Here is a 165,528-nt window from a genome sequence, read left to right as displayed (position 1 = left end):
AAAAATTCCTCCAAATACTGTATTATCCACAGAATAAGTCAAAATAAGTTTAGCATGAATTAAAAAAGTTTTCCACAAGTAATAAAAGAAACTAACATATTCACAGTGCTGTGGAAAATAAAAAGATAAAAATCCACCAGGGCATGAAATAAAATTTCATAAAATAATTATCCACAGTATCTTGTGGGACTTTATTATGCTATAAATCAATGTTTGAATATCTTTTTATTAGATTATACACAGGGTGTTTATTATATTCTAAACAGGGTGTGAATTGTGCATAACTTTGAGAATTATGCTGTTAATAAAAATAGATAGAAAAAACAAAATAAAGATATCCACAAATTGAAACTAGAAAAATCTTTTAAAAACACTTTTCTTTTCAGGAAAATTTTGATAAGGACTTGGTTTTTTTGTTTAAATATGCTATTCTATCTTAGAAATTGTGCTTATTAAGCATTGAAAAACGGAGGTGCAACATTAATGTCAACTAAGAGAACTTACCAACCTAAGAAGCGTCACCGTTCACGCGTTCACGGTTTTATGAAGCGTATGGCTACAGCAAACGGCCGTAAGGTTTTAGCAAGACGCCGTAAAAAGGGTAGAAAAGTCTTATCTGCTTAAGCCACTGAAGCTCAGTGGTTTTTTTAATTTAAGTAAGGATGAACCAGAGTGAGAAAAAGCTACCGTGTAAAAACTGAACGAGACTTTCAAAAAGTTTTTAAGGAAGGTCAGTCAATGGCTAATAGAGGCTTTGTTGTCTATACCTTACCTAAAGAAAACCAAAAGCATTTTCGTGTTGGAATTTCTGTAGGGAAAAAAGTAGGTCATACCGCGGTAGCAAGAAATCGCCTAAAAAGGTTTATTCGTGCTACACTGACGGACCTTAAGCCTGAGATAAGATCTGATTTAGACTTTCTAGTAATTGCTCGACCTTATGCACGTGATTTTGATATGGTACGAACCCAAAAAAATCTTATTCATGTGCTAAGGCTAGCTAAAGTCTTATCAAACGAAGAGACGGAAATTGAGGAAAAGTAGAGTGAGAAATCATTTGTCGAAGAAAAATTGGAAACTTATTCTATTAGGTTTAGGGATGCTTACCTTAGCTTTAGTAGTTACAGGTTGTGCATCAACTAATGGATCAAGTGTTGCTCCTATTTCTCATACTAGTGGCAATTGGTGGGATCGGTATATTGTTTACTATATTTCCCAATTTATTCTTTGGATTGCAAGTTTAGTTCATGATTCGTATGGTTGGGCAATCATTATCTTTACTATTATAGTAAGAGTAATTTTGCTACCATTGAATGCCATTTCTATTAGAAGCATGGCTAAGCAACAAAAAGTGCAACCACAGATGGATGCATTGCGTAAAAAATATCCTGGTAAGGATGTTGAGTCACGTCAAAAGCTACAAGAAGAAACTAGTAAGCTGTATAAAGAAGCAGGTATTAATCCATATACTGGATGTTTACCAATGCTAATCCAGCTTCCAGTTATGTATGCTTTGTACCAAGCAATTTGGCGGACGCCACAGTTGCAGAATGGTCGGTTTTTGTGGATGGATTTGGGACGTCCCGATCCATATTACATCATGCCTATCTTGGCAGCTGTATTTACTTTTATGAGTACATACATCAGTCAGATGTCAACGCCTCAATCCTCGCAAAATGGAATGACTAAAGGAATGACATATTTGATGCCTCTTATTATTGGGGTTTCAGCAATTGGTATCCAATCTGCAATTTCCCTTTACTGGGTGATTTCAAACTTATTCCAAGTAGTTCAGACTTTTATTTTGCAAAATCCATTCAAGTATCAACGTGAATTAGAAGAGCAAAAGAAGGCTGAACGTGAACGTCAGCGCCAAGTTCGTCGCGCATATAAACGTTTGGGACGTAAAAAACAAAAATAAATTATCTTTAATTTTAAGATAAAGTAGTCAAAGTGCTTTATCCATCATTATTTGTTGTAGTGGTGGAGTGGGCACTTTTTTTATTTAGATATTTATGTAGGTGAAAAAATGGCACAAGTATTAACGCAATTTGATACAATCGCTGCAATTTCTACTCCTATTGGCGAAGGAGGAATTTCAATTGTTCGTTTGTCTGGTGAAGATGCTGTAGCGATTGCTAATAAGCTTTTTAAGGGAGCAGATTTGAGTAAAGTTCCTACTCATACAATTCATTATGGACACATTATTGATCCTAAAACAAAAGAAGTTATTGATGAAACGATGGTCAGTGTACTTCGTGCGCCAAAAACATTTACTAGGGAAGACATAGTAGAAATAAATTGCCATGGAGGAATGATTGTAACTAACGATATTTTGCAGCTACTTTTAGCAAATGGGGCTAGGATGGCTGATCCAGGCGAATTTACTAAGCGCGCGTTTATGAATGGGCGGATTGATTTAACTCAGGCTGAGTCAGTAATGGATATTGTTAGAGCTAAAACTGATAAATCTCGTCAAGTAGCTATGACTCAATTGGCTGGTGGATTATTGGATAAAATTAAAGTAATGCGTCAAGAATTGTTGGATACGATGGCCCACGAAGAAGTGAATATTGATTATCCAGAATATGACATGGATGATTTAACTTCTCAAGAAATGAAAAAGAAAGCCCAAAAAGTTTCAAAACAAATCAACAAATTACTTGAGACTGCTCAAGAAGGAAAAATTATTCGTAATGGTTTAGCTACGGCTATTGTTGGTAGACCAAATGTTGGAAAATCTTCACTATTAAATTATTTAACTCAAGATGATAAAGCGATTGTAACTGATATCGCCGGAACAACTCGGGATACTTTAGAAGAATATGTTTCTGTGAAAGGCGTACCACTTAAATTGATTGATACTGCTGGTATTCACCATACAGAAGATAAGGTTGAGAAAATTGGAGTAGAACGTTCAAAAAAAGCTATTACAGAAGCTGATTTAGTGCTTTTGCTTCTCGATGCAAGTCAATATTTGACAGAAGAAGATAAAAAACTTCTGGATTTAACTGCTAATAAAAAGCGAATTATTATTTTGAATAAGCAAGATCTAGGAACAAAGATTTCCCGGGAAATGATTGAAAAAATTACGGATAATCCAATTATCGTTACTTCAATTTTGAAGCAAAAGAATATGGACGCACTTGAAAGTGCAATTGAAAAACTTTTCTTTAGTGGCATTGAAAATTCTCAAAACCAAATTTTAGTAACTAATCAAAGACAGGCTGGTCTTTTAGCTAAAGCTAGGCAGTCATTAGAAGATGTAGTAAATGGGATTGATGATGCGATGCCGTTAGATTTAGTTCAAATTGATTTAAAAAATGCATGGGATACTTTAGGTGAAGTTACTGGTGAAAGTGCGCCTGATGAATTAATTACACAATTATTTAGTCAATTCTGTCTTGGAAAGTAGGATAAATAATGAAGACTTACGAATCAAACGAGTATGACGTAATAGTCGTAGGAGCTGGTCATGCTGGTGTAGAAGCAGCATTAGCAGCAGCGCGAATGGGAAAAAAAACACTTCTTTTAACTATTAATCTGGATATGGTGGCTTTTATGCCATGTAATCCATCAGTTGGAGGACCAGCAAAAGGTACTGTTGTTCGCGAAATTGATGCTCTTGGCGGAGAAATGGGTAAAAATATCGATGCAACTTATATTCAAATGAGAATGCTTAATACTGGTAAAGGCCCTGCTGTTAGAGCTCTTCGTGCTCAAGCTGATAAGTGGCAATATCATGAACATATGAAAGATACTATTGAAAATGAACCTAATTTAACTTTACGTCAGGCTGTTGCTGATGAATTAATTGTTGAAGATGGTGTATGTAAAGGCTTAATAACTAATACTGGTGCAAAGTATTACGCTAAGAGTGTTGTGTTAACTACCGGAACAGCTGCCAGAGGAAAAATTATTATTGGTGAATTAACCTATTCATCTGGTCCTAATAATTCCTTGCCATCGATTAAGTTGCCAGAAAATCTTGAAAAGTTAGGCTTTAAATTACGTCGCTTTAAGACTGGAACTCCTCCACGTGTTGATGGTAATACAGTTGATTACTCGAAAACTCAGGAAGAACCAGGTGATAAGGAACCAAGACATTTTTCTTACACAAGTAAAGATAGCGATTATTTAAAAGATCAGATGTCTTGCTACATGACTTATACTAATACCGTAACTCATGACATTATTCGTGCAAATCTTGATCGTGCACCAATGTTTTCGGGCGTTATTAAAGGTGTAGGCCCTCGTTACTGTCCTTCAATCGAAGATAAAGTAGTTCGTTTTGCAGATAAGGATCGTCATCAAATTTTCTTAGAACCAGAAGGACGTAATACTAAAGAAATTTATGTTGGTGATTTTTCTACTTCAATGCCAGAAGAAGTACAATTAAAGATGCTTCACAGTGTTGCTGGATTAGAGAAAGCTGAATTAATGCGTCCAGGATATGCCATTGAATACGATGTAATTGAGCCATGGCAATTAAAGCATACTTTAGAAACTAAGAATATTAAGCATCTCTTTACTGCGGGTCAAATGAACGGAACATCGGGCTATGAAGAAGCAGCTGGACAAGGCTTAATTGCTGGAATTAATGCTGCTTTAAGTGCTCAAAATAAGCCTGGTTTTACCTTACAGCGTGATGAAGCATATATTGGTGTTTTAATTGATGACTTAGTAACTAAAGGAACAAATGAGCCATATCGTCTACTTACTAGTAGAGCAGAATATCGGCTTCTTCTTAGACATGATAACGCAGATCTACGCTTAACTGAAAAAGGTCATAATTTAGGATTAATTTCAGAAGAACGTTATGCGAAATTTGAAGTTAAAAAGAAGGCTATTTCCCAGGCAATGGAAGCTATTAAAAAAGTAACTATTCATCCTACAGATGAAGTTCAAGATTATCTCGCTAGTGTTAAGCAGGATAGACTAAATGCTGGCGTTAGTGGCGCAGACTTCTTAAAACGTCCCCGTGTGACTTTTGATGCAGTTGAGAAATTAAGTGGAGAAACTTTAGCTACTGATCGTTACGTAAAAGAACAAGTAGAAATTGCTCTGAAATATGAAGGCTATATTAAGAAAGAAAAGACTTTAGTTGATCGTTTGCATCGTCTTGAATCAAAGAAGATTCCAGTAGATATTGATTACAATGCGATTCCAAGTTTGGCTACTGAAGCACGTCAAAAATTTGAAAAAATTCGTCCTGAATCGATTGCCCAAGCGGAAAGAATCTCAGGTGTTAATCCAGCCGACTTAGCGATTTTAACTGCATATATTCAACAAGGAAGAATTGCAAAAATCAAAAAATAAATACTTACTTAAAGCAAAAAAATTAAAAAAGTTTTTTGCTTTTTTGTTGAGTATGATCACTTAATCACACTTTGAAAGTGCATTCGAATAATAAGTTAGAAGAAAAGATAAAAAAGTTTGTGAAGTAATTATTTTTAAAAATGATCAAAATAGTGATATAGAGCTGTTGGCAAACGCTTTCAATTAGTTAACAAATGTGCTTTAATCAAAGTGTAAGAAAAATCATTAAGGAGATGCTTATATACTATGACAAAGATTAGCGGCTCAGATGCAATGTTCCAAGTCTTATATGATTGGGGTATTGATCATATATACGGTTTTCCAGGCGGTTCATTTGACTCAACAATGAATGCAATTCATAACTGGAAAGAAAAGATAAAATTTATTGAAGTAAGACATGAAGAAGCTGGTGCTTTAGCAGCTTCTGCTGAATATAAGATTAGTGGCAAAGTTGGAGTTTGTTTTGGTTCTGCTGGCCCAGGTGCTGTTCACCTGATGAATGGTCTTTATGATGCCAAATATGATAAGACACCAATGGTTGCAATTGTGGCTAACGTTCCAACTAGTCGTCAAGATATCGACTTCTTCCAAGCCTTTGATGAAAAACCATGGTTTGATCCAGTTGCGGTTTGGAATCACCAAGCAAAGACTGCAGAATCTATTCCAGTTTTGATGGATGAAGCAATTCGTCAAGCTTACCAAAGAAAAGGTCCAGCAGTTTTAATCTTACCTAAGGACTTTGGTTGGGATAAAATTGAAGACAACTTCCGTAATAATGCGGCAGCTCACAAAGTTGTGCCTAACTTCCCTGCACCACGCAAAGAACAACTTGATAAGGCACTTGAATTAATTAAGAATGCTGAAAATCCAATTGTTTACTTCGGTCATGGTGCGCAAGATGCGAGTGCAGAATTAAAGGAATTTTCTAATAAATTCAAGATGCCTTTAGTTTCCTCAGTCTTGGGTAAGGGAATTGTTGAAGACGAGTTCCCAGCATATATGGGCTCAATTGGTCGTGTTGGTGCTAAACCAAGTAATGATATTCAAACTCATGCTGATTTAGTTGTTTGGGTAGGTAATAACTCTCCATTCTCTATCTTCTTCTTCAATCCTAAGGCAAAAGTAATTCAAATTGATATTAATTCTGAAAGATTAGGCAAACGTCATGCTGTAACTGTTCCAATGTTAGCAGATTCTAAGAAGACTTTGCATGCTTTAATTGAAGCGGGCGAAAATCGTTCAGAGTCTCCATTGTATAAGGCAGCGCTTGCTGATCGTGAAAACTGGGAGGCTTGGATTGAAAGCTTTAACAATTCAGATGAAATGCCGATGAGAGTTGAGCCAATCTTTGATGTAATTAATAAAAAGGCAGCTTCAGATGCAGTATTTGCAGTTGATGTTGGTAACGTAAATATTAACTTTGACCGCTTAATGCATTTGCATGATGATCAAAAGTGGACTACTTCTGGTTTATACGCAACTATGGGATATGGGGCTCCTGCTTCTTTAGCAGCAGCAACTATTTATCCAAACCGTGAAGTATGGAACTTAGCTGGTGATGGCGGTTTTGCAATGATGAACCAAGAGCTTTTAACTCAAGCACGCTACAACATGCATGTTATCAATGTAGTCTTTACAAATGAAACTTTAGGTTACATTGAAGCTGAACAAGTTGATGAATCGCATCAACCATTGTCAGGGGTTATTTTGCCAGATAATGATTGGGCTATGTCTGCTGAAGGTATGAATGTAAAAGGCTTTACTGTTCGTACCAAGAGAGAATTTGAAGATGCAGTAAACGCTGCTCAACAAATGGAAGGTCCAGTTTTAATTGACTGTAAGATTACTCATGAAATGCCATATTCAACTGAATTAAATACTTTAGATGATCCAGCATTTGTTGAAAAATATGATGCTCAAGCTTTAAAGCCATTTAGTTACTTTGCTGGTAAATATGGTGTTGAAGCTGATGCTGCATCAGGTGCTTCTGAACATACTGAGCCAGAAGCAGTAGAAGCTAAGGAAGACGCTTCATCAGGTGCATCCCGTCATTAATTTCCTAGGAAATAATTAAGTAAAGAGTTCACATAGTTGAACTCTTTATTTTTTTGATAAAAAGTAAGCAAAGTTGTGCGAAATTTGTAATAAAAAAGTATACTAGTAGATGAATGAATTTTATTAAATTATGTGGAGGCAAAAATATGCAACAATTTGGGGTTATTGGCTTGTCCGTTATGGGTAAAAACCTTGCCTTAAACGTTAAAAACCATGGATACTCTGTCTCTGGGTTTTCGATTGATAAACCAGAGGTCGATGCTTTAGCAAAATATGAAGATAAAGATTTAAAGCCAACTTATACTTGGGAAGAATTTGTTAATTCACTAGAAAAGCCACGTAAAATCTTAGTTCAAATTATGGCTGGAAAACCAGTTGATGAAACTTTACAAAAATTATTGCCTCTTTTAGATAAGGGCGATATTGTGATTGATGGTGGTAATTCTAATTTTCATGATACTAATCGTCGCTATAAAGAAATGGAAAAGCATGGTATTCACTTTATCGGAATGGGTGTATCTGGCGGTGAAGAAGGTGCTTTGAATGGACCAGCCTTAATGCCAGGTGGGGACGAAAAAGCCTATGAAGAAGTATCCCCAATTCTTGAAGCTATGGCCGCAAAAACACCTACTGGTCAACCTTGTGTTGGTTATATTGGACCAGCTGGAAGTGGTCACTATGTGAAGATGGTTCACAACGGTATTGAATATGGTATTATGCAAGTTATTTCTGAAGTATACGATGTTTTGCGTACTGTTGGTCACTATTCAAATGATGAAATGAGCGAAATTTTTAAGAATTGGGATAAAGGCGCACTTCAAGCTTATTTAATTGAAATCACTGCTAAGGTTTTGAAGCAAAAAGATGATTTAACTGATGATCATATTATTGATCATATTTTAAATGAAGCTTCTTATAAGGGAACTGGTAACTGGATGCTTGAAGACGCAATTCGTCTTGGTGCCCCAATTACTGTTATTGCAGAAGCTGTTCTTGCACGTTTCATGTCAAAAGCAACTTTAAGAGATGATCCTGAACCAAAGATTGATCCAGAAAAGGCTCCAAAAGACTTGGTTGATCAACTTGCAAAAGCTTTATACTTAGCAATGGCTGTTTCATATGGCCAAGGATTTGAACAATTAACTATGGCTGCAAAAGCTTATAACTGGCGTTTGCATTACTCAACTATTGCTCAAAACTGGGAAGCTGGTTGCATTATTCGTTCTCAAATGCTTCATGATATTAAGTTTGCCTACAATTCTGATAAAGATTTACCAAACTTATTTAAGGCTCCATTCTTTGATAAGGTAAAGAAAGAAAATATTGGTGCTCTTAGAGAAATTGTGAAAATTGCTGCTGATGCTGGCGTACCAACACCAACTCTTAGTGCAGCTTTGAACTACTTAGAATCAATCTTTAACCCACGTTTACCTCAAAATATTATTCAAGGACAACGTGATTACTTTGGTGCTCACACTTACCAAAGAAACGATCGTCCGGGTACTTTCCATACTGAATGGTATGAAGAAAAATAATAATGTTTCACATGAAACTGAAAAGTCACTACATTAGTAGTGGCTTTTTGCGTTAAAATAGAACAGTATTTAAAAGTAGGGATGTGGGTAAGGATGAGAAAAGAAGAAAAAAGCAATCTTAAGTTAATGCTTCAAGCTTTGATTGTTGGATTGATTGCAGGAACAGTAGTTGGATTGTTTAGGTTTGGAATTGAAAAGACTTCTACTTTTTGGTTATATCTCTTTAAGCAAGCTCATAAAAATTCGGCTTGGTTTATTGCAATCGTAATTGGTTTAGCAGCAGTTGGAATTATTGCAGGTTACTTTGTAAAACAGTATCCTCATGTTGGTGGATCAGGTATTCCAGAAGTTAAACTGCAACTTCAAGGTAAATTACAACTTAAGTGGTGGCAAATTCTTTGGAGAAAACTTATTGGTGGTATTTTGGTAATCGGGACTGGTTTATTCCTAGGTCCGGAGGGACCATCACTTCAACTAGGCTCTTCTATCGGTCAAGGACTTGGAGAAAAACTAAAGCAGAATAAATACAATCAACGTGTTCTACTTGCTACTGGGGCCGCTAGTGGTTTATCAGCTGCTTTTGGTGCACCACTTAGTGGAGCTTTGTTTGTTTTAGAAGAAATCTTTCATAATTTCTCTCCTCGTGTTTGGATGAATGCTTTAGTTGGTGCTATTGCTGCTAATTTTATGGTGTCAAACTTTTTTGGAATTCATCCAGCTCTTGCCTTACCGTATAAACATGCCTTTCCTTTAGGTTTATATTGGCATTTAATTATTTTAGGTGTTATTTTAGGATTACTGGGGCATTTTTATAAAAAAGGATTATTTGGATTAAAAAAAGTTTATTTGAAAATCACATGGTTACCAAGATGGCTTCATGGATTAATTCCGTTAGCTATTTTAGTTCCGATTATGTATTATTGGCCATTAATTACGGGACCAGGTAATCGATTAATTTTATCTATGCCTACTATGCTTACAAAAACAGGCTGGGCATTGGTAGGAATGCTTGCTTTTTACTATGTAATGCGAATTGCTTTTTCAATTGTTTCTTATGATTCAGGCTTACCTAGTGGCATTTTTCTGCCTATTTTGACAATGGGAGCTTTGGTTGGAGCGGCCTATGGTATGTTAATGGTTCAATTAGGACTAATGCCAGCTCATTTAGTAATTAATTTGGTTATTTTCTCAATGGCTGGCTACTTTGCTGCAATTATTCGAGCACCGTTTACGGCAATTATTTTAATTACTGAAATGGTTGGATCGCTACTTCATTTAATGCCATTAGCAGTTGTGGCATTTATTGCTCTGCTGGTTGATCAAGTATTAGGTGGCAAGCCAATTTATGATAGTTTGGCAAATGCAATGATGCCAGCTACTAAAGCTGAGACAGTTGCTGGAGAAGAGGATGAACTTGATATTCCAGTTTATGAAAATAGCAAATTGGTAGATCAAGAGATTAAAAGTATTGCTTGGCCCGATAATGTTTTAGTGAGAACGATTAGAAGAGGAAGCCAAGAAATTATCCCACATGGTGATACAGTGATTGCGGCGGGAGATTTATTGGTTTTAGGTGTGGACCATAATCAACGTGCAGCAGCGTATGATGCTATCCGTAAACTACAGGATGTTGAATTAGATGGATAAGAAAAAGACTACAATTTAGATTTATTACAATCTTTGTTGTAGTCTTTTATTTATTTGTTTTTCAATTTTTTCCAGGCTTTTTTAGAGCCACGATTTAAATCTCTGTTTAATTTATATTCTTGCCAATCTTGAACAAATAATAAATCGAGATTATAACCTGTAGGATAAAGTTCCTCAGCTTTCCGAACTAATTTTGCTCCTTTTAAGGGTACAGTTTCAAAAGCCTTATTAACGAAAATCACAATCTGATTAGCTATATCAGAGTTCTCGTAGAAGAGGACTTCTTGGTGATATTTTGGCACTTTGATTCGATCACCTTTTTTAAAAGAAGGTAGAGACTTAATTTTTTTCTGTTTATTTTTAAATTTAATACTAGCTTGTCTTAGAGGAAAGATACCAGTATTTAAGAAATCTTTAGCTTCCGACAATACGTCTTCTGGCATCCCACTTTTCTCTGCAATCCAGAGAGCCCGACTAGCACCCACTTGATTTAAAAGTAGTTTATATGTGGGATGTAGTGTTTGTAAGTCAAAATCCATTGCTGCTGTAACAAAAGCAGGATTTTTAGTCGAATAATCTTTTATAGCGCTATAGTGGGTGGTCGCTAAGATTAGGCAACCTTTCAGTTGTAGTGTTTGTAAAAGAGCAATAGCGAGTGCTGCACCTTCATTGGGATCCGTTCCACTACCTAGTTCATCTAACAAAATCAGACTACTTGGAGTAGCTTTTTGAACAATCTTTGCCATTTTTTTCATTTCAGCAGAAAATGTTGAAAGGGAGTTATCTAAATCTTGATGATCACCAATTGAAGTATAGATTTCAGTCATAATTGGAATAGAACACGGTGCTGTACTAGGTAAGAAGAGACCAAATTCAGTCATTGCAGTGGCTAAACCAACAGTTTTGAGTGTGACAGTTTTCCCACCTGCATTCGGTCCAGTAATAATTAAGCCATGTTTAGTTGGATCTAACTTAAGAGATAGAGGAACGGGGTTACTTAACAAGGGATGCTTCATTCCATTCAATTGAAGCTCATTTTGTTCATTTAAAATTGGTCGTTTGCCACCAATAGCATGCGAATATTTTGCGCGTGCTAAGATACAATCTAGATCAACAATAACGTTAAGATTGGCTTCAAAATTAGGTAGTTTATTATAGACTTTAGCTGTTAAATTCCCCAAAATTTGAGATTCAATTAAGTAAATCTGATTTTCAACTCTAGTTTTTTCTTGGGTAAGGTGAAGGATCTTAGTTGGCTCAATGAAAACAGTTGTCCCATTATTAGATTGATCAATAATATTTCCACCAAAAGTATGCTTAAAGCTTGCCCTAACAGGAAGAGTATAGTGATTATCTTTTTGAATAATCTGAAAATCTTGCAACATTGATTGGTACTTTTTTGTCTGTAAGTATTTCTGTAGGGTTTCTTTGATAGTTGTATTTAATTTGCCACTTCTTTGGCGTAGTTTAGTCAGCTCTTTATCTGCTCGGTCTGAAACCTGTCCGCGCTCAATATCTTGATAAATTAATTCTTCTAATCTATCTAGAATAGTTAACGTATCACAATAGCTGACCATAATTGGAGCATTGATTCTTTGTTTATCAAAAAAGCGTACTAATAAGCGGGTAACCCTAATAAAGTCAGCAACTTGTTCTAGTTCGCGGGGATTTAAGATATATCCCTTTTTCACTTTATTGATAATTGGGGTAAAGGCATCTGAACTAATAAAAGGAATGTGTAGGCCGTGATCTAAAATCCAGAGCATTTCTTCCGTTTCGTCTAATAATGCATTTGCCTTAACTAAGCTAGTTGTAAGGGGCTGAGCTAAAATTTTATCCTTAGCTTCTGGTGAAACGGCACAGTGGGCTACAAGTTTACGTACACGTGAAAATTCGATTTCGTCAGTATTATTCAATTTTTTATTTTTCTCCTTAAGAAAATAGATTTTAAATATGGTTTTCTCAAGGGAAGGTATATTAGTCCCTTGAGACTAAAATACAATTAGCATCATATAGCAATATGTCCTTTTCTAAATTATTGATTTCAATGATATAACATTTTTAGAAAAAAATCATTATAAATTAGGGTAAATAAAAACTCTCAAATTTATATTTGAGAGTAAAACTATTAATTAACAATTTTTTTGACTTATAATACCTTTTTTAGCTTGCTCGGCAAGAAAGCTTGCCTTAGCAATCTTAACAGCACCAGTTAAGATGCCAGAATCGTTACGAAGGCGTAAGGTAGTATCGTGGATATCTAGAACCAAGTTATCACCTAAAAAAGCTAAATCATAGTCAGAAGTATAAATTTCAAAATTAGCATTATTTTCAATTTTTACTGAGTAGCGTGGATCGTGTTTCATTGTATCGAGCGAGATTAATGAATAATCCATTCCGATATTACATGATCCGCCTTCAATTGAGTAGTCGCCACCACCGCCATCAACAATTAAAAGTATTTCATGTTTGTTATAACCACGTTTTTTAAGAAAATCGATTGCATCTTGGCTAATTGTCATTTTTACCATAGTACCCTCTCCTAACTCTTTCTATTTTTATTTTAGAAAAAAGTAGAACAGAATCAATTATTTTGCTTAAATTTTGGTGAAGTTTCAGGTGCCCAAATTAAGCAGATAATAAAGGCAGTCAAAAGAACAATTGCGCAGATTAGCATTGATAAGCTTGCACCACCTTGATTAGTCAAAATAGGCAGTAAAAAGGTTCCTGCCGCAGCACCAAATCTGCTGATAGTAATACAAGTTCCAACTCCGGTTCCGCGAACCTTAATATCGAATAGTTCAGTTGGGTATGAGTAATCAAGTACTAAACCAGAAGATAAGATAATCGCAAAAATACAAAAGATAGCAAGTTGAATATTGGAATTAAGGCTTTTATTAATAGCTAAAAAGCCGATTAGGATACCTGAAAGTAAAAAGTTGCTGATAAGGAATGCGCGTCGACTAATTCTGTTAAAAAGTAAGATTCCTAAAATGACGCCGATAAACATACCACCATTGTAGATAATCCCAGAAATCTTTTGATCGGTAACATGCATACTTTGTAAAAGAATTGGAAGGAAAATACTGATACCAAAGAATGCAAAGGCTTGGCAAGCATAAAAGAGACCACCGACTAGAGTACGACGTAAATATTTCCCGGAAAATAATGTTGTCCATGAAACTTCTTTGATAGGCTTAGCCTTTTTTAGTTTTTTAGAAATTCCCCATTTGCGACCCATGTGCTTTTTAATAACTTTATTAGCTGTTTTGATCTTACCACGACTCGCAAGCCAGCTAGGGGATGCAGGTAAAGGAAAAATAGATCTAAAAATAGCTGCAATAAATGCTGGAATAGCACCAGTTGCTAAAATAATTTGCCAAGTATGTGAACCAAGGTCCGTAATGAAAGTACCTGCTATATATGAAGCAATAAATCCAATTGTCCAGTAAATAAGCAAATGACTTTGTTTTTTGCTGTCCTCTCCTTTAGGAAGCCATTCAGTTAAAAGGGCATTTCCAACAGTATAGTCAACAGCAATCATTAATCCAATCAGTACTCTGATGATGAAAAGAAAGAGAAAATCATTAATTAATAACTGTGTTAAAGATAAGGCGCCTAAAACATACATATTAATCATTAATAGTTTTCGTCTACCAATCTTATCGGATAAACGACCAATTAAGATACTACCTGCTAATCCAATTAAAGATCCTGCTCCAATTAATCCAGTCCAGAGATCACTAATTTGAATATATTTACTTGCATTAGAAAGAGCAGTACCAGATATACCTAAAGCAAAACCACAAGCGATTTGACCTAATACTACTGCAATAAATACTCGTAAGTGAATAGACATGAGGGGAGCTTTTTTATAATTCTTCTTTTCTTTGACGTCCTTGGTATTGTTTTGATTTTCTTTTAGCATAACATGAGTTAAATCATCTAGATTAACTCGAAAAAATCCTCCTTAAAAATTTATAGTATACATTCCACCCTAACAAAGATTTTAAATTGATGCAAAATTAAGTTAATTTTTTATTAGATATTTACAATTATTTAATGGCATGCTAATATTACTTAAAATTAAGAAGGGTAGTAATAAGATGAGATTGCGTAGAAAAGCTAGCCAATTTGGTCATTAATCAGGAGCTATTTCTCCTGATATTTTATATAGAATTTAGGTTAGTTATGTCAGAAGAAGTAATTATTAGAAAATATAAAAATACGGACTATGTCCAATTATGTAAAGTACATGATGAAGCGAGAATGCAGGAATTAATTGTAGGTAATGTAGTTGATCTGTATGCTCCACTTGAGGTTGCGATATATAAAGGAGAACTATTTTCAGAAACAATTTATGTAGCTGAGGTTAATAATCGGATAGTAGGTTTTGTTGCTTTTAAGGAGAACGAACTGGGCTATATTTATGTACTAAAAGACTTTCAAGGAAAAGGGATTGGTGGTAAATTATTGGATACTGTAATTCCTTATTTAGAACGTCCAGCTTTTTTAGAAGTCTTTCCTTCAAATATCAAAGCAAAAAGGTTATATAAGAGTCGCGGATTTGTAGAAGAGACTAAAGAAAAAATGATTTTAGATTAAATTTAATAAGAAAAATAGAAACGGCCAGTGAACATAATTCACTGGCCGTTTTGAAGTTATTAATAATATTAATTCTTTTTATAGAAAGTTTCTTCTACTGCATGAGTGATTGCAATCTTATCATGAGCGTAAGATAAGCCACCTTGAATGTATAGACGATAAGGCGCACGAAGGGGGCCATCGGAAGATAATTCAATGGTAGAACCTTCAGTAAAGCTACCTGAAGCCATAACAACATCATCTTCATAACCATCTTGGTGGTATGGAATAGGATCAACGAATGAGTTCATTGGTGAATAGTGTTGAATTGCAGCACAGAATTTAACCATTGGATCCGGTTCACCGAAGGTTACAGTTTGAACGATATCGGTTCTTGGATCATTCCACTTAGGAGTAACTTTCATTCCCATCTCTTCGCAAAGCGCAGCCGTATATATCATACCTTTTAGGGCTTCGCCAGTAGTGTGAGCTGCCATAAAGAATCCTTGGTACATGTCTCTTAAATAGCCCCATGTAGCGCCTTCGCCTTTACCAGCGCCAGGTACATTAAGACGAGAACCAGCACCTTCGATAAGATCCTTTTTACCAACTAAGAAAGCACCAGCTTTAACAATACCAGCACCGGCATTCTTAAATAAAGATCCTGCCATCATATCAGCACCGTAGAAAGTTGGCTCTTCTGTCTCAGAAAATTCACCATAGCAGTTATCAACGAAAATCTTTACATCAGGACGAACTTCTTTGATGAATTTAAGCATCTTCTTGATTTTTTCCATTGTGAAGCTTGCACGTACGGCGTAACCAAGAGAGCGTTGAATCGTTACGACTTTGATCTTGGGATCTTGCAAGTCTTTTCTAGCCTGGTCATAGTCTACTTCGCCATTATCAAGTAAATCGGTATGCTTAAAGTCAATACCCCATTCTTTCATGTTACCTGGTTTGTTACCAGCTAAACCAATAACTTCTTGAATTGTGTCGTATGGCATACCCGTTAAGTAGTAGAGGGTATCACCAGGACGAAGCATACTGAAAAGTCCAACAGCAATTGCATGAGTTGCTGAAGAAAATTGTGGACGTACTAATGCGTCGTCAGTCTTAAAATAATCTGCATACATTGCTTCAAGCTTATCGCGGCCTACATCATCATAGCCGTAACCAGTTGAAGGGACTAAGTCTTCTTCTCCTACGCGGTGCTTTCTAAACAAGTCTAAAACGCGTTGTTGATTATAAAATACTTGCTCGTCAATTTCTTCTAGACGAGGTTCAATCATTTTGTCGACTTTATCGACTTTTTCTTTTAATTTGATTGGTAAGTTTTCTTTCCAAGATAAAACCATTAATTTTTCTCCTTTAATACTTCTGCTTGTACTCTTATTTTACCATCTGATTTTTGATTCCAATATACTCCTTGAATTTCGGGAACAAAGCCAGGGAAACGTTCAATAGCTTCTACTAAAACTTTAAAGTACTTTTGATCAATGTCGCTCCATTTTTCTCCTGGTGCAACAATAAAGACCCCGGGTGGATAAGGAAGCGCACCTTCTGCGGCTATTCTATCCTTAACCTCATCTAGGTTAACTAACTCGCTTTTATTTTTCATAAAGAGATAGTCAGCATGTTCTGGAGTCATTGGATAATTTTGCATGTCCGGTTTAGCAAATAGTTCTTGTTGTAATGTGAAAGTTTTATTTCCCCGGTAATAATTATGCATTTCCTGGCAAAGTTGCTTTAAAGTATAACCTTTGTAGCGATCACCATATACCTTAGCCAATTTAGGTAATACTTTTTCTAATGGTGCATCTTCATCGTAGTAATGTTCAAATTCTAGAAATGCATTAAGTAATGTATCTAATTCCGCTTTTGTATCGCCAGGGGTAAGTAAGAAGAGCAGTGAGTATAGATCATCTTTTGCGCGAATAATTCGCTTCTCCATTAAGAATTCAGCTACTACTGGGCCTGGAATACCTGTATCTTCATATTTTGCTTTTTTAACATCAATACCGGGTGTGACTACTGTAATCTTTAGTGGATCAAGCATTGCTTGTCCCGTTGCAATTTTACTAAAGCCATGCCAAAGATTATTTGGATCAAAATTCCAATATTTTTCATTGGTGGCTAACTCCTCAGTACTAATATTTTCGAAGTTATCAATTACTAATGGTCTAAATAATTTGGACTTTCTAATTAATTCTTTACGCCATTCGATTCCTAATCGTAAAATCTTATCCCACCATTTTTTGTTACCTTCACCACTAGTTAAGTAGGAATTGACTGTTAGAGAAGCATAAAGAGGGTAAGAATAACTAGAAGTTACAAATTTAAGATAAGCATGGTTAAAGTGTTTATGGTCAACATAACGCTCTTGTCCTTTAATATGAGCATCTTTTTTTAGTATTTGAGAAGCTTGTCCCATACCAGCCTGTTGCTTATGAAGCGATTGAGTTACTAAGATTCCTGGATCTTCTGGTCCAAATTCTAAATTAAGAGGAGACAAGTGATTCATAACTGGGACAAATTGTTCAAAGCCGCCCCAAGCACAATCGAATAAAATATAGTCGCAAAGCTTGCCAATCTTGTTAATCATCCATTTAGCATCATAAAAAAGACCATCATAAGTTTCTGATTGAATAATAGCTAGTCTAAAGGGACGCTTGGCTTTTGCTTTTTCAGGAGCGATTTTAGCAACTTCAGCACGAATTTTTTCTTCGCTTAAAAAATCAGGATTCATCTCGCCGATTAATCCCAGTGCATTTCGGTCAGTTGGAATATAAACTGGTTTTGCGCCACTCATTACTAGCGCACTGTTATACAGTGATTTATGGTTGTTGCGGTCAAAAAGGACTAAATCGTCTCTTGTGAGGAGTGCACTAGCACAAATTGAATTAGCACTAGTTGTACCATTAGTACAAAAATAAACTTTATCGGCGTGGTAAGTTTCAGCAGCCTTTTGTTCAGCAGTTAGCGGTGTCCCTTCATGTGTCATCGTATCACCCAGTTCAGGAACAGTGTCGCTCGTATCTGCAAACATTAGATTTTTACCAAAAAAACGGTTAAAGACAACACCGGCAGGATGTTTTTCATAATATAAACCATTATGATGCCCTGGCGTTGTAAAGCTGACTGGATGTTCTTCAGCGAAGTTTACTAAATCAGTTAAAAAGCCGGGAACCATTTCTTTAGTATAATTATTAGCTGCACTAATTATTTTTTCTTTTTCATTATTAGAAATTGTTTCATGTGAAACTTTAAGAATAGGAATTCCAAGGCCAGATGTCTTTTGTAAATCTTGAGCAGTTTTAAGACTATCTTGATCAGTATCTGCTACAACGATTGCGGCAAGTTCACTAGCTTGAGGATTATCGTTCAAATTAGTAGTTTGCCATGAATTAAAACTATTATTTTTAAGTCCATTGCTTAGCGCAATTTTTAGAAAATTCATTTAATCACCTTGTTTTCCTATATATTTTCTAAAATAGACTTGCAAATTTTTTATAAATCCTTATAATTTTGTGCGAACGTTTTTGTACGCAGTTTGATTTGCAAGTAGACTACGGCATAAATTATAGCGATTTATAGAGGATTTCTACAAGTGGATTTAAATACTTTGATGATAGTTTTAAAACCTCCAAATTTGAGACATTGGATTTAGATAAATATTTTAATTTTGGAGGAAATTGAAAATTGGATAAACCAGATGTCTTAAATGATTTAGAACCGAATAAAAAGCACTATATGAGTTGGCCAGTTATTGCATTGATTGACTTTGTAACGATTATTAGTTTTGAAAATATCTTCTATCCATTTCAAAACCAAGGTCTATCAGTTGTAATTTCTTGGATTTTTCTTCTATTTACTTATGTTATTCCTTACGCATTGATTAGTAGTCAGATGAGTTTGACTTTTGATAATCAGGATGGTGGTCTTGCTTCTTGGGTAAGAAGAAGTACTAATGATACTTTAGGCTATTGGACCTCATGGATGTATTGGGTCCAAAGTGTGCCGTATATTGTCGACGTGTCAAACTCAGTTATTGTTTCATTCAGCTGGATGATTTTTGGAAACAATAGTTTAGATAAAAAAATGTCAACATTCTGGTTTGGAATTTTGACATTCGTAATTATTTTGATTTTTATTTTATTAGAAAATAAACTACGCAATTCACTAGAAATTCTTTCTTTAATTGGTGGGGGAGCAATGTTTATTATGTCTATGCTCTTTGTTTTGCTTGCTGCCTGGTCAGTAATGCATGGACATCATATTGCAACACAACCATTTAACTGGGGCGCATTTAAGCCTTCGTTTAGCTTGAATTACTTCTCAACTACTGGTCTTTTGATCTTTGCAATGTCAGGTGCTGAACTTGCTGCGCCTTATGTGCAACAAATGAAGAATCCCAAGCGCGACTTTCCTAAAGCAATGTGGATGCTAGCAATTATGACTGGATTCTTAACCATCTTTGGAACTTTGGCTTTAGCAATGTTCTTTAATGCTCACCACATTCCACATGACTTTAAGATGAACGGTCCTTACTACGCTTTCCAATTACTTGGTGAAAGTTTGGGTGTAGGTAAAGTGCTAATGTACATTTTTGCAGTTGTCCAAGCAATCTTTATGATGGCACAACTTGCAGTATTACTTGATGCATCAAGTCGTGTATTTGCAGGGGATGTTGGTTCTAAGTTCATGCCTAAATGGCTTACTAAGAAAAACAAGAACGGACGTCCAATTCATTCATACACATTCACTGTCGGACTTAGTTTGTTCTTGCTTCTATTGACTGGAACTTTGCCGAACATCAATACTATTTATAACTGGCTTTTGAATGTTAACGGAATTATTTCGCCATATAAGACTTGTTGGGTATTCTTTGCCTTTGTAGCAATGAGAATGCACCAAGATAAGTATCACTCAGACTATGTCTTTATAAAAAATAAGGCCGGTGCTTTAACTGTTGGTGGGTGGTGCTTACTCTTTACCTTTGTTTGTGCTACTTTAGGATTTATTCCTCAAAACGTGGCAGTGGGTACTAAGGCATTTACTCATCAATTATGGATGAACATTATTACTGTTGTTGTATTGTTTGGCTTAGGATTTGTTTTACCATGGCTCCGTAAGATTGAACAAAAATCTGAAGAAGAAGATATGGTCGAGATTAAAGAATAAATTAGATATTTAGAATAAACTATTACTTCCGAGATTCAGAAATGAGTCTCGGTTTTTTTGTGCTTCAAAATAGCAAAGGAGTAATTAAAATAATAAAAATAACTATAATCTAAGGATTGTTATATAACGAAAATAACTTAAATAAAAAACAAGTTAAGTAAGATAAAGCACTTTAAAATAAACGTACTGATGAAAAAGTGAATTTTGAAAATATATTCTATTAATTCTTTCCACGTATATGATTAGCTGAAGACAACACTAGATTATTTCAGATATTATGAATTACAAATAGTGATTATAATAATCTGTTAATAACATCAAAATATTATTATAAATAACATTGAATTAGAAAAAGTGAAGTGATAACATAACACTTGTAATAGCGTAGGAGGGAATAAAGATGAAGATTAAGAACTGGAAAAAGATAGTTTTTGCTTTAGGTACAGTAATTATCTTAGGTCAACTTGATGTTTATCAGGTAATAGCGAATAGTTTAACCTCAGGTGAAACAGCAAAAACAGCTTCCAAAGCATTAGTGGCAAAAACAGCTGCTCTAGGTAAAGTGGCAGAAACTGCTAAAGGTGGAGTAACTGATGGTAAATGGATTATTATTCCAGGTATCCCAGGAAAACCAGCTATCCCAGGCAAGCCTGGAATTCCAGGAAAACCAGGTATCCCGGGCAAACTCGGCATTCCCGCAAAAGGGTCTCTTGCTGCAACCGCGCCCACAGCAGCTACAGCTGCGACTGCAGCCACAGCCCCAACGGCAGCTACAGCTGCAACTGCGGCGACGGCTCCTATAGCAATTCGAGTTAAGTAAATGACTTGTCTGTTAGGAAGTGATCAAAAATAGAGTCTATTATTTTTGATATTTCAGCAATGGGGATTTTTATTTATGTACTTTGGGTTGTTTTATTAATAATATGGGGTAAAAATACTAAATCTTTCTTATCAAAAAATATAAGCAAAATTGATCCTAAGTATCATTTAGTAGTATTAGTTCCCGCAATGAATGAAGAGGCGGTAATTAGTCGAACCATAAAACAATTTTTAAAAAGTACGGCAGGACTTTCTCAGGTTGAAATGGTAATTATTGATGACGATTCTTCCGATAAAACGTCGTCTATTACTAAGATGGTAATAGCTCAAGAAAAAACTGATCGAGTTAAGTTGCTTGAGCGAAAAAAGCCAAATGCACAAATTGGTAAAGGTGAAGCCCTTAATTGGGCCTATAGTCGACTCATTTCACAGAATAATTATGATCCTCGATACTTGATTATCGAAGTTATGGATGCAGATGCCTATATGACAGCAAAAGGCTATCGAAAGATTTTACAGTACTTCTCTGTAGATGAAAATTTAGATCTTTTGCAAACTAGAGTAGGTATGATAAAGATAACTAATTGGCTACATATTTTGCAGGATATAGAGTTTGCCTTAATTAATGATTGGATCCAAAATACACGAAATATCATCTCTAATGCAGCAGCTTCTGGAAATGGTCAATGTATTCGTGCAAGTGCAGTTGATACTAATCAACCTTGGGGAAATGCTTTGCTTGAAGATTTTGAATTTAGTACACGTTTTCTTTTGAATGGAAAAAAGACTCTGTATGCTCACGATATCGTGGTGTTTCAGGAAGCCGTAAGTCATCCTCTAGCTTTTATTAGACAACGAAGTAGATGGGTACAGGGCGGATTAGATTGCTTAGTAAATTATTGGGGAAAAATAATATCTAACGACAATCTTAATTTAAGAGCAAAATGTGAAATGACTTTCTACATGATTTTACCAATAATTACGTTAATTACTGGGGCAAGTCACTTGATAGTCCTTGGATTTGTGAGCATTAATGCAGAGGGATATTGGCGCTTACTAGTTCTACTGATAAGTATTAACATAATTTGGTGTGGCTACTTGGGATGGAAATATTGGAAATTAACATTGTCTAAGCAGTACGTATTAATGGCAAGTATGCTGATATCTTTTCCAATATATAATTTGTTGTTATATATTTCTATAATTATCGCTTTTTATAAGAAAATACGTGGCAACTCATATTGGGTAAAAACAACTCATGGTGAAGATGAATTAAAGAGGAAAAAATAAAATGAAAAAGTATAGATTAGCTCTGACTACAGCAGCATTATTAATGGCTTTTACCTTAAATACCGGTAAGGCGAAGGCAGCTGAAAATGATAATAACTTACAAGATGAACACAATATAGGCTTAGTTGCAGAAACAGCTGATGTAAGAGAAACTGCTCCACTTACAGCAAATACAGCAGGCACAGCCGCCACAGCCCCAACAGCAGGCACAGCTGCCACAGCTCCGACAGCAGGCACAGCCGCCACAGCTCCGACAGCAGGCACAGCCGCCACAGCCCCAACAGCAGGTACGGCCGCCACAGCTCCGACAGCAGGCACAGCCGCCACAGCCCCAACAGCAGGTACGGCAGCCACAGCTCCGACAGCAGGCACAGCCGCTACAGCCCCAACAGCAGGTACGGCCGCCACAGCTCCGACAGCAGGCACAGCTGCTACAGCAGGTACGGCAGCCACCGCCCCAACATCATCTACTAGATATTACTATGTTTCAATTAGTGTGAGAGTATACTACTCATATTCATACTCTTACTTTGATTCCTACTCATATTATAGAGACTGTAATTTTTTAAATTATTACTACTCTTCTATGATGCGTCCACAAAGGGTCTGCTGGTATTTTTTATAAACTAGTATGATTTAAATCTTTTTTAATCAAAAATATCTTTTAAAATTGCATTTAAGCAATTTTGCGTTTAATCCTTTAAAAATCTTAATTCAAATTAAAAACTCTATTAAATCGAGGCTTATTAACACCAAAATCTAATAGAGTTTTTTCTATATATTATTAATTCTTAGTATTTAAAAATTTGCTTTATTGGAACCTTTATACATATCAAGAGCTGATTCTAAATCTTTGTCTTTAATTGATACGTGCTGTTCCTTTAATACTTGACTGATAACATTATTCATCATTCTAGAGTTGCTAGCCCATTTATTATAAATTGCTTCAGTTAATTCTTTTTGCTTATCAGCAAAGTTACCCTTTTTAGGATGATTAATCATTTTAATGACTTCATAACCATTTGTAACTTTGATAGGTTCTTTGGTATATTCATCATTTTTTAATTTATAGGCGGCCTTTTTGAAAGTAGAATCGTACCGTCTATTTTGCATATCAAAAGCGGACAATTTTCCACCATTGGAACTGGTTAGACTATCGACAGAATATTTACTAGCTAAACTAGCAAAGCTTTCACCATTATTAAGTTTCTCAATAACTGTATTTGCTGTATCACGGCTAGTAGTTGAAATATGCTGAACTGTGATCTTCGGTTGATAATCTTTCCACTCTTCTTTTAATTGGGAAGTGGTTGGCTTCATCTGCTTTTTTAAAGCAATTTTACTTAGATAATTTAATTCAATCATTTGTTTAAACGATTTTTTTGTATAGGAGTTTTCTTTTAAAAAGGAATCGAATTGAGATCCATATCTTTTTTTGTAACTATTATAGTCGGCTTCTACCTGATCTTTATTAAGCTTACTTCCGTACGCTTCTTTAAGAGCCCCGTAGATCAACATATTAGCTAGAATTGTTTTGCTAGTTGGGGAGCTCTTTAGTTCCTGATAAAATTGCTCCTGCGATATTTTTTTATCGCCATATTGTGCAACTTCCTGATTATTTGAAGAACAACCAGTTAAAAATAATAAAGAAAAGCTACTTGCTGCTAAAGCACCAACTTTAATTATTCTTTTCATATAAACCTCCAATGAAAAAGTTTTTATTATGCTAATATTTATTTAATAATTTAAACAGTTATTTATTTATAAATCAATGTTAATTTTTTCGGCATTAGTAGCATGATTTGGAAGAAATTAGTAAATAATGCACATTTGATAGTTATTTTTTATATAAAAAAGCATTGAACTTTAATATAAAATGGATATAATATTAAAATAAAAATATATTAAAATGCATTTTTATTATAAATTAGTTACAAGGGTCAGTTAATCAATTCTTTAAGGAGGATTTAAATGAAAAAGAAGAGAGAAAAATATGCTTGGTTATTGCTCAGTACAGCTCTTATAACTACTGGTCAAGTACTTGGTGGAGGAGAACAAGTCGTAAAGGCAAGTGTAGAAGGCCAAAGTAACAGCGTTAAAAAATCTAAAGCAGCTGTAGAACATTCTACGACCGCTCTCTCGAGACAAGCTATTGAGGCGCAACTTGCTGCTCAAGGTGTTAATTTTGAACGACTAACACCCGAAGAACAGCAAGAGGTCTATGTAGATGTGATTGTCCAACTCGACGCTCTACCAGCTTCTGAAAATGGATCAATTGATTCACAAACAGCAAGTAGAGCCGAAATTGAGCAAGCATCGAATAAAGTAATTGCTGCTCAATCTGGAATTAAGAATGAAGTTCAAAAAATTACAAATCAAGCCATTGATAAAAGTTATGGGTATGTAGTTAATGGTTTTGCAACAAAAGCAAAAGTTGGAGATATTAAAAAATTAAGAGAAATTAAGGGTGTAAAATCAGTTACTTTAGCTAAGGTATATTTTGCAGCCGATACCTCAGCAAATAATATGGCCAATGTTTCGACGGTTTGGTCAAACTATCAATATAAAGGTGAAGGAACAGTTGTTTCAATTATTGATACTGGTATTGATCCTAATCATAAGGATTTGAGATTAAGCAACGAATCTAAAGCTAAATTGACTGCTAAGGATGTTGATGGCTTTACTGAAAATAGTGGCTACGGTCGTTACTTCACCAGTAAAGTACCATTTGGTCATAACTATTCTGATAATAACGATATTATTACGGATGATGATCCAAAAGAACAACACGGTATGCATGTTGCGGGTATCGTTGGTGCAAATGGTACCGGAACTAATCCAGCAACTTCAGTAGTTGGAGTGGCTCCCGAAGCACAATTACTTGCCATGAAAGCTTTCTCTAACTCAGATAGTTCTGCATCTACTGATTCAACTAGTATAATTGGTGCAGTGGATGATTCAGCTAAGCTAGGAGCAGATGTTCTGAATATGTCTTTGGGATCAGTTTCAGGTGAACAGACTGAAGATGATCCAGAAATTGCAGCTGTAGAAAAAGCTGTTAAGCATGGAACAGCAGCTGTAATTTCAGCAGGAAACTCTGGTACTTCAACGTCAGATCAAGAGGGAAATAATAAAGATTTTTACGGTAATCCAGATATGGAAACTATTGGTAGTCCAGGTACAAGTAGAGGGGCAACAACAGTTGCATCAGCCGAGAATACGAAAGTGACTACTGATGGAATGACTATCTCTACTGCAAGTGGAGAAAAGCTGTTTGGACCAGCTGTTACCCAGCTTTCTCCTAACACTGATCTTTCTGCATTTGATAATAAAAAATTCTATCTTGTAAAAGACGTAGCTGGAAAATTAGGTGTGGGAACACCGGATCAGTATACCGATGATGTAAAAGGAAAAATTGCCGTAGTAGCTCGTGGAGCAATTCCTTTTACTGATAAACAAAAATATGCTCAGGAAGCTGGTGCAGCTGGACTTCTTATTATAAATAATGCTGGTGGAAATACCCCACTAACATCAGTTTTGTATAACGAAGGATTTCCAACAGCCAGTTTGTCAACTGATGATGGTAAAAAGCTTGTTGATTATCTTGAATCTCATCCTGATGAAGTATTGCAAGTAAACATTGCAGTTCAACCACTGAATAATGTGGTACGTGAAGAAGATTTGATGTCTGATTTTACGTCTTATGGTCCTGTTTCTAATTTGGCATTTAAGCCTGATATTACCGCTCCAGGTGGAAATATTTGGTCTTTGCAAAATAATAATGGCTATACTAATATGTCCGGGACTTCAATGGCATCACCATTCATTGCCGGTTCTCAAGCTTTACTTGTGCAAGCAATGAATGACAAGAATGGAAAATTTTATGAATTGTATCAAAAGATGCCTAAGAGTGAACGAGCAGCTTTAATAAAGAATATTCAGATGAATACAACAAATATTGAAGTTGACCTTGATCATGATTCAGTTATTGAATCACCTCGTAGACAGGGGAGTGGATTAGTTAATGTAGAAGCTGCAATTAATGCAATTTTGCATAATCCTTCAACAGTTAGTGGTGGGAATGGATACCCAGGAGTTGAATTGAAAGACTTCAAGGATCGTAAACATCAATTTACTCTTAAATTTACAAATCGTACTAATAAAGAGATCGAATATAGTTTAAATAGTAACGGAAAGTTTTCTGATGTATATACTTCAGCAACAGATTCCAAAACAGGAAAATTATTTGAAAAGAAAATTGAAGGTGCTACGCTTACTCCAGATGAAAAAATAATAGTTCCAGTAAATTCAACTAAAGAAGTAGGAGTAACTTTATCATTACCGGACAATTTCAAAGAAAACCAATATGTTGAAGGATTTATGGCCTTTACTGGATCAGATAATTCCCACTTAAAAATTCCATACATGGGCTTCTTTGGTGATTGGGCTGAGCCAGCTATTTTTGACGGATTGAATGGATTAGCATTTAATCCGGAAAACAATAATTTAGGTACAATTGTAACGGCTGGAAATAAAAATGGAGCAAGCGGATATGCTGGATTAAGCCATGTTGGAAATTATCGTATTGATCCAGATGCAATTGCATTATCTACGGCAGATGGGGCATCCGTAACGTGGTTGAAGCCACAGTATTTCTTATTTAGAAATGCCAACGATGTTAAAGCTGAAATTTTAAATCAAGATGGTGAAGTAATTAATACTTTGGCCTCTTTAGCGCATGTGACCAAGTCATATTGGGCTGCTAGCAGTCAAAGATATGCTAAGTTCAATTATGCTCCAGCTTGGGATGGTACATATTTCAACCAACAAACTAATAAAACTGAAAAAGTACCTGATGGAACTTACACTTATCGTGTAACGGGTACAGTCGATGGAACGAACAAGCAACAACACTATGACATTAAAATTAAGGTTGATAGTGTTAAACCAGAAGTTAAGAATTTGAAGCTAGGATCGCATAAAGATCAGAACGGGAAAATATCGTATGTTCTTAAAGCTGAAGCAAAAGACAATTTTAGTGGTCTAAATGGTCAAGCAAATACTTACGTAAATGGTGAGCTCAATAGAAATGTATCATATGACATTGTGGGTTCAACAAATTCTGGATATCAAAAGATTGAAATTCCACTTAGTGATGAGCAAGTTAGAACACTTAAAGCAGGAAAAAACGATTTGTCTATAGCTGTCTTTGATAATGCTACTAATGCCGGAACTACTTCAGGTGTAGCTAATAAGCCAGGTGAAATAAACTTTGGACTAATTATCGATAAGAACTTACCAAGCAAAATAACAACACTTAGTGATGCATATAATGCAAGTGATAATTCTTACACGATTTCAGGTACATATCCAGAAAAAGTATATGGTACATATACTGATAAAGATGGGAAAGAGCATGAGCTTAAGATAAGCTATGATGAATCTAGCGAACGCTTTGTTACAACATTACCATTGTCAGTTAGTGATTATGATACCCAGGTTAAATTCTATGCTGATGAGGAACATGAGACTTTAATTACTAAAAAAGATATTAAAGTTAGTCTAGTGCCAGCTAAAATTGAGAGTCTTAAAATTGATAATCAAGAAACCTATGCTGGAGATGGAGAAGTTAAGTTAAGTCAAACTTCTGAAGATACAGTGGAAGTATCAGGAAAAGTTAGTGCCGATGCTGATAAAGTTGCTGTAAAAATTAATGATAAAACATATAGCGCTAAGCCAAATAGTGAGCATGAATTTACAGTCAAAGTCCCAGTAAGTTATGGCGAAAATGTAATGAATATTGTAGTTAGCGATGAGGATGGTAATAGCTCATCAGTTAAGCAAATTGTTAAATCGAGTGATCGTGGTAAAACTGTTGTTTCAGCAGCTGATGTTACTTTTGATAATGGAGTTAAATTTGGAACAAGTAGTGTTAACGCGAAAACAAAGAACTATGATCCTAAAACTGGTAAGTTAACATTAACTGGAAAGGTTAGCCGTCCAACTACTACGCTTAGAATTGGTAATCAAGATGTTAGAGTGAAATCAGATGGAACATTTAAACTAGTTTTGGATCTTGGTAATCACGGTTCTAAGGTGTTTCCAGTTTTAATTGGAGATACGACTATTGGAGACACTGTTCAAGAAAGACTAACCTTCTATGTAGATGCAAATACTCCAGAAGTAACCCTTAACCACGAAAAGGATGAACAGGGACACTACACACCAATTTATACAAATAAGGAAGAGTTTGAAGTTCAAGGTACAATTAGCGACGATTACCCATATTATAGTTTGTTTATAAATGATAATAATGTTGATGCAAATTGGGATGATATCGATTATAATGGCACCAAGAATTTGAGAAAGAAATTTATTCATACTGTTAAACTTAAAGAAGGGAAAAATACTTTTAATGTTGCAGTAGCTGATAATAATGATAATCAGAGTGAAGTTCAGACTTTGGTCGTACATTATAAGAAAGCTCAAAAATTGGCAGCACCACAAATTACTGCTACAACTGCATCAGATAAAAAATCAGTGACAATAACTGGAAAAGGTGAAGACGGCAACGTCTTATATAGTACTGATGGCGGAAATAAATATGCAGTTTTGCCAGAAGAAGGGCTGACTGTTACAGAGAACGGAAAGATTTTATTTAAGACTACTGATAAATATGGTAATGAATCAGATGTTGTTGAATATGCCGTTAAGACAATTGAAAAAGATCAGCCTAATACAGATGAGAGTACAGCTCAGGCACGAAAAGAGCTAAGAAAGAAACTCGATCAAGCAAGATCTTTAGGAAGTGCTGGTAAATACACACATGAATCAGCTAAAAACTTAGCTCAAGCGCGTCAAGAAGCAAGCAAAGTATTAAGAAATAAGACGGCAACTCTTCAAGAATTGACGCACGCAATTGAAAGTTTAGATACGGCAATTAAGAATTTAATTGAAAAACCAGCAGAACATGAAGTTAATAAGGACTTACAGGCACTTAAAGAAAAACTGGAAAAAACAATTAAAGAAAATGAAGAATTTGATCAAAGTAAATACACTGATGATTCAGTAGCAGAAATGACTAAAGTTCTTGATCAGGCAAGGAAGACTTTATCTGATAAAGACGCAAATGTAGCTGTCCTTCAAGAAGCATTTGACTCTATTGTTAATGCAAAGAAGGCTCTTAAGGAGAAACAGGTATCTCCAGAAAAGCCAACACAGCCAGCTGATACAAAAGAAACCAATGTTGAAGAGATTATGGCCGCCAAAAATGCCTTAAAAGAAAAGGCAGAAAAACTTAGTCAACTTGATACCACCAAATATACTTCTGAAAGCGTAGAAGGCGTAAGCAATGCGCTGAAAAAAGTAAATCAAGTTTTAACTAATAAGCAAGCAAACACAAGTGAAATTCAAGAAGCACTTGATAGTTTGACACAGGCTGAAAAGGCTTTGGTTGAAAAAACAGTTTCCGATCCTGATGTTGAAAAAGCTAAAGATCAATTAAAAGAAGAGCTTAATAAGCACAAAGATGAAGATAAATCGCAATATACTGATGATTCAGCTAAAGTAAAAGAAAATGCTGAGAAAACTGCAGAAGGAATATTGGATTCAAAAGATGCACAAGTAGAAGAAGTTAATAAGGCCACAGAAACTCTAGTTGAAGTAGAAAAAGATTTAGTTAAAAAAGATGAAACAAAATCCACTAATGATCAAGAAGCAGAGCATGTTCGAGCAAGTTTGCAGGAAGCAGTCAATAAGAATAACAGTTTGAATTTAGATGGTTATACTGCTGAATCACAAAATAAATTCAAAGAGATACTGAATAATATACAGGAAATTTTGAATGATAAAGCCACATCTTCAACTAGCTTAGAAAATGCAAAGGCTGTTCTGGAAACTGCTAAGGGTATTTTGACGAAAACAGAGCATCAAGTAGTCCTACCTAAGGTTGAACAACCAGTAAACGTATCAACTACAGAAAAGAAAAATGAGGATAACACTAAAAAAGTAAGTGAAGTTTCTAAAGATGAGTCTTCAAGTAAACAAGTGGAACCAGTTGAAAAGCAAAATGAAACAGCCTCTACTCAAAATAAAGACAACGTAATAGGAACAAATCAACAAACTTCAATTAAAAATAGTAAAGAATCTTCAAATCAGAATGATGCTGCTAATGTACAAACACCAATAAAGAACAATGCAATCCATGAAAAGACAAGCGGTTCTATTTCAGTAAAGCCTCATACTCATGGCCAGAATAATAAACAAGTAGCTACTAAGATGAATTCTTCGAAATCTAACAATGGAAATAATAAAGAATTACCAAAGACAGGAGAAAAAGAAACATTAGTTAGCTTGATTGTCACTGGTGTGACTACATTACTTGCTAGTGTAGGAATCGTTATAAAGAGAAGAAATAAGAATTAAGATGATAAATTCCCCGGGAAATACATTTTGATGAATTAAAATTCTTTTCCTTAATATAAGAAAAATGCGTTAAGATATTGAATCTTAGCGCATTTTTTGTGGATTTGAATAATTAGCTATTCTTCTTTTTTCTATCGCCAACTAATCCTAGAAGTATCCCTAATCCTGCCAGTGCTAATCCAATTAGTTGATCTTGATTTTCTTTTCGTCCGGTTTGTGGAAGAGTTGCAGCCTTTTGTGAAGAATTAGCTTTAATTGTTGTAGCTTTTTTAGTATTCACACTGCTTTGCTCTTTAACTGGCTTGAATGAAACTGTAGAAGGTACACGTTTATTTGGAGTAGTAGGTATTTCAGCTTTAGAATTGGAAGCTGGTTGTTCTGGAACAGGTTTAGGAGTAACTGGACCAGTAGGTTTATTTGGAACTACATCTGGAACATATTTCACAGGAACATCTTCACCAAGTTTGCCTGGAACAGGATTTACTGGTTCGCCTGGCTTTCCAGTTTCAGGGTGATAACCAGGAACGTCAGGGACTTGACCAGAAGTAGTTTCATTAGGGTTATCAGGATTGGTTGGGAATTGTGGCTGTGGAGCATCAGGAATTGGCTTGCCATCAGGACCAACCGGAATAATGTGACCGTTTGGTGTGTAGGTCACAGTAATTACAGCGTTCGGCTTGTTCTTCGTTACTGTTGCCCCACCAGCAGTAGTTTCAGTTGTAGTGTAGCCCTTAATGACAGGAGTATTGATCTTACCAAATGTGTGGTCACCAGTTAAGTTATCAGCAATTTAAGAAATAAGCTAAAAGAAAAGATATTTTTAATGCCAGAATATGATACCCATAAATTATCAGTCTATGCGAATTTCGTGGATTTGTATGATTTTGATAGTAATCGGCAAATAATTAAACAGATTGTTAAAGCTTTAGAAAAGAAAAAAGTTGAAAGACAAGATGAAATATTATTTGCGATTTTGTTAAATGTGTTACAACAAGGAATTGAAGAAAAGAAGGATAGGGAAGCAAAAGGACTTATTGATTTAGGTAAGCAACTTAATGTACTTCCTGAATTTTTTCTTTATCGGGAAATGCTCACTTTTTACGAAGAACTGATTGCTTATCACAGTGATAAAAAAGAGATGCATTTAAAAAAGTGTGAATTGATTTTAGAAAGTTTTGAATGGGGCGGGATGCCTACTTTTGGTAAAGAAATGACAAAATTTTTTAATAAATATAAAGAGAAATAGACAAAAAAGGTGTTCGGGAAAAAAGTCTACTTTTAATTAATTTTGGACTTTTATTCAAAAGAAAAATCCTATTAAATCAAGGTTTATCAATACCAAGATTTAGTAGGATTTCTTAATTTCTGATTTTTTTCTCAGACACTTTTGTAAATAAAATTATAATCCTAAAATGCTCGATAAGTAATACATTCCTGCTAGCAGCAAGGTCATCAAGCCGATAAGACCAATCATAGTTGCCTGCAATTTCTTAGTTATCACAAGATAGGCGATAAATTCGCGAATGAATGCATTCAAGGTGAAGTACCATTTGGTTTTTGCGCCATAACCGATGCATTGCAGTCCTTGGCGTTTTGCTAAAACAAGCGCACGATAAACATGATAAGAGTTGGTGACTAGGCAAAAGCGTGAGTCGGGTTTCATTAACTTGTGGGAAAACTTGAGATTTTCGTTAGTTGTTTTGGATTTATCTTCAATGATGATGCCAGATTTAGGAACGCCATGCTCCTCAGCATAAGCTGCCATTGCATGAGATTCAGGAATTTCTTCGTCGGGACCTTGTCCGCCAGACATGATAATTTTTGAGCCAGGATTCCGCTTATAAATTTCAATTCCGCGGTTAATGCGACTGGCTAAAAGTGGTGTAACTTTTTTACCAATTAATCCCGCACCGAGCACTACAACGTAGTTTAATGGTTTTTGTCGAATATTAATTAAGTTAAGCCAAGACGTTAAAGTGTACATCACCATAATAAAGATTAGATAGAAGATGCTGAGTGACAAAAATAGATAAATGAAACGAAACCATGGCTGTGTATTAAAGCGACCAAGCAAGGGAAAACCAAAAATTAAAAATAGTATTGCTACTCCCATCCCTAAAGAGAGAAAGTTAGTCCATTTAGTTCCTTCTTTGAATAATATTTTAATGCCATTATAGACAAACATTAAAATGAGTAAAATCACGAATAAAAAGATTAATAATGCAATGCCGACAGCGAGTAAGAGTAAGATTTGCGAGATTATTTGATGATGACCGGGAAATTTGGTATCGATAATAATAATCGTATCAATAGCTAAAAATCCTAAAAACATCAAAGTGGTAGTCAAAGTGAATCCAGCCCACATTGACCGTCTTTCGTGAGTTAAAACAAAAATAAATATTTCTAAACTTGCTAGGAATAGTCCTAGAGACCAATAAAAAATCTCAAACATAGAATTCCCCCTTTTAGTCGAGTATATTTTCTCTATAAAGTAAATTTTAACAATATTTCAATGCAATTTGCTTTATAAGGTAAATTCATATGACTTTGTGCAAATAATTTCTTTATGAGGAAAATATATTCTGAATAAAAAATCTATTTTGTACCCCATGAGTGCATAGTGTGGGGTATAAAATGGATAAATTATGTACTAGGTAATAAATAGAATAATCTAAAAATATAAATGGAAACAAGTTTTGGAGAAGAAATACAATATTTCGGTGATTAAGAATTATAAAATGATAGTTAATTCTAAAAAGGCATAGTCAAGTGACTATGCCTTTGCTGTATCACCAGCAATTTTTGTTTTATTAAGCATTAATGAACTACCAACAACTGAAACAGATGAAAATGCCATAGCTAAACCTGCTAGCTCAGGGCTTAGAGTAAAGCCCAAACTAGCGAATAATCCAGCTGCAATTGGAATACCAATTGTATTGTAAATTAAAGCCCAGAAGAGATTCAACTTAATTCTGTTAAATGTCTTCTTAGAAATATCAAGTGCGCGAACTACGCCACGTAAGTCGTTTTGAACTAAGACAATACCGCCAGAGTCAATAGCAATATCAGTACCAGAGCCCATGGCAATTCCAACATCAGCTGTTGAAAGAGCAGGGGCATCATTGATACCATCCCCAACAAAGGCTACCTTGTCGCCATGTTGTTGAAGTTCTTGAATATGCTCAGCTTTTTCGTTTGGTAAAACACCAGCAATAACTTGGTCAATTCCAACTTCATTAGCAATTGCTTGAGCAACTTTTTCATTATCGCCTGTAAGCATTACTGTCTTTAATCCACGTTTCTTAAGTTCGCTGATAGCTTCTTTAGAGCTTGGCTTAGGAACATCTTGAATAGCAATTAAGCCAATGATTTCACGGTTTAGGCCGACATAAACAACAGTTTTAGCTTCTTCTTGTAATTTTGTAGCTTTTGTATTCATTTCCGGGGAAATATTGACATCAGCTAATAAGCGATTACTTCCTACAAAAGCTGTTTGATCATGATAATTAGCCTTAACGCCTTTACCTTCGATTGCTTCAAAGTCGCTAACTTTTTCGATTTGCAATTTTTCAGAATCTGCTTTTTTAACTATCGCTGTAGCAAGAGGGTGTTCAGAGGATTCCTCAAGACTTGCAGCAATAGTTAAAACTTGTTTTTCGTCACCGACAATATCAGTAACTTCAGGTTTACCAACCGTGATAGTACCTGTTTTATCAAAGACAACAGTATTTAAATCACTAACTTCTTGAAGAACCTCGCCATTCTTGATCAAAACTCCCATTTTAGCGCTACGAGCAGTACCAACCATTAAAGCGGTTGGAGTAGCAAGTCCTAAAGCACATGGGCAGGCAATAACGATCACACTAACTGCAAAAAGCATTGCTTTAACAGCGGTTGCTCCAAGGAATGAATACCAAATGATAAAAGTTAAAATGGCAATAATCATAACAGCAGGGACAAAAATATTAGAAATTTTATCTGTTAAGTTTTGAATTGGGGCATGACTAGTTTGAGCTTTTTTAACTAAGTCAACTATTTGAGCAAGCATGGTGTCAGAACCAACTTTAGTAGCTTTGAAAGTAATTGTGCCATTACTATTAATAGTTGATCCTACAACGGTGTCACCAACTTTTTTGACAACTGGCATACTTTCACCAGTAACCATTGATTCATCAAGTGTAGTAACCCCTTCTAGAATTTCACCATCAACTGGAATTTTTTCACCTGGCTTAACGCGAATAATGTCACCAACTTGAACTTGATCCAATGGAATTTTTACAAATTTACCATCTCTTTGAACTTCTGCATCTTTTGCTTGTAAACCCATTAATTTACCTAAGGCATTTGATGCGTTATCGTGCATCTTTTCTTCCATAGCGTCGCCTAATAAGACGAAGACCGTAACAAATGCTGCACTTTCAAAGTAAACTGGGCGGTTAGTGATCATGGCAAAGATACTGTAGAAGTAAGCAACTGCTGTACCGGTAGCGACTAAGGTATTCATATTAGCGCTATGCTTTTTAAAAGCAGCAATTGCACTTTTCCAATAAGGAAGGGCAGAAATCGCCATAATGATTGTAGTCGTAATAAGAGCAATCCAGTTATATCCCGGCATCATCCAATGGAAAGGCATTGCGAACATTTGAATAAGCATGGGGATAGAGAGGATAAACGATATCCAAAATCGCTTAATATTTGATAATTTCATTATTTAACAACAACCTTCCCATGAAACATGTCCATTCCGCAACTCCAATTATAAGTAGCCGGCTTGTCGGTCGGGATATTGACAATAACGTCTTTTTTGCCATCAAGTTTATCATCTATATCCAAGTCTTTAAAAACTACTTCGTTCATACAGCCCATATTGTCAGAAGGAATAAATTTTAATTGAGCTGGTTTACCTTGTTTAAAAGTAATAGTATTCGGTTTATAGCCATGATTTTCTGCATTGACGACGACTTTTTTAGTTTGTTTTTTTGAAAAAATACTCATTTTAGTAGTTCCTTTCTTTATTTAACAATTACTTTTCCATGAAACATGTCCATTCCGCAGGCAAAGTTATAAGTACCAGTCTTGTCGGTTGGAATATTAACTGTAGTGATTTTTTGTTTAGTTAGATCTTTATTAACGCCCAATTGTTCAAAGACAACGTGTGATAAGCAGGCAGTAGAATCGCGCATATCAAAGTTGACTTGAGCAGGTATCCCTTTCTTCAAAACTACAGTTGAGGGAGAGTATCCACCGTTAACTACAATTGTTGCAGTTTGTTCATCATTAACAATAGTTCCGCTTCCCGTAGCTTCTTTATGTTTGCCAAAGAACCACCAAACAATAAAGCCAATTAAAATTATTCCAATAATTAAGACAAGAATTTGACTAATATTCATTTTTAAGACCTCCTAACAAATGGTAGAGCCGTTTTTTAAACAGTTACATGGGACCATGTTGGGGGCTGTTTTTTCTTTTTGACTAATTTCTTCTTGCATCTTCATTAAATCGCCTTTAGAAATGGGTGAGTCCTTTAAAAGTTTTAGGATCACTTCGCCCTTATGCATGTCACACATTCGGTTTAATAAGGTTTTAGCTTCGTTGTACATCATGTCTGTCTGACTAACAGTAGCAGTGTAGGTATAACGTCGTCCTTCGTGCTTAGCAGTTAACCAGCCTTTTTGAACGAGACGTCTAATTAAAGTTTTGATAGTAGAATCTGACCAATCTTTTTTCGCCCGAAGTTCTTTTAGGATTTGCTTTGTATGAGTTTCACCTAATGTCCAGACAATACGCATTACTTCCCATTCACTGTCTGAAATGGAAGATAAATTTTTTTCGTTCATTATTACTTTCCCTTCGTTTACAAATGTAATCATATAACTTTTAGTTTACGTTTGTCAACATAAAATGATTAAAAAATAAGAGCTATTTTTGTAAAAATAGTTCTTATTCAAATAGAAATATTTTATTTATTTAAGTAAATTATTCGATCAGCCTGCTGAGCCTGCTCTAAATTATGGGTAACCATGATTACCGTTTTTTGATATTTGTCACGTAGCTGAATAATGTAATTTAAGGCTTCTCTAGCATGCTGATCGTCTAAAGCTCCAGTTGGTTCATCTGCTAAAACGAGATCCCCAGGCTTTAAAATAGTTCGAGCAAGGGCGACACGCTGCTGTTCTCCACCAGAAAGAATAGAAACTTGTTCATCTTTAGTATGGAATATGTCTAGCTCAGTAAGGATTTGATCAATTAATTTATCACGCCTATTATTATCTATTTTTTTAAAGTAAGTAGCCAAATAAAGATTTTCTTTGACTGTTTTATTAGAAATTAGGGCAAAACTTTGAAAGAGATAGTTAATCGTATTACGTCTTAACATGATTGCTCGTTTACTGTTGAGTGAAGGAAGAGGCTGTCCGAATAATTCGACTGTTCCATCGCTCCAATCTTCTAGTAAACCTAAAATGTTGAGCAGGGTGGATTTGCCACATCCTGATGGACCTACAATTGCGACGAATTCTTGTTGCTTGATTCTCATATTTAAATTATCAATGATAATTCTTTTTCCAAAATTTTTGGTAAGATTTTGAACTTTGATTACATCGATCATATTAGTCTAATTCCTTTCTATCATTTTTTGAGCAAAGTGAGTTTTTAATGCTAAATAAAAAATTAAAAGCTGTAAAATTAAATTTAAAATTTCTATTAGAACTCCAATCTTACTGTGGCTAATTAAGATAATGAGTAAAGCTCCTCCATTAATTGTGCTAATGATAATGAGTGGTAGAGTGTAAAGCTGTCTGAATGAGAAACCTAAAAACTGTTTAATCAGTAGAGTCTCATAGTTAAGCTTTTTGTAAGTAAAGGCTAAGACACCTACAAGTAAGATTAAGAGAATAATCAATAATATAATCACCAAACCGAACATAGCTAGAGTTTGCCAGAGTGATTTTTGAACCCCATCTATGTACTGCTGGACAGTCGCAAAGTTTAATTTATTGTCTGCTAAGTGATATTTAGATAAATTATCTGGAGAAAGAACTTGTTTACGCACTGCAGAATTTTTAAATTTAAACGAACCTCCTAATCCCGATGCAAATAAGTTACCTATTTCTACAAAAGAAAAGTTTTCTGGGCTGGCAACATAGATAATTGGAGAGCTGCTTACCGTTGGTTCTTGCGGAGTATTGTTCCAAAGAAAGATAGATTTTTGAGGATAATAGGTTATAAATTTGAATTTACGAGATCGAGTAAATTTAGTTGAAATATCTGAAGATCGAATGCCTTCTTGCATACTTTCTTTTATATAAGAGATAATTTTTCTTTTCTCAGCTCCGGAAATGTTATTAGGTAAGTAAATTACACGAATTCCATTTTGAGTAGCTTTTAATGCTTGATTGGAGAGAGTAAAGTTAATCGTTTTTAGGTAGTTGGGAGAGGCAGTTAAGATAGTGAAGGGATGAGAGGGCATTTCCTTATAGCCATCTGTTATTTGTTCAATATAAGTTTTAGAAGCATAAAAAGAGTTCACGAAATAAACTCCATCTTTATTAGCATAATGCCGGTAAAGGTCATAGAAATCGCGATTGATCTTAGAGGAGGTGTCGGCGTAAGAACGTACACTATCATTACCACTATCCATTGAAGCGAGAACTTCCATTTTAGAAACTGTATGCCATTGATGAGCTTGAGTTGCAGTTTCTGAAATTGATTTTACAGGCTGGTCAATGTAAAGACAGGTACCAATAACAACGCTCGTTAGTAACAAATAAAATCCAAAAAAGAAAGAATAAATTAATTTTTTAGGATAATATCCCTTAATCAGAGCAATATTTTTTGAAATAATAACTAAGCTTGCAGCACAGAAAAAAGTAAGACTAAAAATAAATGACGTAACAATTCCTGTCTTAATTCCTAAAGTAATGAAGCTAAGAGGAAAACGTAGATTAAAAATTGTTGAAAATACACAAAGAAAAAGTGCAGTCAAACTCAGGATAACTAAATATGGTTTAAAGATTTTAAACAAGATATCTTTTTTCGACCAACCTAATAAGATAAGATTTCCATATTCTTTGAGATTGTTTAAAAAAACTATTAGGAAAAAAGCTAAAAGTCCACAAGAAGTTAAGATAATTCCTAAAATAATGCTATCTTTAAGCAAGTCACCATTGCTAGCACTCCCGCTTTGAATAAATGTGAAGTCGCTTTTTTCGATGTCAGTTATTTTATGAAGCTGATTAATAATATTATCATAGGTCTGTTTATCGTTTACGCCAACAAGTTGATAGTTTCCACGAAGGGTATCTTCATTTTTTACTAGGCTTTCTAATTTTGAAACAGTAATTAGTGGAGAAAACCAAAAGCTTGAAATTGGAGCAAGTTGATTAATGGTTCCATTAGCTTGACCAATACTAGCGTTAGGATTAGAAGACTGGAGAACTTTGTTAATCTTAGACTTGTCTAATAGGGATTGGCCTCCAAAACTAAGTTGGACATCGATGGTTTTAGGAGTTCCCATAACACCAATATTAAATAGGTCGTCATTATTTTCTTTACGAACTAAGAGAAAGTTCTTCTGGTGAGAAACTTGATTCAAATAAGCTAGAATCTCATCTTTCTTTGTCGGTGGAATGTTATTAAGATAAAGAGTATAGGGGGACTGGTCGTTTAAATAATTGGTCCAGGTAGAAATGTATTGATCGCGTAAGCCTAAAAGGAGCCATAGAAAAATAAGAAAAGTTTGTAATATAAGTAAAGCGTACCCGACAAGAGAGGTACGCTTTGTTAACGTGCGCTTATTCATTAGCGACAGTTCCAATAAGCAGTTGCGTGAGTACGAGGGACGATCCAAGTATTAGCTACTGCTAAAGTACCCCTGCCTTTCCATCCAGACCAAACTCCGTTTGCAGTTGTACAATGTTGATAAATATGGCTTTGAACTTTTGAATAAGACCAAACTCCTGCTGTTCTACCATGTTCCCAGTATACAGGCGTTCCCCTATAGTAGACTGTTTGAGATGCCGCAAAAGCTGTTCCGGATGTGGTTAGTCCAAGAGTAACAAGACCTAAAACCGCCCATTTTTTTAAAGATTGTTTTTTCATTTTTCTTTCCTCCAAAAATATACAATTTAATTACTTGTTAAAAATTTGGGATAGTAGGATACATAGAATATCTCCTTTCCTTTTCTGATTCTGATGAGATAACTAAAATTATACGGACTATATTATAAAAAAATAAGAATGCTCGTATTTGAGCATTCTTATTTGGGCAATAAAGAACTAATTCGAGTATCTCCGCATTCTTCCAAGAGAGATTTAATAGCCTGTAGTTTAATAAAATCTTTCTTTAGAAAAGCTTTGAAGTATAAATTGATTATTCTGTAATGGCTTAAAGAGGGGTCAATAGAGAGATTATCAAGTAGGGTAAAGCATTGATACCAAATTTTTTTGTTAGGGGAAGAATGTGTGTAATAAAGATAATTAAGAGTGACAGATGAAATAAGTTTTTGAACTTTTAGAGAGAAAGTACTAATATTTGAATATTTTTTGATGACACTTGTCATATGAATATCTAAATTTTCTGGAGAAAGAAACATTGTTGCGCTTCCAAAGAAGGAAAGCATCATTAAATCGTTTGACCAATTTTCATTTTTGAAAAGTTGAAATTGAATATAATTTTTTACTTCACTAGGAACATCTTTTACATTTTGAGTTAGCATAGCTTTTAAAAGAATTATTTGGTAAATCGTGAATTTTGATAAAGACATTTTTTCAGATTTACCAAATAAATAGTTTAATTCATTTGTATTTTGTTCAAAAAATGCAGTCTTTAATTCATGTAGTAGCTGTGTTTCAGAATCTTTTCCTGTTTGTGGTGATAATACTTGCTTAAAAAAGAAGTCAGGAGAGATATGGTGAAATTCAAGGAGCTTGAGTAAAACCGAGGCAGAAATATCATGTAAATCTTTCTCAACTTTACCATATTGAGATCGAGACATGATATTTGCTGCCATTTCTTTTTGAGTTAAATTTAGTTTTAAACGTTCATCTTTTAAAGCTTCGCCAATTGTCATCGTTCATTCTCCAAAATAAAATTTATTTTTAGATTAAAACATTATTAATAAAATATTGCAAATATTTTCTAAGATGATATTATTTTAGATAAAATAATCTAAAAAATTGTGGTAATCTGTGTATTTGTTTCTAAATTAATCAGATAAAAAGGAAGGTGAGTAGATGGACGATAAAAGATGGATTGAACTAGCAAAAAGAAAAAAGCAAGATAAGTATTTTGGCATTATCAGCTTGTTGATTGCTTTGATGATGGTTTTCTTCACATTGAAAAATATTGGTTGGCTACTTACTTTCATTGTTGTAGCAGTTATTCTCTACTACTGGATTGATGTGGAGCAGATGCTTGAAGAGAGTAAGGTAATTAATAGGACGCAGAAGATTATTTTTATTATCCTTGGAATAATTTATGAGCTGACTAGTATTGTTTTTGCTTTCATTAATTTAAATTATTTATTACTAGCTTTTGGCATTATAAGTGCAGGATATTTAGGCTTTAAGACAAATACGGTATTTCGTAAAGATTTGAAGAATAAAAAAATGAAATTTGGGGAAAGTATAGTCGCAATTTGTCTCGGGCTTGGAGCTGCAATCTTGCTTATATTACTTACTCCTAAAGACATTCTTTGGCTCTTCCTTTTGATTTTTGCTTTAGCCTATAATCTGATTCACCTAATTGTCAGAATTAAGGTTGAACATGACGGAACTAACCGAAAACTATAGGAAAAGAAAGGAATGATTAGATGCGCCCAGACTTAATTATTAAAAATAGAAAATTAAACCATATGATCGGTGTGATTGGGATCATTCTGAGTATAATCATAATCTTTTTAGCCTTAAAAAATTTAAGTTGGTTGTATCGATTAGTGGGCGTATGTGGAATTATTTATTATCTTATTGATATGGAACAAAAATTAGAAGAAGACCATGTGATTACGAAAATAGTGCGAATTTTTATGGTTGTAATTGATATTTTTTACATTGTATTTAGTATGATTTTTGCTTTTGTAAACGTTGATCTTTTACTAAGACTATTTGGAATTGCGGGCTCAGGCTATTTAGGATTTAAGTTCTATCAATTAGTTAGAGAGGAAATTCTTAATAAGAATCTGAAGTTAGCTGATAGTTTAGTAGCAACTTTTTTAGGCGTTTTTCCAGCTATTTTACTAATTATTTATGCGTTTATTGCGTTTTGGATAATTTTATTAGCATTAACTTTGCTATATAATTTAGTCCATTTGATAGTTAGAATTAAAATCGAACGTGGTCCAACGAATCGACAATTCTAAAATAAAAAAAGGTAGAGTATTCGATTTTCAGGTCGAGTACCCTACCTTTTTGTGAAAAATACTATACGTAAAAATTTTTTAATTAAATCAAAATTCCATTACAATGATCAACCTCATGTTGAATTACTTCAGCAGTAAAATCAGAGAAATTTTGTTGCCGAGTTTCTAAATTTTCATTTTGATATTTAACTGTAATGTTCTTGTATCTTTCAGTTGGGCGTTCGCCAGTTAAAGAAAGACATCCCTCGTACGCTAAATATTTATCATCTTGGGTCACAATGATTGGGTTAAGCATCACAATTGGGAGTGGTCCAACAAATAAAGCAATAATTCGCTTTTGAACACCAATCATATTTGCGGCTAGACCGGCTGCTCTATCCTTATTAGCGAGTAAAGTGTCCTTTAAATCAGTAGCTGCTCCTAAATCTTGTTTAGTTGCTGGTAGAGACTTAAATTTTAAAGAAAGTTCATCATGAACAATAGGTTTGACTGCCATAAAAATAATTCTCCATTGTTATTTTTATCCTAATTATCGCATATTACTTACAGAAAATTTAAGTTTAATTATTTTTTCTTTCTTTAATTGCAAGACGAATCGAATTTATTACCCAGGCAATAATGATCAATATCCCTACAAATAATGAAAGATAGCCTAATGGAAATAAGAAAAAGTTTTCGTGTAAAACACCGCTACGATCAATGTAAGAAACAGAAATAGCACTAAGTAAGAAGAAAATAATTCCTAAAATAATGAATACATTCTCGATGATAGTAGTGACCATATTAAATTTTTCCGCACGTGTTCTTTTACCATCATTAATCAAAATTTGCTCAATTTTATTCATCTTTTTATCTTCTAAAATTAATTCATCGAGGGAAACATCAAATGTTTCTGCAATCAAATAATCATTTCAAAATCTGGAAGGTTACGATTATTTTCTCAGTTAGAGATCGCCTGTCTAGTTACATTCAGTTTCTTGGCCATCTCTTCCTGAGTTAAGTTCTTTTCTAAGACATTTTATTCGTTCGTTGAATTCCATTTTGCCTCACCTCATAATTTAATTTAATGAAAATTGAGTCGAAAAAACAAGCTAGCAATGCCTGCATCTTAAGAGATAGCGTTACTAGCTTGAAAAAAGATTATTAATTAGCCCATATTAGTAATTAAGAAGAAGATAACGAATATTACAAACAAAATATACATCATTGGTGATACTTCTTTATAGCGCTTAGAAGCAATCATTGTAATTGGATAAGCAATCATCCCTAAGGCTAAGCCATCAGAAATTGAGTACGTTAAAGGCATACCAACTACTACTAAGAAGGAGGGGAAGGCAATTTCAAAGTTGTCCCAATGAATGTATTTAAGATTTCCTGCCATCAACACTCCAACAATGATTAAGGCTGGAGCTGTTACAGTGGTTGGAATTACTGCTAAAAGTGGACTGAAGATCATTGAGATTAAGAATAGAATACCAACGAAAATAGCAGTTAAACCAGTTCTACCGCCCATTGCGATACCGGCACTTGATTCAACAGAGGTACCAAGTGGAGCGGTACCTAGAACAGACCCTTCAACCATAGCTAGGGAATCTGACAAGAAAGCTTTTCCGATCCGTGGAATTTTGCCGTTTTTATCAACCATTCCAGCTTGTTGTGTCATACCAATTAAGGTACCAGCAGTATCAAAGAATGTAACAAGTAAGAATGTTAAAACAACCATAAATAGTTGTGGTGTATTGATATCTTTTAAGTGGAATACTGCTTGACCTAAAGTAGGTGCAATACTTGGAGCTCCAGAAACGATACCATGTGGCATTGGAATTTGACCAATAACCATTCCGAAAATAGCAGTTACAATCATTCCGATGAAAATTGAGCCCGGTACTTTAGCTGCCATTAAGATGACTGTTAAGATTAAACCAAATAAGGTGATCCAAACTGCTGGATTGTTAAATGAACCAAGACCAACAAGAGATGATTTATTGTCGACGATCAATTTACCATTTTGCAATCCAATAAAAGCAATGAACAAGCCAATACCAGCAGAAATTGCATATTTTAAATCTTGAGGAATTGCATCAACAACTTTTTCACGAAGTTTTAAAACAGTAATCAAAATGAATAAAATTGAAGCTACTAATACACTAGCTAGAGCAGTTTGCCAATTGATATGCATCCCGATAACAACGTTATATGAGAAAAAGGCCGCACTACCAAGTGTTGGTGCTAAGGCAATAGGATAATTTGCAATAAATCCCATTAAGAAACAACCAATTGCTGTTGCAATTGCAGTAACAGTAAAGGCAGCTCCTTTATTAATACCAGCTGCACTTAAAATATTAGGGTTAACAAAAAGGATGTATGACAATGAAACAAACGTAGTTAAGGCTGCAATTAATTCGCGTTTGACATTAGTATGAGCATCCTCTAAATGAAAGATTTTGTCTAAAAATTGCATCATTTCACCAACATAAAATAAAAATGAAAAAGGGACACAGTTTACCCGAGAGCCACGGGTAAAAGATGTCCTTTAAAGCAATTTATGACGTCTGATACCTATAGTCCTGAATTTATGGCTCAGGGTAGATACTGTCGACCTTATTTCGACGATATATAGATAACTTGATTGTTAAGTATTCTAGCAGAAATTTATCGTATACGCAAATCGAATTAAGAATTAGAGAAAAATAAAAAGGGTACTAAACCCTTTTTGCTAATTTATTTAAATCGTTTATTTCACATTCAGAACTACGAAGTAAATGGCGAAGACAAAGAATAAAATCCACATCATTGGTGTGATTTCTTTGAATCTCTTAGCAGCAAGCATTGATACTGGGTAAATAATTAAGCCCCAGCCGAGACCATCTGAAATTGAGTAGGTAAGAGGCATACCGAGTGCAATTAAGAAACATGGAATTGCAATTTCAAGATCAGTCCAGTGTACGTGTGCTAAGTTTTCAGCCATTAAAACTCCAACGATGATTAAAGCAGGAGCAGTTACTTGGGTGGTAAAGACACTTAAGATTGGGCTGAAGATGGTTGAGATTAAGAAGAAGATACCAACCCAGACCGCGGTCAAACCAGTTCTACCACCAACTGCGATACCAGCACTTGATTCAACAAAGGCACCAACTGGTGAGGTACCAAGAACAGAACCAACTAACATACCGGATGAGTCGGCAGCTAAAGCTTCACCGGCTCGTGGCATTTTGTTATTTTTCATTAAGCCGGCTTGTTGAACAAGTCCAATCAAAGTACCAGTCGTATCAAAGAAGGTAACAAGCAAGAAAGTGAAGACAACAATCCACATTTGAACGGTGTTGATATCGCTAATATGGAAAACAGCTTGACCAAAAATTGGTGAAAGACTTGGAACGCCTGAGATGAATGCTTTTGGCATTGGAATTTGACCAATTGTAATCCCAAAGACAGCAGCTACGATCATCCCAATAAAGATTGCCCCAGGAACTTTAGCAATCATTAAGAAAATAGTCACAACTAAACCAAAGATTGTGATCCAAACAAGTGGATTGTTCAAAGCACCAATAGTAACTAAGGTAGAATCACTTTTACTAATTAACTTACCGCCTTGAAGACCGATAAAGGCAATAAATAAACCAATACCAGCTGAGATCGCATATTTAATGTCGCTAGGGATGGCATCGATAATCATCTCACGTACTTTAAATACAGTTAATAAGATGAAAAGAATCGAAGCAACAAAAACAGCAGCTAAGGCAGTTTGCCATTTAACATGCATTCCTAAACAGACCGTATAGGTAAAAAATGCGTTAAGTCCCAGCGTTGGAGCCGACGCAATAGGGTAATTGGCAACTAGTCCCATTACAATACACGTGAAAGCAGCGGATAAGGCAGTTGCGGTAAAAAGAGCACCTTTATTCATGCCGCTTGCTCCTAAGACAGCTGGGTTAACAAATAGAATGTAAGACATACTTACAAATGTAGTTAATCCAGCTAAAAACTCTGTTTTAAATGAAGTGCGGTTTTCATTTAAATGGAAAAATTTACCAATTGAATTCATGTAATCCTCCAGATATGGTAATGTTCGTATTTTAAAGAAAAAGAAGTCTTAAAATGATTTACTTATGTCCTTAATCATCTAAAAGCGAATCTTCAACTAAAATTATATCTAAAATATTAACTATTTCAAGAACAATAGTCAAAATCATTCGATTAAACTAATCTAAAGGAAGACAGTAGTAACTAAAATGGCATATTTTTGACAGGATACGAACATTATCACCTGGGAAATATAATATTTTATAATTTAAATATTGACTTTAACTTTGCGTCAATTGCTATCTTGAAGCTAGGAGGTGAAAGTAATGCAAGAAAAATATTCGATTGGTGAAGTGGCAAAAATGTTAGACATAAGTACTAGGACTTTGAGATTCTATGATGAAAAAGATCTTGTTAAGCCTGCTTATATTGAAGAAAATGGTTATCGTTTTTATGAAAAAGAGCAAATAAAACAAATAGAATTAATTTTATTTCTAAAAGATATTGGCTTTTCATTAAAACAAATAAAAATACTCGTTCAAGATCAGCATGGAAAGCAATCGCTTGAGTTACTTCTAAAGCAGCAATATCAAGAAAATAAACAAAAAATTAATGAATTGACTGCAAAGCAAAAACAAATCGAATATTTACAAAAAATAGGTGTTTTATCTGCTGCATTAACTAATTTTTCTGACATTACAAGCATTATGAGAAAAGAAAACAAAATGACTACAGTAAGACGAAAAATATTAATTTTTCTAATTATGTTAATAATAATTGAATTGATAGGTATTAGCTTAATGTATGCATTACGATTAAGTCCGATTATAGCTATAGTGATAGCTTTATTAGGAGCTGTATTTTTTTCAAAATACTATTACGACCGCGTTGAATATGTATGTCCTAATTGCGGGAATATCTTTATTCCGTCATTTTTAGCCTTTAATTTAGCTCCACATACACCTAAGTTTAGAAAATTAACTTGTCCAAAATGTGGAAAGAAATCGTATTGCTTAGAAATTAGCAGAGAATAAAGAATTATAAACGATATTTCTCATTGCGATATGATATAATTGGACATGAAAAAAGGAGATCCGAAGATCTCCTTGTACAGCCCGCTTTAAGAGCGGTGGCTAGATGATTATAGAAACATTGAAAACGGCGCTCTATAACTCGCCAAAGTTATAAGTAGAGCGGCGTTTTTATTTTTTGTGGTGGTCGATGTAAGTTAGCAGGCCTAACAAAAACGTACCAAACAAAAGTATCAAAGAGATACTTTCGTAAACCGACATGGTTGAACCCTTTCTGCAGTATATTGACCATAGGCCTCACCTCCGGGAGAAAAAATAACCGCCGCTCATAAAACTTTCTGCATGAATGATTATAGAGAAAGTCGGTTTGTAAAAGAAGGCGAACAAGTCAAAAAAGATTAACCAAATTGGTAAAGATTGTATTCAAAGTTTGAATATTGAAACTTTTGCTGGGATGGAATTATTCCTCTTTTTTAATTTTAATAAAAACTAAAGTCATCGCTGCAATACTAATGTAAAAATTAAGATAATACCGTTATATAAGTTTTTACTCGAACATAGTAGAAAGCAATAAAAAATACCGATTATCAAGATGGATGATAAATCGGTATTTTTATTAGTAAATTTTATCCTACTTAAAATTTAAAACCCATAAGAAGATAATAAATACTACAAATAGTACCCACATCATTGGGCTAACTTCTTTACCACGTTTTGCAGAAACCATACAAATTGGGTAAGTAATCATTCCTAATGCCAAACCGTCAGAAATTGAGTAGGTAAGTGGCATACCAAGTAAGATCAAGAATGCAGGCACTGCAATTTCTAACTTGTTCCAGTGAATGTGCGCAGTATTTTGTGCCATTAAAACCCCAACAATGATTAAGGCAGGAGCAGTTACTTGAGTAGTAAAGACTCCAAGTAGTGGACTAAAGATCATTGAGATTAAGAAGAAGAGAGCAACAAAGACAGCAGTTAAACCAGAACGTCCACCAACTGCAATACCAGCACTTGATTCAACAAAGGCACCAACAGGTGAAGTACCGAAGATTGAACCAAACATCATAGCAGTTGAATCAGCTGCGAGTGCTTTACCAACACGTGGCATTTTATTGTTTTTCATAAAGCCAGCTTGTTGAGCAAGACCAATTAAAGTACCAGCAGTATCAAAGAAAGTAACAAGTAAGAAGGTTAAAACGACAACCCACATTTGAAGTGAATTAATGTCCTTAACGTGGAAAATTGCTTGTCCAAAGGTTGGTGCAAGGCTTGGCGCTAAAGAAATAAACTTATGTGGTACAGCAATTTGACCAGTACAAATACCGAAAATTGATGCTGCAATCATTCCGATGAAAATTGCACCTGGAACGCCTAAGATCATTAAAATTACAGTAACGATTAAGCCAAAAATCGTGATCCAAACAAGTGGATTATGAAGTGATCCTAAACCAACTAAAGTCGACTTGTTAGCAACAATTAAACCACCATTTTGTAAACCGAGGAAGGCAATAAAAAGACCGATACCTGATGAAATGGCAAATTTTAAGTCTGAAGGAATTGAATCAATAATCTTTTCTCTTAACTTAAATAAAGTAATTAAAATGAAAATAATTGATGCAACGAAAACACTAGCTAACGCGGTTTCCCAGGATACTTTCATACCAATACATACTGTATAAGCAAAGAAGGCGTTAATACCTAAAGCAGGTGCTTCACCAATTGGATAATTAGCTACAATACCCATGATTGCTGTACCAAGAGCGGCAGCTAGGGCAGTAGCAGTGAAAACAGCTCCCGTATTCATGCCACTAGCACCAAGAACACTTGGATTAACAAAAAGGATGTAAGACATACTAATAAAGGTAGTTAGACCTGCAATGAATTCAGTTCTAATATTAGTTCCCAACTTTTCTAAATGAAAGTAGTTTTTTATAAAATTCATTTTGTCCTCCAGACATAATGTTCGTTTTTTAGCTTTAAATAAGCAACTTTTACAGTGTAGCATTCAAATAAATAAATGTAAACACGAATTTTAATTCGAGAAAGCGCTAAAAAAGCTATGTAGAGTGTTTAATTGGTACTTAGTGAATTATTTCATAATAGCTTTTATTTAATAAATAGATTAAACAGTCCTAAAATTAAGATAGATAGAAACCTACTGAATGATTGGAGGAAAATTTGATGACAACTTACTATAAGGGCTTTCCACAAAGTACTAGAGAAGAAAAATTACATATGGTTAATTTGAATGAACTAGAAAATGAAGCAAAATATGTAATACCAGAAGCAGCCTACTACTACATAGCTAGTGGAGCTGAAAACGAATGGACTTGGCGTAATAATACGCAGGCATTTAATCATTTTCAAATTGTTCCTCGTGCTCTAACTGGAATGCAGGATCCGGAATTAAATACTGAATTTTTAGGGATGAAGTTAAAGACTCCTGTTATGATCTGTCCAATTGCCTGTCATGGTATTGCTAATGCAGAAGCAGAAATTGATACTGCTAAGGGTGCAAAGGCTGCAGGTTCCTTGTTTGGAATGAGTACATATGCTAATAAGAGTGTTCAAGAGGTTCAAGCAGCAGTTGGAGATTCTCCTCGTTATATGCAGTTGTACCTAAGTAAAAATTGGGACTTTAATAAGATGGTAATTGAAGAATCTGTTAAAGCTGGTTTCACTGGTTTCTTCTTAACAGTAGATGCACTAGTTAGTGGTTATCGTGAAGCAAACTTGCGGACTAATTTCACTTATCCTGTACCACTTGCTTTCTTTAATGAGTGGAATGGCGGAAAAGGTGAAGGTCAAAGTGTTGCTCAAATGTATGCCTCCTCTGCACAAAATATTGGACCAGACGATATTCGGAAGATTAAGGAAATTGCCGATGTGCCTGTAATTGTTAAGGGTATTGAATGCGCAGAAGATGCAATGCTTGCAATTGGTGCTGGAGCAGACGGAATTGTAGTTTCTAACCACGGAGGACGTGAAGTTGACGGAGCTCCTGCTACAATTGATGTTTTGCCAGAAATTGCTAAAGCTGTTAAGAGTTATGACCACCGTGTTCCAATTATTCTTGATGGCGGTGTTCGTCGTGGTTCTCATATCTTTAAGGCATTAGCATTGGGTGCCGACTTAGTTGGTATTGGACGTCCATTCTTATATGGTTTAGCACTTGGTGGTGCCCAAGGTGTTCAATCAGTTATTGAACAATTGAATAAAGAATTGTTAATTGATATGCAATTAACTGGTTGTAAAACAATTGAAGATATTAAACATGCTAAGATTGATCATATTGACTATACAGCTGATTGGGGAATTTCTTCAACGAGTAAGAGTGTTATGAAGCCATATCCTGTTACTAAAGAAAATCAATTAACTGGTGAAGCAGCCGATGCCGTCAGCGGTGCTTCAAGACATTAGTTTAATGGGATGAATATATGAAAAAACTGCGATCCAACACGATCGCAGTTTTTGCTTTATTTAACTAAATTAGGTTTCCAATTTTCGTCAAGCTTACCCATTTCTTTGAGTTTAGCAACGATTTGGTTCAAGACTTCTTGACGATCTTCTTCACTAGCCATGAAGTCTAATTTATCACCATCAATAGTCATTTTTGGTGAATAATCATACTTCTCATACCATGGCTTGTAGTAGCGGAGCAGGCGCTTGTAATAGTCTTCTAAACTTGGATCATAACTCAATTGTTCATAATTACGACCACGTTTTTGAATACGTTTAAGCATGGTATCGTATGAAACATCGATATGGACAAGCAGATCAGGATTCTTTTTAGGCATCCGATCTAATTCACTCATCATATTATGTAGAAGTTCGTAATATGTATCTACTTCTTCTTTAGTTGCACGACCAATATCGGCATTCATTTGGAAGAAAAGTGCTTCTTCGTAGATAGAACGATCAAGTACGTTATTATCGTCAGTTAACGCTGCTTTAATACTTTGGAAGCGAGTATTTAAGAAATAAACTTGCAATAAAAAAGCGTACTTTTTGGGATTTTCGTAGAATAATGGCAAAACAGGATTATCGTCTACACTTTCATAAAAAGGATTAGTACCTAAATATTTAGATAGAATACCTGTTAGACTGGATTTTCCGGCTCCAATGGGACCACTTAATACAATAACTGTCATCACGTTCCTTCTATTCGTTAACTAGTTCAAATTACCTATCTCAGCAAGTTTTTGATCGATTGTGCTGATAACTTTCTTTCGTGCATCTTCATTGGCAACAAAGTCGTATTTATCACCATCAATCATCATCTTTGGGGATGCATTATATTTTTCATACCAAGGCTCATAATAGGATAAAAGACGTGCATAGTAGTCTTTTAGATCTGGATCAGTTGATAATTGCTCAAACTTCCGGCCCCGCTTTTGAATGCGATAAAGCATGGTATCAAGAGATACATGAATATAGATTAGAAGATCAGGTTTCTTACTTGGATTACCTGGTGCTTGTTCCATCATGTTCTCAAGTAAGCTGTCATAGATCTTAAACTCAGTAGGATCTGCAATACCACTATCAACATTCATTTTGAAAAATAAAGCATCTTCGTAAATGGAACGATCAGACACACTGTTGTGATCGCGAATAGCTTGGTTGATTTGAGCCAAACGGTGATTTAGAAGATAGGTATTTAAAAGAAAAGTATAGTGTGCCATGTCTTTATAATAAAGTGGCAAAATTGGGTTGTTATCTACGCCTTCATAAAAGGCTTGGGTGCCTAGATGTTCTGCAAGAAGACTGGTTAAACTGGATTTTCCGGCTCCAATAGGCCCGCTCAATACAATAACTGTCATCACGTTCTTTCTACAATATATAGTTTGCTTTAATAGTGTAATTCAATATCTGGTATGAAAACAAGTGGTTTTTTAATTTGCTATAAAAGAAAAAAGTCAAGCGAACACGCAAAAAAATCGCAAAAAAGAAAAAACGAACTAATCTAAAAAAGATTAATTCGCTAAAATAAACGGTTTTAAATGAGGATTAATTTCTGTATTTTGGATCAAGCTTTGCAGCAGCTACTTCGTCGCAAATAATTGTTACATCTGGGTGATCTTGTAAGATAGATGCAGGAACTTCTTCAGTAACGGGACCTTCGACTAATGCCTTAACAGCGTCTTGTTTTGATTCACCGAAAGCAAGTAGAACGATCTTTTTACTGTTCATGATTGATCTAATTCCCATACAAATAGCTTGACGAGGAACTTCGTCTTCATTATCGAAGAAGCGTGAGTTTGCTTTAATAGTACTTTCAGTTAATTGAACTTTATGAGTTAAGCTGCCAAAAGGAGTTCCCGGTTCGTTGAACGCAATGTGTCCGTTTCTACCAACACCTAAAATTTGGATATCAATAGGATTTGCAGCGATAATGTCGTTATAACGATCAACTTCTTCATCGATATCCTTTGCCATTCCATTTGGAATATAAGAATGTTTAAATGGCTTCTTATCAAATAAGTGCTTTTGCATGAAGTAGTGATAACTTTGATCATTATCTGGATGTAAGCCATAATATTCATCTAAGTTGATACTTGTCATGTCAGAGAAGTCTAGGTCGCTGTCGCACATATCGTCATACAGTGGAATTGGAGAAGAACCAGTAGCTAAACCTAAAACTTTGTCACCGTCTTCCATTCCCTTTTTAATAATTTCAAATGCCTTAGTGCCGCCTTCAATATTATCTTTAGTTACGATGATTTTCATAATATATACCTCCTCGTTCATTGGTCTAGTCCATTATAAAATATAAAATTGGTCTAGTCAAATTAAACCGCTAACATTTTTAATTTTATTTTTTTCTGCGGTAAAATCTAGGTGAGGTGAGAAGAGATGGAGAAGAGTTTTGAGGAAAGTAATCTATCAGGTTTAGGTATGGGAACTTGGGGAATTGGCGAAGACACTTCAAAGAAAAAAGATGAACTTGCTGCCCTTCGCTATGGCTTAGATCATGGAATTAAAGTAATCGATACTGCGGAAATGTATGGTGAAGGAAAAAGTGAAAAGCTAGTTGGCGAGGCGATTAGAGGCTATGACCGGAGTAAAATCTTTTTAATTTCGAAATTTTATCCATATCATGCTTCTCCAGAATTAGAGCGCCAAAGTTTAGAAAAAAGCTTAAAAAGACTAGGAACCGATTATTTAGATTTATATTTACTCCACTGGCGCGGAGATAAGCGTTTATCTGAAACGGTTCGGGGACTTAAAGAATTAGAAAAAGAAGGACTAATTCGTCATTGGGGTGTGTCAAATTTTGATGTGGCTGATTTAGAAGAACTATTTAGCGTTCCTGGCGGAAAAGACTGTTTTGCTAATGAAGATCTATATAATCTCTCTGAGCGAGGGGTAGAGTACGACGTCTTACCTTGGCAAGAAAAGCACGGCGTTGGCTTTATTGGATATTCTCCCTTTAATTCAGGTAAGGGTGATTCAATCAGAATTACTAATAATCTTAAGATTGTTGCTCGCGCTCACCATGTAACGCCGCATCAAGTGATGCTCGCTTGGACTTTGAGACATGGCAATGTTTTATCGATTCCTAAAGCAGGCACAGTTAAACACATGAAGGAAAATATTGCTGCTCAAGATATTAAACTAACTTCAGATGAAATAAAATTAATCGATAATGACTTTACGCAACCGACTGAAAAGATTCCGCTTGCGATGATATAGTTTGGAAATATTTATAAAATAAAAAAGATTGATTAACCACGTTACTAAAACGTTGGTTAATCAATCTTTTTGCTTTAAGAATTATTTTTTTACGATTTTATTTATATATCTTTATCAACTTTTCGAGATCTTCATTGATTTCTTTAATTTTTTTTGTGCACAATCAAAATGTTTATTTAAATTTACGAGTTCGTTATTCATCAGTTTAGCCAAAGCTTGTAAATCTTCGCTTTGGTTAGCAGCTGATTTTTGTGAATTAATAATAATCTTTGTAGCTCTATCTGGCAATTGTTTTGAACGATCTTGATCACAATGATTATGATAAGATTCATAAAATTTATCATCCTTTTTAGGTTTGAGATTGCGGAGAAAAATAATAAAAGCGGCTTTTGATTTATAAATAAGTTGATATTATGACTCTTTTAGCGATCATATAAATTTGGATAAATTAATTGCTGTTGAAACTTCTTTCTACTTTGATTTTCCCGTAGATGATTTTTTGCTTTGCTTTTTGAACTTGAATCCAAGTATGATATGACAGATTTCCTTGAACTAAGGAAATCCCATTGTTTTTAAGTCCATAACTCAGATTTTTACCAGCAGGAAACTTACCTTTGGCAGTTTCGTCAGCAAGTTTTTCTACTGCAAGGTCAGCACTCTTGATAACTGAAGTAAGGGTAAAATTGGAAGGCTGACCTCCCTTTGCTTGGTAATTTCCAAGTTTAGTTTGATCTTCATCTGAACCAATTACCCACACCTTTTGTTTTACAGGTTGTGCTTGATTAACCTCTTTGGCAGCTTTGAAGACTCCTTGACCACTTTTACCAGCAACTTGAAAAATCACGTCGGCTTTTTTATCATACATTTCCTGGGCAATATCGTGTGCTTTATTAACATCTGAAAAATTACCTACGGTTTGATTTATCACTTTAATATGTTTATGAAGTTTGTGACCAGTAGTGACTACTCCTTGGATAAATCCAGCTTTAAAAGTATTTAGTTCTTTACTATTTTGTCCTAAAACAATGCCAACCGTATTGCTTTTGGTAGTGTAAGCAGCTGCAACCCCTGCAAGATAGGCGCCTTCTTGATTTTTAAAAGAAATACTAGATACGTTTTTAAGCTTAGGTGCATGTGTATCAATGACGACAAAGTTTTTATGAGGATTATTTTTAGCGGTTTTAACAATAGTTGGTTTTATCATATAGCCCACGCTAATAATAGTTGAAAATTTTTTGTCTAATGCGTCATTGATACTTGCTTGATAATCTTTGGAGTCTTTAGGGATAAAGTAGTTATAGCCGTTATTGCCTTCAGAAAGATTATTTTTAGTACCGTAATTTTTTAAACCTTGCCATGCAGATTGATTAAGTGAGTTATCTTTAACACCATTAACATCTGAGATTAAAGCAATATGACTATCTGACTTTTTAATTGTTTGTGTTTCATGAGTGGGTTTAGTACAAGCACTTAATCCTAAGATAAAAGCACCTGTTGCTATTAGTAGAGATAATTTATTATTTACTTTCATTTAAATACCTCGTTTAGAAATCTATTCTAATTTTAAACGAGAAAAAGACCATCCTACAAGTCAAAGTAGAGTGGTCTTTGAAAATTATTAAACTTATTTTTGAGCTTTTTTAGCTTCAGCTTCATAATCACGAACAATGTCGAAATTAGAGTCTTTAGAATCTACATAACCATAGTGTTGGTAGATGTTTTCAAGAATTTTTTTGCCTTTCTTAGTTTTAGCAATATCCTTGAATGCCTTAGCTAGTTTCTTTTTGAATGCCTTAGACATACCGCTTCTAACAGATACAGTATCGTTTGGAATATAGTTAGTGTAGTAGATTGGAACAACATCTTTCATTACACTTGGTGCGTCTTTAGCAGCAAGTGGACGAGCGTCTGAGAAGACAAAGGCAGCATCTGCATCACCGTTATAAACTGATAAAACAGCTTGATCGTGACCCTTAACTTGAACTAATTTACAGTCTTTTGGTACGTTTAAACCTTTCTTGTGAAGTTCAGCAATTGGTAGGACATAGCCAGAAGTAGAAGTTGGGTCTTGAACTGCGATAGTTTTACCTTTAAGGTCTTTCCAAGACTTAATCTTAGATCCTTTTTTAACAACGATCATTGACCGGTAGCTATCCATCAATTTATGATTTTGCTTACCACTTGGTTCATCGTAGCCATAGCGTTGTGCTTGAAGTAAAACGTCAGCTACACCACGCTTGTGAGCTAAAACATAAGCATCAGGTGGTAAGAAACCGACATCAACTTTCTTAGATGCCATTGCTTCGACCAAAGCGGAATTATCAGTTGAAACAGTTACGTGAACGGGCATATGTAATTGCTTTTCAAGTAAACCCTGTAATGGTTTAGCTTTAGCTTCAAGCTTAGAAGCTTGGACACTAGGAACGAATTGAACGTTTAACTCCTTAGGGGTATAACCATCGCTTGGTTTAGAAGCAGATTTACTGTTCGAGCAAGCTGCAGTTGTTGCAGCAAGTAAAACCATAGTGGCAGCAATCAAAAATTTCTTTATCTTCATTTTTTCCTCCAGAACTATTTAATGAAGTTGACGATTCAAAGATAGCAGACTATAGCTTTAAATTCAATAGAAAAACTGTATAATTTTATGATATATCAAAATAATTGTTCGTGTTTTATTTAAAAAAGGACTGATAAAATCAACTAATTAACTATAATAGTAGTGAAATTAGAAACAATAAAAAGTCCAGATGAATAACATCTGGATAAAAAGTTATCTAATTCTGAGGTTTAGAATTAAACCAATAAAGAACCCAACGGCTTCAGTAATAAACAATACTTGCGTATTTTGAACAACTTTAGGAAATGATTTCGGCTTTGTTTGAATCTTCCAAAGAAAGCGCATGTTCTTATAGATGGTTGGAATACAAATTAAAATTAAAGCTACACTCCAAGGAAGCACACCAATCCAAATTGCCCAACCAGTTAGGAAAAATCCTAGTAAATAGTTAAACACAAATAAATATAAGCCACCTTTGATTCCAATGTATGAAACTAAAGTATGACGTCCATTTGCAATATCTGCGTCATGATCACATAAATTGTTACCAAGCATTAAAGTAAAGTTACAAATCTCCGGTATTCCAGCGGCTAGAATAATTGGATAAATAAAGTTCCAATTAAAAGAGACTTTAGAACAAACATTGATGTAAACCATTACCAAGAAAATGCCAAAGCCCATTGCAAAACAAGCTGCAATCTCTCCAAACGGCCCAGCAGAAATTGTGTGTGAACCCGTTGAATAAGAAATAGCAATAGCATAACAAATAATGCCAACAATCCAAATATAGATATTAGTTTGAAATCCAATTAGAATAGCGCAAACAGCTGAAATGATGAATAATACCCAAACAAAAGCTAAAACGTGTTTAGGATTAAGGTGATACTTACCAATGGGATTCTTCTTGTGATCACCAGTTTTAGCTGCTTTTTCACGTTTATAATCCCAATAGCCATCATTTACGTTCATGAAAACTTGTAGAACGATCGTGGCAATACACATTTCAATTGTAGGAAAAATCCTGAAAAACTGAAAATTATATTCTGTATACATCATCCCTAATAATACAGGAATAATTGAATTAAATAGTGTACGTGGTTCAACTAATTCATAGTAGCCTTGCTTAGCTTCAGCAGACATAGTAAACTTCTTTCTATTTTTAGATTAGTCCTTGATCCATTAAATAAAGTTGGTGAAAGTGTTCATTGTGTTTAAAGAGCTCATGCGGATCTCCTTGCATTGTGACTTTTCCATCTTTAAAGAAGAGAACTTCGTTCATATATTTTACACCTTGTAAGTGGTGGGTTACCCAAACGACTGTCTTATTTTTTAAGACATCAAATACTAAATTCAAGAGCTTTTGTTCTGTCAGTGGATCTAAACCAACTGTCGGCTCATCTAAGAGGACAATTGGCGTATCTTGTAAGAGTACACGTGCTAGTGCTAGACGCTCTTTCTGACCGCCAGAAAAGCGTGCTCCAGCTTCGGCTACTTCGGTATCTAATTTCTTAGGTAATGAGTTAACAAAATCGGCTAGTTGTACTTTTTCTAAAATTTGCATCATTTGATCAGCATTAGCGTTTGGATTAGCCATTTTTAAATTTTCATAGATCGTCGTGTTGAATAAAAACGGCTCTTGATTTAGGACAGAGAATAATTTTGAGCGTTCTTTTTGAAGTTCAAGAACATTAAAATTATCCAGTGTTACGGTTCCCTGGTTAGGTTTTAAATCACCCAAGATTAATTGCAAGATAGTGCTTTTACCAGCACCTGATGGGCCGATTAGAGCAGCTTTTTGTCCTCTTTTTAAGGTAAGAGAAAAGTTTTGAATAATTGGATAATCTTCTTTGGGATAAGTAAATGAAATATCCGAAACTCTTAATGTACCCGCAAGAGCAGGATCAAGATGTTTTTGGGCAGGGAGAGTATTTTCTGGAACTTTTAATTCATTTAAGTGCTTTACGGAATCGCTATATGTATGCCATTCTTCGATACCTTGTCCAACTGGAATAAAAGCGTCTGATAAAGGAAAGAGCGCTAAGACAACTGCTCCAACATAGTTTGCGGCCTCTTGATTGCAAGTAAGAGTTTGGTTGGTGAAATAAAGAAGAGCAACCGCCATCAAACCAAAAATAAATTCAAGCCCAAAATCTCTTGCCCAATCAAACTTTCCAGACTTCTTTTCGTTTTTACTTAAAGACTTTAATGTGTTTTTTGTTTGATTGAAAAAGTCAGCTTTTCGACCAGAAATTTTCCAATCCCCAGCTCCTAGAACTTGATCAGTAAATTCTGTATAAAGCTTTGCTTTTTCTTCTTTTTCTTTAGTACGTACGGCCGCTTGCTTTAAGAGAGAAAAGAAAGGTACTAATACTAGTTCTGCAACTAGTAAAATTGCAATTACTCCAGCTAAGGGCCAAGAAAAGAGCCCAAGCAAAATTACTACGATAAAGCCAACTAAGTAGCTCAAGATCGCAGGAAAGATAGTTCTTAGGTAAAGGTTTTGTAAATGACCAATATCATCAGTAAGAAGAGACAAAATACTGCCTGTTTGAAAATTTGAGCCAACAGCTGAAGTATTTCTTTCAGCAATGTAAAAGAGGCGTCTTCTCAAAGAACTAGTGACGCGTAAAATCCAGTTATGAGATACTAAACGCTCTAAATATCTAAATAAAGGCCGGCCGATACCAACAGCTCGCATTAAAACGATTGGTACATAAATCATCAAAATGTTTTCAGGACGAGTAGCGGCCTTATCGATGGTATAGCCTGCATAAAACATCAAAGCTCCACCGCAAAAGAACATTACAACGCCGATAAAAATTGCTAAGAGAAAGTTCCATTTATATTGTGCTAGGTATGGTTTGATCCAGTGATCATTTTTCCAAGAAAATTTTTTATTCATCATAATAGGTCTTCTTTCAGTGGCTGAGTTAGTTTCTTAAAAGCAGTTCCATTTTTAGCTAAATCAGCAGGTGTGCCTTGTTCAACAATTTCCCCATTTTCAATCACTAGACACCAGTCCATATCATTCAACCAGTGCAAGCGGTGAGTTGTGAAAAATACTAAATGGTTTTCCATTAATTTTTTCATTGGTTCTTTTAATTCGTATTCAGTCTCGATATCAAGGTGAGCAGTAGGCTCATCGAAGAATAGAATCCTGCGATCTTTAGCTAAAAAAGCACGTGCTAGTGCGATTCGCTGCTTTTGACCGCCGGAAATACCACGCCCATTTTCACCAATTTTAGTATTCAAACCATCTTTTAAGCTGGCAATAAAATTATTTAAGTCAGTTGCTTTTAATGCTGTATTGATCTCTTCTTGATTGGCATCGGGATTATAGAAGGTCAAATTGTCTTTGATACTAGCAGCAAACATGTATGGATCCTGAGGGATATAAGTAATTTGATTTTGCCAATTCTTTTGATTGAGTTGAGTAAGATTTTGCCCATTAACGATGAAGTTATCTTCTTTAAGGTGTGGGGTGAGAAATCCAGCTAAAATTCGCATTAAAGTCGTTTTACCTGCGCCTGTTGGACCAATAATACCAACTTTTTGAAATCCAGTAAGGTTTAAGTTGATATTTTGTAGTTCATCAACTGTATGACTGGTTTGCGCAGATGATTTTTTATTTTTAACTACACCAGTCATTTTGGCGTTTTTATTAACAGTAAATTTATTTTGATCAACATGACTATAGTTAAAAGAAAGATCTTTAGCTATAAGCGTACTGCCTTTGTTCCACGTGAAACGTGATAATTGGTCTTCTTGCGGAGTAGTAGGAAAAGACAGGATATCAAAAATCTGTCCCAGTGCGTTTTTTCCATTTAAAGTAGCATGGAAGTCATTACCAAAATCACGGATTGGTAAAAAATATTCAGGTGATAGGATCAATATAACAAGTGAAGGATAAAGAATCAGATTGCCATTGATCAAACCAATTCCTAAAAACATAGCAATCATTGCAATTGATAAGGTAGTAAAGAAATCGAGTGTAAAAGTTGATAAGATAGCAACTCTTAAAACACCCATAGTTTTTTTGCGGTAGTTTTCACTATTTTTATAAACAATATTTCCATATCGTCTAGAAAGTCCCAGAACTTTTAAAGTACTTAGTCCACGCAAAGCATCTACAAAGTGATTTTGTAGTTTAACGTAACCAGCATATTGTTTAATAGCTTTACTTTGGGCTGCTGTTCCTAAAATAATCATGAACAAGATCAATAAAGGAAAAACTAACAGTAAAATCCAGCCAGAAAGTGCATTTAATGTAAAGACGTAGATTAAAATCACCCAAGGAATAATTGCTAGAGCTATTAATTTAGGAAAGATTAAGGATAAATAGTTAGATATTTCATCCATGCCATCAAGAAGGGTCGAAACTAAATTTCCCGTTCCAATTCTTGATACAAGAGCAATTCCTCCATCGTAAGTTTTATTAAGGAGCTGCTTACGCAAGAGAGTAGTTGTTTGATTAGCGTAACGGTTCATGTACCATTTTTGAAACCAATTAATTCCTTGTCTCAATAAATAAAAAATTAAAAATAGTAAAACATCTTGTGTAATATCGGTAAAGGGATGTCGTTTCCAAGAGCCGACAATTGCTTGAGCAAGAAATATTCCTTGCCCTAAAATAGCAAATGCTTGCAAGAACATTAGTCCTGCAAGCATTGCGAGCATGATTTTGGCTTTTGGCAATTTGAAAAGTCGTTTATCAATCATTTTTATTCCTGTTCTAGATTAAGCATTTTGGGTTACCTTAATTCTGCGTCTAAATACTACATATGACCAGATAATATAAGCTAATGCAATTGGCAAGAGGATAAGAGCTACAATCGTCATTACCTCAAGTGTCAATTTGGAGTTAGCAGCAGTCTTAATTAATAGTGAGTGAGCTGGATCAGTAGCGATTAATACACGTGGGAATAGTCCGTTGAATAAAAGTCCAACAACAGCAACTAAAGTCAATCCACTTGTTACAAAAGCAGTGGCTTGCTTATTTTTGATCAAAGCAATATCTGACCAAGCAGTTAAAGCAACAATGATTAAAGTAATAATTGTTGAAGAAATTGGTCTTAGCTTAAAGAAATCAGTTTGGAAGAAGATCAATAAGGCAAAAACAACTTCACCGATATATGCTACAAGATAAAGCTTTTCGTTTAAACTAGCAGCACGTTCACTTAATTCAGGGTCATCAATTCTTAATCTTAAGAAATTAATGCCGTGAATTAAACAAAGAAGTACTCCAGCAACTCCCGCTACAACGGAGAGTGGGTTAACTATATTCCAGAAACTTAAGCTCATATTTCCTTGAGCATCAATTGGAACACCCTGGACTAAACTACCAAACATCATTGTTAAGAAGAATGGTGCTAGTAAACTTCCCCAGAACAAAGTTCCAGTCCAAATTCTAAAGCCATGTTCAGTTTCTGCATGGGCAGAGAATTCGAATGATACCCCTCTAATAATTAAGGCAAATAAGGTAAAGAAGAGCAGAATATAATATCCACTAAATAAACTTGCATACCAATCAGAAAATGAAGCAAACATGGCACCACCAGCTGTAATTAGCCATACTTCGTTTCCATCCCAGTGTGGGCCAATAGTTTCCATCATGAGATGCTTTTCTTGATCATTTCTAGCTAAAAATTTAGTTGCCATACCTACCCCATAGTCAAAACCTTCAGTGAAGTAGAAGATCATGAAGAGTAAGCCAATCAATAAAAACCAAAGCAACTGTAAAAAGTCAATTCCATCGATCATTAGTATGCACCCCTTTCAAGTGTATCAGCTACACCCATGTCAAGTTGGCGCTTGCAGTAGTAAATCATCACTGCGCCAAGCGTTGAAAAGATAAGGAAGTACATAATGTTTGTGAACCAAAGTTCACCTGTCGTTGTACTTGCAGAAATCGAGTCGGCAATTGTGAAGAGACCATAAACAGTCCATGGAAAACGACCCAATTCTGTAATGAACCAACCACAAGTATTAGCAACAAATGGAAGGAAGGTAGAAATACCTAAAATCCATAAGAACCAACGCTTATTTTCAATTGTGTTCTTCTTTGGACGAGTCCAAATTAAACCTAGGATTGAAAGTAATGCGAATAAGGCACCAAAACCTGCCATAATTCTGAAGCTATAGAACAAGGTCTTGACAGGCACATAATAGCTCATGTCCTTGCCAAATTTCTTGTCATATTTAGCATGTAATTCCTTATTAATTTGGTTCATTCCTTTAATAGAACCGCTAGTCTTATGGTAAGTAAGAATAGTTAAAACATCAGGAATAGAAATTGCACCTTCATTTTTATGTTCTTTCGTATTTAAGTTAGCTACGATATCCCAAGGTGCGTGATCACCAGTAGTTTCGTAAACACCTTCAGTTGCAGCAAACTTCATTGGTTGTTCATGAATTTCAACTTGAGTTTGATAGTCACCAGCCCCAATTTCAGCGATTGAAGCAAATAAAGCAATCCATAAAGCAACTCTCATCGACTTCTTGTGGAAGTTAACATCGCGTTTTCTAAGCAATCCAAAAGCAGCCATACCAATTACTACAAATGAGGCAGTAACGATCGCACCGATTACTACGTGTGGGAAACTAGCCCAAAGTTGTTTGTTTGCAATTAAAGCCCAGAAACTAGCCATCTGTGCCTTACCATTTTTAATGGCATAGCCAACAGGGTGTTGCATAAAGGCATTAGCAGTCAAAATCCAGATTGCACTTAACATTGAGCCGATAAAAGAAATCCAAACCAAAGCACAGTGAAGACCTGGTTTGAATTTATTCCAAGTAAACATCCATAAGCCAATAAAGGTAGATTCCATAAAGAAGGCAAGTAAAGCTTCAATGGCTAATGGAGCACCAAAAATATCTCCCATAAAACGAGAGTAGTCAGACCAGTTCATTCCGAATTGGAATTCTTGAATAAGACCTGTAACTACCCCAACAGCAAAGCTCAAAAGATAAATTTTCCCCCAGAACTGAGCCATCTTTTTATATACTTCGTCCTTTTTAACGACGTAGAGTGTTTCCATGATTGATACAATGAATCCCATCCCAATGGAGAAGGGAACAAAGAAGAAGTGGAAGACTGTAGTCATTGCGAATTGGAAGCGGGCAAGATCTAACATTGTTACACCCGATAACATTTTCATTCACCTATTTCTATTTCCACATATATAACATCCGTTTCCTTAAGCATATACTTTATTGATGACGTTTTCAATAATATATAAGAATAAGTTTATAAATTTTTTCTTAGGTAAATTAGGGACAAAAATAAGGATCTCGAGATTGAAATCCTTATCAAGTTATTCACTTCTTAATGCAATTGCTGCATCTTTCTTAGCAGCCATTCGGGCAGGAATATGACCACCAAGCATGGTTAGAATTGTACTGATGACTACTAAGATTAAGGCTTGCACTGGATCAAGCTGAGCTACATTACTCATTTTTGTAATGGCATATAATACTGCATTTATTGGGAAAGTACATAAGTAGGCAAGAAAGATACCTAAGATGCCTGAAAATAGTCCCAAAATAAATGTTTCGGCGTCAAATACTCTGGTAATGTCACGCTTTCTAGCTCCAAGGGCCTTGAGAACGCCAATTTCTTTAGTACGTTCTAGTACTGAAGTATACGTCAAAATGCCGATCATAATCATTGAAGTAACTAATGAAATTCCAGCAAAGGCAACTAAAACATCAGTAATTCCATCAAGCAAACCACCGGTTAATTTAGTTACCGTACCCGACATATCTGTATAAATAATCTGATCTTCTTTTGATTTACCTTTATTGTATTTATCGAGGTAATCCAGTACTTTATCTTTTGATTTAAAAGAATTTGGATAAATTAGAATACCACTAGGAATGCTAGAGCCACCAAGTGAGGCAATGAATTGTTCTTTTTGAGTTTTATTCATTGGCTGATTAGTCATAACATTGGTTGAGCTATTTTTTTGAGTCTTTATAATATTTGAATTTTCATTTTGCTTAATAACTTCTTGAGTTAAACCATCGCTATAGGCAATTCCATTGTCGAGTAGCGCCATCTGACTATTATTTTTACCACGAATTACAGCAGTTAACTTTAAAGTTAACTTGCTTGAATCGTACATTGACTTAGAAGCTTTTTGTGGGAGAAAGTTTCCCGTAGGAAGTTCTTGATAGTAATCGTTATTACTAATTACTTTAAAAGTTTGACCGACAACCTTATTGAGATTTAATTTTTGCCCATCTTTTATTGAAATACCTAAATTCTTAAGTGCATTAATATTGGCTTGATTCTTATTATTTAGAACAAGAACCACATCATTGTTTGACTTTGGCCAGGAACCAGCGAGAAGTTGATAGTTATCTTTTAAAAATGTTCCATGCTTTGAATCAAGTGTTTTAGGAAAGACACTTGTATTAATTCCAACACTATTCATTCCTTGAAGTTGAGCACTGGCAATGGCTGATCCTGAATTATTGACATTAGAAAATTCTACATGTTTGATCTTGCCATTATCATTAGTTAAAAGATTAAGCTGGGTACCGCGAATAAATGAAATGTTATTAGCATAGTCAGGATTAATTTTTTTGACATAATTTATATAAGATTGAGTAATCTTATTTTCATGCGTATTTTTCTCGTTGGCAGGTTTTGAAGCGACTAGATAACCTTTATTTTTAATATTTTTGTCAGAGTCGTTTCGATTAGCGGCATCATTCATATCAGTAGCTGTTTGCGAGATGGAAATTGGAAACTTGGCTAATGTTTTGCTTTGCGTATCGTTAATTTGCTTTTGAAAACCATGCGATAAAGCTAAGACAATTGCAATCCCAATAATTCCAATACTAGAAGCAAAAGCAGTTAAAAATGTCCTACCTTTCTTAGTCATAATATTGGTAAAGCTTAGTTTTAAAGCATTCCAGTAAGACATTTTGGTTTTCTTAAGCTTAAAGGTATCTTTTATTTCCTTTTTTGGTTCGAAAGTATTTGAATCACTGAGAATTTTTCCGTCTTGAAAGTGAACAATTCGACTAGCATATTCTTCAGCCAGCTCTGGATTATGCGTTACCATGATAACCAACTTGTCACGACTTAATTCTTTAATTAGCTCCATGATACTTTCGCTAGTCTTTGTATCTAACGCACCAGTTGGTTCATCACAAAGAAGAATATCGGGATCATTAGCTATTGCCCGGGCAATGGCAACACGTTGCATTTGACCACCAGATAATTGGTTTGGGCGCTTCTTTAAGTGATTGCCAAGACCAACACGCTTAAGAGCTGCGATTGCTTTTTCATGACGCTCATTGCTATTTACACCGGATAGCGTCATCCCGAGTTCCACATTTTCAATGATTGAAAGATGAGAAATTAAATTGTAACTTTGGAAAATAAAACCAACAGAGTTGTTACGGTAGGCATCCCAGTCAGTTTGAGAAAAGTTCTTTGTAGACTTACCGTTAATGATGATGTCACCAGAATCATAATGGTCTAAGCCGCCGATTACGTTTAAAAGTGTTGTTTTTCCAGAACCACTTGGTCCTAGAATGGCTACAAATTCGCTATTACGAAAGTTGATTGTAACGTCATTAAGAGCGTGTGTTACAGTGTCTCCAACATGATATGTCTTTTTTAAGTGTAAAAGTTGTAGCATATTCCTTCCCTTCTAAGCAATTATATATTTACTCAGTCCTAAGACTGCTAAAATTGCTTGAATTATAAATAAAATTGCAATTAGTCCAATAATAACAAAGTGACGCTTCTTGTGGATAATAAAGACACCAGCGAATTCACGGATAGTAGCATTAGGCAAGAAGTAAAACCTAGTTGTTGCGCCAATACCATTAGCATTTAAATGAGCCATTTTTGCATACAATCCGGCTCTAAAAAGATGATAGTTATTAGTGAAAAATTTTGCTTTAAATTTAGTATTTCCCCAGTCTTTGGTAGCTACTTCTTTAGAGTAGATCATGTTTTGGTAAGTATTAGTTGACCTATCTTCAAGTAAGATTAGATTAGGATCATAGCCATGTTTAACAGCATAGGCTTTCATAGCAGCTGCTTCAGATAAATTTTCATCTTTTCCTTGACCACCGGACATAATTAATTTAGGTCGTTTATGACCCTTGTCATACTGTTTATTAGAAAAAGCAATTGCGCGATCAATTCTAGCACCTAAAAGTCGAGAGACTTTTTTACCTTCAATTAAGCCAGCGCCCAAAACGATTAGATAATCTTGTTTGTAGCGACGTGGTACAATTTGATATAAAACTAAATTTAGTAAGAAGTTGTACATTACAAATAGAAGATAGAAGGCAATTAATGTAGCTCCAGCGACTAATGAATGTAGCCAGCCCGGTAGTTTTTGAAAGACACCAACTTTATTTAAAGTCCATAAGCCGACTAAAAATAAACCAATAATTAAAGTTAAAAGATTGGGCAAAGAGTGACTTTCATATTTCCAAACAAAATATGCGTTCCAAAGAAAGAAAATCCATGAGAATGTAACTAAGAAAAATACTCCAAATAAAATTGCTAGGGCAATAAAAGAAAATGAAGAGGTTAAAAAAGCATTGTGCTGTGAAATAATTAAAATGGCCGTCCATATTAAAAAGCTAAGCCCAAATGCTGTAAAAATAAGGCCGTTGATCAAACGGCGTGGTTCAATTAACCAAGAAAGTAAAAATAATCCTAAAAATACTAGCATCATGAATGTAGTAATCGTTACCTTATTAGATGTAGCAAAATTTAGAAGTCGATGTAAAGATTGCATGAGTTGTGATTGCATGATTAAATGTCCTTATGTCTTTTTAATAAATAATTATAATGAAAAGAAATAGATAATTTCAATTAGAGGAAGTGTTCAGATGAAGACTTTTTTACGCTTTTTAGGAAATTTAGCAACAGTGATTATTGCTTTTGTATTATATACACTTTTGCAATTAGGTTATGCGCAAAAGAAGGTAAACTTGTTATTTGCAATTATTTTAGCAGTTTTAACAGTAGCAGTAATTTACTGGATGTATTGGATTTATAAGAGAGAGCTTAAGCAAGAAAATGACTGGGTCTTTAACGCAAAACCGCACTGGGATGTCAGAAGAGTCATTATTTCAGTAGCAGCTTTCTTTGTGCTTGTGATTTTTCAAGTTGCTTATATTAAATTGGTTGGTGGAAATGCTGTTTCTCAGAATCAAGCAGAAATTGATGAGGTTAGAAAAGTCGCATCGCCAATGTTTAATGTCTTACTAATTGTTGTAGCACCAATCTGTGAAGAGCTCATCTTCAGAGCACTGTTCTTCAACACTTTTCTTCCAGCAGATAATACTTTAAATAAGTGGGTTGGAATTGTAGCAAGTGGCTTTGTTTTTGCTTACGGGCATGACCCAATGTTTAGTAAGTTCATTTATTTATACTGGGTTATGGGAATGATTCTGGCATGGACATATGTGGAAACAAAAGATATTAGATATTCGATTTTAACTCACATGCTAAACAATATTCTGTCAATTTTATAGTAAAAGAAAAAGAGCTTTAACGCTCTTTTTTTCTTTGCCCTAATTGTTTCAAAACTATCTCGGCAATTTCATTATTAGTCCACATCCAGGCAATATGACCTAGTGCTTCTGAAATATGTTCCTCTAGTGGTTGGTCCTTAGGAGAGGGAACAGTCTTCATTAATGGCATGATAACTAGGTGAAAGGCAATCCAAACTGCCAAACCAAAAGGAACACCTTGATCTACAGTTAGCCATTTAACTTTCTTTTCTAGTAAAGCTGCATAAGCAGTTGCAAAAGAAATAGAAAAGCCAAAGTGAACTAAATAGCTGACCCATGGTAATTTTTCACCAGAATAAGTATAAGTTGCATGAGTTAATTTTGCAGGCACGCCCATTTGCTCCAACAATTTTTGCGGAGGATTAGTTTTATTTCTCTCTGGCGTTCTTGGAGGAAGAATATTTTCCCAGCCTAATTTAACTAATCCAGAAATAACGCCAGCAGCAGTACCAGCAATTAATACATTTTTCCAACTAAATTTTGTCATCAATATTCACGTCCTTTTGTCAGATCCCTTGTACTTATTGTAACAAATTCAGTCTTTAGGGGATGGTTTAAGGTCTTGGTTAGCGTGAACATTTTTATTGGCTATTTTGTTTAAATAAGTCCAAATTTGTGGACGGTATTTTCTTAAAATGAATAACAAAGCCAAATAAACAATAATACATAGACTAATCCAAAGAGGATTCTGTGAAATAAAAGCTGCAAAAACTAACGCGTTGAGGGGACGAGCCATTAAGTTAAAGCTAGTAACTAATACAATACCAGCTGGAATTGTCGCACCATACTGAGAAATAGCTCCAGTATAAATTGAACCTAGCCAGCTAGCCGCATATAAGCCTAAGCTAAACCATACAATACCGTTTGCAATAACCTTTAAGATATTGCCATCAGTAATAGCAACAATTGATTCAACCATAAATGGAAGTGAAATTAAATCAACGACAGGGAGAGTTTTGTTTCCTGGTAAAAGAAAGGCAATAACAACCATAATTGGGATTAAGATAATTCCTGAAATAATCGTGGCGGACTCGCCATAACCTACACCGTCATCAACTGCTAGGAACCAGCGTTTTTTATCGTGAACAAGATCTGCTTCAGCTTTTTGATTCTTACTTTGTTTCCTCTCTTTATCAATTTGCTTAGCTAGAGGAGTAAAAGCCTTACTGAATACATTAGTAACTAAAGGAAAGATTGTCATAACAGCTGACAGTTGAACGGCAAACTGTAGAATTTGTCCCCATGCTTTAATGGTTGTTAGATCTTTAATATTGCCTAAAACACCGATTACTATTCCTAAAATAGCCCCTAATGTAGTTGGTTCGCCAAAGACGCCAAATTTATTTTTGAAAGCTGCTGGTGTCAAATTTGCCTTATTAAAGCCAAGCAGATTCCACAGAGGATCTAGAAGAATAGCGGGGACCGTTTGAACAATGTTTTGTGCGGCACAGACAGTAGTATTTTCAATTTTGTAATAACTTGACCAGCGATCAGCCTGAACTTCAGCTAATAATAAAGTGTAAAGAAGCATAAAAAAGGATAAGCCTAGTGAAATCCACCAATTATGAGTTACATAGAAAGCAAGGGTTCCCCAAATCATGAAACCAAAATTATTCCAAAGATTAGATGGCATGAATACCTTGGTTACTCCAACAGCAAATAAAATAAATTCAGCTATCAAGCCAAATACAAAAAAAGTAAGACCAACTGGAGAACCAAAACTCGCAAGAGAACCAGCCTGCCAGCCGATATCGACAACGGGTAATTTGATGCCAGTATTGTTAACCATTTGACGAACGATCTTAGTAACTATTGGAGTAAATTCATTAATAATCCAAGAAAATCCTGTTAATCCTACTCCCGCATAAAATCCACACATCATTGCTTTTTTTGGTTTTACTTTTAGAAATAAAGCAATAATAAAGATCATAATAGGAACAATAACTGTTGCTCCAAAGGCGTTAAAGAAAGTATGAATATTATTTAGCATTTTGATCCCCTTTCTTTTGATACATTTTTAGTATAAAAAAGAAGAAAAATAAACGCTAATAATTAGGGCTATATTGCTTGGGTAATAAATAACAGAGTGCTTTAATAAACTTGAGAGGAAATTTTTTGGAGGGATTAATGATGAAAAAGATTATATCAATTGGCTTAATTGGTTTGTTAAGCTGTACAATGCTAACGGCATGTAGCAATACGCAAAATAACAATTCTAGTTCTTCAAATGAAAAAACGACAACAGTTAAGAAAAGCAGTAAAATTACAGCAAATAATTTGACTACTAAGAAGCAAACTGCAATTACAATTGCTTATGCTGGTGAAAAGTATCCTGATATTTGGAAGAAGACTTTTAAACAAGCACAAAATAATACCGTTAAAGTAAAACTCCACAATCGCAAGGATTATTCATATATGCAAAATGGTAGTGATGTTGCATACGAAATTGCCACAGCTGATGGAGATAAATATTTCTATTATACAAAGAATGATCCAACGATTTTCTTCTATCATAAGAATAAGGAAATTGGTTCATCTGATATTAAAATGATGATTAAATATCTTAACAATCATAATGATGGCAGTAAGGTTAACAAGATCATTAAGAATATCAAGGTAGTAGACGAAAGAAAGACAGCGAGTAAAGACTAAAAATATTGCTGGTGATAAAGGGTTATATACTGTTCCTACAAAATTACAAGGTAAGTGGTACAGTATGGATAAAAACCGGCATACACATAGTAAGGATGATAATCAATTAAGAGAAATTGAATTTGGTCCACATGCGCTTACGACGGAAGATCATCAATATGAGATCCATATCCCAGATAAAGAGTATTTTGAAAAGCATCAACAGTTTTCTAATGACTATCTGAACGATACTCATACATGGGTTAAAGTCTTTAATAATACTGAAGCCCCGAAAGGAGTCAATTATATTACCTTAATTGGTTGGACAGCTAAAGATAAACACCAAACGTCTTATGGTTATACAATCTTGGACGGTCATCCGGTAGTTATTTTAGCTAGTGGCCAAGGAAAAATAACGGATCAAGTTTACTGGAAGACACCTGACCAAGCTAAAAAACATCAGGATCAAAATTTTGATAAACTAATTACGAAAGCAGAAAATAATTAGAAATTAGTATGAGGTAAATTTTATGTCTGATAAACCTTATTATGAACAAGAATATCATGCACCAGAAAGTGATATTCCCGATCCATCAGTTGGAGAAATTTTTAAGGGATTATTTCTCTATCCGTTCACTTGGGCAGCGCGTAGTACACGAAAAGCCTTTTGGGTTGCATTTGTTATTCAGTTCTTATTAACAATTGTAATTGGAGTAGCTTCAATACTAGCATTATGTACTAGTGGAATCTTCTCTGTTACTCCAAATAATGTGACTTGGGCTGTATCACATATTACATTTTTTACTTGGCTAATTGAATTAATTTTATTAATCTTACTAGTTTGGATAAAATTAGGCCTTTTGGGCTATGCAGTAAGAAGGCTACATGATGCGAACTATAGTGGTTGGTGGCTATGGTTAATTATTATTCCATTTGGCTGGATTATTGTAGTTATTTTCTTATTGCTACCTACTGTTGAAGAACCAGTAAGATGGGGCAGCTACTTATTTGTTGATTAACTAATTTGAATAGAAATTGAAATACGAATGGTTTTTCCTTTCGTATTTTTTTATTGCATTTTATATAATATTTTTATAGTATTTTTTTATTTTTTATTTAAGGAATAGGTAGTATGGAATATTTAAAGCTGTTAGGAATATTGATAATTGTGGTCGGCTTTGTCTTAAAGTGGGATACGACTGCAGTTGTAGTCATTGCAGCAATTGTCACAGGTCTGTTTTCAGGGATGGATTTTGTTAAATTGCTGGAAGTAATTGGAAAGAGTTTTGTGGAAAATCGAATGGTAAGTTTGTTTTTCCTAACCTTGCCAATGATTGGGCTAGTAGAATCACATGGATTAAGAGATTATGCGGTTAATGCAATTAAAAAACTTAAAAAGTTAACTGCGGGTAAGATTTTGAATATCTATTTATTAATTCGTGAATTAGCTGGAGTTTTTGGAATTTCTTTACAAGGACAAGTACAATTCGTTCGACCATTAATTGCACCAATGGTAATTGCGGCTGCTGAAGATCAAGATAATAAAAAATTAACTGAATCAGAAATTGATCTAATTAAGGGACGCAGTGCGGCAGTTGACAACTTTGGTAACTTTTTTGCTCAGAACTTGTTTGTAGCTTCTGGTGGAGTACTTTTGATTTCTTCAACTATGAAATCACTGGGCTATAAAGTTGATCCTGTTGGAATTGTGCTTAACACTATTCCAATTGCTATCATTACTTTTATTTTAGTCTTTGCTTACAATCTTTATTTTGACCGTCAAATGAAGAAATGGGAGGGTAAATAATTATGCAAAATACAATTAACTTTTTACTTGCCATTCTTTATGCATTGATTGGGTTATGTATGGCAGTTGCTGGAATTGAAACCTTGCGCGATAAGACAAATAAGGCGAGAATTGGAACAACTGTTTTTTGGTTCTTCTTGGCAATTATTTTTGCCTTTGGAGATTGGATTCCAGCAGTTGTATCCGGTGCAATGGTTTTAATAATTGGAATTTTAGCTTTGTTTAAACAGATTCAAGTTGGTAGCTTACCTAAGTTAGACCCCAAAACCGCGCAAGAGGGTGCAAAGCGCTTAGGAGCAAAAGTATTTTTACCAAGTATAGTTTTAGCATTAACTTCTATTTTGATTGCTCAGTTTACGCCACTTGGTGGTCAAGTTGGAATCGGTATTGGTGCCGTTGTTTCATTAATCTTGGCAATTATTTTAACTAAAGCTCCGACTAAGCAAGTCTTTAAAGATTCGCAAAGAATGGTACGTAGCGTTGGTGCACCTGGCGTTTTGCCGCAACTATTAGCTATGCTTGGAGTAGTCTTTACTACTTGCGGTGTTGGCAAACTAACTGCTAATATGATTAGCCATGTTTTTCCAGCTGGAAATCATTTCTTAGGAGTAGCGTTATACTGTATTGCAATGGCACTCTTTACTTATATCATGGGTAATGCCTTTGCGGCCTTTGCTGTAATTACAGCTGCAATTGGAATTCCGTTTGTAATTGCTCAAGGTGCTAATCCAGTAGTTGTTGCTGCAATTGGAATGACGTCTGGATATTGCGGTACCTTAGTAACACCAATGGCAGCTAACTTTAATACACTACCGGTTGCACTTTTAGAAATGAAGGACCAGATGGGCGTTATTAAGCAACAAGCTCCAATCGCAGTTATCTTATTGGTTGTTCAAATTGGTTTAATGTACTTTTTAGCATTTTAGTCTTGAAAGGATAAGATTATGAAGATTTTAGTAACAGGTTTTGATCCCTTTGGCGTAGATAAAATTAATCCAGCAATTGAAGCAGTTAAAAGATTACCTGATGAAATAAATGGCGCTGAAATTATTAAATTGGAAATCCCAACAGTTTTTAATAAATCAGCCGAAGTTGTAAAAAAGGCAATTAAAGAAGAAAATCCTGATTATGTCTTAAATGTTGGTCAGGCTGGTGGTCGTTTTGGCTTAACTCCAGAGCGAGTAGCAATTAACATCAATGATGGTCGTATTCCGGACAATGAGGGCTACCAACCACTTGGTGAACCAATTCATGAAGATGGTGAAACTGCCTACTTTACACAATTGCCCATTAAGGCAGAAGCAAAGGCAATCAGGGATGCAGGTCTACCAGCTAGCGTTTCAAATACTGCTGGTACTTATGTATGTAATCATATTATGTATCAAGTCCAATATATGAGAGATAAGGAATTTCCTAACATTAAGGCAGGATTTATTCATATTCCATTCTTACCTGAGCAAGTAGTAAATCGTCCCAATACTCCATCAATGGCGCTTGATGATATTGTTAAGGGGTTAACTGCAGCTCTTAGCGCTATTGTTGACCGTGATGGTAAGGGCGATATTGAAGCAGTTGAAGGCGCAAATCACTAAAATGTAGGTGGTTTATTGTATGTTTTGGGTGTTAGCTTAGCAATTATTGGATTCATTTTATGTTTACTAGTTAGGCAGCACATTATTAAATATGGTTTTCCATTTGTTTATTGCTTAATCGGAATTTTGTTTCTAGTTTTGTTTGTTTAACTCAATTTGGCAATCATGATGTGAATTTCGATTGGTATGGTTATCTAGTAATTGTGTTTATAGTTGAAATTTAGTATTTGTACCATTACTTTTTATTAAAATCATAAAAAGAGGCTAAGGTAGCCTCTTTTACGTAAAGTCAAGCATATAAGTGTTTGGCTTTTTTCTTTGTCGTTTTCATAATTTTTATAATCTTGCCATTTTACTTTTTGTTAGCTGCAGTTGTAAGTACTGCTTCACTTAAAATGCAACAATAGTTAGTTACAACAATTAATCAGAAGATTTTAGCTTCAAGTGTAAGTTTACTTGATACGATCTTTATGGTTCACTGCGCCAGTGATGAACGTTATTAACGGCATTTCTCTAATAACATAGTATGTTTTAACCAAAATCCCAAATTTTGCACTTGTTTGGTTTTGTCTATCTCATTAAAATAGTGATAAAAATTTTTGATTAGGGGTGAAGGTAAAAATGACAATAGGAGATCTACTCAAGCAATACCGTATTAACCAAAATAAAACTTTACAAGAATTTGCAGGTAATATAATTGATCGATCTTACTACGGAAAAGTAGAAAGAAATGTACATCAAATTTCGGCGGAAAACTTAATTAATCTGCTTAGATATAATCAAATTGATGCTACAGAATTTATTGAAACTTTAGACCAAAACTATCAAAGTCAGATTCAAATTCAAAGAAAGATAATGGAAGAAGCATATTATCACGTAGACAAAGATAAACTAAAAAAAGTTAAATTAATGATTACGGATAGTGAATTATCTGAAAAAGATAAAGAAATTCAAAATTTGATTGCTGATGGACTTTTAGAATTACTAAATCCGGATAAATCTGATCAAAAAATTAGAGAAGAGATTAAGAAGAAAATTTTTGAAATTCCAAAATTCAATAGTACTAAGTTTATGCTGTATTGCAATTCTATGCGTTTCTATAGTTTGGCTGATAACGAAGCAATTGTTAGAAAGATAATTGAAAAGTATCAAGTGCGTGAATCTATGCTTGTTAAAAAATCTCTATTTTCTTTAGCTATTAATGTTTTAGTCCTTTCTATCGAAGAAAATAAATTTGAGAATATTGATTTTTATATTGATTTTGCTAATAAGGTTCCAACTAATCCTGATCTTTTTTTATAAAAGTGCTATGACCTTTTTCACTTATTTCATTCAATATAAAAAGAATCAAGATAAGTCTGCGTTACAATATTGCGATACTATAATAAAAAGTTTTTGTCTTGTAGGTATGCCTGAGTATGGGGAAGAGTTACAAAAGTTTAAGGATAAATATAAATAATGTAATATTGGGTAAATACACCCATTTTTCTTTATTCCACACTTTTATCATTTATACTTAATCTCAACAAAATAATTAACTGAAAGGAGTGCAGTGTAGTTGGAATGAATTTTATTAAATGGATACTAGGTTTAATGGCTATTAATATAGTTGGATTAATATTGATAACGATCTATTCGGCCTATTATAGTTTTGGAACCATGCTATTTGGTATTCACACTGTAGCCGCGGTTAAAGACTTTTGGAACACTGAATTTTTAATGGGCACTATATTTCTTATATGTGTTAACTTGCTAGCGATAATTACGGCAGTAGTTAGACAGTTCAAGAAATAATTTGTTTTGAAAGGGATAATATTATGAAAAGATTAGTATTAGTTTTTAAGATATTACTAGGAATAGTTCCTTTTTTACCTTTATTTGTAGATGCTATCTTCAAAACAAATATTCGTATGTCAATTATGGATATGACAATGCAGTGGTCATTGTTGATTAAAGTTCCTATTTTAGTCATGTGTATTTCAGCATATCTATATTTCTGGTACGTTATTTTTAAAGAGGTCAAGAAAAGCCTATGAAAAATGTAAAATTAATCAGTTATTCTTACAGTATAACGACAACTTTTACACTACTAGCAGTACTAAATTTAACATCATGGTGGGGAAGCTTTCCTTATCGTATGGTAATGGTACTAATGAACATAGTTGTTGGTGCGAGTATGGAATATTTAGTTAATAGATATTCTGTTACAAAGAGAAAAAACTTATTTAAAGGGCTAGTAGCTTTGGTATTATTAGTTACGAATATAGTCTGGATTGTTGCTACGATAATTTGATCGTATTTTATAGTTACAAAAAACGCAGCTTTAAACTGCGTTTTTTATTATGCCTATTAAATGATGGTGACTATATATTAGGAGCGAATAAAAATGAGTGTAGACGTTATGTTAAAAATTGTATTTTTTTCGTTGCGTTTTTAAATATTTAAACATATCTAGGTAGGTAGTTGCTTGGACACTGCATCCCAAATCTAAAACTTCTGAAATTAATGTAAGTATTGGTTTGTCATCCCCATTTTTCATGTAATCAATTGCCTTTTGCAAATAAGTCAAGGTTAGGGTAAAAAACATTAGATATTGTGGTAATTCAATTTTTTTAAGTTCTTTAACTAATCGCTGAGCATAAGACAATTCATTAAGTGAAATCAGCCGTAAAATGCCATCTGATAAACTTCCCATAATGATTTCTAAGTTAAAACTAGTTTCAGCCTCTTTAAGGCGGTCAATATTACGAATTATTTGCATTGAACTACCATAAATTTGCTTAGGATTGAATAGAAAAATTGATGCGCCAAACGCTGAAATATAGTATTGACTCCATAAATTGACTTTTGAAAAAATCGCAAAAAGCTTTTTTCGATCAATAGGAGGTAAGTAATTTTTATGTTCGATAATAAAAAGTTGATTACATAGATTAGCAGCCATAAATAGATCAAACTTATTATGATTTTTATGATACTTGGTTAGTTGTTTTTGTGTAACTTGCTTGAGAAGTGGGATATTTTCTTTTTCAATAGCTTCAGAAAGTTCAGGATCTATTTCGGGTCGTGGTGAGAATTTAGACCAACCCATAAATTCATGGCTAGTAATGTGAATTCTATTTAATAATTTCATTGCCGTACTAAATTCAACCTCGACTTGATCATTTTCCCAGCGTGATAGTTTTGATTCAGAGCAGATTCCAGGGCAGACTTCTTTTTGTGTAATACCTTGTTCTAAGCGTAATTCTTTGAATTCATGACCATACATTTTTTCATTCTCCAAAAATTAACTTGCAGATCTGCAAGAAATTTATTTTTAAGTATAATCTCGTCATATACTCTTATCAACAAGTTTAAATCGATGAGGGGATGAAGAAGATGCTGTTTAAGTATTCAAATAAATTTAGATTCATATTGATGATCATCTTTGGCTTAATTGCTAGTTTTCAAAATATTATTATGGCTAATGTTGTTCAAACACTAACTAATATTGCTACTAATAAGAATTGGGGTAAAATTGCACAATTTTTGATTATTGTTATTGCAGCATTAGTTGTTACTTTAATTGCAAGTTTAGTATTTAACAGATTGAAAACTAATACGATTAAGGAAACTAACACTTATTTAAGGACACATATTTTGGGTGGGATGCTAGAAGAGTCAAAAGATGAAAATAGTGATAGTTTAGGATTTTTAACTAATGATTTTAAACTACTTGAAACTAATCGTTTTAATGCTCAAATTGAAATTATTATGCAGATTTTTTCACTAGTATTAGCACTAGGCTATGCTTTAGCAGTTAATTGGTTACTTACATTACTATTCCTAGTTGGATCTTTTATTCCAATGATTGTTTCTAATGTTTTTCAAAAGCCGATTCAAGAATCATCTGAAAAGTGGACTAGTGCTAATAGTAAGTATGTTAATCAAACTAAAAACTTCTTAGCTGGTGTTGAAACCCTGCATCTGTATGATGGTCAAAATCAGGCAGTTGCTAAAAATAAACAAGCAATTTCTAAGCTAGAACAGACATTGAGTAAGATGAATCTTTTAAATCTTGATACTAACTCATGGATTAATTTTATTGCTAATATTATTACGTTTTTGATGCCATTTCTATTTGGAATTTATTTAGTTGTAAAAGGGCAAACAAGCTTAGGAGCTTTATTTGCAATTGTGCAATTAGCTAATTCATTTGTAAATCCAATTTTATTTATCTTAGATGACAGAAGTAAGTTATCTACTACTAAGAAGATAGTTGAGAAGGTTAATGGATTTTTAGATAAAGAAACAGATCAAGAAAATAGTAAAACTGTAAGTTTACAAGACTTACAAGTAGAGAATTTGATCCTAAAGAGAGATGGCAAGCAATTAGCTACTGGAATTGACTTAAACGTCAAACCAGGTAAAAAAATTGCAGTCATTGGACCATCTGGAGCAGGAAAGTCGACTTTATTGCAATTTTTGTTATATGGAAAATATGGACAAGCCGAAGCGATTAGATTAAATGATAAAAAGGTAAAAGCTGGTACATTTCCGGACTTATTCTCATATGCAAGCCAAGCACCGGTAATTTTTGCGGATAGTTTATTATTTAATCTGACTTTAGGAAAAAATATTTCCCGGGAAAAGGTAGAGGAAGTTTGCGATAAATTAGACTTAAATGGATTAGTTAAAGAAAAAGGCTTTGATTATCAATTGGGCGTGGCAGCGGATAAATTATCCGGTGGACAGTTGGCTCGAATTGAGCTAGCAAGAGCAATTTTAATGAAGCGTTCTGTATTATTACTTGATGAAATTAACGCTTCTCTTGATAAGAAAACTTCTGATATAATTCATAAATATCTGTTAGCTTCAAATTTAACTTTCATTGAAGTAATTCACCACTATGAGGAAGCTGAATTGAAGCAATATGACGAAATACTTGACTTGAAGGAATATATTTAGATGAATTGGAAGAAGATATTATTCAGTATTAGCATTATTGTAATTATATTAGTTGGAGGATGGACTGTGTTTAATATAGCTAATCAGAAAGTTGTTAATCAAGATTATTCACTTTCTAAATTTAATAAAGTAGATATAGACATTCCAACGGGAGATGTAGTTTTAAAAGTAGGAAATAAATATCATGTCAGTTATTCTGGAGCAGAAAAAATTGCTCCTGAAATTAAGGTTAAAGATAGCAAATTAAAAATTGGTTTTAAGAATCAAGTTACCCACATTCGTCTATTTAACTTTAAGCAGTTAAATTCTAAAATCGTAATTGAAATGCCGAAAGAGCAATTAGAAAGCTTAAATGTTGATAATGCAAATGGTAATTTTAGTGCTGATTATTTAGGAGTAAAAACAGGCAATATTGATTTATCAAACGGCAATATCGATATTAAAGATTTGAAGACTAAAGATGGAATTAGTTTTGATACTTCAAAAGGTAATATTAGAGTTAAGAGCAGTAATGCGAGTGGCTATGATTTAGATACTTCTCTTGGAAAAGTTACAATTAGTGGTAAAAAGCAAGGTAATTCCTTTGAAAAGAATAGTGACTCTAGGAATGTCTTAGAAGCAGATACTTCTCTGGGTAATGTTTCAGTAAATTAGAATATGAAAAACATTCTAAGCTAAATAGTGAATTGATATCCGACGGGATAATCAATTCACTATTTTTTGTTCTAGTCGTAGGATGAAAATAGTAGTAAAACCATATGCCGTCTTGTTCTTAGACACTTGATGTCGTATAAAAAACTGGCAGTTTTGCTCAAGAATTCAATAGTCTCTTCGAAGAATGTGGACACTTAGATGTCGAGTTTAGAAAATTAGATATGATTCCTTAAGTAAATACGTTTTACTACTAATTTTTAGGAGGTATTTATTATGCAAGTTGTATTCGGAATTGATGTAAGCAAAGCTACTTCTACTGTCTGTGAATTAATTGGTGAAAGTAAAAATGAACTCACCATTACTAACGATCTTCCTGGTTTCACATTGCTGTTAAAGGACTTAGCTGCTTTCTCTAAACAGCCACAGATAATCTTTGAAGCTACTGGTGTTTATTCTCGCAGACTACAAGCTTTTCTTGAAGACTATGACTACGACTATGTCATTATTAATCCTCTTAAGGCTAAGAAAGAGATGGATTTGGGCTTGCGTCATAATAAAACCGACCGAACCGATGCTTATCACCTAGCCCTAATTCAACGACTTTATCATCATCCGGTTAATAAAATACAAGCTAATGCATATCATCAGCTTAATGCTTTAAGCAGATTTTATGACCAGCTAACAGCTGATTTAGTGATGGCTAAAAATAGACTTCATCAAGTTTTACAATCTACTTTTCCTGAAGTAGAGCAATTATTCTGTACAGCGAAGGGCTTTAACTATTGGAAAATAATCAGTCACTACCCACACTGTGAATTAATTAGACAAGCCCAAGAAAGAGAAATTATCAACTGGCTGATCCAGCTTAAAGGTATTGGAATAAAGCATGCGCAAAAGACTGCAGCTAAGTTAAAGAAACTCGCCAATATGACTTATCCAGTTGTTTCTGAAACCAGCGTAGAAGCTGAACAAGTGCAATACTATGCCCAAAGATTAATTAACTTGAACGAGCAAAGAGAAAACTTAATTTCTAGAATGGTAAAACTAGCTAAATCTTTGCCAAATCATGATCTTGAGAATCTAGAGAGCATTCCTGGTTTTGCACAGACTACTGCTGTTAGAGTTTTAGCAGAATTAGGCGATATTCGCAGATTCTCTAATCCTAACAAGATCAACGCTTTTATTGGTATTGATCCAGGGCGTTACCAATCAGGTGAAATGGATTCTAGTTTAAGCATTACCAAACATGGGAATGCCATCGCACGTAAATTGCTTTATCGAGCTATTGGTCAAATAGACAATGCAGCTAAAACCAATCCTTGTCATATAGCAGATTATTATGAAAGCAAAAAGCGATCTCTTCAAACCAAGGGGTTTAAAAAGATCGCTATTGCTTCAATTCATAAGCTAATCAGGACTATTTATGCTCTGATTATCAATGATCAACTATATAATTACAACGTAGCCACACATAACCAAAAAGACTTTAGTCGTAATTAATTGATCAATTTCATTATAGACCTAAGCCTATAAAAACGATATGCTTATAGGCTTATTTGTCATACTTTCTTTTAGAAATAATTCGCCTGTATGTATTAAACGCTTAAAAATATGATTAAAAAATAAAGCTAAACACCTTATTATGCTTGACTTTACGTAGAAAAACGAATTAGCCTTAATTTTAGCTAATTCGTTTTTTGTTAGTCATTTTTAAGTTCGCGTTTAATATAGTAATTCAAGATAAACGGTGAAAGGACAGTGGTAATGATAATTACCAAGATTAAACTTGAATAGATATCTTCAGGAAAGAGATGGTGCGTAATTCCAATTTGAGCGACAATTAAAGCTACTTCACCACGTGACACCATGCCGGCACCAACAATATTTCCTTCATTTTTAGTAAAACCAAATAATTCGCTTGAATATTTACCAGCCCAGAATTTAGATACGACAGCTAAAATGGTCATCACGATAATGAACCAGATATCTTTGACAAAGCTTGCAAATGTCATTGATAGACCAATGTTTACAAAAAATACTGGAATAAAAATTGAATATCCAATTGCACTTACTGAGGATTGAACTTCCTTATATTGAGGCGTTTGTCTAATTGCAAGTCCACCAAAGAAGGCACCAACAACTGCACTTAAACCGACAAAGTCTGCTGCCCAAGCCATTGATAAAGCTAATACAAGTGAGCCAATAACAACAGCATAGTCAACTTCAACTTTTTCAGCTAGTTTCATGAAATATGGGGCAACAAATTTAAAGACAGCCCAAACAGCGACAAAGTAAACTATTTCAATTAATAAATTAATAAAGAAATTATTAGTCAGTCCACTCTTGCCGCCCTCGTGACTAAAGGTAGTGAATAGACTTAAAACAATGACAGCTAAAATATCATCGACTACAGCTGCTCCTAAAATAGCTGTACCAGCTCGGGTATGAATTTGGTTAGCTTCTTGTAATACTACAACTGAAATCGAAACACTTGTAGCCGCAAACACAATTCCAATAAATAATGCTTCTAGGAAATTCATTCCAAATAAATAGCTAGCAATTCCCATGAAAAATACAGGCAATACTACACCGATACCAGCAACTGTGAAACTTAATTTGAAGTATTTTTTTAATAAATCCAAATCACTTTCAAGCCCCGCTAGGAACATTAACAAAATTACTCCGAACTCTGAAAAAAGTGAAATAATTTCATTTGGTTTAACTAGCCCTAAAATGGCTGGACCTAATAAAATTCCTGATAATAATTGACCAATAACCGCTGGCATATTAAGACGTGAAAACAGTTGCCCTAATAATGTAGTAGCCAGCAGAATTAAAATTAATTCTCCTAAAAAGTGCATCTTCTCCAGCTTTCTATAACTTTGTGGTAAATAAAAAAACTTCCAAGCGCTTATTGACCCAAATAAGCAAATCTTGAAAGTTTTAAAAACCCAACCACTAATGAAAATTATTTAACTAAAAATTAGTTTAGCTAAAAATATTCATAGTTGCAAATAACTATTTATTTTTAATCCCAGTTTGTTTAGGATTAGTTGGTTTTGTCTTAGCAAGAAGAGCAAGCAAAATAGTAATTAAATCGACTACTTCTTGTAAAATTGCGCCCCAGAAAGCTGGAATAATACCAGTAAAGGCAATTAATTCAATTAAGATAACGATACAAATTGCAGTGATGATGTCGACATGGGCTACCTTCATAGTATGTTTCGAAATTGCAACTGCATCATTAACTTTAGAAATGTCATTAACCATAATTACAGCATCGGCACTTTCGCTAGCAGCGGTTGCTCCTTTAGCACCCATGGCAATACCAACATCAGCAGCCATTAAACTAGGTGCATCGTTAACACCATCTCCGACCATGGCAACAGGTCTTAGATCGGGCTTAACATCTCTAATTACTTGAATTTTTTGTGCAGGAAGTAAGTCTGCATGAACTTCACTTTCTTTAATACCAGCTTCTTTAGCAACCTTATCAGCTACCGCTCTACGGTCACCAGTTAACATCATGATTTGTTTGATACCTTGACGACGTAAACGGCTAATAGTTTCTGGCGTATTCTTTCTCATTTGATCTTGGAAAGTAATATATCCAGCAAATTTGTTGTCGATTGAAACAAAGACAGCTGTTGAATTAATAGTAATTTTTTCTTGATCGGGATCAACATAAGAAAGTTTACCAACTTTAACTAACTTACCATCAACTTCGCCGCTAACACCCTTAGCAGTAGCTTCTTTCAAGTTGGTAACTGGTTTAATTAAGTTTTTATCGGTGCTTTTTACTAATGAAGTGGCAATAACGTGACTGGATTGTTGTTCAACGCTAGCAGCTAAACTTTGTAGTTCTTCTTTTGAAATTGAGCTGTCTTTAGCTAAAATAACTTGGTCAATAACCAATTGGTTTTCAGTTAACGTACCCGTTTTATCAAAAGCAAAAGTTAAAGTGCGAGATAGCTTCTCAAGTGTAGTACCAGACTTAACGATAATGTGGCTACGTGACATTGAACTCATACCAGATACCATTGCAACTGGAGCAGCGATTAACAGTGGACAAGGAGATGCAACAACCATAACTTGTGCAAAACGCAAAAAGTGTCCTTGCCAACCTAGTGCTGGATTAGTTACAGCAGAAGTAATCATAGCTGCGATACCAATAATTAAAGAAATAATGGTAAATGGTACTGCATAACGATCAGCCATTTTAACGAACTTAGCAGGTTTTGCTTCAGAAGACTTAACTAAAGCGACAATTGATTGGTATTCAGAATCTTTAGCAGCTTTAGTAACTTTCATTTCTACAGCTGCATCCCCATTAATTGATCCTGACATTAAATTATCGCCGATTTTTTTATCTACTGGAACTGACTCACCAGTTAAAGAAGATTGATCAAAGCTAGAATTACCTTTAATGATTTCTCCATCTACTGGAACTTGGCTACCTGGCTTAATTAACACAATATCGCCAATTTTTAAGTCGTCAACCTTAACTTCTTCAATCTTGCCGTTAACTAACTTATCAGCAATTCTTGGTGAATTTTGTAATAAAGAACGTAATTCCTTATCAGCTTGACTAGTAGCATAGTCTTCGAGGGAATCACCACCAGTAAGCATGATTAAGATCATCCAAGCTGCCCAGTAGTCTCCAACAATCATGGTTGAAACAACAGCAATAATTGCTAGAATATCAACGCCCCAACGACCGGATTCAAGAGTATGAATCATTTCGCGGAGCATGGTGATTGCCATAAAAATTCCGAAGATATCAATTAGGATGCCTGAGATGGGCCATGTACCAATTTTAGGAGCTCCACACAGAAAGTCTAAAATTGCTGCAATGACACCAATTCCGAGAATCGTGAAAAATTTCCATTGATGTCTCATTAACTTTACCTCCAACTAATTTAACAATAATACTAAAACAATATTACTATACCACTTAACAGATTAAATTTAAGCGATTTAGTTTTCTTCATGTGAAACGCATTTCTCAGTAATGTCATACTTTTCGTCAATTGTATGAGTAACATAGTTGAATGCTTTGATCCATTCTCGCCGAGTTAGCAGACCTTGAAAAATATTATTGTCATTGACTATTGGAATAAATGGATTATCTACTAAAAGATGTAGTTGAGTTTCAAAATTAGTGTGAGCAAAATTGATTGTTTCGAATTCTGTTTGCATTACATCTTTGACTTTTAAGTCTGACAAAGGTCCGATAACAATATTATCAGGTGTTAGCATCTTGTTTGTAATCATGGCTAAACTAATTAAACCAACTACTTTTTGTTTTCTATCTAAAACTGGAATTTTAGAATATTTCATTTTAGTAAGAATTAAAAACGCATGGTAGAGTGGATTTTCGTCTTCTACAAACGCAATCCTAGAGGCGGGAATAATAAATGAGTCCGCTTTTTCCTCAATCAATGATTGAATAGATGGTGAGAACATGATAATCCTTTCTAAACTTAAATATTTAAATTAAAAAATATATTTCTTTTCACTTCTATTGTATGAAAGTATTGAAAATAAGCCCACAAAAAAATCCGCGCTGGGAAAGACGCGGATTTCAAAATATATAAGTATAGGATCAGTCAAAAACTGATAAATGTATTCAATCTACTTGGAGGAGTAAGAATGAAAATAAAAAGTTGGATGTTAATGCTAATAGCGATGGGGTTTTGTTTTCCCCGTTGCTATGGTTTATATATTAGAGGGAAAATGTGAACAAATTGTGACGTTTTTTATTAAAAAAGTTAAATTTACTAAAGAAATAGAATAAATTATAAACTTGCACCCCAAAGATTGTTTCCTAGCTCATTTAGGAAGAGCAGTTTGTCCCATAATTTCTCTTCTTCAGGGATAAAAGTAATATTGTCAGAAAATTTTACGATAGGTGCGCGATTAAAGAAGTATTGAAGTTGACCGGTGAAAGCAACGCCATTGCTTGATTTAATAGTTGTTAGACTATCTGTAAGGAAGCTAGTGAATTCTGAACTTGGGTTTGTTTTATTAAGTGAGTCGACTAACTCAGTCATTGTAGAAATAATTACGTCTTTAGAAACCATCTTTTTCACCTTCTGTAGATTTCAATAAATTTAGGAACTATTCTTTGTAAGATAATCGTATTACGAAAGTACAATTTGCACAATTTTTTAGGTGAAAATACCGTATTGGTATGACTTAAATAAAAATGAAATACTAGCTACTGATAACGGATTAATAGTGAAGTGTTTATCGAAAAAAATCAATATTAGTGAGATTGGTATGATATTATTTGTATATAAATGAAATCGCTTTTACAAAATTCTTATATGGTAGAAAGTTGGTATTAAATTATGTATCAAGAATATATCAGCTTACTTGAAGCATTTAGATTAAGCTTGATGGCAGAAAATGATCATGAAGTTAATAAGATAGTTGAACAAGTAAATGAGGCAGTAGCTAATCTAAAAACAGGAAAATATCGCGCGGTCGCTTTAACTTCACAATTATTTGATGTTGTTAGTTTAGTTGGAAATTTAATGGCGTTTAATGATTTAAAATTGAATGCCTTTCAAAGTAAAGTTTGGAATAAGTTAAGGGATGCCACCTATCAAAGATATACTAAAGATGGTAATTTACTTAATTTCCTTCCATTTCCTTAATCATTATCAGCACGAGAAAAGAGAATCCGAATTATGGATTCTCTTTTTTAATGCACTAAAAAGAAAACGACCTATGCTGGGAAGTGCATAAGTCGTTTCAAAGATAGATAATCAGCCCGAGGCTGATCTTGTTATTATTCAATCTACTTGGAGGAGTAAGAATGAAAATAAAAAGTTGGATGTTAATGCTAATAGCAATGGATTATTGTTAATCCACTACTACAATTAATATATTATAGTATAAAACATAAAGAAATATAAGATACTTGCTCAAAATTTTTAATTTTCAGATAGTAAAGGACTATTCAGGTATAATATCGAATTAAGGAAATTATCTATTAGGTAGGGAAAGCTAATGAAGAAATTTTTAAAAATTCTGTTTAAATTAGTCTTAGTTTTGATAGTTATTGCTGGGGCTGCTTACGGTGGATATTATGGATACCAGCAATATCAAAAACGAGAACAGGCAAAAGCTACTTTTACTTCTAGACCCGATGTAGAAAAAGCAAAAGATGGCACAAGCATTAGTCCAGGACACCATAATCTAGCTTATTTTAAAAAGTTATTGAATGAAAAATATCCTGATGTCTATAGTGCAGCCTATGAAACGCCTCGTGCTAGTAAAATCGGCAGCAGTGTTGTAATTCCGGGTCAAGTTGTAACGCCAAGCTATGATTTTAATAAAAAGAAAATTACAGATGCGGACTCAATGACTCCTCAGGGATTAACTGTAGCGGGGAAGTACTTATTAATTACAGCTTACGATTCAACGCATAATCACCGCTCAGTTATTTACTGCTTAGATAAGAAAAGTGGCAAATACTTAAAGACAGTTCAAGTTTCAGGATCTCCGCATTTAGGCGGTATTGCCTATGATCCAATTGCTAAAAATATTTGGGTAACAGGAAGTCAAGATGATTCTTCGGCCCTAATGTCGTTTTCATTAAAGAAACTAGAAAAATATAGCTATAATAAGAAAAAGCAACCTATCCAATATGATAATGTAATTGCTTTGCCTACCATTGAAAGAGCATCTTGTGTAACTTATTATGACAATCAACTGTTTGTTGGCTTTTTTAATACAGATGGACAAGGACAATTTGCTAGCTATCCAATCGCTCGTTCAGGCACCTTTAAAGGTACAATTACAAGTGATCAAATTAAAGCAGTAACTGGCCAAGTATCTTGGGCTTTGGGATCGGGAAGCGCCTCAATGGATCGGCAGATTCAAGGAATTGCATTTTATCAGAATTGGATTATTTTGAGTCAATCATATGGAAGTAAAGATTCTAAATTATACTTTTTCCCAATTTCAGCTTTGAATTATCTAGATGAAGGAAATGCAGAAAAAGTTGTTATTATGCCACCATATTTAGAACAAATTTATGTTCAAAATGGTCAATTGTTGATGTTATTTGAATCTGGAGCGAAGGCTTATGAAAGTGATCAAATAATGATTGTTGACCGAATTTTATCGGCAAATATCAATGCCTTATTAGGAGGTTAAAATGGTAAAAAAAATATCTTTTTGGGTACGATTAGCAGGCTGGAGCGGTTTGATATCAGGAAGTAGTGTTTTGGTATTATACCAGTATTCCCATAGTATTTTATTTTTAATAAACTTAATTACAATTGTATTGTTTTCTGCTTACGCTTTAACGACTGCTAATGATAGAAAGTGGAAAAATCCTGACTGGCTATTGAAAGTGATTTTGTTAGTATTAGTCTTTGTTTCAATTTTGCCATCTATTTTCTTAGGTATTGGTTATTTTATTGAAAGAAAACGTAATCAAAAGTAGCGAACTGTCCATAACTAAGGCTATTTTTGGTATAATTACTACTGTTCATGCTATTTTCCTAAAAAATAGTAAAGATATTAACCTATTTTATAACAATGTTGTAAAATTTAGAAAAAAGATACGAGGTGTAAGCATGGCAGAAAACAAAGATAAACAGAGCGATACAAAGAAAAAAGAAATAGGCTTGTTTATTGCTAAAACTCTCTTTTACTTTGCAGTGCTTGTAGTGCTAGTTTACTTGTATTCATATAGTGGCATTGGAGCTGCAAAATTTATTTATAAAGATTTCTAAAACTGAAAGGGTCGCATTAAATGATTAAAGATGTAATCAAGACAATCGATCAAATTGCTACTGAAGATCCAAACCGAATCGCCTATGATTATCTTGGCGAAACTAATACTTATGAAGACCTAAAAGCTAGGTCAGATGCTTATGCAGCTAAGATTAGCGAACTAGATCTTCCTGAAAAAGCTCCGGTAATGATTTGGGGTGGTCAAACCTTTGAAATGATTGCTAGTTTTATTGGTGCTGTTAAAGCAGGACATGCTTATATTCCAATTGCTAGCTATTCTAATAGTGAACGTTTATTAATGATTCAAGAGGTTTCTGAGGCTCCTTTAGTGATTGCTATTGATAAACTTCCTATTGAAATGGAGAATATAAAAGTTTTAACTCCTGGAGACGTTTCCGATAGTCATGTAGAAATTGATCAAGATAAGTTTGTAAATGGAGATGATAACTTTTATATCATCTTTACTTCAGGAACAACAGGAAAACCTAAGGGTGTCCAAATTAGCCATGATAATTTGCTTAGCTTTGTAAATTGGGAATTAAGTGATTTTTCACTTCCTGAGAAACCTAGTTTTTTAGCTCAAGCCCCATATTCTTTTGACTTATCTGTAATGAGCCTTTATCCAGCTTTGACAGCAGGCGGTAAATTAGTAGTTTTACCTCACGATGTAACTGAGAACTTAGGTCAATTATTTAAGACGTTGCCACAGTTAAAATTCAATGTTTGGGTTTCAACTCCATCATTTGTAGAAATGAGTTTCTTAGATCCTACGTTTGATGCTAAACACCATCCAGAACTAACTCATTTCCTATTTTGTGGTGAAGAATTAAGTCATAAAACAGCTAAAATGTTGAAGATGAAATTCCCAGACAGTCATATTTTTAATACTTATGGGCCAACTGAAACAACAGTTGCCGTAACACAAGTAGAAATTACGGATAAAGTTTTAGATAAATATGATCGTTTACCAATTGGTGTAGCAAAAGATGACACTAAGATTTCAATTGATACTTCTAAAGGTGAAGAAGATAACCAGGGTGAGGTTATTATTGAAGGACCAAGCGTTTCTAAAGGTTATCTAAATAACCCAGATAAAACTAAGGCTGCTTTCTTTAAGGAAAGTGAGCATGCAAGCTATCGTACTGGAGACTTAGGATTTTTAGATGGCGACATGCTGTTTTATCGTGGAAGAATTGACTTCCAAGTTAAATTCAATGGATATCGAATTGAATTAGAGGAAATCAATTTCTACCTTGCTAAGAATCCATTGGTTCGTTACGGCGTTGTAGCGCCAAAATATAATAAAGACCACAAAGTACAACAATTAGTTGCTGTTGTTGAACTAGCTGATGGAGTGCGCGAAAAGTATAGCGATGCTGAGTTGACTAAGAAATTACGTGAAGAGTTAAGTCAAGATATTATGCCATACATGCTTCCTCAACGTTTTATCTACCGTGATGAAATGCCAATTTCTCAAAATGGTAAGGTAGATATTAAACAAGTAATTAAGGAGGTAAATAACGCGTGATCAATATTCAGCCTTATAGTAATCCGCGTTACTTTGTTATTCTTTTTATTGCGTTATTACCACTAATCATTGGGTTATATCATGGTAGACGCTTTAAAGCATATGAAGCTTTCGTTTCGTTACTATTTTTGTTCTTAATGTTCAATGGTAAAGATTGGATACAGGGAGTGCAATTAATTGGATACATTATTTTCCAGTTTTTAGTTACTTTTGCTTATCAAAAATATGTTAATTCTGGAAAGAATAAAACCTCTGTTTTTTGTTTAGCAGTCATCCTAGCGATTTTACCTTTGGCAGCAGTAAAAATTGCACCATTAGTGCCAAATAAAGCTGCAGATTTAATTGGTTTCTTTGGAATTTCATATTTAACTTTTAAAACTGTACAAGTTATTATGGAACTTCGCGATAAGACTATTAAAAAAGTTGATCCAATTACTTATGCGAGATTTTTGCTTTTCTTCCCAACTATTTCTTCAGGTCCTATTGATCGTTATCGGAGATTTAAAGAAGATTATGATAAGGCTCCGGAAAGAGATAAATATATTGAAAACTTAAAATTTGGTACTAGATACATTTTTCAAGGATTCTTATATAAATTTATTATTGGTTACGTATTTGGTACCTTATGGCTGCCTCAACTAGCTAAAGATGCGCTCTTTTACGGTCAAGCAAATGGTGGACTTCGCTTATCATGGGCACTTTTAGGCTACATGTATTGCTATAGCATGTATCTTTTCTTTGACTTTGCAGGATATTCTTTATTTGCTGTAGGTACATCATATTTCATGGGAATTAGAACTCCTATGAACTTCAATAAGCCATTTATTTCTCAAAATATTAAAGATTTCTGGAATAGATGGCATATGACTTTGTCATTCTGGTTCCGTGATTTTATCTTTATGCGTTTTACATTCTTTGCAATGAAGCATAAATTGGTAAAGAATAGAATCAGATTATCGCAATTAGCCTATTTTGTAGATTTCTTAATTATGGGTTTCTGGCACGGATTAACGTGGTACTATATCGTATATGGTATTTTCCATGCTACAGCCATCATCATTAATGATATTTGGCTACGATTCAAGCGTAAACACCAGAAGCAAATCCCTCATAATCAATTTACGAAGTGGTTTGCGATTTTCTTAACTTTTAATGTTGTTTGTTTCAGTTTCCTAATTTTCTCAGGTTTCTTGAGTACATTATGGTTTGGCTGGAAATAATTTACTAAGTTTGAAAGGATTTTATTAATTATGGATACAAAGCAAGCTGTTTTAGATATTTTAAATGAATTAACTGGTGAAGATTTAAGTGACCAAATGGATGAAAACATTTTTGAAAATGGATTGTTAGATTCTATGGCAACTGTACAAATGTTACTTGAATTACAAGATAAATGTGGTGTTACTGCACCAGTATCAGAATTTCACCGTGAAGATTGGGATACTCCAAACAAAATCATTGCAAAGGTAGAAAGCTTAAGAAATGAGTAATAAACGCAAACTGTGGCAGATTTTCGGCCCAGTTCTCTGTGCGTTCATTTTGTTAATAATCTTATTTTTGATTCCATGGCAAAATGGTGAAAAGTCAGATAATGCTTTGTTTAAAGCGTCTGTCTCACAGTCACAAACTGTTTTTAAGGGACAATCAATTAAGCAAGCTGCTTTTGAAAAAAACTACGTTCCATTTTATGGTTCTAGTGAGTTATCAAGAATGGATGCCTTACATCCAAGCGTTTTAGCTTATAAATATAAAAGAAATTATCGACCTTTCTTATTAGGAGGACCGGGAAGTCAATCACTAACCCACTTTTTCACTATGCAGGAAACAGTAGATCAACTTTCTAACAAAAAAGCTGTATTTATTATTTCACCACAGTGGTTTACTAAGCAGGGACAAAATCCGGCTGCTTTTGGAATGTACTTTTCTCAACTTCAAGCTGTTGACTGGATTTTAGGTGCTAAGGATAGTGTAGCTACACGCTATGCGGCACGTCGCTTGCTTGATATGCCAGCTGGAACTGCTAGTGAAACAACAAAGTATGCTTTGATGACATTAGCTTCAGGGCAAAAATTGTCTAAGTATCAAACCTGGTATTTAAAAGCTAGACGTCGAATGTTAGCTAATGAGGATAACTTCTTTTCTTCTTTGGGAATGACTAATAATATTCCAAAGATTCAAAAAGAAGCCGGTAAATTACCAGGTACTTATGCCTATGATAATTTGCGTCAATTTGCTAATGAACAAGGTCAGCAAGGAACGAGTAATAATAAATTTGGTATTTCTAATGGATTTTTTGATAAAAAGTTAAATAATAAACACTTAAAGAAATTAAAGAATTCACAAAAAAACTTTGACTATACTAAGTCACCAGAATACGCAGATTTTGAATTAGTATTAAATGAACTTGCTCATGAACATGTAAATGTCTTGTTTATTATTCCACCTGTTAATGCCAAGTGGGCTAAGTATACTGGCTTATCTCAAAGCATGTATCAAGAATGTGTTGCAAAAATTACGAAGCAACTTACTTCCCAAGGCTTTAATAATATAGCTGATTTATCAAAAGATGGTGGAAAGAAATTCTTCATGGAAGATACTATTCACCTTGGCTGGAATGGTTGGTTAAAAGTAGACCAATATGTAAAGCCTTTTATGGAAGAAAAGAATCATCCAGTTAACTATAAGTTAAATAGCTACTACTTTACTAAAGCTTGGGGAAACAAAACTGACGTAAAAATGCCAGACACTAAAAGTAAGGCAGCAACAAATATAAAAAAAAACTAGCACAAGCTGGGATTAAAGGTAATGTTTTAGTAATTAAGAACAATAAGGTAGTTCTTAATGAATCTACAGGATATTCAAATATCAGTAAAAAAATTCATAATAATTCTAAGACTGCTTTTTTCATCAATTCTGTTAATAAAGTTTTTACTGGTACTTTGGTTTTAAAACAGATTGAGAATAATAAGCTTAGCCTTAACGATAAGTTATCAAAATTTTATCCTCAAGTTCCGCATGCTAATCAAATCACGATCAGCCAACTTTTGACTATGGAGGGTGGACTGAGAGGAAAAAATGAATCAGCTTATGGAACTCCTGTATTTAACAATAATCAGGCAGGAATTAAATATGATATTAAACATAATGTGATTTTTGATAAGCAGCATTATAATCAACGCATGTATTCATCAATTAATTATATTTTGTTATCTGGTATTTTAGAAAAAGTAACTCATCGTTCTTATGAAAATCTTGTCAAAAATACGTATATTAAAAAGCTAGGACTTTCTAATACGGTTTTTTATTGGGATATACCTAAAAATAGACATATACAGGTTGCAATTCCATATACAAAAAATACCGAAGGATATTTAAGTCCGCATTTTATTCCGGTAGACAGAGTACATGGAGATTTAGGAGCTGGAAGCTTGGTGATGTCTAATGATGATCTTTATCGAGCTACTAGTGCAATCCTGAATGGAGAAATAATTAAATCTGCTTCTGTGCAAAAGGCATATGCGCCTTCTGATCCTGCAAATTATAATGCTGGTTTTTATAATTTCCCTGACTTTCACTCGACAAATGGATCGGGCGATGGTTATACAACTTATTGTAGAATTTCAAATGACACTAGAGATGCATTAGTAGTTCAGTCCAATTATCCCGTTAAGGATTATTATAAAATTAGGCAACTTTGTAATGATCTCATGGAAAGTTTAATAAAGTCGGATACATAGAGATGAAAATTTAGTTTTTCATCTCTTTTTTTGCTCTTTAAGCATTCTTAAAACTAGTTGTTTAAGAATGCTTGCTGTGCTAAGATTTACCTGTACCGTTGTATTGAAGTGCATTTTCTACGGTAGCGAAAATGTGCCTTCTTATTTGGTCAGAATAGCGGTACGTAACACTGTGTGAGCCTGATTCCGATGTTGGTGGAATTAGGCTTTTTTATTGCAAAAATAAAAGATCGCTAGTCAGCGATCTTTTTCTTGTTATAGGCATTAACGAAAGCAAAAATTAGGACAGATATCAAAACTAAAATAGTACAGAAAATAAATAAAACTAGGTATGAGAAGTTATCTATTACCAAAGCACCAATTAGTGGCCCTAAGGCACGTCCAGCTGATGTAACGGATTGAACAATACCTTGATATTTTCCTTTATCTTTATTGCTAGCTCGGTCGTTTACAAAGGTTGAAACGGCAGGAAAGGCCAAAATTTCTCCACAAGTAAGGACTGCCATGGCTAAAACAAAGTTGAAGTAGTGAGTAGCACCAATTAATAGCAAGAATGCTAGTCCAAATAAGCTAAAACCAATATAGAGTCTGCCATGAAGATGAAGAGTTAGCCAATCATCAAAATGGGTAAGTAATGGTTGAAGTATGACAATTAAAACAGCATTTAGAGTCCATAATAGACTGTATAAGCGAACACTCATGTGCAATCCGAGCATATAGGAAGAAATGTTTGAGTTCCATTGTTCATAAGCAATCCAAGCTGCTAGGACGCAGATCAGAATAGAAAAAATAGCTTTTTTTGCGCCATAGGGAATTTGTTCTTTATATTCAGATTCGACGACTTTTTTATTTTTAGAAGCATGTGCTTGATTTAAACCACGATACTCCAGAAAGATTACAATACTCAAAAACACAAACATAATAAATGCAAGTAAGAAAATATAAGTAATGCCAAAAGGTAAAATAAAGCCGACCATTAAGGAGCCAAAAACTAGTCCTAGATTTTGAGTGAAATATAAAACGTTAAAAACATAGGAGGCATTTCGACTGCGGATTAGTGTGGCAATTGAATTTAAACCAGTGACGACAATTCCGTTACCTAATCCAAGAGTAATCAATAAAATCGGATAAGCAGGCCAGCCATGAAATAAAACTAATAAAAATGTAGATATTGTAGAAATAGTAACGCCCGTTAGGAGTGTTTGGTAGGGATGCCATTTATCAAATAAAAAACCACCTAGTGCGTTTCCTATCATTGTAAATGCAGAATTAATGAAGAGAACGATTCCGGCAACAGTTAGAGTTTCATGTAAATAATTGTGGATGTAAATAGTAGTTAAAGGCCAAATAAAACTAACGCCAGTATTGATAATTAATGAACCAGCAAATAACCAGATTAACTTGATTGGGTCTATTGCGTGCTTTCTTAACATGTTAATCCTCCCTGAAATTAGATTTGCAGTATAAAAAGAAGCTGACAATTGTCAGCTTCTTTTTATTAATTACTCTCATTTTGACTGAAAATAAGATTTTACGCAATGCTTATTAAGCGTCTCCATTCATCCAGCTACTGTTAAAATTTCTAAGAACTTCGTCAGCTGGAAATGCGTCTTTACCAGTATGTTTAATCGCTTCTTGAATTTGCTTTTGAGATAAATGATCGCATACGTAATTCTTAATAGCTTCATTAATTACTAAGTTCCAATCTTTATCAGAGCGATTTAAATAGTAATTTAATAGACGATTATTTTTATCGGTAATAGAAAAACTTCGTTTAGACATAATTTTTCTCCCTCAATATCTTCTCTCTAATTATAGCATGTTCTTAATTTGACTAGTTGTTATAAAGGCTTATAACTTTTAATCTATTTTTTAACAAAAATCATGGGTTTATAATGATTTTTAATTTAAACTAAGGAGTAGACTATAAAATTTAAGGACATAAAAAATGGAAAAAATAATTTTTAAAACGGTTGTTCGACTTAGAAGATTAGCATTTTTTAGGGTAGCTGACCGAACCTTGATGATGTTAATGCCGTTAGCAGTAGTGGGGAGTATTTTTCAATTTTTGTGGCAGAGTGTGTTTTCACCTACAAGTTTAATATCAAATATTTTCTATTTTGATAAATGGCTGCCAGATCAAATTTTTAATGGTGCATGGTATGCCTGTCAAGGGGTTACTAGTGTAGTATTTGGTACTTTTGGGCTTTTTACAGCATATTTTTCAGCGCAATATACAGCTAGACTTTATCAAAAAGATGCCCAAATGGCTGGAGTATCAGGGATGCTAGCTCTTCTTTTGTGTGCGTATCGTTTTAGAGATATAAAAAACTTTCAATTATCATTTAATTGGCGTTTTTTAAACATTAATAGTTTTTTATTTGCGCTATTAATAGGATTTGGTACTGGTTTAATTTTTAGGTTTTTAGGTGTTGAATATCATCACCAGCACGCGGAAAGTGCACAACGAATTAAAAAAAGGGCGTTTAATTCATTTCGACCAATGCTTGTTACTTGGGTAATTGGACTAGTGGTTGGAATTTTAGCTAGTTTAGTTCATGTGCGTGTTGTTGCTACTAACTTTTATCAATTTTTCCAAAATCAGGGACAAAATAATTTGAATTTAGGAGTTTTCATTCCATTATTGCTATTAGGGTTGCTGTTAAATTGGCTTGGGATTGGTCAACCATTGGCCTCTTTAACTACGGGTAGCGATAGTGCGACTAATGTTGCCAACCTAAACTATGCTTTAACTCACGGTTCAAGTTTGAATGTACCGAATCCTTATGTGGGAAATTCTCTGTATCAATCTTATGGAAGATTTGGTGGCAGTGGTTTAACTTTAGTTTTATTAATCGGTATTTTAATTTACATCAGAAAAAATAGCATTGCTAGAATAGCCCGCTGGAGCTTTATTCCGACTTTATTTGGTTCTAATCAAGGAGCTTTGATTGGTATTCCAATAATGCTGAACCCATTATTTTTAATTCCATATGTGTGTTTACCTGTTGTAAATATGCTTTTAGGTGCAAGTATGATTGCAATTCATTTGATTCCCGTCTCTGCATATAATGTTTTATCTGGCACTCCTGGTCCTTTAGTTGCCTTTATTGCTACAAATGGTACTTGGCAAGCTTTAATTTTTTCAATGCTCTTATTTGCCCTTGATATTTTATTATATCTTCCAATTGTTAAGATGGCTAAGGATGTTCAAGATGAAATAGATTTACTAAATGATGAGGAAGCAGGGTATGAGTATGTTAAATAAAAAAATAATATCGAAAAATCGGCTGCTTTTATTAGGTACATTTATTTTCTTAATAGTTTTAGCTATTCCAACTTTTTTTTGGATTAAGAATGCTAACAATGATTTAGCTGAACGGCGAAAGTCACAAATGTCACCGGTAATCATGATTCCCGGATCAAGTGCGACTACTGAACGTTTTAACGAATTAGTTAATTTATTGAATAAAGATACTTTTAAGAAACATAGCTTGTTAAAAATTCAAGTAAAAAAAGATGGGACATTAAAGTATAGCGGAAAGATTAATCGTAATGACAATGAACCATTTATTGTGGTTGGCTTTGAAAATAATCATGATGGTTATGCCAATATTAAAAAACAAGCAGGATGGTTCGATGAAGCATTTGCGCAGCTCAGTCAACAGTATAAATTTAATAATTTTAAGGCGTTTGGTCATTCAAATGGTGGATTGATTTGGACTTATTGGTTGGAAAATTACTATGCGGACTATAGTGATGAAATCAAAATAAAGAAATTAATGACTTTAGGTACGCCGTATAACTTTAATGAAAGCAATGTTGATCATAAGACAGAGATGCTGAATGATTTTATTAAAAATAGAAAGAAAATACCTAAAAACTTGGATGTATATTCTGTTTCTGGCGGAGAAAATTATGAATCTGATGGCTTAGTTCCTGAAAGTAGCGTAGCTGCAGGAAAATATATTTTTCAAAATCAAGTAAAGCATTATACAACTATGACTATTACAGGCGCTGATGCACAGCATTCATCGCTACCACAAAATAAACAAGTAGTTCAACTGATTGAACAGTATCTACTAGAAAATAATAATGGAGATAATACTCCTGCTAATGAACAAAAGCCAAAAGAGAATCGAAAAAATAGAAAGAAGATAAATGATTAAATTCTTTGAAAATTAATAGAGATAAATAATTATTCAACTTTACTATCATATTAATTCACAAAGATTTTAAGCGCAATGTGTTTCATAAAGCGCGTTGCACTTATTTTATTCACAAATTAAAATAATCTGTGGAAAAAATATGATATAATATTTGGCTTTTCTGTGGATAACCTGTTATAATTAAAGCTGTGAGTAGTTAGCACTTAAAACTAATGAGTGCTAAAGTTTTTGAGAATATGAGGAGTGTGTAAAGCATGGCATACTTTGACAATGGAAATTACAATTTTGATGATTTGTTTAATGAATTAAACAGAGATTTTTTCAATGATGGAAGAATGACAAATGGTCAACAACCAATGAGATATAGTACCGGTCAAGCACCACAACAAGGTGCACAAAATGGTCAACAACAAAAGGAGAAGCCAATTGGTGTTGATTTGACTGAACAAGCTAAGAAGGGCAAATACGATCCTGTTATTGGACGTACTGCTATTATTGACCAAGTTATTGAAATTTTGAGTAGACGTAAAAAGAATAATCCTGTTTTAACTGGACCTGCTGGTGTTGGTAAGACTTCAGTAGTTGAAGGATTAGCTCAAAGAATTGTTGATGGAGATGTTCCTGAAAAGCTAAAAAATGCTCATATTATTGAATTGAACATTAATGAATTAGTTGCAGGTACTTCTCTTCGCGGTAGTTTTGAAGAAAAATTAAAGAAGATTATTGATAAAGCTAAGGGTGACAAGAATGTTATTCTCTTTATCGATGAATTACATAATATTGTTGGTGCAGGTTCAACTGATTCAGAAAATAATTCTGGGGATGCTGCTAACATCTTAAAGCCAGCTTTAGCAAGTGGTGAAATTCGTGTAATTGGTGCAACTACTACTAGTGAATACCAACAAATCGAAAAGGATCCAGCTTTAGCTAGAAGATTCCAACCAGTACAAGTTCCTGAACCAAGCATTAAGGATGCTATTGAAATTTTGAAGGGCTTAGCTCCAAAATATGAAAAGTATCACAATGTAAAATATGATCCAGAAGCTTTGAAGTTAGCTGCTGAACTTTCTAACCGGTACATCAACGATCGTCACTTACCAGATAAGGCAATTGACTTAATGGACGAGGCTGGTGCTAAGAAGTCTTTAGGTATGGATCAAAAGGATGAAACTTCAATTAAGAATAAGATTCATGCACTAGAAGGTAAAAAAGCAGAAGCAGCTAAGAGTGAGAAATATGACGAAGCTGCTAAAATTAAGAAAGAAATTGAAGATCTTAAGAAAGATCTCAAGAATGCAGGTAAAGCTAGTGAACTTAAAGTTACACCAGAAGATATGTATGCTTTAATTCAAACTAAAACTGGTATTCCAATGAGTGAAATTAATGCGAATGAAGCTCAAAAGAATGCTAACTTAGCTTCTGACTTGAAGAAGGTTGTTATTGACCAAGATAAGGCAATTGATATCATCACTGACGCAATTGCTCGTAAACAAGTATTTAAGGATTCAAACCGTCCAACTGGTTCATTCTTGCTTACTGGTCCTACTGGTGTTGGTAAGACTGAATTGGCTAAGCAATTAGCAATTAAGTTATTTGGTAAGGCTGACGCTTTAGTACGTTTGGATATGTCAGAATACCAAGACCAAATGGCTGTTAACAAGTTAATTGGTTCAGCACCTGGTTATGTTGGCTATGGTGAAGGTGGTCAATTAACTGAAAAGATTCGTCATCAACCATATTCTTTGATTTTGCTTGACGAAATTGAAAAGGCAAATCCACAAGTCTTTAATGCATTACTTCAAATTATGGATGATGGTCGTTTGACTGATGCACAAGGTAGAACAATCTCCTTCAAAGATACAATCATTATCATGACTTCAAATGCTGGATACTCTGATAAGTTGCTTAAGGGAGACGATCAAGATGCTTTACGTAAAGCACTTGAAGTTTACTTCAGACCAGAATTCTTGAATCGTCTTGATGCAATTGTTCCATTTAATTCATTAACTAGTGAAGATATGCTCAAGATCTTAGACCTTTACTTAGTAAAGATGGAGAAGTCTCTTGCTAAGAGAAACATTAAGCTTCATGTTACCGATGATGCTAAGAAGTACTTGGCTAAGAAGGGCTATGATAAGGAATTTGGTGCTCGTCCATTGAGAAGGGTTGTTGAACAAGATCTTGAAACCCCAGCAGCTAAGTTGATTGTTTCTAAGCCAGATACTAAGGAAGTTAAATTCACCATTGATGATAAGCATTTATACTTAAATGGTGAAATTCTTGAAGATGTATTGTTTGACAAGGAAACTCGTGAACAAGAAAAGAAAGACATCAAGGAAGCTGAAAAAGCTGACAAAAAAGAAGAAAAATAGTTAACAATGTTGTGAAAAAAGACTACGAATTTAATTCGTAGTCTTTTTTAATTAATTTTAATTATAGGGTAGAAATAGCTATAAAATCAGGTATAATAATTAAAATTAATTAAGGAGAGTTGGAATGAAAAACTTTTTTAAGAAAGTTCCAGTAAATACTTTTTTAAAAGCAGATTCTCGCTTAACTAGACATTTAAATGCTCGTGATTTAGTTGCATTGGGAATTGGAGCAGTTATTGGAACAGGAATTTTTATTTTACCTGGTCATGAAGCAGCACAGCATGCTGGTCCAGCGGTTGCTATTTCTTTTTTATTAGCAGCAGTTGTTTCTGGTATGGTAGGGATGGCCTATGCTGAATTTTCTTCTGCGATGCCAGTAGCGGGATCCGCCTATTCTTTTGGTTCAGTAATCTATGGAGAAGTAGTAGGGTGGATAATTGGATGGGGATTATTATTAGAATATTTTTTAGCTGTTTCTGCTGAAGCGACTGGTTTTGCTTCATATTTTAATAATAATATTTTAGCTCCAATTGGAATTCATTTGCCTAAAGCACTTGAAGCTGGCCCTATGGAAGGTGGAGTAATAAATATCTCTGCCGTTTTAATTGTATTAATTGTTGCACTGATTTTATATCAAGGTGCTAACCTGTCTAAACGCGTGGAAAACATTGCTGTAATGATTAAGGTTGCAATTATTATTTTGTTTATTGTAATTGGGATGTTCTATATTAAGGCAGATAACTACGTTCCCTTTTACCCTAAGAAATTCCAAACACCACCGTTAGGAATTGGAGGAATATCTACGGCGGCGGCCACGGTATTCTTTGCATTTATTGGGTTTGATGCGTTAGCGGCAAATAGTGCTGAAACGAAGGATCCTGAAAAAAATGTTGTTAAAGGAATTATGGGAACAGTAATTATTGCGGTATTACTATATGTAAGTTTTTCTCTGGTTTTAACTGGAATGGTAAATTACAAGCAATTAAATGTTGACGATCCAGCAGCTTATGCACTAAAAGTAGTTGGCTTAACTGCGTGGAATAAATTGATTACCATTGGAGCATTAGTCGGAATCTTTACGGCAATGATTACTATGTTGCTAGGTGGATCAAGATTGCTGTATGCTTTAGGAAGAGATGGATTACTACCTGATTCCATGGGAAGTGTGCATGCCAAAAAGATGATCCCAGATCATGCAGTAATTGTTTCTACGATAGTAGCAGCTGTTTTTGCTGGATTGGTTCCTTTAATGGAATTAGCTTCATTAATTAATGCAGGTACGTTAATTGCATTTGCTTTGATTTCATTTGGGATTATTCCTCTACGGCATCGAAAAGATATTGTGAATGATGGATTTAAAATGCCACTTTATCCTGTCCTGCCTGTAATCGCTGGACTATTAAGCGTATATTTCATTTGGATGCTACCAAAGACAACCAAAATTATGGTAGGAATCTGGCTAATTGTGGGAATAATTGTGTATGCAACATATGGTATAAAACACTCTAAATTACAGAATTAATCAAAAAGGCCTCAACTTGAGGCCTTTTTAGCACTCTAAAAAAATATTGCTAATTTTTTGCAAAAAAGGGTTGACGAAAAGTAAAAAAGCCTGTAAAGTAATACATGCTGTTTGAGTCAAGCGAAAAGAGCGAATAAAAAAGTTCAAAAAAAGCTTGCCAAAGCGAGCGAAAGATGATAATATTATAAAGCTGTCATTTGAGAGAGATGAGAAAATTAAAAAGGCTCTTGTCAAAACTCAAAAGACATGATATAATATAAAAGTTGTCACGAGACAACGGTAGTACCTTGAAAACTGAACAAAGTTTCGCTGAAAGTGTGCGGGATATAAAAATCCCAAACAAAAGCGAAGTCAATTCGCAAGCAATAAATTTGAGATAACTCAAAGAAAGTTTTAGAGCTAAACGATAAAAAGCTCATTTTCAAAAAGGAAAATGAGAGTTTGATCCTGGCTCAGGACGAACGCTGGCGGCGTGCCTAATACATGCAAGTCGAGCGAGCTTGCCTAGATGATTTTAGTGCTTGCACTAAATGAAACTAGATACAAGCGAGCGGCGGACGGGTGAGTAACACGTGGGTAACCTGCCCAAGAGACTGGGATAACACCTGGAAACAGATGCTAATACCGGATAACAACACTAGACGCATGTCTAGAGTTTAAAAGATGGTTCTGCTATCACTCTTGGATGGACCTGCGGTGCATTAGCTAGTTGGTAAGGTAACGGCTTACCAAGGCAATGATGCATAGCCGAGTTGAGAGACTGATCGGCCACATTGGGACTGAGACACGGCCCAAACTCCTACGGGAGGCAGCAGTAGGGAATCTTCCACAATGGACGCAAGTCTGATGGAGCAACGCCGCGTGAGTGAAGAAGGGTTTCGGCTCGTAAAGCTCTGTTGGTAGTGAAGAAAGATAGAGGTAGTAACTGGCCTTTATTTGACGGTAATTACCTAGAAAGTCACGGCTAACTACGTGCCAGCAGCCGCGGTAATACGTAGGTGGCAAGCGTTGTCCGGATTTATTGGGCGTAAAGCGAGTGCAGGCGGTTCAATAAGTCTGATGTGAAAGCCTTCGGCTCAACCGGAGAATTGCATCAGAAACTGTTGAACTTGAGTGCAGAAGAGGAGAGTGGAACTCCATGTGTAGCGGTGGAATGCGTAGATATATGGAAGAACACCAGTGGCGAAGGCGGCTCTCTGGTCTGCAACTGACGCTGAGGCTCGAAAGCATGGGTAGCGAACAGGATTAGATACCCTGGTAGTCCATGCCGTAAACGATGAGTGCTAAGTGTTGGGAGGTTTCCGCCTCTCAGTGCTGCAGCTAACGCATTAAGCACTCCGCCTGGGGAGTACGACCGCAAGGTTGAAACTCAAAGGAATTGACGGGGGCCCGCACAAGCGGTGGAGCATGTGGTTTAATTCGAAGCAACGCGAAGAACCTTACCAGGTCTTGACATCCAGTGCAAACCTAAGAGATTAGGTGTTCCCTTCGGGGACGCTGAGACAGGTGGTGCATGGCTGTCGTCAGCTCGTGTCGTGAGATGTTGGGTTAAGTCCCGCAACGAGCGCAACCCTTGTCATTAGTTGCCATCATTAAGTTGGGCACTCTAATGAGACTGCCGGTGACAAACCGGAGGAAGGTGGGGATGACGTCAAGTCATCATGCCCCTTATGACCTGGGCTACACACGTGCTACAATGGACGGTACAACGAGAAGCGAACCTGCGAAGGCAAGCGGATCTCTTAAAGCCGTTCTCAGTTCGGACTGTAGGCTGCAACTCGCCTACACGAAGCTGGAATCGCTAGTAATCGCGGATCAGCACGCCGCGGTGAATACGTTCCCGGGCCTTGTACACACCGCCCGTCACACCATGAGAGTCTGTAACACCCAAAGCCGGTGGGATAACCTTTATAGGAGTCAGCCGTCTAAGGTAGGACAGATGATTAGGGTGAAGTCGTAACAAGGTAGCCGTAGGAGAACCTGCGGCTGGATCACCTCCTTTCTAAGGAAGGCGAAAGATGATGGAGAGTGCGAGAGCACTAAGAGAAGTCATCGAGAAAGCCAAGCGGAAGCACACTGAGAAACTTTGTTTAGTTTTGAGGGTATTACCTCAAACAACTTGAATAACAAGCCAAGCACAATCGGGCCTATAGCTCAGCTGGTTAGAGCGCACGCCTGATAAGCGTGAGGTCGATGGTTCAAGTCCATTTAGGCCCATTCAAAGCAAAAAGCTTTGATAAAAGGCAATGATGGGGGCTTAGCTCAGATGGGAGAGCGCCTGCTTTGCACGCAGGAGGTCATCGGTTCGATCCCGTTAGCCTCCATTGAGACATAAAGTCTCAAGGGTTAGTACATTGAAAACTGAATATAATCTAAAGCAAAAAACCGAGACAATCGAAGAAAACAGATTGAAGAGCGACCGAGAAGAGAGAGAAACTCAACTTGAAATAGGTCAAGTAGAAAAGGGCGCATGGTGAATGCCTAGGCACTAGAAGCCGATGAAGGACGTGACGAACCACGAAAGGCTTCGGGGAGCAGTAAGTAAGCAGTGATCCGGAGATATCCGAATGGGGGAACCCAATACCGAGAGGTATTATCATTAGCTGTTAAGGCTAATGAAGGAAGACGCAGTGAACTGAAACATCTAAGTAGCTGCAGGAAGAGAAAGAAAAATCGATTTCCCAAGTAGCGGCGAGCGAACAGGAAAGAGCCCAAACCAGCTGGCTTGCCAGTTGGGGTAGTAGGACTGCGATATAGTACTTGAAGTGATAGCAGAATTATCTGGAAAGATAAGCCAGAGAGGGTGAAAGCCCCGTAAGCGAAATTGCAGAGAGACTTAGCAGGATCCTGAGTAGGTCGGGACACGAGGAATCCCGATTGAAACCGCGAGGACCATCTCGCAAGGCTAAATACTAACTAGTGACCGATAGTGAACCAGTACCGTGAGGGAAAGGTGAAAAGAACCCCGGAAGGGGAGTGAAAAAGAACCTGAAACCGTGTGCCTACAAGTAGTCAGAGCACATTAAAGTGTAATGGCGTGCCTTTTGTAGAATGAACCGGCGAGTTACGTTATGGTGCAAGGTTAAGTCAGAAAAGACGGAGCCGGAGCGAAAGCGAGTCTGAAGAGGGCGAAAGAGTATCATGACGTAGACCCGAAACCAAGTGACCTACCCATGACCAGGTTGAAGGCGTGGTAAAACACGCTGGAGGACCGAACCCACGTGAGTTAAAAATCGCGGGGATGAGTTGTGGGTAGCGGTGAAATTCCAAACGAACTTGGAGATAGCTGGTTCTCTCCGAAATAGCTTTAGGGCTAGCCTCGTGTGAATGATAATGGAGGTAGAGCGCTGTTTGGACTAGGGGCCCGTCAGGGGTTACTGAATCCAGATAAACTCCGAATGCCAGATATCAATGCACGGGAGTCAGACTGCGAGTGATAAGATCCGTAGTCGAAAGGGAAACAGCCCAGATCACCAGTTAAGGTCCCCAAATCTATGCTAAGTGGAAAAGGATGTGGAGTTGCGTAGACAACTAGGATGTTGGCTTAGAAGCAGCCACCATTTAAAGAGTGCGTAATAGCTCACTAGTCGAGTGACGCTGCGCCGAAAATGTACCGGGGCTAAGCATAGTACCGAAACTGTGGATGCATATATTATATGCGTGGTAGGAGAGCGTTCTAAGTGCGGCGAAGTTAGATCGAGAGGACTAATGGAGCGCTTAGAAGTGAGAATGCCGGTATGAGTAGCGAAAGATAGGTGAGAATCCTATCCGCCGAAAGACTAAGGTTTCCTGGGGCAGGCTCGTCCGCCCAGGGTAAGTCGGGACCTAAGGTAAGGCCGAGAGGCGTAGCCGATGGACAACAGGTAGAGATTCCTGTACTGAAATTGTTCGATAAGAGCAAAGGAGGGACGCAGGAGGCTAATGACGCATGTTGCTGGAAATACATGTGCAAGCAGTAAGAAAAAGATGAGTCAAATGCTTGTCTTTAGATTTCAAGCTGTGACGCGGAGCGAAATAAAAGTAGCGAAGGTCATGATGTCACACTGCCAAGAAAAGCTTCTAGCCAGAACAATTTTACCCGTACCGCAAACCGACACAGGTAGTCGAGTGGAGAACACTCAGGTGAGCGAGAGAACTCTCGTTAAGGAACTCGGCAAAATGACCCCGTAACTTCGGGAGAAGGGGTGCTGATAGTAAAATATCAGCCGCAGTGAATAGGCCCAAACAACTGTTTATCAAAAACACAGGTATCTGCAAAATCGTAAGATGACGTATAGGTGCTGACACCTGCCCGGTGCTGGAAGGTTAAGAGGAGAGCTTAGCGAAAGCGAAGGTTTGAATTGAAGCCCCAGTAAACGGCGGCCGTAACTATAACGGTCCTAAGGTAGCGAAATTCCTTGTCGGGTAAGTTCCGACCTGCACGAAAGGTGTAATGATTTGGGCACTGTCTCAACGAGAGACTCGGTGAAATTATAATACCCGTGAAGATGCGGGTTACCCGCGACAGGACGGAAAGACCCCATGGAGCTTTACTGTAGCTTGATATTGAGTATTTGTTAAACATGTACAGGATAGGTAGGAGCCAGAGAAAGTAGGACGCTAGTCTTACCGGAGGCAATGTTGGGATACTACCCTTGTTTGATGGATCCTCTAACTCACAGAGCTGAGCGTTCTGGAGGACAGTGTCAGGTGGGCAGTTTGACTGGGGCGGTCGCCTCCTAAAATGTAACGGAGGCGCCCAAAGGTTCCCTCAGAATGGTTGGAAATCATTCGCAGAGTGTAAAGGTATAAGGGAGCTTGACTGCGAGAGGTACACCTCGAGCAGGGACGAAAGTCGGGCTTAGTGATCTGGTGGTACTGCATGGAAAGGCCATCACTCAACGGATAAAAGCTACCCTGGGGATAACAGGCTTATCTCCCCCAAGAGTTCACATCGACGGGGAGGTTTGGCACCTCGATGTCGGCTCGTCGCATCCTGGGGCTGAAGTCGGTCCCAAGGGTTGGGCTGTTCGCCCATTAAAGCGGCACGCGAGCTGGGTTCAGAACGTCGTGAGACAGTTCGGTCCCTATCCGTCGTGGGCGTAGGAAATTTGAGAGGAGCTGTCCTTAGTACGAGAGGACCGGGATGGACATACCGCTGGTGTACCAGTTGTCTTGCCAAAGGCATCGCTGGGTAGCTATGTATGGAAGGGATAAGCGCTGAAAGCATCTAAGTGCGAAGCCCCCCTCAAGATGAGATTTCCGATGCGTAAGCAGTAAGACACCTTAAAGACGATGAGGTAGATAGGCTAGGAGTGGAAGCATAGTGATATGTGGAGCGGACTAGTACTAATCAGTCGAGCACTTGACCAAAGCTCAAAGGTTTAGAGCAGAAGATTATATTCAGTTTTGAGTGTAAAAGCTCAAGAAAGAGTACGGTGGCGATGGCAAGAAGGATACACCTGTTCCCATGCCGAACACAGAAGTTAAGCTTCTTAACGCCGAGAGTAGTTGGTGGGAAACTGCCTGCGAGGGTAGGTAGTCGCCGTGCTCTTTTTAATATTCCGGCTTAGCTCAGTTGGTAGAGCACCTGACTGTTAATCAGGTTGTCGTCAGTTCGAGTCTGACAGCCGGAGCCAATGGAGTCAACTAGACTCCTATTTTTATCAAAAAAATGATAAAAAAGCTTGCCAAAGCGAGCGAAAGATGATAATATTATAAAGCTGTCATTTGAGAGAGATGAGAAAATTAAAAAGGCTCTTGTCAAAACTCAAAAGACATGATATAATATAAAAGTTGTCACGAGACAACGGTAGTACCTTGAAAACTGAACAAAGTTTCGCTGAAAGTGTGCGGGATATAAAAATCCCAAACAAAAGCGAAGTCAATTCGCAAGCAATAAATTTGAGATAACTCAAAGAAAGTTTTAGAGCTAAACGATAAAAAGCTCATTTTCAAAAAGGAAAATGAGAGTTTGATCCTGGCTCAGGACGAACGCTGGCGGCGTGCCTAATACATGCAAGTCGAGCGAGCTTGCCTAGATGATTTTAGTGCTTGCACTAAATGAAACTAGATACAAGCGAGCGGCGGACGGGTGAGTAACACGTGGGTAACCTGCCCAAGAGACTGGGATAACACCTGGAAACAGATGCTAATACCGGATAACAACACTAGACGCATGTCTAGAGTTTAAAAGATGGTTCTGCTATCACTCTTGGATGGACCTGCGGTGCATTAGCTAGTTGGTAAGGTAACGGCTTACCAAGGCAATGATGCATAGCCGAGTTGAGAGACTGATCGGCCACATTGGGACTGAGACACGGCCCAAACTCCTACGGGAGGCAGCAGTAGGGAATCTTCCACAATGGACGCAAGTCTGATGGAGCAACGCCGCGTGAGTGAAGAAGGGTTTCGGCTCGTAAAGCTCTGTTGGTAGTGAAGAAAGATAGAGGTAGTAACTGGCCTTTATTTGACGGTAATTACCTAGAAAGTCACGGCTAACTACGTGCCAGCAGCCGCGGTAATACGTAGGTGGCAAGCGTTGTCCGGATTTATTGGGCGTAAAGCGAGTGCAGGCGGTTCAATAAGTCTGATGTGAAAGCCTTCGGCTCAACCGGAGAATTGCATCAGAAACTGTTGAACTTGAGTGCAGAAGAGGAGAGTGGAACTCCATGTGTAGCGGTGGAATGCGTAGATATATGGAAGAACACCAGTGGCGAAGGCGGCTCTCTGGTCTGCAACTGACGCTGAGGCTCGAAAGCATGGGTAGCGAACAGGATTAGATACCCCTGGTAGTCCATGCCGTAAACGATGAGTGCTAAGTGTTGGGAGGTTTCCGCCTCTCAGTGCTGCAGCTAACGCATTAAGCACTCCGCCTGGGGAGTACGACCGCAAGGTTGAAACTCAAAGGAATTGACGGGGCCCGCACAAGCGGTGGAGCATGTGGTTTAATTCGAAGCAACGCGAAGAACCTTACCAGGTCTTGACATCCAGTGCAAACCTAAGAGATTAGGTGTTCCCTTCGGGGACGCTGAGACAGGTGGTGCATGGCTGTCGTCAGCTCGTGTCGTGAGATGTTGGGTTAAGTCCCGCAACGAGCGCAACCCTTGTCATTAGTTGCCATCATTAAGTTGGGCACTCTAATGAGACTGCCGGTGACAAACCGGAGGAAGGTGGGGATGACGTCAAGTCATCATGCCCCTTATGACCTGGGCTACACACGTGCTACAATGGACGGTACAACGAGAAGCGAACCTGCGAAGGCAAGCGGATCTCTTAAAGCCGTTCTCAGTTCGGACTGTAGGCTGCAACTCGCCTACACGAAGCTGGAATCGCTAGTAATCGCGGATCAGCACGCCGCGGTGAATACGTTCCCGGGCCTTGTACACACCGCCCGTCACACCATGAGAGTCTGTAACACCCAAAGCCGGTGGGATAACCTTTATAGGAGTCAGCCGTCTAAGGTAGGACAGATGATTAGGGTGAAGTCGTAACAAGGTAGCCGTAGGAGAACCTGCGGCTGGATCACCTCCTTTCTAAGGAAGGCGAAAGATGATGGAGAGTGCGAGAGCACTAAGAGAAGTCATCGAGAAAGCCAAGCGGAAGCACACTGAGAAACTTTGTTTAGTTTTGAGGGTATTACCTCAAACAACTTGAATAACAAGCCAAGCACAATCGGGCCTATAGCTCAGCTGGTTAGAGCGCACGCCTGATAAGCGTGAGGTCGATGGTTCAAGTCCATTTAGGCCCATTCAAAGCAAAAAGCTTTGATAAAAGGCAATGATGGGGGCTTAGCTCAGATGGGAGAGCGCCTGCTTTGCACGCAGGAGGTCATCGGTTCGATCCCGTTAGCCTCCATTGAGACATAAAGTCTCAAGGGTTAGTACATTGAAAACTGAATATAATCTAAAGCAAAAAACCGAGACAATCGAAGAAAACAGATTGAAGAGCGACCGAGAAGAGAGAGAAACTCAACTTGAAATAGGTCAAGTAGAAAAGGGCGCATGGTGAATGCCTAGGCACTAGAAGCCGATGAAGGACGTGACGAACCACGAAAGGCTTCGGGGAGCAGTAAGTAAGCAGTGATCCGGAGATATCCGAATGGGGGAACCCAATACCGAGAGGTATTATCATTAGCTGTTAAGGCTAATGAAGGAAGACGCAGTGAACTGAAACATCTAAGTAGCTGCAGGAAGAGAAAGAAAAATCGATTTCCCAAGTAGCGGCGAGCGAACAGGAAAGAGCCCAAACCAGCTGGCTTGCCAGTTGGGGTAGTAGGACTGCGATATAGTACTTGAAGTGATAGCAGAATTATCTGGAAAGATAAGCCAGAGAGGGTGAAAGCCCCGTAAGCGAAATTGCAGAGAGACTTAGCAGGATCCTGAGTAGGTCGGGACACGAGGAATCCCGATTGAAACCGCGAGGACCATCTCGCAAGGCTAAATACTAACTAGTGACCGATAGTGAACCAGTACCGTGAGGGAAAGGTGAAAAGAACCCCGGAAGGGGAGTGAAAAGAACCTGAAACCGTGTGCCTACAAGTAGTCAGAGCACATTAAAGTGTAATGGCGTGCCTTTTGTAGAATGAACCGGCGAGTTACGTTATGGTGCAAGGTTAAGTCAGAAAAGACGGAGCCGGAGCGAAAGCGAGTCTGAAGAGGGCGAAAGAGTATCATGACGTAGACCCGAAACCAAGTGACCTACCCATGACCAGGTTGAAGGCGTGGTAAAACACGCTGGAGGACCGAACCCACGTGAGTTAAAAATCGCGGGGATGAGTTGTGGGTAGCGGTGAAATTCCAAACGAACTTGGAGATAGCTGGTTCTCTCCGAAATAGCTTTAGGGCTAGCCTCGTGTGAATGATAATGGAGGTAGAGCGCTGTTTGGACTAGGGGCCCGTCAGGGGTTACTGAATCCAGATAAACTCCGAATGCCAGATATCAATGCACGGGAGTCAGACTGCGAGTGATAAGATCCGTAGTCGAAAGGGAAACAGCCCAGATCACCAGTTAAGGTCCCCAAATCTATGCTAAGTGGAAAAGGATGTGGAGTTGCGTAGACAACTAGGATGTTGGCTTAGAAGCAGCCACCATTTAAAGAGTGCGTAATAGCTCACTAGTCGAGTGACGCTGCGCCGAAAATGTACCGGGGCTAAGCATAGTACCGAAACTGTGGATGCATATATTATATGCGTGGTAGGAGAGCGTTCTAAGTGCGGCGAAGTTAGATCGAGAGGACTAATGGAGCGCTTAGAAGTGAGAATGCCGGTATGAGTAGCGAAAGATAGGTGAGAATCCTATCCGCCGAAAGACTAAGGTTTCCTGGGGCAGGCTCGTCCGCCCAGGGTAAGTCGGGACCTAAGGTAAGGCCGAGAGGCGTAGCCGATGGACAACAGGTAGAGATTCCTGTACTGAAATTGTTCGATAAGAGCAAAGGAGGGACGCAGGAGGCTAATGACGCATGTTGCTGGAAATACATGTGCAAGCAGTAAGAAAAAAGATGAGTCAAATGCTTGTCTTTAGATTTCAAGCTGTGACGCGGAGCGAAATAAAAGTAGCGAAGGTCATGATGTCACACTGCCAAGAAAAGCTTCTAGCCAGAACAATTTTACCCGTACCGCAAACCGACACAGGTAGTCGAGTGGAGAACACTCAGGTGAGCGAGAGAACTCTCGTTAAGGAACTCGGCAAAATGACCCCGTAACTTCGGGAGAAGGGGTGCTGATAGTAAAATATCAGCCGCAGTGAATAGGCCCAAACAACTGTTTATCAAAAACACAGGTATCTGCAAAATCGTAAGATGACGTATAGGTGCTGACACCTGCCCGGTGCTGGAAGGTTAAGAGGAGAGCTTAGCGAAAGCGAAGGTTTGAATTGAAGCCCCAGTAAACGGCGGCCGTAACTATAACGGTCCTAAGGTAGCGAAATTCCTTGTCGGGTAAGTTCCGACCTGCACGAAAGGTGTAATGATTTGGGCACTGTCTCAACGAGAGACTCGGTGAAATTATAATACCCGTGAAGATGCGGGTTACCCGCGACAGGACGGAAAGACCCCATGGAGCTTTACTGTAGCTTGATATTGAGTATTTGTTAAACATGTACAGGATAGGTAGGAGCCAGAGAAAGTAGGACGCTAGTCTTACCGGAGGCAATGTTGGGATACTACCCTTGTTTGATGGATCCTCTAACTCACAGAGCTGAGCGTTCTGGAGGACAGTGTCAGGTGGGCAGTTTGACTGGGGCGGTCGCCTCCTAAAATGTAACGGAGGCGCCCAAAGGTTCCCTCAGAATGGTTGGAAATCATTCGCAGAGTGTAAAGGTATAAGGGAGCTTGACTGCGAGAGGTACACCTCGAGCAGGGACGAAAGTCGGGCTTAGTGATCTGGTGGTACTGCATGGAAAGGCCATCACTCAACGGATAAAAGCTACCCTGGGGATAACAGGCTTATCTCCCCCAAGAGTTCACATCGACGGGGAGGTTTGGCACCTCGATGTCGGCTCGTCGCATCCTGGGGCTGAAGTCGGTCCCAAGGGTTGGGCTGTTCGCCCATTAAAGCGGCACGCGAGCTGGGTTCAGAACGTCGTGAGACAGTTCGGTCCCTATCCGTCGTGGGCGTAGGAAATTTGAGAGGAGCTGTCCTTAGTACGAGAGGACCGGGATGGACATACCGCTGGTGTACCAGTTGTCTTGCCAAAGGCATCGCTGGGTAGCTATGTATGGAAGGGATAAGCGCTGAAAGCATCTAAGTGCGAAGCCCCCCTCAAGATGAGATTTCCGATGCGTAAGCAGTAAGACACCTTAAAGACGATGAGGTAGATAGGCTAGGAGTGGAAGCATAGTGATATGTGGAGCGGACTAGTACTAATCAGTCGAGCACTTGACCAAAGCTCAAAGGTTTAGAGCAGAAGATTATATTCAGTTTTGAGTGTAAAAGCTCAAGAAAGAGTACGGTGGCGATGGCAAGAAGGATACACCTGTTCCCATGCCGAACACAGAAGTTAAGCTTCTTAACGCCGAGAGTAGTTGGTGGGAAACTGCCTGCGAGGGTAGGTAGTCGCCGTGCTCTTTTTTAATATTCCGGCTTAGCTCAGTTGGTAGAGCACCTGACTGTTAATCAGGTTGTCGTCAGTTCGAGTCTGACAGCCGGAGCCAATGGAGTCAACTAGACTCCTATTTTTATCAAAAAAATGATAAAAAAGCTTGCCAAAGCGAGCGAAAGATGATAATATTATAAAGCTGTCATTTGAGAGAGATGAGAAAATTAAAAAGGCTCTTGTCAAAACTCAAAAGACATGATATAATATAAAAGTTGTCACGAGACAACGGTAGTACCTTGAAAACTGAACAAAGTTTCGCTGAAAGTGTGCGGGATATAAAAATCCCAAACAAAAGCGAAGTCAATTCGCAAGCAATAAATTTGAGATAACTCAAAGAAAGTTTTAGAGCTAAACGATAAAAAGCTCATTTTCAAAAAGGAAAATGAGAGTTTGATCCTGGCTCAGGACGAACGCTGGCGGCGTGCCTAATACATGCAAGTCGAGCGAGCTTGCCTAGATGATTTTAGTGCTTGCACTAAATGAAACTAGATACAAGCGAGCGGCGGACGGGTGAGTAACACGTGGGTAACCTGCCCAAGAGACTGGGATAACACCTGGAAACAGATGCTAATACCGGATAACAACACTAGACGCATGTCTAGAGTTTAAAAGATGGTTCTGCTATCACTCTTGGATGGACCTGCGGTGCATTAGCTAGTTGGTAAGGTAACGGCTTACCAAGGCAATGATGCATAGCCGAGTTGAGAGACTGATCGGCCACATTGGGACTGAGACACGGCCCAAACTCCTACGGGAGGCAGCAGTAGGGAATCTTCCACAATGGACGCAAGTCTGATGGAGCAACGCCGCGTGAGTGAAGAAGGGTTTCGGCTCGTAAAGCTCTGTTGGTAGTGAAGAAAGATAGAGGTAGTAACTGGCCTTTATTTGACGGTAATTACCTAGAAAGTCACGGCTAACTACGTGCCAGCAGCCGCGGTAATACGTAGGTGGCAAGCGTTGTCCGGATTTATTGGGCGTAAAGCGAGTGCAGGCGGTTCAATAAGTCTGATGTGAAAGCCTTCGGCTCAACCGGAGAATTGCATCAGAAACTGTTGAACTTGAGTGCAGAAGAGGAGAGTGGAACTCCATGTGTAGCGGTGGAATGCGTAGATATATGGAAGAACACCAGTGGCGAAGGCGGCTCTCTGGTCTGCAACTGACGCTGAGGCTCGAAAGCATGGGTAGCGAACAGGATTAGATACCCTGGTAGTCCATGCCGTAAACGATGAGTGCTAAGTGTTGGGAGGTTTCCGCCTCTCAGTGCTGCAGCTAACGCATTAAGCACTCCGCCTGGGGAGTACGACCGCAAGGTTGAAACTCAAAGGAATTGACGGGGCCCGCACAAGCGGTGGAGCATGTGGTTTAATTCGAAGCAACGCGAAGAACCTTACCTGGTCTTGACATCCAGTGCAAACCTAAGAGATTAGGTGTTCCCTTCGGGGACGCTGAGACAGGTGGTGCATGGCTGTCGTCAGCTCGTGTCGTGAGATGTTGGGTTAAGTCCCGCAACGAGCGCAACCCTTGTCATTAGTTGCCATCATTAAGTTGGGCACTCTAATGAGACTGCCGGTGACAAACCGGAGGAAGGTGGGGATGACGTCAAGTCATCATGCCCCTTATGACCTGGGCTACACACGTGCTACAATGGACGGTACAACGAGAAGCGAACCTGCGAAGGCAAGCGGATCTCTTAAAGCCGTTCTCAGTTCGGACTGTAGGCTGCAACTCGCCTACACGAAGCTGGAATCGCTAGTAATCGCGGATCAGCACGCCGCGGTGAATACGTTCCCGGGCCTTGTACACACCGCCCGTCACACCATGAGAGTCTGTAACACCCAAAGCCGGTGGGATAACCTTTATAGGAGTCAGCCGTCTAAGGTAGGACAGATGATTAGGGTGAAGTCGTAACAAGGTAGCCGTAGGAGAACCTGCGGCTGGATCACCTCCTTTCTAAGGAAGGCGAAAGATGATGGAGAGTGCGAGAGCACTAAGAGAAGTCATCGAGAAAGCCAAGCGGAAGCACACTGAGAAACTTTGTTTAGTTTTGAGGGTATTACCTCAAACAACTTGAATAACAAGCCAAGCACAATCGGGCCTATAGCTCAGCTGGTTAGAGCGCACGCCTGATAAGCGTGAGGTCGATGGTTCAAGTCCATTTAGGCCCATTCAAAGCAAAAAGCTTTGATAAAAGGCAATGATGGGGGCTTAGCTCAGATGGGAGAGCGCCTGCTTTGCACGCAGGAGGTCATCGGTTCGATCCCGTTAGCCTCCATTGAGACATAAAGTCTCAAGGGTTAGTACATTGAAAACTGAATATAATCTAAAGCAAAAAACCGAGACAATCGAAGAAAACAGATTGAAGAGCGACCGAGAAGAGAGAGAAACTCAACTTGAAATAGGTCAAGTAGAAAAGGGCGCATGGTGAATGCCTAGGCACTAGAAGCCGATGAAGGACGTGACGAACCACGAAAGGCTTCGGGGAGCAGTAAGTAAGCAGTGATCCGGAGATATCCGAATGGGGAACCCAATACCGAGAGGTATTATCATTAGCTGTTAAGGCTAATGAAGGAAGACGCAGTGAACTGAAACATCTAAGTAGCTGCAGGAAGAGAAAGAAAAATCGATTTCCCAAGTAGCGGCGAGCGAACAGGAAAGAGCCCAAACCAGCTGGCTTGCCAGTTGGGGTAGTAGGACTGCGATATAGTACTTGAAGTGATAGCAGAATTATCTGGAAAGATAAGCCAGAGAGGGTGAAAGCCCCGTAAGCGAAATTGCAGAGAGACTTAGCAGGATCCTGAGTAGGTCGGGACACGAGGAATCCCGATTGAAACCGCGAGGACCATCTCGCAAGGCTAAATACTAACTAGTGACCGATAGTGAACCAGTACCGTGAGGGAAAGGTGAAAAGAACCCCGGAAGGGGAGTGAAAAAGAACCTGAAACCGTGTGCCTACAAGTAGTCAGAGCACATTAAAGTGTAATGGCGTGCCTTTTGTAGAATGAACCGGCGAGTTACGTTATGGTGCAAGGTTAAGTCAGAAAAGACGGAGCCGGAGCGAAAGCGAGTCTGAAGAGGGCGAAAGAGTATCATGACGTAGACCCGAAACCAAGTGACCTACCCATGACCAGGTTGAAGGCGTGGTAAAACACGCTGGAGGACCGAACCCACGTGAGTTAAAAATCGCGGGGATGAGTTGTGGGTAGCGGTGAAATTCCAAACGAACTTGGAGATAGCTGGTTCTCTCCGAAATAGCTTTAGGGCTAGCCTCGTGTGAATGATAATGGAGGTAGAGCGCTGTTTGGACTAGGGGCCCGTCAGGGGTTACTGAATCCAGATAAACTCCGAATGCCAGATATCAATGCACGGGAGTCAGACTGCGAGTGATAAGATCCGTAGTCGAAAGGGAAACAGCCCAGATCACCAGTTAAGGTCCCCAAATCTATGCTAAGTGGAAAAGGATGTGGAGTTGCGTAGACAACTAGGATGTTGGCTTAGAAGCAGCCACCATTTAAAGAGTGCGTAATAGCTCACTAGTCGAGTGACGCTGCGCCGAAAATGTACCGGGGCTAAGCATAGTACCGAAACTGTGGATGCATATATTATATGCGTGGTAGGAGAGCGTTCTAAGTGCGGCGAAGTTAGATCGAGAGGACTAATGGAGCGCTTAGAAGTGAGAATGCCGGTATGAGTAGCGAAAGATAGGTGAGAATCCTATCCGCCGAAAGACTAAGGTTTCCTGGGGCAGGCTCGTCCGCCCAGGGTAAGTCGGGACCTAAGGTAAGGCCGAGAGGCGTAGCCGATGGACAACAGGTAGAGATTCCTGTACTGAAATTGTTCGATAAGAGCAAAGGAGGGACGCAGGAGGCTAATGACGCATGTTGCTGGAAATACATGTGCAAGCAGTAAGAAAAAAGATGAGTCAAATGCTTGTCTTTAGATTTCAAGCTGTGACGCGGAGCGAAATAAAAGTAGCGAAGGTCATGATGTCACACTGCCAAGAAAAGCTTCTAGCCAGAACAATTTTACCCGTACCGCAAACCGACACAGGTAGTCGAGTGGAGAACACTCAGGTGAGCGAGAGAACTCTCGTTAAGGAACTCGGCAAAATGACCCCGTAACTTCGGGAGAAGGGGTGCTGATAGTAAAATATCAGCCGCAGTGAATAGGCCCAAACAACTGTTTATCAAAAACACAGGTATCTGCAAAATCGTAAGATGACGTATAGGTGCTGACACCTGCCCGGTGCTGGAAGGTTAAGAGGAGAGCTTAGCGAAAGCGAAGGTTTGAATTGAAGCCCCAGTAAACGGCGGCCGTAACTATAACGGTCCTAAGGTAGCGAAATTCCTTGTCGGGTAAGTTCCGACCTGCACGAAAGGTGTAATGATTTGGGCACTGTCTCAACGAGAGACTCGGTGAAATTATAATACCCGTGAAGATGCGGGTTACCCGCGACAGGACGGAAAGACCCCATGGAGCTTTACTGTAGCTTGATATTGAGTATTTGTTAAACATGTACAGGATAGGTAGGAGCCAGAGAAAGTAGGACGCTAGTCTTACCGGAGGCAATGTTGGGATACTACCCTTGTTTGATGGATCCTCTAACTCACAGAGCTGAGCGTTCTGGAGGACAGTGTCAGGTGGGCAGTTTGACTGGGGCGGTCGCCTCCTAAAATGTAACGGAGGCGCCCAAAGGTTCCCTCAGAATGGTTGGAAATCATTCGCAGAGTGTAAAGGTATAAGGGAGCTTGACTGCGAGAGGTACACCTCGAGCAGGGACGAAAGTCGGGCTTAGTGATCTGGTGGTACTGCATGGAAAGGCCATCACTCAACGGATAAAAGCTACCCTGGGGATAACAGGCTTATCTCCCCCAAGAGTTCACATCGACGGGGAGGTTTGGCACCTCGATGTCGGCTCGTCGCATCCTGGGGCTGAAGTCGGTCCCAAGGGTTGGGCTGTTCGCCCATTAAAGCGGCACGCGAGCTGGGTTCAGAACGTCGTGAGACAGTTCGGTCCCTATCCGTCGTGGGCGTAGGAAATTTGAGAGGAGCTGTCCTTAGTACGAGAGGACCGGGATGGACATACCGCTGGTGTACCAGTTGTCTTGCCAAAGGCATCGCTGGGTAGCTATGTATGGAAGGGATAAGCGCTGAAAGCATCTAAGTGCGAAGCCCCCCTCAAGATGAGATTTCCGATGCGTAAGCAGTAAGACACCTTAAAGACGATGAGGTAGATAGGCTAGGAGTGGAAGCATAGTGATATGTGGAGCGGACTAGTACTAATCAGTCGAGCACTTGACCAAAGCTCAAAGGTTTAGAGCAGAAGATTATATTCAGTTTTGAGTGTAAAAGCTCAAGAAAGAGTACGGTGGCGATGGCAAGAAGGATACACCTGTTCCCATGCCGAACACAGAAGTTAAGCTTCTTAACGCCGAGAGTAGTTGGTGGGAAACTGCCTGCGAGGGTAGGTAGTCGCCGTGCTCTTTTTTAATATTCCGGCTTAGCTCAGTTGGTAGAGCACCTGACTGTTAATCAGGTTGTCGTCAGTTCGAGTCTGACAGCCGGAGTTTAAAGGATAGAGAAAAAAGAACATGAAGATACTTGGGCAATTGTTTCTGGTATGAATTTACCAATGGTTATTGAAGCTTTAGGCCAGAGAATGGGAAGTGACAATGCTCATGATATTGCAAAAGCTATTGTTAAACCAGGTCGTGATGGTATAAAGACTCAACCTGAATCTCTTATGCCGAAAGAAGAAGCGAAAGCAGTTCCAAGTACTAGTTCACAACCACAAGGTGCTATTCCTGAAGGGACTGTTATTGGTGACGGTCATATTAAGTATGTTTTAGCTAGAATTGATTCACGTCTTCTTCATGGACAAGTAGCAACAGGTTGGACTAAGGCAATGAATCCAAATCGTATTATCGTTGTTTCTGATAATGTTGCTAAAGATAAAATTCGTAAGACAATGATTAAAGAAGCAGCACCAGCTGGTGTACCAGCTAACGTTGTTCCAATCGATAAAATGCTACAAGTAGCCAAAGATCCACGTTTTGGAAATACTAAGGCATTGATCTTATTTGAAAATCCAGAAGATGCACTTAAAGCTATTGAAGGTGGAATGGACATTAAAGAATTGAATGTTGGATCCATGGCATATAGTGATGGTAAAGTGAATGTCAATACTGTTTTGGCAATGGATCAAAAAGATATTGATACATATAAGAAATTAAAAGATTTGGGCGTTAAATTTGATGTTCGTAAAGTTCCTTCTGATGGTAAACAAAACATGGATGAACTTTTGGATAAAGCTCAAAAATTAGTTGATGAAAAGAAATAAATTACAGGAGGATTTATATAAATGAATGCTATTCAGATGATTCTGGTAGTGATCGTTGCCTTCTTTGCAGGTATGGGAGGAATTCTTGATGAATTTCAATTCCAACAACCTCTAGTGGCATGTACTTTAATTGGTTTGGTTACTGGGAACTTAACTATTGGTATTATTCTTGGCGGTTCACTACAAATGATTGCTTTAGGTTGGGCTAATATTGGTGCTGCCGTTGCTCCAGATGCAGCTTTAGCATCTGTTGCTTCAACTATTATTTTGGTTCAAGGTGGACAAGGACAAAAGGGTATTGGTACTGCGATTGGTATTGCTATTCCTTTAGCCGTTGCTGGTTTGTTCTTAACTATGTTAGTTCGTACTATTTCTGTTGCCATTGTTCATATTATGGATAGAAAAGCAGCAGAAGCTAACTGGAGAGCTATTGACCGTTGGCAAATGATTGCTGTTGCTTTACAAGGTTTACGAATTGCTATTCCAGCTGCCTTATTACTTGCTATTCCAGCTTCTGTTGTTCGTGCTGCCTTAAATGCAATGCCCGCATGGTTAAACGAAGGTATGACCATCGGTGGTGGTATGGTTGTTGCCGTTGGTTACGCTATGGTTATTAATATGATGGCTAGCCGTGAAGTATGGCCATTCTTCATCATTGGTTTCTGTTTGGCAGCCGTTAAAGAATTAACTTTGATCGCTCTTGGTGGTATTGGTATTTCCCTTGCTATTATGTACCTTGCTCTTGAAGGTTCTAAGGGTGGAAACAACAATAACTCTAATTCTGGTTCAGGCGACCCATTGGGCGACATCCTGGATGATTATTAAAATTTGAGTGAGAGGAGGCTAATTATATAATGACTGAAACTGCACAAAAGAAATTAACTTTAAGTAAATCAGATCGTATTAAGGTTTGGTGGCGTTCTACTTTCCTTCAAGGTTCATGGAACTATGAAAGAATGCAAAACGGTGGTTGGGCTTACAGTTTAATCCCAGCATTAAGAAAATTATATCCTGAAAAGAAAGATCTATCCCTTGCCTTAAAGAGACACTTGGAATTCTTTAATACACACCCATACTTAGCATCACCTATTATTGGTGTTACTCTTGCTTTGGAAGAGGATAAGGCTAACGGTGCAGATGTTGATAACACTGCTATTCAAGGTGTTAAAGTTGGTATGATGGGACCTTTAGCCGGTGTTGGTGACCCAGTATTCTGGTATACAGTTCGTCCTATTATTGGATCATTAGGTGCATCACTTGCTTTGAGTGGTAACATTTTAGGTCCTATCTTGTTCTTTGTATTATGGAATGTAATTCGTATGGCATTCTTATGGTACACTCAAGAAATGGGTTACAAAGCTGGTACTAAAATTACAGAAGATGCCTCAGGCGGTTTATTACAAAAGATTACCCGTGGAGCTTCTATGATGGGTATGTTTGTTATCGGTGCTTTAATTGAGCGTTGGGTAACCATTAACTTTAAACCAGTTGTTTCAAGCGTTCCGCTTCAAAAGGGAGCTTATATTGATTGGAACACCCTTCCAAAAGGAGCAGAAGGTATTCACAAAGCTTTGAGTGAATACAACTTAGGTAATGGTATGGCCTTAGATAGAATTAAGCAAACAACTTTACAACAAAACTTGGATAGTTTAATTCCTGGTCTTGCTGCAGTTCTATTAACTTTCTTATGTATGTGGTTATTGAAGAAGAAAGTTTCACCAATCGTTATCATTATTGGTATCTTTGTTGTTGGTATTGTAGGTCACGTAATTGGCTTACTATAACAATTAATCAGATAAGAAACGGTCTTGTTTAGACCGTTTTTCTTATATATGAAAAGGTCTTTTATATGGTTCAATCATTAAATACAAAATCAGAGTATGTAGATGCTGCGACTTGGTTTAGAGGAATTCCTACATATGGAAAAGTTTTAGTCGGAGATAAAGGGTTTGAGTTTTATAGTGATAATAATCCAAATGACTATGTACAGATTCCTTGGGATGAAGTAACCATTGTAGTTGCGGATGTATATTTTGGTGGAAAATATATTCCTCGTTTTAAGATTTGTACTAAAAAAAATGGTAGTTTTATTTTTGCTGCGAGACATGTAAAGCCAACTTTACGCGCTATTAGAAAGCATGTACCAGCAGATAACATGAGAAAAGCTCTTACCATTTGGCAAAAAATCAAACGGAATTTCACGCGAAATTAAATAAAAATATCAAAAATAATTTCTTAAAATAGAAGGATTGAGTATCATTTTATCTAAAAGGAGACATGGTATCTCAGTCTTTTTTTTATACTCTTGTTTAAAAAATAAAAATTGCAAATTGCAATAATAAATTGAATACTTTTAGTTAAGCTACTTGATAGATTAGATCTAATTCTCTTTCAAAGATTTCATCTAGTGTATGATAGGCCAGTATCTTTCTTGGCAAAGAATTGCACCAGGTTTCAATATCAATGATGTCTTGTAACGAATAGTTAGCTATTGCTTCTCCTTTAGGAATGAATCTGCGAATAAGACCATTGTGTCTTTCAACTGTTCCCTTATCCCAAGAAGTGTAAGGATGGGCATAGTAAACCAGTAATTTCTTTTGGACGTTCTTCAATGCTTCTGCCAAGTTTTTTCTTGTTTTTGCGAACACGGTGAAGCTTAGTATTGCGTTTAAGCTTCTCTGGTAAGTCGTAATTATAGCGAATTCGCCAGCAGCAGTGGCACGATTACTGCAAACATCAAGTGACCAGCCATCTTCGAAGAAATATTTGTGGACGTAGTGAATGAATTGGGTTTTCTTGAGAAAGTCTGATTTGCGCCCACAATTTTTACGATGAGCTTGATATGCATCATGTCCTTGAGCAGCCTTATATCTTTTGACTTTGCCATGATACAGTTTTACAGTGCCACGCTTAACCTCATAGCTGATAGTAGAAGGAGAACAGTTAAGTTCACGGGCAATTGCACGCAAAGACCACCCATCTTTCAAACGCAATTGAATAATAACTCTTTCCTCGAATGATAAATGCTTGCCTTTAATGTGCTGATTCATGGTAGAATGTAAAGAGTCCATTTTGACCTCGTTTCTAAATGTTGTGTGGTAACTACATTCTATCAAACAGGTCCGAATGGACTTTTTATTTTTCTAAAGTGTTCAATTTGATTTTACAATCAACGAAAAAATAAAAATAAATTTTTTAGATACTTATTTTTTGTTAAAAAGTTCTTGGCATTACTGGCTACCTGTATTAAAATGGCATTAATCAATTTGTTGATATTTAAAAACTAGCTCTCACTTGACTGCTAGTTTTTTTTATAGGAGTGGCATTTAAGTAATGAAAAATAAAAAGTCAATGCCTAAGTTAAAACGTTCTATGACTGCTGGTCAGATGGAAATGATATCTTTAGGCGGAGCAATCGGGGTTGGGTTATTCATGGGCTCTACCTCTACTATTAAATGGACAGGTCCTTCTGTATTATTAGCCTATATGTTTGTGGGATTAATCTTATATATCGTAATGCGTGCATTAGGAGAAATGTTATATGTAAATCCAGGGACTGGATCTTTTGCAGATTATGCAACTGAATATGTGCATCCATTAGCTGGATACTTAGCTGAATGGGCAAATGTCTTTGAATATATAGTTGTAGGAATGTCTGAAGTGGTCGCGGCAACAGAGTACTTAAAATTTTGGTGGCCGCAAGTTAATGCATTTTGGTCAGGGATAATTATTATTTTGTTTTTAGTTTTGGCAAACTTGGCTAGTGCTAAGGCATATGCCTCTCTTGAATTCTGGTTTGCAATGATTAAAGTTGTAACTATTATTTTGATGATTATTTTAGGCTTTATTGTTATTTTCTTTGGCGTGGGTAATGGTGGAAAGCCAACAGGTTTTAGTAATCTGTGGTCTCACGGAGGCTTCTTTACTGGTGGAGTAAAAGGATTTTTCTTTTCAATGTCAATTATTGTAGGTTCTTATGAGGGAATCGAATTGTTGGGTATTTCTGCTGGTGAAGTTGCTAATCCAAAGGATGCTATTGTAAAAAGCGTAAAATCAGTTTTATGGCGAATCTTGATTTTCTACGTTGGTGCAATTTTTGTTATTGTGACTATTTATCCATGGAATGAATTAAGCAATATTGGATCACCATTTGTAACTACTTTTGCCAAAGTTGGAATTACGGCGGCTGCAAGTATTATCAACTTCGTTGTTTTAACGGCCGCTTTATCTGGTGCCAATTCTGGAATATATTCGTCTAGTCGAATGTTGTTTAAATTAGCTCATGATGGGGATGCTCCAAAGACATTTGGTCATATTTCGAAGCGTATTGTACCTAATCATGCTATTTTAGGTATTTCTGGGGGAATATTGATTGGATTTATTTTAAACATGATTGCTGCTATGATAAGTAAATCTACGCAAGATCTATTTGTCATTGTTTTCTCGTCCTCTGTCTTGCCAGGAATGATACCATGGTTTGTAATTTTACTTGCAGAATTAAAATTTAGACGTAACAATAAAGATTTATTAGTAGATCATCCGTTTAAGTTACCATTATATCCTCTGTCTAATTATTTTGCGTTTGTAATGTTAATAGTTATTGTAATATTCATGTTAATTAATCCAGAAACTAGAATTTCTGTTTTAGTTGGAGCCGCTGTACTAGTTATAGCAACAATTGTTTATCTAATACGACATAAAAAGGATGGAGTAATCAATGAAAGATAATAAAAATCATCCGCCTAAATTAAAAAGATCCATGACTGCTGGTCAAATGGAGATGATATCATTAGGTGGAGCAATTGGTGTTGGTTTATTTATGGGATCAACATCAACTATTAAGTGGACTGGACCATCTGTATTATTAGCGTACATGTTTGTCGGATTAATTTTATATATTGTAATGCGTGCATTAGGTGAAATGTTATATGTAAGTCCAGGTACAGGCTCATTTGCAGATTACGCAACTGAATATATTTCTCCATTAGCTGGATATTTGGCTGAATGGGCAAACGTATTTCAGTATATTGTTGTTGGTATTTCAGAAGTTGTGGCAGCAACAGAATATTTAAAATTTTGGTGGCCTAAAGTTAGTGTTTTTTGGTCTGGAATAATTATTATTATATTTCTATTATTAGCAAATCTAGCTAGTGCGAAAGCATATGGAGCATTGGAATTTTGGTTTGCAATGATTAAAGTAGTGACAATTATCTTAATGATTATTTTAGGGCTATTAGTAATTCTAGTTGGTGTCGGTAATCACGGACATCCTGTAGGTTTTAATAATTTATGGTCTCATGGAGGATTCTTTACGGGTGGAGTAAAAGGCTTTTTCTTCTCGATGGCAATAATTGCTGGTTCTTATGAAGGAATAGAGCTTATTGGTATTTCTGCTGGCGAGGTTGCAAATCCTCAAGAAGCAATTGTAAAGAGTGTAAAATCAGTTTTATGGCGAATCTTGATTTTTTACGTTGGTGCAATTTTTGTAATTGTGACTATTTATCCTTGGAACCAACTAAGTAATATTGGCTCACCATTTGTAGAAACTTTTACTAAGGTAGGAATTACGGCAGCTGCAAGTATTATCAACTTTGTTGTTTTAACAGCAGCCTTATCTGGTGCAAATTCCGGTATATATTCATCTAGTCGAATGTTGTTTAAACTTTCGCATGAAGGAGAAGCGCCAAAAACTTTTGGAAAGTTATCAAAGCATATTGTTCCTGATCGTGCAATAATTGGAATTACAGCTGGCATTTTGATTGGTTTTATTTTGAACCTAATAGTTTCAACTATGAATAAATCTATGGGAGAACTATTTGTAATAGTCTATAGTTCTTCTGTGTTACCAGGGATGGTAGCGTGGTTTGTAATATTAATTGCCGAATTAAAATTTAGAAAAAACAATTTACATTTAATGGAAAAACATCCATTTAAATTACCTCTTTATCCTTATTCAAACTATTTTGCTTTTGTAATGTTGTTAGTAATTGTAGTTTTTATGTTTGTTAATCCAGAAACTAGAATCTCTGTAGCGGTAGGAGGGGGAGTACTAGTATTAGCAACGATCATTTATCTAATTAAACATCGAAAGAAATAATTTTAAAATCATCCTCTGTAAGAAAGAGGGTGATTTTTTATAAGACATAATATTAGCTTATAGTGAGAAAATAGTGTTAATTTTAGCTTGTAGTATTTACGCATTAAAAGTTTTAATTTATAATTAATTCAACTGTTAAAAAGTAAGTTAAAGGAGATAGCAACATGAAACCAATTATTGGTATTTCTGGTTCTGTAATTATTGATGATGGTGGAATTTTTCCGGGCTATCGTCGTAGCTATGTTAATGAAGATTATGTTGATTCTGTCGTCCAAAATGGCGGAATACCCTACATTATTCCTTTTAATGGGGATGAAGAAGTAATTAAGGAACAGCTTTCAAATGTTCAAGGATTGATTTTATCTGGAGGACATGATGTTGATCCTCATAACTATGGTGAAGAACCTGAACAAAAATTGGGAGATATTTGGTCTGAGCGTGATCAATTCGATATGCGTTTATTGAAATTAGCTGAAGAAAAGGAAATTCCAGTTTTAGGAGTTTGTCGTGGTGCTCAGATAATAAATGTTTATCACGGTGGAACGCTATATCAGGATCTCAGTTATAGAAAAGAGAAAACGTTAAAGCATAATCAAGGACAGACACCTACTTTGCTTACACATACTGTAAAAACAGTTGTAGGTACAAAAATTGCTGAATTATTGGGGAAAGAAAAATTGCAAACTAATTCTTTTCACCATCAATTAATTAAAGATGTTGCACCTAATTTTAAAGTAGCCGCTCGCTGTGTAGATGGAGTAGTGGAGGCAATTGAAAATGAAGATGCGTCAGTCATTGCGGTTCAATGGCATCCTGAAATGCTTCACCGAGTAGTTTCTTATCAAAATAACTTATTTAAATATATCATTGATATGGCAAAGACAAAGTAGAGGAAGTTATTAATAAATGAATGAAAAAGAAACAAGTAAATTAGGTTTTTGGTCTATTGTACTCTTAGCCATTAATTCAATTATTGGCTCAGGAATATTTTTGACACCAGGTAGCGTTGTTCAACAAGCTGGGTCAAAAGCCTTAATTGTGTACTTTATTGCTGCAATTTTCGCTTCAATTTTAGCTATATCTTTTGCGGCAGCAGCAAAGTATGTAACTAAATCTGGGGCTGCTTATGCATATTCAAAAGCCGCTTTTGGAAATAATGTCGGTTTCTATATGGGAATTTTACGTTACTTTTCTGCAAGTGTAGCTTGGGGTGTAATGGCAGTTGGGGTTATTAAATCTACTATTTCTATTTTTGGTGGTAACCCAAATGAGACAATGAGCGTAACTATTGGCTTTTTGATATTGATGGCCGTTATTACGATAATTAATTTATTTGGTCAAAAAGTTGTTAAGTATGTTATGAACTTAGCGACTATTGGTAAGTTAGCTGCTCTAGTATTAATTATTATTGCAGGGGTAGTTTTATTAATTGTAAGTGGTGCTTCAAGTAATTTAAGTCAGGTAGATCAGATTACTCAAAATGGTCAAAAGATTGTTCCTACTTTAACTACTACAGGTTTTGTAATGGCAATCGTATCTGCCTTCTATGCCTTTACTGGATTTGAATCAGTTGCTTCTGGGTCAGATGATATGAAGAATCCTGCTAAAAACCTTCCACGTGCTATTTCTTTAGCAATTATTGTTATTGCAATCATTTATATTGGCGTTGTTGCTGTTGCAATGATGCTCGATCCCAAAGCATTAATGACAACAAAGCAAGTTGTTGCAATTGCTGCTATCTTTAAGAATGAAATTTTAAGGGATGTTATCTTAGTTGGTGCTTTAGTTTCAATGTTTGGTATTAATGTTGCTTCTAGTTTTAATGCTCCACGAATTTTAGAAGCGATGGCACGTGAAAACCAATTTTCAAAAGCTTTAACTAAAAGAACCAAGAATAATTTTCCAATTAGAACCTTCTTTATTTCAGTATTGTTAGCTATTTTAATTCCAATGGCTTTTGAATATAATATGGTTAACTTGATTACTTTAAGTGCTATGGTACGTTTCTTAGGCTTTATTGTTGTTCCATTAGCTGTTATTCAGTTCTATCGTGGAAAGACAGCAGAGCCTGTTTTAAATGCACCAAAAAATGTATGGACTGATGTAGTTATTCCTATTCTTTCAATTATTTTAGTATTATTCTTGCTAGTAGAATACAATTGGAAAGCCCAATTTGGTGTGGCCAATGCACAAGGACAAGTAATAGGCATTAACTGGTATGCTGTTGCAATGATGATTTTTGGATTTATTCTTTTACCTCTAATTATGTTTATTATCTCTAGAAAAGATCGTAAAGCTAGTAAATAACGAAAAAGACTGTTAAGCCTATTGGCTTAGACAGTCTTTTTTTGTGCTATAGAATTTTGATGTCAGCAGCTTCACATGATTCAATCATTTCGAGAGGCCAAATACTAGCTTGAACTTCACCAATATGGGCTTTTCGTAGTAAAAGCATGCATAAACGAGATTGTCCAATTCCACCGCCAATTGTATAAGGAAGTTCACCATTTAAGAGCATTTTATGGAATGGTAAAGCAGCTCGCTCTTCAGCATGAGCTTTTTTAAGTTGTTCTTTGAGTGATTCTTCACTTACGCGAATTCCCATAGAAGAAATTTCAATTTTACGTTGTAATGGTTCATACCAGAAAAGTAGATCACCATTTAGTTGCCAGTCATCATAATCGGGTGCACGGCCATCATGAGGCTTACCACTACGTTTTAGTTTGTCGCCAATTTTCATTAGAAAGACAGCTTTTTTCTCTTTTGCAATTTTATCTTCACGTTCATCTGGCGTTAGATCAGGCCAGCGATCTTCTAAATCTTGAGTAGTAATGAAGGTAATTGTATTTGGTAAACGATAAGTAGAACTAGGATAACGTGCAGCAACTTCTTTTTCAGTTTCTTTTATTGCTTTAAAGATTTGCTTAACAGTAGTTTTAAGAGTTTCAATATTACGTTCATCTTTAGAAATTATTTTTTCCCAATCCCATTGATCAACATAAATTGAATGAAAATTATCTAAATCTTCATCACGTCTAATGGCGTTCATATTAGTGTAGAGGCCTTCATGACTACCGAAGCCATAATCCTTAAGAGCTAAACGCTTCCACTTAGCTAAAGAATGCACAACTTCAATTGTGTCGTCGGGTATTGCTTTCATATCAAAAGACACTGGACGTTCAATACCGTTTAAGTTATCGTTTAGACCAGTAGACTTTTTAACGAACATTGGTGCTGACATTCTTTGAACATTTAAATTTTCTGCAAGTTTATCTTGAAAAGTTTCTCTAATAAAAACAATTGCGGCTTCAGTGTCACGAATGGTTAAACTTGGATGATAATCCTTAGGTAAGATAAGTGTCATAAATAAAACTCCTTAGAAAGAATTTAAGAGTAAAGAAAAAGCCCTTCACCCCTGATATTCTCAGGACGAAAGGCTTTTTTCCGCGGTACCACCTAAATTGTCTAAATATAGACCAGCTTAATTAGAGCACAATCATGCTCCTCGGCTTGATAACGTACCGATGACGGCGTAGCTTACTATAATTTAGGCTAGCAGCACAGCGAAAAAGTGTTATTCGATAATTCAGGGTCTACTAGCTTCTCACTAACGCTAATTCACTGAAAGAATAAAATTATCTACTCGTCTCTTCATTGCTTTTTAAGTTTTATATTAATTATATTTAACTCGATTTGCGTTGAAAAAGCAAGAGGTAAAAAGATAATTTTTTTGGTGTGTGTTATGATGAATCTTGCAAAATATTAGGAAAGTTGGGAAGATATGACGAAAAAAAGATTGTGGACTTGTTTAGCAGCGCTAGCCTGTGTTTTCTGGGGAATTTCAGGTCTATTTGCTAAAGGATTATTCAATATAAGTTCTAGCATTACACCAATTTGGATTTCTCAGGTGCGAATGGTAGTTAGTGGAATTATTTTGCTTGTATTTGCCCAATTGGCAGGAAAAAATCCGCTTAAAACAATGGCTAATAAGAAAGATGCGGTAACAGTGCTGGCTTATGGCTTGTTAGGATTATTGCCCGTGCAATATTGCTATTTTATTGTTGTGCAACAGGCAAATGCCTCAATTGCGACAGTGTTACAGTTTATTGGACCATTTTTTGTCTTATTTTATATGGTAGTTTTTGAGCACCAGGTATTACGTGCAGTAGATGTACTAGCTGCGGTTGTTGCTTTTATAGGAGTTTTCTTTTTAGCTACACATGGGCACTTTAATCAGTTGTCCTTAACTCCTTCTGTTTTGTTTTGGGGCCTTATTTCGGCAGTAGGAGTAGCCACTAATACTCTAATTCCCCGACGATTACTTGATCATACATCAAGCTTAGTGGTAACAGGATGGGGCTTACTTTTTTCAGGTATTGCTTTGGTAATAGCACATCCGGTATGGCCAAAGGTTCCGAATAATATTAACATTTTTTGGCTAATGGCTGGTGTGATCGTGATTGGAACTCTGATTCCATTTCAATGGATGATGGGATCACTTCGTTATATCAAACCATCAACTGCTAGTTTATTAGATGCTTTTGAGCCGGTTTCCGCAACGATTGGGTCAGTAATTATTTTTGGATTAGTGATGGCTCCAATTGATTGGATTGGTTCAATAATGATCATTTGTGCAGTATTAGCACTTAATTGGGAACCGAAAAGTCATAATAAAAAAGAGTAGTTACTCGTGATTTTTGAGTAACTACTCTTTTTTGTAATTAATTATTTTTTTTGCTGATTTTACTATGTTTATATCCATAGATACAGTAAATAAATAGGCCAAATAAGAACCAAATACTAGCAAAAATATAAGTTTTAACAGATAAAAAGCACATCATGCCAATGCAGGCAAGTCCAGAAAGAATTGGAATTACTGGATAGAATGGAACCTTGAAGTCACCTTCAGGAATATCTTTTCTTCTACGCAGTAAAATGACGCCAAATGATACGAAAGTAAAGGCAAGCAATGTTCCAATTGATACTAAGCTAGTGAGTTCTTCCATTGAGAACAAACCGCCCATTAAAGCAATAACGATAGTTACAATCCAAAGTGAATTTTCAGGAAGTCCATGCTTATCAATTTTTCCTAAAAAGCTAGGGAGGAGTCCATCGCGTCCAATGGAATAAATTAGACGTGAACTTGAGTAAATCATAGTTAACATCATTGTACTCATTCCAACAATGGCACCAATCGATAATAAATCTGCTACCCAACCTTGGTTAACTAGCTTTAGGGCGTAGGCAACAGGATTGGCTACGTCTAATTGCTTGTAATTTACCATTCCAGTTAAAACTGCTGATACTCCCATGTAAAGCAATGCAGCAACAATTAATGTGCCAATAATTCCGATTGGCATATTTTTTTTAGGATTTTTAACCTCAGCTGCTGAAGATGAAACAACGTCAAAACCTAAAAATGCAAAAAAGACTGTAGTTGCCCCTCGTAAAACGCCGGTAGTTCCATATGGAGTGAAGGGTTGATAGTTTTTAGGCTTAATAAAAAATAAACCCACACCAATAAAAATAAATATGATTGCTATCTTAATTAAAACAGCAGCATTATTAAATTTCATGGATGCTTTCATTCCACGAGAAAGTAAGATTCCAATTAATAAAACACTAACAACTGCCCATAAATTTAGGTACGTACCATTTAAAGGATCGAACGGTCCCTCTAAATGATGAGGAATGTGTAATCTAAAGCTATGTAGCAAGGAGTTAAAATAAGAAGCCCATCCAGCTGATACTGCAGCAACTGAGAGCATATATTCTAAGATTAATGCCCAGCCTAAAATCCAACCAATAACTTCTCCGTAAAGAATATTTCCGTATGAGTAAGCAGAACCAGCTACTGGAATACTTGAAGAAAGTTCAGCGTAGCACATACTAGCTAAAGTACACACTAGGGCTGCAATTAGAAATGAAAGAGTAACACCAGGCCCCGCCTCTTTTGCGGCAACTGTACCAGGTAAAATAAAAATACCTGTACCAATAACGGCTCCAATACCAATAGTTAATAAGTCAAAAGCCCCAAGCGTTTTGGCAAAGTGCTTGTCTGTACCCAAATAACGCTTGAGGCTTTCTTTTCTAAACGGATTCAACTTCATTAGCAGTACGCTCCTTGCGACGTTCTAAAATCATTTTAACAATCGCATTTGCTACATTCGTATTACGAAGTAGCGGACCGTGAGAATATGAGCCAATAAAGTTTTTGTAACGTAAGCCTTCAACTTTATCTTGAGGGTTATTGCCGTAGCCTTCGATCATCTCACCAAAGGGATGAAGCATGTTAGTATTATCAAAATAAGTTTGACCTGAATGGTTTTCAAAAGCTTTAACTTCACCCCATTCAGTCATGTAACGGGTATCTCCAATCATACGTTTATCAGCCTTGAAAATAGTATGTAGAGGTAAAATACCTAGACCTTTAATGGTGATGCCAGAATTTGTTTTGTAGTAATCACCCATTAATTGATAGCCACCACAAATACAAAGCATTGGATTACCGGCCTTAATATAATTTTCAATAGTTTCTTTATGACGTGGCAGATCTTTAGCAACAACGGTTTGTTCAAAGTCTTGGCCACCACCAAAGAATAAAAAGTCGTAGTTCTTAGCGTCAAAGCTATCGTCTAGTGAAATATTATCAACTTCAGTTTGATAGCCTTGTTTAGCAAGTAAATAGCGAATCACTTTAACGTCGCCTGAGTCGCCGTAAGTATTCATTAAGTCTTCATATAAGTATGCAATTTTTATTGTTTTATCTGCCATAATTATCATCCTTATTAAAATCGTATGTTCAAAGTATAACTTAAAATTGCCTTAAATACGAGTTAATAAAAATATCTAATCAAGTTCTTCCTGTGCAGCTAAATGGTTAATTGGACCATATTTTGATCCTACATTAATTGGATGTGAAATTGCTTCGTAAGTAAAATCTTTAGCAATTTTAACTGCGGTCTTGATATCATTACCTTTTGCAAGCTCAGCCGCAATCACTGCGGATAAAGTATCTCCTGTACCATTAACGCGATCAGTTTTAAAATACGGCTTGGTTAGCCATTCTTCAGAATTGTCTTCTAGTAAAAGATAATCTTTAACTTCTGTTTGCGTATCATTATGGTGGCTACCTTTGATTAGAACATTTTTGACACCCATCTTTTGAAGTTTTTTTGCACCTTCTTTGATTTCAGCTTCATTTTTTAGATCAAGACCAGTTAACTTTTGTGCTTCAAAAAAGTTAGGTGTGATGATGGTTGCCATAGGTACTAACTTCTCAAGAAATGCTTGATAAGCGTCATTTGCTAAAAGAGTAGCACCGTGCTTAGTAATGATGACAGGATCAAGCACAATGTTTTGCATTTGATAATGCTTTAAATTTTTGGCTACTATATCAGTAATTTCTTTGTTAGCAAGCATCCCTGTTTTAACTGCTTTTATCTTAAAGTCATCATTCAAGACGTCGAATTGCTTTTGAATAAAATCTAATGGCATTAATTGTTGTGCAAAAATTCCTCGAGAGTTTCCTGCGACAGCAGCAGTTAATAATCCCATACCGTAAACACCACGAGCATAAAAAGCATGTAAATCAGCAGGCATTCCAGCACTACCATCACTATCATGACCAGCAATTGTTAAGGCTTCTATGTGTTCTTTGGACATTTGATGCGACCTCCTTGATGTGCTTTTCTTGTAAATTATTATTATCAATTATAAAAAATAAACTAACAAAGTGAAAGTATTTTGTATTTAGCCAAAGTATCTATACTTAGTTCTAAATACTTAATTACTGATAAAAATAGGCTAAAATACATCATGAGAGAAAAGCAGATAGAGGATGAAATAATGGAACATAATCGCTTAATTACTTTTGATGGTACTGTAAATTTTCGAGATATTGGTGGCTATGAAAATAATGAAGGGAAGCATGTTAAATGGAAAAAAATTTATCGTTCTGATTCTTTAAGTAGTCTAACTAAACGTGACGAAGAAAAATTAGAAAAGATGAAAGTCACGGTAGACTGCGATTTAAGAACAAGCAATGAACAAGTAATGGCACCAGATCGAAAATGGAATGGTGTTGAAGTTTTGGATTGTCATGTCTACGCAGAGGATAGCAGCGGTAATTTTGTTAATGACAGTCATAAACTATATCGCTTTTTACATCATATTCCTAAAGTTGACAGTTATTTGGGTGAAATTTACCAAAACGTGATTTTAAGTCCCGCCAGCCAGAAAGCTTTTGCTCGTGTGTTTGCGTCCCTACTTACCTTACCGGAGGATGAAGCGTTAGTATATCACTGCAGTGCTGGTAAAGATAGAACTGGAATGACCACAGCATTAATTTTAAAGGGCCTCGGTGTAGATGAGCATACAATTGCACGCGATTATTTATTGACAAATGAACTGTATACTTTTGGTCTTAAAAAGCAGCTTCCAAGTGATTCTGAGATGATTAAAATGGTTAATCGAATGAACGTTACTGAAGGTGAGGGAACGGCTGTTAAAGGAATTACACAAACAATTGATGCTGGATATGGTGGTTTTGAGAATTACTTTACGAAAGAACTTGGCTTTTCAAAGCAAGATCTAAAAGATTTTAGGAAATTATATTTAGAGTAACAAAAAACATTAGACACATTGAAGTGCCTAATGTTTTTTAGTTTCCACTAGATTCACGTTTAAGTAATTCTACGGGTAAATAGTAAGTATAGTTATCCAATTCTTCAGTCGGATTATCAATTCTTTTTTCTAAAAGTTTAACGAGTAATTGTGCAATTGAAGGAATTGGTTGAACAATTGTAGATAAACGTGGTTCAAAATTACGGACAACTTTACTACCATCAAAGCCAATAATTTTCAAATCTTCAGGAATATGAATTCCCAAATCATGGCTAATATTTAAAATAAGGAGGGCAGTGAGGTCATCAGAAGCAACGATTCCATCTACCTTATGATTTTCTAGCAAATCTCTAATTGCCATTTCTTTTAAGGCAAGAGTTTCGTTGAAGATTACTGGATGGATATGTTCCGTTAACTTGAGTTCCTTAATTGTTTCTTTATAGCCTAGGAGTCGCTTTTGAGTAGGGTGACCATCTAAAGTGGGGTTTCCGACAAAGTAAATGTGACGGGCACCATGATTATAAAGCTCTTGAGTAGCTAAACTACCACCTTTAAAGTTATCAGCACTAACAATTGGAATATTGTCCGATAGTTTTCGATCAAAGGATACAATTGGTAAGCCAGTTCTTTGATATTCTTCAATTCCTAAGTTATGTGCACCAGCGATAATGCCATCGACTTGATTAGCCATTAGCATTTGTAAGTAGGTGCGTTCTTTTTCTTTGTCATTACCTGCGTTACAAAGGATTGTTTTATAGCCATGCTTAAAAAGGCGATCTTCTATTTTAGAAACTAATTCTCCAAAAAAGGGATTAGAAACATCAGGAAAAATTAAACCAATTAATTTGGTTTTCTTACCTTGCAGAGATCGAGCAACTGAATTAGGTTGATAATTCAACTCTTTCATTGCTTCATGAACTTTTTTACGTGTTTTTTGACTAATATAGCCGTAATTATTAATTACGCGTGAAACTGTAGTAACAGAGCAGCCTGCTTTGGCAGCTACATCGGTTAATTTGACCATTATTATCTTCCTATAATATAGAATTCATGCTCCATAGTCGTCCCGTGTACTTAGTATCTTTGTCAAAAGCAATTTTTTGGTTTGGAGTTGGTGCAAAGAATCTTAAAGTAGCAACATGACGACCATTATTGATGAAAATTTCGCATAATGAGCCATCAATGAAAATATCTAAATCTAAATCTTGATCATCTTTCAGGTCAATTGTTCTAGTTGCACCATAATCTGGGTTAACAGCTGGACCACTTGAAGCACGATCAATTGTTAATTTTGCATTTTGATCTGTATTAAAATCAAGAACTAGACTTGATGATAGATCTTCATTAGAAGCTAAGTGTAATTTTCCACTTTGACCGGCTAGTAAGTGAAGTTTCAGTTCATATTGCTTACCGGCTGCTTGACTAATTATCTTTTCATTATTGAGCTGTTTCTCATTATGACGTAAATTCTTGATTGCATCTACTGGATGTTGATATAACGCACCATCTTTAATTTCTAAACGCTTAACTTGACTGTAGCAATTAGCCCAATTTTCTTTATCAGTTGGATAAGTACAATCTGGTAAGCCAACCCAAGAAATAGCATAGGCATTTCCATCAGGAGCATTAAAAGCTTGTGTTGCATATACATCAAAACCATCATCTAGGTTAACCGGATGAGCTTGAAGTGGCGTAAATTTAGCTTCACTTAAATTAATATCTTTGCCGATCCAGTACATATTTGGATAAATATTCTTGTAGTCGGCAACTGTTTTATCTAATCCTTGAGGACAGAAAATCAAAACAGGATAGTTATTAATGAAAACTAGGTTAGGGCATTCAATCATATAGCCCATTTCATCCTTACCTAAATCTAAATAACCATTTTCATGCCAAGTTTTAAGGTCGTCTGATTCATAAATATCAATATGACCACTCTTAGTTTTAGCATCTTGTGCACCAAGTAAAACGTAGTATTTTCCATCATGTTTAAATAATTGTGGATCACGGAAGTGTTCACTAACATGATTTGGTGGTAGAATTGCTGCTTTATCAGGTTTAGTAATATGATTATTTTCATCCATTTCAGCAATAACTTGATAAGGAATTCGAGTCCAGTCTTCATCACGATGATTACCAGTGTACATTAATAGAAGTTTTCCATTATGTTCCATCGCAGAACCAGAATATGCTCCCGCATTGTCTAAATCACTATCTGGATCAATTGCTGAACCTAAATAATGCCAATGAACTAGGTCAGGAGAGGCGTAGTGAATCCAAGATTTAACTCCATGAACTGGTCCAAATGGGTAAGATTGGCAAAATAGGTGATATTCGCCATTATAATAGGAGAATCCATTGGGATCATTGATCAATCCAGAAAGTGGGTGGATATGATAGTGCATTTGATATGGGGAAGTCGCAGCTTGAGCTTGAAGATTTAATAAAGTCTGTGCATCCCAATCTTTATATTTGCGATAACGTTGTTTTCTTGTCCATTCCATAACTTATTCACCTCATCGAATATGTAAACGCATTCTTATATAAGAATGTTAACTTAAAGCTGGTCTATATGTCAAACGAATAACAGTATTAAACTAGTATTTTAAAAAAATAGAAATTAAAATGTTGCAAAATAATAACATTTTCTATGATAAGCGCTTGACATAATTTTAGAATACGCTATCATAATACATGTAAATATTTAAAACGCTTACACATTTTCAAGGAGGAGACAGACATGGATCACAAAAAAGTTGCTGAAACAGTTATTGAAGCTGTTGGTCGCGACAACTTAGTAGCCGCTGCTCACTGTGCTACGCGTCTACGTTTAGTCTTAAAGGACGATAGTAAAGTAAATATGAAAATGCTTGATAGCGATCCAGATATCAAGGGTACTTTCAAAACTAATGGTCAATTTCAAATTATTATTGGGCCTGGGGATGTTAATAACGTCTACGATGAATTAATCAAAATGACAGGTCTATCTGAACTTTCAACTGATGATTTGAAGAAAGTTGCCCAAAAGGATCAAAAGTTTAACCCAGTAATGGCATTTATCAAGCTTTTATCTGATATCTTTGTTCCCATTATTCCAGCCCTAGTAGCTGGTGGTTTATTGATGGCTTTGAACAACTTCTTAACTTCTCCAGGATTATTTGGAGCTAAGTCAGTTGTTCAAATGGCACCTAGTGTTAAAGGATTATCTGAAATTATTCAGGTAATGTCAGCTGCTCCATTTATTTTTATGCCTATTTTAGTTGGTATGTCTGCAGCTAAGCGTTTTGGCGCTAACCAATTCTTGGGTGCAACTCTTGGTATGATTATGACTACTCCAGCTTTAGGCGGAGCAGGTAAGTACTGGGATATTTTTGGTTTACATGTATCTCAAACTAATTACCAATACCAAGTTATTCCAGTTTTAGTTGCTGTTTGGTTATTGGCATTCTTAGAAAAGAGATTCCACAAGTGGTTGCCATCTGCAGTTGACTTCACATTCACACCACTTCTTTCAATTATGATTACTGGTTTCTTGACTTTCACAATTATTGGACCAGTCTTTAAAGGTGTGTCAGATGCAATTACTGCTGCCATTGTTTGGTTATACAACACAACTGGTGCCTTTGGTATGGGTATCTTTGGTTTATCTTACTCAGCTATTGTTACTACTGGTCTTCACCAAAGTTTCCCAGCAGTTGAAACTCAACTTTTAGCTGAATATGCACGTGGTCGTGGATCCGGTGACTTTATCTTTGTTACTGCATGTATGGCTAACGTTGCTCAAGGTGCTGCTACATTTGCTATTTACTTCTTAACTAAGAATGAAAAGGTAAAAGGCTTAGCAAGTTCATCTGGTGTTTCTGCATTACTTGGAATTACCGAACCAGCATTGTTTGGTGTTAACTTGAAGTACAAGTTTCCATTCTTCTGTGCTTTAATTGGTGCAGGTGTTGGTGCTGCTTTTGCAGGATTAATGCATGTTACTGCTGCTGCCCTTGGTTCAGCTGGTTTCCTTGGATTCTTGTCAATGGTTCCAAAGAGTATTCCAATGTGGGCATTATCAGTAGCAATTAGTTTTATTGTTGCTTTTGGTTTAACCTTTGTATACGGTAAACGTCACCTTAAGGAAGACGTCGTAGAAGAATCGGGTACTGTTGAATCTGCTGGTGATCAAGTAGCACAACAAGAAAAAGCTGAACAAATTATCAAAGAAGATAAAGAATTACATGATGAAGTAATTGCTGCTCCTGTTTCAGGTAAAGCAGAAAGCTTGAAAGATGTAAATGACCCAGTCTTCTCTACTGAAGCAATGGGTAAGGGTGCTGCAATGGTACCAAGTGAAGGTACTATCTACTCCCCAGTAACTGGTGAAATTACAGTTGCTTATGAAACTAAGCATGCTTATGGAATTAAATCAGACGAAGGTGCAGAAGTTTTAATTCACATTGGTATCGACACTGTAAACATGAAGGGTGAAGGATTTACTACTGATGTAAAACAAGGCCAACATGTTGAAAAAGGTGAAAAGCTTGGAACGGTTGATTTAGATGCTGTAAAGAAAGCAGGATACGATACAACTGTCATGACTGTAATTACTAACACTACTAGCTATGCAAATGTTCAACGTATTGATGGCGTAGAAAAGAAGCATGGTGACGACTTAATCGCAGTTACTAAGAGATAATTATTGATAAGTAAATCAAAATAAGCTCATTTCCTGCTTTGGGGATGAGCTTATTTTTGTGATGAAAATAAATTGTTTAAAAGTTAAAAATATGCCATTTAGTTTTAATTTTTAATCAAAAAAACGCTAAATCATTCAGATTTAGCGTTCGTAATAAAGGTTAAACTTTTAAAGTAGTAGCCTTATTTGTTAATAATAGTTTTACCAGTAAAACATTCACCGAATAGATCAACTGCTAATGGATCCATATCATTTGTAAATTCCTTTACTGAAATAGTTAAAATTTCTTTCTTGCTTTCTTTCATAATTTTAATTCTCCTTTTTCTTTTTTAATGTTGACTTAATAATATTTTATTTTTAAAATTAAGTCAAGTAGTTTAGGAGGAAAAATTATGTATAATCCAGTTTATAAATTAAAAATAAATTGTTTATCAAATAGCTATAAGGTTAATTTTGATAAACAATGGATTTATTTAACATCTAAAGAAAATACTATTCCAACAATTGGGTGGAAAATACATATTTCAGCATCTCCTGTTGATTTTTGGAAAATAGTGGAAAGAGTTTCTAAAATTGTAATAGAAAAAAAAGATACTTTTAAGATTCCGATTGATTATCATGCCATGCTAGCATTGACCACTGGCGGAACTAAGCTTGAAACACAAGGAAAAATGATAACTATTTATCCATCTGACCAGAGTTTTGCTAATTTAAAAGATTATGCGGAAAAATTAAGTGCCGATCTCAAAGAGAATAAGTATCCTATAGTTAGATGGGATTATAGATTTAAAGATACTAATGTTTTTTTCAGATATGGTGCTTTTTTAGCAGAATATCTGCCGGATAGTATGGGGTACTTAAAACCTGCTATTAATTATGAAGGAAAAAAAGTATTAGATTATCGTAAAAGTCTATTGAAAACTGCAATCCCTACTTTTTTAAAGCCTCCTCTTAATGAAAAAGAACGAATAACACTAAAGTTAGAAAAATTAGGCTTCGAAAAGATTAAGCATATTAATACAACTAGTAAAGGGAATACATTTGTAGCTTTTTATAAAAATAAAAAGGTATTTATAAAACAGGCGTATGCAAATGAACTTATTGATAAGTTAGGAAGATCTGCAGCGGATAGATTGAAAAATGAATATTACTATTTAAAAAAAATTCACAATATTATTAATTCTGTAAAACCTATTTTATTAAAGGAGTATACGAACGAGTCAATATTAGTCGAAGAATTTGTATACGGTTTTTCATTAGGTGAATATTTTAGAACCGGAAAATATTATGATGCTGATAGAAATCAAAGAAATATATTTATAGTTAAAATTATTGATTATCTATTATCAGATATTAAAAAATTACATAATAATGGCATTATTTTTAGAGATGTATCTCCAAGTAATATTATTGTAAACAACGATATTCCCATACTTATAGATTACGAGCTAGCAAATCAATTCTCTAATTTAAAAGCTTATGATGGGGCAACTCCAGGATTTTTTTCAATAAGAGAAAATGGTGTTAGACGTTGGTCTACTCAACGAGATGTATATGGCTTAGGAGCCCTTATATTCTATTTAACTACTACCGTAAAACCAATTTATCAGGAAGATTTAATTAGCTCTAAAAAGCAAAGAGAAAAGTTAGAAAAAATTGCTATTGCAATAAATAAGAAAAATTCTAGGATATTGCAATTGTCTTTTCTTGGTATTGAAATGATGTATCACTGTGAGAAAGAATTATCATATTTTATAAAAAAATTTTATTTAATAAAAAATTTTACTTTAGATATGCCTCTAAACGAGCCGATAATATCTAATACGATCAATCTAAACTTAAAAGCCTATCTTAAGGAAAGAGCTAAAAAAATAGTAATTACCAATAATAAAGTGACTAATAGGATAGATGTTTTAAGAAAAACTCAAATTATTAGTTTAGATGGAGGATTAGTGGCGGATCTAATGTTATTAAAAAATCAAGCTTATTCGAATAAAAAATATTCTTATAACAAAATGACTAAGTTGTTAAATACAATCAATTATGCTTATGGTTATATTCCACACTATAATGTCCATAATTTAATTACAGGCGACGTAGGTCTTCTATACTGTATTGACTGGTACAATAAATTTTACTCAAATATCAAATATAGGGACTTACGAGAAAAAATTATCATTTCGTTAGAGAATACAGATTTTGAAAAATACTATACAAGTTTTTTGTACGGAAATTGTGGAATTGGATATATGTTGTGCAAAGCATATCATCTTTCTAAGGATAAACGTTTACTAAAAATAATTAATACACTTATAAATACAGTATATAAACGTATTGAAGTAAGAGACGGAAAAATTATTGATATCAATGCAGGTAATGCAAATTATAAACTTAATAATAAAATTTTAGATCTAGGCTATGGATCAGTTGGAGTTGGAATATTTTTCTGCGAGTATCTAAAAATTATGGATAATAAAAAAATTCTAAAGATTACAGATATGATTTATGAACAAATAAATATGAAGAAAAATTATAAAAATGGATACATATACTGGCAAATGTCAAATTTTGACAATCACCATTATCCCTTACTTTTTTCAGGAACAGCAGGAATAGGAGTATTTTTAATATCTTATAAGAGACTAACTAAAAAACACATAAATAATATAGATAATATACTTGGTCTAATAAATCATACGTTGCTAAATTTAAATATTGTATTTACAGCTAATCTACTACAGGGAGCAGCGGGAATTTTATTTTTCTCAAAGTATTATGAAAAAGGAAAAGAATTAGAAAGTAAATATAGAAAAATAATATATGCTATGTCTTCTAAAAAAGGAGCATATAGATATTGGACGGATCCGTCTAGATATAATCGAAGAGATGACTCTTTTTTAACGGGTACTCCAGGAATTTACTATGTATTGACAATGTCTAAAGAAAGAGGGTTGAGGGAATGACTTTAAAATACGCATCAAAAATAAATGTTACATTGTATATTTTATTATCAATTATATATGCATCGGGGAATGTTGCAATTGCATATGTTTCAAAATTAATGCTAAATAATGCTCAATACCAGCGTGGAGGATTAACTCAACTTTTAATAATCGCTTTGTTGGGTTCTCTTATAATAGTAATAATTATGTTTTCTAACTTTGCATATAAATATTTAAAAAATAAAATTATTTTAGAAATTAATCTTGAATTGAAAAAAAGATTAATGACTCATTTGATGAATAAAAATAGCACTTCTCAAAAAGAAGGACTTAACTTGATGACAAATGATTTAAAGCAAATAGAAACGTTAAAAATCAGTAATGAATTATTGATTATTACAGAGATTTTTTCATTTGTTTTATCATTAGTAGCTGGATTATTAAATAGTTGGTTTTTAACTATAATATTTATGATTACTACCTTATTACCCGGCTTAATACAAAAATTATTTGTCAAAAAGATTCAAAGTAAATCAAAAAAATGGGAACAAAGAAATGCAAACTATACACAAAGAGTAAGCGATGGATTAAATGGAGCAGTAACTGCAAATTTATATAATGCGAGAAATTCAGTCTTAGAGAGGATTATTACTGATGCTAAAAGTATGGAAAATGCTTTAAAGTCATTAAACTATACTCAAGATGTAGCAAATCAAATTATTATCGCTTTAGCTGATATCTTTAGTTTTATTCTCCCATTTTTTATAGGTGCTGTTTTAATGTATAACGGTCAAATTGGTTCGGGTACTTTGATTATGATTGTTCAATTATCTAATAATTTTATTAATCCTATTGTTAATATTTTTGATCAATTGAATCAAATTAAGTCAACTGAACCAATTTGGAAAAAAATAGAAGTTGGATTAAATGATGTTCCAACAGCGCCAAATGATCAGAAACAGACTTCTAATTGTACGTTCAAGAAATTACAAACAGATAGTTTAACCTATAATATAAATGGAAAAAACATATTTACTGATTTATCACTTACTATTCCTCATAAAAGTAAAGTTTTGATTACAGCACCAAGTGGATGGGGAAAATCGACATTTTTACAGTTATTATTGGGAAAATTAAAACCTGATAGTGGAAAGATTTTAATTGATTCTGAGAATATTACTAATAACTGGGAAACAGCCCATAATTATTTTAGTTATGTAACCCAATCTCCTTTTATTTTTGATGATACATTGGAATTTAATATTACATTGGGTAAAAAGTATCCATCAAAAAAGTTAAATGCGGTTATTGAGAAAGCTGGATTAAAGGAATTGGTTGATGAAAAGGGTTTAACTTACTCGGTAGGAGAGAAAGGAAAAAATTTATCAGGAGGGCAAATTCAAAGAATCGAAATTGCAAGGGCTTTACTATCAGATCGACCTATTATGTTGGCTGATGAGGCAACCAGTGCTTTGGATCAAAAATTATCCGAAAAGATTCACAGCATTATTTTAGATAATCCGAGATTAACTGTTATTGAGGTAGCACATAAAATTTCTACTAAAGAAAAAGAAAAGTTCGATAAAGTATTAAAATTAGATGAACTAGCAAAACAGAAGTAAGGATAAATAAAATCTTGGGTTGAAGAATCAAGAAATTAAGAATAAGCTCATTTCCGTTTTAGGGGATGAGCTTATTTTTTGTTCTAAATTTAGGACTAGAATTATATAATTACATATCATTAACTTAGAAAAGAGATGAAATAATGCAAATAGGGAAAGAACTGAAAAAACTACGGTTAGAACTAGGACTAAGTCAAACAGAGATGGTAGGAGATATTTTAACAAAATCCTACTATTCAAAAATCGAACGAGGATTACATGAAATTAACGCAAAAGATTTGATTGAAATACTTAAACGAAATAGAGTTAATATTTCCGATTTCTTTCAGGGTATAGAAAGTAAGGGAAAAAGTAAAAAATATTTAGAGCAGTTAAGAAATGCATATTATGAACAAAATCTTTCAAAAATTGTAGAAATAAGAAAAATTTGTGCTACAGATTATCAATACAGAAATGTTTATGCTCATGCTATTCTTTTAGAGAACTTTTTTAAAAAGAATAAACTATCATGTAAAGAAGAAGCAATGATTAAGAAATTAATACTTAATATAGATGAGTGGGGAGAAGATAACTTGCGCTTGTTTGCTATGGCTATATCTCTGTTTGATGAATCAGAGATTGAGTATGAACTAAATATGATTTTAAGAAAGTATAAGGAAATAGATAAAGGCAGCAGGAAAATTCAAGAAATACTTGGCGGAATAATGGTTAATTATTTAAACATAATGCTCATAAAAAATGATAGAAATTTTGAAATGATAAGTAAGTTGAGAAATTTCCTGTATAAGTTACCGGTTGAGCCAAGAACTATATTTTTTAAAGTGATGGCAGATTATTATGGTTATCTTTTTAATGAAGAAAAATTAGAAGCAAAAAAGATTTTAGACTTTTTTGAAAGACATGGGATGGAGTCGATTACAGCCTATATAGCATTTTAGTTGTGTCATGATAGACACTCCACTGATGGATTTTTAACAGTTTTGTATTATATACATATATTCAAAGCCTTGAAATTAATAATATTTTATCTATTAGTGGAACGAATAAAAAATGAATGTTAATAAACTTATATTAGAAATAAGCTATTTATTTTGTTGTATAGGTCCGATCGTTATACTTATTATTAGAAATATAAATGATCTAATGACTGTAACATTTGGAATAGTATCAATTGTTTTTCTTATATATATGTTTTGGTATATTTTTATATTTCACAAGAATAAGTTTTGATTAGTAAATTTCTAATAATTATTTTTTTATCAATCTTACATACATTTGCCTATAATATATACTCATGATCATAAATCAAAATAAGCTCATTTCCTACTTTGGTGATGAGCTTATTTTTGTGTTTGAGATAAAATATACATATGAAATATTAGAAAGGGTGAGAGTTAGTGAGTGATCTTCAATTAATTCAAGCGGATATCACAAAATTAAAAGTTGATGCAATCGTTAATGCAGCTAATAGAACACTTTTAGGTGGCGGTGGAGTTGATGGGGCAATTCACCGTGCAGCTGGTCCAGAATTACTAGCAGAATGTAGAACTCTTCATGGCTGTGATACTGGCGAAGCTAAAATTACTAAGGGTTATAATTTGCCAGCTAAATATGTTATCCACACAGTTGGCCCTGTGTATAATCCTAATTTTGCTCAACAAAATGCTGAATTATTGGTATCTTGTTATAAAAATAGTCTTAATTTAGCTAAAGAATATGACTTACATTCAATTGCTTTTTCTTGTATTTCAACTGGTGTATATGGGTATCCAAAGGTAGATGCTGCAAAAATTGCGGTTGAAACTACAAGAAGTTTGCTTAAACAACAAAAATTTAATATTAAAGTCTACTTTTGTGTATTTGATTCAGAAAATAAAGCCATATATAATAAACTAACGTCTAACTAAAGTGAGGAGTTTTAGATGAGTTTAAAATATGCAAGACGAAGTCAGGTGATTTGGTTCACTATTTTGGCTGCGGTAAAAGCCTGTAATATTTTATTTGTAGCGTATATGATTAAAATTATGCTAAATGTAGCATCATCGCATTCTAAAGATATAATGCATTTAGTGCGTTTAGCAGCTTTAACAGCTTTAGGGCAGCTATGCTTCATGATGAGTAATTTCATCTATGAGCGTGTAAAGATGGGAATCATTCGTGATGTTAACATGGTCTTTAAGCGAGCTAATTTGCAGTATTTAGTTGATCAAGATGAACCAGATATTAAAAATGGCTTGTCGCTCATGACTAATGATCTAAAGCAAATTGAAACTAATCGAATTACGGCACAACTTGATATGATTTATCAAGGCTTAACTTTTATAGGTTCGTTAGCGTTTGCTTTGTATAATTCATGGCAAATGACGATTATCTTCGTAGTGGCAATGGCTGCTCCAGCAATTGTACAAATTTTTACTAGTAGAATTATTACTAAAAAGTCTAAGATTTGGGCTAAAACCAATGCAAATTATACACAGAACGTTTCTGATTCTTTAAATGGGGCTCAATCAGCTAAGCTATATAATGTTAGAAACAATATTGTAGTAAGAGCAACGCATTCGGCTCAAAATATGGAAAATGCCTTGCGTAATATGAACTTAACGCAGGCTTGGGCTCTAGAATTAATTTATTCTGCTGCAGAATTGTTCTGCTTTATTATTCCATGTACAATTGGCGGCATAATGATGATGCAGGGTAGCTTAAGCGTGGGGACACTATTTATGATGGTCGACTTAGCAATGAACTTCATTACGCCTGTTGTAACTTTATTTAATGAATTTAATCAAGTTAAGTCTACTGTACCAATGTGGAAGAAAACGCAAAAGGCACTTAACTACGAAGCAATTGAAAATTCAGAAAAACCGGAGAAGTTTGAAGGATTAGATGTTGAAAATCTTGCTTACCAAACTAAGTCTGATAAACATACAATTTTTACTGATGTTAATTTGCAAGTTAAACCTGGTGAAAAGATTTTACTCATGGCTCCAAGTGGTTGGGGAAAGACTACCTTACTTCGACTAATGCTAGGATTAAAACGTCCAGTAAAGGGTAAAATTTTAATTAATGGAGAAAATGTAACTGGAGATTGGGCTAAGGCTCATAACTATTTTTCTTACGTTAACCAGAAACCTTTCATGTTTGATGACACCTTGCGATTTAATATCACTTTAGGTAGAAAAGTTAGCGATGAGAAACTGAAGAAAGTTATTCATTTAGCAGGATTAGATGAATTGGTGAAAAAAGAGGGACTAGATCATAAAGTTGGCGAGGCTGGAAACGGCTTGTCTGGTGGTCAAATTCAGCGAATTGAAATTGCGCGTGCACTCCTATCTGGTAGACCAATTTTACTTGCAGATGAAGCAACAAGTGCTTTAGATCCTAATTTATCTCTTGCAATTCATGAGACGCTGTTAAAAAATCCTCATGTAGCGGTAATTGAAGTTGCTCATAAAATCTCAGATAAAGAAAAAGCAATGTTTAATAAAATTATTCGTCTAAATCTATGTGCTGGTAAAAATACTGATAATTAAAATAAGAGCTAGAGGAAAAATTTCTCTAGCTCTTATTTTTTAGTTTAACTTATCAAAAAAGTTAGTAAAGATCTTTTCTTGCTTTGGATCATCCAGCAATTTATCAGGACGCCATTGAATTCCTAGCATTGTTTGATCAGTTGATTCAATAGCTTCGATAATTCCATCAGGGGCAGTTGCTACAATATTAAAGTTGTTAGCGATTGTTTTAATAGCTTGATGGTGATGGCTATTAACATAGGGATGAGTACCAACAGCCTTAGCAAGTTCGCTTTCTTCAGTTACATTTACGTGATGACTTTCTAAAGATAAATCATTTTTCTGAATATGCTGAACACCTGCACCAGAGTTTTGAGCATAAATATCTTGGAAAAGTGTTCCATTGAAAGCAACATTTAACATTTGCATTCCACGCCCAATTCCTAAAATTGGCAAGTTAGAATCGTGAGTGTTTTTAATTAGATTTAATTCGAATTGATCTCGATGAGGATCAGTTTCTTTAAGTTCAGGAAGTGGTTCTTCATTATAGAAAATTGGTGTAATATCAGGACCATCGCTTAGAATTAAAGCATCAAAATTAACATTTGGAAGTGGGAATGTCTTTAAACTAACTGGTGCAAAAACAAGTGGAAGATAGCCTAGTTTTACAACAGTATCTATAATACTTCGATCAACAATTAATTTATTATTTTTAATACTTGCAGTGATACCAATAGTTTTCATTAAATACTCCTTTAACAAATCAGGCATTTTCGCGATGAGAAGAAATTAGCATAATTAAGTAATTAATCAATAAGGTAATTCCAGTCGCTGCAAACACCCATTCATAGGTAAACATACCAGAAATAGTTGAACCTAGTAAAGACCCAAGAACCGCACCTATTGCTTGGAATGATTGATTATAAGAGAAAACTCTACCGAATGCTTCTGGTGGAACATTTAAAGTTAGAATAGTTTGAGCTGCCGGAAGCAAACCAGCACTAATAATTCCTAATAAAAATCTCCAGAAAGCTAATGACCAGGCATTGGGAATAAAAGTCATCGGGATGAACAAAATTGTAGCAATAAGTAGGCCCCAACGCAAAACTTTTTCAGCGCCGATTTGATCCATTAAATGACCAATATGAGAAGCAGAAAGCATCGTTCCAAGACCAGGAGTAGCAGCAACAATTCCAGCGATTAATGCAATATTGTGACTATGAGGCATGAGTGATTTCACATAAAGAGAAACAATCGGATCGATCGACATGGTTGATAATTGGACGATCATTGTAGTGACAAACATAATAATGATCAACTTAACATTAGGCAATCCATGCATTATTTCATTCATCGGTTTCATCTTTTCTCTTGAAACAGGAGTGAAATCTTCCTTAACTAATAGCCATGTTCCTAAAAAAGTTAAAAACATTAAACCACCGGTGATAAAGAATGGGATGCGGTATCCAAAGGCACTAGATAAGGCACCACCAATTAGTGGCCCGACTAAGTTGCCTGCTGTTCCGGCAGTCATCATTTGACTCATTACCCATCCGCTACGCTGATGTGGTGTCTCACCAGCCATTAAGGCAGTGGCGTTATTGATATATCCAGAAAACAAGCCTTGTAAAAAGCGCATGCAAATAATAAAGAAGGCACTTTGTGCTAGCCCTGTAATAAAGATAGTTAAACTCATAACGCCGGCAGCCCGCATACACATGAGCTTTCTTCCTTTTCGATCAGCTAAGTTTCCCCAGTAAGGAGAAATAATGGCCTGGGCAATAAAAGTCATGGCAAAGGCTAATCCAGAATAAAGGTTTAATTGTAATTTATTATAGTTACCTAACTCAGCCATAAATAGAGAAATAAATGGCATTGTCATTGAGTAACCTAATCCAGTAATAAAGCAACCTAGCCACAGGGTATAAAATATTTTATGCCAACCGCTAGGTAAAGTATAGGTGTGAGATTTAGTCACATAGTCATCCCAATCTAAGATATTTCTTATTTTTCAATAGTCTATTTTAGCATAGAGTTTTCATAGGAATTTTCATGATATTTTTAAGTTGCTTAATTTTCTTAAAAAAGTAATGCGAAGAATGATGTAACATGCTAAGATTGACTAGCAAAATAAGTTAAAGGTTGAGTGTAATGAGCAAGAAGCAAGATTCAAGGGATAATAAAGAACAAAAAGTATTAACTAGAGAAGAATATCGTCAACGTTTAGCAAGTCACGATAAGGTAAATATTTGGGACTTATTTTTAAATCGACCATATGTTTCAGTAACTTTAATTGTGCTGGCAATTATCTTTATTATGACTAAATGGTGGCTTGGACTCATAATTCTTCTTATTGCGGCAATAGTGGGGGCTTTTATTATCGTAAAAAGAAAAAATCCCAATCGAACTCTTAGTTTAGAGTTTAAACTTGGTGGTAATAAAACTCTTCATTTACTAAAAGCACTACAATTAGGCGCTTCAATGGTCATGTTTTTATCTACTTATATGCGTCAGGTTGTAACAATTAACTTTCAAACTGTGGGTTCACAAGACATGTTAAAAATGCTTCAAGGTGCAGCTGCAAGCACCAATAATGCTTATGCTGCACAAGGAGCAAATGTTGTTGGCTTACTTGATAACTTATTAGGTGGGAGTTTATGGGGGACATATCGCTATGCCACAAATACTGGGCAGTTTATGAATGATCCTGCTGGTAGATGGATTATGATTTGGACATTTTTATTGATGGTTGCACCAGCTATTTGTGTATTGGCTCAGTTCTTCAGAGAACCTTATTCAAGACGTGCAATGTTGGTAGGCTCAGGTATATCAACAATTTTATTTGTTTTAACACCAACTTTGATTCATCAGTGGGCCAATCAATTTGCGATCAACCACCAAATTAATCCAGCTCAAATTGGACAGATGTTTAGCGTCGGCTACATGGCCTATTTTGGCATGGGATGTAGTATTTTAGTATTGGTTATCGCAATCATTCGTAGTATTAAACGAGATAAATTTTAATGAATAGAAATGAAATTGCTACTATAATTTATGTAGCAATTTTTTATTTGGAGAAAATCATGAAATTTACTGAAAATCACATTCTTATAAACGATCAAAATATTTCTGTATTAACTAATACTGGAACAAATGAAGCAGATATTTTAAATCAGGCAGAAAAAATAAAAAAGCTCCAACCAGAAATGATGGAGTGGAGAATTGACTATTTTGAAGATGTAATTTTAATGAATCGACTGATTGAAGTAGCTAATAAACTTAAGGATATGATGAAGGAGATTCCAATTTTGATTACTTTTCGCAGTCAGAAATTTGGTGGTAAAACTGAATTGGATAGCGAAGACGCTTATTTAAATTTGCTGAAAATTACAATTGATTTTGGTTTAGGAAATGCTATTGATATTGAACAAGATCATGTTTCTGATCGAGTAAATGCCTTAATTCAAGACGCAAAAAATAAGGGATTAGGAGTTGTTCTTTCTTAAAGTAAAAAAACTCTCTCGGAAAAGTAACCGAAAGAGTAAAGTTAAGGAAAGCTACAAAATGTTATATGAAAGCGTTTTAATCACTTTCAATAATTATTATAGTAGAGTGTAGACTGAAGTGCAAATATTTTTTAGAAATGAGGGAAAAGTTTGAATAATGATCCACTTATATTTGAATTTGCCGTAGCTAAAAATAAGCCGTCTAGCTTCAATAGTGAAAAAAGTAATATTTGTCCTTTTTGTGATGTAGAAAATTTAACTGATATTTATCAAACTAATGGATCAATGATTTGGCTTGCTAATCGTTTTCCAACATTAAAGGATACAAAGCAAACAGTCATAATTGAGTCGGACCAACATAATGGAGACATCAGCAGTTATTCCCAAGAATATAATCGTAAATTAATGAAATTCGCTTTAAATTGCTTTGATGAAATGCAACAAAGTGGTGAATTTAGATCGGTCCTTTGGTATAAAAATTTTGGCCCTAAATCCAATGGCTCTTTAGCGCACCCGCATATGCAAGTTGTCGGTTTGAATAAAGAAGATGGCTACAAGTATATCTATGAAAATAATTTTACTGGAATTCATGTCTTTAAAACAAATAATATGGAAGTTAACTTTGCTACGCATCCCGTTCAAGGATTTCAAGAATTAAATATTAATTTGTTAGAAGACTCAGGCTTAGATAAATGGGCTGACTGGATTCAATACGGAATACGCTATACATTAAAAGAGATGTATGGCGGTCGTTGTGATTCATATAACTTGTTTTTCTATCCAAATCGAAATGGAATATGTTGTAAGATTATTCCACGTTTTTATGCGCCGCCATATTTTGTTGGTTATAAATTATCTGAATGTAATGATAACGTGACCTTGAAAAAAGAAGCAAAAAGATTATTAAACTTCGTACAAAAATCTTGAAATAGTATTTCAGCACCTTAAAATATTGAATTAGAAAAAGAGGTACAGTATGGATTTATCAACTAAAGTTTTAAACAATTATCCAAATTTTAAAGGTGCATCTAAAAAGATTGCGGATTATTTATTAGCGCATCCAAAAGTTTTTTTACAAGAAGATGCACAAGGCTTAGGAAAAATTACCAAAACTAGTGCTGCTTCAATGATTCGTTTTTGTAAGCAGCTCGGTTTTAAAGGGCTTAAAGATTTTCAAATTCAATTAGCTCAAGATACACCTCAAGAAAATGACAATGTTATTGATCCAATTGTGGGAAATCATGATAATCCTCATATTATTTTGCAAAAGCTCTTATTAAGTATTGAAAAAAACACTGAGCAAACAGCTCATTTGATTGATGGTATGGCATTAAATCAGGCAATAAACTTTTTAAAGAATGCTGATAGAATTTATTTAGCTGGCGTTGGTGCTTCGAGTTTACCAGCGCAAGACCTGTATTATAAATTTATTCGTAGCGGTAAAAACGTGATTTTTAATCAGGATGTTCATATTGCGCTAGAGAGGATATGTTATTCTCATTCTACAGATGTTTTAGTGATTTTTTCTTATAGCGGTTTAACCCAAGAAACTTTATTGATGGCTGATCAAGCACGAAAAAATCATACTCCAATTATTGCAGTTACACGTTCGCGGCAATCTCCTTTGGTTGAAATTAGTAATGTTGTTTTAGGTGTTTCAACTGATGAAAAATTACTCAGAGTTGGTGCGATTAATTCATTATTTTCAGAAATGCTTGTTTCAAGCGTATTGTTTTTGGCAACAATTAATCAAGATTTGTCGAATTTAGAAGAAAAATTTAGAAAAACAGAGTCGTTGACTAATCAGTTAAAACGTTTGAAGTAAAAAAGGTAATTCAAATATTATATTAAATAATAGTCGTAAAATATTAAGGAATAAGATGCATTGGCATCTTTTTTTCTTTGAAAATTTAAAGCTGTCTTGATACTTGATAATGAAAAGTTTTAAAATTATTTTATAAATAAAGACGCTGACATAATATATAAAATAACGTAGGTTAAGTTTTGTCTAATTTTATAAGGAAGGCGATTGCTTTATGTTAAAGGGTGGAATTACTGAAATTATCCAAAAATATGATATTAATGCAAGTGTGATTGTCAAATATGGCGATAAAATAATGTATCAATATCAGGCCGATAAGATTTTTCCAGCAGGAAGTTTGATTGACTTGTCCATTGCGACGTATATTGAAGATCAGTGGAAAGAGAATCCAGATGTTGTTAACGAAATGATGGAAGTTACCGATCTTTCTCGTGTACGTGATGCTGGAATTATCGGCGCTCTTCGTCGCACGAATTGGAGTGTGCTAGATTTAGTTTATTTGATTAGTGCATTATCAGATAATGTGGCTACTAACTTATTAATTGAAAAGTTTGATATCTACGAAATTGATGCATGGTTAAAGGACAACTATCCTGGCTTAAGAATTGGTAGGGAATTGATGCGTTATTCAGCAAGTGGTCAGGATAATGAATGTACAGCTACTAGTGTTGATAAATTGATTACACATTTGATGACTACTCAAAATCCTTTTTGTGCTTTGGTGCGTAAAGGATTAAGTAATCATACTATTCCTACAGACTTAACTTTTTATGGGGATAATCTTCTTACGTATAACAAGTTAGGACGAGATAGACAGGCACGGCATGAGGTTTGTGCGTTTATGACTAAAAAAGCTCCAGTTTTTTGTACTGTTTTAAGTAGTTATAGGGGAAGAGATATAGAGGATAGATTATTCTTCCAAGAATTAAGCGAATTGATTTTTTCACATGTAAAAACTGCTAAGCTTGAAAAAAAGGAATCCTAGATAGTCAGGATTCCTTTTTCTATGGGTAAAATTGTTAATAAAAGTAATGATTGGGGATTAATTTGTGAAGAATATTTTAAAAGATATAAATACATATTCTAAAAATTTTAAACAACATTGGTTAGAATATATAGCCTTATTTATTGGCATAGACATTTTTACTCAAGTTTTAGTGATTCCAGTATTTCGATATGTGACAACAGGGATTTTAAAAGCTGGTGCTATTCCATTTATTTCATATCAAAATATTATTATTATCATTACAACTCATACTTTAGTATTTCTATGTTTAATTCTTGAACTAGCTATTTTATTATTAGTAATTTATGGTGGATTTGCATTAATCTTACTAGGAATTAGAGAAATTTCTCAGGAAAAATTTACATTTAGATTTTTGCTAAAGGAATTAATTCAAACTTATAAATCAGTTCGAATTAGTTCTGTGCTTTTATTGGCGTTATACTTTTTATTAATAGTCCCTTTTGCTGATATTGTTTACCGGGCACCTTTACTTGCAAAAATTCAAATTCCAGAATTTATCTTGGATTTTTTGATGAGAAATGTTTGGTTGGCAAGTGGATTAATGATCTTTTATATTCTTGCTTTTGTCTTTGGTATTCGCTTAATTTTGACTCTTCCGATAATGATCTATCAAAGAAAAAAGACTTTGGTAGCGATGAAAGAAAGTTGGAAATTGACCAGCCATAAGCAGTGGTTGACGATTTTAAGTAGGTTAGTAGTATTAGGGATTAGTGCTGGTCTAATTTTATTTGTTTTTTATCTATTGGTGTACTTCTGCCAATTAGGATTAGATCATCTATCAAAAGCTCTTAGTTTTGGCTTTGCTACTTTTAATCTGATATTAGTTCAAGCAATCAGTGAATTTGTTGCAATTGGGATTAGTGTAATCTCTATTTTGATTGTTATTAAGCCTTTGGATGATTTTATAGTTCAAACACAAGTAACATCTGAAAAAAGAAAATCTATTAAAATAATGGATTTATGTTTGATAACTATTTTTCTTTTAGCTGCTGGAGTTAATAATATCCTTTATTTAAAAGGCACGGAGATGCAACGCCCAATTACTATTTCGCACCGTGGAGTTAGTGACAAAAATGGTGTGCAAAATACTATTCCTGCTTTGAAGAAAACAGCTAAACTTCATCCTGATTATGTTGAAATAGATCTGCATGAAACAAAGGATAAGCAATTCGTGGTTATGCATGATGAAAATTTGAAAAAATTAGCTGGTATCGATAAAACACCGAAGGACTTAACTTTGAATCAATTGACTAAAATTACGCTTCATGAAGATGGATACCATGCTAAAATCGCTAGTTTTGACCAATATTTAAAGGCCGCTGCCAAGCTAAAGCAAAAATTATTAATTGAAGTTAAGACAACGCCGAATGATTCGCCTAAAATGCTTGAAAGATTTAATAAAAAATATGGCAAGCTAATTCTTAAACGCAATTATCAAGTTCAATCGCTAGATTACCGTGTTATTGAAGGATTACATCAGATTAATCCTAAATTATTTGTCTTATATATTCAGCCCTACAATTTTACTTATCCCCAAAGTCTTGCAGATGGATATTCTATGGAGTATTCAACTTTAAATAATGATTTTATATGGCAAGCGCAGCTTCAAAACAAACCTGTTTATGCCTGGACTGTAAACAAATCAAATATCATGATGAAGATGATGTATGAGAACGTTAATGGAATTATTACGGATCGATTAGTTGAATTAAATAATACTATTAAAGATTTTGAAGATAAACGCAGTAATGCCAATAAGCTATTGAATTATATTTTGATATTGCCTGAGAAAGAATAATTAGTGCAAAAAAGTATCCTAGCATAAGGGTACTTTTTTGCTATAAAAGTAAAAAGAAGATGTCAAAGCAAATTTGCTTTGACATCTTCTTTTTAATATTCAGTTTTTCCTAAATCATCTTCTGGACGATGAAGTTGAAGACGTAAGCCATAAACAGAAAATTGTTCACTGTCTTCTTTACGTTTAAGTTCAATATGTAGACGATCGCCATCTTGCTTAAATTCTAATTCGTTTCGAGTATCAATCCAAGCAGCTTTTTCTACTTGAGGAACATGTTTTAACTCAATACTTTCTTCAAGTGGAATATGGATGAAAACATAGCGTTGATATTTGGCGATCGCATTGTAAAAGACATGAACATTATCTTCATCTGCTTTAATCTCATGATCTGCACGGCTTTCGTAATAAGCGTGACCAAAACGATCAATCCATGTACGCAAGGTTTTCATAGCTGGATCTGATTCAGGGTTAATAGACCCATCTTGATTTAGTTCCACTTCAAAATAAATATTCATGTTGTCTAGACGTGCTGCAATTAATTTGGCCAATACATCTGGAGAAATTAATTTTTCTGCTGGTCTTTTTTGACAGAACTTAATAGCGTATTTTTGACATGCAGCTTGTAATGCTTCTATTTGAGAATCATCGCCATCTTTAATACTTACTCCTCTAAAGCCAAAATCTCTTGCATGGCGTACAAGAGTGTCGGCGTCAAATGTTCCTTTAGGAGCAACTTGATACTGCAAGACAAGACCAATATTTAAATCTTCTTTTTCACACATTTTAGTATTCACTTTCTATTGCATATTCAAGATTGATTATAAGTGGAAAAGAAATTTTAAGCAAAGCAAAATGTTTTCACGTATAATTAAAAATAGATATAGAAGGGTACGGAAATATGCTTATTTTTATGGCTTTTTATTATGTTCTTGTTTGTTAGTGTAGCTGCTAGTGCGCGATACATTACAGCTAATTTACAAGATAAAAAGAAGGGAAAAATAGAATTAATAGTTTCTACAGCTTTAGCAGTTGTTAGTTTGATTGTTTTATTTATCGTGGTGGCTAATGTTAAATAAGAGTATGAAAATAATTATTGCACCTGCAAAAAAAATGAAGATAGATCAAGATACTTTTTTAGTAAGATCACGGCCGGTATATTTAGATAAGGCCCAAGAATTATTAGATTTCTTAAAGACGAGAAATTTTGAACAATTAAAAAGCTTGTGGAAGGCTAATGATAATATTGTTCGAACAAATCAAAATAATCTTCTAGTAAGTGATCTTGATAAAAAATTAACGCCGGCTATTTTAGCCTTTTCAGGGATTCAATATCAATATTTAGCAGGTGATGTTTTACCACGAGAAGGATTAGACTATCTTCAAGACCATTTGCGTATTTTATCTGGATTTTATGGTATTTTGAAGCCTTTTGATGGCGTAATTCCCTATCGTTTAGAATTAAAGACGCAAATGACAGGGTTTAAAGACTACAGTCTTTATCATTTTTGGGGAGATTTGCCTTATCAAGAACTTTTCCGTGATACAGAAACGGTCCTTAATCTGGCATCTCTAGAATATTCACGTTTAATTGTTCCATATTTAAAAGATGGGCAAAGGATGATCACAATTAAATTTTTAGAGAATAAAAATAGTAAGTGGCGACAAATTGCGACTCATGCCAAGATGGCCCGTGGAGAAATGGTTCGTTTTGCAGCAAAAGAGCAAATTAATACTCCTGAACAATTAAAAGAGTTTTCTGATTTTGGTTATGTTTTTTCAGCTGAAGATTCTTCTGCAGAAACTTATGTCTTTAAAAAACGGTTGTAGTAAATTGCGATAAATGATAAATTCTTCTTATATTTAATTTGGGGAGAAGAAATAATGAAAAGATCAGAACTAAAAGCAAATGCAAAAGAGCAGTTACGTGGTAATTGGCTCTGGGCTGTAGGTTTATGTTTCGTTGGTGGAATTATAGCTAGTTTAGCAAGTTCATTTAGCATTGGTATTCTAGGTAGCATGGTTCTTTATGGTGTTACCTATACTTTTTTGACTTTAGCGGATGGAGAAAAGACTGAAAATATTTTTACTGCTATGTTTTCAGGATTTACTAGTGGTAAATTTCTGCCAACACTATTAACATCCTTATTAGTTAATATTTTTATTTCTTTATGGATACTTCTTTTAGTGATCCCAGGGATTGTTAAAGGATATTCGTATTCAATGGCACCTTACATTGTCAAAGATATGGCTGAAGCAGGTAGCGATATTGCACCAACTGAGGCAATTACGGCTAGTCGTAAATTAATGGACGGTCATAAGGGTGAGTTGTTTTTATTAGATTTAAGTTTCATTGGTTGGGCAATTTTAGCTACTATTCCATTTGGTTTAGGTTGGCTCTGGCTTACGCCTTATTACCAAGCAACTAAGGCAAATTATTACCGCCAATTAGCTGGCGATCAGTTTAAAAAGGTTATTGAAGAATAAAAGGGAAATCGTTAGATTTCCCTTTTTGTTTAAATTAATTAAAAAGCATTATTATCTTGCAGAAACTCTGCAGTTAAGTCAGCCGCAATTTTTTGATAGTTATCACTAAAACTATGATCTGATCCATCAATTAAATGTAAAGTACTGTTTTCGTAGACTTGATCATATTTTTTAGAAGCATCTGGTGAGACAATAGTGTCGTTTGTACCATGTACTAAACATACAGGTCTAGTAAAGTGTGCAGATACTTCATAAATAGGCAATTGCTGAGCAACACGTAGATAAAAACCACCTAAAGTTAAATCTTTAAATGGGAGTCGGTCTGGAATGTGATTAGGATTATATGTTACGCCTTGTGTGCTACCTTTGAGTGCATCAGTTTTTAAAGTAGCTGCCGGCGCTAAAAGAACTACTTTTTTAATAATATCAGGATAAAGTCCAGCTAACATTGAAGCGATAACTCCGCCTTGTGAATGTCCCACGAGGTAAATGTTTCGTACATGGGGATCAGTTCTAACGTAATTTAAAATTGCATTAGCATCTTCGATTTCATTTAATACGGTCATATTTTCAAATTTGCCATCAGAATCTCCATGGCCATTGAAGTCAAAACGAACGCTAGCAATATTTTCATCACGTAAATTATTAGCGATTTCTTTTAGAAATGGAGTGTTACGATTAGCCGTAAAGCCATGGAAAATGATCGCCATGTCATAAATCTCGCCGAACGGTTCTTCGCGAGTACCAACCAGTTTTAGCCCGTCACGCTCAAGTGTAATTGTTGCCATATAAATGCCTACTTTCCTTTTATCTAACTTCATTATAGTCTCACATGTGAGATAATTTAGTAGCTTAATAAATTTTTAGTATAATATTTTCTTGGATAAAATATAAAGGATTGTGAATTATATGGATCTGCTATTAGTAAGACACGGAGTAAGCGAACATAATGCTTCAGACATAATTTCTGGAGGCATAAGTAACCCTAATTTGAGTCAAACTGGTGTTAAGCAAGTTGAAGAAGTGAGTAAGTTAATTGACAATAGTAAACTTGATCGAGTATATGCAAGCCCATTAATTAGAGCTAAAAGAACAGCTCAAATTTTAACTGATTTTCAAAAAGAAATTATTACTGATGATCGACTTAGAGAAATGGATTTTGGTTCTTGGGAAGGACAACATGCTGAAGATCTTAAGATAAAATATCCTGATGCCTTCGATGATTTAGGAACTATTAATAGTAAATATGCAGAATATGCTGAAAGCGGTGAAACTTTTAGTCAAGTAGCAGATCGAGTTGAAGAATTTTTATCTGAGATTCAACCCGATGCTAATGACAAGACGATTATGATTGTTTGTCACGGATTTGTGATTAGGAGTTTAATAGCTAGATGGTTTAAACTAAAAATTGAAGATGTAATGACAGTAAGAAATGTTAGTTTTACTGAACTTCATTTTGAAAAAAATGATATTGAGCGCCCAAGATTAATGACATTTAATCGAGCAGAGCCCTTATATTATGGAATTAAGAGGTAAGATGCTTTATGAGAGTAGTAATTTTACGTCATGGAACTACTGAATTAAATAAAAAAGGTATGATTCAAGGCTCAAGCGTTGATCCGGATCTAAGTAAAGAAGGTCGTGCTTATGCAGAAAAAGCAGCTAAAAATTTCGATCCTAGTCAATTTGATGCAGTCTATGCTAGTCCGTTAAAAAGAGCACAAGAAACTGCTAGGATTTTTGTAGGGGATAATACTCCAATTAAGACAGATAAACGAATTGAGGAATTAAATTATGGTTCTTGGGATGGAAAATCATCCCTTGAATATCGTGCTAAATATCCCGATGCTTTTAATAAAAAAGGTTTAATTAACGATAATATCTATAAATACGCTTCAAGTGTTGAAAAGCGAGAAGATTTTAGAAAAAGAATCGCCTCATTCTTTGACGATTTGTATCAAAAACATGCTGATGATACAGTGCTAGTCGTTTGTCACGGTGTGGTAAGCAGAATGATCTGTGCTCATTTTTTAACTAATGGTGATATTAAGTATTTTGATCAAATGCAAAACTGTGGTTTGGCTGAATTAGATATTAATAAAGAATATGGGACTTTGGTTTACTATAATCGGGTTTTAGCGTAATAAATTTAAGGCTTGATTTTGATATCTTATCGAAATTAAGCATTTTTTGTACCTAGATGTTGACACAGTGTCACTTTGGGAATAGACTTAAGATGCATCAAAAGTGACACAATGTCACAAGGAGGAAAGACATGGTTAGTGAAACTTTTATAAATCTTTCAGATGAAAAGAAAACAAGAATAGAAAGAGCACTTTTGAAGGAATTCAGTACCTATCCTTTGGCTAAAGCTCAAGTAGCAAGAATCGTAAAGGATGCAGGAATTGCTCGAGGTGCATTTTACAAATATTTTGGTGATTTAAGAGATGCATATCTTTATCTTTATCGACTTGCGATGAAAGAGGTCCACATGGGCTCTCCGGCAAGACTAAAAGAATTTGATCCGGAATCTTTCTATCAAATGACTGTTAATTTTATTGATCAGACTAAAAATAGTATTTATTTTGATCTCATTAAACTACATCTTAGTCAGAATCAATCTTTTCTTGGAGATGATAAAAAGCAGAAGGATGCTTTTCTTAATCTCGACTCTCAAGTCTGGGCTGCCATGGTTTTAACTCATGAAGCAATAGATTTAGCTTTATTTGATAAAGAGAATAAAGAAAAAATTCTAAAAAGATACCATGAAAGTTTGTGTTTATTACAAAGGAAGTAGGCAAAAATGTTTTTAGCTCTAAAAGAAATAAAATACGAGAAGTTCCGGTACGGCTTAATTACATTGATGATTTTTTTAATTGCATATTTAATTTTTATGCTGTCATCATTGTCAGTAGGTCTAGCTTCAGAAAATACCCAAGCAGTTAATAGCTGGCAGACTCAAGCAGTGGTTTTGAATGACAATTCGAATGTAAGTTTAAGTCAGTCTTTGTTAACCAAAGAAGATCTAAAAGATTTTAAAAAGACAAAAAATGATAGCTATGTCGGGATAGTGCCAATTGTAATGAAAGAAAAGAAACATCAAACAATTTCAGCTCAATTTATTGGGTTGAATAAAGATGAGTACATCTATAAAGATTTGGAAGTAGTTTCTGGTCGTAAAGCAAAGCATAATGACGAAATAGCTGTTGATCAAATTCTCTGGAATAGAGGTTACCGCTTAGGTGATAAAGTAACCCTAAATGGTAGCAATCAAAAGTATAAAATCGTTGGTTTCTTAAAAAATGCCAAGATTAATATTGCGCCAATTGCTTATGGGACGATGGCAGCATGGAAGAAACTAAGACCAATGGCTCTGAATGTAGAAGCTTCTGGAATTATTTCTAAGAAAAACTTAGATTTTAAAGCTAAGAATGTTAGATCTTACGATAAGCAGACTTTTGTTAATAAATTACCTGGTTATACAGCCCAAAACTCAACTTTTGAATTAATGATTGGTTTTCTATTCGTAATTTCGTTGATTGTGATTGCCGTATTTTTATACATTTTAACTATTCAAAAAATGCCAAATTATGCTGTTTTACGAGCACAAGGTATCCCAAGCAAGACATTAATTGGTGCTACTCTTAGCCAATCATTAATTTTAGTAATTATAGGTACGGTCTTAGCATATCTTTTGATGTTGCTTACTGTTAGCGTAATGCCAGCCACTGTACCGATTGATTTTGCCCCATGGATCATGATTTCAACGTTTGCAGGGATGATTTTAATGGGGGCAATCGGTGGATTAATTCCGATTCGTTCAATTCTTAAGGTTGATCCTTCAAAGGCTGTGTAAGGGAGGCAGTTAAATGTCAGTAATTGAATTAAAAGATGTAAGCAAATCCTATGGTCAAGGAGATGCTAAGGTTAATGCTCTAAAAAATATAAATTTTGAAGCACAAAAAGGAGAGGTGGTTCTAATTGAAGGACCATCTGGAGCCGGTAAAAGTACATTTTTAACTATCGCTGGAGCTTTACAAAAACCGACTTCTGGTGAAGTTTTTATTGGAAAAAAAGATGTAACAAATTACTCTCCTAAACAAGCTGATGCTTTAAGACTAGATAAAATTGGCTTTGTACTTCAGGCTTATAATTTAGTGCCTTATTTAACTGTTAGAGAACAATTCATTTTAGTAGATAAAGTTAAAAAGACTGGTAATTTAAGTAAAGAAGCTCTTGATGGATTGCTAGATGAATTAGGAATTTCTCAACTAGTAAATAAATATCCTAAAGAATTATCCGGTGGTCAACAGCAAAGAGTTGCAATTGCTAGAGCACTATATGCAGATCCAGCAATTATTTTAGCTGATGAACCTACTGCTTCATTAGATAGTGAAAAGGTTGAAGAAGTGGGAAAACTATTTAAGACTTTAGCTAAACAAAAAGAAAAGGCTATTATTTTAGTTACCCATGATTTAAGACTTAATAAGTATTCTGACAAAATATATGAAATGTTAGATGGGCACTTGAGTTTGAAAAAGAAATAAAAAATACGCAGGTACAAATTTGTATCTGCGTATTTTTAGACTTTATGTTTTTATTACAAATTAGGATCAATCTTAAATCTCAATGGAGAATCTGCCGTTTGAGCGGTAATAAGTTTGGCAATTAATTTTTGATAGTTCTTAGTAGCAACATTAGCCAGTTTTTTGTTTGCTTCATTGACTAGATCAATTTTTTTAGTATTCTCTTTTTCTTGAGCTAATTTTTTATCATACTCAACTCGTAGTTTATTCAAAGCTAGATTCGTTGCTTTTTGGGTATTAACTAAATCAGTTGCATATTTACCCCAATTTCGATCAACTAAGACACTAGCCATTTTAAAGACCCAATAAGCGGAATTAGTAGTAAATTCTTCTTTTCCGTATTTAAACATAGTAGGTACTTTAGTTCCTTGGGGATAGAAGGGAATATAAACACTTTGAGCAGCAATTCCCATCGCGAGCCAATGAACCATATCTTCATCTCTGAGTTGTAACAAATGAGATTCTTGAGTGGTAGCAACAGCAATTGGTCGGTAAGCCGGTTGTCCTTCATTTTTAGAATTAGTTAAATCATATTTTGTGCCATTAAAGTGATCGCTTAAAACACGTTGAGCGTCTTGAATAGATACAGGGTGATCAGGTTTTCTAATAAATGGTAAATCAAAACTTTCTGGATCTTGGTTTATTGATGGGGTTAATAGCTTTTGTCCACTCCAAACACGTGGTGTATTGTAAGTTAGATCAGAATCATCATGTGTACCAAAAATTAGTCTAAAATTAAATGGTTTATTCTTTGGCCAGAGATTATTTTGATAAACGAAATTTTGAATATCGGGAGAGGTAATGAAATTCTTTTTATCATTAAAATCAATTACTTGAATTGCTAATTGATTAGCTACTACGGCATAAGAATCATCAGGAATACGCTGAGCAACATAATGATGACCAGAACCAATTTCCATATACCAGGCTTCATCTCTATCTGCAAATAAAATTCCATCTGCTTCAGCTGCGCCATGCTCTTGAACAATTTTACCTAGACGTTCAACACCTTCTCGAGCGGATTTGATGAATGGCAAGACAACTGTTATCATAGCTTCTTCTAAGATTCCTTTTTCTTCATCAAAAGGATCAAATGCCATTACTCGGTCGTTAGCATAAGCACTTTCCGTAGCGCTCATTGCAACGTGATATTCATTGATTCCATCTTCTTCAAATACACCATATTTATCTGTCCATTCAGGAGTGGAAGAATAAGAAAAACACTCGTCTGGTAATGTTATTTCAAATTTATTGTCTTTTGATTTAAAAATGTTATGTTTCTTTATTTGATGTGAATTAAAAGCAAGATGCTTTGGCCAAGCAGTTTTAGCATCTTCGTTTCGACCGATAATCACGCTATTATCTACAGTAGCTTTCTTACCGATTAAAATAGATGTACAAGATGAACGTCCAACAGGAGATGTCATAGGTTTCACACTTTCTATTAATATAATATAATCTATATTGTATAACGTAAAAAACTTAAAGTAAGCGAGGGTATTAAAATGGCAGAATTACCAGAAGATAAAAAAATCATTCTTACCACTGATTATAAAGATAATACCATTAACATGGAATTTTCTGACAATTTAGTTGATAATCGTGAAAAAGGTTATATTCTTTCAGCAGCATTTTTGGCATTTGCAGCAAATGAAGGCTTAGATAAACAACAAGTTATTGAAATGATTAATTCTCATTATGATCAATTTACTGGGGATGATGATTCAAGTTTATTTAAAAGATTATAGAATTTGATATAAATTTCTCCACTTTTTCACATTTTTGTTATAATATAAACACGGAGAAATAACAGATGTTAGGCAATTCTGCTATTTTTAGATGATCTCTATGTGTGAATATTTGTAAAAAATTTTAATTAAATGAGGTAATTAAAGTGGCTAGAAAAAAGGAAATAGATAAGCAAAGAATTCTTGATGCTGCTTATAAATTAGCAGTTCGTGGTGGAATTGAAAGTTTAACTGCAAGAAATATTGCTAAGGCAGTTAACTGCTCAACTCAACCAATTTATCTTGAATTTAAGAACATGCAAGACTTACGTAATCAAGTTTTAGCAAGAATTTCTGATGAATTGAAGTCTAATACTCTTCAACAAAACTTTACAGGTGAACCATTGATTGACTTAGATCTTTCATACTTGTACTTTGCTAAAGAACATGTTGACCTATTTAGAGCAATGTTTGTCGACGGTAAGTTTGGTAACCAAATGATTGTTGATACTTTAATGGGACTTGGAATTGAAAAATTCAAGCAACAATTTGATGCAGAACAATATTCCGATGAAAGATTAAAGCATATTGTGATTTCTAACTGGATTGCTGCTACTGGATTGGCAACTTTACTCATTAACAAGATGGTTAACTTTACGCAAGCACAAATGATTAGTGTATTGAAAGCACAAATTCACGATGCTATGTTAAACGACCGTCTTACTAATGTAGAAGAAAATCCATTGTTTGCAGCAGATGCAGATGCATCTCTTGAAGAACGTTTAGGCTAGTTGGATAAGTATAAATTAGGCACTACTTTTAAGTTAAAGTAGTGCCTTTTTTTGTTAAAATGATATTGTGACTTTTAAAATTATGAAATTAAAACGTATAATTTAAGAGATAGATAATTAATGAAAGGTAACGAAATAAATGAAGCTCTTTGCAATCGTCGGTAGCAACGCAGATCATTCTTATAATCGAGACTTGCTAAATTTTATTAAGAAACATTTTACTGGTAGATATGATATTGAATTAGGAGAAGTTAGAGATCTTCCAATGTTTAAAGAGGGGATTAAAGAACCAAGCAAAGTGGCAAGTTTTGCTAAAAAAGTTGCTGAGGCGGATGCTGTTTTAATCTCTACTCCAGAACAACAACACTCAGTTCCTTCATCTTTAAAGAGTGCGTTAGAATGGCTTTCATCAGCTGAACATCCTTTTAAAGATAAGCCAGTAGTTATTGTAGGAACTTCAGTTTTACCTCAAGGATCTGCTCGTGGACAAAGTCATTTGAAGATGGTTCTTTCTTCACCAGGATTTAGCGCCAAGGTATTTAATGGCGACGAATTTATGATGGGAACTGCTCCAGAACAGTTCGATGAAGATGGTAATTTACCAGATGGAACTGTTAAATTCTTGGATCATTTCTTTGATGAATTTGATAGTTTTTACGCTGAAGTAGGTAAGTAAGAGAGGGTTAAGCATGAAGTTATTAGCAATTGTTGGTACAAATGCAGATTTTTCATATAATCGTTTTTTAGAACAATTTATGGCTAAACGCTATCAAGACCAAGCTGAAATTGAAGTATATGAAATTGCTGATTTGCCGCCTTTTAAAAAGGAAGCTCAACCAGATAGCAACGTTGAAGAATTCAAGAATAAGATTCGTGAAGCAGATGGTGTGATTTTTGCTACACCTGAATATGATCACGGAATTCCCTCATCTTTAAAGAGTGCAATGGAATGGACAGGTAGCCATGCACAAGGAAATGCAAATGTAATGAAAATGAAACCAGCAATGGTTTTAGGAACATCTTATGGTATTCAAGGTGCGTCTAGAGCGCAAGAAGAAATGCGTGAAATATTACTTTCTCCTGATCAAAGCGCAAATGTTTTACCAGGAAATGAAGT

132 protein-coding genes, 9 tRNA genes, 9 rRNA genes, 4 pseudogenes, 1 riboswitch and 2 other annotated features (1 of these 157 only partly in view) are annotated in these 165,528 nt (G+C 35.5%); of the genes and pseudogenes, 97 read left to right on the top strand and 57 right to left on the bottom strand.

The genetic code is table 11. The features are described 5' to 3' along the window. Window positions 1-483: 483 nt before the first annotated feature. From rpmH to H1A07_RS09220, 8 genes are all read left to right on the top strand, one after another. Window positions 484-624, top strand: coding sequence for a 50S ribosomal protein L34 (gene rpmH, locus H1A07_RS09255; RefSeq protein WP_003648141.1), 141 nt, complete (start codon window positions 484-486; stop codon window positions 622-624). 48 nt (window positions 625-672) lie between these two features. Beyond that, window positions 673-1,041, top strand: coding sequence for a ribonuclease P protein component (gene rnpA / locus H1A07_RS09250; protein ID WP_057718510.1), 369 nt, complete (start codon window positions 673-675; stop codon window positions 1,039-1,041). Window position 1,042: 1 nt separating this feature from the next. Further along, the gene (locus H1A07_RS09245; protein ID WP_057718511.1) at window positions 1,043-1,918 is read left to right on the top strand and encodes a YidC/Oxa1 family membrane protein insertase; all 876 of its coding nucleotides are present in this window, start codon (window positions 1,043-1,045) and stop codon (window positions 1,916-1,918) included. Between the two features lie 108 nt (window positions 1,919-2,026). Beyond that, entirely contained in the window at window positions 2,027-3,412 is a 1,386-nt protein-coding gene (gene mnmE, locus H1A07_RS09240; protein WP_094503107.1) for a tRNA uridine-5-carboxymethylaminomethyl(34) synthesis GTPase MnmE, read from the top strand. Window positions 3,413-3,420: 8 nt separating this feature from the next. Continuing rightward, window positions 3,421-5,316, top strand: coding sequence for a tRNA uridine-5-carboxymethylaminomethyl(34) synthesis enzyme MnmG (gene mnmG, locus H1A07_RS09235; protein WP_210145016.1), 1,896 nt, complete (start codon window positions 3,421-3,423; stop codon window positions 5,314-5,316). Between the two features lie 246 nt (window positions 5,317-5,562). Next, window positions 5,563-7,371: a pyruvate oxidase gene (spxB, locus tag H1A07_RS09230; RefSeq protein ID WP_210145015.1), complete on the top strand. Its 1,809-nt coding sequence runs from the start codon at window positions 5,563-5,565 to the stop codon at window positions 7,369-7,371. 146 nt (window positions 7,372-7,517) lie between these two features. Next, window positions 7,518-8,906, top strand: a complete 1,389-nt coding sequence (gndA, locus tag H1A07_RS09225; RefSeq protein ID WP_210145014.1) for an NADP-dependent phosphogluconate dehydrogenase — start codon at window positions 7,518-7,520, stop codon at window positions 8,904-8,906. 93 nt (window positions 8,907-8,999) lie between these two features. Beyond that, a complete protein-coding gene (locus H1A07_RS09220) occupies window positions 9,000-10,553 on the top strand; it encodes a ClC family H(+)/Cl(-) exchange transporter (protein WP_210145013.1) in 1,554 nt (517 codons plus the stop codon). Window positions 10,554-10,603: 50 nt separating this feature from the next. Here the strand turns inward: H1A07_RS09220 and H1A07_RS09215 are convergent, their stop codons facing one another. The 3 genes from H1A07_RS09215 to H1A07_RS09205 form a co-directional block, all read right to left on the bottom strand. Next, on the bottom strand, window positions 10,604-12,469 hold the full coding sequence (locus tag H1A07_RS09215) for an endonuclease MutS2 (protein WP_210145012.1): 1,866 nt from the start codon (window positions 12,467-12,469) through the stop codon (window positions 10,604-10,606). Window positions 12,470-12,685: 216 nt separating this feature from the next. Further along, window positions 12,686-13,084, bottom strand: coding sequence for an iron-sulfur cluster biosynthesis family protein (locus tag H1A07_RS09210; RefSeq protein ID WP_057718523.1), 399 nt, complete (start codon window positions 13,082-13,084; stop codon window positions 12,686-12,688). 53 nt (window positions 13,085-13,137) lie between these two features. Continuing rightward, window positions 13,138-14,481 (bottom strand): MFS transporter, encoded by a 1,344-nt coding sequence (locus H1A07_RS09205; protein WP_210145011.1) that lies wholly within the window; start codon window positions 14,479-14,481, stop codon window positions 13,138-13,140. Window positions 14,482-14,744: 263 nt separating this feature from the next. On the opposite strand from H1A07_RS09205, the gene H1A07_RS09200 reads away from it, so the two are divergent. Then, window positions 14,745-15,158 (top strand): GNAT family N-acetyltransferase, encoded by a 414-nt coding sequence (locus H1A07_RS09200; RefSeq protein WP_057718528.1) that lies wholly within the window; start codon window positions 14,745-14,747, stop codon window positions 15,156-15,158. 68 nt (window positions 15,159-15,226) lie between these two features. Here the strand turns inward: H1A07_RS09200 and H1A07_RS09195 are convergent, their stop codons facing one another. Both H1A07_RS09195 and H1A07_RS09190 read right to left on the bottom strand, forming a co-directional pair. Further along, window positions 15,227-16,495: a methionine gamma-lyase family protein gene (locus H1A07_RS09195; protein WP_210145010.1), complete on the bottom strand. Its 1,269-nt coding sequence runs from the start codon at window positions 16,493-16,495 to the stop codon at window positions 15,227-15,229. Then, entirely contained in the window at window positions 16,495-18,597 is a 2,103-nt protein-coding gene (locus tag H1A07_RS09190; protein ID WP_210145009.1) for a putative ornithine decarboxylase, read from the bottom strand. The genes H1A07_RS09195 and H1A07_RS09190 overlap by 1 nt, the downstream gene beginning before the upstream one ends. A gap of 242 nt (window positions 18,598-18,839) precedes the next feature. On the opposite strand from H1A07_RS09190, the gene H1A07_RS09185 reads away from it, so the two are divergent. From H1A07_RS09185 to H1A07_RS09175, 3 genes are all read left to right on the top strand, one after another. Further along, the gene (locus tag H1A07_RS09185; protein ID WP_057718533.1) at window positions 18,840-20,321 is read left to right on the top strand and encodes an APC family permease; all 1,482 of its coding nucleotides are present in this window, start codon (window positions 18,840-18,842) and stop codon (window positions 20,319-20,321) included. A 400-nt stretch (window positions 20,322-20,721) separates the two neighbouring features. Further along, complete coding sequence (locus tag H1A07_RS09180) at window positions 20,722-21,141, top strand: hypothetical protein (protein ID WP_210145008.1); 420 nt, start codon at window positions 20,722-20,724, stop codon at window positions 21,139-21,141. 59 nt (window positions 21,142-21,200) lie between these two features. Then, a complete protein-coding gene (locus H1A07_RS09175) occupies window positions 21,201-22,430 on the top strand; it encodes a glycosyltransferase family 2 protein (RefSeq protein ID WP_244974129.1) in 1,230 nt (409 codons plus the stop codon). A gap of 161 nt (window positions 22,431-22,591) precedes the next feature. On the opposite strand, the gene H1A07_RS09170 is transcribed toward H1A07_RS09175, so the two are convergent. Both H1A07_RS09170 and H1A07_RS09165 read right to left on the bottom strand, forming a co-directional pair. Then, window positions 22,592-22,765, bottom strand: coding sequence for a hypothetical protein (locus tag H1A07_RS09170; protein ID WP_210145007.1), 174 nt, complete (start codon window positions 22,763-22,765; stop codon window positions 22,592-22,594). 463 nt (window positions 22,766-23,228) lie between these two features. Next, complete coding sequence (locus tag H1A07_RS09165; protein WP_094503116.1) at window positions 23,229-24,125, bottom strand: peptidylprolyl isomerase PrsA; 897 nt, start codon at window positions 24,123-24,125, stop codon at window positions 23,229-23,231. A 276-nt stretch (window positions 24,126-24,401) separates the two neighbouring features. On the opposite strand from H1A07_RS09165, the gene H1A07_RS09160 reads away from it, so the two are divergent. Continuing rightward, window positions 24,402-30,854, top strand: coding sequence for a S8 family serine peptidase (locus H1A07_RS09160; RefSeq protein WP_210145006.1), 6,453 nt, complete (start codon window positions 24,402-24,404; stop codon window positions 30,852-30,854). Between the two features lie 112 nt (window positions 30,855-30,966). Here the strand turns inward: H1A07_RS09160 and H1A07_RS09155 are convergent, their stop codons facing one another. Beyond that, a complete protein-coding gene (locus H1A07_RS09155; protein ID WP_420889513.1) occupies window positions 30,967-31,644 on the bottom strand; it encodes a mucin-binding protein in 678 nt (225 codons plus the stop codon). A gap of 33 nt (window positions 31,645-31,677) precedes the next feature. On the opposite strand from H1A07_RS09155, the gene H1A07_RS09150 reads away from it, so the two are divergent. Then, a complete protein-coding gene (locus tag H1A07_RS09150; RefSeq protein ID WP_244974128.1) occupies window positions 31,678-32,100 on the top strand; it encodes an Rgg family transcriptional regulator in 423 nt (140 codons plus the stop codon). Between the two features lie 153 nt (window positions 32,101-32,253). On the opposite strand, the gene H1A07_RS09145 is transcribed toward H1A07_RS09150, so the two are convergent. The 9 genes from H1A07_RS09145 to H1A07_RS09105 form a co-directional block, all read right to left on the bottom strand. Continuing rightward, entirely contained in the window at window positions 32,254-33,306 is a 1,053-nt protein-coding gene (locus tag H1A07_RS09145) for a YdcF family protein (RefSeq protein WP_210145004.1), read from the bottom strand. A 321-nt stretch (window positions 33,307-33,627) separates the two neighbouring features. Then, window positions 33,628-35,562 carry a copper-translocating P-type ATPase gene (locus H1A07_RS09140; RefSeq protein WP_210145003.1) on the bottom strand — a complete coding sequence of 645 codons (1,935 nt, stop codon included), beginning with the start codon at window positions 35,560-35,562 and terminating at the stop codon, window positions 33,628-33,630. Then, the gene (locus H1A07_RS09135; protein ID WP_210145002.1) at window positions 35,562-35,849 is read right to left on the bottom strand and encodes a cupredoxin domain-containing protein; all 288 of its coding nucleotides are present in this window, start codon (window positions 35,847-35,849) and stop codon (window positions 35,562-35,564) included. The genes H1A07_RS09140 and H1A07_RS09135 overlap by 1 nt, the downstream gene beginning before the upstream one ends. Before the next feature lie 17 nt (window positions 35,850-35,866). Next, a complete protein-coding gene (locus tag H1A07_RS09130; RefSeq protein WP_210145001.1) occupies window positions 35,867-36,244 on the bottom strand; it encodes a cupredoxin domain-containing protein in 378 nt (125 codons plus the stop codon). A gap of 12 nt (window positions 36,245-36,256) precedes the next feature. Beyond that, entirely contained in the window at window positions 36,257-36,691 is a 435-nt protein-coding gene (locus tag H1A07_RS09125) for a CopY/TcrY family copper transport repressor (RefSeq protein ID WP_057718552.1), read from the bottom strand. A gap of 122 nt (window positions 36,692-36,813) precedes the next feature. Next, window positions 36,814-37,461: an ABC transporter ATP-binding protein gene (locus H1A07_RS09120; protein ID WP_210145000.1), complete on the bottom strand. Its 648-nt coding sequence runs from the start codon at window positions 37,459-37,461 to the stop codon at window positions 36,814-36,816. Window positions 37,462-37,467: 6 nt separating this feature from the next. Further along, window positions 37,468-39,447, bottom strand: a complete 1,980-nt coding sequence (locus H1A07_RS09115) for a hypothetical protein (protein ID WP_210144999.1) — start codon at window positions 39,445-39,447, stop codon at window positions 37,468-37,470. 206 nt (window positions 39,448-39,653) lie between these two features. Continuing rightward, window positions 39,654-39,953, bottom strand: a complete 300-nt coding sequence (locus H1A07_RS09110; protein WP_210144998.1) for a hypothetical protein — start codon at window positions 39,951-39,953, stop codon at window positions 39,654-39,656. Between the two features lie 158 nt (window positions 39,954-40,111). After that, window positions 40,112-40,924, bottom strand: a complete 813-nt coding sequence (locus H1A07_RS09105) for a helix-turn-helix domain-containing protein (RefSeq protein WP_094499233.1) — start codon at window positions 40,922-40,924, stop codon at window positions 40,112-40,114. Between the two features lie 163 nt (window positions 40,925-41,087). On the opposite strand from H1A07_RS09105, the gene H1A07_RS09100 reads away from it, so the two are divergent. Both H1A07_RS09100 and H1A07_RS09095 read left to right on the top strand, forming a co-directional pair. Continuing rightward, complete coding sequence (locus H1A07_RS09100; protein WP_210144997.1) at window positions 41,088-41,645, top strand: beta-carotene 15,15'-monooxygenase; 558 nt, start codon at window positions 41,088-41,090, stop codon at window positions 41,643-41,645. 20 nt (window positions 41,646-41,665) lie between these two features. Beyond that, the gene (locus H1A07_RS09095) at window positions 41,666-42,211 is read left to right on the top strand and encodes a hypothetical protein (protein WP_057718563.1); all 546 of its coding nucleotides are present in this window, start codon (window positions 41,666-41,668) and stop codon (window positions 42,209-42,211) included. A gap of 82 nt (window positions 42,212-42,293) precedes the next feature. Here the strand turns inward: H1A07_RS09095 and H1A07_RS09090 are convergent, their stop codons facing one another. The 4 genes and pseudogenes from H1A07_RS09090 to H1A07_RS09075 form a co-directional block, all read right to left on the bottom strand. Next, window positions 42,294-42,707, bottom strand: a complete 414-nt coding sequence (locus H1A07_RS09090) for a peptide deformylase (RefSeq protein ID WP_210144996.1) — start codon at window positions 42,705-42,707, stop codon at window positions 42,294-42,296. 64 nt (window positions 42,708-42,771) lie between these two features. Further along, window positions 42,772-43,251: pseudogene (locus H1A07_RS10500) on the bottom strand (helix-turn-helix domain-containing protein). 107 nt (window positions 43,252-43,358) lie between these two features. Further along, window positions 43,359-44,672, bottom strand: a complete 1,314-nt coding sequence (locus H1A07_RS09080) for an NCS2 family permease (protein ID WP_210144995.1) — start codon at window positions 44,670-44,672, stop codon at window positions 43,359-43,361. Between the two features lie 81 nt (window positions 44,673-44,753). Continuing rightward, window positions 44,754-44,851: riboswitch (purine riboswitch) on the bottom strand. 94 nt (window positions 44,852-44,945) lie between these two features. Then, entirely contained in the window at window positions 44,946-46,256 is a 1,311-nt protein-coding gene (locus tag H1A07_RS09075; RefSeq protein WP_210144994.1) for an NCS2 family permease, read from the bottom strand. A 304-nt stretch (window positions 46,257-46,560) separates the two neighbouring features. Between H1A07_RS09075 and H1A07_RS09070 the strand changes: the two genes are divergently transcribed. Then, complete coding sequence (locus H1A07_RS09070; RefSeq protein WP_210144993.1) at window positions 46,561-47,268, top strand: MerR family transcriptional regulator; 708 nt, start codon at window positions 46,561-46,563, stop codon at window positions 47,266-47,268. A gap of 168 nt (window positions 47,269-47,436) precedes the next feature. On the opposite strand, the gene H1A07_RS09065 is transcribed toward H1A07_RS09070, so the two are convergent. Next, complete coding sequence (locus H1A07_RS09065) at window positions 47,437-47,526, bottom strand: putative holin-like toxin (RefSeq protein WP_143464330.1); 90 nt, start codon at window positions 47,524-47,526, stop codon at window positions 47,437-47,439. 370 nt (window positions 47,527-47,896) lie between these two features. Beyond that, entirely contained in the window at window positions 47,897-49,207 is a 1,311-nt protein-coding gene (locus tag H1A07_RS09060) for an NCS2 family permease (RefSeq protein WP_210144992.1), read from the bottom strand. Between the two features lie 239 nt (window positions 49,208-49,446). On the opposite strand from H1A07_RS09060, the gene H1A07_RS09055 reads away from it, so the two are divergent. Then, the gene (locus H1A07_RS09055; RefSeq protein WP_210144991.1) at window positions 49,447-50,685 is read left to right on the top strand and encodes an alpha-hydroxy-acid oxidizing protein; all 1,239 of its coding nucleotides are present in this window, start codon (window positions 49,447-49,449) and stop codon (window positions 50,683-50,685) included. Between the two features lie 56 nt (window positions 50,686-50,741). On the opposite strand, the gene H1A07_RS09050 is transcribed toward H1A07_RS09055, so the two are convergent. The 3 genes from H1A07_RS09050 to H1A07_RS09040 all read right to left on the bottom strand — a co-directional run bounded on the left by H1A07_RS09050 (window position 50,742) and on the right by H1A07_RS09040 (window position 52,992). Then, a complete protein-coding gene (locus tag H1A07_RS09050; RefSeq protein ID WP_210144990.1) occupies window positions 50,742-51,416 on the bottom strand; it encodes a deoxynucleoside kinase in 675 nt (224 codons plus the stop codon). 21 nt (window positions 51,417-51,437) lie between these two features. Next, a complete protein-coding gene (locus H1A07_RS09045; protein ID WP_210144989.1) occupies window positions 51,438-52,088 on the bottom strand; it encodes a deoxynucleoside kinase in 651 nt (216 codons plus the stop codon). 184 nt (window positions 52,089-52,272) lie between these two features. Continuing rightward, window positions 52,273-52,992, bottom strand: coding sequence for a glucosamine-6-phosphate deaminase (locus tag H1A07_RS09040; RefSeq protein WP_210144988.1), 720 nt, complete (start codon window positions 52,990-52,992; stop codon window positions 52,273-52,275). A 126-nt stretch (window positions 52,993-53,118) separates the two neighbouring features. On the opposite strand from H1A07_RS09040, the gene H1A07_RS09035 reads away from it, so the two are divergent. Beyond that, window positions 53,119-53,958 carry an aldo/keto reductase gene (locus tag H1A07_RS09035; protein WP_057718245.1) on the top strand — a complete coding sequence of 280 codons (840 nt, stop codon included), beginning with the start codon at window positions 53,119-53,121 and terminating at the stop codon, window positions 53,956-53,958. A gap of 448 nt (window positions 53,959-54,406) precedes the next feature. On the opposite strand, the gene H1A07_RS09030 is transcribed toward H1A07_RS09035, so the two are convergent. From H1A07_RS09030 to H1A07_RS08990, 9 genes are all read right to left on the bottom strand, one after another. After that, window positions 54,407-55,489 (bottom strand): BMP family lipoprotein, encoded by a 1,083-nt coding sequence (locus H1A07_RS09030; RefSeq protein WP_210144987.1) that lies wholly within the window; start codon window positions 55,487-55,489, stop codon window positions 54,407-54,409. Window positions 55,490-55,582: 93 nt separating this feature from the next. Then, window positions 55,583-56,515: a phosphate/phosphite/phosphonate ABC transporter substrate-binding protein gene (gene phnD, locus H1A07_RS09025; RefSeq protein WP_210144986.1), complete on the bottom strand. Its 933-nt coding sequence runs from the start codon at window positions 56,513-56,515 to the stop codon at window positions 55,583-55,585. A gap of 213 nt (window positions 56,516-56,728) precedes the next feature. Beyond that, a complete protein-coding gene (locus H1A07_RS09020) occupies window positions 56,729-57,655 on the bottom strand; it encodes a prenyltransferase (RefSeq protein WP_003657389.1) in 927 nt (308 codons plus the stop codon). Window positions 57,656-57,674: 19 nt separating this feature from the next. Next, the gene (gene cydC, locus H1A07_RS09015; protein WP_210144985.1) at window positions 57,675-59,420 is read right to left on the bottom strand and encodes a thiol reductant ABC exporter subunit CydC; all 1,746 of its coding nucleotides are present in this window, start codon (window positions 59,418-59,420) and stop codon (window positions 57,675-57,677) included. After that, window positions 59,417-61,234: a thiol reductant ABC exporter subunit CydD gene (gene cydD, locus H1A07_RS09010; RefSeq protein WP_210144984.1), complete on the bottom strand. Its 1,818-nt coding sequence runs from the start codon at window positions 61,232-61,234 to the stop codon at window positions 59,417-59,419. The genes cydC and cydD overlap by 4 nt, the downstream gene beginning before the upstream one ends. A gap of 18 nt (window positions 61,235-61,252) precedes the next feature. Further along, on the bottom strand, window positions 61,253-62,275 hold the full coding sequence (gene cydB / locus H1A07_RS09005) for a cytochrome d ubiquinol oxidase subunit II (protein WP_094499214.1): 1,023 nt from the start codon (window positions 62,273-62,275) through the stop codon (window positions 61,253-61,255). After that, window positions 62,275-63,666 carry a cytochrome ubiquinol oxidase subunit I gene (locus H1A07_RS09000; RefSeq protein WP_094499213.1) on the bottom strand — a complete coding sequence of 464 codons (1,392 nt, stop codon included), beginning with the start codon at window positions 63,664-63,666 and terminating at the stop codon, window positions 62,275-62,277. The genes cydB and H1A07_RS09000 overlap by 1 nt, the downstream gene beginning before the upstream one ends. 162 nt (window positions 63,667-63,828) lie before the next feature. After that, window positions 63,829-66,168 carry an ABC transporter ATP-binding protein/permease gene (locus H1A07_RS08995; RefSeq protein WP_210144983.1) on the bottom strand — a complete coding sequence of 780 codons (2,340 nt, stop codon included), beginning with the start codon at window positions 66,166-66,168 and terminating at the stop codon, window positions 63,829-63,831. A 12-nt stretch (window positions 66,169-66,180) separates the two neighbouring features. Next, a complete protein-coding gene (locus H1A07_RS08990; RefSeq protein ID WP_210144982.1) occupies window positions 66,181-67,302 on the bottom strand; it encodes a YdcF family protein in 1,122 nt (373 codons plus the stop codon). Window positions 67,303-67,381: 79 nt separating this feature from the next. Here H1A07_RS08990 and H1A07_RS08985 point away from each other — a divergent pair, with 79 nt between their 5' ends. Continuing rightward, a complete protein-coding gene (locus H1A07_RS08985) occupies window positions 67,382-68,029 on the top strand; it encodes a CPBP family intramembrane glutamic endopeptidase (RefSeq protein ID WP_210144981.1) in 648 nt (215 codons plus the stop codon). Window positions 68,030-68,045: 16 nt separating this feature from the next. On the opposite strand, the gene H1A07_RS08980 is transcribed toward H1A07_RS08985, so the two are convergent. Continuing rightward, window positions 68,046-68,555: a DUF1440 domain-containing protein gene (locus tag H1A07_RS08980; protein ID WP_014567920.1), complete on the bottom strand. Its 510-nt coding sequence runs from the start codon at window positions 68,553-68,555 to the stop codon at window positions 68,046-68,048. 48 nt (window positions 68,556-68,603) lie between these two features. Next, entirely contained in the window at window positions 68,604-70,058 is a 1,455-nt protein-coding gene (locus H1A07_RS08975; protein WP_210144980.1) for a PTS galactitol transporter subunit IIC, read from the bottom strand. 140 nt (window positions 70,059-70,198) lie between these two features. Between H1A07_RS08975 and H1A07_RS08970 the strand changes: the two genes are divergently transcribed. From H1A07_RS08970 to H1A07_RS10330, 9 genes and pseudogenes are all read left to right on the top strand, one after another. Next, entirely contained in the window at window positions 70,199-70,720 is a 522-nt protein-coding gene (locus tag H1A07_RS08970; RefSeq protein ID WP_244974126.1) for a hypothetical protein, read from the top strand. Window positions 70,721-70,784: 64 nt separating this feature from the next. Then, window positions 70,785-71,207: a hypothetical protein gene (locus H1A07_RS08965; protein WP_210144979.1), complete on the top strand. Its 423-nt coding sequence runs from the start codon at window positions 70,785-70,787 to the stop codon at window positions 71,205-71,207. A 22-nt stretch (window positions 71,208-71,229) separates the two neighbouring features. Continuing rightward, window positions 71,230-71,718, top strand: a complete 489-nt coding sequence (locus H1A07_RS08960; protein ID WP_210144978.1) for a DUF805 domain-containing protein — start codon at window positions 71,230-71,232, stop codon at window positions 71,716-71,718. A gap of 113 nt (window positions 71,719-71,831) precedes the next feature. Beyond that, window positions 71,832-72,506 carry a DUF969 domain-containing protein gene (locus H1A07_RS08955; protein ID WP_094499206.1) on the top strand — a complete coding sequence of 225 codons (675 nt, stop codon included), beginning with the start codon at window positions 71,832-71,834 and terminating at the stop codon, window positions 72,504-72,506. Window positions 72,507-72,508: 2 nt separating this feature from the next. Next, window positions 72,509-73,432, top strand: a complete 924-nt coding sequence (locus H1A07_RS08950) for a DUF979 domain-containing protein (RefSeq protein WP_210144977.1) — start codon at window positions 72,509-72,511, stop codon at window positions 73,430-73,432. 18 nt (window positions 73,433-73,450) lie between these two features. Then, on the top strand, window positions 73,451-74,098 hold the full coding sequence (gene pcp / locus H1A07_RS08945; protein ID WP_210144976.1) for a pyroglutamyl-peptidase I: 648 nt from the start codon (window positions 73,451-73,453) through the stop codon (window positions 74,096-74,098). A 332-nt stretch (window positions 74,099-74,430) separates the two neighbouring features. Beyond that, window positions 74,431-74,571: pseudogene (locus tag H1A07_RS10335) on the top strand (MFS transporter); the annotation flags it as partial. A gap of 148 nt (window positions 74,572-74,719) precedes the next feature. After that, the gene (locus H1A07_RS08940) at window positions 74,720-75,400 is read left to right on the top strand and encodes a helix-turn-helix domain-containing protein (protein WP_244974125.1); all 681 of its coding nucleotides are present in this window, start codon (window positions 74,720-74,722) and stop codon (window positions 75,398-75,400) included. 261 nt (window positions 75,401-75,661) lie between these two features. Continuing rightward, entirely contained in the window at window positions 75,662-75,892 is a 231-nt protein-coding gene (locus tag H1A07_RS10330; RefSeq protein WP_244974124.1) for a hypothetical protein, read from the top strand. 610 nt (window positions 75,893-76,502) lie between these two features. Here H1A07_RS10330 and H1A07_RS08935 read toward each other — a convergent pair. Further along, window positions 76,503-77,363, bottom strand: a complete 861-nt coding sequence (locus H1A07_RS08935) for a helix-turn-helix domain-containing protein (protein ID WP_210144975.1) — start codon at window positions 77,361-77,363, stop codon at window positions 76,503-76,505. A gap of 101 nt (window positions 77,364-77,464) precedes the next feature. Here H1A07_RS08935 and H1A07_RS08930 point away from each other — a divergent pair, with 101 nt between their 5' ends. From H1A07_RS08930 to H1A07_RS08920, 3 genes are all read left to right on the top strand, one after another. Beyond that, the gene (locus H1A07_RS08930; protein ID WP_210144974.1) at window positions 77,465-79,042 is read left to right on the top strand and encodes an ATP-binding cassette domain-containing protein; all 1,578 of its coding nucleotides are present in this window, start codon (window positions 77,465-77,467) and stop codon (window positions 79,040-79,042) included. A gap of 66 nt (window positions 79,043-79,108) precedes the next feature. Then, the gene (locus H1A07_RS08925) at window positions 79,109-79,696 is read left to right on the top strand and encodes a DUF4097 family beta strand repeat-containing protein (RefSeq protein WP_244974122.1); all 588 of its coding nucleotides are present in this window, start codon (window positions 79,109-79,111) and stop codon (window positions 79,694-79,696) included. Window positions 79,697-79,969: 273 nt separating this feature from the next. Then, window positions 79,970-81,196, top strand: coding sequence for an IS110 family RNA-guided transposase (locus tag H1A07_RS08920; protein WP_094498782.1), 1,227 nt, complete (start codon window positions 79,970-79,972; stop codon window positions 81,194-81,196). Between the two features lie 200 nt (window positions 81,197-81,396). On the opposite strand, the gene H1A07_RS08915 is transcribed toward H1A07_RS08920, so the two are convergent. The 4 genes from H1A07_RS08915 to H1A07_RS08900 all read right to left on the bottom strand — a co-directional run bounded on the left by H1A07_RS08915 (window position 81,397) and on the right by H1A07_RS08900 (window position 85,779). Then, window positions 81,397-82,557, bottom strand: coding sequence for a cation:proton antiporter (locus H1A07_RS08915; protein WP_210144972.1), 1,161 nt, complete (start codon window positions 82,555-82,557; stop codon window positions 81,397-81,399). 48 nt (window positions 82,558-82,605) lie between these two features. Beyond that, window positions 82,606-82,653, bottom strand: a sequence feature (sodium ion sensor (DUF1646 type); this cis-regulatory element may regulate processes involved in with the transportation of sodium ions). 61 nt (window positions 82,654-82,714) lie between these two features. Further along, entirely contained in the window at window positions 82,715-84,595 is a 1,881-nt protein-coding gene (locus tag H1A07_RS08910) for a heavy metal translocating P-type ATPase (protein WP_210144971.1), read from the bottom strand. Between the two features lie 78 nt (window positions 84,596-84,673). Next, window positions 84,674-85,162, bottom strand: coding sequence for a cyclic-di-AMP-binding protein CbpB (gene cbpB / locus H1A07_RS08905; RefSeq protein WP_210144970.1), 489 nt, complete (start codon window positions 85,160-85,162; stop codon window positions 84,674-84,676). Between the two features lie 332 nt (window positions 85,163-85,494). Next, entirely contained in the window at window positions 85,495-85,779 is a 285-nt protein-coding gene (locus H1A07_RS08900; RefSeq protein ID WP_210144969.1) for a hypothetical protein, read from the bottom strand. A gap of 267 nt (window positions 85,780-86,046) precedes the next feature. Here H1A07_RS08900 and H1A07_RS08895 point away from each other — a divergent pair, with 267 nt between their 5' ends. From H1A07_RS08895 to H1A07_RS08855, 9 genes are all read left to right on the top strand, one after another. Then, on the top strand, window positions 86,047-86,358 hold the full coding sequence (locus H1A07_RS08895; RefSeq protein WP_210145511.1) for a hypothetical protein: 312 nt from the start codon (window positions 86,047-86,049) through the stop codon (window positions 86,356-86,358). Between the two features lie 355 nt (window positions 86,359-86,713). Continuing rightward, window positions 86,714-87,865 (top strand): YncE family protein, encoded by a 1,152-nt coding sequence (locus H1A07_RS08890; RefSeq protein ID WP_210144968.1) that lies wholly within the window; start codon window positions 86,714-86,716, stop codon window positions 87,863-87,865. A 1-nt stretch (window position 87,866) separates the two neighbouring features. After that, complete coding sequence (locus tag H1A07_RS08885) at window positions 87,867-88,157, top strand: hypothetical protein (RefSeq protein WP_094498319.1); 291 nt, start codon at window positions 87,867-87,869, stop codon at window positions 88,155-88,157. A 133-nt stretch (window positions 88,158-88,290) separates the two neighbouring features. Further along, entirely contained in the window at window positions 88,291-88,449 is a 159-nt protein-coding gene (locus H1A07_RS08880) for a teichoic acid D-Ala incorporation-associated protein DltX (RefSeq protein ID WP_057718888.1), read from the top strand. A 20-nt stretch (window positions 88,450-88,469) separates the two neighbouring features. After that, window positions 88,470-89,978: a D-alanine--poly(phosphoribitol) ligase subunit DltA gene (dltA, locus tag H1A07_RS08875; protein ID WP_210144967.1), complete on the top strand. Its 1,509-nt coding sequence runs from the start codon at window positions 88,470-88,472 to the stop codon at window positions 89,976-89,978. Then, on the top strand, window positions 89,975-91,198 hold the full coding sequence (gene dltB / locus H1A07_RS08870; protein WP_057718880.1) for a D-alanyl-lipoteichoic acid biosynthesis protein DltB: 1,224 nt from the start codon (window positions 89,975-89,977) through the stop codon (window positions 91,196-91,198). The genes dltA and dltB overlap by 4 nt, the downstream gene beginning before the upstream one ends. 30 nt (window positions 91,199-91,228) lie before the next feature. Next, window positions 91,229-91,468 carry a D-alanine--poly(phosphoribitol) ligase subunit DltC gene (gene dltC / locus H1A07_RS08865; protein ID WP_003648200.1) on the top strand — a complete coding sequence of 80 codons (240 nt, stop codon included), beginning with the start codon at window positions 91,229-91,231 and terminating at the stop codon, window positions 91,466-91,468. Continuing rightward, on the top strand, window positions 91,461-92,762 hold the full coding sequence (gene dltD, locus H1A07_RS08860; RefSeq protein ID WP_210144966.1) for a D-alanyl-lipoteichoic acid biosynthesis protein DltD: 1,302 nt from the start codon (window positions 91,461-91,463) through the stop codon (window positions 92,760-92,762). Before dltC ends, dltD begins: the two co-directional genes overlap by 8 nt. Window positions 92,763-92,773: 11 nt before the next feature. After that, window positions 92,774-93,715, top strand: coding sequence for a serine hydrolase domain-containing protein (locus H1A07_RS08855; protein WP_210145510.1), 942 nt, complete (start codon window positions 92,774-92,776; stop codon window positions 93,713-93,715). Between the two features lie 233 nt (window positions 93,716-93,948). Here the strand turns inward: H1A07_RS08855 and H1A07_RS08850 are convergent, their stop codons facing one another. Next, window positions 93,949-95,148 carry an MDR family MFS transporter gene (locus tag H1A07_RS08850; protein WP_153939396.1) on the bottom strand — a complete coding sequence of 400 codons (1,200 nt, stop codon included), beginning with the start codon at window positions 95,146-95,148 and terminating at the stop codon, window positions 93,949-93,951. Window positions 95,149-95,260: 112 nt separating this feature from the next. After that, the gene (locus H1A07_RS08845) at window positions 95,261-95,497 is read right to left on the bottom strand and encodes a hypothetical protein (protein WP_057718884.1); all 237 of its coding nucleotides are present in this window, start codon (window positions 95,495-95,497) and stop codon (window positions 95,261-95,263) included. Between the two features lie 166 nt (window positions 95,498-95,663). On the opposite strand from H1A07_RS08845, the gene H1A07_RS08840 reads away from it, so the two are divergent. The 26 genes and pseudogenes from H1A07_RS08840 to H1A07_RS08715 all read left to right on the top strand — a co-directional run bounded on the left by H1A07_RS08840 (window position 95,664) and on the right by H1A07_RS08715 (window position 121,403). Then, the gene (locus tag H1A07_RS08840) at window positions 95,664-96,983 is read left to right on the top strand and encodes a PTS sugar transporter subunit IIC (RefSeq protein WP_210144965.1); all 1,320 of its coding nucleotides are present in this window, start codon (window positions 95,664-95,666) and stop codon (window positions 96,981-96,983) included. Next, window positions 96,973-97,884 carry an alpha/beta hydrolase gene (locus H1A07_RS08835; RefSeq protein WP_094523752.1) on the top strand — a complete coding sequence of 304 codons (912 nt, stop codon included), beginning with the start codon at window positions 96,973-96,975 and terminating at the stop codon, window positions 97,882-97,884. The genes H1A07_RS08840 and H1A07_RS08835 overlap by 11 nt, the downstream gene beginning before the upstream one ends. 254 nt (window positions 97,885-98,138) lie before the next feature. Then, window positions 98,139-100,256 carry an ATP-dependent Clp protease ATP-binding subunit gene (locus tag H1A07_RS08830; RefSeq protein ID WP_057718886.1) on the top strand — a complete coding sequence of 706 codons (2,118 nt, stop codon included), beginning with the start codon at window positions 98,139-98,141 and terminating at the stop codon, window positions 100,254-100,256. A gap of 124 nt (window positions 100,257-100,380) precedes the next feature. Continuing rightward, on the top strand, window positions 100,381-101,778 hold the full coding sequence (locus H1A07_RS08825; protein WP_057718887.1) for an APC family permease: 1,398 nt from the start codon (window positions 100,381-100,383) through the stop codon (window positions 101,776-101,778). A 429-nt stretch (window positions 101,779-102,207) separates the two neighbouring features. Next, window positions 102,208-103,780, top strand: a 16S ribosomal RNA gene (locus H1A07_RS08820). A gap of 141 nt (window positions 103,781-103,921) precedes the next feature. Next, window positions 103,922-103,995, top strand: a tRNA-Ile gene (locus tag H1A07_RS08815). Window positions 103,996-104,029: 34 nt separating this feature from the next. After that, window positions 104,030-104,102, top strand: a tRNA-Ala gene (locus H1A07_RS08810). Window positions 104,103-104,228: 126 nt separating this feature from the next. Further along, window positions 104,229-107,130, top strand: a 23S ribosomal RNA gene (locus tag H1A07_RS08805). Window positions 107,131-107,191: 61 nt separating this feature from the next. Further along, window positions 107,192-107,308, top strand: a 5S ribosomal RNA gene (gene rrf / locus H1A07_RS08800). A gap of 12 nt (window positions 107,309-107,320) precedes the next feature. Further along, window positions 107,321-107,396, top strand: a tRNA-Asn gene (locus H1A07_RS08795). A gap of 323 nt (window positions 107,397-107,719) precedes the next feature. After that, window positions 107,720-109,292: ribosomal RNA gene (locus tag H1A07_RS08790) — 16S ribosomal RNA — on the top strand. 141 nt (window positions 109,293-109,433) lie between these two features. Continuing rightward, a tRNA-Ile gene (locus H1A07_RS08785) sits at window positions 109,434-109,507 on the top strand. A gap of 34 nt (window positions 109,508-109,541) precedes the next feature. Beyond that, window positions 109,542-109,614 (top strand) — tRNA-Ala (locus H1A07_RS08780). Between the two features lie 126 nt (window positions 109,615-109,740). Continuing rightward, window positions 109,741-112,642 (top strand): 23S ribosomal RNA (locus H1A07_RS08775). Window positions 112,643-112,703: 61 nt separating this feature from the next. Further along, a 5S ribosomal RNA gene (gene rrf / locus H1A07_RS08770) occupies window positions 112,704-112,820 on the top strand. Window positions 112,821-112,833: 13 nt separating this feature from the next. Beyond that, window positions 112,834-112,909 (top strand) — tRNA-Asn (locus H1A07_RS08765). A 323-nt stretch (window positions 112,910-113,232) separates the two neighbouring features. After that, window positions 113,233-114,804, top strand: a 16S ribosomal RNA gene (locus H1A07_RS08760). A gap of 141 nt (window positions 114,805-114,945) precedes the next feature. After that, a tRNA-Ile gene (locus H1A07_RS08755) sits at window positions 114,946-115,019 on the top strand. A 34-nt stretch (window positions 115,020-115,053) separates the two neighbouring features. Further along, window positions 115,054-115,126, top strand: a tRNA-Ala gene (locus H1A07_RS08750). A 126-nt stretch (window positions 115,127-115,252) separates the two neighbouring features. Next, window positions 115,253-118,154, top strand: a 23S ribosomal RNA gene (locus H1A07_RS08745). A 61-nt stretch (window positions 118,155-118,215) separates the two neighbouring features. Further along, window positions 118,216-118,332, top strand: a 5S ribosomal RNA gene (gene rrf / locus H1A07_RS08740). Together the 16S, 23S and 5S rRNA genes with 9 tRNA genes alongside form the textbook arrangement of a ribosomal RNA operon. 13 nt (window positions 118,333-118,345) lie before the next feature. Continuing rightward, window positions 118,346-118,418 (top strand) — tRNA-Asn (locus tag H1A07_RS08735). 17 nt (window positions 118,419-118,435) lie between these two features. Continuing rightward, window positions 118,436-119,191, top strand: a pseudogene (locus tag H1A07_RS08730) (PTS sugar transporter subunit IIB); the annotation flags it as partial. A 21-nt stretch (window positions 119,192-119,212) separates the two neighbouring features. Beyond that, window positions 119,213-120,016 carry a PTS mannose/fructose/sorbose transporter subunit IIC gene (locus tag H1A07_RS08725; RefSeq protein WP_057718486.1) on the top strand — a complete coding sequence of 268 codons (804 nt, stop codon included), beginning with the start codon at window positions 119,213-119,215 and terminating at the stop codon, window positions 120,014-120,016. A 29-nt stretch (window positions 120,017-120,045) separates the two neighbouring features. After that, window positions 120,046-120,975: a PTS system mannose/fructose/sorbose family transporter subunit IID gene (locus H1A07_RS08720; protein WP_004898108.1), complete on the top strand. Its 930-nt coding sequence runs from the start codon at window positions 120,046-120,048 to the stop codon at window positions 120,973-120,975. 65 nt (window positions 120,976-121,040) lie between these two features. Then, window positions 121,041-121,403 carry a DUF956 family protein gene (locus H1A07_RS08715; protein ID WP_057718484.1) on the top strand — a complete coding sequence of 121 codons (363 nt, stop codon included), beginning with the start codon at window positions 121,041-121,043 and terminating at the stop codon, window positions 121,401-121,403. Between the two features lie 145 nt (window positions 121,404-121,548). Here the strand turns inward: H1A07_RS08715 and H1A07_RS08710 are convergent. Next, window positions 121,549-122,262: pseudogene (locus tag H1A07_RS08710) on the bottom strand (transposase). A 262-nt stretch (window positions 122,263-122,524) separates the two neighbouring features. On the opposite strand from H1A07_RS08710, the gene H1A07_RS08705 reads away from it, so the two are divergent. From H1A07_RS08705 to H1A07_RS08690, 4 genes are all read left to right on the top strand, one after another. Continuing rightward, window positions 122,525-123,919: an amino acid permease gene (locus H1A07_RS08705; protein WP_210144964.1), complete on the top strand. Its 1,395-nt coding sequence runs from the start codon at window positions 122,525-122,527 to the stop codon at window positions 123,917-123,919. After that, the gene (locus tag H1A07_RS08700) at window positions 123,909-125,288 is read left to right on the top strand and encodes an amino acid permease (protein WP_210144963.1); all 1,380 of its coding nucleotides are present in this window, start codon (window positions 123,909-123,911) and stop codon (window positions 125,286-125,288) included. Before H1A07_RS08705 ends, H1A07_RS08700 begins: the two co-directional genes overlap by 11 nt. 164 nt (window positions 125,289-125,452) lie before the next feature. Next, window positions 125,453-126,178 carry a gamma-glutamyl-gamma-aminobutyrate hydrolase family protein gene (locus tag H1A07_RS08695; RefSeq protein WP_210144962.1) on the top strand — a complete coding sequence of 242 codons (726 nt, stop codon included), beginning with the start codon at window positions 125,453-125,455 and terminating at the stop codon, window positions 126,176-126,178. 16 nt (window positions 126,179-126,194) lie between these two features. Then, window positions 126,195-127,595, top strand: a complete 1,401-nt coding sequence (locus tag H1A07_RS08690; RefSeq protein WP_210144961.1) for an APC family permease — start codon at window positions 126,195-126,197, stop codon at window positions 127,593-127,595. A gap of 46 nt (window positions 127,596-127,641) precedes the next feature. On the opposite strand, the gene asnA is transcribed toward H1A07_RS08690, so the two are convergent. Then, window positions 127,642-128,652: an aspartate--ammonia ligase gene (asnA, locus tag H1A07_RS08685; RefSeq protein ID WP_210144960.1), complete on the bottom strand. Its 1,011-nt coding sequence runs from the start codon at window positions 128,650-128,652 to the stop codon at window positions 127,642-127,644. Between the two features lie 58 nt (window positions 128,653-128,710). After that, window positions 128,711-128,952, bottom strand: a binding site (T-box leader). Between the two features lie 117 nt (window positions 128,953-129,069). Between asnA and H1A07_RS08680 the strand changes: the two genes are divergently transcribed. Beyond that, window positions 129,070-129,972, top strand: a complete 903-nt coding sequence (locus tag H1A07_RS08680) for a DMT family transporter (RefSeq protein ID WP_210144959.1) — start codon at window positions 129,070-129,072, stop codon at window positions 129,970-129,972. 37 nt (window positions 129,973-130,009) lie between these two features. On the opposite strand, the gene H1A07_RS08675 is transcribed toward H1A07_RS08680, so the two are convergent. The 3 genes from H1A07_RS08675 to thiD form a co-directional block, all read right to left on the bottom strand. Then, the gene (locus tag H1A07_RS08675) at window positions 130,010-131,398 is read right to left on the bottom strand and encodes an APC family permease (RefSeq protein WP_210144958.1); all 1,389 of its coding nucleotides are present in this window, start codon (window positions 131,396-131,398) and stop codon (window positions 130,010-130,012) included. Then, window positions 131,379-132,062, bottom strand: a complete 684-nt coding sequence (locus tag H1A07_RS08670) for a type 1 glutamine amidotransferase (RefSeq protein ID WP_057718697.1) — start codon at window positions 132,060-132,062, stop codon at window positions 131,379-131,381. Before H1A07_RS08670 ends, H1A07_RS08675 begins: the two co-directional genes overlap by 20 nt. Before the next feature lie 75 nt (window positions 132,063-132,137). Continuing rightward, window positions 132,138-132,953, bottom strand: a complete 816-nt coding sequence (gene thiD / locus H1A07_RS08665; protein WP_210144957.1) for a bifunctional hydroxymethylpyrimidine kinase/phosphomethylpyrimidine kinase — start codon at window positions 132,951-132,953, stop codon at window positions 132,138-132,140. Between the two features lie 183 nt (window positions 132,954-133,136). On the opposite strand from thiD, the gene H1A07_RS08660 reads away from it, so the two are divergent. Beyond that, window positions 133,137-133,913, top strand: a complete 777-nt coding sequence (locus H1A07_RS08660) for a tyrosine-protein phosphatase (protein ID WP_210144956.1) — start codon at window positions 133,137-133,139, stop codon at window positions 133,911-133,913. Window positions 133,914-133,950: 37 nt separating this feature from the next. On the opposite strand, the gene H1A07_RS08655 is transcribed toward H1A07_RS08660, so the two are convergent. After that, window positions 133,951-134,937 carry a LacI family DNA-binding transcriptional regulator gene (locus H1A07_RS08655; protein WP_210144955.1) on the bottom strand — a complete coding sequence of 329 codons (987 nt, stop codon included), beginning with the start codon at window positions 134,935-134,937 and terminating at the stop codon, window positions 133,951-133,953. Between the two features lie 10 nt (window positions 134,938-134,947). Further along, complete coding sequence (locus H1A07_RS08650; protein ID WP_210144954.1) at window positions 134,948-136,417, bottom strand: sucrose-6-phosphate hydrolase; 1,470 nt, start codon at window positions 136,415-136,417, stop codon at window positions 134,948-134,950. Window positions 136,418-136,653: 236 nt separating this feature from the next. Between H1A07_RS08650 and H1A07_RS08645 the strand changes: the two genes are divergently transcribed. Next, window positions 136,654-138,597: a sucrose-specific PTS transporter subunit IIBC gene (locus H1A07_RS08645; RefSeq protein WP_094498254.1), complete on the top strand. Its 1,944-nt coding sequence runs from the start codon at window positions 136,654-136,656 to the stop codon at window positions 138,595-138,597. A 182-nt stretch (window positions 138,598-138,779) separates the two neighbouring features. On the opposite strand, the gene H1A07_RS10425 is transcribed toward H1A07_RS08645, so the two are convergent. Further along, a complete protein-coding gene (locus tag H1A07_RS10425) occupies window positions 138,780-138,902 on the bottom strand; it encodes a hypothetical protein (protein ID WP_268766060.1) in 123 nt (40 codons plus the stop codon). Window positions 138,903-138,989: 87 nt separating this feature from the next. On the opposite strand from H1A07_RS10425, the gene H1A07_RS08640 reads away from it, so the two are divergent. From H1A07_RS08640 to H1A07_RS08620, 5 genes are all read left to right on the top strand, one after another. Continuing rightward, window positions 138,990-141,560: a class III lanthionine synthetase LanKC N-terminal domain-containing protein gene (locus H1A07_RS08640; protein ID WP_210144953.1), complete on the top strand. Its 2,571-nt coding sequence runs from the start codon at window positions 138,990-138,992 to the stop codon at window positions 141,558-141,560. Further along, window positions 141,557-143,161, top strand: coding sequence for an ATP-binding cassette domain-containing protein (locus tag H1A07_RS08635; RefSeq protein WP_210144952.1), 1,605 nt, complete (start codon window positions 141,557-141,559; stop codon window positions 143,159-143,161). Before H1A07_RS08640 ends, H1A07_RS08635 begins: the two co-directional genes overlap by 4 nt. 143 nt (window positions 143,162-143,304) lie before the next feature. Continuing rightward, complete coding sequence (locus tag H1A07_RS08630) at window positions 143,305-144,099, top strand: helix-turn-helix domain-containing protein (protein ID WP_210144951.1); 795 nt, start codon at window positions 143,305-143,307, stop codon at window positions 144,097-144,099. A gap of 459 nt (window positions 144,100-144,558) precedes the next feature. Next, window positions 144,559-145,068, top strand: a complete 510-nt coding sequence (locus tag H1A07_RS08625) for an O-acetyl-ADP-ribose deacetylase (protein WP_210144950.1) — start codon at window positions 144,559-144,561, stop codon at window positions 145,066-145,068. 15 nt (window positions 145,069-145,083) lie between these two features. After that, the gene (locus tag H1A07_RS08620; protein ID WP_210144949.1) at window positions 145,084-146,691 is read left to right on the top strand and encodes an ABC transporter ATP-binding protein; all 1,608 of its coding nucleotides are present in this window, start codon (window positions 145,084-145,086) and stop codon (window positions 146,689-146,691) included. Between the two features lie 39 nt (window positions 146,692-146,730). On the opposite strand, the gene H1A07_RS08615 is transcribed toward H1A07_RS08620, so the two are convergent. Both H1A07_RS08615 and H1A07_RS08610 read right to left on the bottom strand, forming a co-directional pair. Next, complete coding sequence (locus H1A07_RS08615; protein ID WP_210144948.1) at window positions 146,731-147,414, bottom strand: gamma-glutamyl-gamma-aminobutyrate hydrolase family protein; 684 nt, start codon at window positions 147,412-147,414, stop codon at window positions 146,731-146,733. 19 nt (window positions 147,415-147,433) lie between these two features. After that, the gene (locus tag H1A07_RS08610) at window positions 147,434-148,648 is read right to left on the bottom strand and encodes an MFS transporter (protein ID WP_057718685.1); all 1,215 of its coding nucleotides are present in this window, start codon (window positions 148,646-148,648) and stop codon (window positions 147,434-147,436) included. 173 nt (window positions 148,649-148,821) lie between these two features. Between H1A07_RS08610 and H1A07_RS08605 the strand changes: the two genes are divergently transcribed. The 6 genes from H1A07_RS08605 to H1A07_RS08580 all read left to right on the top strand — a co-directional run bounded on the left by H1A07_RS08605 (window position 148,822) and on the right by H1A07_RS08580 (window position 154,823). Continuing rightward, window positions 148,822-149,694 carry a cytochrome C5 gene (locus tag H1A07_RS08605; RefSeq protein ID WP_210144947.1) on the top strand — a complete coding sequence of 291 codons (873 nt, stop codon included), beginning with the start codon at window positions 148,822-148,824 and terminating at the stop codon, window positions 149,692-149,694. Further along, window positions 149,694-150,176, top strand: coding sequence for a type I 3-dehydroquinate dehydratase (locus tag H1A07_RS08600; protein WP_244974121.1), 483 nt, complete (start codon window positions 149,694-149,696; stop codon window positions 150,174-150,176). Before H1A07_RS08605 ends, H1A07_RS08600 begins: the two co-directional genes overlap by 1 nt. Window positions 150,177-150,326: 150 nt before the next feature. Further along, complete coding sequence (locus tag H1A07_RS08595; protein WP_210144946.1) at window positions 150,327-151,103, top strand: DUF4931 domain-containing protein; 777 nt, start codon at window positions 150,327-150,329, stop codon at window positions 151,101-151,103. A gap of 49 nt (window positions 151,104-151,152) precedes the next feature. Then, a complete protein-coding gene (locus H1A07_RS08590) occupies window positions 151,153-152,001 on the top strand; it encodes a MurR/RpiR family transcriptional regulator (RefSeq protein ID WP_057718682.1) in 849 nt (282 codons plus the stop codon). Between the two features lie 211 nt (window positions 152,002-152,212). Next, on the top strand, window positions 152,213-152,983 hold the full coding sequence (locus tag H1A07_RS08585; protein ID WP_210144945.1) for a serine hydrolase: 771 nt from the start codon (window positions 152,213-152,215) through the stop codon (window positions 152,981-152,983). 64 nt (window positions 152,984-153,047) lie between these two features. Beyond that, window positions 153,048-154,823, top strand: coding sequence for a glycerophosphoryl diester phosphodiesterase membrane domain-containing protein (locus H1A07_RS08580; RefSeq protein WP_210144944.1), 1,776 nt, complete (start codon window positions 153,048-153,050; stop codon window positions 154,821-154,823). 92 nt (window positions 154,824-154,915) lie between these two features. On the opposite strand, the gene H1A07_RS08575 is transcribed toward H1A07_RS08580, so the two are convergent. Beyond that, the gene (locus tag H1A07_RS08575; RefSeq protein ID WP_210144943.1) at window positions 154,916-155,605 is read right to left on the bottom strand and encodes a hypothetical protein; all 690 of its coding nucleotides are present in this window, start codon (window positions 155,603-155,605) and stop codon (window positions 154,916-154,918) included. A gap of 141 nt (window positions 155,606-155,746) precedes the next feature. On the opposite strand from H1A07_RS08575, the gene H1A07_RS08570 reads away from it, so the two are divergent. Genes H1A07_RS08570 through H1A07_RS08560 form a run of 3 tightly spaced genes read left to right on the top strand, consistent with a single transcriptional unit; the run spans window position 155,747 to window position 157,307 of the window. Further along, window positions 155,747-155,899 (top strand): hypothetical protein, encoded by a 153-nt coding sequence (locus H1A07_RS08570; RefSeq protein ID WP_210144942.1) that lies wholly within the window; start codon window positions 155,747-155,749, stop codon window positions 155,897-155,899. Window positions 155,900-155,903: 4 nt separating this feature from the next. Further along, the gene (gene yaaA, locus H1A07_RS08565; protein WP_420889506.1) at window positions 155,904-156,650 is read left to right on the top strand and encodes a peroxide stress protein YaaA; all 747 of its coding nucleotides are present in this window, start codon (window positions 155,904-155,906) and stop codon (window positions 156,648-156,650) included. A gap of 54 nt (window positions 156,651-156,704) precedes the next feature. Continuing rightward, entirely contained in the window at window positions 156,705-157,307 is a 603-nt protein-coding gene (locus H1A07_RS08560; protein ID WP_210144940.1) for a DUF975 family protein, read from the top strand. A 38-nt stretch (window positions 157,308-157,345) separates the two neighbouring features. Here the strand turns inward: H1A07_RS08560 and H1A07_RS08555 are convergent, their stop codons facing one another. Continuing rightward, a complete protein-coding gene (locus H1A07_RS08555; protein ID WP_057718677.1) occupies window positions 157,346-158,095 on the bottom strand; it encodes an alpha/beta hydrolase in 750 nt (249 codons plus the stop codon). Window positions 158,096-158,216: 121 nt separating this feature from the next. Here H1A07_RS08555 and H1A07_RS08550 point away from each other — a divergent pair, with 121 nt between their 5' ends. From H1A07_RS08550 to H1A07_RS08530, 5 genes are all read left to right on the top strand, one after another. Next, window positions 158,217-158,843 (top strand): histidine phosphatase family protein, encoded by a 627-nt coding sequence (locus H1A07_RS08550; protein WP_210144939.1) that lies wholly within the window; start codon window positions 158,217-158,219, stop codon window positions 158,841-158,843. Between the two features lie 8 nt (window positions 158,844-158,851). After that, entirely contained in the window at window positions 158,852-159,451 is a 600-nt protein-coding gene (locus H1A07_RS08545) for a histidine phosphatase family protein (RefSeq protein ID WP_094496939.1), read from the top strand. A 131-nt stretch (window positions 159,452-159,582) separates the two neighbouring features. Further along, entirely contained in the window at window positions 159,583-160,104 is a 522-nt protein-coding gene (locus tag H1A07_RS08540; RefSeq protein ID WP_210144938.1) for a TetR/AcrR family transcriptional regulator, read from the top strand. A 6-nt stretch (window positions 160,105-160,110) separates the two neighbouring features. Beyond that, window positions 160,111-161,163 (top strand): ABC transporter permease, encoded by a 1,053-nt coding sequence (locus H1A07_RS08535; protein ID WP_057718673.1) that lies wholly within the window; start codon window positions 160,111-160,113, stop codon window positions 161,161-161,163. Between the two features lie 13 nt (window positions 161,164-161,176). Continuing rightward, window positions 161,177-161,854, top strand: a complete 678-nt coding sequence (locus H1A07_RS08530; RefSeq protein WP_210144937.1) for an ABC transporter ATP-binding protein — start codon at window positions 161,177-161,179, stop codon at window positions 161,852-161,854. A 53-nt stretch (window positions 161,855-161,907) separates the two neighbouring features. Here the strand turns inward: H1A07_RS08530 and H1A07_RS08525 are convergent, their stop codons facing one another. Beyond that, entirely contained in the window at window positions 161,908-163,320 is a 1,413-nt protein-coding gene (locus H1A07_RS08525; protein WP_210144936.1) for a C69 family dipeptidase, read from the bottom strand. Window positions 163,321-163,398: 78 nt separating this feature from the next. Between H1A07_RS08525 and H1A07_RS08520 the strand changes: the two genes are divergently transcribed. From H1A07_RS08520 to nfr2, 4 genes are all read left to right on the top strand, one after another. Beyond that, a complete protein-coding gene (locus H1A07_RS08520) occupies window positions 163,399-163,641 on the top strand; it encodes a hypothetical protein (RefSeq protein WP_004898039.1) in 243 nt (80 codons plus the stop codon). A 146-nt stretch (window positions 163,642-163,787) separates the two neighbouring features. Further along, a complete protein-coding gene (locus tag H1A07_RS08515) occupies window positions 163,788-164,411 on the top strand; it encodes a TetR/AcrR family transcriptional regulator (RefSeq protein ID WP_057718669.1) in 624 nt (207 codons plus the stop codon). A 139-nt stretch (window positions 164,412-164,550) separates the two neighbouring features. Beyond that, on the top strand, window positions 164,551-165,087 hold the full coding sequence (locus H1A07_RS08510; RefSeq protein WP_057718667.1) for an NADPH-dependent FMN reductase: 537 nt from the start codon (window positions 164,551-164,553) through the stop codon (window positions 165,085-165,087). A gap of 13 nt (window positions 165,088-165,100) precedes the next feature. Next, on the top strand, window positions 165,101-165,528 hold the 5' portion of the coding sequence (gene nfr2 / locus H1A07_RS08505; RefSeq protein ID WP_210144935.1) for an NADH-dependent flavin reductase subunit 2. It continues 127 nt past the right edge of the window; only the first 428 of its 555 coding nucleotides appear in the window; it begins with the start codon at window positions 165,101-165,103; its stop codon lies beyond the right edge, outside the window.

Origin of the sequence: Lactobacillus taiwanensis (genome assembly GCF_017894345.1) — a bacterium.
Taxonomy (GTDB): domain Bacteria; phylum Bacillota; class Bacilli; order Lactobacillales; family Lactobacillaceae; genus Lactobacillus; species Lactobacillus taiwanensis.
Note: the sequence above shows the minus strand (reverse complement) of the source record. Positions and strands in the feature narration are given on the sequence as shown.

What these genes read in the sequence shown, in the direction of transcription:
- H1A07_RS08935 (WP_210144975.1), bottom strand. Translation starts at nt 77,363, where the DNA reads ATGTATGGTCATGAATTCAAAGAATTACGCTTAGAACAAGGTATTACA.
- H1A07_RS09075 (WP_210144994.1), bottom strand. Translation starts at nt 46,256, where the DNA reads ATGAATTCAATTGGTAAATTTTTCCATTTAAATGAAAACCGCACTTCA.
- H1A07_RS08620 (WP_210144949.1), top strand. Translation starts at nt 145,084, where the DNA reads ATGAGTTTAAAATATGCAAGACGAAGTCAGGTGATTTGGTTCACTATT.
- H1A07_RS08990 (WP_210144982.1), bottom strand. Translation starts at nt 67,302, where the DNA reads ATGCAATCACAACTCATGCAATCTTTACATCGACTTCTAAATTTTGCT.
- H1A07_RS08560 (WP_210144940.1), top strand. Translation starts at nt 156,705, where the DNA reads ATGAAAAGATCAGAACTAAAAGCAAATGCAAAAGAGCAGTTACGTGGT.
- H1A07_RS08850 (WP_153939396.1), bottom strand. Translation starts at nt 95,148, where the DNA reads ATGTTAAGAAAGCACGCAATAGACCCAATCAAGTTAATCTGGTTATTT.
- dltA (WP_210144967.1), top strand. Translation starts at nt 88,470, where the DNA reads ATGATTAAAGATGTAATCAAGACAATCGATCAAATTGCTACTGAAGAT.
- H1A07_RS08960 (WP_210144978.1), top strand. Translation starts at nt 71,230, where the DNA reads ATGTCTGATAAACCTTATTATGAACAAGAATATCATGCACCAGAAAGT.
- H1A07_RS08705 (WP_210144964.1), top strand. Translation starts at nt 122,525, where the DNA reads ATGAAAAATAAAAAGTCAATGCCTAAGTTAAAACGTTCTATGACTGCT.
- H1A07_RS08545 (WP_094496939.1), top strand. Translation starts at nt 158,852, where the DNA reads ATGAGAGTAGTAATTTTACGTCATGGAACTACTGAATTAAATAAAAAA.
- H1A07_RS08955 (WP_094499206.1), top strand. Translation starts at nt 71,832, where the DNA reads ATGGAATATTTAAAGCTGTTAGGAATATTGATAATTGTGGTCGGCTTT.
- H1A07_RS08630 (WP_210144951.1), top strand. Translation starts at nt 143,305, where the DNA reads ATGCAAATAGGGAAAGAACTGAAAAAACTACGGTTAGAACTAGGACTA.
- H1A07_RS08680 (WP_210144959.1), top strand. Translation starts at nt 129,070, where the DNA reads ATGACGAAAAAAAGATTGTGGACTTGTTTAGCAGCGCTAGCCTGTGTT.
- H1A07_RS08725 (WP_057718486.1), top strand. Translation starts at nt 119,213, where the DNA reads ATGAATGCTATTCAGATGATTCTGGTAGTGATCGTTGCCTTCTTTGCA.
- H1A07_RS08640 (WP_210144953.1), top strand. Translation starts at nt 138,990, where the DNA reads ATGTATAATCCAGTTTATAAATTAAAAATAAATTGTTTATCAAATAGC.
- cydD (WP_210144984.1), bottom strand. Translation starts at nt 61,234, where the DNA reads ATGATTGATAAACGACTTTTCAAATTGCCAAAAGCCAAAATCATGCTC.
- H1A07_RS08520 (WP_004898039.1), top strand. Translation starts at nt 163,399, where the DNA reads ATGGCAGAATTACCAGAAGATAAAAAAATCATTCTTACCACTGATTAT.
- rpmH (WP_003648141.1), top strand. Translation starts at nt 484, where the DNA reads ATGTCAACTAAGAGAACTTACCAACCTAAGAAGCGTCACCGTTCACGC.
- H1A07_RS08980 (WP_014567920.1), bottom strand. Translation starts at nt 68,555, where the DNA reads ATGACAAAATTTAGTTGGAAAAATGTATTAATTGCTGGTACTGCTGCT.
- cydC (WP_210144985.1), bottom strand. Translation starts at nt 59,420, where the DNA reads ATGATGAATAAAAAATTTTCTTGGAAAAATGATCACTGGATCAAACCA.
- H1A07_RS08970 (WP_244974126.1), top strand. Translation starts at nt 70,199, where the DNA reads ATGAAAAAGATTATATCAATTGGCTTAATTGGTTTGTTAAGCTGTACA.
- H1A07_RS08930 (WP_210144974.1), top strand. Translation starts at nt 77,465, where the DNA reads ATGAAGAAGATGCTGTTTAAGTATTCAAATAAATTTAGATTCATATTG.
- H1A07_RS08525 (WP_210144936.1), bottom strand. Translation starts at nt 163,320, where the DNA reads ATGACATCTCCTGTTGGACGTTCATCTTGTACATCTATTTTAATCGGT.
- H1A07_RS08840 (WP_210144965.1), top strand. Translation starts at nt 95,664, where the DNA reads ATGGAAAAAATAATTTTTAAAACGGTTGTTCGACTTAGAAGATTAGCA.
- gndA (WP_210145014.1), top strand. Translation starts at nt 7,518, where the DNA reads ATGCAACAATTTGGGGTTATTGGCTTGTCCGTTATGGGTAAAAACCTT.
- H1A07_RS09125 (WP_057718552.1), bottom strand. Translation starts at nt 36,691, where the DNA reads ATGAACGAAAAAAATTTATCTTCCATTTCAGACAGTGAATGGGAAGTA.
- H1A07_RS09090 (WP_210144996.1), bottom strand. Translation starts at nt 42,707, where the DNA reads ATGGCAGTCAAACCTATTGTTCATGATGAACTTTCTTTAAAATTTAAG.
- mnmG (WP_210145016.1), top strand. Translation starts at nt 3,421, where the DNA reads ATGAAGACTTACGAATCAAACGAGTATGACGTAATAGTCGTAGGAGCT.
- H1A07_RS08950 (WP_210144977.1), top strand. Translation starts at nt 72,509, where the DNA reads ATGCAAAATACAATTAACTTTTTACTTGCCATTCTTTATGCATTGATT.
- H1A07_RS08570 (WP_210144942.1), top strand. Translation starts at nt 155,747, where the DNA reads ATGTTCTTGTTTGTTAGTGTAGCTGCTAGTGCGCGATACATTACAGCT.
- H1A07_RS09160 (WP_210145006.1), top strand. Translation starts at nt 24,402, where the DNA reads ATGAAAAAGAAGAGAGAAAAATATGCTTGGTTATTGCTCAGTACAGCT.
- H1A07_RS09000 (WP_094499213.1), bottom strand. Translation starts at nt 63,666, where the DNA reads ATGTTATCGGGTGTAACAATGTTAGATCTTGCCCGCTTCCAATTCGCA.
- H1A07_RS08880 (WP_057718888.1), top strand. Translation starts at nt 88,291, where the DNA reads ATGGCAGAAAACAAAGATAAACAGAGCGATACAAAGAAAAAAGAAATA.
- H1A07_RS09150 (WP_244974128.1), top strand. Translation starts at nt 31,678, where the DNA reads ATGCCAGAATATGATACCCATAAATTATCAGTCTATGCGAATTTCGTG.
- H1A07_RS08590 (WP_057718682.1), top strand. Translation starts at nt 151,153, where the DNA reads ATGGATTTATCAACTAAAGTTTTAAACAATTATCCAAATTTTAAAGGT.
- H1A07_RS08645 (WP_094498254.1), top strand. Translation starts at nt 136,654, where the DNA reads ATGGATCACAAAAAAGTTGCTGAAACAGTTATTGAAGCTGTTGGTCGC.
- H1A07_RS08915 (WP_210144972.1), bottom strand. Translation starts at nt 82,557, where the DNA reads ATGCACTTTTTAGGAGAATTAATTTTAATTCTGCTGGCTACTACATTA.
- spxB (WP_210145015.1), top strand. Translation starts at nt 5,563, where the DNA reads ATGACAAAGATTAGCGGCTCAGATGCAATGTTCCAAGTCTTATATGAT.
- asnA (WP_210144960.1), bottom strand. Translation starts at nt 128,652, where the DNA reads ATGACACTTATCTTACCTAAGGATTATCATCCAAGTTTAACCATTCGT.
- H1A07_RS08675 (WP_210144958.1), bottom strand. Translation starts at nt 131,398, where the DNA reads ATGAAGTTGAATCCGTTTAGAAAAGAAAGCCTCAAGCGTTATTTGGGT.
- H1A07_RS09190 (WP_210145009.1), bottom strand. Translation starts at nt 18,597, where the DNA reads ATGAATTTTCTAAAAATTGCGCTAAGCAATGGACTTAAAAATAATAGT.
- H1A07_RS09095 (WP_057718563.1), top strand. Translation starts at nt 41,666, where the DNA reads ATGCGCCCAGACTTAATTATTAAAAATAGAAAATTAAACCATATGATC.
- H1A07_RS08900 (WP_210144969.1), bottom strand. Translation starts at nt 85,779, where the DNA reads ATGGTTTCTAAAGACGTAATTATTTCTACAATGACTGAGTTAGTCGAC.
- H1A07_RS08550 (WP_210144939.1), top strand. Translation starts at nt 158,217, where the DNA reads ATGGATCTGCTATTAGTAAGACACGGAGTAAGCGAACATAATGCTTCA.
- dltD (WP_210144966.1), top strand. Translation starts at nt 91,461, where the DNA reads ATGAGTAATAAACGCAAACTGTGGCAGATTTTCGGCCCAGTTCTCTGT.
- H1A07_RS09060 (WP_210144992.1), bottom strand. Translation starts at nt 49,207, where the DNA reads ATGAATTTTATAAAAAACTACTTTCATTTAGAAAAGTTGGGAACTAAT.
- H1A07_RS08715 (WP_057718484.1), top strand. Translation starts at nt 121,041, where the DNA reads ATGGTTCAATCATTAAATACAAAATCAGAGTATGTAGATGCTGCGACT.
- H1A07_RS10425 (WP_268766060.1), bottom strand. Translation starts at nt 138,902, where the DNA reads ATGAAAGAAAGCAAGAAAGAAATTTTAACTATTTCAGTAAAGGAATTT.
- cbpB (WP_210144970.1), bottom strand. Translation starts at nt 85,162, where the DNA reads ATGTTCTCACCATCTATTCAATCATTGATTGAGGAAAAAGCGGACTCA.
- H1A07_RS08940 (WP_244974125.1), top strand. Translation starts at nt 74,720, where the DNA reads ATGACAATAGGAGATCTACTCAAGCAATACCGTATTAACCAAAATAAA.
- H1A07_RS08655 (WP_210144955.1), bottom strand. Translation starts at nt 134,937, where the DNA reads ATGGTCAAATTAACCGATGTAGCTGCCAAAGCAGGCTGCTCTGTTACT.
- H1A07_RS08910 (WP_210144971.1), bottom strand. Translation starts at nt 84,595, where the DNA reads ATGAGACATCAATGGAAATTTTTCACGATTCTCGGAATTGGTGTCATT.
- H1A07_RS09100 (WP_210144997.1), top strand. Translation starts at nt 41,088, where the DNA reads ATGGACGATAAAAGATGGATTGAACTAGCAAAAAGAAAAAAGCAAGAT.
- H1A07_RS09130 (WP_210145001.1), bottom strand. Translation starts at nt 36,244, where the DNA reads ATGAATATTAGTCAAATTCTTGTCTTAATTATTGGAATAATTTTAATT.
- H1A07_RS09035 (WP_057718245.1), top strand. Translation starts at nt 53,119, where the DNA reads ATGGAGAAGAGTTTTGAGGAAAGTAATCTATCAGGTTTAGGTATGGGA.
- H1A07_RS09220 (WP_210145013.1), top strand. Translation starts at nt 9,000, where the DNA reads ATGAGAAAAGAAGAAAAAAGCAATCTTAAGTTAATGCTTCAAGCTTTG.
- H1A07_RS08555 (WP_057718677.1), bottom strand. Translation starts at nt 158,095, where the DNA reads ATGGCAACAATTACACTTGAGCGTGACGGGCTAAAACTGGTTGGTACT.
- H1A07_RS09120 (WP_210145000.1), bottom strand. Translation starts at nt 37,461, where the DNA reads ATGATCGATGTAATCAAAGTTCAAAATCTTACCAAAAATTTTGGAAAA.
- H1A07_RS08650 (WP_210144954.1), bottom strand. Translation starts at nt 136,417, where the DNA reads ATGGAATGGACAAGAAAACAACGTTATCGCAAATATAAAGATTGGGAT.
- H1A07_RS08985 (WP_210144981.1), top strand. Translation starts at nt 67,382, where the DNA reads ATGAAGACTTTTTTACGCTTTTTAGGAAATTTAGCAACAGTGATTATT.
- H1A07_RS08845 (WP_057718884.1), bottom strand. Translation starts at nt 95,497, where the DNA reads ATGTCTAAACGAAGTTTTTCTATTACCGATAAAAATAATCGTCTATTA.
- H1A07_RS09050 (WP_210144990.1), bottom strand. Translation starts at nt 51,416, where the DNA reads ATGACAGTTATTGTATTAAGTGGTCCCATTGGAGCCGGAAAATCCAGT.
- H1A07_RS08660 (WP_210144956.1), top strand. Translation starts at nt 133,137, where the DNA reads ATGGAACATAATCGCTTAATTACTTTTGATGGTACTGTAAATTTTCGA.
- H1A07_RS09145 (WP_210145004.1), bottom strand. Translation starts at nt 33,306, where the DNA reads ATGTTTGAGATTTTTTATTGGTCTCTAGGACTATTCCTAGCAAGTTTA.
- H1A07_RS08825 (WP_057718887.1), top strand. Translation starts at nt 100,381, where the DNA reads ATGAAAAACTTTTTTAAGAAAGTTCCAGTAAATACTTTTTTAAAAGCA.
- H1A07_RS09080 (WP_210144995.1), bottom strand. Translation starts at nt 44,672, where the DNA reads ATGCAATTTTTAGACAAAATCTTTCATTTAGAGGATGCTCATACTAAT.
- H1A07_RS09180 (WP_210145008.1), top strand. Translation starts at nt 20,722, where the DNA reads ATGAAGATTAAGAACTGGAAAAAGATAGTTTTTGCTTTAGGTACAGTA.
- H1A07_RS09020 (WP_003657389.1), bottom strand. Translation starts at nt 57,655, where the DNA reads ATGTCTGCTGAAGCTAAGCAAGGCTACTATGAATTAGTTGAACCACGT.
- H1A07_RS09210 (WP_057718523.1), bottom strand. Translation starts at nt 13,084, where the DNA reads ATGGTAAAAATGACAATTAGCCAAGATGCAATCGATTTTCTTAAAAAA.
- H1A07_RS08535 (WP_057718673.1), top strand. Translation starts at nt 160,111, where the DNA reads ATGTTTTTAGCTCTAAAAGAAATAAAATACGAGAAGTTCCGGTACGGC.
- H1A07_RS08975 (WP_210144980.1), bottom strand. Translation starts at nt 70,058, where the DNA reads ATGCTAAATAATATTCATACTTTCTTTAACGCCTTTGGAGCAACAGTT.
- H1A07_RS08510 (WP_057718667.1), top strand. Translation starts at nt 164,551, where the DNA reads ATGAAGCTCTTTGCAATCGTCGGTAGCAACGCAGATCATTCTTATAAT.
- thiD (WP_210144957.1), bottom strand. Translation starts at nt 132,953, where the DNA reads ATGTCCAAAGAACACATAGAAGCCTTAACAATTGCTGGTCATGATAGT.
- H1A07_RS09200 (WP_057718528.1), top strand. Translation starts at nt 14,745, where the DNA reads ATGTCAGAAGAAGTAATTATTAGAAAATATAAAAATACGGACTATGTC.
- mnmE (WP_094503107.1), top strand. Translation starts at nt 2,027, where the DNA reads ATGGCACAAGTATTAACGCAATTTGATACAATCGCTGCAATTTCTACT.
- H1A07_RS09175 (WP_244974129.1), top strand. Translation starts at nt 21,201, where the DNA reads ATGGGGATTTTTATTTATGTACTTTGGGTTGTTTTATTAATAATATGG.
- H1A07_RS08530 (WP_210144937.1), top strand. Translation starts at nt 161,177, where the DNA reads ATGTCAGTAATTGAATTAAAAGATGTAAGCAAATCCTATGGTCAAGGA.
- H1A07_RS09065 (WP_143464330.1), bottom strand. Translation starts at nt 47,526, where the DNA reads ATGTCGGTTTACGAAAGTATCTCTTTGATACTTTTGTTTGGTACGTTT.
- pcp (WP_210144976.1), top strand. Translation starts at nt 73,451, where the DNA reads ATGAAGATTTTAGTAACAGGTTTTGATCCCTTTGGCGTAGATAAAATT.
- H1A07_RS09070 (WP_210144993.1), top strand. Translation starts at nt 46,561, where the DNA reads ATGCAAGAAAAATATTCGATTGGTGAAGTGGCAAAAATGTTAGACATA.
- H1A07_RS08695 (WP_210144962.1), top strand. Translation starts at nt 125,453, where the DNA reads ATGAAACCAATTATTGGTATTTCTGGTTCTGTAATTATTGATGATGGT.
- yaaA (WP_420889506.1), top strand. Translation starts at nt 155,904, where the DNA reads ATGAAAATAATTATTGCACCTGCAAAAAAAATGAAGATAGATCAAGAT.
- H1A07_RS08615 (WP_210144948.1), bottom strand. Translation starts at nt 147,414, where the DNA reads ATGAAAACTATTGGTATCACTGCAAGTATTAAAAATAATAAATTAATT.
- H1A07_RS08995 (WP_210144983.1), bottom strand. Translation starts at nt 66,168, where the DNA reads ATGCTACAACTTTTACACTTAAAAAAGACATATCATGTTGGAGACACT.
- H1A07_RS09135 (WP_210145002.1), bottom strand. Translation starts at nt 35,849, where the DNA reads ATGAGTATTTTTTCAAAAAAACAAACTAAAAAAGTCGTCGTCAATGCA.
- H1A07_RS08700 (WP_210144963.1), top strand. Translation starts at nt 123,909, where the DNA reads ATGAAAGATAATAAAAATCATCCGCCTAAATTAAAAAGATCCATGACT.
- H1A07_RS08920 (WP_094498782.1), top strand. Translation starts at nt 79,970, where the DNA reads ATGCAAGTTGTATTCGGAATTGATGTAAGCAAAGCTACTTCTACTGTC.
- H1A07_RS08690 (WP_210144961.1), top strand. Translation starts at nt 126,195, where the DNA reads ATGAATGAAAAAGAAACAAGTAAATTAGGTTTTTGGTCTATTGTACTC.
- H1A07_RS09195 (WP_210145010.1), bottom strand. Translation starts at nt 16,495, where the DNA reads ATGGTTTTATCTTGGAAAGAAAACTTACCAATCAAATTAAAAGAAAAA.
- H1A07_RS08605 (WP_210144947.1), top strand. Translation starts at nt 148,822, where the DNA reads ATGAGCAAGAAGCAAGATTCAAGGGATAATAAAGAACAAAAAGTATTA.
- H1A07_RS09040 (WP_210144988.1), bottom strand. Translation starts at nt 52,992, where the DNA reads ATGAAAATCATCGTAACTAAAGATAATATTGAAGGCGGCACTAAGGCA.
- H1A07_RS09105 (WP_094499233.1), bottom strand. Translation starts at nt 40,924, where the DNA reads ATGACAATTGGCGAAGCTTTAAAAGATGAACGTTTAAAACTAAATTTA.
- H1A07_RS09055 (WP_210144991.1), top strand. Translation starts at nt 49,447, where the DNA reads ATGACAACTTACTATAAGGGCTTTCCACAAAGTACTAGAGAAGAAAAA.
- H1A07_RS08575 (WP_210144943.1), bottom strand. Translation starts at nt 155,605, where the DNA reads ATGTGTGAAAAAGAAGATTTAAATATTGGTCTTGTCTTGCAGTATCAA.
- H1A07_RS09205 (WP_210145011.1), bottom strand. Translation starts at nt 14,481, where the DNA reads ATGCTAAAAGAAAATCAAAACAATACCAAGGACGTCAAAGAAAAGAAG.
- H1A07_RS08540 (WP_210144938.1), top strand. Translation starts at nt 159,583, where the DNA reads ATGGTTAGTGAAACTTTTATAAATCTTTCAGATGAAAAGAAAACAAGA.
- H1A07_RS09110 (WP_210144998.1), bottom strand. Translation starts at nt 39,953, where the DNA reads ATGAAAAAACAATCTTTAAAAAAATGGGCGGTTTTAGGTCTTGTTACT.
- cydB (WP_094499214.1), bottom strand. Translation starts at nt 62,275, where the DNA reads ATGATCGATGGAATTGACTTTTTACAGTTGCTTTGGTTTTTATTGATT.
- H1A07_RS08670 (WP_057718697.1), bottom strand. Translation starts at nt 132,062, where the DNA reads ATGGCAGATAAAACAATAAAAATTGCATACTTATATGAAGACTTAATG.
- H1A07_RS08585 (WP_210144945.1), top strand. Translation starts at nt 152,213, where the DNA reads ATGTTAAAGGGTGGAATTACTGAAATTATCCAAAAATATGATATTAAT.
- H1A07_RS09140 (WP_210145003.1), bottom strand. Translation starts at nt 35,562, where the DNA reads ATGAAATTATCAAATATTAAGCGATTTTGGATATCGTTTATCCTCTCT.
- H1A07_RS08635 (WP_210144952.1), top strand. Translation starts at nt 141,557, where the DNA reads ATGACTTTAAAATACGCATCAAAAATAAATGTTACATTGTATATTTTA.
- H1A07_RS08835 (WP_094523752.1), top strand. Translation starts at nt 96,973, where the DNA reads ATGTTAAATAAAAAAATAATATCGAAAAATCGGCTGCTTTTATTAGGT.
- H1A07_RS09165 (WP_094503116.1), bottom strand. Translation starts at nt 24,125, where the DNA reads ATGAAAAGAATAATTAAAGTTGGTGCTTTAGCAGCAAGTAGCTTTTCT.
- dltC (WP_003648200.1), top strand. Translation starts at nt 91,229, where the DNA reads ATGGATACAAAGCAAGCTGTTTTAGATATTTTAAATGAATTAACTGGT.
- H1A07_RS08830 (WP_057718886.1), top strand. Translation starts at nt 98,139, where the DNA reads ATGGCATACTTTGACAATGGAAATTACAATTTTGATGATTTGTTTAAT.
- H1A07_RS08720 (WP_004898108.1), top strand. Translation starts at nt 120,046, where the DNA reads ATGACTGAAACTGCACAAAAGAAATTAACTTTAAGTAAATCAGATCGT.
- H1A07_RS08890 (WP_210144968.1), top strand. Translation starts at nt 86,714, where the DNA reads ATGAAGAAATTTTTAAAAATTCTGTTTAAATTAGTCTTAGTTTTGATA.
- H1A07_RS08885 (WP_094498319.1), top strand. Translation starts at nt 87,867, where the DNA reads ATGGTAAAAAAAATATCTTTTTGGGTACGATTAGCAGGCTGGAGCGGT.
- H1A07_RS08600 (WP_244974121.1), top strand. Translation starts at nt 149,694, where the DNA reads ATGAATAGAAATGAAATTGCTACTATAATTTATGTAGCAATTTTTTAT.
- H1A07_RS08965 (WP_210144979.1), top strand. Translation starts at nt 70,785, where the DNA reads ATGGATAAAAACCGGCATACACATAGTAAGGATGATAATCAATTAAGA.
- phnD (WP_210144986.1), bottom strand. Translation starts at nt 56,515, where the DNA reads ATGAAGATAAAGAAATTTTTGATTGCTGCCACTATGGTTTTACTTGCT.
- H1A07_RS09030 (WP_210144987.1), bottom strand. Translation starts at nt 55,489, where the DNA reads ATGAAAGTAAATAATAAATTATCTCTACTAATAGCAACAGGTGCTTTT.
- H1A07_RS10330 (WP_244974124.1), top strand. Translation starts at nt 75,662, where the DNA reads ATGAATTTTATTAAATGGATACTAGGTTTAATGGCTATTAATATAGTT.